This window comes from Pseudomonas fluorescens (assembly GCF_001902145.1).
Classification (GTDB): domain Bacteria; phylum Pseudomonadota; class Gammaproteobacteria; order Pseudomonadales; family Pseudomonadaceae; genus Aquipseudomonas; species Aquipseudomonas fluorescens_BV.
In genome coordinates, this window is sequence record NZ_MRST01000025.1 from 1 (window position 1) to 230,686 (window position 230,686).

The following is a 230,686-nucleotide window of genomic DNA, read 5'->3' on the forward strand; positions in this document are numbered from 1 at the left end:
AGTCGATGCACCTGAACTTCGGTATCGACGTGATCAACCAGATCAAAATCGAAAACCCGCACTTGTGGGATGCCGAGATGAAAGAAGAAGCGACCCAGATGATTCTGCAGGGTACGCAGCTGGAGATCGAATACGCTCGTGACACGATGCCGCGCGGTGTTCTCGGTATGAATGCGGCGATGATGGAGGATTACCTCAAGTTCATCGCTAACCGTCGCCTGTCGCAGATTGGCTTGAAGGAAGAGTACCCAGGCACGACCAACCCGTTCCCGTGGATGAGCGAGATCATGGACTTGAAGAAAGAGAAAAACTTCTTCGAGACCCGTGTGATCGAGTATCAGACCGGCGGCGCGCTGAGCTGGGACTGACCTAACTCTGTAGGAGCGAGCTTGCTCGCGAAGACCTTCAACGATAACGCGTGCATCCTGAATGAACGCGGTGCCCTTGGGGTCTTCGCGAGCAAGCTCGCTCCTACATTGGGGCCGCGGTGTTCTTCAATCTTTTGCAAATTGCCTTTATGCCCAATCAAACCATCAAGACCCCTTGCGTCGGCCTGTGCTCCACCGTCTACGGTGACCTGGTCTGTCGGGGCTGTAAGCGTTATCACCATGAAGTGATCCAGTGGAATGGCTATAACGCCGAGGAAAAACAGGCGGTGTGGCTGCGCCTGGAGCAGTTGCTGGTACAGGTAATGGCCAGCAAGCTGGAAGTCTTCGATCCGCAGCGCCTGCGTCAGCAACTGGAAGCGCGCAAGATTCGCTTTGTGCCGCACCAGTCGCCGTATTGCTGGGCATACCAACTGATTGCCCGTGGCGCACGGGTGATCTCCAAGCTCGATGCCTACGGCTTGACGTTGTTGCCCGAGTTTCGCGAGCGCCACCTGGCGGACCTGCGCGATGCGATAGACCGGGAGTTCTTTCTGTTGTCCGAGGCGCATTACGAGCGCTATATCGCCCCGGTTTTCTTGAAAGACTCATTCGGACCGGCGCTGATTGCAGGTAGATAGGCGTCGACTGTCAGGCCGCCATCACAGGCAAGCCAGTTCCTACCCAATTGTGTTTAAAATGCCGCCCGCCCGATGACTGACGCTTAACGATGAACCCAGACGCACTCACTACCCTGCACGCCCACTTGCTCACTGCCCTGGCTGACGCGCCTGCGGAAACCCGGCGCCTGTTCCATGGCCGTGGCCGTTGCTGGCCAGGCCTGGAGCAACTCACCGTGGACTGGCTGCAAGGAGTCGTGCTGGTCGCCTCGTTCAAAGAAACCGAGCACCTGGAAGCCCTGAAGCACACACTGTTGCAGATCGAGTGGAGCCGTTTCGGCGTGCACACCGTGGCCCTGCAACACCGCTACCTGCCGCAAAGCACCACCGAATGGCTGGTGGGCGACGCCATCGACGAGCTGACCATCACAGAGGGCGGCCTGCGCTACCTGATCGACCTGGGTAAAAAACAGAACATCGGGCTGTTCCTCGACATGCGTTACGGTCGCAACTGGGTGCGCGAACAGGCCCAAGGCCAGCGCGTGCTGAATTTGTTTGCCTATACCTGCGGTTTTTCCGTGGCCGCCATCGAAGGCGGCGCCGAGCATGTAGTGAACCTGGACATGGCCCGTGGTGCCCTCAGCCGTGGCCGCGACAACCATCGCCTGAATGGGCACGACCTGAGCCGGGTGAGTTTCCTGGGCCACGACCTGTTCAAGTCCTGGGCCAAGGTGACGAACAACGGCCCTTACGATCTGGTGATCATCGACCCGCCGTCCTTCCAGAAAGGCAGTTTCCTGCTGACCAAGGATTACCAGCGCGTGCTGCGCCGCCTGCCGGACTTGCTCAGTGCCCACGGCACCGTGCTGGCATGCATGAACGATCCGGCCTTCGGCGAAGACTTCCTGATCGACGGCGTGACCCGCGAGGCGCCGGGACTGCGGTTTGTGCAGCGGCTGGAAAACCCACCGGAATTTCCTGATATTGACCCACAGAGTGGGCTGAAAGCCCTGGTGTTCCGTCAGGGTTGATGCCGAAACGTCCTACGCTTGCTACGCTAACGAAGACACCGGGCGGTGAACCTTATCCTCCCCTTCCCGGTCGATACCTGCATTCCCCGGCCAGACTCGACGACGTTGCGTCGTCGGCTGCCCTGTTTGACCTTTTGGAGAACCGCCCGTGATATCGACCCTGCATGTAGCCAGACTCAAAGCCTGGGGCGCCCACGGCTTTACCGCCACCGGTGTAGTGCTGGCCTTCTTGGCCACCCTGGCGCTGCTGGAAAACTCTCCCAAGGCGTGTCTGCTGTGGCTGGGCCTGGCGCTGGTGGTGGATGGCGTCGACGGCTCGCTGGCGCGACGGGTGAATGTCAGTACGGTACTGCCCAGCTTTGACGGCTCGGTGCTGGACCTGGTGATCGACTACCTCACCTACGTGTTCATTCCCGCACTGTTTATCTACCGCTACATCGACCTGCCCGACTTCACCCACCTGTTTGCGGTGTCGGTGATCCTGGTGTCGTCGCTGTTCTGCTTTTGCAACGTGAACATGAAGAGCAAGGACAACTACTTCGTCGGCTTCCCTGCCGCCTGGAACGTCGTTGCCCTGTGCGTCTATATCATCCAGCCGGATGCCTGGGTCACGTTGCTGACCGTGATCGGCCTGGCGCTGCTGACCGTCACGCCAATGAAGTTCCTGCACCCGTTCCGGGTCAAGCGCTTTATGCCGATCAACATCGCGGTGACCACCATCTGGTTGCTGTGCAGCTTCCTGATGGTGGTGGACTACCCGAACACCAACCCTTGGACATTTGGCTTGTGGTCGCTGATGTCGGCGTACTTCCTGGGTATCTGCATCTGGCGCACGGCCTTGGAATGGCTGGGCGCGCACAAATAACAAGCGGGCTCGGTAAAAAATGTGGGAGGGGGCTTGCCCCCGATGGCGGTGGGTCAGTCAGCTTATTGGTCACTGAAACACTGCTATCGGGGGCAAGCCCCCTCCCACATTTGAGTCACAACGCAGTAAGATGCAGGCCTTCTGCGCACCTCCAACAATAAGCCCTGCCCATGCCCTTCGAACTCAGCGTTGACCTCACCACCCTGGCCATCCTGGCCGTTGTCGCTTTTATCGCCGGTTTTATCGACGCAATCGCCGGCGGTGGCGGTTTGTTGACCACGCCCGCCCTGCTCACCGCCGGTATGCCCCCGCACCTGGTGCTGGGCACCAACAAGCTCAGCTCCACCTTCGGCTCGGCCACCGCCAGCTTTACCTTCTACCGCCGCAAGCTGTTCCACCCACGCCAATGGGTGCACGCCATCGTCGGTACCTTGATCGGTGCACTGACCGGCGCGGTCGTCGCCCATTACTTGCCTGCCGAAACCCTGAACAAGATGCTCCCGGTGATCGTCTTCGCCTGCGGTGTGTACCTGCTGTTCGGTGGCACGCCCAAGGCGCCACTGGACGCCGAGGCCCCGATCAAAAAGAAATGGCAAGCCACCCAGGGCTTTGGCCTGGGTTTCTACGACGGCGTGGCCGGGCCCGGCACGGGGGCGTTCTGGACGGTCAGCACGATGCTGCTGCACCCCATCGACCTGGTGAAGGCCAGCGGCGTGGCGCGCAGCATGAACTTCGTCAGCAACGCAGCGGCCTTGACGGTGTTTATCATCAATGGTTCGGTGGACTGGATTGTCGGCCTGGCGATGGGTGTGTCTGTGATGGGTGGCGCGTTCTTTGGCGCACGCAGTGCGATCAGCGGCGGCGCCAAATTCATTCGTCCGGTGTTTATCACCGTGGTCCTGGGACTGACCGTGCGCCTAGCCTGGCAACACTGGTTCAGCGTGGCCTAAACGGCGGGCCACGTAGAGGTCGATGAGGTAACGCGCAATCGAGCGTGACGCCGGCAACGGCGGCAGCTCGTGGATATTGAACCACTGCGCGTCCTCGATCTCGTCGGCCTGGGGCACGATATCGCCACCGGCGTATTCGGCGTGAAAGCCCAGCATCATCGAGTGAGGGAACGGCCAGCATTGGCTGCCCATGTACTGGATGTTCTTGACCTCCAACTGCACCTCTTCGCGCACCTCACGGATCAGGCAGTCTTCGGCGGACTCACCCGGCTCGGCAAAACCGGCCAGGGTGCTGTAGACCCCGGTGACGAAACGTGGCGAACGCGCTAGCAGAATGTCATCGCCACGGGTTACCAGCACGATCATGCTTGGCGAGATGCGTGGGTAGCTGCGCAGGTCGCAGGCCTGGCAATACATCGCCCGCTCCCTCGGCACCTGCTCCATCGCCTGGCCGCAACTGCCACAAAAACGATGCTCCCGCGCCCAGGTACCGATCTGCGCGGCGTAGCCCAGCACCTTGTACAGGGTGTGATCACCTTGCAGCATAAAGCCGCGCAAGCCCTGCCAACTGCACCCTGGCACATCAGCCGGCGAGTCAAGTTCCAACAGATACACCGGCTCGCCATCGAGATGGCCGATGCCGTGTTCGGCAAACACCGACAGGTCCTGGCGCTTGAGCCATTCGCGCGGGAACAGCGGGCCGTTGGTGTCGTGTAAAAAACCTTCGCGGCTGCGGGCGACGGCCCAGCCGCCGGGGGCGTCGTTGTCCAGCAGTGTTGTGGTAATCCAGCCTGGGGTCATGTCAGTCAATCCACGAATTCGGGTTTCTGCTTACTCATATGGGCCGCGATGGCCACGCGCAGGTCGTTGGATTGCAACATAGCCGAGTTCCAGGTGGCAACGTATTCCAGGCCGTCATTGACTGTGTGGTCACGCATGTAGCTGATCATGGCCTTGGTGCCAGTCACGGCAATCGGCGACTTGGCGGCGATTTGATGGGCCAGGTCCATGACACCCGCCAGCAGGCTTTCATGATCGGCAAACACGCGATTGACCAGGCCGATGCTGCGGGCTTCCTCGGCGCCGAACTGACGACCGGTGTAGGCCAGCTCACGCAGCATGCCGTCGCCGATAATGCGCGGCAGGCGTTGCAAGGTGCCGACGTCGGCGGCCATGCCGATGTCGATTTCCTTGATCGAGAATTGCGCGTCCTCGGCCGCATAGCGCATGTCGCAGGCGCTGATCAGGTCGATGGCACCGCCGATGCAGTAGCCCTGGATCGCCGCCAGCACGGGCTTGCGGCAAGTGTCCACGGCATTGAACGACGCTTGCAGTTCGAGAATCTTGCGGCGCAGCAGGCGCGCATTGCGACCCACGTCCTTGCCAAAATCATTGGCGATCGAGGCCAGCATCATCAGGTCGATGCCCGAGGAAAAATGCTTGCCCGCGCCGCTGAGCACCACGGCACGCACGGCGTCGGTCTCGTCGACCCATTGGAAGATGTCGATGATTTCGGTCCAGAACGCCGCGTTCATGGCGTTGATCTTTTCCGGGCGATTGATCTGCACATGGGCAACGTTGCCGCTGAGTTCGACAACGAAGGCTTGGTATTCGGACATGGCAGTGATCCCTGACTGGCGATTGAGAAAGGCCAGACTATATCAAGGGTGCGCCACGGCGCATCGGCCAAAAACGGGACTGGTCACGGTGGGGGAAAAGACGCTGGATAAAACCCGATGTACAGGCCATCCTTTGCGCTTTAAGCCGCGCTGTCAGCGGCGCTCGACGTTTTAAGGATATGCCATGCACGCCCAACCCCTCGCTCCCGACGATTTCGAATTCATTGACGCCACCTTACTCAAATACGGCGAAGACCACTCGGTGCTGAACATGGCCGAACTCGACGGTTATTTCACCGCCCTGGTTTCCAGCCCGGCCAAGGTGGATGTGGCCGAGTGGTTCCCGGCGATCTGGGGTGGGCAAAACCCTGAATGGGACAACATGGACGAGGCCCAGGCTTTTCTCGAACTGTGTGTACGCCATATGAATACCCTGGCCGCACAATTGGCCACTGATGCCCAGGCATTCAAAGCCCGTTTCGATGAAACCGAACATCAAGACCAGGCGGTGACCCTTGCCGAGGAATGGTGCTTTGGTTATGTGCGCGGCGTGACGATCGCCAACTGGCCGCCATTGCCCGCTGTACAAGCCGGGCAACTGGAGCGGATTTCCTGGTGCGCCGAGCAGGACAATTTCGAATTGCCGGCGGATCTGGATGTAAACGCCCATCAACTGCAGGTCAGCGAAATCGAACCGGCTGCGCGGGCGCTGCATGACTACTGGCTGAGCCAGCGTTAAGGCAGTAGGAGCGAGCTTGCTCGCGAAAAACTTCCAGGCGCCGCGTTCATTCAGGGAGCACGCTTTATCGTTGACGTTTTTCGCGAGCAAGCTCGCTCCTACATTAGGGACGCAGCGCATGCCAATAAATCACGCAGATCACCCGCTCACTCGACAAGCATGGCGTGTTTGCCTGATGATTCGGGTCCGCACGTCGGCCACTCCACGCCACCTCGCCTTGACCAGGAGCCTTGTACCTTGAGTTCGCAGAAAACCGTGACCGTTACACCGCCCAACTTCCCCCTCACTGGCAAGGTCGCGCCCCCCGGCTCCAAATCCATTACCAACCGTGCGCTGTTGCTGGCGGCACTGGCCAAGGGCACCAGCCGTTTGAGCGGTGCGCTCAAAAGCGATGACACAGGCCATATGTCGGTAGCCCTGCGGCAGATGGGCGTCACCATCGACGAGCCGGACGACACCACCTTTGTCGTCACCAGCCAAGGCTCGCTGCAATTGCCGGCCCAGCCGTTGTTCCTCGGCAACGCCGGCACCGCCATGCGCTTTCTCACGGCTGCCGTCGCCACTGTGCAAGGCACAGTGGTGCTGGACGGCGACGCGTACATGCAAAAACGCCCGATCGGCCCGCTGCTGGCCACCCTTGGCCAGAACGGCATCCAGGTCGACAGCCCTACCGGTTGCCCACCGGTGACCGTGCACGGCGTGGGCAAGGTCCAGGCCAAACGTTTTGAGATTGATGGTGGCTTGTCCAGCCAATACGTGTCAGCCCTGCTGATGCTCGCGGCGTGCGGCGAAGCACCGATTGAAGTGGCGCTGACCGGCAAGGACATCGGCGCCCGTGGCTATGTGGACCTGACCCTCGATTGCATGCGTGCGTTCGGTGCCCAGGTCGACGCCGTGGACGACACCACCTGGCGCGTCGCTCCCACTGGTTACACCGCACATGATTACCTGATCGAACCCGACGCTTCCGCCGCCACTTACCTGTGGGCCGCAGAGGTGCTGACCGGTGGCCGTATCGACCTCGGTGTAGCCCCACAAGACTTCACCCAGCCCGACGCCAAGGCCCAGGCTGTGATCGCGCAGTTCCCGAACATGCAGGCCACGGTGGTAGGGTCGCAAATGCAGGATGCGATCCCGACCCTGGCGGTGCTCGCCGCATTCAACAATACCCCGGTGCGTTTTACTGAACTGGCGAACCTGCGCGTCAAGGAATGTGACCGCGTGCAGGCGCTGCACGATGGCCTCAACGAAATTCGCCCGGGCCTGGCGACCATCGAGGGCGATGCCCTGCTGGTAGCCAGCGACCCCGCCTTGGCTGGCACCGCCTGCACCGCACTGATCGACACCCACGCCGACCATCGCATCGCCATGTGTTTTGCCCTGGCGGGGCTGAAAGTCTCGGGCATTCGCATTCAAGACCCGGACTGCGTGGCCAAGACCTACCCTGACTACTGGAAAGCCCTGGCCAGCCTGGGCGTTCACTTGAACGACTGACCCACCTGAAAACTGTAGGAGCGAGCTTGCTCGCGAAAAACGTTAACGAAAACGCGTGTTTGCTGAATGAATGCGGCGCCTGTGAGTTTTTCGCGAGCAAGCTCGCTCCTACAGGGAGCGTCAATGACCCTTCGCCAACCCTGCCCACCCGGCGCCTGTGTCTGCAACCGTGATCAACTGCTGGAAGCTCCCGGCGCGGATCTGCGCATCCTGCAACTGACGCGACAGCAGGAAAAAATCCTGCTGGAGCGCCTGGAAAACCTCAAGAGCCTGCAAGACCTCGAACATCTGCAACAGCGGATGTACGACCAACTGGGCATCCGCGTACACATCGCGCCCGGGCATACCGAGGTCAAGAGCATGCGCGGGATCCAGATCGTCATCGACGAACTGCCTGGCATGTGCCGCAAGACCCGCCAGTCGATCCCTGCGTCCATTCGCCGTGGCCTGGAGAAGAACCCAGAAATTGCCTACCGCTTGCTGGACGCCCACGACCTGTTTCGCGACGTTTGAACTATCCCGCTACCGCCTCACGCTCGAACAACCCCTGCCCCACGGCCCTGGCTTTTTGCAAATGCACCTGGGCCGCGCCACTTTCCGAGTCCAGCAACAATTCGGAGGTGAGTACCTGCGCCCCGCAATAATCAAAGATGCCGTAGTCGATCTGGGTGTTCATGGCCTTGGCATAACCGTGTCGATCGAAGGCGCTTTCGTCAGCCGCCCCCAGGGCCAGCAGATGCACCTGCAAATGCCTGAGTTTCTTCTGCACCGGTGTATCGGGGCCGTAATCAATCGCCCAGCCATTGACGAATACGCGGTCGACCCAACCCTTGAGCAACGCCGGCATTGACCACCAGTAGATGGGGAACGCCAGCACCAACGCGTCGGCGCGATCTATGCGGGCCTGTTCGGCCACCACGTCGGCTGGCGGCGTCGCCCGAGTACGGTGCACCCGATGGTCGGCGGCGCTGTAGCGTGGGTCGAACCCTTCAGCGGCAAGGTCGGCTATTTCAAAGGTGTGGCCAGAGGCGGCCAGGCCCGCGCCCACCTCGGCAGCCACGCTGTGGGTGAGCGATTGCGGGTCGTGATGAGCAACAACGATCAGTGCGTGCATGACTTTGACTCCGTTTAGGCTTAATCTACTTTTAGTAAGTTACGTCGAATAAGTTACTTTTGGTATATAAGCATGTCAAGCAGTGAATCCCCTGCCCCCCGTCGTCGCTTGTCCCGTGAAGATCGCCTGCGCCAGTTACTCGACGTCGCCTGGCAATTGGTGCGTGACGAAGGCACCGACGCCCTGACCCTGGGCCGCCTGGCCGAGCTGGCGGGCGTGACCAAACCAGTGGTGTACGACCACTTCGCTACACGCGCGGGTTTGCTGTCCGCGCTATATGCAGACTTCGACGAGCGCCAGGACCAGGTGTTTACCGAGGCCATCGCCACCAGCAACGCGACACTCGAGGACCGCGCGCGGGTTATCGCGTCGTCGTATGTCGATTGTGTGTTGTTGCAAGGTCGGGAAATCCCCGGCGTGATTGCCGCTTTGAGCGGTTCGCCGGAGTTGGAAGCGTCCAAGCGCGAATACGAGGCGATCTTCCTCGATAAGTGCCGAGACGCGCTGTCGCCCTTCACCCACGGCGGCAGTATTTCCCAGGCCGGGTTGCGCGCCATGCTCGGCGCGGCGGAAGCCCTTTCTCATGCGGCGGCCAATGGCGAGATCAGCCGCGAGGAAGCTCAGCAGGAGCTGCTGGAGACTATCCTCGGGATGGTCAGGCGCGTCAGGCCGTAGGCAGACGGCCCTGGACGAACAGTTGCGCCTTGCGCGTCAACTGGTCCAGGTGCCGATCACGCTGTTTCTCTGCGTCGACCATGGCGCGCTTGCCGTGTTTTTGCAGCAGGTAGGTGTGGATCTGCCGCACTTCCAGCGAGCTGTAGATTGAAGCCACATCCAACACGCCCATCAGCCCATCGGTGCCGTAGTTGCGGGTGTTCATCACGACCTGGGTGCCACGCACACCGCGTACCTGGAAACCCATGGCTTCGAACACCGCAACCTTCTCTACCGCACAGGCCAGTTCGGCGTGGGGATAACGCGCCATCACCTCGTCCATCATGCTGCGTGCCACACCCTGGCGACGAAAGCCGGCCTGCACCGCCATAAACGCGATGCCACACGCGTGCGGATCATTCTTCACCGGCAGATACAGGCAAAAACCCACCACCGTCTCGTCTTCCATCGCCACGACCAACTCCACCGCAACGCCCTTTTCGCCATTCAACGCCTCAAGGTACAGGTGCACCTCAAACCCGATGGCGTACTGGTAGATGTTGTAGAGCAGGTTGCTCGGTGCCAGCGCCACGCTGCTGATGTCGGTGAGGTTGTCCACCACCATCTGCAGGATCTGACTGTTGACCGATTCGGGGCACGGCGTGGTGTAGCGGGTAAGGCTGAACATGCAAATTCCTGGGGTTTCGCGTCAAGGCAGCGGCGATTGTACCTGTTGCGCGCCGCTCATGGCCCGCACACCTCGCGCAAACATGCGCGCAGCCAACGATGGGCCAGGTCGGCGTCCTGTCGCGGGTGCCACAGCATCGCCACGGTGAACGGCGGCAACGTCACAGGCAGCTCGAAGCAGTGCAAGCCTCGAGGCGGCACTGTGATATAGCGCTCAGGCACGCTGGCGATCAGGTCGGTATCACGCGCCAGGGCGATGGCCGTGTTGAAACCGGCGACCACTATGCTGACCTGCCGAACCAGACCTTGCGCCTCAAGGGCCTCGTCGATCTGGCCACGGTCCTGCCCGCGCCGCGACACATAGACGTGTTGTCCCTGGGCAAAACGCGCTGCGCCAAGGGGGCCGCGGCTCAGAGGATGGCCCTCGCGCACCACGCCCACCAGGCGGTCACGGAACAGCGCCTGGGTCAGCACCTCCGGGCTGGCGCCCACATCGACCACACCGGTTTCCAGGTCGACGCCACCGTCGCGCAGCAACGTACTGTGCTTGTCGCTCTTGTGCACGAAACGCAAACGCACCCCTGGGGCGTCATGGGCGATACGCGCGAGCAATGCAGGGCCGAAGCGTTCGACGAACTCCTCACTGGTGCGCAGGGTGAAGGTGCGCACCAGCTCACCCAAGTCCAGGGTGTGCGTCGGGCGCAATACGGCGTTGGCGTCTTGCACCAGTTGGCTGACCTGATCACGCAATTGCAACGCCCGGGGCGTCGGCACCAGGCCGCGCCCGGCACGTACCAGCAGCGGATCGCCAGTGGCTGCACGCAAACGCGCCAGGGCCCGGCTCATGGCCGAAGGGCTCAGGCGCAGGCGCTGGGCGGCGCGAGCGACGCTGCCTTCGGCAAGCAACACGTCCAGGGTGATGAGTAAATTGAGGTCGGGCATGGGGGCTCCTTATCAGGCGCTGGGTGCAGCTATAACCTGCGACCCATGCGCCTTCCGCCATCTTAGGCGACGCCGTAGATTTGCGACAGGTGCATTCACTCAAGGAAACGCGCATGCAAACCTCCACACGCGGCGGCCTGGTCGCCTTGTCGCTGTCCATGTTGCTGGCCGCCCTGGGCACCAGCATCGCCAATGTCGGCCTGCCCAGCCTGGCGCACGCCTTCGGGGCATCGTTTCATGCCGTGCAGTGGGTGGTGCTCGCCTACCTGCTGGCCATCACCGCCGTGATTGTCAGCGCCGGGCGCCTGGGCGACCGTCTGGGGCGCCGGCGCTTGCTGCTGGCCGGGTTGCTGGTGTTTGCCCTGGCCTGCGCCGGGTGTGCCGCCGCGCCAACCCTGTCCTGGCTGATCGGCGCACGGGCATTCCAGGGCCTGGGCGCGGCGATCATGATGGCGATGACCCTGGGCATGGTCGGTGACACCGTCACGAAAGAGAATACCGGCCGAGTCATGGGCCTGCTCGGCACTATGTCGGCACTCGGCACGGCCATGGGGCCGAGTGTCGGCGGGGTATTGCTCAGCCTGTGGAGCTGGCGCGCGCTGTTTTTGATCAGCCTTCCCTTGGCGGGTGTGGCTGCCGCCCTCGCCTACCGTTATTTGCCGGTGGATGCTTACCGCCGTGAAGCTTCGCCAGGCGATACATTCTGGGCGCCCCTGCGCGATGCGCCGTTGCGCGCCGGCTTGGCCATGAGTGCCCTGGTGTCAGCGGTGATCATGGCAACGTTTGTGGTGGGTCCGTTCTACTTGTCGCGTGGCCTGGGCCTTGATCCCGCCTGGATGGGCTTGGCCATGGCCGTCGGGCCAACGGTCGCGGCGGTTACCGGTGTACCGGCGGGTTACCTGACCGATCGCCTCGGCAGCCAACGCCTGACCCTCATTGGATTGGGCGTGATGCTGTGCGGGGCCCTGTTGCTGTCGCAGGTCTCCGGGCTTGGCGTCTATCTCGCGGCGCTGATCGTGTTGACGGCCGGCTACAGCCTGTTCCAGGCGGCCAACAACACGGCGGTAATGAGCGATATACAGGCGACACGCCGAGGCACGGTGTCCGGCCTGCTGAATCTGTCGCGTAACCTGGGCCTTGTTTTCGGCGCATCGGCCCTCGGCGCGGTGTTCGCCCGCGCCACCCCGGATGTCAGCCTCGCCGCACCCCAGGCGGTGGCTGACGGCCTGCACGCCACCTTCGCCATGGCTGTAGGTTTGCTGTTACTGGCTGTGCTGATCGCCTGGAGACGTGCGCATTCCCTGGCCAGCGCGAAGCAGACAAACATTGACAAGCTAAAATCGTAACGACTATTGTCTGACAACCTGATTACCAAGGTTTTCCCATGCTTGAGCTCCAGCGCCCCGATTCGCTTGTCGTACGGGTTGTCAGCGCCATTCGCGCAGAAATCGAATCCGGCCAACTGGCCCCGGAGTCGCGCCTGCCGACCGAACAGCAACTGGCCGAACAACTCAACGTCAGCCGCTCCGTGGTGCGTGAAGCCATTGCCCAACTCAAGGCCGACGGTGTGCTCACGGCCCGCCGTGGCCTGGGCTCGTTTATTTCGCAGACCCCTGCGGGCACGGTGTTTCGGTTTCCGCAGCCCAACGGGCGACGACCTGACCTGGCGCAGATGTTCGAAGTGCGCCTGTGGATCGAAACCCAGGCCGCTTCGATTGCTGCCCAGCGCCGCGACAGCGCCGACCTGCAGCGCATGAAAAGCGCGTTGCAGGCCATGCAGGACAACCGCGACGACTTTGAAGCCGCAGCCCTGGCCGATGTGGAATTCCACCGCGCCATTGCCGACGCCAGCAAGAATGACTACTTCGTGGCCTTCCATGACTTCCTCAGAAGCCAGTTGGCCAGTGCGCGTAAAACCGCGTGGGAGAACTCGGCCTCGCGCTTTGCCACCGGTTCGGCCGACGCGACCCAGGAACATCAACAGCTCTACCAGGCCATCGCCGACGGCGACGCCCAGCGCGCTGCTGCCAGTGCCGAGGCGCACCTGCGTGCAGCGGCGCGACGCCTGCAACTGGAATTACCGACCACGAATTGATCCACCTTGTTTGCAGCGTGTCCCCGGACACGCCATTTTTTTAACAAAAACATTAGTCTGACAACCTGATAATCAGACTGAAATGTACAGCCTAGGTATCCCTGCAATGATTCATGACTTTTGCATTATCGGCGGCGGCATCGTCGGCCTGGCCACCGCCATGGAGCTGCTCAAGCGCCAACCCGGCGCGTCGCTGGTGATCCTGGAAAAAGAGTCGGTGCTGGCCAGGCACCAGACCGGCCACAACAGCGGCGTGATCCATGCCGGCATCTACTACGCACCCGGTAGCCTCAAGGCTGATTTGTGCAAGCGCGGCGCCGAAGCCACCAAGCAGTTCTGCCGCGAACACGGGATCAAATTCGAGGTGTGCGGCAAGCTGCTGGTGGCCTCAAGCCCGCTGGAAATACAACGCATGGAAGCGCTGTACGCCCGTGCCCAGCTCAATGGCATGCAGGTCGAGCGCTTGAATGCCGAGCAACTGCGCCAGCGTGAACCGAACATCGTCGGCCTTGGCGGCTTGTTTCTCGATGCCACCGGGATTGTCGATTACCGCCAGGTGTGCGAGACCATGGCCCAGGTGATCCGTCGCAACGGTGGGCAGATCTGCCTGGAACACACCGTGACCGCTATCCACGAAAACACCGACACCGTCACCGTCAACACCGAGGGCGAGACCTGGCAGGCCCGCCACCTGGTGGTGTGTGCCGGCTTGCAGTCGGACCGCCTGGCGCGCCTGGCCGGGGTGAGCATCGACCATCAGATCATCCCGTTTCGTGGCGAATACTTCCGCCTGCCCGCCGCCAAGAACAACATCGTCAACCACCTGATCTACCCGATCCCCGACCCGCAGCTGCCCTTCCTCGGCGTGCACCTGACCCGCATGATCGACGGCAGCGTCACCGTCGGCCCGAATGCCGTGCTGGGACTGGGCCGCGAGAACTACCGCAAGTTCTCGGTGAACTGGCGCGACGTAGCGCAATACGCCAGTTTCCCCGGTTTCTGGAAAACCCTCTGGCAGAACCTCGGCTCCGGCACCACCGAGATGAAGAACTCGTTGTTCAAGTCCGGCTACCTGGAGCAGTGCCGCAAGTACTGCCCGTCCCTGACCCTCGATGACCTGCTGCCCTACGAGGCCGGTATCCGTGCCCAGGCGGTGATGCGCGACGGCAGCCTGGTGCACGATTTCCTGTTCGCCCAAACCTCACGAATGCTGCATGTGTGCAACGCGCCCTCACCGGCCGCCACCTCAGCCATGCCCATCGGCGCGATGATCGCCGACCGCCTGTTCCACCCCCAGTAAGACCGCACCGCCCGCCACCCAACAATAACTACAAAGACCCAGAAGGAAGTCCAGCATGTCGGCATCCGCCTCCATTCCCGGTACCGAAACGCCCGAACAAACCCGCAAGCGCCTGCGCAAAGTAGCCGCCGCCACCATCTTCGGCTCGATGCTGGAGTGGTACGACTTTTACCTGTACGCCACCATGGCGGCGATTGTATTTTCGAAGATCTTCTTCGATAACAGCGACCCGAAGACTGCCACGCTGATGGCCTTTTCTACCTTTGCCATCGGCTTTATCGCCCGCCCCTTCGGCGGCATCCTGTTTGGCTACCTGGGCGACAAGTTCGGGCGCAAGCAAGTGCTGGTGCTGACCTTCTGCCTGATGGGCGTGTGCACCACCTTGATCGGCTTGATCCCCAGCTACGCCTCCATCGGCATCTGGGCCCCGATCCTGCTGGTGTTTATCCGCATCATCCAGGGCTTGGGCGCCGGTGCCGAGCTGTCGGGCGCGGCGGTCACTTCCTACGAACATGCCTCCCAAAGCAAGCGTGGCAGCCAGGGCGCCTGGCCGGCATTGGGGCTGAACCTGGGCCTGTTGCTGTCCTCGCTGACTATTTACTTGCTGACCATCAACGGCAACGAGTTCCTGCTGGCCGGCGGCTGGCGCATTCCGTTTATCTGCAGCATCGTGCTGGTAGGCGTCGGCCTGTGGGTGCGCAACAGCATTCCGGAGACCCCACAGTTCGAAGCGCTGGGCAAGGAAGAAGCCAAAGCCAAGCCATCGCCCCTCAAAGCCTTGTTCAAGAACGACCTCAAGGGCCTCGCCGTGGTGTTTTTTGTCGCGATTGGCTACAACGCCCTGAGCTACATTTTCAAGACCTTCTCCCTGGCGTACCTGACCCAATTCAAAGGCGTGGACGTGCATGTCACCTCGCTGTCGGTGACCATCGCCAGCCTGGTAGCCATCGTCGCCGTGCCCTGCTTCGGCTGGCTGTGTGACAAGTGGAGCAGCAAGACTGTGCTGATGCTCGGCGGGCTGTGCTCGCTGCTGTTCGCCTACCCGTTCCTGGCGCTGCTCAACAGTGGTGAAAGCCTGATGATCTACCTCGCCATCGGGGTGGGCACCGGTATCCTCGCGCCGATGATGTTTGCGCCCCAGGGCTCGTTCCTGAGCCGGCAGTTCCCGACGCAAACGCGCTCTTCGGGCTTTGGCACCGGACGGGAAATCGGTACCGCCATTGCTGGTGGCCTGGCACCGCTGGGTGCGCTGTCGATGGTGGCGGCCTCAGCCACCCACTCCACCGATGGGGTGGTGGTGATCCTTGCGATTTCTGCCTTGTTGGTGGTGGTGTTTGCCCTTTGCGATCAGGGCGCGAAACACTCGGCATTCAAGAACTGAGCAAAAAAGTTCGGACCAACGGGTGCATGGATGCACCTGGATCGCGCATCATGGGCACTTTCAAGCTCAAGGGTAACGTCCATGCGCGTTCTGTCATTGATGATGGGTCTTACGACGCTGGCCGCCACTACGGTGTTCTGCGCCAGCGCGATGGCGAATGAAGAAAGTCAGTTAGTCCAACAGATCAACCAATACCGCAGCCAGGTGCAACGCTGCGGTGACCAGGGTTCCCAGGAACTTCCGCCGCTGACCAGCGACACACGGCTGGTGTTGCCGGCCTCCAATGTCGGCGATTTGCAGCAGTCGCTGGCGCGCGCTGCCTACCCCATGGTGAATGTGCAGGCCATCAGCCTGTCCGGGCCCAAGGATGCCCAGGCCGCGATGAAAGCGGTACGCGAGAGCTTCTGCCGCGTAGTGCTCGATCCGCAATTTGTCGATATCGGCGTCAGTAACAGCGGCCAGGACTGGCGCATCGTGCTGGCTCGCCCGTTGGTGACCAGCGGCCTGGGCGATTGGCAGACCGAAGGCAGAAAACTGCTCGACCTGATCAACACCGCGCGTGCCGAGTCGCGTCAGTGTGGCACCCAGGCCTTCGCTGCGACGGCGCCCTTGTCGTGGAACGACACGCTGGCCAACGCGGCCAACAGCCACACCCGCAACATGGCCAACGGCAATTTCTTCGACCACCTGGACCCCGACGGCCGCACGCCCGGTGACCGCGCCGAGTTGGCGGGGTATATCGCGAAGAATATCGGCGAAAACATCGCCGCCGGCCTCGACACGCCGCGCAAGGTCGTCGACGGTTGGCTCGCCAGCCCCGGCCACTGCGCCAACCTGATGAACCCGCAATTTCGCGAATTGGGTGCCGCCTACGCCATGGACCCCAAAAGTGACGCGGGCATCTACTGGACGGGCTTATTCGGCACGCAATAAAGGTCGGGCGCCGGCCCAACCCGGGCAACAATGACGGCGTGCAAATAGACAATGAAATCAAAGTGCTATCAGGGAGAAAATCGCGCTGAACTGAATGCGGTCATTCCGGTCTGTTGCTAGTCGGTGTGACTCTTCGAAGCTAAACAATGCGTGGCAAGCAAGGTGTGAACCCAATGATGAATTGGCTGCAAGGCAGCAGCGAAATGGCAGAGCGGGTTCGTCAGCACGATTGGGCCAATACGCCCCTGGGGCCACTTGAACACTGGCCCGATGTGTTGAAGACAACCGTTGCGCTGTGCTTCGCGTCCAGTTTCCCCCAGGCCATCGTCTGGGGGCCTCAGTTGATTACCCTCTACAACGACGCGTTCACGCCGATCCTGGGCAGCAAACCCGACGCCTTGGGCCGCCCGTTCAACGAGATCTGGCACGAGGTATGGGACGATATCAGCCCTATCGCCGACGCCGCGTTCGACGGGCACGCCACCTATATCGAAAACTTCCCGCTGTTGATCCAGCGCAACGAAGCGCCGGAACAAGCCTATTTCACCTTTTGCTACAGCCCGATTCGCAATGCCCAAGGCGTGGTGGTCGGCTTGCTCGACACGGTGACCGAAACCACTGCCACGGTGTTCCTCGCCCGTCGTCTTGAAGTGCTGGACGCCATTAGCAACAGCGTGACCAACGCTACCGACGCCGAAACCATCCTGACGTCGACCACCCGCTTGTTGGCCCAGCATCTGCAAGTGTCCATCTGCGCCTACGCCGACATGGACGAGGATGAAGATGGCTTTACCATTCGCGGCGACTGGTCGGCGCATGGCTCGCCGAGCATCATCGGGCATTACAGTCTGGCGGCGTTCGGGGAATGCGCGGTCAACTGCCTGCGTGCCGGCGAGCCACTGGTGATACGCAATAATCTGATCGAGCTGCCGCCCCATGACGCCGCGAGCTTCCAGGCACTGGGGGTGGCAGCCACTATTTGCATGCCGTTGATCAAAGACGGGCGGCTCACCGCGCTGATGGCCGTGCACGACAAACTGCCGCGCTTTTGGTCTTCCTATGACATGGCGCTGGTGGGCGAAGTCACCGAGCGTTCCTGGGCGCATATCGAACGCGTACGCGCCGATGCCGCCGTGCGCGAGGGCCTGGCCGCCTATACAGAACTCAATGCCAGCCTGGAACAACGTGTAAATGAGCGTACCCATGCGCTGGCCGAGGCCGAAGCCGCACTGCGCCAGTCACAGAAGCTGGAGGCCATCGGCCAACTGACCGGCGGCGTCGCCCATGACTTCAACAACCTGCTGACCATTATTCGCTCATCGGTGGACTTCCTGCGCCAGCCGGGCCTGTCCGAGGAGCGTCGGCAACGCTATATGTGGGCGGTGTCCGACACCGTGGAGCGAGCCAGCAAACTCACCAGCCAACTGCTCGCCTTTGCCCGTCGCCAACCGTTGAACCCGCAGGTGTTCGATGTCGGCCAGCGCGTGCAGAATATCGGCGAGATGCTCGAGAGCGTTACCGGTGCACGCATTCATGTGCAGGTTAAATTGCCCGATCAGCCCTGCTACGCGCGCATCGACCCCAGCCAGTTCGAAACCGCACTGATCAACATCGCCCTCAACGCCCGCGATGCGATGGAAGGCCAGGGTACCCTGACCCTCAAGGTCGCAGGGCAGCAGGCGCTGCCACGTATTCGCGGGGATGCCGAGTCGTGTATGCCCTACATCGCCATCTCCCTGGCTGACACCGGCACCGGGATCCCCAGCGACACCTTTGAGCGCATCTTCGAACCGTTCTTCACTACCAAAGCCGTGGGCAAAGGCACCGGCCTGGGCCTGTCGCAGGTATTTGGCTTTGCCAAACAGTCAGGCGGCAATATCGATGTGGCCAGCGCCCTTGGCCAAGGCACCGTATTTACCTTGTATCTGCCGCAACTCGAAGGTGAAGCTGCGCAGCATCAAGACCCGCATGCAGACCTGCCAGCGCCGCAAGAGGCTGCTCATCAGCATGTGCTGATCGTCGAGGACAACTTAGAGGTGGGACGCTTCGCCAGCCAGATCCTCAAGGACCTGGGTTACCAGACCACCTGGGCGACCAATGCCGAACAGGCGCTGAACCTCGCCGGCCATGACGTTCAGGGGTTCGACGCGATCTTCTCCGACGTGGTGATGCCCGGCATGACCGGCGTGGCCATGGCCAGGCTGCTGCGCCAGCGCCGCCCGGACCTGCCCGTGGTACTCGTCTCTGGCTACAGTGAGGAACTGGCAGACAGCGGCTATGAAGGCTTTGAGTTCCTCGCCAAGCCCTACTCCGCCGACCAGGTTGCGCGGGTGCTGGCAAAGGCGATGTGCAAGGATCAGTCGACGACCGCTACCTGATTGCGGCCCGATGCCTTGGCCTGGTACAGGGCCTTGTCGGCGCTGTTCATCAAGCCGTTCAAGTCCAGATGCTGAGTGCAGGTCGATGCCACGCCCAGGCTTGCGCTCACCCCTTGTACCGGGTCGGCGGGCAAGTCACAAATCGTCTGGATCAACTGCTCGGCAATGCCACGCGCGGTCTCCAATGAAGTATTGGGCAGCAACACCGCAAACTCCTCGCCTCCCAAGCGACCGTAGATATCGGTCTGGCGAAAGGACGCGCTGATCACCGCGCCAATCTGGCGCAACACCTGGTCGCCGGCCTGATGGCCGTAGGTGTCATTGATAGCTTTGAAATGGTCCATGTCCATCATCAATGCACACAGAGGCTGCTGCTCGCGAAGGCACTGGGCATACAGCAATTGGGCCTGTTCGTAGAACGCCCGACGGTTCATCAGCCCGGTCAGTTCATCGGTCTGGGCGGCACGGGTGGAAATATGATGAGCGCGCTCCATTTGCCTCGTCAGGCGAAAGGCTTTTTCCAGGGCATCGGAGAGCTTGCGCGTCGCACCTACCACAAACGAAGCAAACACCAGCACCGCCAGCGCCACGCCGACCTGCATCGGCGAAGGCTGAAACAGCATCCATACCGTACAGGGAAGCAACACCAGCGCCATCGAGCCCAGCGTCATGTAGCGATAGGCCGAATAACAGGACACCGCGCTGACCGACATGCCCACGGTAAACAGCATCACCAGCACCTGGGATAAGCGGTCATCGACCGGCATCACCGCCAGCGCCCCGCCGCCCCAGATACCCGCCGACAGTATCAGCGTGACCCAGTAGCGGCGTTCCCAACGGGCGGGTGTGCGCCCCGCGTCCGGGCAGCGAAACCATTGCACGAACAGATGCAGGCGCACCAGTGACGAGCCCGCCAGCAGTACCAGCCACACCAGGATGACCTGATGATCGAATCGATCCCAGCACAGCCAGCAGAGCATGACGGCGCCCAGGTAGCTGCCGAAGATCGCCGAGAATGACTGACGAAACAGCTGGTGCAAACGATCGGTTCGCACCTGCTCTTCGATTTCGTGACCCTGATCTTGCCCAAGGCTATTCATGGGATTGGCCTGTTTGAACGGCTACGACAAAGGCGCCATTGTGGCACCTTGCCAGCAGCCCGGACAACCGCATCCGGCACGCTAGAGCGCTTATGGCTCCTGAGGTCGCAAAATCAGGACACCCAGGGGCGGCAGGTTCAACGACAGCGACACCGGTTGCCCATGGCGCGGCTCATCCTGGGTAAACACGGCTCCGCCATTCCCGTAATTGGAGCCGGCGTAGGTATCGGCATCACTGTTGATCACCTCACTCCATCGCCCGCCAAACGGCACACCGACTGCGTAGCCTTCACGGGGCACCGGGGTGAAGTTGGCAACCACCAACACGGGTTTGCCGTCCTTGCTCCAGCGCAGCCAGGCGTAGACGCTGTTGATCGCGTCATCACCGATCAGCCATTGGAAGCCCTGGGGCGCATCGTCCTGTTCGTGCAGCGCCGGCTCTTCGCGGTACAGGCGGTTCAAATCGCCTACCAGCTTCTGCACGCCACGGTGCTCGGGGTACTGCAGCAAATACCAATCCAGTTGCTGGTCGTGGTTCCACTCGCGCCATTGGCCAAATTCGCAGCCCATGAAGAGCAGCTTCTTGCCGGGGTGCATCCACATGAAACTGAGATAGGCGCGCAGGTTGGCAAATTTCTGCCAGCGGTCGCCGGGCATCTTGTCGATCAGCGAGTGCTTGCCGTGCACCACCTCATCATGGGAAATCGGCAGGATAAAGCGCTCGGACCAGGCGTACACCAGCCCGAAACTCAGCTCGTTGTGATGATGGGCGCGGTACACCGGGTCTTGCTGGATGTAATGCAGAGAGTCGTGCATCCAGCCCATGTTCCATTTGTAGTTGAACCCCAGGCCACCCTGTTGGGTAGGCTGGCTGACGCCCGGCCAGGCCGTGGATTCCTCGGCAATCACCAAGGCGCCCGGCGCTTCAAGGGCAACCACGTCGTTCAGGTGCCGCAAGAAGTCGATGGCCTCCAGGTTCTCGCGACCGCCATGGCGGTTGGGCACCCATTCACCGGCCTTGCGCGAATAATCGCGATACAGCATGGAGGCCACTGCGTCCACACGCAGGCCGTCCACGTGGAAATGCTTGAGCCAGTGCAAGGCCGACGCGAGCATGAAACCGTGGACCTCGGTGCGGCCCAGGTTGTAGATCAGCGTGTCCCAGTCCTGGTGAAAGCCTTCCAGGGGGTTGGCGTATTCGTACAGCGCGGTACCGTCAAATTGCGCCAGGCCGTGGGTATCGGTGGGGAAATGCGCTGGCACCCAATCAAGGATCACGCCGATATCGGCCTGATGGCAGGCATTGACGAACCAGGCAAAGTCTTCCGGCGAGCCAAAGCGCGCGCTGGGGGCAAACTGGGACAGCGCCTGATAGCCCCAGGAGCCACCAAAGGGATGCTCCATGATCGGCATCAGCTCGATATGGGTGAAGCCCAATTGTTGAACGTAAGGAATCAGCCGCTCAGCCAGTTCGCGCCAGCCATATTGACGGGCCACTTCTCCGGCCTCGTCCAGCTCGCACTGCCAGGACCCCACATGCAGCTCGTAGATCGACAACGGCGCGGTGGTTTTCTGCTTGTCTCCCCGCGATTGCATCCACTCATGGTCCTGCCAATCCACTTGCAAAGGTGCGGCGACCTTCGAGGCGGTGTCCGGCGGCAGTTGCGTGGCCAGCGCCACAGGGTCGGCCTTGAGCGGCAGAATGCCGTGGGCACCGAGAATTTCATACTTGTAGGCCGCGCCCGGCTGCAGGCGCGGGATGAAGATTTCCCACACGCCCGATGGATGGCGCAGGCGCATCGGGTGGCGGCGCCCGTCCCAGATATTGAAGTCGCCCACCACCGAAACCCGCCGTGCGTTCGGCGCCCAGACGGCAAAGCGCACGCCTTGCACGCCGTCGACGCTGACCACCTGAGCCCCCAGGCAGTTGCCCAGGTCACGGTGATTGCCTTCGGCAAACAGGTACAGGTCCATTTCCCCCAGCAGCAATTGGCTGAAGCTGTAGGGGTCTTCGGTGATCTGCTCACCGCCGGCCCACTGGATTTTCAGCAGGTAGGGCTGACGAGTGCGCAAGTGCCCGACAAACAGGCCCGGCACCTGGGTGGCGTCGAGGCTGCCAACCGGCTCGCCCGTGTCACGCGCCAGTACCTGCACACTCAGGGCCTCCGGCAGGAACGCGCGGATAAACTGGCCGCCCTGCTCGTCATCATGGGGCCCCAGGATCGAAAAGGGATCGAGGTGCTCGGCGCGCACCAGCGCATCGACGTCCTTGGACGCCGGCAATGCAGTCAACTTGGGCTGCAGCGGTTCTCTCTGTGTAAAACTCATGACGTCTCCCCACCGCGTACAGGTTTAGATATAGGTGTCAGCCCGCTCAGCAAGCCGTGCAGCCCTTGCAGGGGCACCGGCAGCCAAGTCGGGCGGTTTTCTGCTTCGTAGGCCACTTCGTACGCGGCCTTTTCCAGGCTGAACAGCGTCAGCGCTGCGTCTTGGCCGTTGGCATCCTGCCAGTCATGCGCCAGTGTAGACGCAGCGGCCTGGTAAGCCTGGGTAAATGCCTGACGGGCTTCATGCAGGTAGCGGTCGGTCACGCGTTTGCGCGCAGCGTTCGCTTCTGGCGTGTGATCCACCCCTTGCACATTCAGCGCCATCGCCGCGGCATAATCGAAGGAACGCAGCACACCGCTCACATCTTTATAAGGGCTGTGCTTGCCGCGCCGCTCATGCAGCGGCCGCGCCGGCTCGCCTTCGAAGTCGATCAAGTAGGCATCGCCCTTGACCACCAATACCTGGCCCAGGTGCAAATCACCGTGGACGCGGATGCGCAATCCGCCCGCCGTGGCTTTGGCCAACGCCTGGACATGGGCCGCGATGGCTTTTTTCTGCGCCAGTAATTCACTGACCAACGCCTGGTCGGCGGGGTTCAACTGGCTTTGGTGAAGCTTGAGCAACTGCAGGGCACGGTCGATCTGGGCGCCGACATCCTTGGCCCAGGCTTGGGTGTCTTTGGCTGTGGTGGGTTCGGGTTTGAAAGCCTTGTCGGCGGTTGGCACACCCAACACCAGGTGCATTTCACCCAGGCGCTGACCGAGCAAACCAGCAAAATCCGCCAGTTCGCCGAGGGCGTTGTAGTGCTGTTCCTGTTCAGAGATCGCGTCGGCCAGTTCATCGCGGATCGCCCGCTCCAGGTTGTTCTGGGTCCAGCTCCAGGCGTCGCCCTGATTGCTCAGGTAACCCTGGGCAATCATCAGCAGGTTGTCCTGCCCCTGCCCGTCGCGGCGGCTCATAAAGCCCAGCAGCGGCGAGATATTCGGGTAGCCGGCGGCGGTCAGGTAGGCACTCATTTCCAGCTCCGGGTGCACACCGGCGCTGACTTTACGAATCAGCTTGAGCACCAGGCTGTCACCGACCACCACCGAGCTGTTGGACTGCTCGGCAGACAAATAACGCACCGGCGATTCACGGGTCAGTTGCAGTGCGGCCAAGTGCTCAGTCGCCTCAAACCGCAGATCGCCGTCAGGGCTACTCAGCACGGTACCGGCCTGCATGGCCTGGATCACCTCAAGGATAAAATGCTCAAGGCTGAAGGCATCGGTCACCAAACCTACCTGGCGGGTCCGTCGCACTCGGGCCAGAGCCAATTGCTGAGGCAAGGCGCTGGTGAACTGATCTTCGCCAAGGAAGCCCAGGGGCAGTTGGTAGCGGCTGACCTGGCCAGCACTGGTCACTTGGATCTCGCTGAGCAACACCGGATGCTGCAGGTCGCCAAAACGCACGCCGTAAGCGATGTGCACCGTGTCGATTGCCGTGTCTTTGCCGGCAAACCAGCGACGCTTGGGCAGCCAGGCGGGCAGTGAAGTGTGTTCCAGGCTGGTACGGCAAGGTTCTTCCAGTAACTCTTCCATGCGCTTTTTCAGTACCAAAGTGGTGAAGTCGGGCATGCTTTGCGCTGGTTCCACATGCCAGCTGGGCATCTGGTTTTCCGCTGCCAGCACGAACCAATAGAAACCATAGGGCGCCAGGGTCAGCAGGAAATTCAGCTGGCCGATCGGCGGGAAGGCATTACCGCCGAGCATCTCCACTGGCACCATGCCGGCAAAGGCCGACAGGTCCAGCTCCGCCGCCTGGGCGCTGCGCGACACATTGGCTACGCACAGGATGATCTCGGTGTGGCCGTCTTCGCCAGTGTATTCACGGGTATAGGCCAGGATCCGGCGATTGGTCGGCGAGAGCATTTTCAAGCTGCCACGGCCAAACGCCTTGGACTGCTTGCGCACCGCGAGCATGCGCCGCGTCCAATTGAGCAATGAGTGCGGGTCCTGGGCCTGGGTCTCGACGTTGACCGACTGGTAGCCATATTGCGGGTCCATGATCGGCGGCAGCACCAGGCTGGCCGGGTCGGCACGGGAAAACCCGCCATTGCGGTCGATGGACCATTGCATGGGCGTGCGCACGCCGTCACGGTCGCCCAGGTAGATGTTGTCGCCCATGCCGATTTCATCGCCGTAGTACAAGGTCGGCGTGCCCGGCATCGACAGCAACAGGCTGTTGAGCAATTCCACCCGCCGACGATCACGCTCCACCAGCGGCGCCAGGCGTCGCCGAATGCCCAGGTTGATACGGGCGCGGCGGTCTGCGGCGTAGTAGTTCCACAGGTAGTCGCGCTCCTTGTCGGTGACCATTTCCAGCGTCAGCTCATCATGGTTGCGCAGGAAAATTGCCCACTGGCAATTGGCGGGAATCTCCGGGGTCTGGCGCAGAATGTCAGTGATGGGGAAGCGATCTTCCTGGGCCAGCGCCATGTACATGCGCGGCATCAGCGGGAAGTGGAACGCCATGTGGCATTCATCGCCGTCATCACCCTTTCTGTCACCAAAGTACAGCTGCGTATCTTCGGGCCACTGGTTGGCTTCGGCCAGCAGCATGCGGTCGGGGTAATGGGCGTCGATCTCGGCGCGGATCTGCTTGAGAACGTCGTGGGTCTCCGCCAGGTTTTCGTTGTTGGTGCCGTCCCGTTCGATCAGGTACGGAATGGCGTCCAGGCGCAGGCCGTCGATGCCCAGGTCAAGCCAATAGCGCATCACCGACAGCACCGCTTTCATGACCTGCGGGTTATCAAAGTTGAGGTCGGGTTGGTGCGAGTAAAAGCGGTGCCAGAAGTACTGGCCGGCCACCGGGTCCCAGGTCCAGTTGGACTTTTCGGTGTCGAGAAAAATAATACGCGTGCCGTCGTATTTCTGGTCATCGTCCGACCACACGTAGAAGTCCCGTGCGGCCGAGCCTGGCTTGGCCTTGCGCGCACGCTGGAACCAGGGGTGCTGGTCGGAGGTGTGGTTGATCACAAGTTCAGTGATCACGCGCAGCCCGCGTTGGTGGGCTTGGGCAATAAAGCGCTTGGCGTCGGCCATCGTCCCGTAATCGCTGTGCACGCCGCGGTATTCGGCAATGTCGTAGCCGTCATCACGCCGGGGAGACGGGTAGAACGGCAGCAGCCAGATCGTGTTCACGCCGAGGTCGGCGATGTAGTCGAGTTTGGCGATCAGCCCGGCAAAGTCACCAATGCCGTCATTGTTGGAGTCGAAATAGGATTTGACGTGAACCTGATAGATCACCGCGTCTTTGTACCAGAGCGGGTCTTTGATGAAGGTGGCTGCCTTGGGTTTCTTGGCCATTGCAAACTCCTGAAGCACTCAAAAATCTTGCGAACTGAACTCGTTGAATGTGGGAGCGGGCTTGCTCGCGAAAGCGGTGGTTCAGTGGATAGATTCATTGGCTGACACAACGCTTTCGCGAGCAAGCCCGCTCCCACAATTTCGATCCTCATCAGATTCAGGGTGTGCTGATGCGCCAGATCCCGAATGGCATCTGCGGCTCCAGCCGAGTCCATTGGGTCTTGCCGTACCAGGTCCAGCGGTGGCCGTTCATCAAGTCTTCGCCCTGGGTCTGGGCATCGTCGGGCAAGCCCATCTCCCACAGCGGCAATTCAAAGTTGGCTTCCTGGGCGTTGTGCGGGTCGAGGTTGACGGCGACCAGAATGAAATTGCTGCCGTCTTCGCTGCGCTTGCCGAAATACAGAATGTTGTCGTTCCAGGCGTTGTAGAGCTTGAGCCCCAGGTGCGTGTGCAACGCCGGGTTCTGGCGACGGATGCGGTTGAGCTGGGCGATCTCGGCGATGATGTTGCCGGGCGCGGTGAAGTCACGGGGGCGGATTTCGTACTTCTCCGAATCGAGGTATTCCTCTTTGCCCGGCACCGGCGCGGCTTCGCATAACTCGAAACCCGAATACATTCCCCACAGGCCCGAGCCCATCGTGGCCAGCGCAGCGCGGATCAGGAAGCCTGCGCGGCCGGATTCATGCAGGAACCCCGGGTTGATGTCCGGCGTATTGACGAAGAAATTCGGGCGATAGCACTCACGCCAGGGCGACTGGTTCAGTTGGGCAAGGTACTCGCTCAGCTCAGCCTTGGTGTTGCGCCACGTGAAGTAGGTATAGCTCTGGGAATAGCCCACCTTGCCCAGGCGCGCCATCATCGCCGGGGTGGTGAAAGCTTCGGCGAGGAAGATCACCTCCGGGTACTTGGCACGCACGTCGCTGATCAGCCATTGCCAGAACGGCAGCGGCTTGGTGTGCGGGTTGTCGACGCGGAAGGTCTTCACACCCTCTTCCACCCAGCCCACCACGATGTCCCGCAGCTCGGTCCACAGGCTGGGGATGGCATCGGCCGCATAGAAATCGACGTTGACGATGTCCTGGTACTTTTTCGGCGGGTTTTCTGCGTATTTGATCGTGCCGTCCGGGCGCCAGTTGAACCAACCCGGATGCTGCTTGAGCCAGGGGTGGTCCTGGGAGCACTGGATGGCGAAATCCAGGGCGATTTCCAGACCGTGGTCGGCAGCGGCCTTGACCAATCGGCGGAAATCATCGCGAGTGCCCAACTGCGGGTGAATGGCCTCGTGACCGCCCTCCTCACTGCCAATGGCGTAGGGGCTGCCTGGATCATCGGGGCCGGCGGTGAGTGAGTTGTTCTTGCCCTTGCGGTGGCTACGGCCAATGGGGTGAATCGGCGGGAAGTACAGCACGTCGAAGCCCATGTCATGGATCATCGGCAAGCGCGCGTGCACATCATTGAATGTGCCGTGGCGTGCGGGATCGTCGGTGATCGAGCGTGGAAACAACTCGTACCAACTGGCAAACTGCGCGGCTTCACGCTCTACATCAATCGGGTAGGCGGGGCTCACGCTCAAATAGGCACGATGGTCGGCCTGGGTCATCAGGTGTGCACTGTCTTCGTGCAGGAACAACGCCACCTGCTCGGTTTCCAGCAGGCTGGAAAGCTCGTGGTGCAACAACATCAAGCGGTCGCGCAGTTCGTTGTCACTGCGTTCGGCGGCCTGCAGTACCAGACTGCGGCCCTCCTGCAGCTCCAGGCTGACCGGCACGCCAGCTTCATGCTTCTTGCGCAGTTCGTAACAGAAGCTGGCAAAGGTATCGATCCAGGCTTCGATGCAGTACTCATGCCGCCCCTGGTGGGCGACGGTAAACGCGCCCTCCCAGCCATTGTTGCCAGTATCAAGCATGACCACGCTGTGCCAGCTTTCGTCTCCCAGCAGGCGCCAGCGGATCAACACCGCCAGTTGATCGTGCCCATCGGCGAACACTTTGCTGGTCACATGGACCCGCTGGCCAACCACCGCCTTGACGGCAAACTCGCCGTTGTCGATCACCGGCATGGTGCTTTCGATCGCGATCCTGGGTAACAGCAGCGCCTGCGACAACGGCAGCACGGAGTCTTCTGGAACCAGTGTTTCAGCAGTCATCGAGCATCTTCCCCTTACGCCCTGTGGACGCTCTTTGCTTGATACGAATTCAGAGACGGCGGCACTCTCCCTGAGCTGGGCCGTTTAAGGTCCGAGCCTGGGCGCTGCCCAAAAGTTCAGGTGGATATACCGCCACCGGGCGGGAATCATTTCCAGCAGGCAATGGTCCACCGATAGAGCAAAGCACAAACGAGGCCATACCCATGAGCATCCCGACACCTCCTGAACCCGAACATCCGAATATCGACACCCCACCATTGCCCCCGCCTGAACCGGAACGCGAGCCTGAACAGGAGCCGCCTGAAAACCAGCCGCCACCGGTGCAGGAACCGCCCACGACGATGCCGCCCGTTATTGCCTGATTCACAGACGCGCAAGCACTTGCCCGCGAACAAAATATCGCGGGCAAGCGCTACTGAGTTTTCCCACTTTCATCACGGACAATACCGAACTCCCCCGCTTGATGAACAAGATAGATTCAGTCTCCCGTACGCTGCCTCGCCCCCTTGCCGGCTGCAGACTATCTTGTCCGTTAAGCGAGTACCTTTTATGCGCACCTCACTACTGCCCCCGTTCTCGGCTGTTCACGGCATGCAACAACCGCCAGCCAACGATCATCAGGAAAAACTGAACGATCTGTTAAGGGCCGGCCCAAGTGCACTCATGCGCAGGAAGGAGCCTGACAGGCCCGCCCCTTCCAGGGCGCCGCAAACCTTTACCTCATCCAACCCTGCCCCGCCTGCGAACGTAGAGCCGAAGACGGCCGGTGCCGACGCCACCCAGCTTGCCGAACTTCGTGCGCTGACCAGCCAGCAGAACATTACCAAGATGCTGTGCGCGCCCAACTCACACGAGACCGCCGGGCAGGTGACCACGATCCGAAGCCTGTTGAGCACGGAAAACGTCAAATCCTTGCTGCACGGCCCGGATGCAGACGAAGCGCGTAAACTGATTACCGATGTGAAGGAGCGTTTAGGTCAATCAAGCCTGCAGATGATTCATGACCGATCCTCACATATCGAGGTCCCGGGCTTGAGCCTTGAAGAAATTCGCGAGCGTACCTCCACTCTTGATCCCGAGGCAGGTTTCAACTGCGCTATACAAATCGAGCGTGATCTACGCGTTGAGAAGCTGTCTGCCATACAGCGAATGCGGCAAAGTACGCCTCTGGCTTCAGCCCTCTTCGATATCGGCAAAGAGGCGGACCTCGGCGACCCGCCCGCTCAACCGGATAATCCACCGCCCCCGGCAGAAAGCCTCAAACACAGCAACAATGCCAGGAATGACAAGGGTCAGACCTTCACCTTCCGTAATACCCGCGAATCAAGCTTCGACGCACCTGAGCAAGTGATGGATTTTGACCACCACAGAGACAAACTCGATGTATCGGCAATCAGAAACCAACTCGGCAACACTCCATTGAAATTGGTAGGACACTTCTCGGGAGCCAGTAGCGAGGTACAGATTCACTATAGCCCGGCCAACAATACGAGCGTGGTGATGATTTCCGGCAACCCGGGAGAGCCGCCCTTTGTGGTGAAAACCTTCGGTGAGGTGAAATATGGCAACCTCATCACGTGACCCGCGTCATTCATCCTTCTCCAGCAGCTTGACGATCCGTGGCATCACACTGAATACCGCCAGGGCCAGTAGCGTACTGAGCACCGCCGTCGATTCACGCCCCATCCCTGCCGCAACCCCAATGGCGGCGGTCATCCACAACCCGGCCGCGGTGGTCAGGCCCTTTACATGCTGGCCCTCTTCGTCTTCCTTGCCCTTGAGGATGGTGCCAGCGCCGAGGAAGCCAATGCCCGCGATGACCCCTTGAACCACACGGCTCATGGCATCTGCCTGGTTGCCGGACATCTGCGGCACCAGCACGAACAGCGCGGCGCCCAGGGCCACCAGCATATGGGTGCGCACCCCGGCCGCCTTGCCCTTGTGTTCACGCTCAAACCCCAGGATGCCGCCGAGGATCGCCGCGATCAGCAGGCGCACGGTCACTTGGGTGAGTTGCCGGGCATCGCCAATGTCTGCGAATTCGGCTTGCAGGGTTTGCCATACTTGATGCCACCAGGCGTCCATGGATACGCTCCTTTTTATTATGGATAGATGAAGAATGGACAGCGCAGACCGCCAGTCAGTTGCCTGGAACCCGTGCGCATGGCGGCCGCCTAACGCTGCATAGCCCACAAAACGGAGATTGTCATGACCGTACGCATCGAAAATCATCTGTGCTACTTCACGCTCGACGACAACGGCCAGGAACAAAGCCTGCCAGCCACCCGGGTGACCATCCTTACCGATCACGATAAAGCCATGTCTTATCTGGAACTGGCAGGTTCACGCATCTACATCACCGAAGCCGAGGCGGACGCGCTGACGGTTGAAGGCGCAACCGATGGCCGTGAGCATGTAAAGGCGGACCAACCTGGTTCGGTGATTTAATTGATCTGTATCATCGGACCCGCTTAATCCCTGCACCCCTATGCCCATGGGGTGCAGCAGATTGACGCACAAGAATGCGCCAAGCCGATCTGATCCGCTTTTTATCACGCCACCTGAGTCTGTTATGCAAACAGCCTGTCGCCCATAGTTCGCCGGCCTGATGGAGGCTGATGAGCGAACGACCATGAGCGAACGAATCCCAACCGTGGAAACCTTTGAGCCCATTCACCCAAAGAAGGTGAAGGCCAAATCCAGCGACAACCTGATCCATACCCGCAGCTTTACCGGCCTGTTTCGCACCTTGCGCGTGGGCGGTGCAGGCCTGCTGTTCCTGGCTTTTTTCGGCACCGTGTGGCTGAACTGGGGTGGACGCCAAGCCGTACTGTGGGACCTGGCCGAGAGCAAGTTCCACATTTTTGGTGCGACGTTCTGGCCCCAGGACTTCATCCTGCTCTCGGCGCTGTTGATCATCTGTGCCTTCGGTCTCTTCGCGATCACGGTGTTTGCCGGCCGCGTCTGGTGCGGCTACACCTGCCCGCAAAGCTCGTTCACCTGGCTGTTCATGTGGTGCGAGAAGGTGACCGAAGGTGAGCGCAACCAGCGCATCAAACTGCAGGCCGCCCCATGGAGCCTGAACAAGCTGGCACGGCGCTCGGCCAAACACGCATTGTGGCTGGGTATCAGTGTGTTGACCGGGCTGACGTTTGTGGGCTATTTCACCCCGATCCGCCCCTTGGCCGCCGAACTGTTGACGTGGCAGATCGGCGGCGTGAGCCTGTTCTGGGTGCTGTTTTTCACGAGCGCCACCTACATCAATGCCGGTTGGCTGCGCGAAGCGGTGTGCATGCACATGTGCCCCTATGCCCGGTTCCAGAGCGTGATGTTTGATAAAGACACGCTGACTATTTCCTACGACACCGCCCGCGGCGAGCATCGTGGCCCGCGTAAACGTGACGTGCAGCCAGCCGAGGTTGGCCTTGGCGATTGCATCGATTGTCAGCTGTGCGTGCAGGTTTGCCCCACGGGCATCGACATCCGCGACGGCCTGCAAATGGAATGCATCGGCTGCGCAGCCTGCATCGACGCCTGCGACTCGATCATGGACAAAATGGGCTACGCCCGTGGCTTGGTCAGTTACACCAGTGAGCATCAATTGCAGGGCGGCAAGACTCACCTGCTCAGGCCACGCCTGATCGGCTACAGTGCCGTGCTGGTGGTGATGATCGCGGCGTTGGTGGTGGCGCTGGTTGAGCGGCCGATGGTGTCGCTGGATGTGACCAAAGACCGAGGTATGTTCCGTGAAAACAGCCAGGGCTTGATCGAAAACATCTACAGCCTCAAGGTGATCAACAAGACCCAGCAACGCCAGGACTACCGCCTGGAACTGGTGGATGCCGAGGGGTTCCAGCTGCAAGGCAAGACCCAGGTCAGCCTGGCTGCCGGGGAAATTGTCGATATACCGGTGTCGGTAGCGTTGCTGGCGGACACACCGGCCAGCAGCTCTCAAACCCTGCGCTTTAAAGTCACTGATGTGGATGAGCCTTGGATTTATACCGCTGCCGACAGTCGCTTCGTTGCGCCCTTGAATCGCTGAACAACGATAGAGATCAACTGTAGGAGCGAGCTTGCTCGCGAAAAACTCACCGTCGCCGCGTTCATTCAGGAAACACGCGTTATCGTTGACGTTTTTCGCGAGCAAGCTCGCTCCTACAGTTTGCCCTGCGTACACATTCAAAAAGCTAATTAGGTCGCCATGAAACGCTACGAAAAATTTGCCGACGACATCGCCGAACTGATCCGCTCCGGCGTCCTCGGCCCCGGCCAGCGCGTGCCATCGGTACGCTATGCCAGCCAGGCCTACGGCGTCAGCCCGTCCACCGTGTTCCAGGCCTATTACTTGCTGGAGCGTCGTGGCCTGATCAGGGCACGCCCGCGTTCTGGCTACTTCGTCAACACCCACGCGCCGAGCCCGTTTTCCGAGCCGGTGGTGAGTGAGCAGGTGCATGAGTCCACCGATGTAGGCGTCAGTGAGCTGGTGTTCTCGGTACTGGACTCCATCAAAGACCCCAACACCGTGCCCTTCGGCTCGGCCTTCCCCAGCCCCATGCTGTTCCCGCTGCCGCGCCTGGCCCGCTCCCTGGCCAGTGCCAGCCGCGACATGGACCCACGCCTGGTGGTCACCGACATGTCGCCAGGCAACCCGCAACTACGCAGGCAGATCGCCCTGCGCTATATGGTCGGCGGCCTGATGCTGCCGATGGAAGAGTTGCTGATCACCAACGGCGCCCTTGAAGCACTCAACCTGTGCCTGCAGGCCGTGACCGAACCGGGCGACCTGGTCGCCATCGAAGCGCCGGCGTTCTACGCCTGTTTGCAAGTGCTTGAACGCCTGAAGCTCAAGGCCGTGGAGATCCCGGTGCACCCACGCGACGGTATTGACCTGAACGCCCTGGCCCAAAGCCTTGAGCGCTATCCGATCAAGGCCTGCTGGACCATGACCAGCTTCCAGAACCCCATGGGCGCCACGCTGCCTGAAGAGAAAAAACAGGCGCTGGTGGAACTGTTGCGCAGCCACCAAGTGCCGCTGATCGAAGATGATGTCTACGCCGAATTGTATTACGGGCAACAAGCCCCAAAACCGGCCAAGGCCTTCGACACCGAAGGGCTGGTGATGCACTGCGGCTCCTTTGCCAAGAGCCTGGCGCCGGGTTACCGCGTGGGCTGGGTCGCCGCCGGGCGCTTCGCACAGAAGGTCGAGCGGCTGAAATTGATGACCTCATTGTGCCCGTCGATGCCGGCGCAGGCGGCGATTGCCGACTACCTGCAACATGGCGGCTATGACCGGCACCTGCGCAAACTGCGCTACGCCCTGGAAGAACAGCAAAGCGCCATGCTGGCGGCCATCGCTCGTTATTTTCCGGCGCAAACACGGGTCAGCCAGCCAGCGGGAGGCTATTTTTTGTGGTTGGAACTGCCGGAGCAGACCGACTCGCTGAAATTGTTCCAGATGGCCCTCGCCCAGGGCATCAGCATTGCACCGGGACCGATCTTTTCCGCGACCCAGCGGTTCAAAAACTGCATACGCTTGAACTATGGCAGCCCTTGGAACGAGGCCTCGGAAAAGGCCATGGAAACGCTTGGGCGGATTGTGCGGTCGTTTTAACGGCCGCCGCCCAGGTCGATAAACGTGCCGGTGGAATACGACGCCTTGTCCGACAGTAACCAGATGATCGCCTCGGCCACTTCATCCGGGCGCCCGCCACGCGCCATCGGGATACCGGACTCCAGCTTGCTGACCCGGTCCGGGTCGCCGCTCAGGGCATGGAAATCGGTAAAGATATAGCCAGGGCGCACGGCGTTGACGCGAATGCCCTCGCCCGCCACCTCCTTGGACAGTCCCAGGGTAAAGGTGTCCAGTGCGCCCTTGGAGGCGGCGTAGTCGACATACTCACCCGGCGAGCCCAGCCGCGCCGCCACCGACGATACGTTGACGATACTGCCGCCCTGCCCGCCATGCCGGGGCGACATGCGCAATACCGCGTGCTTGGCACACAGGATCGGACCCAGCACATTGGTCTTGAGGATTTTGAGGATACGAAACTCGGACATCTCATCGAGCCGCGACTTATGCCCCACGGTGCCGGCGTTATTCACCAGCGCGGTGACCCGGCCCAGCTCCGCATCAACGCGATTGAACAGGCCGATCACTTCATCCTCGCTGCTGACATCGGCCCGCACGGCAATTGCCTGGGCGCCCAGCGCGCGAACCTGATCAAGTACACGGTGAGCAGCGTCTTCGTCAGACTGGTAGTTGATGCAGATGCGATAGCCTTGGCGAGCGGCGAGCAATGCCGTCTGGGCGCCGATTCCACGACTGCCCCCCGTGATGATGACGACTTTGTCCATGGCTGCGGCCTCCCGATTCAACCGAATGTTTAGGGTTGGATCCAAGAATACCTGTCACTGACTGCTTTTGTCAGGCGCCGCCTGTTCGGCGCCCCGGATATTCGCCATGAAGCTATCGGCCGGCAGTGGGTGCCCCAACAAGTAACCTTGCAAGGAGTCACACCCCAGGCGGGTGAGGAAGTGCTGCTGCACATCGGTTTCCACCCCCTCGGCGACGATCCGCAGGCCCAGGGCCTGGCCCAGGGCCACGATGGCCGAGACGATGGCCGCGTCGTCGCTGTCGTGTTCCAGGTCCCGCACAAAACCGCGGTCGATCTTCAGCTCGTTGGCCGGCAGGCGCTTGAGGTACATCAGGCTGGAGTAACCGGTGCCAAAGTCATCGATGGACAGGTCTACCCCCATGTCCGAGAGCTGCTGCAATACCGTCATGCTTGCATCAGCATCGCTCATGGCGGTGGTCTCGGTGATTTCCAGCGTAAGGCTGTTGGCCGGTAACTGGTGCCGTTCCAGTGCAGCCGCTACGCTGCTCACCAAGCCCGCATGGCAGAACTGCAACGCTGACAGGTTGACGGCGATGCGCCAGTGCTCATAGCCCAGGGCGTACCACAGACTCATTTGGCGACAAGCTTCATCGAGTACCCATTCGCCGATGGGAATGATCAGCCCGGTTTTCTCCGCCAGTGCAATAAACGTAGCGGGCATCAGCAAGCCCTGGTGCGGATGCTCCCAGCGCAACAGCGCTTCGGCCCCCACGGCAAGACCACTGACGGCGTCGAACTTGGGTTGGTAATGCAAACGAAATTGCCCCTGCTCAAGGGCAAAGCGCAGGTCCTGTAGCAATTGCAGTTGTTTGCGCGCATTGGTGTTCATCGACACATCGAAAAAGCTGTAGCCATTCTTGCCCATGCCCTTGGCGTGATACATCGCCGCGTCGGCGTTCATCAGCAGTTCCTGGGGGTTGCTACCGTTGCCCGGGAACATGGCGATACCGATGCTGGCCGAGATCTGCAACTCATGCTCGGCCACCGTGAACGTGCGGTTGATCAAGCTGACCTGGCGTTCGGCCAGGCCCATGGCGTCATCGGGCTGGGTGAGTTGCACCAGCAACACGAACTCATCGCCGCCGATGCGGGCCAGGGTATCCTGGCTGCGCAAGTCCTCGCGCAGGCGCAAGCCGACCTCGCGCAGCAACTGGTCGCCCAGGTGATGACCAAAGGCATCGTTGACCGGTTTGAAACCATCCAGGTCGATAAACATCAAGGCAAAGCAACCGCCCCGCTCGTGCACCGCCTGGATGCCTTGTTGTATGCGATCTGCCAGCAAGGTGCGATTGGGCAGGCCTGTGAGCATGTCATGCAGGGCCAGGTGGGTGAGTTCCTGATTGGCCAGGGTCAGGGAATCGGCGAGTACGGCGGTGCGCGCTTCCAGGCGCGCATCCAGCACCGAGGTCAACAGCGCAATGACCAATACCGCCAGCGAAGTGACCAAGACCAGGTTATCCAGGCCCTTGCCGCTCAGGCCCGTCAGTGCGGCGCCGCAGAAGCTGTCATCGGCAAAGCGCGCCGCAGCCATCCCGGTGTAGTGCATCCCAACGATGGCCACGCCCATCACCAAGCCTGCGCCGCCCCGAGCCAGACGCACATAAGGTGTGTTGCGCCGCAGGTTGAAGGCGATCCACAGCGCGGCGCCGGAAGCCACCACCGCAATCACCAGCGAAGCGCCGAACAAGGCCGGGTCGTAGTCGATGCCCGGGGTCATGCGCATCGCGGCCATGCCGGTGTAATGCATGCTGGCGATACCGGCCCCCATCACCAGCGCGCCAAATGCCAGTTGCCAGGCCGGCAAGCGAGGCTGGCTGACCAGCCATAACGCGAAGCCGCTGGATAGCACGGCGATCAACAGCGAGAACAGGGTTATGCCCACGTCAAACCCGAGGGCAAACGGCAGGCGCAGGGCCAACATCCCGATAAAGTGCATGGACCAGATGCCCACGCCCATCGCCACTGCGCCGCCAGTGATCCATAGGTAAACCGCCCGCCCCTTGGCGGTCGCGATACGCCCGGCCAGGTCCAAGGCGGTGTAGGACGCCAGGATGGCAACGCACAGGGAAATCACGACAAGGGAGGTTGAATAGCTACCGATCAGCATGGGACGTCTCGCAGGCGACCGGCGCAAAAGCCCGTGCCGGGTGGCAAATCGGGCGATTGTAGCGAGTATGAATCTCGGGTAGGTGATTAATTAACCCATTGACCATTGCGCAGTTTTTGGCGTCAATCGGCTGGCTTCATCAGGGTGTTTTCCAACGACGTCACGGACATCAAAATGCGGGGCGGTCTGTAGGAGCGAGCTTGCTCGCGAAAAACTCACAGGCGCCGCGTTCATTCAGCAAGCACGCGTTATCGTTGACGTTTTTCGCGAGCAAGCTCGCTCCTACAGAAGGCGATCAGGATGCGTGTGTAGCCGGTTACTCCTTTTCAGCCAAGGATGTCTGGCCGTCCCAGCCTCCGCCCAACGCTGCGATCAACTGCACACTGGCCACCAGCCGCGACTGCAGCAAGGTCAACACGGTACGCTCGTTGCTCAGCGCCGTCGCCTGCACCGTGACCACATCCAGATAGGCAATCAACCCGGCTTTGTACTGGTTTTCGGTCAAGCGCAAGGATTCACGCGCCGATTCCAGCGCTTCATTGCTGACCACCGCCTCATCGGCGAGCACCTTGAGCTGGACCATGTAGTTTTCCACCTCACGGAAACCGTCCAGTACGGTCTGGCGGTACTTGGCCACGGTCTCGTCATAGCTGGCCACGGTGCGGTCGACTTCCGCCGAGCGCTGGCCGCCATCGAACAGGGTCATCGCCAGCTTCGGCCCTACCGACCAGAAACGGTTCGGCAGGCTGATCCAATCTTCATAGGTGCTGCTGGAGTAGCCCCCCGCCAAGCTCAAGGTCAGGTCGGGGTAATAGGCAGCCTTGGCCACGCCAATATTGGCGTTGGCGGCGATGACCGAGCGTTCGGCCGAGGCGATATCGGGGCGACGCTCCAGCAACTGGGACGGCAGGCTCACCGGTATCTGCGGCAGCGCCGGGATGTCTTTGCTCACCGCCAAGTTGAAGTTGGCCGGGGCCTCGCCGATCAACACCGCAATGGCGTTTTCCAACTGGGCACGCTGCCAGATCAGATCGATCAGGCTGGCCTGTGTGGTCTTGAGCTGGGTTTGCGCCTGGGCAATGGCGTCCTTGCCGGCCACACCGGCGCGGTATTGGTTTTCGGTCATTTTCAACGAGCGCTGATAGGTCTCCAGCGTCGCTTGCAGCAGGCGCGTCTGTTCGTCCATGACGCGCAGTTGCAGGTAGCTCTGCACCAGTTCCGATTGTTGGCTCAGGCGCATCGCGGCCAAGTCCGCGGAGCTCGCCTCGGCGCTGGCTTCGTTGGCCTCAAGGCCACGGCGCAACTTGCCCCAGATATCGGCTTCCCAACTCACGCCCAACTGGGCGTTGAGGGTGTCGCGGATACCGCTGCTGGAACTGCTGAGGCTGGCACTGCTGCTGCCGGTACCCTGGCTGGCGCGGGTCTTGCCGACGCTCAGGTCAACGCTGGGGTAAAACGCCCCGCGTGAACTGCGTACCAGGGCCTGTGCCTGGCGAAAACGCGCTTCGGCCTGGGCGACGGTCTGGTTGGACGCGTTGAGGCGCACCACCAGATCATTGAGTTGACGGTCACCGTACAGCTCCCACCAGGCGCCGCGGGCCAGGGAGTCGCTCGGGTTGGCCTGGCGCCAGCCCTGGGCCTCCTTGAACTGCACCGGCTCGATGACGTCCGGGCGTTTGTAGTCAGGGCCGATGGCGCAGGCGCTGAGCAACATGGCCAAGCCCACTGTAGGCGCGAGCTTGCTCGCGAAGGCCGTCAACGATAACGCGTTCATTCTGGTTGAGCGCGGCGTCTGGGCCTTTTTCGCGAGCAAGCTCGCTCCTACAGGGGTTGCAGGAGCGTTGGTTGAGTCGGTCATAGCGCAGTGTCCAGGGCAGCATCGGTACGCACGCCGCGCCAGGCATTGAAGCGATGACGCGCGCGGTCGAGGTAAAGGTAAACCACCGGGGTGGTGTATAGGGTCAGGATCTGGCTGAACACCAGGCCGCCAATGATGGTCAGGCCCAGCGGGTGGCGCATTTCTGCGCCGTCGCCACTGCCGAGCAACAACGGCAAGGCACCGAGGATCGCGGCCAGCGTGGTCATCAGGATCGGCCGCAGGCGCAACAGGCAGGCGCTGCGGATCGACTCCAGCGGGCTCATGCCATCGTTGCGCTCCAATTGCAGCGCCAGGTCGATCATCAGGATCGCGTTTTTCTTCACCACGCCGATCAACAGGAACAAGCCCAGCAGGGAGATCAGGCTGAACTCGCCCCCCAGCAGGTAGATCGCCAACAACGCACCGACACCGGCCGACGGCAGCGTAGACAGGATGGTCAGCGGGTGAATGTAGCTTTCATACAGAATACCCAGCACCAGGTACACCGCCACCAGCGCGCCGAGAATCATGAACGGCTGGCCTTTCTGGGTCGCGGCGAACGCGTCGGCAGTGCCGGCCATCTTGGCGATCACGTCCTCGGGGAGCCCGACCTTGGCAATTGCACGCTCGATGGCTGCCGTGCCCTGCTCCACCGTGACCCCGGGCGCCATGTCGAAGGCAATATTCTCCGAAGCAAACTGGCCTTCATGGCTGACACGGTCGTCGGCCAGGCTGTTTTCATAATGGGCAATGGTCGACAACGGCACCCGCGCGCCGTCGGCGGTGATCACCTGCATCTGGTTGAGGGTGATCGGGTCCTGGGCGTATTTGGGGTTGACCTCCATCACCACCTGGTACTGGTTGAGGCTGTCGTAAATGGTGGAAATCTGCCGCTGGCTGTAGGCGTTGTTGAGCACCGCCGTGACCATGTCCATGTCGATGCCCAGGCGCTTGGCCTGGTCGCGGTCGACAATCAACGTCACCTGGGCCGCGCCGCGGCCTTCGCGGGCGTCGATGGCGGTCAGCTCCGGCAACTCACGCATCGCCGCCACCACTTTCGGGTACCACAGGCGCAACGCGGCCAGGTCGCCGCTTTGCAGGATGTAGGAATATTGCGCGCTGGTCTGGTCGCGGCTGCCACCAAACTGCAGGTCCTGGTCGGCCATCAGGAACAAGCGCCCGCCCGGCACCAGCGGTACATCCTTGCGCAGGCGCTCGATCACCGCCTGGGCAGAGATCTTGCGTTCGCTGATCGGTTTGAGGCGCACCAGCATCACTGCGTTGTTAGTGCCTTGGTTGCCACCGATAAAACCGGCCACGCTGAGCACCGCCGGGTCCTTGAGCACCGCCTGGCGAAAGATCTCCATCTTCGGCTGCATGACGCTGAACGACAGGCCATCGTCACCGCGCACAAACCCGATCAACTGGCCGGTGTCCTGCTGGGGCATGAAGGTTTTGGGCACCACCACGTACAGCGCGATATTCACGCCCACGGTGACCAACAGGCTGAGCAAGGTCAGGCGCCGATGACGCAGCACCCAATCCAGGCTGGTGGCGTAGCCGGCGACCATGCGGTCGTTGACCTTCTGGCTCCAGCGCTGCAAACCGGTTTGCTGGTCCTTGACGTGGGGCTTGAGCCAGCGGGCACACAGCATGGGCGTCAGGGTCAGCGACACGATCAGCGAGACGATGATCGCCGCCGACAAGGTGATGGAAAATTCACGGAACAGGTTGGTAACAATGCCGCCCATGAACAGGATCGACAGGAACACAGCCACCAGCGACACGTTCATCGACAGCAAGGTAAAGCCGACTTCCTGGGCGCCCAGGTAGGCGGCTTTCATCGGTGGCACGCCCTCGTCGATGTGCCGGGAAATGTTCTCCAGCACCACGATGGCATCGTCCACCACCAGCCCGGTGGCGAGGATCAGCGCCATCAGCGAAAAGTTGTTCAGCGAAAAGCCGTACAGGTACATCACCGCGAAGGTGCCCACCAGCGACACCGGCACCGCCAGGGTCGGGATCAGCGAGGCACGGAAGTTACCCAAGAACAGGTACACCACCAGGATCACCAGCACCACGGCAATCAGCAGCGTCATCTCTGCCTCATGCAGGGTGGCGGTGATCACTGGCGAGCGGTCCATGGCCAGGCTGAGCTTGACGCTGGACGGCAACACCGCCTGCAACGCCGGCAACTGCGCCTTGATCTGCCGCACGGTTTCGATGATGTTGGCGCCGGACTGGCGGTTGATCACCAACAACACCGCCGAATCATTGTTGAAGAAGCCGCTGTTGTAGCGGTCTTCCACCCCATCGGTGATCTTCGCCACGTCTTTGAGACGCAGGGCCGCGCCATCCTGATAACGAATCAGCAGGGGCTCATAGTCCTTGGCTTTCTCCAACTGATCGTTGGCCTGGATCTGCCAGTTGCGCTCGCCGTCTTCCAGGGAGCCTTTGGGCCGGCGCTGGTTGGCATTGGCGATGGTGTTGCGCACATCGTCCAAGGCAACGCCGTACTGATCGAGGGCCTTGGGTTCCAGCTCGATGCGCACCGCCGGCAGCGAACTGCCGCCGATCTGCACTTCGCCCACACCCGGCACCTGGGACAGGCTCTGGGACAGGATGGTAGAGGCCAGGTCGTACAACTGGCCCTTCTGCAACACGTCGGAGGTCAGCGACAGCACCATGATCGGCGCCTGGGACGGGTTGATCTTCTTGTAGGTGGGCATGCTGCGCATGCCACTGGGCAGCAGGTTGCGCGACGCGTTGATGGCCGCCTGCACTTCCCGCGCCGCGCCGTTGATGTCGCGGTCGGAATCGAACGCCAGGATCACCCGGGTAGAGCCCTGGCTCGACGAACTGCTCATGGTGGTGATACCGGCAATCGCGCCGAATGAACGCTCCAACGGCGTGGCCACCGTAGACGCCATCACCTCGGGGCTGGCGCCGGGCAAGCTGGCCGAGACCACGATCACCGGGAAGTCGATCTGCGGCAATGGCGACACCGGCAACAAATTGAAGCTGACGCCACCGAGCAACATGATCGCCAGGCTCAGCAGCATGGTCGCGACCGGCCGGCGGATGAAAGGTCCGGACAGATTCATGGCTCAACCGGCTCCAGACGTTGCGGCTCTTTGCGCCAGCGCCGGCCAAGACGATCGAAGTACAGGTAAATCACCGGCGTGGTGAACAGCGTCAACACCTGGCTCAACAACAAGCCACCGACCATCACCAGGCCCAGGGGCTGGCGCAGCTCAGCACCGGACCCGCTGGCGAGCATCAACGGCACCGCACCGAACAAGGCGGCCAGGGTGGTCATCAGGATCGGCCGAAAGCGCAACAGCGCGGCCTGGTAGATCGCGGTCTGCGGGTCCAGGCCCTGGTTGCGTTCGGCATCGAGGGCGAAGTCGATCATCATGATCGCGTTCTTTTTCACGATACCGATCAGCAGGATGATGCCGATGATCGCGATCATGCCCAGGTCATTGCCACTGAGCAGCAACGCCAGCAAGGCCCCCACCGCCGCCGACGGCAAGGTCGATAGGATAGTGATCGGGTGGATGTAGCTCTCATAGAGCACACCGAGCACGATATACATGGTGACCACCGCCGCCAGGATCAACAGCAACGTGCTCGACAACGAAGCTTCGAACGCCTGGGCCGCGCCCTGGAACTGGGTTTGCACGCCCACTGGCATGCCGATGTCCTTCTGGGTCTGGTTGATCAGTTCCACGCCTTTGCCCAGCGCCACGCCAGACGCCAGGTTGAACGACATCATCACCGCCGGGAACTGGCCGATATGGGCAATTGCCAATTGCGCCTGGCGCTGTTCCACATGGGCCAGGCTCGACAGCCGTACCTGGCCACCGTCGGTGGTTTTCACATGGATCTGGTTGAGCGCGGCCGGGCCGAGGGTTTCGCCGGACTGGGCCTGCAACACTACCCGGTACTGGCTGGCCTGGGTGTAGATGGTGGAAATCTGCCGCTGGCCGAAGGCGTCATACAACGCATCGGTGATGGTCGAAACGCTGACGCCCAGACGCGAGGCCGCATCGCGGTCAATCACCAGGTACACCTGCAAGCCCTTGTCCTGCAGGTCACTGGCGACGTCGGTAAGTTCCGGCAATTGGCTGAGGGCGTGTACCAACTTGCCGCTCCATAACGCAAGCAACTCGGCGTCCGGGGAAGACATGCTGAACTGGTACTGGGTACGGCTGACGCGGTCCTCGATGGTGAGGTCCTGCACCGGCTGCATGAACAGGCGGATGCCCACCAGCTTGTCGATTTGCGGTTGCAACCGAGTGATCACTTGCGCGGCGCTCAAGTCGCGCTGGCCGTGGGCCTTGAGGTTGATCAGCAAGCGGCCGCTGTTGAGCGTGGCGTTATCGCCGTCCACACCAATGTAGGACGACAGGCTCTCCACCGCTGGGTCGGCGAGGATGATCTTCGCCAGTTCCTGCTGGCGCTGGCTCATGGCCGCAAAGGAAATCGATTGCGGCGCCTCGGAAATACCCTGGATCACGCCGGTGTCCTGCACCGGGAAAAAGCCCTTGGGCACCACCAGGTACAGCACCACCGTAAGCCCCAGGGTGGCGATCGCCACCAGCAACGTCAGCGGCTGGTGCTTGAGCACCCATTGCAGCTTGCGGCCGTAGGCTTCGATCAGCCAGTCAATCCAGGCGCCGCTGGCCTTGTAGAAGCGGCCCTGCTCTTCTTCCTTGGGTTCGCGCTTGAGCAGGCGTGCGCACATCATGGGCGTCAGGGTCAGGGACACCACCAGGGAAATCAGGATCGCCACCGCCAGGGTGATGGCGAACTCGCGGAACAGCCGCCCGACCACATCGGCCATGAACAGCAGCGGGATCAACACGGCAATCAGCGACAAAGTCAGGGATACCAGGGTGAAACCGATCTGCCTGGCGCCCTTGAGCGCGGCGGCCATCGGCGTCTCGCCTTCTTCGATATAGCGCGAGATGTTCTCCAGCATCACGATGGCGTCGTCCACCACAAACCCGGTGGCGATGGTCAGGGCCATCAGTGTCAGGTTATTGATGGAGAATCCGGCCAGGTACATCACGCCAAAGGTGCCCACCAAGGACAGCGGCACGGCGATGGACGGAATGATCGTGGCGCTGACCCGGCGCAGGAACAGGAAGGTCACCATCACTACCAGAGCAATAGCGATCAGCAATTCGTGCTGCACATCCTTCACCGAGGCGCGGATAGTCTGGGTGCGGTCGGTGAGCACCGTCACGTCCAGGCCGGCCGGCAGATTGTCGGTGATGCTCGGCAGCAGGGCCTTGATGCGGTCCACCACCTCGATCACGTTGGCGCCCGGCTGGCGCTGGATATTGAGCAGCACGGCCTGGTTCTCGTTGGCCCAGGCGGCGAGGCGCTCGTTTTCGGCACCGTCGACGATCTGCGCCACATCCTTGAGCCGCAGCGGGGCGCCATTGTTGTAGGCCAGGATCAGTTCGGCATATTGCTGGGGCGAGACCAACTGGTCGTTGGCGTCGAGCATCGACACGCGGGTGGGGCCGTCAAAGTTACCCTTGGGCTGGTTGACGTTGGAGGCGGCGATCAGGGCGCGTACGTCCGAGAGGTTCAAGCCATTGGCCGCCAGGGCCTCGGGGTTGACCTTGATGCGCACGGCCTGGCGCTGGCCACCGGCGATGCTGACCATGCCGACGCCGCTGATCTGCGCGATTTTCTGCGCCATGCGCGTGTCGACCAGATCATTGAGTTTGGGCAGCAACATGGTCTTGGAAGTGATTGCCAGGGTCAGCACCGGGGTATCCGCCGGGTTGACCTTGTTGTACACCGGCGGCGCCGGCAGATCCTTGGGCAACAGGTTGGTGGCGGCATTGATCGCGGCTTGCACCTGTTGCTCGGCGACATCCATATTGATGTCGAGGTTGAAACGCAGGGTCAGCACCGAGGCGCCGCCGGAGCTGGTGGACGCCATCTGGGTCAGCCCGGGCATCTGCCCGAACTGGCGCTCCAGCGGTGCGGTGACCGCGCTGGTCATCACATCGGGGCTGGCGCCGGGGTACAGGGTCATCACCCGGATAGTCGGGTAATCCACTTGGGGCAACGCCGACACCGGCAGCAGGCGGTACGAAATGATGCCGGCCAGGACAATGGCCAGCATGCTCAGCGTAGTGGCGACCGGGCGAAGGATGAACAGGCGCGACAGGTTCATGAGCCGACCTTTTGCGCCTTGCCGGCGTCAGCGCCGGTCTCCCCTTTTGCTGCCGGCTTGCCTTGCAGGTGCTCGGTCGGGGTGGTAGGCACCTCGCTGCTGGCGTTGACCACTTCGATCTCGCTGCCGTCCTTGAGGCGGTCGGTGCCTTCCAGCACCACGCGATCGCCGGCCACCAGGCCCTCCTTGATCACGGTATTTTCGCCATCGGTGTCACCCACCACCAGCGGCTGGACCTTGACCTTCTTGTCGCCGTCGAGCTTGTAGACAAAGGTGCCATTGTTGCCGAACTGGATCGCCGCGGATGGCGCCAGCACCACGTTCTTCAAGGTATCGGCCAGCAGGTGCACATTGACGAACTGGTTGGGGAACAGCGCCTGGTCCTTGTTATCGAAACGCGCCTTGAATTTCAGGGTGCCGGTGGTGACGTCAATCTGGTTGTCCAGGCTTTGCAGTACACCGACCGCCTGCTTTTTCACGTCGCCACGGTCCCAGGCTTCCACTGGCAACTTGTTGCCGGCGTGGTAGCGGGCCAGCACGGTTTCCAGGGTATTTTCCGGCAGGGTGAAGGCCACGCTGATTGGCTGGGTCTGGGTGATCACCGCCAGGGCGGTGGTGTCGTTGGCTGCAACCAGGTTGCCGACGTCAAGCTGGCGCAAACCGACGCGACCGCTGATGGGCGCGCGGATCCGGGTGAATTCCAGGTTGAGCTTGGCGTCGTCCACCGCGCCCTGATTGGTCTTGACCGTGCCCTGGTATTGCAAGACCAGCGCTTCGGCGGTGTCCAGGGTTTGCTTGGCGATACTGTCCTGGGCGTACAGGTCACGATAACGCTGCACATCGACCTGGGCGTTCTTCAACTGGGCCTGGTTCTGCAGCAAGGTGCCCTGGGCCTGGAGCAAGGCGTTCTGGTAACTGCGCGGGTCGATTTCTGCCAGCAGGTCACCGGCCTTGACCATTTGCCCTTCCTCGAAGGCGATCTTGACCAACTCGCCGCCCACCCGGCTGCGCACATTAATGGTGTTCAGCGCAGTGACCGTACCCAGCGCCTTGTAGTACACCGCAAACTCCCCCTGCACCGCTGGCGCCACACGCACCGGCACCGGCCCGGTGGAACCGCCGAAGCCCGGGCGCGCCATGCCGGTCTTGCCCGTATGCCCCGCCGGAGCGTCTTTATGGGCCGCGCCACCGGGCCAGAATTTCCAGCACAGGCCGGCGATAACCAGCAGCACGAGCAGGCCAAACAGCCAGCGGCGGGAGTTGCGGGAGGAGGATTGCATGGAGTGATCAACCATTGGGGGTGAGAGCTTCTTCTTCGGGAGGCTGAAAGATAAGCACTGGGGTGCGTTTAGAAAAGCACCTTTACCGGCTATTTACCTTAGGCTTACAACTTTTAACTGCTGATCTTAGTCCGTCGGCTATTTCGCTAAGCCGCTGACGCTCAAATAAAAACGGCCTGGACTAGGCCAGGCCGCAATCATGCATCATACGTGTTACTGCCAAACGACAGTCATACGCACAAACAGTTACTTCAACACAGCCAGGGCGGCGTCGTAGTTTGGCTCTTCAGCGATTTCCTTGACCAACTCGCTGTGCAACACGTTGTCGTTCTCGTCCAGTACCACCACCGCGCGTGCGGTCAGGCCTTTGAGCGGGCCGTCGGCAATGGCCACACCGTAATCAACGGCGAAATCCGAATCACGGAAGTCAGACAGGTTCTTCACGTTTTCCAGGCCTTCGGAACCGCAGAAACGCGCCTGGGCGAACGGCAGGTCAGTGGAGATGCACAGCACCACGGTGTTTGCTACATCGTTGGCCTGGGCGTTGAACTTGCGCACCGAAGTGGCACAGGTTGGGGTGTCAACGCTTGGGAAGATGTTCAGTACTTTGCGCTTACCGGCAAAGGTCGCCAGGGTGGCGTCGGACAGATCGCCGGCGGTCAGGGTGAAATCTGCGGCTTTGGCGCCGACTTTCGGCAGTTCGCCTTCAACCTGGACCGGGTTGCCTTTAAGGGTGACTTGAGCCATGAACAGAATCCTTATGCTGGGTTTGGTTAAACGAATTCGAGAGGCGGAAGTTAACCACAAAGTGCCGACGCTACCTACCGCCAGACACAAATTGTCATGTCCTGAGGTTGTGGTTTAATTGCGCGCTTTGCGCTTGCCCTTCAAGGAAACCTTTGTCGATGAATCAGCCCGCCACCAAAGTCCTGGTCATTGGTTATGTCTGGCCGGAACCGCGCTCCTCAGCCGCGGGCGGGCATATGATGCAGATCCTTGAGAGTTTTCTTACGCAAGGTTGGGACATTACCTTCAGCAGCCCGGCCACCATCGGCGAACACAAGGCCGACTTGCCGGCACTCGGGATCGCCGAACGCCCCATTGAGCTGAATAACAGCAGTTTCGACGATTTTGTCCGCGAGCTGGCCCCGGATATCGTGCTGTTCGACCGATTCATGATGGAAGAGCAATTCGGCTGGCGCGTAGAACAATGCTGCCCCGACGCCCTGCGCGTGCTGGAAACCTCCGACCTGCAAAGCCTGCGCGACGCCCGCCACCAGCGTTTCAAGGAGCAGGTGAAAGCCAACCCCGACAGCGACGACTTCAGCGCCCTGTTCGCGCCAGCGCTGGAGGACGAGTTCCAGCGGATGGCCGATACCGACCTGGCCAAACGCGAAATCGCTGCAATTTACCGCTGTGACATCAGCTTGATGATCTCCGACGTGGAAATCCGCCTGCTCACCGAACAGTTCAAGGTGCCCGCCGCCCTGCTCCACTGGTGCCCCTTGATGCTGCAACCGCCCACCGACGCATTTGCGCCCTTTGAAGACCGTGCGCATTTCCTCAGCATCGGTAACTTCCGCCACGCGCCCAATTGGGATGCGGTGCTGTGGATGAAGCACAGCCTGTGGCCACTGATCCGCCAACAACTGCCAGGCGCCCAGTTGCACATCTACGGCGCCTACACGCCGCCCAAGGCCACCGCCCTGCACAACCCAGCCCAGGGTTTTCATGTGATGAACTGGGCCGAAGACGCGCTGCAAGTCATGACGGCGGCGCGTATCTGCCTGGCACCGCTGCGCTTTGGCGCGGGCATCAAGGGCAAGTTGGTCGACGCCATGCTGTGCGGCACGCCTAATGTCACCACCCCCGTCGGCGCCGAGGCCATGGGCGATGACCAGCCCTGGCCGGGCGTGATAACAACCGACGCCCCGGCCCTGGCCGCCGCTGCCGTGGCCCTCTACCAGGACCGCGAGCGTTGGACCCGGGCCCAGGAGCACGGGCGCCAGTTGCTGGCCAGGCGCTATGACCAGACGCTGCATGGGCCAGCCCTGGTGGAGTGCCTGGAGCAATGCCGCAGCAACCTTGCCGCCCATCGCCGGGACAACTTCACCGGCAGTATGCTGCGCCATCACGCGCACAAGAGTACCCAGTACATGTCCCAGTGGATCGAGGCGAAAAACCGCAACCTGTAGACACTGCCGCTGGCGAGGTCGCGCGCGACGGGGCATTATCCTACGCAGCAACCACAATAAAGCGACGGCAGCATGACCCGAGCAACGCGCATCACCGACCCTTCCTACGAGTTGATGGACGACCACAACGGCCTGTCCATCATCTATCGCCAGCACGGCTTCCCCTGCCCGCTGGTGCGCTGGCATTTCCACAAGGAATACGAGCTGCACCTGATCGTCGCCAGCTCCGGCAAGGTGTTTATCGGTGACTACATCGGCAACTTCTACCCGGAAAGCCTGTTCCTCACCGGCCCCAACCTGCCCCACAACTGGATCAGCCAGGTGGAAGAAGACGAGGTGGTGCCCAAGCGCGACATGCTGGTGAACTTTACCGATGACCTGTTTGAGAGCGGCAGCCATATTTTTGCTGAACTCAAGAACCTCGCACCGCTGCTGGAGCGCGCGCAGTACGGCATCGAATTTCGCTGCAAAAAAACCATCACCCAGGCCATGACCTTGATGCAACACATCGAGGACACCAAGGGCACGTCGCGCCTGGGGCAGTTTTTTATCTTGCTGGACGTGTTGAGCGTGTGCGAGGACTACCAATTGCTGTCCGGCGTAACCACGCCGCAATTGGCCGACGAGCACAGCATAGACCGCACCAACCGGGCAGTGGATTACATCTTTGCACATTACGCCCGCGAGCTGCCGCTGGAAGAAGTGGCGCAATACCTGGGGATGAAGCCGACCTACTTCTCGCGGGTGTTCAAGCAGGCGACCGGTCGCACGTTTATCGAGTTCGTCAACCGGCTGCGCATCAGCAAGTCCTGCGAATTACTCGCGGACGGTGACAGGGCCGTCACGGATGTGTGCTTTGAGTCAGGCTTTAACAATATCTCCAATTTCAACCGGCGCTTTCAGCAACTCAAGGGCATGACCCCTTCTCACTATCGACGGTTGGCGATGCAGCGGTTGACGGAGCAGAACCTGATGCCGGTAGACGCCTCGCACTTCAGTTAAAAAAACCGCAAGCTGGCTATCTGGCGAACGCTCTCACGCCTGTCCCAATCACATCCCGCAATAGCTGGGGTGGAACGCCTCCATGTGTATGACCAAAAAGCTACAAGTCAGTTACTGCCAGACAACTCGACCACGCGCTTTCTTGATCGTACCCACGAGGTCCCCATGAGCATTATTGCATCGCACTCGCCCTTACCCACCCCGCCCCGAAATTTGCCTCCATCCCCCGCAACAGTGGACGCACAAACCAGCCTGACTCGGACCCCACGCAGCCCATCGGCCGGTGTAGTGACCCTGGAAGTCCGAAAAACAGCCGAGCAGTTGGTGAGTCAGGCTGAGGCTGACATGGCAGAAAAACTCGCCACCGCCTTGATGGATGAGGTCAATGTAGACGCTACCAGCCGTTACATGCCGTCTTCCTTCGGCGCAGTCCATGACATTCCAGCTCACTCAACATTCGGGCAGCTTTGGTCACAGCTGACTCACGCACTCAAAAACGAGCCGTTCGCGACGTTTGCGAAGAATAACAACATCAACATTTCAAACCTGAAACTAACACCTTCCGGATTTCTGGACGGCACCATTAACGGCAAACGCACCGTTTTTTCCAAATACGACGATGGCTTCGAGGAAGCCGCTATCAACGTCTTCGAGGCTGTTCGCAAACTTTCTACGAACAACGTCCCGATTGTGTATATCGGCGAACACACCGCCCCCACCCATGCCGTCGGCGCTTTTTACGGCATGAGGGTTCCGACGACGAAGGCCGAAGCACTGGAGCAAATCCGGGTGTTGCAGGATATCAAGACATTCCCATCGATACTTGCTCCTGAACGCAATGCTGCGCGGCCACACCGACAGGACGTTCAGCACGTCAGGCATATGCGGGATGAAGCCATACAGAACCTTGCGCTGCAGGTCATGCTTGAGCCTGGCAAGTTCCCCCAGGCACAACGCCCGGACGTCGTGCAGCCGCCGGCGCCCGGCAGCGCAGAACCGGCCACCACACCGATCCGAACCTCGAGCGCCACCACTGACCCCGTCGCAGATATTGCCCGTCGCCAGTTTGCCGGTGAGCCCAACGTTTACTCGGTGGTCGCACGAGTGCTCAGCGACAGGCTGAAGGACGCCTCTCCAGGGCTGGATTTCGACATCAACCAGATTGCCATTGAAACGCCCGATCCGGACAATCCCTCGAAACCCAAGCGCACACAATTGATGGCACTTGCCTTCGACTACCTGACTGGCGGTGACGCCCCAGACTTCCTCGATTCCGCCAGGGCGTTTGACACGCGTCCCGATCGACTGGCACGCACGGGCATCGCTGCCGACACCCCGCTAGACCTCAACTTTTCAGCTCTGAGCGGCGTCATCGGTGCGCTGCCGGACCGACTGAACCATGCCTATGAGGCAAATTTGCGTGAGTACTGGGCCAAACCTGCGTTCAATACGGGCATTGATACCGGAGCCGCTTTCAGCGACAGCCACCGGACGTTGGTCAGCCGCATTCTGAAAAGCAACCTGCAGCTGGCCGGCCTGAAACAACCCGGGCTGGATGATGAGCAGCGCAAGACCATCGACATGGTCGTGAGGCATCCCGAAGGCGCCACGCGCCCCGCCCCACTTGACCCCAACTCATCGGACGCCACCGTCTACAGCCTGGCCGACTCCACACCGAACAAGGTGGTTCATCGCTACCTGGCGCAAGCCAATCGCGACATCCTGCTGCTGGTGGAGCCCAGCGGCAAAATCACTCCGTTCAACAGTTGGGATGAGCTCGAAAGCCTGGGCGGTCCAAAGGAAGAGGTGACCGGCAACCTGTTCGATGGCCAGGCCGACGTCCTCATCAATCGGCATCTAGGCAGCAGTCTGACCTCGCCTGCCTCCCTGCGTGGCCCGGACAGTTCGGCGCAGAAGCCGCCCACACTGCCCGACTGGATGAGCAACGCAGGCGAGGCCGAGCGTTTCATCATGCATGAACTCAGCCTGGGACTGGCCAGCTTCAACCAACTGAACGAAGGCCGCAGCTACAACAGCGATATCAAGGACATCCGCACGTTCGCCCAGCAGCAATTCGACGTTTTGCCCAGAAGCAAAAAACTCACGGCGCACCCCGCGGAAAAACTGGAGGTGGTCTTCAAGGTCGCTTATGGGGCTCCGGGTACCGCCGGGGAGGTCGTGCGCCAGACCATGAGCCTGACAGACATGCTCCTCAATAACTTATCCGGGTTACCCAGTGGCCAGATTGAAGTTTTTTACAATACAGGGCTCAAGTATAAAGGCGCTGACTTCAAAGTCAGGGTGCCAGAGCTAGAGAAAGAAGGCGTACTCAAGCAATTGGTCGACGACCTTGATATCGGCAAAACCTACCCTGACTTGCTGAAGAAAAAACTGCTTGACGACCCAGCCGAAAAAACCCGGCGCCAGGTACTGTTCGTTCAGCAGGTACCGCTGGAGCTGCAGTTCAAGGCGCTGGAACTGAGCATCAAGGCAGAGTCCGGTTTCAACACCACAGGTTTTCGCTACGTCCAGGAGCTATTCAAGCCAGGCCCTGGCCCCAGGATCGTTGATGGCCAGGAAATCGTGATCCGGCCGCTGGCGTTCGATAACCGGGCCAATGGGAAAACCGATGTGGTCGAAGGCGCCTATCTGATCGAACCCAAGAACGGCACGAACGGCCCGCACATCCTGTACCGCCCCCTGATGGGCGATGCGTCGTTAATGCAGTTTCCAACCCGCCAGGCGCTGCTGGAAGCCATACAGAACAAAGGCAAGCTGCAAAACGACATCCTCGCCTGGTTGCCTGACGAACAGACCCGCAACACCTACAGCGGCAACGGTTTCAAACATCCAAACCTGGTGATATTCGGTTTAAACCTGGGTTCCGTCCCGATGAACAAAACTATTCCCTTGGCCATGGATACCAGGCTGCAACAGACACTGCAGGCGGGAACATTGATGGACCACCTGTACGAAGCCAACGCCCGCAACTTGATTACCCTGGCCGGACACCAATCGACATCCGACGCACAAAGCCGCTGGGCGAGCCTCAAGGAAGGTGGTTTCCTGTTGCTCAATTCAGTCCTGCCAGTATTGCGCGGGCCCAGTGCCATGCTCGGCTTGATGATGCAGTCCCAGGGCATAATCAATGACCTGGGCGTCCTGGTCGACGATGACGCGCAAAATAAAGAGGCGGCCCTGACAGACCTGTTGGTCAACCTGACGACGTTGCTCGTCCAGTTCAAGGAGCGCCCATTGTCGGAGCCTTCAACCGTCACCTCAAACAGGCCGGCAACCAACACCAGCGTGTTGATCGACGGCGATGCACGCCTTACCCCCCCGCCACAACGCTTTCGAATGGGAGGCCCGCTGGAAAAGATCACGCCGGTGGACGGTGAGATCCAGACCAATGTAGATACTTACAATCGTAAAGGTGAGGGAGTCAAACGCCTAAATATTGTCGGTCACGCGGCCAAGCCTGAAGGTGAGCAAGGAGCGGTGATTGTCGGGGAGAATGACAAAGTTTTTACGGCTGAAGACATCAATAATGAACTTGTCGCCCGTGGCATTGACATCAGGGACTACCCGGAAGTGCGTTTGCTGGTCTGTTACTCCGCCAAGGGCGGTGATAACTCACTGGCATCACAACTGCACGCGCTGACCGGCGTGCCGGTCAAAGGTTATGAAGGCCCGGTAGACGTGGATTACATATCTGGTACGGGCATAGACCCTGGGGATATCTACAAAACCGCCCTTGAAAAATTCAAGACAAAGTACCCGAAATTTTCTAAAGCCGACATTATGGAGTTGGCAGAGATGGAGTTAAACAAACAACTGAAAGACGCTGATGTGTTTACTCACGTGGAGAAACAGAATGGCAAAAAAGTAAGCGTTAACTGGGGTACCGTTAACGACCCCTTGTGGGAAGAGGTCGAAGTCGATTACCGGCCCAAGCGCTTCGGCCCCTCCAAAAAACAAAAGAGTACGGCCACTGCCGAAATTCAAAGCCCCTCGAAAGAACTCAACAACATGGGTGAATATAAGGCCTTCAAGGAACTATCCGAGCCTGAAAAAATTAAAAACAGTATTGCCTTCACCACCTCTGAAGACGGCCAGTATGAGTACTTCCTGGATCGATCAGCGGGCAGTAATGAAATCCGATTAAACATCATTGGACATGGCGACAAAGGTGGAGTGACCTTCAAAAGCGACTTGAAAAATGCGCAGTCTTATTCACCCGAAGCGTTCGCTAGACTGATCGCGCCCATGCTGGAAAAAACCAGCGCTACCCAAATCAGAATGATCAGTTGTAAATCCGGCAGTACAGGTTTCTCTGAAGAGTTATCCAAACGCTTGAACGTTCCTGTGAAGGCCCCCGTCGGTACTGTCACACAATTCGAAGTCATGAAGGACAGGTACTGGATTTTGGAAAAATTCCCCAACCCACGTCGACCCCATGATCATGAGTGGAAAATCTTTACTCCCCCTGCCCCCGCCAGCTCGCAAGCTTCGAGGTTATAATCCAGCGCGCAGGGCGGCGTAGTACCGACCTTTCCGATGAGTTGATGGACGACCACAACGGCCTGTCCATCATCTATCGCCAGCACGGCGTCCCCTGCCCGCTGGTGCGCTGGCACTTTCACAAGGAATACGAGCTGCACCTGATCGTCGCCAGCATTACCGGCGCCTGGCGGTGCAACGGTTGACTGAGCAGAACCTGGCGTGAGCAGGCGTCCATTCGTCTGAACTGGTAGTTCTGACAGTTACCTGCCTCACGGCGACTGTAGATTCTGGCCCTGTGGACCGTCCATTGGAGCCTTGCCATGAAAAAACCAGCCACCCCTCTTGCAATCAATGAATCCCGCCGCTTCGAAACGCCCGGAGAGACCTTCGGCTGGACCGGCGAAGGCCAGATACATATCGACAATTACGACCATCAAAATCGTTGGTTCTCGACATGGGTCAATAGAGACTGGGGCAAAGCGCTGACCGGGCTCGAAGACGTTGAAGTGAGTATCAGACTGCGCGGCGAACACGCCAATGAAACACTCATCGCCACCCATCCGGGAGGAACGGAAACGCTCGACAACCTATCAGCCGAAAAACCCAGTCTTTATCGGTTTTTCATCAGGTCCACGGTGATCGGCGAAGTGTGGGTCAGCTTCAAACTTACCTCCAACCGGAAAATGGTGATTGATACCATTAACGTGCTCGGGCCCGTTCAAGAAAAATACCCTGAAGCACCCACACGTCCCTGACGATGTGTTCACCACGGAAACATGGCGAGCAATAACTCTGCTGAAACGGCGCTGTTTCATACTCACCTCAAGGAACCTACCGAAGCCCTTTGTCACTCAGCCAAAGCGTCATCCAAGTACCTCAACCGGTGATGTTTTTGTGAAGCAGATAAAAGGGCCTCCATGATCAACGTTCATTCGTCATCCATTACCCCCCCCTCTCATTCGCTCAAACGTGACAAGTTTGCCCGTTAAGCTTGTGCACTCAATAGCACCGCACGTCATCGAGCTGTTTGAAACCCTGAACGATCGGCAAACCCGGACTTCAGACGCGCCGCGTGACACGCAACCGTTACAAACGCAGCCGCTTATCGAACAGCTGCTCAGGTTCGCAGTCACCCCGACACAGCCGAGCCTGGCCGAGCAGATCAGCCACCTGGTTGAAAACGCACCCGAACCGTTGAGCGACCCCGCCCTGCGCAACGAGGTGGAGCAACGTCTGAACCAGCCAAGCGCGCTCAACCCACAAAAAACCTACGCCCAGCTTATTCAGACCCTGCTCGACAATCCTCAGCGCGACGCATCCAATGTGAACAGGCTCGTGTCGCGTTCACGACGGGATTTGCAGAACCTTGAATCGGCCCCAACCTCACGAACCGCGGCGATCCGCTCGTTCGCCGACGCCCTGGTTGATCGGGGTGACCAGCAACTGGCTAACAATGTCGCCAACAGCCTGATACGCCAGCGCCTCAACAGCGAGCATCGGCGTTCAAACATTGATTCCGACAAGGTCGACGTGCCCGCCGATTCCACCTTCGGCCAAGCCTGGGGCGAGCTGGCTGGCGCGCTGAATGCAGAACCGTTCAAATCGTTTGCCGAAGCCCGGAAGATCGACATCTCCAAGCTGCTCATCCACCCCATTGGAACCCTGAGTGAACTGCGCAATAACCGGGCTATCAACTTCCATGCGCACAACGACGCCGACTGGGCAGCCGCTTCGGGAGCGGTACTGGCAGCCGTCAGTGCCTGTTGACTATCGGCCGGTCCGGTTCGGCCCCAAGAAAGACATCATCACGGCGTAGCCCTCCATGCCTTGGCACCGCTGTGTTATTCAGCGGTGCCAAGGTTGTTATCGACGGGTCACGCATCTTCCGGCACGAGGAAGAACCGAGTGCAAAAAAGTATCAGTCCCAGTGCTCCCAAGGATTTGTCACCGCCGCATTTGAAGGCTGTAATCACCGCACACTCTTCCTGACTCCTTGTAGGAAGACACAACAACAATAACCGTCCTTCTGCAGCCCCCTGGGCGCGGAAATGGAGTGCGCGATGAAGTTCACAGCAAAAACTCTGCTTGCCTGTTCTTGCATGACAGCATGCATGACCCTCAGCGCCGTCAGTCTTGGCGCGCAAACCCTGACCATTGCCACCGTCAACAACAGCGACATGATCCGCATGCAGAAGCTCTCGAAAACCTTCGAGGCCGAGCATCCGGAGATCAAGCTCAACTGGGTGGTGCTCGAAGAGAACGTGCTGCGCCAACGCCTGACCACCGACATCGCCACGCAGGGCGGGCAGTTCGACGTATTGACCATCGGTATGTACGAAGCCGCACTGTGGGGCGCCAAGGGTTGGCTGGAGCCAATGAAAGACCTGCCGGCTTCCTACGACCTTGATGACGTGTTCCCTTCGGTGCGTGATGGTTTGTCCGTCAAGGGCTCGTTGTACGCCCTGCCGTTTTACGCCGAAAGCTCGATCACCTATTACCGCACCGACCTGTTCAAGGACGCCGGGCTGAGCATGCCCGAGCACCCGACCTGGAGCCAGATCGGCGAATTCGCCGCCAAGCTCACCGACAAGTCCAAAGAGCAATACGGCCTGTGCCTGCGCGGCAAAGCCGGTTGGGGTGAGAACATGGCGCTGATCACCACCCTGGCCAACGGCTTCGGCGCGCGCTGGTTCGATGAGAAGTGGCAGCCAGAATTCAACGGCCCCGAATGGAAGGGCGCGCTGAACTTCTACGTCGACAACATGAAGAAATCCGGCCCGCCGGGCGCCTCCAGCAACGGCTTCAACGAAAACCTGGCGCTGTTCAACAGCGGCAAGTGCGCGATCTGGGTAGACGCCAGCGTGGCCGGCTCGTTCGTCACTGACAAGAGCCAGAGCAAGGTCGCCGAGCATGTCGGCTTCACGTTTGCGCCCCACGAAAAGACCGACAAGGGCACGTCGTGGCTGTACTCCTGGAGCCTGGCGATCCCGACCAGCTCCAAGGCCAAGGACGCTGCCAAGGTGTTCACCACCTGGGCCACCTCCAAGGAATACGGCCAGCTCGTGGCCAAGACCGATGGCATCGCCAATGTGCCGCCAGGTACGCGCCAATCAACCTACAGCGACGAGTACATGAAGGCCGCGCCGTTCGCCAAGGTGACCCTGGAATCGCTGAAAGTGGCCGACCCGACCAAGCCGACCGAGAAGCCTGTGCCGTATATCGGTATCCAGTTGGTGACCATTCCGGAATTCCAGGCGATTGGTACTCAGGTGGGCAAGTTCTTCTCGGGTGCGCTGACCGGGCAGCAGACCGTCGAGGCTGCATTGACCGCCGCGCAGAACACCACCGAGCGGGAAATGAAGCGGGCTGGTTACCCCAAGTAACCCCATAACCTGTAGGAGCGAGCTTGCTCGCGAAGGTATTCCAAGCGCATCGCTGTGTCGGATGTACCTTTTTCGCGAGCAAGCTCGCTCCTACAGGGCTTTTGCGCACCTGTCTCTATCTGGCCTTGATCACCATGAATACACCTCCAAAAAACCGCCTGGCCAACCCCGGCTGGTTTCTCGTCAGCCCCTCGGTGGCCTTGTTGCTGCTGTGGATGATCGTGCCGCTGGGCATGACCCTGTACTTTTCGCTGATCCGCTACAACCTGCTCTACCCCGGCGAAAACCAATTCGTGGGGCTGGAAAACTTCAGCTACTTCATCACCGACTCGGGGTTCCTGCCTGGCGCCACCAATACCCTGTTGCTGGTGGGCAGCGTGTTGCTGATCAGCGTGGTGTTCGGCGTGTTGATCAGCGCGCTGCTGGAGGCCAGTGAGTTCCTGGGCCGCGGCATCGTCAGGGTGATGCTGATTTCGCCGTTCTTCATCATGCCCACCGTCGGCGCGTTGATCTGGAAGAACCTTATTTTCCACCCGGTGTCGGGGATTCTCGCCGCCGTGTGGAAGTTCTTCGGCGCCGAACCGGTGGACTGGCTGGCGCACTACCCGCTGCTGTCGATCATCATCATTGTGTCGTGGCAATGGCTGCCCTTCGCGATCCTGCTGCTGATGACCGCCATGCAGTCCCTGGACCAGGAACAAAAGGAAGCCGCACGCCTGGACGGTGCCGGCGCCATTGCGATTTTCTGGCACCTGACCCTGCCCCACCTGGCCCGCCCGATTGCCGTGGTGGTGATGATCGAAACCATCTTCCTGCTCTCGGTATTCGCGGAAATCTTCACCACCACCAACGGTGGCCCGGGCTACGCCTCGACCAACCTCGCCTACCTGATCTACAACCAGGCGCTGGTGCAGTTCGATGTGGGCATGGCCTCGGCCGGCGGCTTGATTGCCGTGGTCATCGCCAATATCGCGGCGATCATCCTGGTGCGGATGATCGGCAAAAACCTGACTGACAAGCCTTGAGGGCCGCGCCATGACGCTTCAACAATCCCGCCGCCTGCAAAGCCTGTTGCTCGGCACGTTGGCCTGGGCCATCGCGATCCTGATTTTCTTCCCGATCTTCTGGATGGTGCTGACCAGCTTCAAGACTGAAATCGATGCGTTCGCCACCCCGCCGCAGTTCATCTTCACGCCGACGCTGGAGAACTACCTGCACATCAACGCGCGCAGCAACTACTTCGCCTACGCCTGGAACTCGGTGGTGATTTCGTTCAGCGCCACCGCCCTGTGCCTGCTGATTTCGGTGCCGGCCGCCTACTCCATGGCGTTCTACGAAACCCAGCGCACCAAGGGCACGCTGCTGTGGATGTTGTCGACCAAGATGCTGCCGCCGGTGGGCGTGCTGATGCCGATCTACCTGCTGGCCAAGAGCTTTGGCCTGTTGGACACGCGCATTGCGCTGATCATCATCTACACCCTGATCAACCTGCCGATTGTGGTGTGGATGGTGTACACCTACTTCAAGGACATCCCCAAGGACATCCTCGAAGCCGCCCGCCTGGACGGCGCCACCCTGTGGCAGGAAATGGTGCGTGTGCTGCTGCCCATCGCCAAGGGTGGCCTGGCTTCCACGGTGTTGCTGTCGCTGATCCTGTGCTGGAACGAGGCGTTCTGGTCGCTGAACCTGACCTCCTCCAGCGCCGCGCCGCTGACCGCATTGATCGCCTCTTACTCCAGCCCCGAAGGCTTGTTCTGGGCCAAGCTGTCCGCCGTCTCGACCCTGGCGTGCGCGCCGATCCTGATCTTTGGCTGGATCAGCCAGAAGCAACTGGTGCGTGGCCTCTCCTTCGGCGCCGTCAAATAATAATTCCCAGCGGAGGGCCCATCATGGCCAACCTGAAAATCAAGAATCTGCAAAAAGGCTTCGAAGGTTTTTCCATCATCAAGGGCATCGACCTGGAAGTGAACGACAAGGAATTCGTGGTGTTCGTCGGCCCGTCGGGCTGTGGCAAGTCCACGCTGCTGCGCCTGATCGCCGGCCTGGAAGAAGTCAGCGACGGCACCATCGAGCTCGATGGCCGCGACATCACCGAAGTGACCCCGGCCAAGCGCGACCTGGCCATGGTGTTCCAGACCTACGCGCTGTACCCGCACATGAGCGTGCGCAAAAACATGTCGTTTGCCTTGGACCTGGCGGGCGTCGACAAGAAGCTGGTAGAAAGCAAAGTCAGCGAAGCGGCGCGCATCCTGGAGCTGGGGCCTTTGCTGGAGCGCAAGCCCAAGCAACTCTCGGGCGGCCAGCGCCAGCGCGTGGCGATTGGCCGGGCGATTGTGCGCAACCCGAAGATCTTCCTGTTCGACGAACCGCTGTCCAACCTCGACGCCGCCCTGCGCGTGCAGATGCGCCTGGAGCTGGCGCGCCTGCATAAAGAACTGCAAGCGACCATGATCTACGTGACCCACGACCAGGTCGAAGCCATGACCCTGGCCGACAAGGTGGTGGTGCTCAACAGCGGACGCGTCGAACAGGTCGGCTCGCCGCTGGAGCTGTACCACCAGCCAGCCAACCTGTTCGTGGCGGGCTTTCTCGGCACGCCGAAGATGGGCTTCCTCAAAGGCAAGGTCACGCGTGTCGAAGGCCAGGGTTGTGAGGTGCAACTGGACGCCGGCACCCTGATCAGCCTGCCGTTGAGCGGCGCCACCCTGAGCGTGGGCAGCGCGGTGACCCTGGGCATTCGCCCGGAGCATCTGGAAATCGCCGCACCAGGGCAAACCAGCCTGACCGTGACCGCCGATGTTGGCGAGCGCCTGGGCAGCGACACCTTCTGCCACGTCATCACCGCCAATGGCGAGCCGCTGACCATGCGGATTCGCGGCGACATGGCCAGCCAGTACGGCGAGACGCTGCACTTGCACCTGGACCCGGCGCACTGCCATCTGTTCGACACCGATGGCGTAGCCGTGGCCCGTCCACCGCGCGCTGCCGCCTGATTCCGTGAGTAATTCCCGATGAAATTGAATAAAGCCAACCTCACCCGACTGGCGCCCGAAGTGCAGGTGCCGACCTACGCACTTGCCGATACCCGCCAGGGCATCGCGCACATTGGCGTCGGCGGTTTCCACCGTGCGCACCAGGCGTTCTACACCGATGCCCTGATGAACACCGGCGAAGACCTGGACTGGGGCATCTGCGGCGTCGGCCTGCGCAGTGAGGACCGCAAGGCCCGCGACGACCTCGCCGGCCAGGATTATTTGTTCACCCTGTATGAACTGGGCGACACCGACGACACGCAAGTGCGCGTGATCGGCTCGATCAGCGACATGCTGCTGGCCGAAGACGACGCCCAAGCGCTGATCGATAAGCTTGCCAGCCCACAGATCCGCATCGTCTCGCTGACCATCACCGAAGGCGGCTACTGCATCGACGACAGCAACGGCGAGTTCATGGCCCACCTGCCGCAGATCCAACATGACTTGGCGCACCCGAGGGCACCGAAAACCGTGTTCGGTTTTATCTGCGCCGCGCTGACCCAGCGCCGCGCCGCGGGCACCCCGGCATTCACGGTGATGTCCTGCGACAACCTGCCCCACAACGGCGCCGTCACCCGCAAAGCCTTGCTGGCCTTCGCCGCGCTGCACAACGCCGAGCTGCATGACTGGATCAAGGCCAACGTGAGCTTCCCGAACGCCATGGTCGACCGCATCACGCCAATGACCAGCACCGCCCACCGCCTGCAACTGCACGACCAGCACGGGGTCGATGATGCCTGGCCGGTGGTGTGCGAGCCGTTTGTGCAGTGGGTGCTGGAAGACAAATTCGTCAACGGTCGTCCGGCCTGGGAAAAGGTCGGTGTGCAGTTCACCGATAACGTCACGCCTTACGAAGAAATGAAGATCGGCCTGCTCAACGGCAGCCACCTGGCTCTCACGTACCTGGGGTTCCTCAAGGGCTACCGGTTCGTTCACGACACCATGAACGACCCCGTGTTCGTGGCGTACATGCGCGCCTATATGGACCTGGACGTCACGCCGAACCTGGCGCCGGTACCCGGTATCGACCTGACCGAGTACAAGCAGACCCTGGTAGACCGTTTTTCCAACCAGGCGATTGCCGACCAGTTGGAGCGCGTGTGCTCCGATGGCTCATCGAAGTTTCCCAAGTTCACCGTGCCGACCATCAACCGCCTGATTGCCGACGGCCGCGAGACGGACCGTGCCGCCCTGGTGGTGGCGGCCTGGGCGCTGTATTTGAAGGGCGTGGATGAAAATGGCGCGCGTTACAACATCCCGGACCCGCGGGCAGCGTTCTGCCAGGGCCTGGTGAGCGATGACGCGCTGATCAGCCAGCGCTTGCTGGGCGTGGAAGAGATTTTCGGCACGGCTATTCCCAAGTCGGCGGCGTTTGTGGCAGCGTTCGAGCGTTGCTATGAAAGCCTGCGCGACAAAGGCGTCACCGAAACCCTGAAGCACCTCCTGAACAAACCGGATTAAACATGTAGGAGCGGAGCTTGCCCGCGAAAATCTTTAACGATGACGCGCAATTCCAGTAAAAGCGCGGCGCCCGTGCGATTTTCGCGAGCAAGCTCGCTCCTACAGGAGCCCCTCATGACCCAGCAAAACCTCTACCTCGGCATCGACTGCGGCACCCAGGGCACCAAGGCCATCGTCCTCGATGCGTCCAGCGGCAAGGTGCTGGGCCTGGGCGCCGCGGCGCACACCTTGATCAGCGGCGCCAATGGCCGTCGTGAACAACACACCCAGGAATGGCTGGACGCCTTCACCGCCGCCACCCACCGCGCCCTGCAACAGGCCGGCGTGGATGGCCAGGACATCCTCGGCATCGGCGTATCCGGCCAGCAACATGGCCTGGTCTTGCTGGATGATCAAGGCCAGGTGCTGCGCCCGGCCAAGCTGTGGTGCGACACCGAAACCACAGCGGAGAACGACCGGCTGCTGCAACATCTGGGCGGCGAACGCGGCTCCCTGGAGCGCCTGGGCGTGGCCATCGCACCGGGTTACACGGTGTCCAAGTTGCTCTGGACCCGCGAGCAACACCCGGACGTCTTTGCGCGCATTGCCCATATCCTGCTGCCCCACGACTACCTCAACTATTGGCTCACCGGCCGCGCCTGCGCCGAGTATGGCGATGCGTCGGGTACCGGTTACTTCAACGTGCGCAGCCGCACCTGGGATGTGGCGTTGCTCCAGCACATCGACCCCAGCGGCCGCCTGCAAGCCGCTTTGCCAACACTGATCGAAGCGGACCAAGCGGTGGGCACTATCCTGCCGGCCATTGCCGAGCGGCTGGGGATCAACCCCAACGCGGTGGTGTCCAGTGGCGGCGGCGACAATATGATGGGCGCCATTGGCACCGGCAATATCGCCCCCGGCGTGATCACCATGAGCCTGGGCTCGTCGGGCACCGTGTATGCCTTTGCCGACCAGCCAAACGTCAGCCCCCAGGCCTCGGTGGCGACCTTCTGCTCCTCCAGCGGCGGTTGGCTGCCGCTGATCTGCACCATGAACCTGACCAATGCCACCGGGGTGATCCGCGAGCTGTTCGAACTGGACCTCGACGCCTTCAACACCCTGGTCGAACAGGCGCCGATCGGAGCCGATGGGGTGTGCATGCTACCGTTCCTCAACGGCGAACGTGTGCCCGCCCTGCCCCACGCCACCGGCAGCCTGCAGGGCCTGACCATGACCAACCTGACCCGCGCCAATCTGTGCCGCGCGGTGGTCGAAGGCACCACCTTCGGCCTGCGTTATGGCCTCGACCTGCTGCGCCAGACCGGCCTGCAAAGCCAGAGCATCCGCCTGATCGGCGGCGGCTCGAAAAGCCCGCTGTGGCGGCAAATGGTCGCCGATATCATGCACACCGAAGTGGTGTGTACCGAACAGAGCGAGGCTGCCGCCCTGGGCGCAGCGATCCAGGCGGCGTGGTGCCAGAGCGGCGAACCGCTGGCCAGCCTGTGCGACAAATGCGTAAGCATCGACCCGGCCAGCCGCACCTTACCCGTGGCTGCCAATGTCAGCGCCTATCAACAGGCGTATCAGCGTTATCAACAGCACGTGGCAACCCTTTAAGAGCGAGCAACTATGTATCTGGTGTGTGGTGAAGCGCTGTTCGATTTCTTCAGCGAGGAGGATGCCAGCGGGCAGGCCGCCAAGCTCAATTACAAGGCGATTGCCGGTGGCTCGCCGTTCAACGTGGCGGTGGGTTTGCGCCGCCTGGGGATCGAGTCAGGGTTCTTCGCGGGGCTGTCCACCGATTACCTCGGACGGCGCTTGCAGCAGGTATTGAAAGACGAAGGTATCAGCGAACGCTTTCTGGTTGAGTTCGACGCGCCGACCACCTTGGCGATGGTCGCCGTGGGCGCCAACGGCTCGCCGCAGTACAGCTTTCGCGGCGAAGGCTGCGCCGACCGGCAATTGCAACTGACGCACCTGCCGCCCCTGGGCGATGAGATTCGCGGGCTGCATGTGGGCTCGTTTTCGCTGGTGGTACAACCCGTTGGTGACACGCTGCTCAGCCTGGTCAAGCGCGAAAGCGGCAAGCGCCTGATCAGCCTCGACCCCAACGTGCGCCTTAACCCGCAGCCCGATATCCAGCTGTGGCGTGCGCGGGTCGCGGAGCTGGTGCAACACGCCGACCTGATCAAGGTCAGCGACGAAGACCTGCATCTGCTCTACCCCGAGCAGTCACCGGAAAGCGTGCTGCAAGGTTGGCTGCAACACCGTTGCCGGCTGGTGTTCCTCACCCGTGGGAGCGATGGCGCGTCAGTGTTCAGCCGCCAGCATGGCACCTGGTCGCAACCTGCGGTCAAGGTGGTGATGGCCGATACGGTGGGCGCTGGTGATACTTTCCAGGCGGCGCTGATTGCGTGGCTGACGGAGCAGCAGTTGGATTCGGTTGACGGGCTGCAAAAACTGAGCCGCGAGCAGATCGACGCCATGCTGGGCTTCGCGATTCGGGCTGCCGCACTGACCTGCGGCAAGACCGGCCCGGATCTGCCCTATCGTCACCAACTGGCTTGAGCTGAGCGGCCAAAAACTCAAAGTGCCATCACGCAGGCCACGTATTCTGTGGCCTGCGCGCCATGCATAAAAAATTGCGCTACTGGAAAACTGTGCTAAACCCAAAAACAGGAGCAGTTACTACAACAAAAACAGGACAGATCAATGCCAAAGACCACAGGTTTATCAACCCGTGCCGTTTTAGCTGTCGGCTTCCTTTCACTGCAGTACATGACCCCTCAGCCCGCTCACGCCGCCTGCGTTCTCACCCCGGGAACCGGGAACGATAGCTATACGTGCGAAAACGGCAGCAGCCTCAGCCTGACCGATAATTCCGGGGATAACGACCTGACGGTCTCCACAGGCGGCACCATCGATGGCAACGTTACCTTTGGTCCTGGAATGGACAGGGTGGACATCCGCGACGGCCTGATTACCGGCGTGGTGCAACAAGGCGCCGGTGTCGATGACTTCGTCATGAAGGGCGGACAGATCCAGGCCCTGTTCCAAGGCGATGGCCTCGACACCTTCAGAATGGAGAACGGCAGAATCGTCGGGGCTTTTGAGGACGGCGATGTGGCCTACCAGAGCGGTGGCACTATCGGTCGGGTCAATATGAAGCTGGATAAAAACTTCTATGAAATGACCGGGGGGACCATTGAAGGCAACCTGGTCACCGGCTTTGATGTCGACACGATCCGCATATTAAACGGCTTCATCGGTGGCAATATCAGCACCAGTGGCGGCGACGACAGCATCACCGTCGGTGGCGGCGTGATCGATGGCGAGATTCGCGCCAGCGTCGGCAACGATACGTTCGAATGGCTGGGTGGCCGGATCAACTCCTCGGTCTTGATGGGTGATGGCGACGACATCGCCCGGCTGAAAGGCTTGAGTGAAAGCCAACTGGCCCCCACGCCCTCTCTCGATGGCGGCCTGGGCAACGATCACCTGACCTTCGACAACACCACTTCCGGCACCGCCGCCCGCTATCTGGGCTGGGAAACGATCGACCTCACTAACACCTCGCGCCTGGACCTGACCGGGGATTTGTTCCTCGGTGACAGTGGCAGCAACACGGGTAAGGTCAATATCGACGGCAGCAGTACCTTGGCTGTGACCCAAGGCGGTATCCGCCCCTACACCGCCGGGCAACTGGCGACGCTCAATAACGCCGGCACTATCGACATGACCACTGACAACAGCGCGACCAGCGTGCTGACGGTGCATGGCAACTACGTGGGCAACAACGGCCAGTTGCATCTGCAAACCGTACTTGGCGACGACAACTCCGCCACCGACAAGCTGGTGGTATCCGACGGCAGCATCAGTGGCCACACGCAACTGGGCGTCAGCAACCTCGGCGGTGTCGGTGGGCTGACTCAAAATAATGGGATCGAAGTAGTTCAGGCACTCAACGGTGCCGTCAGCAGCATCGATGCGTTTGCCTTGAACGGCCAGGTCTCTGCCGGGGCCTATCAGTACATGCTGTTCAAGGGCGGCGTCACCGCGGGTACGGAAAACAACTGGTACTTGCGCTCCTCGGTGGTGGCCGTGCAACCGCCGGCCGTTCCGTCGCCGCCGCCGCCCGTTGTACCGCCGGTTGTGGTGCCGCCAATTCCAGTCACTCCACTTCCGGTAGACCCCGACGAGCCGCCGACCGAGCCGCCCACCGCACAGCCGGTGGCACCGATCGAGCCGCCCGCGCCACCGCCTAGCCAAGTCGCCGCAGTCACTTCACCGCAATCGGCGGCCAGCAACCCTGTGCTTCCGAGCGCCGTGGCAGGTGCTGCGCCTATTGCGCTGTATCGCCTGGAGGTACCGGTCTATTCAGTGGACATCCCCGCTGCGCAGGTCATGACGCTGCAAGCCCTCGGTACCTTCCATGAACGCCAGGGCGAGCAAAGCCTGCTGACCGAAACCGGTGCGGTGCCGGCAGGTTGGGCGCGCGCCTATGGCAGTGACTTCAACAAAAGTTGGTCGGGCACGGTAACGCCGAGTTTTGACGGCACGTCCAAGGGCTACCAGGTCGGGCATGACCTCTATGCCAGCGAAACCAGCGGCGGGCAGACCCAACGCTTTGGCCTGTTTATCGGCCAGAGTCGCCTGCGCGGTGACGTACAAGGGTTTGCGCTGGGGTGGCAAAACCATCGCTCCGGGCGGGTCAAACTCGACGGCGACAACTTCGGCGCCTACTGGACCCTCACCGATCCGACCGGCTGGTACGTCGACCTGGTCGCCATGGGCACTCGCCTGGACGGTGACAACAAGTCCGACCGAGGGGTGAAGATGGACATCGAGGGCCACGCTGTAGCGTTATCCGCCGAGGCTGGCTACCCGCTCAAACTGTCCGAACATTGGGTGGTGGAGCCACAGGCCCAGGTGATCGGCCAGAAAATCGACTTGGATAGCCAGCACGATGGCATCTCCAAGGTCTCTTTTGATTCCCAGGAGTATTGGACCGGCCGCCTCGGCGCACGCCTCAAGGGCCGCTATCTGGTCAGCAATATGCCAGTAGAGCCGTATCTGCGGGCCAATGTCTGGCACACTTTCGGCGGTAGCGACACGGTGACGTTCGACGAGGTGGACCGGATCAAGAGCGATCACAAGTCCTCCACGGCCGATGTCGGCGTCGGCGTCGTGGCTCAATTGTCATCCGCGTTCAGCGTTTATCTGGAGGGGAGCTACGGAAAGCAGCTCGATAGCAATAAATCTGAGGGTGGCAGCGGCACGGTCGGCATGAGGGTGAAATGGTAAACCTGCTGGCCGTCGCAGACAGCATTGGGCCTGGTCAATACCAGGCCCACAGGGTCACTCATACTCAAGCGATCAACTAGTGATAACCGCGCCCGCCTGCTCGTTGCAGCACCGGTGCGTGGTTATGCTTGAGATCTTCACGCAACTCGGTGATCAGGTTGCAAATGGCTCGACTGCTGTCGAGTGTGTCAGCGTTTATACCTTTGACTACCAAATCCACCCGGTCGCGATCGCGATCGTCGTAGACCTTGATCGTCAACGAGGCATCTTCGGCTTTGGTGCATTCGCACCGTTTAGGCAGGAAACTGCCTTCAATAATGCTGCGAAGCTCTAGTTCTGAAAGCATGGCTAACCTCTCCTTTTTTGAGACTGCCAACAGTTATATGTATCCGACAGGCACTTGCCTGCCACGTCTTGCCAACCCTGGAAGACGCTTTCAATCAATAAGCCTACTCGGCAAAAACTGCCGTGGTTGTAACCATTCCTCATAAGCAAACCGCTTGCTCATATTAAACAAAGCCAGCTTCCTGGCATCATCGTCGAACCGCAGCGATTAAACGTTTAACCCGCGGCATCGAGCCAAGCGCTTCTGTGAAAAGCTTTTTTCGGCAACATATCGCAAACAATCAACCCGTCACCGTTGAGCCGAAGGAGATTTGCGATCAATATACGAAACATATACGATTCGTATATCAAATAAACACAGTGAACCTCATGGGCATCGTCAAGATCACCGATCAGCTGCACGAACAACTACGCCTGGCCAGCGCCGCCATGGACCGTTCCATCAACGCCCAGGCCGAGTTCTGGATCAAGATCGGCCTGCTCGCCGAACTCAACCCGCACCTGCCCTACAACGAGCTGATCAACAAGCTGTTGCTGGACAAACCCGACCTGATCCGGGGGCGCAGCTGATGATCAAGACTCCCGCACAGTTGGCCGTAATGCGTGAAGCCGGGCGCCTGTTGGCGCAAGTCTTCGACATGCTCGACGGTTTCGTCGCCGCAGGCCGCTCTACCCTGGAGCTGGATAGCGCCGTCGAAGCCTTCATCCGCAATGACCTCAAGGCACGCCCTGCCAGCCTGGGGCAATACGACTACCCCTTCTGCATCAACACTTCGATCAACGAAGTGGTGTGCCACGGCATGCCCAGCGCCCAGCAAATCCTCAAGGACGGCGACATCATCAACATCGACATCACCCTGGAAAAAGGCGGCTTCATTGCCGATTCCAGCAAGATGTACGTGATCGGCAACGTGACGCCCAAGGCCAGGCGCCTGGTGGACATGACCTTCGAGGCGATGTGGGCCGGTATCCGCCAGGTCAGGCCTGGGGCGCGCCTGGGCGATATCGGCCATGCTATCCAGAGCCATGCGCAAGCCAACGGCTACAGCGTGGTGCGCGAATACTGCGGCCACGGCATCGGCCGGCAAATGCACGAAGAACCGCAAATCCTGCACTTCGGCCGGCCTGGCACAGGCCTGGAACTGCGTGAAGGCATGGTGTTTACCATCGAGCCGATGCTTAACCAGGGCAGCGCCAAAACTCGCAGCCTGAAAGACGGCTGGACGGTGGTCACCAAGGACAACAGCCTCTCGGCGCAATGGGAACATACCGTGGCGGTGACGGCGGACGGGTTTGAAGTGTTGACCTTGCAAGCCACTGCTTGAGTGGCAGCACGCTTTACCACACCTGACCCCGGCGCTTGAGCTCCAGGCGCCGCACGAACTCCTCCAGCACCAGGCCATACAGGTCGTCCTGCAAGTAGGCATCTTCGATCCCGGCATCCAGGTTGGGGTTGTCGTTGACCTCGATCACCACAACCCTGTCGCCGGACTGTTTGAGGTCCACGCCATAAAGCCCATCACCGATCAGGTTGGCGGTTTTCACCGCCAGCTCCACCACCGCCTTGGGTGCCTCATGGACTGCCAGAGTGCGGCATTCGCCATTGATAGCCTGACCGATGGCCTTGTGGTTGTAGATCTGCCAATGGCCCTTGGACATGAAGTACTGGCAGGCAAAAATCGGCTTGCGATTGAGCACGCCGATGCGCCAGTCGTAATCGGTGTAGAGGAATTCCTGGGCCAGCAACAGCACCGAGTGCTCGAACAACTCAGCCGTGGCCTTGAGCAACGCCGCCTGGCTTTCGACCTTGATCACCCCACGGGAGAAACAGCCGTCGGGGATCTTCAACACCAGCGGGAAGCCCAGGCGTTCGCCGATGCGTTCAAAGTCTTGCGGTCGTTCCTTGTAGAGAATCTCGGTGGCCGGCATGCCCAATTGGTGGCTGTTGAGCAGATCGGTGAGGTATACCTTGTTGGTACAGCGCAGGATCGATGCGGGGTCGTCCATCACCACCAATCCTTCGCTTTCGGCTTTCTTGGCAAAGCGATAGGTATGGTTGTCGAGGCTGGTGGTTTCGCGGATCAACAAGGCGTCATATTCGGCCAGACGGGCATAGTCCTTGCGTTCGATCAACTCCACATCAATGCCCAGGCCCTTGCCAACCCGCACGAAATTTTCCAGTGCGCTAGGATTGGAGGGCGGTAATTGTTCGTGAGGATCGTGCAGGATCGCCAAGTCATAACGGGCCAGACGGCGCAAGCGTGGCTGACGCCAGATCTTGCGACTGAAGTTATCGAGGGCGTGGGCGAATTGATCTTCCTGATCGTCGCGCAACTTGTGCAATACACCACACTTGACCCCGCCGATATGCCAGCCGTTATGGTGACGAAATTCAACTAACAAGATCGGACTGGGAAAGGTTTCAAACAACTGCCGAGCCAATTCCTGCAAGAGCTCTATATCCGTTCGACCGAAATAAAGTGTCAGAGTAAAGCCTTCGGTACTGCGATAGAGTTGATGGTTCAGGGCTTTTTCCAGGGTTTTATCCAAGTCATCCAGGGCCAACCCATACAGGGCTTTTTTGGTCAGCTCGCTGATGGTGCGCACCGAGGGAATCACCTTGTGCCCGCGTGCCTCGGCCAGCAAGGAGCAATAGTACCCGTGCCCCAGGTACTTGTAGCTGCGGCACAGGTTGATCACCTGGACACGTTTGCCCGTGTCGCTATCCCGCGTGTGCTCCAGGTACTCCTGGGCGGTGACGATGTGTTCACAGGGAAAGTAAGAGGCCCAATCTTCCTTGCGTTCGACAATAATGACAACGTGGCTCGAACTTTGGGCCGCAGCAGAAAAATAACCGTTGGATGTTATTGTCGCCGCAACGGTTTGCTCGGATACTTGACGCCAATGACTTTGTACCGCCGACATAATAATTGATCCGCTTTAGAGAACTCGACCTTTTCTATTAAGCACGATCATTTAGAGAAGTCCCGTTTCATTACGCAACTTTTACGGCGGTCTTATGGCTCTTTTCTTTCGCGTTGCAACCGTTGACGATATGTCCGACTTGGTGGCGTTGGAGCAGCAATGTTTCAGCAGCGATCGGCTCTCACCGCGCAGTGTGCGCTGGATGATCCGCCGGGCCAACGGCCAATTGTGGGTGGCGCAACAGCACGGCCAACTGCTTGGCTACGCGCTGGTGCTGTTTCGGCGCGGTACCCGGTTTGCGCGCTTGTATTCCCTGGCCATTGCTGAACACGCCCGTGGCATTGGCCTGGGCAACCAGTTGCTGGGGCACATCGAAACCTGCGCCCTGGAGCAAGGTTGCGCCTACCTGCGCCTGGAAGTGCGCACCGACAACCCCGGCGCCCTCGCCCTGTATGACCGCAACGGCTATCGACGCTTCGCCGTGGTCGAGGATTACTACCAAGACCACACCGCCGCCCTGCGCCTGGAAAAAACCCTGCCCCCGGTAGGAGCGAGCTTGCTCGCGAAAAATCCCCAGGCGCCGCGTTAAACCAGGCTACCCACGTCTTCGTTAACGTTTTTCGTGAGCGAACTCGCGCCTACAGCGGCCTTGACTTCAAGCTCGCGCACCAACGGCAATACACGTTTGCCGAAATACTCCACTTCTTCCTGAAAGTGCAGAAAGCCTGCAAGCACCAAGTCCACACCCACGGCCTTGAGTGCCACGATGCGCTCGGCGATCTGCTGCGGCGTGCCGATCAGGTTGGTCTTGAAGCCATCGTTGTATTGCACCAGATCCTCAAAGCTGGATTTGGCCCAGTTCCCCTCGCCCTCCGGTGACGCCTTGCCCGCTTGCCTGGCCGCGTCACCAAAGGCGTTGACCGCCTCCGGGTCGGCTTGGTCGATGATCTGCGCCAGCACCGCACGCGCCTCTTCTTCAGTGTCGCGGGCGATCACGAAGGCGTTCACGCCCACCTTCACCGAATGCTGGTTGGCAGCGGCCTTGGCGCGGATGTCGTCGACCTGGGCCTTGACGCCTTCGGGTGTGTTGCCATTGGTGAAATACCAATCCGACACCCGCGCTGCCATATCGCGAGCCGCCCGAGAACTGCCGCCCTGGAAGATCTCTGGCTGGCCCAGGGGCTTGGGCTTGAGGGTGTAATGGTTGAAGCGATAGAAGTCGCCCTTGAAGGTGAAATCGTCCTGGGTCCAGATGCCTTTGAGGGCGCGGATAAACTCTTCGGAACGCCGATAGCGCTCATCGTGCTCCAGCCAATGCTCGCCAATGGCCTGGAATTCGCCCTTGAACCAGCCACTGACGATATTCACCGCGATACGGCCATTGGTCAGTTGGTCGATGGTCGCCAATTGCTTGGCCGCCAGCGCCGGTTGCCAAGGCCCGGGCAGGATCGCCGCGATGACCTTGAGGGTGGTGGTCGCCGCCAGCAACGCATGGCTGAACGCCACAGACTCATGCTGGTTCTCGGCGCCGTAGCCTGCGGTGAAGCGAATCTGGGTCAGGCCATACTCAAAACCCGCCGCCTCCGCCAGTTGCGCCAGCTTGCGGTTGTACTCGATGCCCCAGTGGGTGCGTTGTTCAATCTTGCTCACCACCAAACCACCGCTGACGTTGGGCACCCAATAGGCAAATTTCACGGCTTGCTGACTCATCGGACGGTACCTCGCACAAGGGATGTACCAGTGCTTAGGCAGCAAGCGTGCCAGGGGCAGGCAAATGCCAAAAACCTGGGGGTTACAGGGCAAAAAGGATGATTGAAGCGTTGGTTCGCCAATGTCTGGGATCGTAGTGATTTGTGGATCTGCTGTTGCTGGAGCAACAGTGGCGACCGGCGCCGTCAAACGTATCCACGATGCGAAGCGAGTAGCTCTTGATCTGCTTTTGATCTTGATCTTAGGCGCCCCGTTAAACCACGCTGGCCGGAATTCGACAGTGATTTGGGGGGTAAACCGGCAGGGATGCCGGTTTAGCCGCCCCGCGCCATGGATGGCGCGTGGCGGCGGCCCCCCAAATCACTGGCGGATTACGGGCACACCGAGCCCAAGCGAGGTGCCGAGTGGTGGGGCAAGAGCGTTTTGCTTACTTTGCCGCTTTTGCAAAGTGAGCCGCCGTCAGGGCGGAACCCTAAGCGGCCGTTACCGCAGGAATGGATATGTACACAATCCAACTGTGTTGACTGTCAGGCCGCCTTCGCGAGCAAGCCCGCTCCCACAGTTAGATCGCAGGGCGTCAGGTAGATAGGCGTCGGCCGGCAGGCCGCCTTCGCAGGCAAGCCAGCTCCCACATTTAGACCCCGGGGTGTCAGATGGATAGCCGCTGAGTGTCAGGCCACGTGCTCAAAACGCCAACTTATAACCCACCGCCATCAACATCACCGCCAGGCACGGCCGCAGTACCCCGTCGGGAATCCTGCCAGTCATGTGGCTGCCAATGTAGATCCCCGGCAGCGACCCCATCAGCAAAAAGCCCAGCAGATGCCAGTCCATGTTCCCCATGCTGGCATGGCCCAGGCCTGCCACTAATGTCAGGGGCACTGCATGGGCGATCTCGGTGCCAACCAGGCGCCGCGTGGCCAGGAACGGGTACAGGATGAACAGCGCCACCGTGCCTAGGGCGCCAGCGCCGATAGAGGTCAGGGCTACCATGGTGCCGAGGATCGCACCCGTCGCCACGGTCAGCGCGTTGAGATTACGCGGGCGCAGATGATAGGAATCGCCAGCATGACGCTGGGCAAAGGCCAACAGGCTTTTCTTGAACAGGATCGCCAGGGCCGTCAGCAGCAATACCACGCCAAGGGCCTGCTTGATCACCGCGTTCATCGCGCTGGGGTCGGTGTGCAGGCTGGCCAGGAACCATAACGTCAGCAATACCGCCGGCACGCTACCCAGGGTGAGCCAGCCAGTGATGCTCCAGTCGATGTTCTTGTTCTTGCTGTGCACCAGCACGCCACCGGACTTGGTGATCGCGGCGTACAGCAGGTCGGTGCCCACCGCAGTGGCTGGGTTGATGCCAAACCACAGCAGGATCGGGGTCATCAGCGAACCGCCGCCCACCCCCGTCATGCCCACGATAAAACCCACGATCAGGCCGGCAACCACGAAACCAATATTACCTACATCCATTCCAGCTACCCGCGGCCTTATAAATTTCTGGCCGCAGGATAGCGATTTTTCTTATAACCACTTATACCGATGCGATCTGAGTTTATGCTTTTTTGATCACGGTAGGTTAGGCAGCCACACACGAAACCGCGCCCCGCCCAAGGGAGACGCCAAGGCCGTCAACGTGCCGCCCTGGGCCTCCAGGGCGCGCCGGCTGATCGCCAGGCCCAGGCCAAAGCCACCGGTTGCACGGTCGCGGCTACGGTCCAGGCGGTAGAACGGCTCGAAGATGCGCTCGCGCTGGTCCGCCGGTATGCCGATGCCATCGTCGTCCACCCAGATTTCACAGCCTTTGGGGCATACGCGCACGCCCACCTGGATGCGCTTGTCGCAGTAGCGCGTCGCATTGCGCAGCAGGTTCTGCAAGGCCCTGGCAGTCAGGCGCGGGTCGAGGCTGAAGCGCTCCACGGCACAATCGAGCACCACATCGATGACGATATCGGGGTTTTCCAGCTCATCGTCGACGCTGCCCAACACGCTGTCGATAAACTCGTCGAGCGCCACCTCTACCCGCTCGGGCAATTGCGCCGGGTTTTGCAGGCGGCTGTAAGACAGCAATTCCAGCACCAGCTCATCCAGCTCCCGAATATGCGCCACCAGGCTTTGCAGGCGCTCGCGGCTGGCCGGGGGCAAGTCTTCGGAGAGCGCCAGCGCCAGCCCGAAGTCCAGGCGGGTGAGCGGCGTGCGCAGTTCATGGGAGACCGCATTGAGCAAATCGCGCTGCTGGTTCAAGAGGCGCTCGATATCATCGGCCATGGTGTCGAATACCGCCGCCAGGCCGCCGATGCTGGAGCTGGGTGCGAGCCCCGTACGCGCCTCCAGATGGCCCTTGCCCAATAGCGCGGCAGTGCTCTTCAGACGCTCCAGGTCACGCCAGTGCGGACGCAGCCACACCAGCAGGCACGCAAGCAATGCAGCGCCGACCAGCACGTTCATCGACCAGTACAGCAGGTTCATGTCCAACGGGTCTGGCGGTACGGTCAGCTTGACCGCGAACTGCTGGTTGATCGGCGAACTGATTTCTTCCATCCAGCCCCACTCGCCCAGGCGGATCACTGGCTTGCCTTGCTCCAGTAACTGTTCTTCCTCAGGGGTGTAGCGGGCGTCCTGGCGCAGCAACAATTGCACTTTCAAGGGTGCAAAATCGTGGCTCAATTGGTCGGTCACCTGGGACCAGCGCTCCACCGGTGCGCGCTGGTACTGCTTGACCATGAGCTTTTGCAGGCCACGGGACTGTTCGATGTTGTAGTCCATGTAGCGGTGTTCGAACAGCTGGATCACCAGCTTGGGAATCAGGTAGATCGCCGCGCTGTAGGTGACGATGGTGATCAGGTAGAGGCGCAGCAGTACGCGAAACATGGTTCAGCATTCCCACTCGGAACGGCTGAACAGATACCCTTTGCCCCACACTGTCTTGATCTTGCGCGCCTCGCCCGCATGGTCGTCGAACTTGCGCCGCAGCTTGGAGATAGCCACGTCCACCGAACGGTCGGTGCCGTTGAACTCGATACCGCGCAGGCGTTGCAGGATCTGATCGCGGCTGAGCACTTCGCCGGCATGCCGGGCCAGCACCACCAGCAGGTTGTATTCACCGCTGGACAGCTCCACCGCCTGCTCGCGCCAGGTCACGGTGCGCTCGGACAAATCAATGCACAGGTTGCCCATGACGATCTGGTCGCTGGCCACCTGGGGTTCGGACAGGCTGCTGCGACGCAGCAGCGTGCGCACCCGGGCCAGCAATACGCGCGGCTCGCAGGGTTTGGTCACATAATCGTCGGCGCCCATCTCCAGGCCCAATACCTGGTCGTGGCTGTCATCGCGGGCGGTCAGCATCAGGATCGGCAGCCCCGCCGAATCGGCGCGCAGCAAGCGGCACACCTGCAGGCCGTCGAGGCCCGGCAGCATCAGGTCGAGGATCACCAGGTCCGGCGGGTTGAGGCGTGCGCGTTCACGGACATGGTCGCCACGGCTGAGCACGCTGACGTGGTAGCCATTGCGTTCCAGGTAGCTGGCAATCAGCTCGGAGAGTGCGGCGTCGTCTTCCACCAGGAGGATGTTGGGCATGGTGTTTCCAAATAATGCTGTTTGTTGGTGTGTTGCAGGATTGTGCAAGGATATACGCCCCCGACGCCCTGCGCGCCGTACCTTACACTTCTTCACAGACCCGCTACACAGCTTCACAGCACCACGGCGCAGGTGCCCCTAGGATGCGCCAGTCAATATTGGGATAAGAGCATGTCGAAGAATCTATTTGCGCCGTTTTGCCTGTTGGCCCTCACACTGGCGCTGAGCGCGTGTGGTCAGTCGGCAGACGAGGCGCCACAAATGCCCCTGGCCAAAGTGCGGATCGAAACCCTGCAGGCCAAGCCTCTCTCTATTACCAGCGAACTGAGCGGGCGCATCGCGGCACCGCGTATCGCCGAGGTACGCGCGCGGGTCGCCGGGGTGGTCATGCAGCGGGTGTTCAACGAAGGTCACGATGTAAAGCAAGGCGACGTGTTGTTCCGTATTGACCCGGCGCCGTTCAAGGCCGACCTGGACAGTGCCCAGGCCAACCTGAGCAAGGCCGAGGCCAATGCATTCCAAGCGCGCCTGCAAGAACAGCGCTACAGCCAACTGGTCGAAGGCAACGCCATCAGCGGCCAGGAGTACGACAACGCCCGCGCCGCCCTGCGCCAGACCAACGCCGAAGTGGCCGCCAACAAGGCCGCCGTCGAGCGTGCCAAGCTGAACCTGGGCTATGCCACCGTGACCGCACCGATTTCCGGGCGCATCGGCCGCGCGCTGGTGACCGAAGGCGCGCTGGTCGGCCAGAACGAAGCCACGCCGCTGGCGATTATCCAGCAACTGGACCCGATCCACGCCGACCTCACCCAGTCCACCCGTGAGCTGAACGACCTGCGCCGCGCCTTTCGTGCCGGCAGCCTGAAGCAGGTCGGCCAGGACCAGGCCAAGGCCACCTTGATCCAGGACGACGGCAGCCTGTACCCCTTGCCGGGTAAATTGCTCTTCTCCGAGATCAGCGTCGACCCGGGCACCGGGCAGATCATCCTGCGCAGCGAGTTCCCCAACCCGGACCTCGACCTGTTGCCCGGCAGCTTTGTGCGGGTGCGCCTGGAGCAGGCCGTGGACAAACAAGGTATCAGCGTGCCGCAACGCGCCATCACCCGTGACAGCGCCGGTATCCCGATGGTGTTGCTGCTGGATGCCGAGCAGACCGTCAGCCAGCAACCGGTGGAGTTGGGTGCGGTGATCGACAACCGCTGGATCGTCACCAGCGGCCTCAAGCCCGGCGACCGCATCATCGTCGAGGGCCTGCAACATGCGCGCCCCGGTGAAAAAGTTGAAGTGGACGACAGCCCGCTCGTAAAGGAATAACCCGTCATGCCGCAGTTCTTTATTGACCGCCCGATCTTCGCCTGGGTGGTGGCCCTGTTTATCCTGCTGGCGGGCTTCCTGGCGATCCCGCAATTGCCGGTGGCCCAGTACCCCAACGTCGCGCCACCCAAGGTGGAAATCTACGCGGTGTACCCCGGCGCCTCGGCCCAGACCCTGGATGAGAGCGTGGTCAGCCTGATCGAGCAAGAGCTCAACGGCGCCGATCACCTGCTGTATTTCGAATCCCAGAGCAGCCTGGGTTCGGCGACGATCACCGCGACCTTTCAGCCGGGCACCGACCCGGAAATGGCCCAGGTGGATGTGCAGAACCGCCTCAAGGTCGTCGAGCCGCGCCTGCCCCAGGCCGTGACTCAGCAAGGCTTGCAGGTGGAAAAAGTCTCCGCCGGCTTCCTGCTGCTGGTCACATTGACGTCCAACGACGGCAAGCTCGACGACGTGGCGCTCAGTGATTACCTGGCGCGCAACGTGATGAACGAGCTCAAGCGCCTGGACGGGGTCGGCAAGGCCCAGTTGTATGGCGCCGAACGCGCCATGCGTATCTGGATCGACCCGCAGAAGCTGATCGGTTTCAACCTCACGCCGGCCGACGTCAACGCCGCGATCAGCGCCCAGAACGCCCAGGTCTCAGCGGGCAGCATCGGTGACTTGCCGGGCACCCACACCCAGGAGATCACCGCGGCGGTGCTGGTCAAGGGGCAACTGTCCACCCCGGCCGAGTTTGCCGACATCGTGCTCAAGGCCAACCCCGACGGCTCCACCGTGCGCATCGGCGATGTGGCACGGGTGGAAGTCGGCAGCCAGGAATACCAGTTCTCCACGCGCCTGAACGGCAAGCCGTCTACCGCCGTCAGCGTGCAACTGTCGCCCGGCGCTAATGCATTGAGTACCGCAACGCTGGTGCGGGCGAAAATGGACGAGTTGTCGCGCTACTTCCCTGCCAATGTGGAATACAAGATCCCCTACGACACCTCGCCCTTCGTCAAAGTCTCGATCACCAAGGTGGTCTACACCTTGCTGGAGGCGATGGCGCTGGTGTTCGCGGTGATGTTCCTGTTCCTGCAGAACGTGCGCTACACCTTGATCCCCACGCTGGTGGTGCCAATCGCGCTGATGGGCACCTTCGCCACCATGTTGCTGCTGGGTTTCTCGATCAACGTGCTGACCATGTTCGGCATGGTGCTGGCCATCGGTATCCTGGTGGACGATGCCATCGTGGTGGTGGAAAACGTCGAGCGCATCATGGCCACCGAGGGCCTGTCGCCCAAGGAGGCGACGAAGAAAGCCATGGGCCAGATCACCGGAGCCATCATCGGTATCACCCTGGTGCTGGTGGCGGTGTTCCTGCCGATGGCCTTCATGCCGGGTTCGGTGGGCGTGATCTACCAGCAGTTCTCGCTGTCGATGGCCACCTCGATCCTGTTCTCCGCATTCCTGGCCCTGACCTTGACCCCGGCCCTGTGCGCCACCTTGCTCAAGCCGATTGCCAAGGACGAGCACCATGCCAAGGGTGGTTTCTTCGGCTGGTTCAACCAGCGCTTTGAGCAACTCACCAACCGTTACGAAGGTTGGGTGGCCTATGCCCTCAAGCGCAGCGGCCGCTACCTGCTGATCTACCTGGTATTGCTGGTGGGCATGGGCCTGTTGTTCAGCCGCCTGCCCTCCTCGTTCCTGCCGGTGGAAGACCAGGGCTACACCATCACTGATATCCAGTTGCCGCCAGGCGCCAGCAAGAACCGTACGGTGCAGGTAGCCGAGCAGATCGAGGCGCATAACGCAGGCGAACCTGGGGTGGGTGATACCACCATGATCATGGGCTTCAGCTTCTCAGGTTCCGGGCAAAACGCGGCGCTGGCGTTTACCACGCTCAAGGATTGGTCAGAGCGTGGCAGTGATGACTCCGCTTCCTCGATTGCCGATCGCGCCAACATGGCCTTCAGCGACCTCAAGGACGCGATTGCCTACGCGGTTCTGCCGCCACCGGTAGACGGCCTGGGCACGTCCAGTGGTTTCGAGTTCCGTTTGCAGGACCGTGGTGGCGTCGGCCATGCAGGATTGATGGCCGCGCGTACCGAATTGCTGGACGCTGCAGCGAAAAGCCCGATCCTGGCCAACGTGCGTGAAAGCGCCTTGGCTGAAGCACCACAAGTCCAGCTGGAAGTGGACCGCAAGCAGGCTAACGCCCTGGGTGTGTCGTTTGCCGACGTGGGCAACGTGCTGTCGTCGGCGATCGGCTCGGCGTATATCAACGACTTCCCCAACCAGGGCCGTATGCAGCGCGTGGTGGTGCAGGCCGAAGGCGACCAACGCAGCCAGGTGGCCGACCTGATGAAAATCCACGTGCGCAACAACGCCGGGAAGATGGTGCCGTTGTCAGCCTTCGTCGAAGCCAAGTGGACCCAAGGCCCGACGCAGTTGACCCGTTACAACGGTTACCCGGCCATCGCCATCAGCGGCGAAGCGGCGCCGGGGCACAGCACGGGCGAGGCCATGAACGAAATCCAGCGCCTGGTCAGCCAGCTGCCCGCCGGGCTGGGCCAGGAATGGACGGGCTTGTCGTTGCAGGAGCGCTTGTCCGGCTCCCAGGCACCGCTGCTGTTGGGCCTGTCGTTGCTGATCGTGTTCCTGTGCCTGGCCGCGCTGTATGAAAGCTGGTCGATCCCCACCTCGGTGTTGCTGGTGGTGCCGCTGGGCGTGCTCGGTGCGGTGTTGGCCGTGAGCTTGCGCGGGATGCCCAACGACGTGTTCTTCAAGGTCGGCTTGATCACCATCATTGGCCTGTCGGCGAAGAACGCGATCCTGATCATCGAGTTCGCCAAGGACCTGTATGACCAGGGCGAGGATTTGCTCGACGCCACCTTGAAAGCGGCACGGCTGCGACTGCGGCCGATCATCATGACGTCCCTGGCGTTCATTCTCGGCGTGGTGCCATTGGCGATTGCTACGGGGGCCAGTTCGGCCAGCCAGCAGGCGATTGGTACCGGTGTGATTGGCGGGATGATCACGGCGACATTGGCGGTGGTGTTTGTGCCGGTGTTCTTCGTGGTGGTGATGAAGCTGGTACGAAAGCGCCAGTAATGCCCACAGTGTAGGAGCGAGCTTGCTCGCGAAGATCGTCAACGATAACGCGGGCCGTCTGGATGCACGCGGTGTTTTGAAGTTTTTCGCGAGCAAGCTCGGTCCTACAGGGATAGGCTATGGTTTCCAGCGTTCTTTGTGAGCCACCATGCCCTTCCTCGCCCGCACCCATCCTCGCCTTTCATCCGCCGCCGTACTGGGCCTTGCGGCCGGCCTCCTGGTGCCGGCCGACACCCTTGCCAGCAAAATCCTGATCGGCTGGAACGCCGGGGTCTGGACCTACCTGATACTGATGCTCTGGTTGACCATTCGAGCCAAGGCCGAAGACGTCAAGCGCATCGCCGAAATCGAAGACGAGAACGCCGGCCTGGTGCTGTTCATGGTGTGCATCGCCGCCATCGCCAGCCTGGCCACCATCACCTTCGAACTGGTGGGCAGCAAGGACCTGGCCACCTCCGAGCGCCTGCTGCATTACGGTTTTACCGGGCTGACAGTGATCGGCTCCTGGCTGCTGATCGGGGTGATTTTCAGCGTGCACTACGCCAGGCTCTATTACACCTGGCAAGGCAAGGAGCCGGCGCTGCGCTTTGCCGAGGGCTTGCTCACCCCCAATTATTGGGACTTCCTGTATTTCTCATTCACCATCGGCGTGGCAGTGCAGACGTCGGACGTCGGTGTTGCCACCCGAAGCTTGCGTAAAGTGGTGCTGGGGCAATCGTTGATCGGGTTTCTGTTCAATACCGCGATCCTGGGGTTCTCGATCAATATTGCGGCTGGGTTGTTTGGTTAGGCTCCAGCCTGGCTAAACGTATGGGAACAGGTATAGAAAACCGACGAATGGATAGGCAAACCTGTTAGTTCTGACAGTTGTGCAGCGCATGTTTATGGCGCTGAATTGAATCGCTCACAACCAACCCATCCAAGGGCACGGGGCTGATTCATGTCAACACAACCGATGAACAGTAATCTGGTGCGCAATGGCAACTTCGCCCATCGCGAACTCTATTGGAACGCTACTGCCACCGCTCCAGGCCGAGTTGATTTTTCACGCCAGAAGTGCGTGATCACGGGGCCAGGCCGGGCGGAACAAGACATATCGGTTTCCGACACCGCCCCCTACACCTTCAGCCTGTATACGTTGATTACCTATAACGGCGCCGGCTCAGTCCGACTGATATGGCAGCCCTCAGGTACGACTGAAACCATCACGCTAACAGGGAACCATGGCTGGACCCATCATCTGAGCACTTTTAGCCCACCTGCCGACACCACCGGCCTGACGCTACAACTGATGGGTGATGCTGGCGACGTCTGGTTCGATAGCCTCCAGCTGGCGGAAGACGACGGCGTGGTCATCCCCGTCGAGTTGATCCGTAACGGTGATTTCGCCGACAACAGCGATCATTGGATAGCCAACGAGCCAGAGGGCTCCTCCTCCGTGACATTTTTCGGCAACGAGTGCCAGGCAAACCTGGGGGGGTCCATCGAACAAGAAATTGCTGTCACACCCGGCCAGACCTACGCTTTTTCCATCGATGCCAGGACGCCAACCGGAGGGCACGGTTTCGCGATATTCCATATTGCACCCGGTAACACGCCACAGATAGAACTTCGGGGGGGCGGCGACTGGGATACCTACACGTCGTCGCTGACCATCCCTGCAAGCGTGACTGAGATCACCTTGGAAGTGATAGGCACCACCTTCCTCGTGGTTGACAACCTGTCCCTGAAATTAGCCCCAGTGCCAGCGATTAATCAAAACCGCCCTCACCTCACACACATGTACCGCCCATCGCAGGAGAACCGTACCATGAGCAATGCCAATGCCCGAAAAGCTGCCCGCCAGGAATCCGCAGAACGTTTTTTTCAAGGTTCGATCGGAAGCGAGAACTTCAAGGCGGACTTTCGCAAACATGAATTGAAAAACAACTTCTGGTTCGCGGAAGGCGCCATGAAGATACCGCCCACAGAAACGTCAAGGCAGGTGGTCATCTTCAAGTACCCCGTCAACGCGGTTTCCGGTCGTTATGTGTTGGAGAAAGACCCTGACGTTCATAAGTTAGCGGTTATCCTGATGACCATTAATGAAACGCCGACCCCGGCTTATCAAGCACATCGAGGCATCGTCGAATTCTTTCATGATTCGGACGACCAGACGGTCACGGGCGCACTCGACGTTTATCTTATGGACATCAACAACCAAGAACTGCGTATGCAAATGCTGTTCAGCCTCGATAGAACCTCGCGGCGCAGCCCTACCCGTATCAATACCGTTCAACCTCGATAAAACCTATGCATGATAGTAAACGCCCCGAACTCGGGGCGTTTTTTCAAGATTGTTGAAATTCGGTAGCACTGCCTGATTACCAGCTATATCGCACGCCGAAATTTGCCCCCCATGGCTGATCCACATGCTTGCCTTGGCCGTAGTCAAAATCTGCATGCAACTGCATATTTTGGGACAGTGTCAGGGCGACACCCACTCCGACCTCGACACGCGAGCCCGACAGATTATTGTCAAATGTCTGGTTATTGACCGACACCTTATTGCTCTTGGCAAATTCGTGGGCAACGCCACCCCGCAAGTAAGGCTGGAGCATACTGCCGTCATCCAACATAAAGTCGCGGCCTACCGTCACCCCCAACTTGCCCTGCACGGAGTCAGTGTGGCTGCCCTTGGCTTTGAGACCATTATCCAGGCTATAGCTCTTGCCTTGTACTGTAACCACGGACGCTTGGGCGAAAGGCTCGACAAAGAAATCATTATCCAGCTTGATATGACGGCCCGCTTCCACGGACGCACCCAAGGCATTTGTGCTGTATTTGCCTTTGGCTTGCCTGCCGTCGCTCAAGCCGACTGTGGAGTCATTGTTCAAGCGGTTGGCCTTGATGACGCCGTCAAAATAGTAACCACTCTCTTCATCCAACCAAGTGGCATACAGACCTGCGTAATAACTCTGCACGGTACCCGAAGTACCCCGACTGAGATCCAGGTCAGACGTACTGTGACCCGCCATTACCCCCAGCAGCCATTGGCCTTCTCCCACGGGCGTATCCGCCCCCAAGGAGAACCCGCGCTGGCTTTGTTCATAGGCACCGGCATCACCGCCACTGACCTCATATTTATTGCCATAGGCACGCAACCAGCCACCGGCTGCGGCACCGTTATGCCGAATCTCTCCCATGCGGCTACGCAAAGATGTCATCTCGCCATACCACACAGTTGGTGCAGTGTTGAACAAGGCCAATACCGACCGCGTGCCTGGGCTGACAGTGCGATTATTCGGGTCAAGGAACCAATCATTGCCGTCTTGCCGCAGGCCATAGGACCAAGCCCCAACATCCACATTACCGCCTACCAGCGCAAACTGTGCATCACCACCACCGGTGTGAACGATATGCACATCACCTGGGTTTACCGCTTCTGTACCGCTGCTGGTAAGCAACAGGTCGTGATGGCCGGTTGCGTCACCGGTGATGTTCAGGAAGTCCGTCAGGCCCTGAGCGAAATCAGTGCCCATGACAAAGGTGCCTTGGCCCGACAAGCTCTTGAGGTCAAGTTGATAGAACGCATCCCCATCGCCAAACTTGACCGCGCCATCGGCAAGGCGCAAATCACCCACCTGGCTATTGCCAGTCATGACCCACATGGATTGCTCGCCAAGACTCAACGACGATACGTTTTCCAGGCGGCCGGTCAATGAGGCGCGATCAGTGAGCTGAAGATGAGCCTGGCTACCACTGCTGACGACGACATCGCCTTTGAGCTGGCTATTGGCGATATTCATATTCGCCGTCGAGCCGCCCTTGACTTCCAGCAAGTTGCCATTACCACCGGTGAGCGTCGAGCCGTTGCGTACCTCGATATTCGCCACCGCGCCCTGGCCCCGAGCACCGTCTACGAGCAACGCAGCACCTGTGGTGCCCGTGACATGAGAATGGTCCAGGACAAGGGTGTTAGGCCCGGGCGCATGCCGGTTAAACGACATTTCAATACCGTTACGTCCGCCTGAAATATTGCTCCCAAAAGCCCGTGCCGCTGAGCTCTCCAACCTCAACCCAAAGCTGTCGGCCCCCGTGCCGATTGACTGACTGCGCACCAACTCCAACGCACTGCCACCGGTAACAACTGCGCCGCCGGTTGCTCCCACCAGGACACTGCCATTGACCGTCGCGGTGGATATGTCGGTCGAGTTTGTATATTTGCTCACCAGTAAACCATGGTAATCGGCACTGGTAATAACACTGTCGTTGATCTGCGCAGTGCTGCTGAGCAGCGTTACGCCAGTTTCGTACACCCCGGAAGCCGTGACACGACTGTTGTCGACAGCCACATTGGAGCCGCTCTGAGCGACAACCGTCCCCAGGATCGTACTGTCCGCGCTGACATTCAGGTTCGAGGCATCAGCATAAATGGCCTGCGTCCAGCCCCGTATGACGTTAAGCGTGGCATTCTGCAATTCAAAGGTATCGATATAATCATCATGCCGGATGGTTTCGGTGCCATTTTCGATCAACCGAGCATGAGCATTTGGCGCCAGAAGCAACAAGGTCACCACAGATGGCACCTGCATCATTGCAACCAAGGGTTTTAATTTAAAGTACGAATTGATCTTCACAAGACACCACTCATTTAACAGGCATTCCAGAACGGAACTGTTCGGCCTATTTCCAGAGGGGTGGAGCCAGGCCATTCAAGGCCGCAAAGTTACAGATCAGGCTTACCGTAATATGTAGGATTAATCCGAACATAGAGGTAGCGATGAGGAGATTAGCTGTGTGAAAGTGCAAAGTGCGTGCAGTGCAACCGAAGGGTGCCGAAGCACCCCGCAGTCTGCAGTCTATTGCTCTACCAGGCTATCCTCTAGTCCAGTGGGCGGTTGCTGCTCGCAATAAAGCCCGTTGAGGTCGGTGAACCGTGTACGGGTCCAGGCTCTTACCGAAGGCTGCTCTCCTTCTCCCGGGATCGGCACAAAATAGTGAAAGTCCACCGAATTGCGCGCCGCCGGCCGAAGGGCCGTGTAGGGGATCTTTATGTCGAAACCGTTGGAAACCATGTCGGGCGTCAGCTGCGGCGAGCTGAGGGGCAGTGTAGTGCCCAACTGAGTGTCTCCGGTAATGTCACTGAATACGCGGAATTCACATCGAACGACCATGTACTCTCGGAAATACATTGTATTACCAGGAACCCTGACCGTCGCCTCGCGAGTCGCTCGATTGAGGTCGGTACACGCCAAAAATGCGGTCGCCTTGACAAACCTTGGCGCTTCCAATACGACTTTGTTGGCCGCCACAACCACATCCTGCGCAAGTGAGCGCTGGGTATTGTCATTAGTATCCCATCCCAGCGTATAGAACACTGGGACCGTTCTATTGCCGACTGTACGAATGATTTCCCAAGGCACAGTTCGCGTAAGAGTGTCACCCGCCTCTTCAGTCGTCAGTTCCAACTCATCAAACTGGTGGGCCAGATCCCCCCAATACCATTTGATTATCGTACCCGGCGCGGGAAGAGGGATGTCCCAAAGCACGGTCTCGATAGTCGCGTCCATATTGAAGTCAGCGTCTGTGAGCTCATTTTCCAAAGTCGGGTCGACACCATAGACCCGCACGCGCGCGAGCAAACTGTTTTCCGGATCTTCACCCGGAGCAGGGCCAGGCGCAGAAAAATCGACATCAATCGTGTGAGTAGGCGCATCGGTTGGCGTCCCATTGCGATCAACAAAATAGTTGATCTCCATGGGCATCTCGCCGGCGCCGCCACCATAATGGGCCAAAAGGACATCCCTGCCGACAGGCAGCATTAACGGAAAAGGCAGATAAAGCTTAACGTCAAAACGTACCGGAGGCTGCGTGCCAATGGTCAATTCGATCACGTCAATATCGGGTAAATTATTATCATATTCTGGGATAGCAATGTTAACCCCGTTCGGGTCATAAAGGTCTTGCAAATCAAGCAGCCCGTCACCAGGAAGAAGCGCCAAAGGCACATAGGCTTCCAGCGGATCAGGGGCGGGTGTCAGGTTCAACTCGATTCGCGCAGGCACCGAGTCTTTGCTGTCATTCCCTGCAAGGTCCAAGAAGCGGCAGAACAAGTAGTTCTGCCCGCCTTTATTACCAATAATCAGGTCCCACGGCAGTATAAAACTCAACGAATCGTCCACAGGAAAGGTGTCAACAGGCTCAGACAGTTGTGAAGAAAAATCCGGTGAAAAAAAGACTTCGATATCATCACCCGCGCGCCGAGAGGGATAGTCGGGAAATGTACATACCATCCCATCAGGGTGATCATCCACATCCTGCTCAGTAATTTCCCCTTTCGACGCCAAATAATCAGGGAACGAGGGCGCTGCGGGGTGCCTGGGGTCTTCTGGCGGGGTGAGGTCGACCTCCAGGGGAGCACCTACTAGCAATGGCGATTGATCGTTACCTTCATGAATGACATAGCCGACCTCATGTTCCCCTTCCACCAAACGGACCGCCGGAATATCACGGGTGAACACTGCATCAATAGGTTGGTGGTCAGGAGACCCTGGATTAAAGTCCACAATGTACATCGGCGCACCCCAGTTCGTTGCGCCTTTACCGCGCATATGCACTGCGAGTCTGGTGATTGTCGGTTCAAGACCATGGTCCACTGCAAACTGCACAATATCAAACGTTACAGTAAGCGGCTTTTTCGAAGCCTCCTTAGTAATCAACCCATCACTATTCAACGTATCAAACGTGGGCAGGGGCATCGCCCGCACACCCGCTCTGCGTTGGGACAGCAGTTCTTTATTGGCCTTGCGCGATGCAATGGCGGCCTTTTGTTTCTTACTCAACGTTGCCATCTGTATTCTCCTTTTGCACTGAGTAACACCAAGACAATCGAACAAACACTTTTCTTCGACACAGAACACGTTTCAAATCGAACAATCGTTGCGCCGCCACTGCCAAATGCTGCAACTTACACCGACGAACAACTACTCCAGGCACCTATAGTTCTAGTCTTCAGGACCATCACCATTCGGCCCACAATAGATATTGCCCGCTCGTTTACGATCAATTTTTGCATAGCGTAATCTTGAAGAACCTATCACTCTGTTTTTACGCCATAGTGTATAGATAACGGATACCGAACTTCCTGGGCTCTGAGGGTTTGGTGACTTGATGGGCTTGATCTTCTCAGCATAATTTTCTTGCTTGAAGGTATAACCTTTTTCCGCCTCCTCTTCGGTCAGCCGATGCGTCAGGGTATCCGCAGTTGATGTAATAGCCTGCCCCCCTCCAGCAAACTCTTCATAGCCCTGCCATTCCACGACAAGATCGTCATCTTTGCGAAAGGCCGTTTCCGGAAGAATCTGGATAGGTATGTGATCCCACATAGCCGGCTTAGCGTCACAACCTATAAACATATTGCTATTGGCACTCGGAAACTCAACACGCCTAAATACCTGCGGAGGGACAACATCGACCATGACTTCAGTAAAATAGGAAAGTTGCTCATTAACACCATTGAATGTCGAGTAGTACACCCGTAGCCTTTCATCATTGCCTGCATCAACAATCACCTGCCAAGGAATATCGCTGAACGTCACGCGTACGCCTTCAGCATCGCCGTTACGGGTATCAACAATATAACTCGCCACAGGCTTATCCATATTGGGGAAGTCCCCCCAGAACAACTCCAACACCTCACCATCACGAGGTTGGTGATAGAGCGGGACACTGGCATATACGCGTTCATCCTTATCACGTATATCGATATGGTTTTCCGTCTTCGAGCCCTCGCCAAACACAGTAACTTCTGGCAAGTCGCGGTTGAGTAACGCGGGGGCGTTGATATGGTCTTGCCCTGCAACCCTGAAGTCCCAACGGATTAACGTAGGGGGGCTGGGCAACGTGGGCGTATTGCTGCCGTACCGTGTAATGGTGTAGGTGGCCGAATCTTCTGCGAACCCCATGCCCATCGCTATCAACTTCGACCAAGGGATACCGGCGCTGAACGGCATCTCGGTAACCTCCTGCGCGTCAAGCAGGGTACTGCCCCACAGGATGGTGACAAGATCGCGAGCATTCCAGTTGTCATACTGAACGTTGGCCACCACACCAATCCGCGCATCGTGCCGATTGATCAAACCACTTGCCATGGCAGGGATGACAAGAGGTTGGAGGTCCGAGGGCGCTTCCTTTAATCGGACTTCGACGGGCGACTGGTCGGACCTGGGGCCTCGATTATCGGAACGATCTTGAAGGCGCAGGTGAACGTATTGAGTACCGTTGCGGTACAGGCGAAACAAATCCACAAGAATGGGAATAACAAGTGGGCTATTTTCGTCGGGAAACTCTACATAGCCACTCGGTGCACTATCAGGTGGAGGACTTTGGTCCGAAATATAATAATAAACCCTGTCATAAGCCCGCCGGCCGAGGTAAGCAGACAATACCAAATCGACTGTGCGATGCCGGGCCGCGTAGTCCTCATCTATCGTACCCACCGGGAAGGCAGGCGTTGGCGGCGTAACGTTATTGTTTGGCGGCGTCCGGTCAATTACCAGGGTACGGAAGTCCGAGGTTGTTGGTATACCGGTTTCGTCGGTGATCCGATAAGCCAGCCGGACGGTACCGTCATTTTCCAGATAGTCGCGCGGCACGGTAATGGAAAAAGGGAAAGGCTTGGTAATGGGGCCATCCCACCGTTCCCTGAAAGGAGGGACACCTTCACCTCCGCTGCGTGACCAGACGATTTGCACAATATTGAATTCGCCAGCCTGCGCAGCGTCGTCCCATAACTGCGGAATGACCACAACAAGGTCGGTATCAAGATATTGGTGAGGTATGTATCCCTCCAGAATCGGCGGATTAGCATTATCCAGAATGGGCACCTCAATATCGGCCAATCGGAAAATGCCGTTACGTGAAAGTCTACTTCCAGTGGTTTTTTGAGCGCTCATCAGACTCTCCCGTCAGACCGCTTGTACCTACACCCCAAAGGCGTGCCTGCGACCAATTAAACGCGCAATCTGCGGTATCGAATACTGTCAGAACTAACAGGTAGGCACTGCCATTCGTCGCTTGGTAGCCGATTCCACCCACACCGGATGCTTGACGAAACGCTTGACTTGAGGTTTCCTGAAACCGGTTTCAGCCTGGGTATTCCCGACTGAGGCCCAGAAAATTCCAATAAGAAAGGCCCGCGACCGTGACTCCTTTTTCCGCCGCCCAGCGCACCCGTGTCACCATGCTCGACGTCGCCCAACGCGCCGGCGTTTCCAAAGCCAGCGTGTCGCGCTTTATCGGCGACGACCGCGCCCTGCTCTCCGACGCCATCGCGCTGCGCATCGAGCAAGCCATCGAACAGCTTGGCTACCGCCCCAACCAGATGGCCCGTGGTTTGAAACGTGGCCGCACGCGCCTGATCGGCATGCTGGTGGCCGATATCCGCAACCCCTATTCCATCGCCGTGATGCACGGCGTCGAAACCGCCTGCCGTCAGCACGGCTACAGCCTGGTGGTGTGCAACACCGACCGCGATGACGAACAAGAGCAGCAACACCTGGCGGCGCTGCGCTCGTACAACATCGAAGGCTTGATCGTGAACACCCTCGGCCATCACCTCGACCAACTGCTGGAACTGCAGCGGGAAATGCCCCTGGTGTTGGTGGACCGCAAGGTCGAGCCCTTGCACAGTGACCTGGTGGGCCTGGATAACCCGGCGGCGGTGCGCATGGCGGTGGAACACCTGGAGCTGCAGGGTTACCGCGACGTGCTGCTCGTAAGCGAGACCACCGATGGCACCAGTTCACGTTTGGAACGCCTGGAGAGTTTCAATCACGAAATTGCCAAGCGCCCGGCGTTGACAGGCGCCGTGGTTGAACTGGATTACAACCTGGAAAAGCGTCTGCAAGCCTTTCTCGCCAAACCCGGCCCCAAGGCACTGTTTTGCGCCAACGGCGTGGCCGCACTGGCCTGCACCCGTGTGCTCAAGGCGCTGGGCTGCGACCTGTTCGGCGAGGTGGGCTTGATCGCCCTGGATGACCTGGACTGGTACCCGCTGGTGGGCAACGGCATCACCGCCCTCGCCCAACCGACGCAAGCGATTGGCGCCAGCGCCTTCGACTGTTTGCTCAAGCGCCTGCGCGGCGATACCACACCCACCCGCACCCTGGATTTTTTACCCGAGCTGATTATCCGCGGCTCTACACAATCCCCTGTGGGAGCGGGCTTGCTCGCGAACGCGATAGATCAGCCACTCTTGCGCTGACTGACACACCGCCTTCGCGAGCAAGCCCGCTCCCACATTTTGTTTTGCGTATAAAAATGAAACCGGTTTCAGAGGTAAACAACAATGCATAAATACCCCGTCTCCATCAGCCTTTCCAGCTACGGCGCCGAACTGGTTCGCCAGCAGGGCCAATTGAGTTTTGTTGCGTTGCTCAGCGCTGCCGGTGCCCAGCGCATTGAATGGCGTGAAGAGCTGCTGACCGACGAACACCCTGCCACGCTGGCCCAGGCCGCTGCCGCGCAAGGCCTGGACAGCGTGTTTTCCTCGCCCCTGGAACTCTGGGTCGCCGGCCGTGCCCAGCCCAATGCCGAGCTGGCCGCCACCCTGGACCGCGCCCAGGCCTTTGGTTCGGGCTGGCTGAAGGTCTCGCTCGGTTACTTCACCGACACCAACGACCTGGAAAGCCTGCACGCCCTGCTCAACCGCCACCCGGTCAAGCTGCTGGTAGAAAACGATCAGACCCTGCACGGCGGGCGCATTGAACCGATGCAACGGTTTTTTACCGAAGTCGAACGCCTGGGCCTGCCGGTGAAGATGACCTTCGACATCGGCAACTGGCAGTGGCAAGACCAGTCCGCGCTCACCGCTGCGCGGTTACTCGGCCGGCATGTGGATTACCTGCACTGCAAGGCCGTGGCCCGTCGCGACGACGGCAAGCTCGTCGCTTTGCCACCGGGCGCCACCGACCTGCATCTGTGGGAACAACTGATCAAACACATGACTCAAGGTATTACCCGGGCAGTGGAATTTCCGTTGCAGGGCGATGACCTGATCGAGGTCACCGCACAACAGGTCGCGACTATGGCCCGCCTCGGCCAACCCCATGTGGAGAACGCCCATGTCTGAGATCGATATCCTCTCGTTTGGCGAAACCATGGCGATGTTTGTCGCCGAACAGACCGGCGACCTGGCCCAGGTCGGGCAGTTTCACAAACGCATTGCCGGCGCCGACAGCAACGTCGCCATCGGCCTGTCGCGCCTGGGGTTCAACGTGGCCTGGCTGAGCCGGGTGGGTAACGACTCCCTCGGGCGTTTTGTGGTCGATACCCTGAGCAAAGAGGGGCTCGATTGCCGCCATGTGGCCGTCGACCCGCTGCACCCCACCGGCTTTCAACTCAAATCCCGGGAAGAGGCCGGCGCAGATCCTCAAGTTGAGTATTTTCGCAGAGGCTCGGCGGCCAGCCACTTGTCCATCGATGCCATCCACCCAGCGCTGCTGCAAGCCCGCCATCTGCACGCCACAGGCATTCCGCCAGCGCTCTCCGATGCCACTCGCGCACTGTCGTTCGAGCTGATGACCCAAATGCGCAAGGCCGGGCGCAGTGTGTCGTTCGACCCGAACCTGCGCCCGTCCCTGTGGGCCAGCCAGGCGCAGATGATCCGCGAAATCAATGCGCTGGCCGCTTTAGCGGACTGGGTCCTGCCGGGCCTGGGCGAAGGTCGCCTGCTGACCGGTTTTGACGACCCGCAAGACATCGCCGCGTTCTATCTCGACCAGGGCGCCGAAGCCGTGGCGATCAAGCTCGGCGCCGAAGGCGCCTATTACCGCACCCATATGGACCAGGGTTTTGTCGCCGCCGTACCGGTGGCCAAGGTGGTGGATACCGTCGGTGCCGGCGATGGCTTTGCCGTGGGCATGATCAGCGCCCTGCTGGAAACCGCCAGTTTCCCCGAGGCCGTACAGCGCGGCAACTGGATCGGCAGCCGCGCCGTGCAGAGCCGTGGTGATATGGAAGGTTTGCCGACCCGCGCTGAATTACCCACCCGATCCGTTGCGTGACCCATTACCTGTTGCCACAACTACAACAAGCTCAGGAGCAACCCCATGGAAACCGTGAAACTCGCCACCCGCCGTTGGTGGTACATCATGCCTATCGTGTTTATCACCTACAGCCTGGCCTACCTGGACCGCGCCAACTACGGCTTCGCCGCCGCTTCCGGCATGGCCGAAGACCTGATGATCACGCCGGGCATGTCCTCCCTGCTCGGCGCACTGTTCTTCCTTGGCTACTTTTTCTTCCAGGTGCCAGGGGCGATCTACGCGCAAAAGCGCAGCGTCAAGAAACTGATTTTCGTCAGCCTGATCCTCTGGGGCGGCTTGGCGACACTGACCGGCGTGGTGTCCAACGCCTACATGCTGATTGTCATCCGCTTCATGCTCGGGGTGGTCGAGGCCGCCGTGATGCCGGCCATGCTGGTGTACCTGTGCCACTGGTTCACCCGTGCCGAACGCTCGCGGGCCAACACTTTCCTGATCCTCGGCAACCCGGTGACCATGCTGTGGATGTCGGTGGTGTCGGGCTACCTGGTGCAGCATTTCAGCTGGCGCTGGATGTTCATCATCGAGGGCCTGCCGGCAGTGTTGTGGGCGTTTATCTGGTGGAAGCTGGCCGATGAGCGCCCCAAGGATGCCAAGTGGCTGAGCGACGCCGAAAAGCACAGCCTGGAAACCGCCCTGACCGCCGAGCAGGTGGGGATCAAGGCCGTGAAGAACTACGCCGAGGCGTTCCGTTCGCCCAAGGTGATCATTCTCGCCCTGCAGTTTTTCTGCTGGAGCATTGGCGTGTATGGCTTCGTGCTGTGGTTGCCGTCGATCCTCAAGGCCGGTTTGCAGATGGACATGGTCGAAGCCGGCTGGCTCTCGGCCCTGCCGTACCTGGCGGCGGTGATAGGTATGCTCGTGGTGTCCTGGGGTTCGGACAAGCTGCAAAAACGTAAGCGTTTTGTCTGGCCGCCGCTATTGATTGCGTCGATTGCCTTCTACGCGTCCTACGTGCTGGGCGCCGAACACTTTTGGTGGTCCTACACCCTGCTGGTGATCGCCGGGGCGTGCATGTACGCACCCTATGGTCCGTTTTTCGCCATCGTCCCGGAAATCCTTCCGGCCAACGTCGCCGGGGGCGCCATGGCGCTGATCAACAGCATGGGCGCGCTGGGCTCGTTCGGTGGCTCGTATCTGGTGGGTTACCTCAATAGCAGCACCGGCTCGCCCGGCACTTCGTACCTGCTGATGAGCGGCGCCTTACTGCTTTCCGTGGTGCTGACGATTTTCCTCAAGCCCGGCGCCAGTGACCGCGCGCCGGCGCCAACCCTGGAGTTGAAGGTAAAGACCTCATGAAAAAGTCTGTCGTGCTGTACAAAAAACTCTCCGCGCCGCTCATGGCTCGCCTGCACGAACAGGTTGAAGTCACGCTGATCGACGCACTGGATGAAACCGGCCTGGCCAAGCTGCGCGATGCGCTGCCCACCGCCCACGGCCTGCTGGGGGCAAGCCTGCGCCTGGATGCCCGGTTGCTCGACCTGGCGCCCCGGCTGGAAGCGGTGGCCAGCGTCTCGGTGGGTGTCGACAACTACGATATCGACTACCTGACCCAGCGCGGCATCCTGCTCAGCAACACCCCGGACGTGCTCACCGAAACCACTGCCGACACAGGTTTCGCGCTGATCCTGGCCACCGCCCGGCGCGTGGTCGAACTGGCCGACATGGTGCGCGCCGGCCAATGGAACAAAAACATCGGCCCTGCGCACTTTGGCAGCGATGTACATGGCAAGACCCTGGGCATCATCGGCATGGGCCGCATCGGCGAAGCCCTGGCCCAGCGCGGGCATTTTGGCTTCGGTATGCCGGTGATCTACCACAGCCATTCGCCCAAGCCGGCGGTTGAAGCGCGCTTTGGGGCGCAGTACCGCAGCTTGCAGGACTTGCTCAAAGAGGCTGATTTTGTCTGCCTGACATTGCCGTTGACCGCTGAGACCGAGAAGTTGATTGGCGCCGAGGAATTCGCGCTGATGGGGCCAGAGACGATTTTTATCAATATCTCGCGAGGCAAGGTGGTGGATGAGGCGGCTCTGGTAGAGGCGTTGCAACAACGCACGATCCGCGCGGCGGGGTTGGATGTGTTTGAAAAAGAGCCGCTTGATCACGCGTCGCCGTTGCTGCGTTTGAACAATGTGGTAGCCACGCCGCATATCGGCTCGGCCACCCATGAGACGCGGGAGGCGATGGCCAAGTGTGCGGTGGATAATCTGCTGCAGGCGTTATCCGGTGAACGGCCGCAGAACCTGGTTAACCCAGTCGCCTGGAAACACTGATTCCTGACACAACACAGAACGCATGTGGGAGCGGGCTTGCTCGCGAATACAGTGGATCAGTCAAAAAATTTATCGACTGACACTGCGCATTCGCGAGCAAGCCCGCTCCCACATTTTTTGACCTCATTTCAGGTCAGACGACGAACCTGGCCACCATCCCATTCAAATCCACCGCCAGCCTCGACAGTTCGTGGCTGGCCGCGCTGGTCTGGTTGGCGCCCGCCGCCGACTGGGTGGCCAGGTCGCGGATGTTGACCAGGTTGCGGTCCACCTCGCGGGAGACCTGAGCCTGTTCTTCCGAAGCACTGGCAATCACCAGGTTGCGTTCGTTGATCAGGCTGATGGACGCCGTGATCTGCTCCAGTGAGGCGCCGGCTGCGCGTGCCATTTCCAGGGTGGTCTGGCTGCGCTGGTTGCTCTGTTGCATGGACTGCACCGCCTCCCCGGTGCCGTTCTGGATGCCGGCGACCATTTTCTCGATTTCCTGGGTTGACTGCGCGGTGCGATGGGCCAGGGCGCGCACTTCATCGGCGACCACCGCAAAGCCACGTCCGGCCTCGCCGGCACGGGCGGCTTCAATCGCCGCGTTGAGCGCCAGCAAGTTGGTTTGCTCGGCAATCGCGCGGATCACATCCAGTACCTTGCCGATATCTCGGCCCTGAGTGGCCAGGCCCTCGATCATCGCGGAGGTGTTCTGCACGTCCTGAGTCATGGTCTGGATCGCGCCGACGGTTTCCATCACCCGATCACGGCCTTCCCGCGCCGCCTGGTTGGACTGCCCGGACGCCTCGGAGGTGGAAACCGCGTTACGCGCCACCTCCTCCACTGCCGCCGTCATCTCATTGACAGCCGTGGCGGCCTGGTCGATTTCATTGTTCTGCTGCTGCAGGCCACGGGAGGCCTCCTCGGTGACCGCGCTCAACTCTTCCGCCGCCGAAGCAAGCTGCGTGGCCGAGCCGGCGATGTGCTGGATGGTCTGGCGCAGGCTGGCTTGCATGGTCGACAGCGCACTGAGCAACCGCGCCGGTTCGTCCTTGCCATCGTCCTCGATGGTTTTGCTGAGGTTGCCGGCAGCGATGGTTTCGGCCACTTCCACGGCCTTGCGTAGCGGGGTCACAATGCTGCGGGTCAGCAACCAGGCCAGCAGCACGGTGAGCAACGCCGCCGCCACGGAGACCGCCACCACACCGGTGATCGCGCCCTCGAAGCTTTGCCCGGCATCCGCGTCGGCCTGCTTGGCGTCGGCCGCATTGATGGCGATCAGCTTGTTCAGTTGCTCGCCCATCTGGTCAGTGCCGTCCTTGATACGGCTGTTGATCAGGGCGCGCATCTCATCGACCTTGCCTTGTTTGGACAATGCCACCATCTCGGCCTGGGCTTTGAGGTAATTGTCCAGGGTGACGCCAAAGGCCTTGTACAGCGCAGCCTCCTCCGGGCCCGCAGGCAGCGTGGCGTATTTGGCCTGAGCGGTCTTGACCTTGTCCGCCAGCACGCCGATGCGCGTCTCGGCTTCCTGCAGGGCGGCAGGCTCGCGATTGACCAGCACACGAAACGACAGGATGCGCATGCGCAGCACGTTTTCGGTGATGGTGCCCAGATGCGTCATGCTGGGCAGTTGGTTGGCGCTCATGTTCTGCGAGGACTGGCGCATCTGTGTCATACGGTTGACCGCAAACACGCCCAGCAGCACCACTAGAACGGCAATGAAGGCGAAACCGATAAACGCGCGAGGGGCAATATTGAGGTGACGGAGGGACATAGGGCTGCTCTCAGAAATAGTGTTTGCGAGCGTCCCTGCCGCGAAACGATCCGTCAGCGTCAACGCGCTGCCCAGACCTTGGTCACCACTGTTGTCGTTGTAGTGTGGGCCTATCCTCGATATCGGCTGGGCGACGGCTTTAGCGCAGGGTCTTTATAAATATTTTTTTACACTTCAGGCGCCTGGCACTTTCTGGCATCCTGCGCCTCCATTTTCTGACCCGAGCCATCATTTTGTCTGACGCTCAAGCCCCCCGCCCGCGCTATAAATCCGACCTCTTGTACGGTCTCGACGACCGCCCGCACTTCACCGCCGCGATCTTTGCCGCGTTGCAGCACGTGTTGGCGAGTTTTGTCGGTATCATCACGCCCACGCTGATCGTCGGCGGCGTACTGGGGCTGGAAAGCGAAGTGCCGTACCTGGTGAGCATGGCGCTGTTTGTCTCGGGGCTTGGCACCTTTGTGCAGGCGCGCACCTTCGGGCCGGTGGGTTCGGGGCTGTTGTGCCTGCAAGGCACCAGTTTTTCCTTTATCAGCGTGATTTTGAGCGCTGGGTTCATGGTCAAGGCCCGGGGCGGCGGCACCGATGAAATCCTCTCGACAATCTTTGGCATCTGCTTTTTCGCGGCGTTTATCGAAGTGGTGCTCAGCCAGTTCATCGGCAAACTGCGCAAACTGATCACCCCGGTGGTGACCGGCACCATCATTACCTTGATGGGCTTGTCGCTGATCAAGGTGGCGGTCACCGACATGGCTGGCGGCTATGGCGCCAGCGACCTGGGCGCCGCAGGCAACATGGGCCTGGCGGCCTTGGTGCTGCTGACCATCGTGGTACTCAACCGCTTCAACAACCCGTTCCTGCGCCTGGGCTCGATCGTGATCGGCCTGACACTGGGCTTCGTAGTGGCGTGGCTGCTGGGCCGCGTCGACATGGCCGCCCTGCCCCAGGTGCCACTGGTCAGCGTGCCCGTGCCGTTCAAATACGGTTTCTCGTTCGACTGGGTGGCGTTTATCCCGGTGGCGGTGATCTTCCTGATTTCGCCCCTGGAAGCCGCCGGTGACCTGACCGCCAACTCGATGATTTCCCAGCAACCGGTCAAGGGCCCGCTGTATATCAAGCGCATCAAGTCCGGCCTGCTGGCCGACGGCCTCAACTCCGCGATGGCCGCCACCTTCAACAGCCTGCCGATGGTGACCTTTGCCCAGAACAACGGCGTGATCCAATTGACCGGCGTGGCCAGCCGCTACGTGGCGTACTTCATTGCTGGGCTGCTGGTGCTGCTGGGGCTGTTTCCGATGATCGGCGCGGTGTTGCAACTGATGCCCAAACCCGTACTCGGCGGTGCGACCCTGATCATGTTCGGCACCGTGGCCGTGGCCGGCATCAAGATCCTCGCCGAAGCGGGCCTGCATCGGCGCAATGTGCTGATCGTGGCGATTTCCCTAGGCATGGGCCTGGGCGTCGCCGCGGTGCCGCAAGTGCTGCGCGAGCTGCCCAAGGCGCTGCACAACATCTTCGAATCGCCGATCACCGTGGGCGCATTCTGTGCAATCCTGCTGAACATTTTCCTGCCCGAAGAGTTCATAGAGCTGGAAGAAGATGAATTCGAGCCGGAGTCCTCTACCCTCAAGGTCATGCAGGACCCGGACGTCACCCCAAAGTAGGAGCATTTTTCTATGCGCAAGCTCATGGCTCTATCGCTGTTGCTGCTGGCCTTGAGCGCCTGCGCACTGTTCCCCAACCGCGACCCGGTGAACATCAATGTGGTGGGCATCGAGCCGCTGCAAAGCCAGGACCTGGAAGTGCGCTTTGCCGTGAAGTTGCGGGTGCAAAACCCCAATGAAGCGGCAATCGACTACAACGGCGTGGCCCTGGACCTGGAGGTCAATGGCCGGCCACTCGCCGCAGGCGTCAGCGATCAGGCTGGCAGCATCCCACGCTTTTCCGAGACCGTGCTGATGGTGCCGGTCAGCGTTTCGGCGTTTTCGGTGTTGCGCCAGACCCTGGGCCTGAGCCAGACCCAAAGCCTGAACAACCTGCCCTACGTGCTTCGCGGCAAACTGGCGGGTGGCCTGTTTGGCACGATGCGCTTTGTAGAGCGTGGCACCCTTGACCTGCCGAACACCGCCACCTGGTAAGTGACTGAAAACCAAATCCCCCGAACACTGAAGATCAAATGTGGGAGCTGGCTTGCCTGCGATGGCCATAGGTATCTACATAACTCTGTAAGCTCAACGGTAACCACGATGCGAAGCGAGTCGCTCTTGCTCTTGCTCTGCTTTTGATCTTGATCTCAGGCGCCCCGTTAAACCACGCTGGCCGGAATTCGACAGTGATTTTGGGGGTAAACCGGCAGGGATGCCGGTTTAGCCGCCCCGCGCCATGGATGGCGCGTGGCGGCGGCCCCCTAAATCACTGGCGGATTACGGGCACACCGAGCCTAAGCGAGGTGCCGAGTGGTGGGGCAAGAGCGTTTTGCTTACTTTTGCGCTTTCAAAAGTGAGCCGCCGTCAGGGCGGAACCCTAAGTGGCCGTTACCTAAATAACGGATATGTACTCGGTCAGCCCCAACATCCTGGTCGGCTGTCAGGCCGCCTTCGCGAGCAAGCCCGCTCCCACAGTTTGATCGTGGTGTGTCAGGTAGATAGGCGTCGGCTGTCTAATCGTCACGGGAGCAAGCTCCCTCGCCACAGATTTAGCGTCGTGCCGAAGTTGTGTAGATACCTATGCTGCGATGGCGGCACGTCAGTAACAGATGAATTGAATGACACGCCGCTATCGCAGGCAAGCCAGCTCCCACAGGTTGATTGCGTTTAGTCAGTGATATAGCGAACGCCTGGCTTGGCGCGTTCGTCCACCACCAGTTCAAAAATATCGGGCCGGGCGTAATGCCCCACTACGTCGTAGTCGTAGCGTGCCCGCACCAGATCATCGGTATTGATCTGCGCCGTCAACAAACCCGCCTCGCCCACCAACGGCCCCGACAAAATGTCGCCCATGGGCCCGATGATCACGCTGCCACCGGCAATCAACGGACGGTCCACCGGCCAGTTGGCAACCTCCACACCCAAGGCCTGAGGTGATGCCTGCACCTGGCAAGCGCTGACCACAAAGCAACGCCCTTCATGGGCGATATGGCGCATGCTCACCTGCCACATCTCGCGCTCGTCCACCGTGGGCGCACACCACACCTGCACGCCCTTGGCGTACATCGCAGTGCGCAGCAACGGCATCATGTTTTCCCAGCACACCGCGCCGCCGATACGCCCCACCGCAGTGTCGATCACCGGCAGGGTCGAGCCGTCGCCCTTGCCCCAGATCAGCCGTTCGGTGCCGGTCGGCATCAGTTTGCGGTGCTTGGCCACCAGGCCGTCCGAGGGTTCGAAATACAGCACAGTGCAATACAGCGTGCTGCCGCTGCGTTCGATCACGCCCAGCACCAGGCTGGCACCGGTACGCGCCGACAATCCGGCCAGCGCCTCGGTCTCGGCACCCGGTACGTCGATGGCATTGGCAAAATAGCGCGCAAAGGCTTCACGGCCCTCGGGCAGGCGATACCCCAATTGCGTGCCAAAGCTTTCACCTTTGGGATAGCCGCCCAGCAGCGCCTCGGGCATGACCACCAAGTGCGCACCACTGCGCTGGATTTGTTCCTCATAGGCCAGGATCTGCGCCAGGGTGTCAGCCTTGCCCCCAGGCAAGGCGCCGATTTGCAGGGCTGCGACAGTCGATACAGGCATCAGGCTCACTCCAATAGATAGGGGTTGCCCATTCTCCGGCCAGACTCGATCATGAATAAAGCCCACCTCAGTGCTAAATGATATGAGCCAAATGAATATCGCCCAGGTTGACCTGAACCTCCTCAAAACCTTCGAGGCCCTGCACGACGAATCCAGCGCCAGCCGTGCGGCGCTGCGCCTGGGCGTCACGCAGTCGGCGATCAGCGCGGGCTTGCGGCGCTTGCGCGAGCTGTACGGCGACCCTTTGTTCGTGCGCACCGGCCGCGGCCTGGCGCCCACATTGCGGGCCAATCAGTTGAAACCGGTGATCAGTGAGGCATTGGATCGCTGCCGCCAGAGCCTGGCGATGATCAGCCCGCATAACCTGCACTACGAAGGGCGCTCGGTGGTGCTGGGGCTGTCGGATGACTTCGAGATTGCCTATGGCCGGAGCCTGATGGATACCATCGCACAACGCCTGCCCAAACTTCGGGTGATCTTTCGCCAGACGTACAGCCAGATCGTGGCCGCCGCCCTGCTCGATCGCACGCTGGACCTGGCCATCACCGCCGGCGGTTTTACCGAGCGCAGGCTGAGTCGACTAGTGCTGGGGGAAGGTGACTATCGCTGCCTGGTCGACCCGCATAGCCTGGCACCGGGCCAGGAGACTATCGACCTGCAAGGGTTTGTCACACGGGAACATGTATTGGTGTCGTCAGGCGGGTTTATCGGCATTACCGATGAAGGCTTGGCGGCGCACGGGCTGCGCCGCCACGTGTGCGCGTCCACCAGCCACTTTGCCGCGCTGCCGTATCTGCTCAAAGGCAGCACAGCAGTAGCAACCATTCCCGGGCATGCCGCCCACGCCATTGCGCAAATGACCGGCCTGCACGTGCTGCCCTGCCCGCTGGCACTGCCGCACTACCCGGTGGAGTTGGGCTGGCGCACCCAGGCTCAGTTGGACCCGCTGTTGCTCAAGGTGCGCGAAGCGATTGTGGCGTGCTTTACTTCGCCGCCGCCATCAGCTTGTTGACTTCGCTGCGCACCATGTTGGAGAACTCTGGCGGCGACATGCCGTCGAGTTCGGCACGCACCCATTCAGCCCATTTGCCCTTGCGTTTGGCGCGCTCACCGAACAAGCGCGCGGCTTCGCCCTTGGCCTTGCCCAGATTGGTTTGCCACAGGTCGTAGAGGCGCGACTTTTCATCTTCCAGCTCGGCGCGTTCGGCGAGGGTCTTGTTGGCGAGATTGAAGCTCATGTTGAATTACCTGCTGCACAAATAGGTGACATCTTACACTGTAGGTCGAACGTTCCCGATCCGGATTTTGCCTCAGATGAGCACGCGGGAAAAAAACTGCAACTTTTGCCGCTGCCCGATACTCCATTGTTCACTGCCACATCCACCTGCAAGGAGTCACTCAATGGCCCGCAAAACCGCCGCCCAAGCTGCCGAAGAACAAATCAAGGACCAAGCGTTCAGCGAACTGAGCGCGTTGATCGAAGAGTCGGACAAACTGCTCAAAAGCAGCGCATCCCTGGTGGGCGAGGAAGGTGAAACCCTGCGCGAGCAGGTTGCCATCAAACTCAAGCAAGCCTTGGAATCGGTGTCCAGCGTGCGTGAACGCAGCAAGCCGGTCGTGGATGCCACCGAGACTTACATCGGTGGTCACCCATGGCAGACCGTGGCCATTTCCGCGGGCTTTGGCCTGGTGGTCGGCCTGTTGCTGGGTCGCCGTAACTGATCCATTCAGGCTGCGCACCCGCGCAGCCTGTTTCACCCCGCCGCCAACGACCTCAACTCGCGCAAATCCTGCGCATCCAGTTCGATCCCGGTTTCCTGCGACTTGGCCCGCGTACGATGGCGTCGGTCCCCCGGCAATCGACGCAGCCCCGCCGCATGCATCTGCCGCACCAACTCCTGACTGCGCTGGGCGAAGCTTTGCCCTGCGGTTTTACTCGGGTCGATCACGATCAGAAGCTGGCCTGTCCACGGCGTGCGCGCTCCCGGGTGGTCCGTCCAATCGAATTCGAACGAGAAGTTGCCGCCGGTCAGTGCTGCCGCCAGCAACTCGACCATCATCGACAGTGCCGAGCCCTTGTGCCCGCCAAACGGCAACAACGCGCCGCCTTCCAGAATGGCTTTAGGGTCCTGGGTCGGCTGGCCGAGGCTATCGACGCCCATGCCCACCGGCAGGCGCTCGCCTTTGCGCGCGGCGATCTGCACGTCGCCATGGGCGATGGCGCTGGTGGCCAGGTCAAACACAATCGGCGCACCGTCGGCCCGTGGCGCCGCAAACGCGATGGGGTTGGTGCCGAACAACGGGCGATCAGCGCCGTGGGGCACCACACAGGTCATGCTGTTGACCACGCTGAGTGCCACCAGCCCCTCCTCGGCAAACGGCTCGACGTCCGGCCATAGGGCAGCGAAGTGATGGGAGTTATGAATCGCCAGCAAGGCGATGCCGGCGCTGCGTGCCTTCTCCACCAGCAACGGGCGCGCCGCTGCCAGGGCCGGCTGGGCAAAACCATTGCCCGCGTCGACGCGCACAACCCCTGAGGCCACATCGGTCACGCTGGGGACGGAGGTGCCGTTGACCCACCCACTGGCCAGCGTCGAAAGGTAACCGGGGATACGAAAAATACCGTGACTGTGGGCACCGTCACGCTCGGCACTGGCGCAGTTGTGCGCAAGAATCGCAGCAACCTGCGGCGATGTGCCGTGCCTGACGAAGATCTGTTGAAGCAACTCCACCAACTCAGCGAAGCGAATCGAGGCGCGAGCGGTGGCAACTGTCGGGGACTGCGCAGACATTTGAAGCTCCGTTTTTATAATTGGAAGGGGCAACGAATGGGACATCCAGACCCTCGATTAAACACCACCCACTCTCTGCGTTGTCAACGTGCGCAGCGCTGAATATTTACCGCCTTGTGCCACAGGCGCCTGCCTGCAAGGCTGACTGCGTGACGTACCTGGCCGCCCATCTTGGCCGCCACGTGGAGCCGGAGGCCTGAACGGCCCCCGGCGAGTGCATCAGTCTTTCTGGTCACGCAGCACGTTGCCGGAGGCGCCATCGATGCGCGCCTCATACACGATGCCATCGGATTTGCGGCCTTTGACTTCCCAATAGCCATTGTCATCCGCTTCAGCGGCGTAGACCTCAATGTAGCCAGCCTTGGTTTTCGCCACCTCGATGGCTTTCTCAATGGTGATCCAGCCTGCACCCGGCTTGTCGGCCATGGCAGCGCCAGCGCTCAACAGTGCGGAAGTAGCACACAGGGCGATCAAGGTTTTCTTCAACATTTTCGTACTCCTTAAGTGGACGACAGGTTAATTCCTGATTTTTTAGGCGCACGCAAACAAGAATAAGTTCCAATTGATGTGCAATCGCCATGATGCGGTTCTCGCCGTCCGCCTTGGGAGGTTAGAATGCGGGAAATCAGGATGAGTTAATGAGCGAAAAGCCCCTTTCAGAAAGCGAATATGACGCCATCACCGACGCCGCAGCGCATTGGTGCATGCGCCTGCACGCTGCCGATTGCACGGCGGACGAACGTCAGGCGTTCACTCGGTGGCACGATGCTCACCCGCTGCATGCCTTCGAATATGCAGCCATGCTCGAGATCTGGGACGTGGCCGACCATCTGCCCCGCGACAAGCCTGAGGCGGTGGTGGTCCCAATCAAGAAGCCGCCCCGCCGCTTGCGCACCTACGCGGTGGCCGCAGCGGTGTGCCTGGCGGCATTGCCGCTTGCCGCCTTCACCGGCTGGGAAGCAGGCTGGTTGCCCAGCTCATATGAACGGTTCGAAGCCGCCAATGGCTTGAAAAAATTCACCCTGGGCGATGGCAGCCAAGTGGAGTTGAACCTGGGCACCGAGTTGGTCTACAGCCATTACAAGGACCAGCGCCGTGTCACCCTGAAAAAGGGCGAAGCGTTCTTCAACGTCACGCACGACAGCAACCACCCGTTTATCGTGCGGGCCGGCGAAGGCCAGGTGCGAGTGACCGGCACGCAGTTCAATGTCTGGGAATATGAAGATCAGGTGCGGGTGATGTTACTGGAGGGCTCGGTGCAGATCTCCAGCGACGGCGAGCATGCCAGTGTGCCGCTTAGCCCGGGCATGCAAGCCAGTTTCCGCCAGGGTGACGCCACCCCGCAGATCGCCGCTATTAACCCCGCTGACACCGCGCTGGCATGGCGCCAGGGCAAGCTGGTGCTCGACAACCTGACCCTCACGGATGCCTTGCCCCTTATCAACCGCTACCTGAAAAAGCCGGTGATGCTCGCAGACGCCAGTACCGGCGCGATTCGCGTCGGCGGTATCTACAACATCAACGAGGTCAACAACCTCGTGCCCTCCCTGCCCAAAGTATTGCCGGTCTACCTGACCCAAAACCAGGACGGCAACCCCGTGCTCAATTCCATTCCACGTAAAACGCCCAAGGGCTGAGTCCTCTTGCACAAACGGGAAGCCTTGGGCCGCGGGTGTCCGATTTTGAAACACCTCCCTCGCCTGCATCGCCCATCTTGTGCGGATTCATGGTTTTGTCACAGGCGGTGTTACATCCCTGAGACAGCGTGAGGTGAGCACAGGCCTATCTCAAGCGTTGAGGACTGTTTCAAACCTGAAACAGGGGTGCTATCAATTTGCCTCGACTTAAGCCCAACCCCTTGAATATCAACATCTAATAAAAAGCGGCACGCCTTCTGCTCTTTCCCTGACAACGCTGTTTAGGGTCAGCGTGAAGAAAAGGACTGCCGCCGTGAACACACTCACACACGCCACGATAAACGTACTGCTGATCAGTTGCGTGCTCAGTGCAGGTGTCAGCCTGACGAGCCAGGCGGGTGACGGCGTGATCGTGACCGGGCGTACGGTGCAGGGCCACATGTACGGGCGAACCTCCCTGCCCGACCCCTATCCCAATACCGCCAACGCCAACCCCAGCAAAGAGATCAACAGCGCCCTGACCGGCGAACTCAGTGACAGGGACATCGGCGGCATCAGCAGTGGTTCCAGCCTCGCCCGCTCCCTGCAGCCCAACGGCAGTCTGTCGGGCCTGGGCGCCACCCAAAACAGCATGTCGACACTTGGCGCTGGCGCAGCGGCCGGCCATGGTGCGGGCAGCGGTGGCAGCATGGGCGGGCAGATCAGCGACTCGATCCAACGAGGCATGACGCCGCTCAACAACCTCGGCAGCATGATGGGGGGCAAGTGATGAAGCGCGCCCTGTTGATATTCGCCTTGCTGGGCAGCGCCTCGGCAATGGCCGACAACAGCGCCGTGATCAACCACAGCGGCCAGCAGTACGACGGTGTGCTGTCGATCAACCAGGCCGCCGGCACCGGGCAACAAATGTCCAACAGCCGCGCCATCGCGCTCGGTGGCCAGGCCACCAACCTCGACATCCAGCGCGTCGACGGCAAGGTCGACCCGTCCCTGAACGCCAAGGCCGCGATCCAGGGCAACTCATTCAGCAGTGGCAACGGTGTGCTGGGCATCAACCAGTCTGCCGGGGCCAATAACCAATCCATCAACGCTGTGCGGATCAGCCTCAACCCAGGCCCGCAGAGCATCGATGACAGCGTCCTGTTGCAACAGAACACGACGACGCTGGCAACCGACTCAGGCCTCACCCCCACCACTGGCAGCCGCCAGGTCGTGACCAGCGACCAGGCCTTCACCGGCAGCCGAGGAGTGATTCAGGTGAACCAGAGTGCCGGGGTGGGGAACCGAGTGGCTAACACCCTGGGCATCACTATCAAGTAACCGCTTGGTAGACGTTCGTTAGACCGTACCAACACTTAACCAACTAATTAGAAGCAAGGAGAAACACCATGAAACCTCAAATGGCTCTGAAACCAATGGTTTTCGCTCTCGCCGCACTCATGGCTGCTGCTGCTCAAGCGGGTGGCTGGCATCCAACCCCACAACCCACCGGTACCGTGGCCGCTGTCGTCACTGACGTACAGAAAAGCTCACACAACAAATTCGACGACACCAACACCGAGAACAACGCATCAGCCGACAACTCGGTAAATAGCAACAGCGGTAATGTCGGGGTCAACGCACAATCGGGTTCCGGCAACCAGGCTGACAACGCCGGCGCCATCTCCAGTGCCAAAGGCGACTTCGCCACCGTGTTTGCCGTGATCGATGTCGACCAAGGCAGCTCGCATAACAACTTCGTCAACAAAGGCACGCAAAACAACGCCTCCCTGGACGGCTCCATCACCGGCAACTCCGGCAACGTGGGTTACAACGGCCAGGCCGGCCAGGGCAACCAGGGTAAAAACAACCTGGCCATCACCACCGCTGACGGCAAGAACATCGCAGCGGCCTCCAACACCGAGCAGAACTCTCTCAACAACAGCTACCTGAACACGGCCGCCAGCAGCCATGGTTATGGCAAGCCTCAGTACGTGTCCAACAACGCAAGCCTCGACAACTCGGTTAACCGCAACTCCGGCAACGTAGGTGTGAACCTGCAATCCGGCTCGGGCAACCAAGGCAGCAACAGCCTGTCGATCGGCCAAGGTTGCAGCGTCTGCGCCAGCGGCGTGCGCTTCTGATCCTACGGGGCCTTGGCGACAAGGCCCTTTTTTATTCCAGCGTCCAACAGGTCATTCGATCATGCGTATCGCGACCCTCACCCTCCTGATGTTACTCACCGGCACGACCTGGGCAGGCACCATGGCGATTTCGGCCATGCCCGGCGGTGCGGTGATTTTCAAGAAGGTGGAGAGCATTCGCGAGCGCCGGTTCGCCAACCTGGTGGAACAGAAAACCGATTTCAGCTGCGGTGCCGCGGCACTCGCCACCATCCTGCGCCAGGCCTATTGGCTGGACGTCGACGAAGCACACATCATCAAAGGCATGCTGGTCACTGCCGACCAGGACCTGGTACGAACCCAGGGCTTTTCCATGCTGGATATGAAGCGCTACCTCGAAAGCATCGGCATGCGTGCCCGGGGCTACAAGATCGCGCCCGAGACCCTGCTGACCGTGAAAATCCCCGTGGTGGTGCTGCTGGAAATCCGCGGCTACAAGCACTTCGTGGTGTTGCAACGGGCCGACAAGGACTGGGTGTACATCGGTGACCCCGTATTGGGCCACAAGCGCTATTCCCATGACGATTTCGTCAAAGGCTGGAATGGCATTGTCTTCGCCGTACTGGGTGAGGGTTACGACAAGGCCAACGTCTTGCTCGACCCGCCCCTGCCACTGACCGCCAAGAGCCAGATGAATGAGTTCCGGCCTGTGGGCGATGCCGAGCTGATGGATTTCGGTTTTATCCAGAGCGACTTCTTCTAGAAGCGCAATAAGGGGCAGGACGCCCCAGGAGCAGCAGATGAACACTTCCCGTTGGCTGACGGTCTTGTGTCTGGCCGCCTCAATGCCTGCTTATGCGTCCTCGGGGTTCAAGCCCATCGAACTCAAGGACGCCGAAATGGCCGAGCTGCGTGGCCGTTACGTGATGCCGGGGCGCATCATCAGCTTTGGCATTGTCATGAGCAGCACCTGGACCAATGCCGTCGGTGACAACATCACCGGCACGGCCAACATGCACATCGACAAGACCACCATTACTCCACAGTTCTACGTGCAAACCACCGGCTCGACCGGTACCGGCACGCGCCCCAACACGGGCACCGGAAATGTGGTCGGTGGTGCCGGCCTCGGCAGCGGCCAGGGCGTGACCCAAAGTGTACGCGCCGCCGGCGATGGCAACGCCGCCTACAACAATGTGGGCATCAACGTCGAAAATGGGGTTACCCCCGCCAATAACCTGCAGTCCGGCCAGGTGCTGGTGGCGGGCGGCACAGTGACCGGGGACAGCGCCGCGGGCCGTGTCAGCGTATCGGCCAACAATGGCGGCGTGCAGATGGCCATCCAGGCCAATCACAACCAGGGCAACAGCCTGCAACAGATCGGCGCGGGGAATGTGCTGCAGGGCACGGTATTGACCGGCGATAGCAACCTTGTCAGAAACATCACCCAGATCAACGTCGTGATGAACAGTAACGGCCTGAACAACGGCGCGTTGAACTGCAACCTGGATCAACTCAAGGGCCTACGCACGCTGGGTTATTGAACTACGCTGACCCTCGACACTTACGTATTAGAAAAGGACGGCTTATTTCATGCATCGATCGTTATCGCTACGTGCGGTGGTTTGTTTGAGTACGCTCTTGCCCGCATCCGTGCTGTATGCCGCGCCAGACGCTGACATCGAAACCCTGAAGAAAGAACTCCTAGAACTCAAGCAACGCTACGACGTGCAGCAAAAAGCCTTGGCCGTGCTGGAACAACGTGTGCGCCAGGTCGAGGATCAGCCGGCAACGCCCGCCCCCAGGCGCCTGGCCAAATCACCGGCCGACTTCAAGAACGGCGCTAACACTGTCGCGGCTAGCGGTACGGGCGCAGCCGCGGCATCCGGTGGCGCTGGCGGGGGTGGCAGCTCCTACGGCCAGGCCCTCAAGGACGACTCGGCCCCTGCGCAAAGTGTGAGCAACCTGTACAACGAGGCCAGCGGCTTTTTCGGCAATGGCAAGTTCAGCGTGGAAACCGGCATCACCTATGCCCGTTATGACGCGCGCCAGTTGACGCTCAATGGTTTCCTGGCGCTGGACTCGATTTTCCTGGGCAACATCAACCTGGACCGGATCAAGTCCGACAGCTGGACCCTGGACCTCACCGGGCGCTACAACGTTGACAACCGCTGGCAGTTCGACCTGAACGTGCCGGTGGTGTACCGCGAGTCCACCTACCAATCGGGCGGCGCCGGCAACGACGCCACTGCCACCTCCGAAGGTTCCGTGACTCGTGACCCGACCATCGGCGATGTCAACTTTGGCGTGGCCTACAAGTTCCTCGACGAAACCTCGACCTTGCCGGATGCGGTGGTATCCGTGCGCGTCAAGGCACCGACGGGCAAGGAGCCTTTTGGCATCAAACTGGTCCAGCAACCGAACAACGACAACCTCTACGTGCCCGAAAGCCTGCCTACGGGCAACGGGGTCTGGTCGGTCACACCGGGCATCTCCCTGGTCAAGACCTTCGATCCGGCCGTGCTGTTCGGTTCGTTGTCGTACACCCATAACTTTGAAGACTCTTTCGATGACATCAGCAGTCAAGTCAATCAAAAGGTGGGAGGCAAGGTACGCCTGGGCGACAGCTTCCAGTTCGGGGTCGGCGTCGCCTTTGCCCTGAACGAGAAGATGAGCATGTCGTTCTCGGTTTCCGACCTGGTGCAGCGCAAGAGCAAACTCAAGCCGGATGGCGGCGACTGGCAATCGGTGGTGTCCAGCGATGCCAACGCCGGCTATTTCAACGTGGGCATGACGATTGCCGCCTCGGATAACCTGACCATCGTGCCGAACCTGGCGATTGGCATGACCGATGATGCGCCGGACTTTACGTTCAGCCTGAAATTCCCGTATTACTTCTGAGTGTGTGGGAGGGGGCTTGCCCTAATGCCTGTAGGAGCGAGCTTGTTCGCGAAAAACCCATAAACGCCGCAGTTTATTCAGGAAACGCGCGTTATCGTTGACGTTTTTCGCGAGCAAGCTCGCTCCTACAGAGGGCCTTGGTGCACTATCCGCCCTAGCGGATCTGGTGTTTGTGCAGCAACCGGTAGAACGTTGGCCGGGAAATCCCTAACACGCGGGCGGCAACACTGAGGTTGTCGCTGTGCCGGTTGAGCACATCGCACAGCGCCTGGCGTTCGGCACGGTGCTTGTAGTCCTCCAATGTCGCCATCGGCGCCGAAATAACTTGCTGCCCTTGCAGCCCCAGGTCGACCGCTTCGATCTGCCGCCCTTCGGCCAGCACCAGGCCGCGCCGCACGCGGTTGGCCAGTTCACGTACATTGCCCGGCCACGGGTGTTGCCCCATCGCCACCAAGGCCTCTTCGCTGAAACTGCGCGGGCGCCGTCCGGTTTCCTGGCTGTAGAAACGTGAAAAGTGGTTGGCCAGCATCGCCACGTCGCCATGGCGTTCGCGCAACGGCGCGGTGACCACTTGCAGCACATTCAGGCGGTAATACAGGTCTTCGCGAAAAGCGCCCTTCTCCACCGCAGCCTCGAGGTTGACGTGGGTGGCAGCCAACACGCGTACATCCACCGGGATCGGCTGGCTGCCGCCAACGCGTTCGATGTGTTTTTCCTGAAGAAAGCGCAACAAGTTGGCTTGCAGCTCCATCGGCAGATCGCCAATTTCATCGAGGAACAGGGTGCCGCCGTTGGCCGCTTCAATACGCCCGATCTTGCGCTGGTGGGCGCCGGTGAATGCGCCTTTTTCGTGGCCGAACAGCTCGGACTGGATCAGGTGTTCAGGGATGGCGCCACAATTGATCGCGACAAACGGCTTGGCGTGCCGCTGGGATTGGCGGTGCAAAGTCTTGGCCACTAACTCTTTGCCCGTACCGCTGTCACCGCGGATCAACACCGGGGACTCAGTAGGCGCCAACTTGGACAACAATTTGCGCAACTCACGAATGGGACGGCTCTCGCCCAGCAATTCATGGGGCTCATCCACCGGCGCGTAGCCCTTGCCACGCAGGCGCGCCATGCCGAACGCACGGCCCAGGGTCACCTGCACCCGGGACACATCGAAGGGCAAGGTATGAAAGTCAAAAAACCATTCGCAGACAAAATCGCCGACGTTCTGCAAACGCAGTACATCCTGGCTGAGCACGGCGATCCACTCGGTGCCGCTGCGACCAATCAACTCCTTGACCGCTTCGGGACGTTCCAGGTGGTCACGTTGCAAACGCAGCAGGCCCACATCACAGGAACGCTCACCCACCGCCTCCAAGGCACAGCTGTCCACTTCCCAGCCGGCAGTGCGTAAACCAGGTAGTAGCCCGTGACAGTCGTCACAGGGGTCGACCACCAGTAAGCGGCGTTGGGCGGGTGTCACAATCATGACTGTTCCTTGGCGCCAAAATTGTTAAAGTTATTTAGAAACAACAGTTTGTGGCAACTGCTGGTAACCCTAGCAAGATCTTGACGCTTACCTTGTACTGTTTCGCTATAAGTGCGGGCAAAAAGCCATGTGTATTTAGTAGCGCGCCAGAAGTTGCCCGTCGGTGAAACGCTTATTGCGCTTTCAAAACAGCCGCTTACATGACGTCAATCAGGGAAAGTTAAAATTTCTTGCCCTAGCATGTGACCCGCACCCCACCATCGTGCATCAGTACAAGTAACCCACCGCACGGTCAGCCCAACCGCCGGTACTCACTTGAATGGGCATACAGAGAGAAGACCCAAATGAACGCTCCGCTGCGCATCAACGAAGCTCTTTTGATTGCAGACCGTGCTTTCCAGCCCTTTCAGTGCGTGGCCTGGCACGATGGCAATGGCGCCCTCAGCCTGAGCGTCATCGACCGTACCAACACCCGTATCGGCAGCAAACAGTTGTCCTCTACTGCCTATACCGACCCGGCTCAACTTGAAAACCTGTTGTTGCAGGCCCGCGCCGAGCTCGATAAAGATGGCCACCAGTTGCAACACTGGGCGATGCCAAAGTAATGCAATGCAGCAACTTCCAGCCCAAGTAAAACTTGAGCTGGAAGTTGTACAGTCATACTTGCACGCTTAACGTGCGGCGAGAATAAAGCGTTCGAACGCCTCGGCGGCGCCGTCCTCGACATTGCTGCCGGTGACCACATTGGCCTGGCGCTTGACGGTTTCTTCGGCCTGGCCCATAGCAATCGACAGTCCCGCCACATGAAACATCGCCGGGTCATTGCCACCGTCGCCAATCGCAGCCGTTTGCGCAAGCGGTACGCCCAAGTGTTCAGCCAGTGTTTTCAAGGCTTCGCCTTTATTGGCCAGCATCGCGGTCACGTCCAGATACACCGGCTGCGAACGCGAGACCTGGGCCAACCCCTGCACCTTCGGCTGCAATTGCGCTTCCAGCTCCACCAACAACTGGGTGTTGTTGCTGGCGGCGACGATCTTGTCGACCCTGTCCAGGTAAGGCTCGAAACTCTCCACCACTACCGGCCCATAGCCCAAGCCATCGGCTTCGCGCTGCACCATGGGCCCGGGCGGATCACGGCGCAGCCAGTCGCCATCGGCAAACACCCAGACTTCCACGTCCGGCTCGGTGGAAAACAGCGCCAGGGTGATCAGCGCCGCTTCCGCCGGCAGATGATGAGCAACCAGGATGCTGCCATCCGGGTTGACCAACGTACCGCCATTAAAGCCAGCCACCGGCACATCGATGCCAAAGGTCTCGATCAAATGCCGCATGGCCTTGGGCGGACGCCCGCTGGCCAGGCTGAAAATCACCCCGGCCTCGCGCATAGCGCAAATGGCATCGGCGGTGCGTTGGCTGAGGCTGTGGTCGGGATGCAATAGCGTCCCGTCCACATCACTGAGGACAAACCGGATGGGATGAATCGTCGCGTCACTCATCCGAGGCTGTGCCAGGCGCGGCCATCGCGGGCCAGCAAGGCATCGGCCGCCGCTGGGCCATCTTCACCGGCCTTGTAGGCCTGGATACCATCATCTTGCTTCCACGCATCCAGGAACGGCTGCACCGCACGCCAACCGTTCTCGATGTTGTCGGCGCGCTGAAACAGGGTCTGATCGCCAGTCATGCAGTCGTAGATCAGGGTTTCGTAACCCGTCGACGGCTGCATCTCGAAGAAGTCCTTGTAGTCAAAGCCCAATTCGATATTGGCCATCTCCAGGGTCGGCCCAGGCTGCTTGGCCAACAGGTCGAACCACATGCCTTCGTTCGGCTGGATCTGGATTTTCAGGTAAGTGGGCTTGAGTTCATCGACTTCGGTATCGCGAAATTGCGCATAAGGCGCCTGCTTGAAGCAGATCACGATCTCGGTGTCGCGGATGCTCATGCGCTTGCCGGTACGCAGATAAAACGGCACACCGACCCAACGCCAGTTATCAATCATCACTTTTAGCGCGACGAACGTCTCGGTGCTGCTGTCCGGCGCGACGTTGGCTTCTTCGCGATAGCCGGGCAATGGCTTGCCGGCGATTTCGCCAGCGGTGTATTGGCCGCGCACCGAGTTGGCCCGCGCATCTTCCAGCGACCAAGGGCGGATCGCACCGACCACTTTGGCCTTCTCACCCCGCACCGCATCGGCACCAAAGGCTGCCGGCGGCTCCATGGCGACCATTGCCAGCAACTGGAACAGATGGTTGGGCACCATGTCGCGCAAGGTGCCGGTTTTTTCGAAAAAATTACCCCGGGTTTCAACGCCGACGGTTTCAGCGGCAGTAATTTGCACGTGATCGATGTAGTGGTTGTTCCAGAACGCTTCGAACAGCACGTTGGAGAAACGGCTGACCAGGATGTTCTGTACCGTCTCCTTGCCCAGGTAGTGGTCGATGCGGTAGATCTGCTTCTCGCTCATCACCTTGAGCAGGCAGGCGTTGAGCGCCTCGGCGGTGGCCAGGTCGGAGCCGAACGGCTTCTCGATAACCACGCGCCGAAAGCCATCATCGGTTTCATTCAACAAGCCGGCACTGCCCAGGCGCTGCACCACTTCACTGAAAAAGCGCGGAGCGGTGGCCAGGTAGAACACCGCGTTGGCGGTGCCGCTGTCAGCGATCTTGCTGGCGATATCGGCATAGGTGCTGTCGTCGAGGAAATCACCCTCGACGTAGCTGATGCCCTTGGCCAATTGCGCCCACAACGCGGGGTCGAGGGCGTTCTCGGCATTGCCCCTGACTTTGCTGGAGGCTTCGGTACGAATGAAGTCCTCGAGTTTCTTGGCAAAGTCCGCATCGCTGATGGCGTTGTGATCAACGCCGACGATACGCAGGCCATCGCCCAGCAACCCGTCGCGGCTCAGGTTGTACAGCGCCGGCATAAGCAGGCGCTTGACCAGGTCGCCATGGGCACCAAACAGAAACAACGTGGTGGGTGGAGCGGGTTCGGCCGTGGGTTTCTTGCCGTTGGCGGTCATTTTTTGGAAGTCTCCACATGGCCGCCAAAGCCGAAGCGCATGGCAGACAGCATTTTGTCACCGTAGGTGCTCTGCTGGCGGGAACGGAAACGCGCAAACAGCGATGTGGACAACACCGGAACCGGCACCGCCTGCTCCATGGCCGCTTCGATGGTCCAACGGCCTTCACCGCTGTCGGCCACGGAGCCCGAGTAGCCGTCGAGCTTCGGGTCGGTGGCCAGGGCGTCGGCGGTCAGGTCCAGCAGCCAGGACGACACCACGCTGCCACGACGCCAGACTTCGGCGATGTCGCCAACGTTGAGGTCAAAGCGTTGGTCTTGCGGCAGGTTTTCCGAGTTCTTGGTCTTGAGGATGTCAAAACCTTCGGCAAACGCCTGCATCATCCCGTACTCGATGCCGTTGTGGATCATCTTGACGAAGTGCCCCGAACCCGCTGGGCCGGCATGAATGTAGCCCTGCTCGGCACGTGGGTCGGCAGAGGCCGAACGGTCCTTGGTGCGCGGGATGTTACCCAGGCCCGGCGCCAGGCTTTTGAAGATCGGGTCGAGGCGATTCACGGTCTCGGTGTCGCCACCGATCATCATGCAATAGCCACGCTCCAAGCCCCAGACGCCGCCCGAGGTACCCACGTCCACATAGTGCAGGCCCTTTTCAGCCAGGGCCTTGCCGCGACGCACGTCGTCCTTGTAGTTGGTGTTGCCGCCGTCGATGATCACATCGCCGTCTTCCAGCAATTCGCTCAGTGCGTTGATGGTGTCTTCGGTGGGCGCGCCCGCCGGCAACATTACCCAGACAGCACGGGGTTTTTGCAAGCCGGCCACCAGCGCTTTCAAGCCGGCGACGCCGGTGGCGCCCTCCTCGCTCAAGGCTTTGACGAAGGCTTCGTTACGGTCGTATACAACGGTGGTATGCCCATTGAGCATCAGGCGCCGCGCAATGTTACCGCCCATGCGGCCTAGTCCGATAATCCCCAGTTGCATGTGCTGATGCTCCTAACTTCTAAAAAATGTGTGACATAGTTTATAGCGCAATGAGGCTAATGAGGGTTAGTCCAGAGCGGATCCGTGTAGTTTCATGACAAAAAAGTTGCCATCGTTTCACCATCATCCCGGTAAAAGTCACACGACCATAAAAAATAAAAAAGTTCCCTTGCCGCGAAAAAGAATTCAAACTTGCTTCCGACTGTTGCCAAAAACCTGTTTTGGCACCGCGATCTACCGGCTATTTGCGAGGTAAGCAATGAGCACAGCACAGATGACCCGTCCGCCACAGACCCTCTACGTCACTATCCGTCGCGATGAATTGCGCCAGTTGAAAGACGAGCGCGATCAGTTGCAACAGGAAGTCCTGCGCCTGCGTTTACACCTTCAAGCCCATCTCGATCAGCCCTCGGATGCCAAGCCAGCCCTGTGCTGATGCCCGCGCCGAACGCGTTGTAAGGCAATACCTACAGAAAACTCACAAAGTTTTCACATTCCCCTCTTGATACTCCCGTTCCGCGATGCCGCTCACTTCCTGGGCGGCCCGATGTTGCGCGCCTGTGCGCGACAATCTTTTTCTGATGGGGCGCTGGATGGCGATGTTCAAACGCAGCACGACGACTGCGAAAGGCTTTGATTGGGCCGGCCTTGGCTGGTTATTCCTGTTTTTCTGGTATTTCTCGGGTATTACCCAACTTCTTATCCAACTGACCGGCACCTCCGGCTTCAGTGGCTTCCGCCAGGCCTTCTTCATGAGTGCGCTGTGGCTGGCGCCGATGTTGCTGTTCCCGCGTCGTACGCGCCTGCTCGCCGCCTTGATCGGCGTGGTGCTGTGGGCTTGCTCCATGGCGAGCCTGGGTTATTTCTTCATTTACCAGCAGGAATTCTCCCAGAGCGTCATCTTCATCATGTTCGAGTCGAACATCTCTGAAGCCGGCGAATATGCCACCCAATACTTTGCCTGGTGGATCGTGCTGGCGTTCATTGCCCACACCGCCTTCGCCATCTTCCTGTGGACGCGCTTGCGCCCGGTGTACCTGCCTCGCGGCCAGTCGATCGTGGCAGCCATTGCCATCGTCCTGGCGGTGGTGGGCTACCCACTGGTCAAGCAGATCGCCACCAGCGAAACCATGGAATTGGCCATCGACCGTTTCGAAACCCGCATCGAGCCTGCCGTGCCTTGGCAGATGATCGTCGCCTACCGTCGCTACACCGAGCAGCTGGACAATATGCAAGGCATGCTCACCAGTGCGAGCAAGATCCCGCCCTTGAACAACCTCAAGGACAGCATGGCCGGCCAGCCGTCCACACTTGTCTTGGTCATCGGCGAGTCGACCAACCGCCAGCGCATGAGCCTCTACGGCTACCCGCGCAACACCACGCCGGAACTGGACAAGCTGCGCGACCAACTGGCCGTGTTCGATAACGTCATCACCCCGCGCCCCTACACCATTGAAGCGCTGCAACAGGTGCTGACCTTCGCTGACGAAGAAAACCCGGACCTGTACCTCAAGACACCCTCGATTGTCAGCGTGATGAAACAGGCCGGCTACAAGACCTTCTGGATCACCAACCAGCAGACCATGACCAAGCGCAACACCATGCTCACGACCTTTTCCGAACAGGCCGACGAGCAGGTGTACCTGAACAACAACCGCAACCAGAACGCCCGTCAGTACGACGGCGACGTACTGGCGCCGTTTTCCAAGGCCCTGGCCGATACCGCCGAACGCAAGTTCATCGTGGTGCACCTGCTGGGCACTCACATGAGCTACCAGTACCGCTACCCGCCGACCTTCGACAAGTTCACCGACCGCCAGGGCGTGCCGGCGGGTGTCAGCGATGCGCAGTTGCCGACCTACAACAGCTATGACAACGCGGTGCTGTACAACGACTTCGTGGTCTCCAGCCTGATCAAAGACTACGCCAAGACCGACCCCAACGGCTTTTTGCTGTACCTCTCGGACCACGGCGAAGACGTGTTCGACTCCGCCGGCCACGACACCTTGGGCCGTAACGAAGGCAAGCCGACCGCGCCGATGTACACCATCCCGTTCATGGCCTACGCCTCGCCCAAATGGCGCGAAAGTCACGACTGGAGCTTCGCCGGCGACTTGCAACGGCCTTATAGCAGTTCGCAGTTGATCCACACCTGGGCCGACATGGCAGGCTTGAATTTCGATGAGCTGGACCACAGCAAGAGCCTGGTGAGCGACAGCTTCAAGCCACGCCCCCTGTTGATCGGCAACCCTTACGAGACCAAGCAGAAGGCGCTGATCGACTTCAGCCTGATCAAGCCCAAGAAGGCCGACAGCGCCGAAGTGGTGGCCAAGTAAGCCAGGGTCTTGTAACAGAAAGATAACAATCATTATCGTTTGAGCCTAAAGTTCCGCAGCTCCTTTCGTCTTTGAACCAAGCCCTCCCTGCCTGGGGAGGTATCAAAGACGACAAGGAGTCTGCAGCGATGTTCGCCCCCTTCACCCGTTCCATGACCTTTACCCTCGGCCTGTTCAGCCTGGCGCTGAGCCCGGATTCGCTGGCCGACACCGCCTCCGATACAGCCCCCGCCAAAGCCCTGGAACTGGGCGCGACCACCATCAGCGCCGACGGCCTGGGCGCTACCACCGAGCACACCGGCGCCTACACCACCGGTTCGATGAGCACCGCCACGCGGCTGAATCTCTCCGTCAAGGAAACCCCGCAATCGATCTCGGTGGTCACACGCCAGCAGATGGACGACTTCAATCTCAATACCCTGACGGATGTGTTGCGCCAGACCACGGGCGTCAACGTTCAGCATTACGACTCCGATCGTGTCTACTACTCCGCCCGAGGCTATGGCATCAGCAACTTCCAGGTTGACGGGATGCTCAACACTTTCGGCTACATGAAGACCGACGCCGACACCATCATCTACGACCGCATCGAAGTGGTGCGCGGCGCGACGGGCCTGACCACGGGCGCAGGCGACCCATCGGCCACCGTCAACATGGTGCGCAAACGCCCTACCGCCCAGTGGCAGGCCAAGACCGGCATCAGTGGCGCCAGCCATGACAACTACTACAGCTACATTGACGTGGGCGGCCCGCTGGCATTCGACGGCAAGCTGCGCGGGCGCAGCGTGCTGGCCTACCGCGACAGTCAGTCTTTTCGTGACAACTACGGGCTGCAGCGGGCAGTGGGCTACGGCATTCTTGAAGGCGATCTTTCCGACGATACCGTGCTGGCCGTCGGCTTTGATTACCAGAATAAACAGGTGCAAGGCACCTCTTGGGGCACCGTGCCCTACTGGAACAGCCAGGGCGGCAAGGCCAGGCTGCCGCGCTCCACCAACATGGCGGCGCACTGGAGCTCCTGGCCGCTGACCGACAAGACCACCTTCGCCACACTCGACCATCGGCTCGGCGGCGACTGGCACCTGAAGGCCGCCTATACCCATCGCCAGAGCGACACCGATGGCAAGGTGTATTACGGCGGCGCCGGCTTCCCCAACCCCGACCGCAGCGGTATGACGGCCTGGGCCAGCCATATGCGCGGTACTTCGCGCATGGAGGCCATCGACTTCAACCTGGCCGGCAGCTACACGCTGCTGGGCCGCGAACACGCGCTGATGATGGGGTATGGCGAAGCCGCCCAACGGGATGTCTCGCCCTTCATGCGCAGCGACCTGCCAGCCAGCTATTACCCCATTCAGGACTGGAAGCACATGGGCGGCATCGGCAAGTTCACCGACCAAGTGACCGACCTGAAGGGTGAGCACAGCAAGAAGCAACAGAAAGCCGGCTACCTGGCCACAAGGCTGAGCCTCACGGACCGCTTGCACGCCGTACTGGGCAGCCGTTACGGCAGTTGGGAGCTGGAAAGCGCAGAGCCCAAATACGATGCCAACGACCAACTGACCGCTTCGGGCAAAACCAGCCAGACCCACAATGATATGTGGACGCCCTACGCCGGCCTGCTCTACGACATAACGCCGCAGTACACCGTCTACGCCAGCTATACCGACATTTTCAAACCTCAAGACAACCGTGATGCCAACAAGAAGTACCTGGAGCCGGTGGTTGGCAGCAACTACGAAGTGGGCCTCAAGGGCAGCGTGCTGGACGAGCGCTTGAACCTGGCGGCCGCGTACTTCTGGAGCACCCAGGACAACGTCGCCGAGCGGGATGACTCAGTCCCGCCGAACCCGGTCACGGGCGAGGAGTACTACAAATCCGGTGGCAAAGGTAACAAGGTCAACGGCTTCGAGCTGGAGGCCGCCGGGGAAATCACGCCGGACTGGAACCTGACCGCCGGCTACACCTACACCCATTCGGTCAATGGCTCGGACAAACGCAATAACACCAGCCAACCCTTGAACCTGGTGAAGATCTCCAGCGCCTATCGCCTGCCGGGCGCCTGGCGCAACCTGACAGTCGGCGGCGCCGTGAACTGGCAGAGCGAAACCTACGACTTCAGCAACCGACCGACCGGGCAGCGCAACAGCGAAGGCCGGCCAATAACCACCCGGGCGAAAATCACGCAACAGGGCTACACCGTGGTCAACCTGATGTCGCGCTACCAGTTCGACGAACAGGTTTCGGCGTCAATCAACGTGAATAATCTCTTTGATAAGAAATATTACGAGCGCGTTGGTTTTTATAACGGGGTGTATTGGGGCGAGCCGCGTTCCGTCACGCTGGCATTGGATTGGAAGTTATAGCCTCGCACGTTGAAGTTAACAAAACTGTTAATTTCAACGGCATCTCCCGTTAATTCCCACTTAATAAGATAACGCCATAGTCGCGCCATGATCTGATCACGGAGCGACCGGACACCTATCACTTTTAATGGGAATACCACTATGAAACTCTCGACCTTGATGCTTGCCAGCCTGATGACCCTGACCTCCGCCGCCGCCTTTGCAGAGGGCGGTGCAGAGCGTTCCAAGGAGTTCTACAACAACTTCAGCTTCATTCAGGAAAAAACCCACGGCAAGGCTGAGCAGCAAGTTGCCAGTGCCGATGGTAAATCGGTCAAGTCTGAGACTGTTGATCCGGCGCAACCGAACAGCTGAGTTAATGCTTACTTAATCCGTAGCACCCTGCGCCATTCCGCTCCGTTGGCAAAGGTTTATTGGGCGCCCTTTAACGGCGCCCTTTTTTTGCCGACTAATTATTACAACGGTTTACTCCAGAACAGCATCCGCCCATGGGCGGGATCAAACACGGAGTCGTCGAACCCGAACTTGCGATAGGCCGATTGCGCCAGTGCATTGCCTTCCAGCACTTCGAGGGTGATCTTGCAGCAACCGCGCTGCCGGGCAATTTCCTCGACCTTCTGCAGCATCTTCTGACTCAACCCAAAACCCCGAAATTGCGCCTTCACTATCACGTCGTGGACGTTGACCAAGGGCCGGCAGGCGAAAGTCGAGAAGCCTTCGAAGCAGTTGACCAACCCCGCTGGCTCACCCCCGACAAATGCCAGCACACTGAACGCGTGTGGGCGCTTGGCCAGTTCGGCTGGCAGTTGCTGCAAGAGATCGGCTGGCAGGCTGTGGCCGCCGCCCATAGGGTCTTCAGCGTATTGGTTGAGCAGCAGGCCAATGGCATCGGCATGCACGGCGTTGGTATAGCTGGCTTGCAGCACCAGGATGTCTGGGGTGTCCATTTCCTTCCTCGATAGCGACAACCAGGGAATCGTTTCCCTTTGAGAGGTGCGATTGTAAGCGTGGAGTCGTCAGTAGATGAAGGAGATAAGCGACAAATAACTGACAGAAAGTGCGAAGGTTGCGCGCATCAAAGCGTGCAATAGGCTCTGGAGCGGCGATTTTTCCTAAGTGGCGAAGCGTTGCAGCTGCATCTCTTGCAGGCGGCTCAGGGTGCGGCGAAAAGGAAACTCCAGGTAGCCTTCGGTGTACAGGCTGTGCAACGGCACCTCGGCGTCAATAAAGAGTGGCACCTTGCGGTCGTAGCATTCGTCCACTAACGCGATAAAACGTCGCACGCTGTCATCGTGCACCGACAACGGCGGCAACTCTCGATCCCCGGCCACCACGCGCTCAGCGCCGTCTTCGGTGCCACGGGCAATTCGGCCGGGGCGTATTTGTGCACTGAGGTTGGGGACGTCTCCCAGCAGGATGGCGTGGAAGCGATCACACAACAGCATGAAATCCATCGCGGCCAGGGGTTGCTCGCACAAGTCGGCATAACGACACCAAAGCACGGTGTCACTGGCCTGCACCGTCATGATGGAGCGGTGCCCTACGCTTACCGCCCCGCTGGTCATAGTCTGGCCTTGGCTCAATTGTCGGAATACCGCCGCCAATGCATCGGGTTGATTCACCCAATAGCGCTGCATGCCCACGCCGGGATGCAAGCGATGATCCTCGCCACCGTCCACGGCCACCACCTGCATATGCTGCTTGAGCGCGTCGATACCCGGCAGGAAACGCTCACGGTTGAAGCCACCGGCATACAGCTGGTCGGGCGGCTGGTTGGACGTGCACACCATCACCACGCCTTCCTCGAACATCACCTGGAACAGGCGGCCGAGAATGATCGCGTCCCCGATATCATTCACAAACAGCTCATCGAAGCACAGCACTCGCACCGCCTGGCTCAACTCCCGGGCCAACGCCTGCAAGGGGTCCTGGGTGCCTGTGAGCTGGAATAAGCGCTGGTGAACCCAGGCCATGAAGTGGTGAAAATGCTGGCGCCGTGCGGGCACCCGCAGGCTTTGATAAAACTGGTCCATCAGCCAGGTCTTGCCACGCCCCACCGGCCCCCACAGGTAAACGCCGGCAATCGGCGAACGCCCTTGGTGCAAGGCCTCGTGACAGGCTTGCAGGGTTTGTACCGCCCGGCGCTGGGCGTCGTCGTCGACGAAACCTGGCTGGGCGATGGCATGTTGGTAAGCGGCGAGAGGCGAGTCGAAAGTCATGCTTGCCAGTATGACTGACACCGCACTGTCCAGGCGCGCAATCTTGGCCTGTTTGCCTGAGGCGAGGACGGGTATTTGCACAACGCTGTAGCGTTGTCGAAGGTACATAACCAATGTGGGTAGGGACGCCCGCTCCCACAGGGGATTTGTGCCAGGCGTTGATTCTGTGGCAATACATGGCCAATGTGGGAGCTGGCTTGCCTCAATACCAGTCAGTTAAGTGGTCATCGCCTACTGTAGGAGCGAGCTTGCTCGCGAAAAACGTCAACGATAACGCGTGCTTGCTGAATGAACACGGCGCCTGTGATTTTTTCGCGAGCAAGCTCGCTCCTACAAAAAGCCCTTAACTGACTGGCATTGTGGCTTGCCTGCGAAAGCGGTGGTTCAGTTAGAGATTCAGTGACTGACACTCCGCCTTCGCGAGCAAGCCCGCTCCCACAGTTGGATCGCGGCGTATCAGTTACATATGGGCCGGCGGGTGAACCGTCATCGCAGGCCAGCCAGCTCCCGCAGGTCCCGCGTCGTATCATCAGCGTTAGCGCAACACCGTGGCCCCCTTGCACGCCTGCCCTGCCCGCTCACAGATCTCCCATCCACCACCCAGTGCCTTATAGATCCCCACCACCGCCAAGCGTTGTTCCGTGCGCGCCGCCGTCAACGCTCGGCGGCTGGTGAAGTCCGCGCGTTCGGCCTCAAGCACGTCCAGGTACACGCCTTCGCCTTGCGCAAACCGCTCGCGCGCAAAGCTGGCCGCCTCACGATTGGCCGCCGCTTCCAGCAGCCGCAAGCTCAGGGCGTTGCCCGCGGTACGGTTGGCCTGGAACGCATCATCGGTTTCCTGCAAGGCCCGCAACACGGTCTGGTCATAGGCGATCAAGGCGGCTTGGGTGCGCGCTTCGCTGGCAGCAATCCGCGCACGTACGCGCCCGGTGTCCAGCAACGACCAGCGAATCACCGGGGCGATAAAGTTCGACTGCATGCCCGCATCGCCCAGGGCGCTGAGACTTCCGGCCAGTAAACCGATGGAACCCTGCACCTGGATGTCCGGATACAAGCCAGCGGTTTCCACGCCAATCTGCGCGGTCGCAGCCGCCAGCGTGCGCTCGGCTGCGGCAATATCGGCGCGGCGCGCCAGCAAGCCGGCCGGGTCTCCCACCTGCAACGTGCGCAGGTTCAAGGTTTCACGCCCAGGCCGGGCCAGCGGTGGCTTGAACCCCTGGGGCGCTTGCCCCAGCAGCACCGCCAGCGCGTTGGTTGACTTGGCGCGACGTCGCTCCAGGTCAGGCGCTACCGCCTCGACATTGCGCAACAAGGCCTCGGCACGCAGCCGGTCGAATTCGGTGGCGGCGCCGACGCTGACCATCTGCCCCACCAGGTCCAGGCTGTCGCGCTGGCTCTGGCTGATGTCCGCGACCACCGCCTGTTCGGCCTCGACCCCTTGCAGGTCAAACCAGGTAGCCGCAACCGTCGCCGCGACGCTCGCTTGCACGCTGCGCAACAACGCCTGACGCGACCCCGCCTGGGCCTGGGCCGCCTCCACCGAGCGACGCACGCGGCCAAACAAGTCGATTTCCCAGGCCGCATCCATCGCCGCACGGGTGGTTTCAATGGAGCGCTGCTCACCGAACGGGGTCTCTACCTCGCTGCGCTGGCGGTGCTCGTAGCCCAGGGCAGCGCCGCCGCTGGGCAGGAAGCCTTGGCGGCTTTCGCGCAACAGCGCCTTGGCTTCGTCCAGGCGTGCGGCGGCGATGCCGATGTCGTGGTTGGCCGCCAGTGCCTGTTGGATCAATTGGCTCAATGCCGGCTCGTCGAACACTTGCCACCACTGCACTTCGACCTCGCCCGGACCAACCCCGGCGATGGGCGCGCCAAAGCTCGTCGCCCGCTGCGCAGCGGGCAGCACTGGCGCGGAATAGTCCGGCCCCACCGAGCCGCAACCGGCCAGCAGGGTCAACGACAACAGAATAGCTGGATACGCCTGTTTCATGATGCGCTCTCCTTTAGCTGCACCTTCGGACTCGCCCCCTGGCGCTGAAAGCGCAGCGCCAGGCTGCGCATCACCACATAGAACACGGGCGTCAGGAACAGGCCGAACAGCGTCACGCCCAACATCCCGGCAAACACCGCAACCCCCATGGCATGGCGCATCTCGGCCCCGGCGCCACTGGCAAACACCAACGGGACTACGCCTGCAATAAACGCCAGGGACGTCATCAAAATAGGCCGCAGGCGCAATTGACAGGCGTGGATCACCGCTTCCAATGGGCTGGCGCCTTCGGCTTCGAGGCTGCGGGCAAACTCGACGATCAGGATGGCGTTCTTCGCCGCCAAGCCCACCAGCACCACCAACCCGATCTGCACGAACACGTTGTTGTCGCCCTCCACCAGCCACACGCCGATGATTGCGCTGAGCAGGCACATGGGCACGATCAGCAACACCGCCAACGGCAGCAGCCAGCTGTTGTACTGCGCGGCGAGGATCAGATAAGCCAGCAACACACACAGCGGGAAAATAAACAGGGCCGATGACCCGGCGAGCTTTTGCTGGTAGGTCAGGTCTGTCCATTCATAGGTCACGCCCTCGGGCAGTACCTCCTGGGCCAGGCGCTCCATGAGCGCAACCGCCTGCCCGGAGCTGACCCCTGGCATCGCGCCGCCAGAGATATCCGCCGAGGGATAGCCGTTGTAGTGAATCACCCGGTCAGGCCCGGAGCCCGGCGTGACCGTGACAAACGCCGACAACGGCAGCATGTCGCCGGCGGCATTGCGCACCTGCAGGCGGCCAATGGCTTCGGCTTGCATGCGGTGGTCCGCATCGGCCTGGGCCGTGACTTTGTAGGTGCGGCCAAACCGGTTGAAGTCGTTGACATACAGCGACCCCAGATAGACCTGCAGCGACTCGAACACATCCGCCAGGCGCACGCCCTGGCTCTTGACCTGGGTGCGGTCGATATCGACATTCAGTTGCGGCGCGTTGACGTCCAGGCTGGTCATCAGCCCGGCCACTTGGCCTGACTCAGTGGCTTTGGTCATCAATACCTGGGTCTGCTGCACCAACGCCTCAAGCCCGACGCCGCCACGGTCTTCGACCTGCAGCTTGAAGCCTCCGGTCACGCCGAGCCCCGGTACCGGTGGCGGCGGGAACACACCAAGGAAGCCGTCGGGGATGCTCGCGAATTTGGCTTGCAGGCGCCCGGCGATGGCGACCGCTGCCATATCCGGCGAGGTGCGTTCTTTGAACGGATCAAGCATGACGAACATCACCGCCGCATTCGGGACGTTGACGAAACCGTTGACCGACAGCCCTGGGAACGCCACGACACTCTCGACCCCCGGCTCATCCAGGGCGATTTTCGACATTTGCCGCACCACCGCATCGGTACGCTCCAACGAAGCCGCGTTTGGCAGTTGGGCGATGCCGACCAGGTAGTACTTGTCCTGCATCGGCACGAAGCCGGCCGGTACCGCGTTGAAGCCCAACCAGGTCAATGCGAGCAAGCCGCCGTAAGCCAACAGCGCTACGCCGCGACGGCCGACGACCTTGCGCACGGTGTTGCCATAGGCTTGCGGCGCACGCTGGAACGGCCGACCCAGTACCTCCAACAGCCGTGCGGCGCGACCACGCAGGCTGCGCGGGTCATGCACCACAGCGGCATGCCGTGGCCGCAGCAACAGGCCGGCCAGCGCCGGGCTGAGGGTCAAGGAGTTGACCGCAGAGAGGATGGTGGAAATCGCGATGGTCAGCGCAAATTGCCGATAGAACTCGCCTTGCAGGCCACTGAGAAACGCGGTGGGAATGAACACGGCCGCCAGCACCGAGGTGATCGCAATGATGGGGCCGGTGACCTCGCCCATCGCCCGTCGCGCAGCCTGCGTCGGCTCCTCGCCGTTCTCGATGTGCCGCTCGACGTTCTCGACCACCACGATTGCATCGTCGACCACGATGCCGATCGACAGCACCAGGCCGAACAGCGACAAGGTATTGAGGGAGAAGCCCATCAGGTGCATGACCGCAAAGGTGCCGATGATCGACACCGGCACGGCCATCAAGGGGATCAGCGACGCGCGCCAGTTGCGCAGGAACACCACCACCACGATCACCACCAGCAGGATCGCTTCCATCAGCGTGATGGCTACCGACTCCAGGGAAGCGCGCACAAACACGGTGGGGTCATAGGCAATCCGCGACACCAGCCCTTCGGGGAAATTGGTTTGCAGGCGCTGCATGGTATCGCGCACCGACTGCGCCACATCCAGCGCGTTCGCCCCTGGGCTCTGGATGATTTGCAAGGCCACTGCAGGCTCGCCGTCCAACAGGCTGCGCAGCGCGTAGGCATCGGCACCCATCTCGATACGTGCCACATCGCGCAAACGCGTGACCTGGCCGTTATCGCCGGTGCGGATAATGATATCGCCGAACTGCTCTTCGTCCGTCAGGCGCCCGAGGGTATTGACCGTGACCTGGAACGCCGCAGTGGAGTCCGGCGCCTGGCCGACCGAGCCGGCGGCCACTTGCACGTTCTGCTCGCGCACGGCGGCAATCACATCGCCGGCAGTCAAGCCACGGGCGGCGATCAGGTCCGGATCGAGCCACAGGCGCATGCTGTATTCACCCGCGCCCCACACCAGCACATCGTTGATCCCCGGCAGGCGCGACAACTCATCGCGCACCTGCAGGTAGGCATAGTTGGAGATGTAGAGCGGGTCGTAACGTTGGTCGGGGGACAGCAGGTGGACCACCATGAGGATGTCCGGCGAGGTTTTCTGCGTGACCACGCCCAGGCGCTGCACCTCTTCGGGCAAGCGCGGCAGAGCCCGCGAAACACGGTTCTGCACCTGGATCTGCGCCATGTCCGCATTGGTGCCCTGGGCGAAGGTCGCGGTCAGGATCATGCGGCCATCGGTCGCCGATTGCGAGGTCATGTAGAGCATGCCCTCGACCCCGGTGATCACCTGTTCCAGCGGCGCCGCCACCGTCTCGGCAATCACCTGCGGGTTGGCCCCCGGATACGACGCGGTCACTTGCACCGTAGGCGGCGTGACGGCGGGATATTCGCTCAACGGTAGATGGAAGAAGGCCACGATGCCGCCGATCATCATCAACACCGAGAGGACAATGGCGAAGATCGGTCGGTCGATGAAGAAGCGTGGGAAGCTCATTGCACGCCCCCCACCGCCAACGGTGCCTCAAGCGGCTTGCCGTCAATACTGGCAGCCAGCGGTGTCACCTGCATGCCGGGGCGCACCAGCCCTTTGACGACAATGCGCTCGCCCGGTTGCAGGCCCTGTTCGATGACCCGCAGGCCGTCGACCACCGGGCCCAGTTCGACCGGGCGGTATTCGGTCTTGTCGCCCTCACCGACAACCAGCACATAACGGCGGCCCTGGTCGGTGCCGATGGAATGGTCGGCAATCAACACCCGGGGTTGCGCCGCGCCGGTATCCAGCTTGACCTTGGCGAATAGCCCCGGCGTCAAGCGCCCATCCGGGTTCTCCACCACTGCACGTACGCGCACCGTGCCGGTCTTGCGGTCGGCCGAGTTGGCCAGAAAGTCCACGCGACCGGCCCGCGCATAGGTCGTATCGTTGAGCATCGCCACCATGACCTTGGCGGCTTGTTCGCCCTTGGACCCGGCGTGTTGCCGCGTCGCTGCCAACGAATGCAGGTAGGTGCGTTCATCCACATCGAAATACACATGCAAGGGATCGATGGAGACAATCGTGGTCAGGGGTGTTTCCCCGCGGGTGACATAGTTGCCTTCCGTCACCAGGGCGCGGTCGATGCGCCCGCTGATAGGCGCGGTGACGCGGGTGTAACTCAGGTCCAGTTGGGCCGTATCCAGCGCAGCCTTGGCGGCCTCCACCTGCGCTCTGCCGGCGTTCAACGAAGCAACGGCGGTGTCGAGACGATCACGTGCCACCACCTTCTTGGCATACAACTGTTCGGCGCGGCCATGCTCGGCCTGGGCCAACAACGCATTGGCCTGCGCCTCGCGCAGACGTGCCTTGGCTGCGTTCACTGCCGCCTGGAACATACGCGGATCGATCACAAACAATGGGCTGCCCTTGGCCACGAACTGGCCTTCGGGCACGCTGACACTTTGCAGATAGCCACTGACTCGCGGGCGCAATTGAACCTGGTCGATGGCGGTCAACGAACCGGTGTACTCCACAAACGGCGTCACCGCACGCGCCACCACCTGGGCTACCGGCACGCCGGGTGGCTTGGCGACTGCGGCTGGCGGCGCATTGTCCGAGCATCCGCCCAGCACCAACGCTACGGCTAACGCCCCGGTGATCAGGCTTACTGGTTTGGTGTACATCGTCACCCTCCTTGGAATTTTCAAGACAAACCGACACTTGGGTTTTTATCCGGCTTGCCATACTGGGAAGGTCAAGCGCTATAAAACCGGGGGGTGTGTTTTGTCTGAGAAATATCTGGAGGGTGACTGAGCGGGAGATCGGGCAGGGTTAAACAGGTAGGAGCGAGCTTGCTCGCGAAAAACTCACGAGCGCCGCGCTTATTCAGGAAGAACGCGTCATCGTTGACGTTTTTCGCGAGCGCGCTCGCTCCTACAGAGGACTTCCATCAGGTCCAGGCGACTACCAACAAGCCGGCGCCCAACAGCAGGCACAACGGCGAATAGAAATAGGTGTCCAGGCGAGCAAACCTCGACCCGCCGACCTTCTTGAAAAACCCCACCAGCTCCGAATCCCCGATGGCCCGGGCAAACATCAGCACGGCAATCACGCTGATGCCCCACTGCAACGCCCCGTGGGACACCGGTGAGAAATACAACCCGGCGCGCAGACACACGAGCAAGGCAATCGCCACCAGCCCCATCGCGACCAGAAAAGTGCCCAGCGCCGACGGTTTGAACGCCGGTCGCGGCCCGCTGGCAAACTCTCCGGGCAGTTGCGGGATAGCCGCCAGGCTGCCGAGCTTGCCACCCGCAGCCCAATACAGATGCACCATGCTGATAAAGGTAAATACCCCGACGATCCATCGCGCAATGACAAAGCTCATGGTCGGCGCTCCACAAAAATGTGCGAATGAGGATAGCCGCCCTGAGTTTTTTTGCAGGCATTTCGTCGGTCGCTGATGATAAAGTGCCGCCCCATGAAACTTGCCCGTGCCGACCGCTCGCTCATTGCCTGGATGCTCTACTGCTGCGTCCTGTTCAATGTGTTCGCCTGCAGCATTGGTCATGGGCAGATGGTGGGGATGCAGCTCAACGGCATCAGTGGCCAATTCTGTACGGTGGACCCAAGTACCCAGGCGCCGCTGCCCAGCAATTCTACGGATGAGAGCCTGCCAACGCTGTCGAAGGCGTTTGGTTGCCCGCTGTGTTCTACCGGCGGCATGGGCCCGGCGCTCAACTCCCACCTGAATGTGGCAGTCCTGCCACAACCCCATGCGCCGCCCGCAGCGGTGGTGCTCGCCGCTGACATTCCTGCCCGCTTCACCTGGCCTGCGGCTAACCCGCGCGCGCCACCTGCCCTCGCCTGATCCCTGCGCTTTCTGATCTGCACCGCTTCGTTTCCGTAAGGAGTACGGAGAGCAGTGCGTTGTTTTCGAGCCAAGTTTTCAGGATTCAACCATGAAACATTTACCCCTGTTGGCGGGCCTGTTCGGCTGCCTGCCTGTTTGCGTTTCGGCCCTTGAGTTGGCGCCGACCACCATTGACGGCGAGCAAAGTGCCGAGCCTGGGCTGACCCTGGACCAATCCAGCGGCATGGCCTCGCGCTTGGGCCTGAGCGTGCGGGAAACCCCGGCGTCGGTGGCCATCGCCAACCGCAACGATATCGAGCGCCACGGCGCCAAGACCTTCCGCGATGCGGCCAATACCCTGCCCGGTGTCAACGCCAGCGCGCCGCCTGGGTTTGGCGGGTTTGTCTCGTACCGAGGGTTTACCAGCAGCCAGATCACCCAGATGTTCAACGGCATCAATGTCGCCACGGGCCTGGCGCGGCCGGTGGATGCGTGGATCTATGACCGCGTGGAACTGGTAGGCGGCCCCTCCTCCTTGATCAACGGCGCAGGCTCCGTAGGTGGCTCGCTGAACTACGTGACCAAGCTGGCAAGCCGCGAGGAACAGGCCGTCGAAGGCCAACTGAGCTATGGCAGCTACGACACCGCCGGTATGGCGTTCGGCCTCAACCATGCGCTGACCGAACCCGGCGCCGAGGTGCAGCACTACGCCCGCCTGGATGTGAGCCGCAACACCAATCACAGCTACATCGACCGCAACCAGCGCGATGCCTGGAGCGTAGCGTTTTCCCTGCTCAGCGACCTCACCCCGAATCTGTCCCACACCCTGGCGCTGGAGTATCAGGACGAGCATGAAGACAGCCCGTATTGGGGCACGCCGGTACTCAACCCCAAGGCCGGTGAGCTGAAGATCGACAAGCACAACCGCTTCAATAACTACAACGTTGCCGACGGCCGTTATGAGCAACGCACGGTCTGGGCACGTTCGATCATCGACTACCGGATCAACGACAGCACCACACTGAAAAATACCCTCTACCACCTCGACAGCCAGCGCGACTACCGCAACCTGGAGACCTATCAATACAACGCCAACAACAGCGCGGTGAACCGCTCGACGGCCTATCAGGTGCGGCATCAGGGCGAGCAGAACGGCAACCAATTCGAACTGCGCCATGACACCAGCGTGTTCGGCCTTGCCACCACCTGGTCCGGGGGGTTTGAGTACAAGGTCAACAGCACTACTAACAGTCCGTTGAACGTGCCGGGTAAAAGTACCGTAGACCCGAACCACTACGACCCAGGGCACTTCTATGATATTCCCGGTACTCAGCCGGGTTTCGTCCAGGACAAGACCAACCAGGTGACTACCAAGGCACTGTTCGTGGAAAACCGTCTGGGACTGACGGACAAGCTCTCGCTGCTGACCGGCCTGCGCTATGACGCCATCGATCTGGACGTGACCAACCACCGCACCATCACCGCCACCAACCCGCGGCACTTCAAGCGCAGTTGGGATCCGGTAACGGGCCGGGTGGGCCTGACCTATCAGTTCATCCCCTCCGCCAACGTCTATGTGCAATACAGCACCGCCGTCGAACAGCCCAATACCACCACCCAGGTGTTCGACGTGTCCACCGGCAAGCAATGGGAAATCGGCAGCAAGTTTGATTACCTGGAAGGTCGCGGCTCCGCCACGGTCGCCGCGTACAAGATCGAACGCAAGGACTTCGCCGTCACCGACCCGCTGAACCCGACCAGCAGCATCCCGGTGGGCGCGCAGTCGTCCAAGGGCATCGAACTGGCCACCTCGTTGCGCATCACGCCGAGGCTATTGGCCGAAGGCAACTTCGCCTGGGTGGACGCGCAGTACGATGAGTTCAACGAGAAAATCGCCAGCGGCGCCGTGGTGTCGCGCAAGGGCAACACGCCAACCAACGTGCCCAAGCGCGTGGGCAACCTATGGCTGACCTACGATTTTGCCGAGGATTGGCAAGGTGGGGTGGATGCGCGCTATGTCGCCCAGGTGTATGCCGATAATGCCAACACCCAGACCGTGCCGGCCTATACGCTGTTCGGCACGTTCCTGCGCTATAAGCTCGACGCGAACACCTCGGTAACCGGGCGCGTGCGCAACCTGACCAATGAGGTGTATGCCGAGTTTGCCCACGTGTCGCCGGCGTATTATCTGGGGTCACCGAGGACCTTTGAGCTAGCCGTACAAACCAAGTTTTAAAGCTGAAATACAATCAAGTGTGGGAGCTGGCTTGCCTGCGATAGCGGTGGGGCAGCAGCAAAAGGTGGTGTCTGACACTCAGTCATCGCAGGCAAGCCAGCTCCCACATTTTGATCTTCACTCGATACAAAGACTGGCGCTTACTTGAGGCTCGCCTCGACCTTCTGCGCCACATCTTCCGTCAACCAGGCCTTCCACACTTGCGGATGTTCCTTGAGGAACGCCTGGGCCACCTCCCGAGGCGGCGTGTGGTGCTCGCTCATCGTCGCCAAGGCTTTGTTAAGCGGCTCGATGGGAAACTCGACCTTCTCGAAGAACTGGGCAATCTGTGGATGTTCCTGCTGGAAAGGTGTCGACACGCCAATGCTCAGCTTGGAAGCCAATGAGCGTGTCGGCTTCGGGTTCGGGTTGTCTGCGTCAGTCAGGGTCTTCCACGCATCTGCATCAAATGGCGGTTCGTCCAGCTGGATCAATTTATAGCGTCCCATCAACGGGGTTGGCGACCAGTAATAGAACAGCACGGGCTTGCCTCGGCGAATCGACGAGGCAATCTCCGCATCCAGCGCCGCCCCCGAACCGCTGCGGAAGTTCACGTAGCTGTCGTCCAGGCCGTAAGCCTTGAGCTTCTGTTTGTTGACCACTTCGGAGGTCCAGCCGATGGGGCTGTTGAGAAAGCGCCCCTTGCCTGGAGATTCAGGGTCTTTGAACACGTCCTTGTAGCGTGCCAGGTCCTGTACGCCTTTCAGGTCTGGAGCCAGGGGTTTGAGACCTTTAGAGGGGTCACCCTTGACCACGTATTCCGGCACCCACCAACCTTCGGTCGCGCCTTTGACGATATCGCCCAGGCCCGCCACCTTGCCTTCGGCTTCGGCCTTGACCCATACCGGGCTGCGACCGGCCCATTCCTCGCCGATCACCTGGATGTCATTCTTGGCCAGGGCGGTTTCCAGGGTAATGGTGGTGCCAGGCAAGGTGTCGGTGGGCAGGTCATACCCCTTCTCGACGATAAAACGCAGTACTTCAGTGATCAGGCTGCCGCTTTCCCAGTTCAGGTCGGCAAAATGCACCGGTGCCTGGGCAGCCGATACCGGCAGTGACAAACTCAGGGTCGTCAGGCCCGCCGCCAGCAGTGACTTCAATCCTTTCATGCCTGTGCACCTCGCGTTCTCGCAGTCATGGCGAACGGCTTTGCTGCGAATGCGCGAAGCCCCTGAATAGTTAAGTCAACTCAACTGTAGTAGAGGTTCCAAAAGACAAAGATGCACAGCGTATTTATCGCCTACTCGCTGGCCTTGAAGGTCACCAGTTCACCCTTGCGCCATTTGGCGGCTTTGCCGGTCACGGCCTTCAGGGTCTTGGTCAACCCTTCCTGCAATTGCTCATGGGCGGCGAATACCAGCATCACGCTGTGGCCTTCCTTGAACACAATACCCTGGCCTTCGTTCGACGACACAAAGGCATAGTCGCCGAGGCCGTACACGGTCAACTTGATATCGCGAAACCTCAATTCGAACTTGCCACCTTCGCGGCTGGGCAATACCGCTGCGCGAAAATGGTCACCTACTTTGAGTTCCAGACGTGGCTTGTCATCCACGACCAGCGCCGTTTCGGTATCGATTTCGGCGATATAGATACCTTCCGGCGTCTGTTCAGTGACGTAGACAAACCGAGATTGAAACTGCTTGACCAACTTTGCGCGCAAATCACCCAGCACGAATAACGCGTGCATATCCAGATTACTGACTGCCAAGGAAACGCCCCCACATCAAAAAAGCACTGGCCGCCAAAGCGAGCAGCACAAAAAATGGCCGTTACGACACGATACAGAGTCATTAAAAAACTGAAGATAGCTCGTAAGGCTAGTACAAACCTCTACGGCGGACCTCATGCGAAGTCATCCGTGATACAGCAAATCACAGGTTCAACGACCCGAGAATACGGGTCTGCCGACTTCAGAGAATAACCCAATAAAAAATGCAGTTTTCCGACACGCCAACACAAAAAAACATCTGGGCATGGAACCGGTCACGAACTACCGACGACAATACTAGAGCAGCAACCAGGGTGAAAACCACCCGAAACACCGCAGACAAGCTAACAGGATCGATCGACAGGAGCTGAGCATGCAACGACGTCAACACGACGCTACGTCTTTCCACACTCGTTCACCATGTCCCGACGAACAACAATACTACTGCTTGCTGAGCCTGAATGGGTACTCCAATTCGGTGCTTTACCAAGTTGTACCCGCAGGGAAGAACTTTTTTCATATTCTTGAAGTGCCCAGCGGCAAGATCAAGGGGTTTCGCAGCGATCACATCAAAGCCTGTGAACTGGCCAAGTCCCTGGAAGCCAAGCTATACGCCTTATGCGGTGGAATCGTTTCGTCACCTGGATGACTTTACTGCGCCACAGTCCCTCAACAACTGCCATACTGGCCTGTCCATGGAAGTTTGCCCCCCGCGGGTCAGGTTTCATCAACGCAGTTACCTTGAAGGGAAAGCCATACGTGACAGAATTTGATATTGGCGAATTTATTATCCACGGTGATGCGAGGGAAGTAGACGGCGAGTTTCAAGCGGTCATCATCATGCGAGCCAAACCGCCGCTGAACAAGGTCACAGCACACCAGGTGGAAAAAGACCGCTGGTTCAAAACCGCCGACGCGGCAGCCGTCGCGGGCAAAGAGGCGGCCAAGGCGCTGAAAACCGCCGTGGATTGCGGCGCGCTCAATACCTGACAATCCGATAGAACTCTGGCGTGCCCTGCCCCTCACATGCATGACGATAAGCCCGCATGGAGAACGCTATGGACACCACCCCCCCTACCCTTGAAACCTTGTTCGAACAACTTGGGCTGGATTCCAGCCAGGAAGCCATCGAACGTTTCACCGCAGAACATCGCCTGCCCGATGACGTAAAACTCATCGACGCGCCATTCTGGAGCGAACAGCAGGCGAACTTCCTCAGGGAACAATTGCAGGTCGACGCAGAATGGGCCCCCGCAGTGGATGACCTCAACGCGCTGCTGCATGAGCCTCCTCGCGTTTGATCAATGCAGGCTGTCTGACGCTTCGCTGCGCAACAGCGCTTGCCAGGCAGCCTGGCACTCCTGCGCCTCGTCCCGGCTGGCGAATGCTGTGCCGCGCTGCTCACCGTTGAGCAACACCACCCAGCAAGCTCGCTGGCCCAGGGCACGCAGGGTTTCGGGTACGCCACTGCCGATCATTACGGCCACATCGACTTTGTTTTGCATGGAGCTTCTCCGCAGCATTAGTTAGCTGGCTAACAATGTTGGCCATGCTACGGCTTTATTCCAGTTGGAAAAAGCTATCCACGGAATAGCTTCATTGCATAAACAGCAACAATGCCGATCCAGGGCGGCCAGCTCGAGAGCCGCCCCCTTCACCGCATCAGGCTTGACGCTGGTGCTTGTCGATCTGCTCGTGGCGCTCTTGCGCTTCGATGCAGTACTTGGTGGTAGGGCTGATCAGCAGGCGCTTGAGGCCGATAGGTTCGCCGCTGTCGTCACACCAGCCAAAGGAATCTTCCTTGATGCGTTCCAGAGCACGCTCAAGTTGCGGCAGCATGCGCTGGTCGCGGTCAATTGCATTCACCAGCCAGGTGCGTTCTTCTTCGACGGAAGCCGCGTCAGCCGGGTCGGCCGGGGTATCCAGGCTTTCGATAGCGATACGGTTCTGCTCAATGCGCTCGTGGTGCTCCACCTTCATGTCTTGCAGCAACTTCTCGAAAAAAGCGTGCTGTTCGGCATTCATGTAGTCATCCGCCGGCATGGCCAGCAACTTTTCCTTTGTCATTGATTTCTCTATAAAAAAATACGTGCATTAAGGCGAATTAGGGAGCGTTCCGGCCGACCTCTGCAGGTCTCGGAAGGGCGCCATCCATTCCAAGCGCCACCCGGCACTCAATTTACGAGGGGCGGCAGTCTAAGGCCGACTTGAGGGCGCAGCAACTGAAAAGACAGGCATTTTTTCCCGATCAACCCCCAAAGGCACCAGGACGGGCTTGGCGAATGGTCATCGGAGTGCGTTTATAGCAAGAAATTCAGTGTTGTGGAGCTATATAGAAGACAAACGGTTGAAAGTGCCCCATCCCCCCTGTAGGAGCGAGCTTGCTCGCGAAGAACTCAAGGACACCGCGTTCAGTCAGAAAGCCCGCGTTATCTTTGCAGCTTTCGCGAGCAAGCTCGCTCCTACAGGGCAGAGCTCAGCGCTTGAGCTTGCGCTTGTTGCGATATTGGTCGATCACCACCGCCACCACGATGATCAGGCCCTTGATGATGTCCTGGATATACGCATCCACCCCGACAAAGGTAAACCCGCTGGCCATCACCCCGAGGATCAGCGCGCCGATCACCGTGCCGGTGATGCGCCCTACTCCACCGGCCAGGCTGGTACCGCCGATCACTGCGGCGGCAATCGCGTCCAGCTCGTAGGACATGCCCATGCCGGCCTGCCCCGTCGCTGCACGTGCCGAGGCCACCACGCCGGCCAGGCCCGCCAGGAGACCGGCGATGCTATAGACAATGATCAAGTGACGCTTGACGTTGATCCCAGAGGTACGCGCCGCCTGCATATTGCCGCCGATGGCATAGGTGTACTTGCCATACTTGGTGTAACGCAGGGCAATGTGGAAGATCACCGCCACCACCAGGAAGATAATCACCGGCATCGCGCCATGGCCGATCGCTGTGTAGGAGTCCGAGAGCATGCTCACCGGCTGGCCTTCGGTGTAATAGCGCGCCAGGCCACGGGCCGAGACCATCATGCCCAGGGTCGCGATAAACGGCGGGATGCCGGTGACCGCGATGATGCTGCCGTTGATCGCCCCCGCCAGCAGCCCCACACCCAAGCCCATCGCCACCGGGATCCACACCGGCAAGTCGGTGAGGGACGGAAACACCGCCCGGGAAAAGTCGGAGGTCTGCGCCAGGCTGGCGGCGATCATCGCTGACAAGGCCAGCACCGAGCCGGACGACAAGTCGATGCCCGTGGTGATGATCACCTGGGTCACACCGATGGCCAGCAGGCCGATGATCGACACCTGCAGGATCATCAGCACCAGGCGCTGGGAGTTCATCAGAAAGCTCTGGTCGCGCACGATCCAGCCGAACACTTCAAACACCAGGCCGATACCGATCAGCACCAGGAAGATACTCAGCTCGGTGGGCATGCGTCGACGGTTCTTGACCGGTGCGGTTGCCGGCTTGTTGTCTGTTATTGCGTTCATAACCCATCACCTTCTTATTCTGTAGATCAGTGGACTGCGGTCATCCCGGAAGCCAACTGCATGACTTTTTCCTGGGTCGCCTCGGCGCGATCCAGGGTGCCCATCAGTTCACCTTCGTGCATCACCATCACCCGGTCGCTCATGCCGAGCACTTCGGGCAGTTCGGAGGAAATCATGATCACCGCCATGCCTTCGCTGGCGAGGAAGGCGATCAAGCGATAGATCTCAGCCTTGGCGCCCACATCGATACCACGCGTCGGTTCATCCAGGATCAGCAAGCGTGGGTTGGTCATCAGCCAGCGCGCCAGCAAGGCCTTTTGCTGGTTACCGCCGGACAAGGTGTCGATGCATTGCTCCAGTGACGGGGTTTTCACCCGCAGTTTCTTGCACATGTCCTCACACAGGGCACGCAAGGCTTTCTGCTGGATAAAACCGTTGCCCGAATAGTGCGGCAACACCGCCATCTCCATGTTCTCCAGCACCGACAGGCACGGGAACAGGCCGCTGAGCTTGCGATCCTCGGTCAACAGCGCAAAGCCTTTCTCAATGGCCATATGCGGGTCGGTAATGCGCACCGCCTTGCCGTCCAGGGTGATTTGCCCGCTGGAGCTTGGGGTGATACCAAAAATGGTTTCCGCCACGTTAGTGCGCCCGGAGCCCATCAGCCCGGCGATACCGAGGATCTCCCCGGCGTGCAGGTCGAACGATACGTCCTTGAACACGCCGTCCAGGCTCAGGTCGCGCACCGACAACAACAGCTCGCCAATAGGCGTTTCGCGCACCGGGAACAGTTGGCTCAATTCGCGCCCGACCATCATCGAGATGAGGCTGTCGCTGTTCATGCTGTCGGCCCGTTGCAAGCCGATGTATTGGCCGTCGCGGAACACCGCCACTTCATCGGCGATGGCGAACACCTCGTTCATCTTGTGGGTGATATAGACGATACCTTTGCCCTGGGACTTGAGGTCGGCAATGATCGAAAACAGGTGGGCCACTTCCTTGTCGGTAATAGCCGAGGTGGGTTCATCCATGATCAGGATGTCGGAGTCGTAGGACACGGCCTTGGCAATCTCGACCATCTGCCGTTCGGCAATGCTCAGGTTGCCGACCTGTTCTTCCGGGTCGAGGTTGATGCGCAGGCGCGCCAGCAACTCGGCGGTGCAGCGATGCATTTCGCGGTGGTTGACCATGTGCAGGCTGTTGAGCTGTTCGCGGCCGATCCAGATGTTCTCGGCGATGCTCATATGGGGCATCAGGTTGAGTTCCTGGTGGATCATCGCAATCCCGGCCTTCTGCGCGGCCAGCGGCGTTTCAAAGGTGATCGGCTTGCCACGCAGGCGAATTTCGCCGGCGTCAGGCTGGTAGATGCCGGCGATGATCTTCATCAGCGTCGACTTGCCCGCACCGTTCTCGCCCATCAACGCCAGCACCGTGCCGGGACGCACCCGCAGTTGCACATCGTCCAGGGCCACGACACCGGGAAAGCCTTTGCTGATGTTGAGGATTTCCAGCAGGTAGGGTTCGTCCAGCGCCAGCGCCGGATGGGCGGCGGGCTGAGACGTGGCGGCTTGAGCAAGCATAGGGAGGTACTCCATCTGCAGGGCGGCCGTGACCGCCCTGCCAGCTTTTGTTGTTATGTTGGGGCTACTTGAAGTCTTTGACGTTGTCCGGGGTGATCAACTGGAACGGGATCACCACGTTCTGCTCGACCGGCTCCTTCTTGGCCATCTTGCGCGCTGCCTCCACCGAACCTACCGCCTGGCCCTTGGCGTCCTGGAAGGCCGATACGGTCATGTCGCCCTTGGTGATCGCGTTCAAGCCATCGGGCGTGCCGTCGACACCGGCAATCAACACGCTGCCTTTTTCCTTGCCGGCCGATCTCAGGGCCATGGACGCACCGATTGCCATCTCATCGTTGTTGGCCAGCACCGCATTGAACTCCCGGCCCTGGGTCAGCCAGTCGTTGACCAGGGTCATGCCCCTGTCACGCAACCAGATTCCGGTTTGTTCCTGCTCGATCTTGATGTCCGGGTACTTGGCCAGCACTTCCTTCACGCCCTTGGTGCGGTTGGTGGTGGAGTTGTTCGCCAGGTCACCCAGCAGGATGACGACCTTGCCCTTGCCGCCGAGTTTTTCGGCGATGTATTGCATTTGCAGGCGGCCGGCCTCGACATCATCGGAGGTCACGGCCACCACGTCCTTGGGCAAGTCTTTCTGGTCGGGGCGGCGATTGACGAACACCAGCGGAATGCCCGCCTTGGTGGCGGCACTGATGATGTTCTTGGTCGACGCAGTATCGACCGGGTTGACGATAATCGCGTCGACCTTCTGGCTGATGAAGTTCTCGACCTGGCTCAACTGCTTGACCACATCAGCGCGGGCATCTTCGAACTGCAGTTGCACGCCATCACCTTTTGGATAGGACTTGGCTTGCTTGTCCATGTCCTCGCGCAGGTAGGTGAGGAAGGTGTCATCGAACGCGGACATCGTCACGCCCACCTTGAGATCGGCGGCAGCCGCAACGCCACTGGCCAGCAGCATGGACAAGGCCAGGGCGGTAAAACGGATCGGGGTCTTCATGAACGGTCTGTCTCCACTTTCTTGTTGGTTTTTTTTGACGTTGCGTTGATCAGGACTCGGTTGTCAGTCGCACCACCGGCGCGCCTGGAATGCAGCAGACCAGCGCGCCCTGGTTTTCGACGCACAGCACATTCAGGAAGGAGAAGTAGAACGGCCGGGCGCGGGGCAGTCCGCGTGGCGCTTGGAGGGGGCGTAAAACTCGCAGTACAGCGTTGAAGATTTTCATCTGACGGTACCTGGTTGTTTTTGATCTTGTTTTTGTTGAGTCGCCCGTAGGGTCCGGGACGTACTTTATGCAACCTGGAAAAGACTGTATTAGAAAATAATTTCCATATCAACCTGTTTTAGAATTTTATTCTATTTTTGTCGAAACCACCTGCTGGCGCTCAGCGCTCAGGCGTGCAGCGTCCAATATACGGGTGGTTTCCAGGGCGTCATAGGCGCTGACCGGCAGCGGCCCCTGCCCCACCACGGCGGCGTGCAACTCGCGATAGAACTGGGTCCAGCAGCCCTTCTCCGACGGCACCCGCTCACGCTCCGGCCCTTGTTCAAACCAGCCCCAGCGTCGATGCTCCTCAGCGCCCCAGTGTTCACCTTCGGTTTTCGGTGACTTGCCGGCCAGCAGCGCTTCTTCCTGGCCGTCCAGGCCGTCGACGGTGTAGCAACCCAGGCTGCCACTGACGCGAAATCGCGGTGCCTGGCTGTTCTGCAACGCGTTGCCCCACAGGTGCGAAATCACGCCGTTGGCATGGGTGAGGGAGACAAAGAAGCCGTGGTCCACGGTGGGATGTTCAGGGGTGTAGTGCAATTGGGCGAATACCCGCTCCACCGGGCCGAACAGTTGCAACGCCTGGTCCACCAGATGGCTGCCCAGGTCGCGCAGCCACCCGCCGCCGCTGGCATTGCCCACGGCCTGCGGGCTGTAGCGCTCCACGCGGGACTCAAAGCGGGTGATGGTGCCCAGGGCGCCGGCGTCGATCAGTTTGCGCAAGGTCAGGTAATCCGAGTCCCAGCGCCGATTCTGGTAGACGCTGAGCAGCGAGCCCTGGCGCTCGGCAGCGGTAATCAGGGCCTGGGCTTGTTCGGCGTTGGCGGCAAAGGGTTTGTCGCTGACCACCGCCACCCCATGCTCGATGGCTTCCAGCACCAGGGCCGGGCGACCTTTGAGGGTGGTGGAAATCACCAGGGCATCGACGCCGGCTTCGACGATCTGGCCGATGGAGTCGAAGGCTTTGACACCGGGAAGATCAGTACTCAATTGCTGGCGACGTTCGGGTGAACGCGTCACCACGCCGACAAAGGTGGCGCCAGGCAGGGTGGCTATCAGCGGGGCATGAAAAAAACGCCCGCCGTGGCCGTAGCCCACTAGTCCGATTCGCATGCTCAACTCCTTATATGAAGTGCAAATTCATTCCAAATGTGGGAGCGGGCTTGCTCGCGAATGCGGTGTATCAGCTAAGGCATTTGTATCTGATACACCGCATTCGCGAGCAAGCCCGCTCCCACACAGATTGCATTTCAATGTTGGATAGTGGTTAGCCGTAGAAGCGCGGGCGATCCGGCAAGCTCACCTGCACAATCTGCCCGCTGCCCTGGGCTTCAATACATGCATCCGCCGCCACCGCCGCCGCAAACCCATCCCAGGCCGACGGCCCGCCGACCTGCCCGGCCAGCACGCTGTCGATAAACGCCTGCAACTCCACGTCATAGGCATCGATAAACCGATCCTTCCAATCCATCAGGATCGCGTTGGACAGCTTCGCGTCGCTGCGCAGTTGCACCTGGGACGGCTCCGGCAACCTGGCGATACCGCTCTCCCCCACCACTTCGCACTGGATGTCGTAGCCGTATTGGCAGTTCACAAACACTTCCACGTCGATACGCGTGCCTTTGGCGGTCTCCAGCAGCACGATCTGCGGGTCGCGCAGGTGCGCCAGCGCCTTGCTGGTCTTGCGCGGGAAAACCACCTGCACGGACACGTAGTCGTCATCGAGCAGCCAACGCAGCACGTCCAGCTCATGGATCAGGGTGTCGGTGATCGCCATGCCGGTGTTGTAGTTCTCGCCCACCGTGGGGTTTCGGTGCGCGCAGTGCAGCATTAACGGCTCGCCGATCTGGCCGCTGTCGATCACCGCCTTGAGGGCACGATAGCCTTGGTCGTACGGGCGCATGAAACCCACTTGGACCAGGCGCTTACCGTGGGCTACCTCGGCCTCGACAATGTTGCGGCAGCCCTCGGCCGTCACCGCCAGGGGTTTCTCACAAAACACCGGTTTGCCGGCGGCAATCGCGGCCAGCACAAACTCTTCGTGGCTCGGCCCCCAGGACGTCACCAGTACCGCTTCGACCTCTGGCGCGTTGATCAACGCATGGCCGTCCGGGTACACCTCGGCGTCGAGCTTCAAGTCCGCCACCACCTGGGCCGCCTGCTCAAGGTTGATGTCGGTGACGGCCACTACCTGGCTGTTGAGCAAGGCCTGGCTGCAACGACGAATATGGTCCCGGCCAATGGCGCCCGTACCAATCACTCCAAGCTTCAAAGACATGCAAACACTCCTCTTGTTGTTAGTACTGCCGGGCCTTCGCCAGGTGTTCATTGAGTTTTTTTGCCGCTGCATTCGTGCGTTCACTGGTGGACACCTGCGCCACCCCCACCCGCCACCACGACAGGTAGCCGTGGATCATGGTCTTGGGCAGAACCTTGATATCGATCAGCGTGGAGACGGTTTGCGTACGTGCATCGGCCAACGCCGCTTCCAGCTGTTCCAGCGTGCTGACCTTGTAGGTCTTGCAGCCATAGGCCGCCGCACTCATGGCGAAATCCACCGGCACCAGGCCGCCGTCGAGCTTGCCGCTCTCGGGGTTGCGGTAGCGAAACTCGGTGCCGAAGCTGTCCATGCCGTTGCCGATCTGCAGGTTGTTGATGCAACCGAACGCCATGTTGTCCAACAGCACCACGTTGATCTTGCGGCGCTCCTGGATCGAGGTGGCCAGCTCCGAGTGCAGCATCATGTAGGAGCCATCGCCGACCAGGGCGTACACCTCCTTGCTCGGCTCGGCCAGCTTCACGCCCAGGGCGGCGTTGATCTCGTAGCCCATGCATGAATAGCCATACTCGACGTGGTAGGTGTTGACGCCTTTGCTGCGCCAGGCGCGCTGCAAATCGCCAGGCAGGCTGCCGGCGGCGGCGACGATGATTGCGTCATCGGCCAGGCGGGCATTGAGCACGCCGAGCACCGCGCTTTGGGTCAGGCACGAACCGGTCAACTCGATAAATTCGCGCAGGACTGCACGGTCCAGGTGGTCGTCGACTTCGGGGACAAACTCATCGCCCTGGTATTGAACCTGGTGCACGCGATCGACTTCGGCGTCGAGTTGCGCCTTGGCGTCGGCGATCTGCTCGCCCCAGCCCGAACGGTAATCGCCCAGGGCATCGGCCAGCGCTTGCAGCGCAACTTTGGCATCTGCCAGCACTTGCACGCCGTCCAGTTTCAAGGCATCGCAGGGGCTGATATTGAGGTTGAGAAACTTCACCTCGGGGTGCTTGAACAGCGATTTTGACGAGGTGGTGAAGTCGGTATAACGGGTGCCGATACCGATGATCAAATCGGCCTCGGGCGCCAGCAGGTTGGCCGCCAGGCAGCCGGTTTCGCCGATGCCGCCGACGTTCAGCGGATGGCTGGACACCACGGCGCTCTTGCCCGCCTGGGTTTCCGCGAAAGGAATATCGAAACGCTCGGCAAAGGCTTGCAGTGCCTGGTTGGCGCCGGAGTATTTGACCCCGCCGCCGCAAATGATCAGCGGCTTGCGCTTGCCGCGAAACGCAGCCAGAGCGTCTTCGAGCATGGCGCGGGTGGCCGGGCGTCGGTCGATGCGGTGCACGCGCTTTTGCAGGAAGTAATCGGGGTAGTCCCAGGCTTCGGCTTGTACATCCTGAGGCAAGGCCAGGGTCACCGCCCCGGTTTCGGCCGGGTCGGTCAGCACGCGCATGGCATGGATCGCCGCGGTCATCAGTTGCTCGGGGCGGTTGATGCGGTCCCAGTATTTGCTCACGGAGCGGAAGGCGTCGTTGGTGCTGATGCTCAGGTCGTGGAACTGCTCGATCTGCTGCAATACCGGGTCGGGCTGACGGCTGGCATAGACATCGCCGGGCAACAACAGCAGCGGGATGCGGTTGGCGGTGGCGGTGGCTGCGGCGGTGAGCATATTGGCCGCGCCCGGCCCGACCGAGGCCGTGCATGCGTAGATCTTGCGGCGCAGGTGCTGCTTGGCAAACCCGATGGCGGCGTGGGCCATGCCTTGCTCATTGCGGCCCTGATGCACCACCAGGTCGCCGCTGTCCTGCTCCAGGGCCTGGCCGAGGCCCAACACATTGCCATGCCCGAAAATAGTGAAGACCCCGGCGACAAACTTGCTCTGTACGCCGTCGACTTCGATGTATTGGTTGTCCAGGAACTTCACCAGGGCCTGGGCCATGGTCAATCTTGTTGTGGTCATGTTCGCACCTTGTATGAATGCAAATCTGTCGATCAGCGGCTATCCAATGTGGGAGCGGGCTTGCTCGCGAATGCGGTGTGCCAGTCACCTGATTCATTTACTGGCCCGCCGCATTCGCGAGCAAGCCCGCTCCCACAGGTTGGCCGGTGTCAGGTTCGGGGCTTTTGCAGATACGCCATGCTGCTGCCCAACGCCTGCCGGATATCCACCAACCCGTGCACGCTTTCGGCAAACGGTTCGAACGACAGATAGCCGCTGTAGCCGGTGCTCAGCAAGGTGTCGATCTGCGCCGCATTACCGAGGATATCGTCCTCGCCCACCAGCACGCGGTGGCCGTCGCGGATCGAGTCCAGCGGCGCATCGCGGTCTTCCACCCCGGAGATGTGCACCAGCCCGGTCAGTTCCGGGAAGAACTCATGCTCGCCAGCCAGGTGATGGTGAAAGGTGTCGTGCACCACACGAAACACATCCAGGCCACCGATGGCCTTGATTGCATCCACTGCCACGCGCTTGCGGCGCAGGGCGGATACGGTGAAGCCCAAGGGTTCGATGAAACCGAGAATCCCGTACTCGCGCAGGATCAAAGCCAGCTCGCTCAACGCCGTGCGCAAACCGGCGGCGCGCTGCGCGTCGTTGCGCGTATCGCCAGGCTGATTGAACGGGCACATCACCAGCCCCTGGGCCCCGCACTCACGGGCGTAGGTGGCCAGTTCGATTGCCTGGGCACGGCGTTCGTCGTTCCATACATCAAAGGGGTACAGCGCGTTGATCGACAGCACCTTGATGCCCTGCGCTGCGCACAACTCACGCACGCGGCTGGCGGGTGTGCCGTATTCGATTTCACGGTTCTTGAGGTCGTTGCGGATCTCAATGGCCTCGCAGTTGAGAGCCGCCGCCAACTGGATGAAATCCGGCAAGGACAGGTTGGGGGCGACCATGCGGTTAAGGGCAAAACGTAGCGGCGACTTCATTATTCTTGTTCTCCGTCCAACACCGTTTACAGGTCCAGCAGCCAGCTGTGCTGCGGGTCGTTATGGAAATGCCAGGCACGCTTGGGGCCGGCCATCACGTTCAGGTAATAAGACTCGTAGCCGTACGGTACGCTGACCGGGTGATAGCCCTTGGGCACCACCACCAGGTCACTGTTTTCCACGGCCATCGCCTGGTCGATACTGCGGTCGTCGGTGTACACGCGCTGGAACACGAAGCCCTGGGGCGGGTTGATCTGGTGGTAGTAGGTCTCTTCCAGGAAGCTCTGGTGCGGCAGGTCGTCGGTGTCGTGCTTGTGCGGCGGATAGCTGGAGGAATGCCCCGACGGCGTGCGCACTTCCACCACCAGCAGCGAATGAGCCGGCTCGCTGTCGGGCAGGATGTCGCACACGTAGCGGGTATTGGCGCCTTTGCCGCGCACACTGCGCTTGCACTGTTCCGGACGGATCAGGCGCGGGGCGAACCCCTCGGCGCCCGGGGCGGCGCAGACAGCGATCTGCACATCGCTCAAGGCGCTGACCTGCGCATCGGTACCGGGCGGAAGGTAGGCGGCGAACGGCGATTTGTCTTCGAACACCGACTGGCGATTACCGAGGTTCTGCCAACTGAAGCCCTGGCCTTCGATCGTCACCCGACCGCTGAGCAACACCAGGCACAGCTCCTGATCACCGGCGCTGACCGGCAGGGTTTCGCCCAGGCTCAGGCGGTAGGCGGCAAAACCCACGTATTCCAGGCGCCCGGCTTCCAACGCCACCATGGTTTGCCCGCGTTTGCTGCTTTTGACCAACAAGCTCATCACTCAAGTCCTCTGGTTGAGAAGCGCACGCAGGGTGTCGTAACCCTTCTTCGCGTAGATATAGCTGGGCGCCACGGCCGGGTCCTGCTCGGCTTCTACCACCAGCCAGCCCTTGTAGTTCGCCGCGATCAACACATCCAGCAACGGTGCGAAGTCGATATCACCATCGCCGGGCACGGTAAAGGTGCCGTTGACGATGCAGTCCGGGAAGCTCCACATCTGGTTGCGCGCCAGTTGCACCACGGGTTTGCGTACGTCCTTGAAATGCACATGGCAGACGCGGTCGATATGCTTGCGCAGCACCTCGATAGGTTCGCCGCCGCCCATGTAGCAGTGGCCCGAATCGAACAGCAAGCCGACTTCCGGGCCCGTGCGTTTCATCAACTGGTCGATGTCTTCGGGGGATTCGACGTACGCGCCCATATGGTGGTGATAGGCCAGGCGCACGCCCCGGGACAAGGTGAAGCGCGCCAGTTCGGTGAGCTTGTCGGCGTAATCCTGCCAGGCCTGTTCACTGTGAAAACGCGGGCGCTCGATCAGGCGGATGCGCGACCCCTGGATCGAGTCGGCCACTTCGCCGTATACCAGCACCGAGGCGCCGTTGTATTTGAGCAGTTCGACATGGGCGGCAATCGCCTCGATTTCTTCTTCCACCGAACGGCGGGCCAGACGGCTGGAGTACCAACCGGACACCAGCGCCAGGTCATAGGGACGCAGCACGTCAGCGACGCCCTTGGCATCCTTGGGGAATTTGCCGTTGAGTTCAAAACCTTCGTAGCCGATGTCCTTGCCTTCGCTCAGGGCCGTGCTCAGCGGGGTCTCACCGCCGAGGGCCGGGAGATCGTCGTTGCTCCAGGAGATCGGGTTGATGCCAATTCGGATTGCGGGCATGGCTGCACCTTTTATTATTCAAGTCGCTTTTCAACTGTAGGAGCGAGCTTGCTCGCGAAAAACTCCCAGGCACCGCGTTTATTCAGGAAGCACGCGTTATCGTTGACGTTTTTCGCGAGCAAGCTCGCTCCTACAGGTATCGGTCATGCATCAGGTTCGGGCGTTGAGCCAGGCATTGATGAGTTGTTCGAACGTCGCCTGTACCTGCTGGATCAGCGTTTGATCGTCAATTTCCCCTGCCATCCATGCCCGGCTCGGCTCGTGGAAGATCGTGCGGCCCACGGCAAACCCACGGCAGGTGCTGCTCTGGCTGGCTTGCTTGAAGCCATCGGCGAGAAACTCGGGGGAAGCATTCAGGCCCAGCAACACCACGCCACGGCAGTAGGGGTCGCGTTCCTGAATCAGTTCGTCGAGCTTTTTCCAGTCTTCGGCCGACTGGGTTTCGATCTTCCACCAGGCCGGGTAAATGCCCAGGTTGTACAGGCGCTTGAGGCTGCGGTAGAGCACATCCGGGTAAGTGGACGGGTGATCCTTGGGTGGGATGACTTCCAGCAGTAGTTCGTGGCCACTGACCAGCGACGCCTCGTACACCGCCTTGAGTTGCGCTTCCTGTTCCAGGCGCAGCATCGGCTCGTCATCGGGGTGAAACTGCACCAGGCACTTGATGATGTGTTCCTGGGGCCAGGCAATCAGGTTGCTGCCGATCGAACGCCCGTGCTCGAACGCCAGGGGCCGCGAGTTCTGCACTTCCACCGGGCGGGCGATCCACCAGCCGCGACCGCTGGCGGCGTTGAGCGCATCCTGGCCAAAGCGTTGGTCGGCGAGCAGGCCCACATCCGCCTCGACGCCCTGCTCGCTGAGTTTGCGCTCCACGCGTTCGATGGCCTGGATAAACAACTGCTTGATGTCGCTGATACGCTCAGGGGCCTGGCCGCCTTTTTGCGCCAGTTCCACCAATTGCCAGCGGTGGTCGAAGGCAAACACGAACAGTTGCTTCCAGGCCTTGCGCGGCACCGTGACACGGTGCAGGCGTTGCAGGGTCACGTCCTGGTCGGGACGGGTGATGGGCACGGGGCTGTTGAACAGGTAATCGAGTTCGGCGGGTGTCGGCATCGCTGGCGCACAGGCGTGGCGCGATACCACCAGGCCGCCACAGGCATTGGCCAACTGGCTGCAACGCTCATCGCTGGCGTCATTGATCCAGCCGCTGAGAAAGCCCGACATAAAGGCATCACCGGCGCCCAGCACGTTGAGCACTTCAACCCGCACGCCAGGATAGATCGCCCCGTCTTCCAGGCGCGCTGGAATCGCGCCGTGGATCACCGTGCAGCCCTGGGGGCCGAGCTTGACCACCAAGGTTGCCGGGGTGAGTTCACGCACGGTGCGCAGGGCCGTGAGCAGGTCTTCACTGCCGCCGGCAATCAGGAATTCCTCTTCGGTGCCGACGATCAGGTCGAAATGCGGCAGGATCTTCTGCACATGCTGGCTGACATTCTGGTCGGCGACGAAACGGGTTTCACCATCGGCCTTGCCTGCCAGGCCCCACAACACGGGGCGATAATCGATGTCCAGCACGCGCTTGACGTTGTGCTTGGCCGCGTAATCCAGGGCCTGGAGGCTGGCTTTGTACACGCCGTCGGTGGAGAAATGCGTACCGGTGATCAACAGCGCTTTGCTGGAGGCAATGAAGGTTTCGCTGATGTCTTCGGCGCGCAGGGCCATGTCGGCGCAGTTCTCGCGGTAGAACACCAGGGGGAAGGTTTCGCGGTCCTTGAGGCCCAGCAGCACCAGGGCGGTGAGGCGCTCCGGGTCGACCTTGATGCCGCTGACATCACAGCCTTCGCGGGCCAGGGATTCCACTAGGAAACGGCCCATGTGGTCATCGCCGACCCGGCTCAGCATCGCCGACTTGAGCCCAAGCCTGGCCGTGCCGAAAGCGATATTGGCGGAAGAACCGCCCAGATACTTGGCGAAGCTGGACACATCCTCAAGCCGCGCACCGACTTGCTGCGCATAAAGATCGACGCCCAGGCGCCCGAGGCAAATCAGATCCAATTGACGCCCACTGGCAAAACGAGTCTGGCCCATGCTGGCTCCTGTTATTTTTATCAGCCTGCGTTGTGCCGCCGTGGCGACGGCAAACGCTCTTGGTGGGAGCAGACTAGAACGTCCAGCGGCAGCAATCAATATTTATTCCATAATTATTTTTAGTGGAATATTTTTTCCAATACCTCAGGATAGTGGCACGCCAGCGCCCATGCATCGTTTCAGCAGGCCACGCGGGCCGTGATGCCGGGGTATTTTTTTGCGCCTACCCTGTAGACTTGCGCCACCTATCAGCGCATCAGACGAACACGCCAGAAGGATTGCCCATGTCCCGCACCGATCCCGAGACCACCCTGGAAGAAACTATCGCCAGCCCTCCGATCAATGCCGAACGCCTGTTGCAGCTGATCACCGACGAATACGAGAGCCTGCCGCGCCAGCTCAAGCGCATCGCCAGCTACATGAGCCAGCAGAGCGACCGGATCATGGTCGACCGCATCAGCGACATTGCCCGCGAATGCGAAGTGCACCCCTCGGCCATCGTGCGGTTTTCCCAGCGCTTTGGCTTCAGTGGGTTCAGTGAGATGCAGGCGCTGTTTCGCGAGGCGTATACCCACAAGACCACGCCGGTGCAGAACTACCAACAGCGCATCCGCAGCATGATCGCCAACAAGTCCCAGAAGGCCAGCGGCGGCGACCTGGCGCGCGAGTGCGTCAACGCCACCCTGTCGGGCATCGAACGCCTGGGGCTGGAGCTGGACGATGCGGCTTTCGAGAAAGCCGTGGACCTGGTGGTCAATGCCGACAACATCTACGTGGTCGGTGTGCGCCGCTCCTTTGCGGTGGCCGACTACCTGGTCTACAACCTGCAGCACACCAACAAGCGCATCCACCTGATCTCGGGGCTAGGCGGCAGTTACCGCGAACAGATGCGCAGCGTACGCGCCAACGACCTGGTGATTGCCATCAGCTTTACGCCCTACGGCAAAGAGACCCAGCACTGCCTGCGCATCGCGCAGCATCACCAGGCCAAGACGCTGATCATCACCGACAGCAACCTGTCGCCCCTGGCCAAGCGGGCGAATGCGGTGCTGTTGGTCAATGAAGGGTCCTCGTTTGCCTTCCGCTCGTTGAGCGCCACCCTGTGCCTGTGCCAGGCGTTGTTCATTGCGGTGGCGTACCGGTTGGAATTGAAGGTCGATGAGATTCATGAGCAGGTGGGGTTTGACGACTGACAACGCGTGCCCTCCCCCTGCCCCCTGTAGGAGCGAGCTTGCTCGCGAAAAACGCGAGAACGCCGCGGCCATTCTGAATGAACGCGGCGCCCAGACGCTTTTCGCGAGCAAACTCGCTCCTACAGTTAGTGCATGAAAATCGCTATCAGGATGATCACCGGAATCGGCACGCCAGGAAGATGAAGTTTTATTTAGGAAACATTCAGCAACTTCTTGGCAAAATGTCGCCACTTCTAGTGTGAACGCTCACCAGGTAATCCTATGACCCGCATTTTGACCATCGAGGATGACGCCGTAACGGCCCGCGAGATTGTCGCCGAGCTGAGTAGCCATGGACTGGACGTAGATTGGGTGGACAACGGCCGCGAGGGCCTGGTCCGGGCCGTGAGTGGCGATTACGACCTGATCACCCTCGACCGCATGCTGCCCGAACTGGATGGCCTGGCCATCGTCACCACGTTGCGCACCATTGGGGTGTCTACGCCGATCCTGATGATCAGCGCCCTCTCCGATGTCGACGAGCGCGTACGCGGCCTGCGTGCTGGCGGGGATGACTACCTGACCAAGCCGTTCGCCTCGGATGAAATGGCCGCCCGGGTCGAGGTGCTGCTGCGGCGTAAAAGCACGGTCCAGGAATTCGAAACCGCCCTGCGCGTGGCCGACCTGGAACTGAACCTGATCAGCCGCGAAGCCAGCCGCGCCGATCAGCCGCTGACCCTGCTGCCCACTGAATACAAACTGCTTGAATTCCTGATGCGCAACACCGGGCAGATCCTGTCGCGGATGATGATTTTCGAGGAAGTCTGGGGCTATCACTTCGACCCCGGCACCAACCTGATCGACGTGCACATTGGGCGTCTGCGCAAGAAAATCGACCCACCGGGCCTCACGCCGCTGATCCGCACGGTACGAGGCTCGGGCTATGTCATTGCTGAACCCCTCTAAAGGCTGGCGCTCTTCCAGCAGCCGGTTGCTGGCGCTGTACAGTTCGTTGTTCGTGGCGTGGAGTTGCATCCTCATGGGGGTGCTGTACTACGAGGTCTCAGGCTACCTCAGCGACTTGTCGCGCCATTCCCTGCTGCAGCGCCAGCATCTTTTCCAGCGTTTCGACGGCGAAGAGCTGGTGGAAGCGCTTACCACCAGCATGACCTTCGACATGAAGGGCGTGGACGCCTATGGCCTGTTCGATGAGCAATTTCGCCCCTTGAGCGGGCCGATCCGTGCCGTACCACCCGACCTGCCGCTGGATGGCAAGATCCACGCCCTGACCAATTGCGTGCAATCCGATGACCCCAAATTGCCCAAGGACAGCTGCGACGCCGTGGCCACCCACACCGAAGACGGTCGCTGGCTGGTATTGGTACGCGCCAACGGCTCGTTGTTCGGGGTAACGCGGATCATCTGGCACGCCCTGCTGTGGGCGCTGTCCTTGACCATCATTCCTGGCGCTGCCGGCTGGCACCTGCTGCGCCGTCGCCCGTTGCGGCGCATTCGCGGGATCCAGGCCAGCGCCGAGGCCATCGTCGCCGGCGACCTCACGCACCGGTTGCCGCTGTCCAACCGGCGCGACGAGCTGGACATGCTCGCCGCCATCGTCAATGCCATGCTCGACCGCATCGAAAAACTGATGAACGAGGTCAAGGGCGTATGCGACAACATCGCCCACGACCTGCGCACCCCGCTCACCCGCTTGCGCGCCCAGCTTTACCGCATCAAGCAACAAGCCGAGGAAGACTCGGCCCACGCGGTAAAGCTCGATGACGCCATCGCCGAAACCGACACGCTGATGGCGCGTTTTCGCGGGCTGCTGCGCATCTCGGAGCTGGAAGACCACCAGCGCCGTTCTGGCTTCCTGGTGATGGACCCGCTGCCGTTGCTGCGCGAGCTGCATGATTTTTATCTGCCCCTGGCCGAAGAAGGCGAACTGGAGCTGGTGTTACAGGCGCCTGATTCACTGCCGTGGATTACCGGTGACCGTGCGCTGTTATTCGAGGCCCTGGCCAACCTGCTGAGTAATTCGATCAAGTTCACCCCACCCGAGGGCAAGGTGATCCTGCGGGCAGTCAACGACCTGGGCAGTACGCGCATCGAAGTGCTCGACTCCGGGCCGGGCATTCCGGCTGCCGAGCGCGCGTCGGTGTTCCAGCGTTTCTATCGGGTCGATGAGAGTGATCAGCAAGGCGGCTTTGGGCTGGGCCTGTCGATTGTGGCGGCGATCATCAATTTGCATGGCTTCAAGCTGGAGGTCGGCACCAGTGAGTTGGGCGGCGCCCGCCTGGTGCTGGAATGCCGCCAGCAACTGATGCCGGAATAGAACGCAGGAGCGAGCTTGCTCGCGAAAAACTCACGGGCACCGCGTTTATTCAGGAAGCACGCGTTATCGTTGACGTTTTCGCGAGCAAGCTCGCTCCTACATTCGTATCAAGCCATCTGGCTCTATAACACGCTGCCCATGGCCTTGATCAACACCGGGTCACGCGCATAAATATCCGGCGCGTATACCAGCTCGCCCTGGCGATCCACCTCTACCGTCCAATACCCCAACAGCACCGGTACCGGCGTGGCGAGCCTGAATTCATGGGTTTCGCCGGTCGCCAGCAGCTCGTCGGTGCGGGTGCGTTCGGCGGGCGTTACCAGCAGGTCGCGTAATAACAACGGTTGTTCGACCCGTACGCACCCCGAGCTGAACGCTCTCGGGCCCTTGGTGAACAACGGCTGGCTGGGGGTGTCGTGCAGGTACACCGAATACGGGTTGGGGAAACGCATCACGATCTTGCCCAGCGGGTTACGCGGACCGGCCTGTTGACGCAGCAGGATATTGCCGGGGCGTGCCCAGTCGACTTGGTCGGGAGTCAACGGGTGACCTTCGGCGTCGAGCACTTGCAGGTTTTGCTGGCGCAGGTAGTCAGGGTTGAGGCGGATGGCGGGCAGCTTGTCCTCGCGCATGATGGTCGGCGGGATGGTCCAGGTGGGGTTGAGGGTCAGCCGGGTGATGCGCGACTTGAGCAACGGTGTCTGGCGTTCGGCACGGCCCACTTGCAGGCGGGTTTGCCACACCGGGATACCGCTCTGGTACACGCTCAGTTGCGCGGCGGCCACATTGACCACGACGCCTTCAGGCTCCAGGTCCTGGGCCAGCCAGCGGAAGCGCTCCAGGTTGATGCGCAGTTGCTCACGACGCATCGCCGGGCTGATATTCAGTTCGGCCACGGTGCCGGCGCCGATCACGCCGTCAGCTTGCAACGAGTGGCTGAGCTGGAAGGCTTTCACCGCCTTGACCAGTTCGCCCTGGTATTGCTTGCCATTGCCGCTGGGCAACTGGGCCAGGTAGCCGCCGCTGTGCAGGCGCCGCGCCAGTTCCGGCACGCGAGGGTCGTTCATCCCCGGGCGCAACAAGGGGCCACCGGCGACCGGGTCCCAATGGGGCAGCGGTTGCTGGCGCACGCCGGCATAGGCATTGCGCAGGCTGCGGTACAAATCGGCACTGGGGCGGGCCTGATCGAACGCTTGAGCCATGTCTTGCAGGCCGGTGGCGGCGAACGCCAGTACCTCGGCGTTAGGATCGCCACTGGGCGGCTGTGAATGCCATAGAGGCTCAAAACGCGATTGCTGCAGGCGCCCGTAATGCAAATCCTGCAGGGCTTGCAGGTACTGCTGGCTGTTGGCGATATCGCTGCACAGCACGTTGGCCGTGGCATCCGCCGTGGGCAAGCTATAGTGGGTGGGGTCCAGGCCATCGTCGGCAAGCATCAGCAACTGGCTGTGCAAGGCTTGCCGGCGTTCGTCAGCCGACCATAGCGGGGCATCGCCCTGCTGCTGGTAAAAGGCTTGCAGGCGCACCAACGCGGCGGCATCGATACGCGGCGCAAGGTGCGGGCAGACACTGGTCAACTGCGCCAATGCCTGTTGCAGTGGCGCCAGCGCGACCGGTGCAGGGGTGGTGACTGGCAATGGCTCCACCGGCAGCGTTTCGGCTGTAGCGACCAATGGTGCAACGAGCAGGCAAATGCTCAAGTAACATGCGTGTTTTTTGAACAATTGACTTAGCTCCACTCCACAGCGGGGACTCGACTGTAGATGCTGACTTTTATACGCCTGCTCAGGCTAACCAGCCTGGGCTTGATCACTGGGTGCCTGGCTTTATTGAGCAATGTTGCGCTCGCCGCCAATGGCACCTCTCCTTCCCTGTATAGCAGCCTGGCGCGCTCGGCTCCAGAACTCAATCCCACCGTGCTCAAAAGCGCCCTGAGCGCCGTGCAGTGCGCGGTCAATAACGGCGAGGAACGTTCCGATCGCCTAGCGGTTATTGACTACTCCCAGCCCTCGACCGCCCGTCGCCTGTGGATCTTCGACCTGCGTAAACAGACCCTGGTATTGCGCGACCTGGTGGCCCACGGTGCCAAGTCCGGGGAAAACTTCGCCACTCAGTTCTCCAACCTTGAAGGCAGCCACCAGTCGAGCCTGGGGTTGTTCCGCACCCAGGAAAGCTACCTGGGCGCCCATGGCTACTCGCTGCGCATGGACGGCCTGGAGCCTGGCTTCAATGACCTGGCCCGCGACCGCGCCATCGTGATTCATGCTGCCGACTACGTCAGCCCCTTGTGGAGCAAGCGCGAAGGCCGCATCGGCCGCAGCCAGGGTTGCCCGGCCGTGCGCCCGCAAGTTGCCCGTCAAGTGGTGGACAAGCTCAAGGACGGGCAGTTCATGTTTTCGTGGTACCCCGACCAGCGCTGGCTGAAGTCATCGACCTACCTCAATTGCAAACCCCAACAGGTGGCGAGTAGTCGTACAATCCGTGGCGGATAGCCTGTCCCCATAGATAAAAGAGAGCGTCGCATGCTTCTACACACCTCCACCTGGATCGAAATCGGGCAGTTCCTGGAACGCAGCCGCACGGTGGTGATTCCCATCGGTTCCAACGAGCAACATGGCCCCACCGGCCTGTTGGGCACTGACTGGATGTGCCCGGAGATCATCGCCCACCACGCCCAGAAGCACGCCGATATCCTGGTCGGCCCGACCTTCAATATCGGCATGGCCCAACACCACCTGGGCTTTCCCGGCACCATCTCCCTGCGCCCTTCCACCTTTATCGCCGCGATTGGCGACTGGGTGCGCTCGTTGGCCGGGCATGGTTTCGAAAAGATCCTGTTCCTGAACGGCCACGGCGGCAACATCGCCACGATTGAAGCGGCGTTCTCCGAGCTGTACGCCGAAGCCAGCTTCGCCCGCCGCCCGGCCGGGTTCGCGCTGAAGCTGGTGAACTGGTGGGACCTGGAAGGCGTCACTGACCTGGCCCAGCGTCAATTCCCGGTCGGGCATGGCAGCCACGCCACGCCGTCGGAAATTGCCGTGACGCAGTGGGCGTATCCGGACTCGATCAAGTCTGCCGAGTACTCACCGCAAATCGCCAACACCGGGCCAATCCGCGAAGCGCTGGACTTCCGCGCGCGCTTCCCTGATGGCCGCATGGGCTCAGACCCGGCGTTGGCCACGGTGGAGAAAGGCGGTGAGTTGGTGGCGTTGGCGGCGCAGGGATTGGTCAAGACCGTCGACAGCTTCAGCAACGAAGCCAAGCCCTGATCCAAATGGGGCCAATACCCTGTAGGAGCGAGCTTGCTCGCGAAAGACGTCAACGATAACGCGCGCTCCCCGAATAAACGCGGCGCCTATGAGTTTTTCGCGAGCAAGCTCGCTCCTACAGGGTGTCAGAGGTTGCCCCCGCCCACATTTGGGTTTGCGTTGTGCCTGGGTTTATTTGCAATCCTGCGCGGCCTGCTCCAGTCGCGATGGCTTGATCGCCGAAGCCAACGGCTTGCGCTCATACAGGAACACCTTGGTGCCGTCCTGGGACTTGTAGGCCTCCAGCACATCATCGGCGGCAATCTTGCTGGTCAACAGCACCTTGGCATGGCGCGAGTTCTGGGTGACGGTCGAGGTAATGCCGTGCTTTTCCAGCGTGGGCAATACGCATTGCACATAGCCGTCGGGGGTCTTGTTGGTTTGCAGGGTCAGTGATGGGGCATTGGGCGCCGTGATACAGCCGGTCAGCAATAACGAAGCACAAGCCAGGGCCGGGGCGAAGAAAGAGCGCATAAACATTCCTGAAAATAACCAATAGGGTTCACAACCATTCGCGGGTCAACCTGCGCGAACCAGGGCCTTGAGCGACGCATCGAACTGCTTCAGGGCATCTTGCTGTACATCGCGTTGTTGCTCGATCAGTGCAGCAATCTCCGGCGCCGCCTTGTCATGCACCCACACTGACGGCACGTGCTTGCCCACCGAGCCTTCGGCCTTGGCGATAAATTGCAGGTTCGCGTCGTAGAAGCGTGCGACAAAGCGTGCTTCGACCCGGTCATTACGCTGGGTCAGCAATTGGTTATGGGCATCGAGCACCACCACCACATCCGGGTGCGCCTGCACCAGGGCATCCAGGCTGCTATAGACCGTCACCGAGAGAAAAGCGCCCTGCAACGAGTGCATCAACCAGTCGATCGCCAGTTCCGGGTCGGAGCTGTTGACGAACGCCTCGCGAATCCGCCCATCCAGGGCGTCCTTGGCGCCGTTCAGCGCCATGGCGTGGTAGCGTTCAAGGTAGCTGAGGTTGTCGCGGGTGTTTTCACTGAACAACACCCCCACCGACTGGGCACGCTGCAGGGAGTCTACGCTACCCACCAGTGGCAGCAAATGGCCTGTACGCACTTCATCGGCCATCGCCGGGGTGGTCATGACCGCGGTGCCCAGCATCAGGGCCATCAAAGCCAACTGGATAATCGTCCTCATCGCGCATTTTCCTTGGGCTGCGTCTCGATGTGCAGATTCTGCGCGTCTGGCGAAAAAACAGAACTTGTGATCCTTGATGGTGACTATCATTTGAACCGATAGTGTCAGGCCGCCCATAAAATCTATAAGGACCCCGCCATGAAGCCCTACCAGAAAATCTTCGATCGTATCCGCGAGGCAGTACTGCCAGAGTTTCGCGAGCGAGTCGCCGACTACCTGGTCGAGTACGAAACCGTGCTGCTGGACTCACACGCCGACGCCGCAAAAGGCAGCGCCAGCGCCGAGCAACTGCGCGGCTACTTGCGCGGCTTGAACACCATGCGCGTGCTGGGCATGGCCGATTGGGAAGACCTCGACCGGCGTGTTGCCCAGCAGGCAGAGCAGCTAGAGCGCGGGCCGTCGCAGCTCGACCCACTCGCGCACTGACGGCCGCTGCCATTGGCGTTGCGCGTAGGCCACCAGTTGCGCTGGCACGGCGTCACCGTTGAGGATCAGGCGATTGAGCATCACCGCCAGGTCCACATCGGCAATCGACCACTGGCCGCACAGGTACTCGCGGTTATCCGCCAGCAAGGCTTGCGCCGCGCTGATCAACTTGGTCGCGGCGGCTTGAGCCTCTGCTGACAACGGCGGCCTCTTCTGCCCGCAGAACACCACCAGCGTCGAGCGCTCCTGGCGAATCGGCAGCAGGTCGCTGCGCAGCCACGCCTGGACCTGTCGCGCCCTCGCCCGCTGCTGCACATCCGCCGGGTAAACGCTGGTCTCGGGGTAGGCCTGGTCCAGGTACTCCGTGATGGCCGAAGACTCCGACAGCGCAAAATCACCGTCCAGCAGGGTCGGCACTCGCTGGGTCAGGGAGCGTCGGGCGAAATCTGCCGCCTGGTTTTGCCCGGCATCGAGGTCCAGGGCGAGGGTCTCGAACGCCAGGCCTTTTTCGCGCAAGGCGACAAACACCGACATGGCATAGGGGCTGGTGAACAGCGAATCAACGTAGAGGTGCAGCGGGCCTTGGCTCATGGGCAATCTCCTGGGGTGAGGCATCACGCTACGAGATCCGGGCCGATAAAGACAATGCAGGGTTTTTATGGGGGCATTCCTGGCAGGAATAGCGCGGCTAGTGGCAATATTATGGCTCCCGCTGATTTTCAAGGAAGGAACAGCACATGAGACAAGCAGTTGTGGTTATCCACGGCATCGGCGAGCAGCGCCCAATGGACACCTTGCGCGGCTTTGTCGAAGCGATGATCCCCACGGACACCCCCGATGGCACACCTCTGTACTGGAGCAAGCCGGATCGGCTGTCGCGCAACTTCGACCTGCGCGTACTGAAGGCCTCGGGCCGTACCTCGACGGATTTCTATGAGTACTACTGGGCCCACAAGATGCAGGGCACCAAGTTCGGCCATCTGCTGGGCTGGCTGTGGGACATCTTCAAGCGCCCGCGTCGCGACATTCCCGAGGCCATCGTGCCGATCTGGCGCAGCACGCGCTGGACGGTGCTGGTGTTATTGCTGCTGGTTGCCAGCGGTACATTGGCCACGGCCTGGGGCCAATTGCCCCCCAACGACAACCCCTTCGCGCTGATACCCCTGCTGCTCGCGGCCATGGGACTGGGGCTGCGCTATTCGGCGCTGGCCTACCTGGGAGACGCCGCACGCTACCTCAGCCCCAACCCGCAGAACGTGATGGTGCGCGAGCAGATCCGTGCTGACGGTGTCGACCTGCTGCGTGCCCTGCATAACAAGGGCGACTACGAGCGCATCATCGTCGTGGGTCACAGCCTGGGCAGTGTGATTGCCTATGACATCGTCGGCTACCTCTGGCATGAATACCACGACCAACTGACCCAACTGACCCCCAGCAACCGTGAGCTGGCGGCCCGTTATGCCAACCGCGAACCGCTGCAACCGGTGGTCAAGGATGCCCTGCCCGCTGCCGGCGCCTTGCTGGACGGCAGCCTAAGCAGCCTGTTGAATTTTCGTCAGCAACAGACCGAAGCTTTTGCCGAACAGCGCGGCCTGGGCAACCTGTGGCGCATCACCGACCTGGTCACGGTCGGCAGCCCGATGGCCCACGCCAGCCTGTTGCTGGGCCGCAGCGTCAGTGACTTCAAGCAGCGCATGGAACGCCGCGAAGCCCCGGCCTGCCCGCCCACCGAAGATACCCAAGGCTATGGCTACAACGCCCGCCAGCCGCTGATGCTCGGCCAAAAGCCCTTCACCCCGCACTACCTGCACCATGCTGCGGCCTTCGCCGTTACGCGCTGGACCAACCTGTACTTCCCTGCCGCCTTCGGGTTGTTCGGCGACATCGTCGGCGGCCCGGTCAAGCCGGTGATGGGCTGTGGCGTGCTGGACTTGCCGGTGACCGTGGGCAACGGCAAAGGCTGGCTGGCCAAATCCTGGTTTAGCCACACGCACTATTGGAGCGAACGCGGCGGTGCCCAGGGTTACCTCGACGCATTGGGCAAGGATGAACAGGCGATCACCCAGGGCCCGCGCCCCTCAGCCACTGAAGCGTTGCGTTGGGCAATAGACCTCAAGGGGGTGCGGCGGTTTCGCCGTGTCGGCACCCAGCAGAGCCTGGCGCCAGAGCACGCCTAACCAGCGAAGCCACCGGCCTTGAGGAAGGCGAGTTCTTCATCGGTGCTCGTCCTGCCCAACACCCCATTACGATGGGGAAACCGCCCGAACCGCTCAATGATATCGGCATGCTCCTTGGCCCAGTGGTAGGTGCTGGCATCCAACTGCTGGTTCAGGGCCAGGGAGCGTTGCTGGTCCTGCGGGTCTTCCGAATGTTCAAAAGGCAAATAGCAGAACGCACGCAACTGAGGTTCAACCTGTTGATCCAATCCCGCGTCCACCATCTTTCGCGCATACAACCGCGCCAGCGGGTCGGTGGCGAACATATGCGCCGTGCCGCGAAAGGCGTTGCGCGGGTACTGGTCCAGCAAAATCAATAACGCCAGCGCGCCATCCGCGGTGGTCATCCAATCTTCGAGTTCACGCCGTGCCGCTTGCATATGGGTGGCGTGGAAGCTGTCACGAAAGGCCGCATCGAACGCCTCGTCCTTGGCGAACCAACGCTTGGACCCCGCCTGTTTCCAGAACGCGATTACGGCTTCGGCCGGTTGTGGGGTCATGCTTATCATCAGCGCCTCGCTTAATGTTATAGAATAACGTCAATATTTTGCCTGCGTGTGATCCCTGACTTATGACTGACGCTATGACTTTACGCAAACGCCAGCTGTCCATCGACGCCCTGCGCGGCCTGGTGATCCTGTTCATGTTGCTGGACCACGTGCGTGAAACCTTCTTGTTGCACCGCCAGGTCAGCGACCCCATGAGCATAGACAGCACCGAGCCCGCGTTGTTTTTCAGCCGCACCCTGGCTCACTTGTGTGCGCCGGTGTTTGTGCTGCTCACCGGATTGTCGGCTTGGCTGTACGGCCAGAAATATCAGGGCCGTCGCGATGTATCGGCATTTTTGTTCAAGCGCGGGCTGTTCCTGGTGGTGCTGGAATTCACCTTGGTCAACTTCGCGTGGACCTTCCAACTGCCGCCCAGCGTGATCTATATGCAAGTGATCTGGGCCATCGGCATCAGCATGATCGCGCTTGCCGCTTTGGTTTGGCTACCGCGTGCCTGGCTGATCGGCTTGGCGCTGGTGATTATCGCCGGGCACAACCTGCTCGATGGGCTGCACTTCGCAGCGGGTTCGATGTTGCATGTTCCGTGGACGATCCTGCATGAACGCAACTGGATTGAAGTCTCTGAAAACCTGCGTCTGCGCACCACCTACCCGGTGCTGCCGTGGATCGGTGTGATTGCTTTGGGTTACGGCCTCGGGCCATGGTTTGCCCATGCCACGCTGCCGGCTGTGCGTCAGCGTTATTTGCTGGTCGCGGGGGTGGGCGCGTTGGTGGGCTTTGGGTTGCTGCGAGCGCTCAACGGCTATGGCGAGCAGCCTTGGCAGGTGTATGACAGCAGCGTGCTGACGCTGATGAGCTTTTTCAACATCACCAAATACCCGCCTTCGCTGTTGTTCCTGGCGTTGACCCTGGGGATTGGCTTGCTGTTGCTGCTGGCGTTTGAACGCGCCGGGCATAAGCGCTGGATCGGCGTGCTGGCAGTGTTCGGCGCGGCGCCGATGTTCTTTTATCTGTTGCACCTCTATGTATTGAAAATCCTCTATGTGGCCTGCGTTGCGCTGTTTGGTCTCAACCATGGCAATTACTTTGGCTTCGACGGTATCGGTGCGGTGTGGTTGGCAGCGCTGCTGTTGCCGATTGCCCTGTACTTGCCGGTACGTTGGTTCGCCGGCCTGAAAGCACGGCGGCGGGACCTGGCGTGGCTCAAATACCTCTGACCTGATGCAGGCAAATTGTGCGGGACGGTGTGTCAGCCACTGAATATTCAACTGAACCACCGCTTTCGCAGGCAAGCCAGCTCCCACACTGGTTACGCATCGCCCACACAATCAGCACCTGCCACAGATCCCCTGTGGGAGCGGGCTTGCTCGCGAAGGCGGTGTGTCGGCCACTACTGCTGTGACTGAAAGACCGCATTCGCGAGCAAGCCCGCTCCCACAGTTTTAACCGCGCCAGGCTCAGGAATCAGGCCAGTTCAGCACGCAGTTGGCGAGCGGCGGTGACCATATGAATGAGCGCCGCCTCGGTCTCCGGCCAGCCCCGCGTCTTCAAGCCGCAATCGGGGTTCACCCATAAGCGCTCTGCCGGAATCCGCTTGGCGGCCTTGCGCAGCAAGTTGGCCATTTCCGAGGCATCCGGCACCCGTGGCGAGTGGATGTCATAGACCCCCGGGCCGATCTCATTCGGGTAGGCGAAGGCTTCGAACGCGTCGAGCAGCTCCATGTCCGAGCGTGAGGTTTCGATGGTGATCACGTCGGCATCCATGGCGGCGATAGACTCGATCACATCGTTGAACTCGCTGTAGCACATGTGGGTGTGGATCTGGGTTTCATCGCCCACGCCACTCGCGCACAAACGAAACACTTCAGTCGCCCAGTCGAGGTAGGGTTGCCACTGCGCCTGGCGCAACGGCAAGCCCTCACGAAAAGCCGCTTCGTCGATCTGCACGATCTTGATGCCGGCCGCTTCCAGGTCCACCACTTCGTCACGAATCGCCAGGGCCAGTTGCCGGGCCTGCACTTCGCGGCTCAGGTCTTCTCGTGGGAACGACCACATCAACATGGTCACCGGGCCTGTGAGCATGCCCTTCATCACCTTGTCGGTGAGGCCTTGGGCATAGCGAATCCACTCCACGGTCATGGCGTTCGGGCGGCTCAGGTCACCGACAATCACTGCGGGTTTCACACAGCGCGAACCATAGCTCTGCACCCAGCCGAACCGAGTGAACGCGTAGCCATCCAGTTGTTCGGCAAAGTACTCGACCATGTCGTTACGCTCGGCTTCGCCATGCACCAACACGTCCAGGCCGAGGTTTTCCTGCACCTCGACGGCGTGCTTGATCTCACTGTGCATGGCTTCGATATATTCGGCTTCGCTCAACTTGCCGGCCTTGTACGACTGACGCGCCAGGCGGATCGAAGCGGTCTGTGGAAACGAGCCGATGGTGGTGGTCGGGAACAATGGCAGATCAAGCCCGGCCCGTTGTTTTTCGATGCGCTGGGCAAACGGCGACTGACGCTGGCTGTCCCGTGCAGTGATGGCCGCGACACGCGCTTGAACAGCAGGCTTGTGAATGCGTGGCGATGCAGCGCGAGCTGCCTGCACCGCGCGGCTCTCAGCCAGGGCGGTGAGTACGCCAGGGGCTTGGGGCTGGTCAACCGCCTTGGCCAGTAGCGCCACTTCCGCGCACTTCTGCACGGCAAAGGCCAGCCAGCTTTTCAGCTCAGAATCCAACTGGTCTTCCCGCGCCAGGTCCACCGGGCTGTGCAGCAGCGAGCAGGACGGCGCGACCCACAGGCGATCGCCCAACTTCTCATGGGCATGCTGCAAGGTGGCCAGGGCTTTTTCCAGGTCGCAACGCCACACGTTTCGGCCGTTGACCACGCCCAGGGACAGCACCTTGTACGCTGGCAGGCGGTCGAGGATGGTCGGGTACTGGTCCGGCGCACGTACCAGGTCGATATGCAGGCCATCCACCGGCAGGTTGGCGGCCAGGCCGAGATTTTCTTCCAGGCCGCCGAAGTAAGTGGCCACCAATTTTTTCAGCGGGTCGCGCTGGATCAGGTTATAGGCGCGCTCAAAAGCGTTCTTCCAGTCCTGGGGCAGATCGAGCGCCAGGATCGGCTCGTCGATCTGCACCCACTCCACGCCCAATTCGGCCAGGCGCTGGAAGATCTGGCCATACAGCGGCAGCAGGCGCTCGAGCAGGTCGAGCTTGTCGAAGTCAGCGCCCTTGGCCTTGCCCAGCCACAAATAGGTCAGCGGGCCGATCACCACGGGCTTGACGCTGTGCCCCAGATCGAGGGCTTCCTGGACCTCTTCGAAGAGCTGGTCCCACGCCAGGTGGAATTGCTGATCGACACTGAACTCCGGCACCAGGTAGTGATAGTTGGTATCGAACCACTTGGTCATCTCCTGGGCATGGGCCCCGCCGCAGCAACTGTCACTGACACCACGGGCCATGGCGAACAAGGTATGCAACGTGGCCTGGCCATCGGCCGGGCGGAACCGTTCAGGGACCACGCCGAACATCAACGAGTGGGTCAGCACCTGGTCGTACCAGGCGAAATCACCGACCGGCAACAGTTCGATGCCGGCTTGCTGTTGCAGGGCCCAGTGGGTGCTGCGCAAATCACGGCCAACGGCGCGCAGGCCGGCTTCGTCGAGCTCACCCTTCCAGAACGCTTCCTGCGCTTTTTTCAATTCACGATCGCGTCCAATGCGTGGGAACCCGAGGGAATGAGCGACTGCCATGACTTACAACTCCGATGGTGTGATTGATGGCGGTCATTGTCGGCAGAGGGGTGTCTTGAGACAAACTCATTTTGTTCTAGATCATCACAAGATTTACTCATGTTCAAACGAGCATGATATTAGCGGCGCTACTGTGGGTGTTTGTGGTGGCAGGGTCGGCGTCATCGCGCCCTCGCTGAGGCTCGAGCGCTCCCACAGTGGGACGGGGCGATTCTTATGAACGGTCATACTCAAGCCCTATGCTTAACGTGGCGCGCAAATTCCGCCGGCTAACCTTTCGATCTGTTCCAAGTGCGGGCACAATGCGTGTCCTTTTTTGGCAGGCACCGCCGCAGGCTCTCAAAAATGATCAAAACGCCGTACTACCTCATCGATAAACAGAAGCTTCTGGTCAACATGCAGAAGATTGCCTACGTGCGCGAACAGTCCGGCGCCAAGGCTCTGCTGGCGCTCAAGTGCTTTGCCACCTGGTCGGTATTCGACTTGATGCAGCAATACATGGACGGCACCACCTCGTCGTCGCTGTATGAACTCAAGCTCGGTCGCCAGAAGTTCGAAGGTGAAGCGCACGCCTACAGCGTGGCCTGGGCCGACGATGAAATCGAAGAAATGCTGGAGAACTGCGACAAGATCATCTTCAACTCCATCAGCCAACTGCAGCGTTTTGCCGAACGTAGCGAAGGCAAGACCCGCGGCCTGCGTGTGAACCCGCAGGTGAGCAGCTCCGACTACCTGCTGGCCGACCCGGCGCGCCCGTTCAGCCGCCTGGGCGAGTGGGACCCGGTGAAGATCGATGGCGTGATCGATCAGATCTCCGGCTTCATGTTCCACAACAACTGCGAGAACGGCGACTTCAGCCTGTTCGACAAGATGCTCGGCACCATCGAGGAACGCTTCGGTGCGCTGCTACACAAGGTCAAGTGGGTCAGCCTCGGCGGCGGCATCCATTTCACCGGTGAAGGCTATGCACTGGACGCGTTCTGCGCGCGGCTCAAAGCCTTCTCCGAAAAGTACGGCGTGCAGGTCTACCTGGAACCCGGCGAAGCGGCGATCACCAACAGCGCCTCCCTGGAAGTCACCGTGCTCGACACCCTCTACAACGGCAAGCACCTGGCCGTGGTGGACAGCTCCATCGAAGCCCACCTGCTGGACCTGCTGATCTACCGCCTCAACGCCAAGCTGGCGCCGAGCGAGGGTGAACACACCTACATGGTGTGCGGCAAATCCTGCCTGGCCGGGGACATCTTCGGCGAGTATCAATTCGATCGTCCGCTGGCCATCGGCGATCGGCTGTCGTTCATCGACACCGCGGGCTACACCATGGTCAAGAAAAACTGGTTCAACGGCCTGAAAATGCCGTCCATCGTAGTGAAACAACTCGACGGTACAGTCGAGGTGGTTCGTGAATTTGGTTACGACGACTACCTGTCCAGCCTTTCGTAAGCTGGCGGATATAGGAGAAATAAAGCAATTGAAAAAGAACGTTCTTATCATTGGTGCAGGAGGTGTCGCCAAGGTGGTGGCCCACAAGTGCGCGCAGCACAACGACGAACTCGGTCGTATTGCTATCGCGTCGCGCAACATCTCCAAATGCCAGGCCATCATCGACAGCGTCAAGGCCAAGGGTAGCCTCAAGGTACCCGCCGATATCCAGGCCTTTGCGCTGAACGCCCTGGACGTGGAAGCGACCAAGGCCCTGATCCGCGAGACCGATTCACAGATCGTCATCAACGTCGGCTCCGCCTTCCTCAACATGTCGGTACTGCGTGCCTGCATCGACACGGGCGTGGCTTACCTCGACACCGCCATCCACGAAGAGCCGGGCAAGGTCTGCGAGACCCCGCCGTGGTACGGCAACTACGAGTGGAACCACCTGGAAGAATGCAAACAGAAGAACATCACCGCCATCCTTGGCGTGGGCTTCGACCCAGGTGTCGTCAACGCATACGCTGCGCTGGCGCAACAACAGCATTTCGACCGCATTGATTCAATCGATATTCTCGACGTCAATGCCGGCTCCCATGGCAAATACTTCGCCACCAATTTCGATCCGGAAATCAACTTCCGCGAATTCACCGGGCAGGTGTGGAGCTGGCAGAACAGCCAGTGGACCAGCAACACCATGTTCGAAGTCAAACGCACCGATGACCTGCCGGTAGTCGGTTCGCAGAACCTCTACCTCACCGGCCACGATGAAGTGCACTCGCTGTCGAAAAACCTCGACGTGCCCAACGTGCGTTTCTGGATGAGCTTCGGCGAACACTACATCAACGTGTTCACCGTGCTGAAAAACCTCGGCCTGCTCTCCGAAAAACCGGTCAAGACCGCCGAAGGCCTGGAAGTGGTGCCGTTGAAAGTGGTCAAGGCCGTGCTGCCCGACCCGTCTTCGCTCGCCCCGGGCTACACCGGCAAGACCTGCATCGGTGACCTGGTCAAAGGCACCAAGGATGGCCAACCGCGTGAGATGTTCATCTACAACGTGGCTGATCACGAAGAGGCCTATGCCGAGACTGACAGCCAGGGCATCTCCTACACCGCAGGCGTACCACCGGTAGCCGCTGCGCTGCTGGTGGCCCGTGGCGAGTGGGATGTGAAGCACATGGCCAACGTCGAGGAACTACCGGCTGAGCCGTTCCTCAAAGCGCTGGATGTGATGGGTTTGCCGACTCGGATCAAAGACGAGAACGGTGATCGGGCCTGGGATGCGACGGCCTGATAGGCCATAGCTGACCGAGCAAAAGAATGCGCCCCAAGGGGCGCATTTTTTGTTTGGGCTCACCTACAGTTCAAAGAACAATACAGATCAAAATGTGGGAGCTGGCTTGCCTGCGATGGCGCTGTGTCAGCCAGCACACAACCTTGGTGCGACGCTGGATCTGTGGCGAGGGAGCTTGCTCCCGTGACGGCCTGACAACCGATGCTTATCTACCTGACACCCCACGATCCAACGGTGTGCGGGCTTGTTCGCGAAGGCGGTGTGTCAGTCAATGACGCCTCAACTGAACCACCGCTTTCGCAGGCAAGCCAGCTCCCACAATGAGTTCGCCGGTGTATCTGGGGCTTCGGTTCACTCCAGATTCCGCGCCGAATTATTCAGCGCCCTTGAGCACTGCAACAGTGCCGGTGCCAATTGCCGTTATGCACCTGCAGCGCTCTCTGGCGCTGCTGTTTCGGCAACTCGGGCCGTTGGAATTTGACTACCGCTGGGCGCAGGCGTGGCCTGGTATAACTTGTTGGATCGGTTGAATGTCGGTTAAATCGCCAATCGCTCTTGCAACTGTCAATTCCAACAGGTTACCGCCTACTTGAATGCCGTTAGTCTGAGCAAGCCAGTCCTCGATTGGCTCACCCATTCACCATGTGCGAAAGGAATCGTCCATGAAACGGCAGACCTCTTCAAACACCCTCACGGCACGCTTGGCTGGCCTGGTCTATAGCACCTGCTGCTACCTGGTTTTCTTATTCACCTTGCTTTACATGATGGGCTTCGTGGGGGCTGTGGTCGTACCCAAACACATCGACTCCGGCGCGCGTATCGACTGGGCGCTGGCAATCATGATCAATGCGTCACTGATCATTGTGTTTGGCGTCCAGCACACCGCCATGGCGCGTAAACGTTTCAAGCAATGGCTGGCAGTCTTCGCCCTGGCAGCGGTAGAGCGCTCCACCTATGTGCTGCTCTCCAGCCTGATGCTCGCGCTGCTGTTCTGGCAGTGGCGGCCCATTACGCACACCGTTTGGGAGGTTGACGCCGCCTGGGCCAAGGCACTGCTGACCGGCCTGTTCTGGCTGGGCTGGGGCATCGTGGTGCTGGCAACCTGCTTGATCAGTCACTTCGAGTTGTTCGGGCTGAAACAGGCCATTGATCGCTGGCGCAACGCCCCACAATCGGGCCTGACATTCAGGACGCCGCTGCTCTACAAAATCGTGCGTCATCCGCTGTACCTGGGCTTCCTCATCGCCTTTTGGGCAACGCCGCATATGACCGTGGGGCATCTGGTGTTTGCGCTGGGGATGTCGGTGTATCTGTTCATTGGCGCTCGTTTCGAAGAGCGGGATCTGGTGGCGCTGTTTGGTGAGCGGTATCGGCGCTATCAGAATGAGGTGGGCATGATCGTGCCGCGCCTCAACAGGCCCCGCCGCTAACCCACTGCCGCCAACCCACTGTAGGAGCGAGCTTGCTCGCGAAAATCGTCAACGATAACGCGGGCAACCTGGATGACCGCAGGGCCTGGGCGTTTTTCGCGAGCAAGCTCGCTCCTACAGTGATCGTTGACGCTGTGTCAGCCAGTACATCCGGCACTGAAAAATCGCTATCGCAGGCAAGCCAGCTCCCACAAGAACAATCTCAAAACACCGACCACCCAATCCGCTCACTCAACAATTCCAACGCCTTCATCCCCGCCAGGGAATTGCCCGCTGCGTTCAACTCCGGCGACCACACGCACACCGTAAACTGCCCCGGCACCACCGCGACAATCCCACCGCCTACCCCGCTCTTGCCCGGCAGGCCCACGCGGTAGGCAAAGTTGCCCGCCTCGTCGTACAGGCCGCTGGTGGCCATGATCGAGTTCACTTGTTTGGTCTGGCGCGCCGTCAGCACCTGCTCGCCACTGTGGGCACTCACGCCTTCGTTGGCCAGAAAGCTGAACGCTCGAGCCAAGTCCAGGCAGCTCATCTGCAACGCGCAATAGTTGAAGTAGCTGTGCAGCACCGCGTCCACATCGTTATGAAAGTTGCCGAACGACTTCATCAGGTAGGCCATGGCCGCATTGCGCGCACCATGCTGGGCTTCCGATTCGGCCACGACGCTGTTGACCAGGATCTGCGGGTTGCCCGACAGGCGCCGTACAAAGTCGCGCATCGACAGAATCGGCACGGCGAAGCGTGACTGGTTGATGTCGCAGATCACCAGCGCGCCAGCGTTGATAAAGGGGTTGCGCGGGCGGCCGCGTTCGAATTCCAGCTGTACCATGGAGTTGAACGGCTGCCCCGAGGGCTCGTGACCCAGGCGTTCCCAGATGGTTTCGCCGCCATGGTCGATGGCCTGCACCAGGCTGAAGACCTTGGAAATGCTCTGCACCGAGAACAGCTTGTCGGCATCACCGGCGCAGTAGGCCGCGCCATCGTTGCCGTATACCGCGATGCCGAGTTGGTTGGCGGGCACGTCGGCCAGCGCGGGAATGTAATCGGCGACTTTGCCGAGGCCGATCAAGGGGCGCACTTCGTCGAGGATCGACTCCAGCAGCGCCTGCATAGCTTGTCCTGTCATCTTTGTTTGAATCAGTGATAAACGAGGCGCGGAGGATACTTCAGTGGGCGCGCAACACCCACACAATCTCTACCACCCGCTCGGCAATCACAACGTAGATCAGGATCAACAACAGTTGCAACGCCAAGTGATAACGCAACTTGGCCAGCCGGCGGATGCCGTCGCTGACGTTCAACAACATCAGCAGCGTCGACAACACAATCAAGCCCCAACCCGCGACGCTGGAGGCGAACATACCGATCAACAACTCGTGCGGCCCCACCAGCGCATTGGTCCCCGCCGCAAACAACAGCGCGCAGACCAACAGGTTTTTAACATTGTCGAAAATCTGCGTGCTCAGGTCGTTTTCCAGCAACGCCAGGTACCGCGTCCATAAAGTGCGCATGCTTGAGTACCGAGTGGGAAGGCTCGTCAATCAAGGTAGTTCAATTGTGGACGCTGTCTAGCTTTGGCCAGGCTCAGAAATGCGCCACATCCGACACTTCTGCATCCAGCACATCCTGGGCCAACGCCCAGGCGCGGTCCTTGGACTCCACCACCAGCAGCGGGTAACCCCAGGCCTTGCCGAACGTCACGGCAAAGGGCTTGAGGGCCAGGCGCTTGGCAGCGCTGGGCTCCACTTGGATCATGCCTTTGACGTAGGCGCGCAAGGCAGCCTTGTTTTTCTTCATCCAGATAGAGGCGCGCTTGCGCTCTTCGTGGGCGTGTTCGTGATTGTTTTCATCCACGGCTTTTTCGTGCAGCAGCAAGAAGGGCTGCTCACGGGCCAGCAGGCGTTCGAAGGTCAGGAAGGCATCTTCCGGCCGGCCGTCGTCAGGCGCGTCGAAAAAGATTTTCACCACGGGGAAGGTTGAACTGTCGAGTCGCATGGCAAAGCTCCTTTGATGAGATTTGTTCTCATCATAGAGTGCGTGACGCTGGACAGCATTGCACAGAATAGCCAGAATATTTCGCAATCCAGCCAAGGCAGCTATCACCATGGTTCATCACCGCCTCGACCAGTACGACCCCTGTCGGGTCCGCGACGCCGTCGCAATCCCTCGTGCGATTGTTGCAGTGGGCGCCTCGAGCACGTCCGAACGCTGGGAACATACCCCTCACCACCATCAGCACGGGCAACTGATCTACACCTTGCGCGGCGTGGTGCATTGTGTGATCGAGGCGGGTATCTGGATCGTGCGCCGCAATGCGCGTTGTGGATTCCCGGCGGAGTGACCCACGCGGCACGCGGCGCTGGCGAAGCGGACGTGTATTGCCTGTTGATCAACCCGGACGCCGCCAGCGCCCTGCCCCGGCAATGTTGCACGCTGTCCGTGTCGCCATTGCTGCATGAGTTGATTGGCAAGGCGGTGGGTTTCCCGCAACTCTACGGCGAAGACGGCGCCCAGGGCCGCCTGGTGGCGACGTTACTCGACGAGTTGGCCCAGGCCCCCATCGAAGCCCTGCATTTGCCGATGCCCCAAGACCCCCGCTTGCATCGGCTGGCCAACAACTTATTGGCCAACCCCGCCGACAAATCCACACTGGGCGAATGGGCCGTGCGCATCGGCATGAGCGAACGCAGCATGACCCGCCTGCTGCTGGAAGAGATCGGCCTGAGTTTCGGCCGCTGGCGCCGCCAGCTGCATGTGATCCTTTCGCTGCAACGCCTGGCCAACGGCGAGAGTGTGCAGAGCGTGGCGCTGGACCTGGGTTATGAAAATGCCAGCGGGTTTATCACCATGTTCCGCAAGGCCATGGGCCAACCGCCGGCGCGTTACCTGGCAGACCGAGCCAGTACCGTCGGGTCGCACAGCAACGCGTCAACTATCGCTTTGACGTGAGGTTTTGATCATTCCCACGCTCTGCGCAGCGTAGGAACCATCCACCCGACTCAGTTCTTGTAGTCGGTATCGGTACGCTCAAGCTGGCGCACCAGCGCATTCCAATGCCGCGCCACGCCCGGGCCTTCGCCACTGCTGAACACCTTGGCCTGCTGCTCGACCTTGGCCACCACCTCTGCGGGTGGGAAGATCAACTCGGCATTCCCCGCTGCCTGTGCCGCAATCTGGATGTTGCAGGCCCGCTCCAGGCTTTGTAGTTGCTGGAAGGCATGCTCGACGCTGACGCCGCCCGTCAACAAGCCGTGGTTACGCAGGATCATCACGCTCTTGTCGCCCAGATCCGCGACCAGCCGTTCACGCTCGTCCAGGTCCAGCGCCACGCCTTCGTAACCGTGGTAGGCCACGCGCCCCGAGAATGCGATAGCGTGCTGGGAGATCGGCAACAACCCCTGCTTCTGCGCCGACACCGCAATACCGTCGCGGGTGTGGGTGTGCAGCACCGCTTGCAAATCATGGCGTGCGCCGTGGATGGCGCTGTGGATCACATAGCCGGCGTAGTTGATCCCCAGGCCCGTAGGGTCATCGACAAGGGTACCGTCCAGATCGACCTTGACCAGGTTGGAGGCGCTGATTTCGTCGAACAACAGCCCGAAAGCATTGATCAGGAAATGCTCATCGGGCCCTGGCACCCGCGCCGAGAAATGCGTGTAGATATGATCGGTCCATTTGTACAAGGCCGCCAGCCGGTAGGCTGCGGCCAGCTTGACCCGCACCTCCCACTCTTGCGGTGTGACCCGCTGGCGCACATTGCTCAAGACATTGGAAATCGGCGTGACGCTGCTCATGGCAAATCTTCCTGGATGGCCTAAGGGGCTTGCAGGCAAGACTAGGGGATGGTCAAAAATAATAAAAAGCACATTTTAATCTAAGCTAATTATTATATTTATTTATAAAGCAGCCGTGGCGGCGTTCAGACCGCCACAGGTCAACTCAGTCGGTTCAACGCCCGTTGTCGAGCTTCTCGTTGATTGCATCCGTTTGCCGTTCAATGTCCTTGATCGAAGTCGGCGTCACGACTTTGTCGACGGTTTCGGTCTTGGGATTCGCAGGCTCAAGCGTCTGCCCTTTGGTTTGGGCATCACCTTTTTGCACGTCTTCAGAGCTGACGGGGTCGGGGGTTTTATCGGCGGTCTGATGATCGGTCACAGTGCAATCCTCCTGGCAGTGGCAGCCCCCTGAGATGGCGGCTCTATGCAGCAGAGCTTTGCGAACCCGGATTGGTTCAAGTCAATTATCCCGCCTCACCACTGGGCAAATAAGCGCAAAAAAAATTTAAACCTTTTACACCCCTCTCGATTCAACAGTCAGGTAACGGCATCCCGCCATTTCCAAGGAGAGACACCATGACTACTCGACTGATGAAACCAATGGGCCTTACCTTCATGCTGATCGCGGGCTCAATGTCCACCGCGATGGCAGCGACCTCCAACGACTTTGTCGACAACGCCGCCCAGGGCGGTATCACCGAAGTGGAGGCTGGCAAGCTGGCCCTGGAAAAAAGCAGCTCGGCGGATGTGAAGGCCTTCGCCCAGCATATGGTCACGGACCACACCAAAGCCAATCAGGAACTGATGGCCCTGGCGAAAAAACTCGATATCGAGGTCCCGGATGACGCCGCGCTCACCGACCAGGCGAAGAAAGCCATCCTGGAGATGCGCGATGAATCGTTCGACAGGGCCTACGCCAACAACCAGGTGGCGGCCCATGAAAAAACCGTCGAACTGTTCAAGAAAGAAGCGGCCTCCTCGGACAACCCCGAGCTGAAAGCCTTCGCCACCAAGACCCTGCCGACCCTGGAAACCCACCTGGAAATGGCCAAGGAGCTACAAACCAAATACGCCCGTAACCCATCCATGCCCCAAGGAGACACTCGACCATGAGCTCGCAACTCAACGGCAAGCACATCCTCGTCATCACCTCCAACACCGGTATCGAGCGCGACGAATTGCTCAAGCCTCTGGAAGCGCTACGCGGCTACGGCGCGACCGTGACGCATGCTTCCAGCAAAGGCGGCATCACCCAGACATTTGTCGGCGATACGGAAAAAGACCAGGCCGTGGAATCCGACGTGCAACTGTCGGATGTCGTCGGCGCCAACTTCGATGCGCTGGTCATCCCGGGCGGCACGGTCAATGCCGATACGCTACGCCAGGATACCGCCGCGCTGCGCTTGATCAATGAGTTCGTGCAGGCCGGCAAGACTATCGCAGCGATCTGCCACGGGCCCTGGACCCTGATCGACGCTGGCGTGGTCAAGGGCAAAACCCTGACCGCCTATAAAAGCGTGCGCATCGACCTTGAAAACGCCGGCGCTGCCAGCGTGGTGGATGCCGAGGTCAAGGAGTGCCAGGCCAATGGCTGGACCTTGATCACCTCGCGCACGCCGGACGACCTACCGGCGTTCAATGAGGCGATTGCCAAGGCTGTCGGAGGCTGATCGGTTTGCCGCAATGAAAAACAGGCGCCCCAAGGGCGCCTGCTTTTTATCACTCACCGCTTCAGCTTTTACGCTGCTGCGCCATTTCACGCTTGGGCCCGAACATCGCCCAGGCGATCAACCCCAGCAGCGGCACGAAGATCAACACCACCACCCACAACCCTTTGGTTTCCCACCCGCCCGTGCTGCGCAATACGATATTGATCGCCCACAGTTCCAAAAGCAGCAGAATCACCGCCAATACGATCCAGATATATTCAATTTGCATGATTCACCTCCTGAAGTCTAAGCGTTAGGTCCAGCCGATACCCCAAGGGTTCCATTAGAATTTTCAGGGCGGGCGTTGTGCAATCTCAACCCGGCCCGACCATGCAAGCTGCACGACAGCCAAACGCTTAGATAAACTCAACTTGCTGATTTTAAAGATATTTTTATAATTCTAAAAGTTGGTACGCCCGATGCAACCTCCTTCACCACGAGGCGTGCACTTCGACACGCCCGCCCCCCCGTGAGGTTACCTATGAATGCCATCGACCTTCTCAAAGCCGACCACGAACGCGTCAAGACCCTGCTGACCCAGTTGAGCGAATCCACTGAACGCGGGGTAAAAAAACGTACCGAGTTGTTGGCCAAACTCGAAATGGAGATCACCCTGCATACCCAACTCGAAGAAGAGATCCTCTACCCCGCGTTCAGAAAAGCCGGGGGCAAGGAGCAGGAGATCATGTACCACGAAGCCAAGGAAGAGCACCGTACGGTCGACTCGCTGGTACTGCCCGACTTGAAGAAAACCGACCCATCGTCCACCGAGTTTTCCGGTCGCGTCAAAGTGGTCAAGGAGCTGCTTGAGCACCATATCGAAGAGGAAGAAACCGAGATGTTCCCCCAGGCTAAAAAGCTGCTGGGTAAAGCGCTTCTCGAAGAGCTGGGGGCAGAGATGGAGGCGATGAAGGTCACGCATAAAAAGACCATGGCGAGAAAACCTCTGGCGGCTTAACAGCCGCCTCCTCGCAACAAGGTTTGCGCGACAGTGCCCCACAGGGCCTGTCGCGCGCACGGAGCTTCATGGCACCTGCTGCCAGCCGCTGAAGGCGCCTTGCGCACTCAACGGGCACCAGGCGAAATCCCAGGCGGGAGGCGGCAATGCCAGTTGCTGCGCGGCTATCGAAGCGCTGCCCTTCCAATCGAACAATGTTCCCTCGCGCCAGCTCAGGACGATGCCCGCCGCCTGGCTCTGGTCGGTAAGCACCCAGCGCGCAGCAGCGGCGGCCATGAAGGCCTCGATCGGTTCCTCATCAATCTGTGTGCGGTACGCCGAACTCAGCAACCAGCGGCATACGTTCAGATGGTAAGTCCAGTCCAACGGCGGCTGGGTGCGATAGGCCCAGGTCATGAAGGCGCGAAACAGATTCAGGCCTTCCGGTGGGTCAAGCTTGAGCAACGCCGGGCAGATGTCGAACAAGGTATGCCAGTGAGGCAGCAGGCGTGCATCCAGGTGCACGAAGCAGCGCGAATTACTCGGATAATCAGGCAGCGCCGGTTGCGCACGCAGGCGCCGCGACGCCTTGCTGACCAGGCGGCTGGCGCCGGCAGGCAATTGAGGGTTCATAGAACGTTCTCACAATCGTGACGAGAGAATGCCTCCTGGTTACAGGAAGCCCAAGGCACACGTCAGAATGCGGGAGAAGCGCGGGGGTTGGCCGAGGGCCAGGAATAGCGCGGAGGCGCCTTGTTGCGCCGCTCATGGGCGACACGCGGGGCTTGGGTGAGGCCGAGCAGCCAGGCCAGGCCGATCAGAAACACCAGGGCAACGGTAACCGCGTTGCACACCGGGCAGGCAAAGTAGTTCGAGATGTTGCTGGAAGACGGGTTCGCCAACCCTTTGTCGGAAATTGGCGACTGCCCGCCGTCCACCGAACAGAACAGCCCGCCGATGCCGTTGAGCTGCTGCCCCATCATCTGGCCATGCCCCAAACCGCAGGCGAACAGGTTCATCAGCACGCAGAAGTACAGGGCCCAGGCGATCAGTGAGCGGTCAGAGTGGCGCAATTTCATGGCGGCGACTCTACCACCGAAGCCATAAAAGGACGAAATGCGACGCGCCCCCTGTGGCAGAACGTCGCAGATTACGCGCACGGGCCAGGGTTGCTAGACTCTGCACCCTTCTCGTTACTCCTTTTCAAAGCCTGGCGGAGCAGCTCCACGGCCCTGCAGGCGTTTCACAGGATGCACAGTTGATGAGTACGTTATTCACCCGCCGCAAAGTGCTGACCGGCATGGGCCTGTTGGGCCTGGGCAGCCTGCTGGGCGGCTGTGACTACAGCCCCAGGCTGAACTTCAAGTACGGCAAGGACCTCAGTGACAAGATCATGGGCCGCACCTTCAAGCTCAAGAACACCGACGGCGAAACCGTCACCCTGAGCTCGTACCGCGGCCTGATGCCGGTGGTGTTCTTCGGCTTCACCCAGTGCCCGGCCGTCTGCCCGACAGCCCTGGCACGCGCCGCCCAGGCCAAGAAGCTGATGGGCCGCGATGGCAAGATCATGCAGGTGGTGTTCATCACCCTGGACCCCGAGCGCGACACCCCCGAGATTCTCGACAACTACGTCAAGGCCTTCGACCCAAGCTTCGAAGCGCTTTACGGTACCCCGGAAGAAATCGCCGTGGCCGCCAAGGAGTTCGGGATCTTTTATGAAAAGATCCCCGCCGGCGACACCTATACCCTCTCTCACACCGCCACCAGTTTCGTGTTCGACACCCGTGGCAACCTGCGCCTTGGCTTGCAGGCATCCCTTACCGCTCAAGAGTGCGCAGAAGACCTGCTCACCGTCATGGAGGTCTGCTAATGACTGCCGTTCAACACCTCAAGCGTCTCACCCTCGGCCTAACCCTGCTGGGCCTCGCCGCCCACGCCAGCGCCCAGGTACAAGTCACTGACGCCTGGGTACGCGCCTCCGTAGTGGGCCAACCGTCCAGCGGTGCCTTCATGACCCTCACCGCCGACAGCGACAGCAAACTGTTGAGCGTGGCATCGCCAGTGGCCAAGGACGTGCAGATTCATGAGATGAGCATGAAGGACGATGTCATGCGCATGGGCCCGGTGGATTCGGTGGTCCTGCCTGCCGGCAAAGCCGTCAAGCTCGACCCCAACGGCTACCACGTCATGCTGATGGGCCTGACCGGCCAGATCAAGGAAGGCGACCAGGTACCACTGACCCTTACGGTAGAAGATGCCAAGGGTGAAAAGCAGGCCGTCGAAGTGAAGGCAACGGCGCGTGGGCTGGATGGCATGGACCATAGCAAGATGGACCATAGCAAGATGCATTGATTGCGCAAACAAGCCTGCAGCTCTTGCTCTGCTCCCCAGTACGTTGGCTGAGGGTTGCCCCTCAACCATAAAATCTCCCACAGCTTGATTGCCGGGAGTGATCAGATAGGCTGTCAGGCCGCCCTCCCCAGGAATCATCGGTAATGCTGTTTGTCGTCATGCTCGGGGGCAAGCACCCGCGGGCCAGGATCGAAGTACACGATGTGGTGTTCGCCGTGGCGGACACCCTGCAAGGCACCTACCCGCAATTACGCGACGCCTGGTTCGGCAGCCCCAAAGGCGTGCATATCGATTCATGGATGGCCGTCGATGGCGTCGACGGCTGGAAGGTTGAACTGAGCCACCTGGCGCCCCACGGCGATGCACACCGTCTGTACTTCATCAACCTGGGCGGTTACGAAGCCAATAGCTTTGGCGAGGCCCATCACTACCTGCTGGTGGTCGCCCGTAACAAACAGGAGGCCATGGGCAAAGGCAAGCAGCAGATGCTCAGCCACTGGTCCCAGGCCCACACCGACGCAGTGCTGGATATCGACGACTGCCTGCCCATCGACCTGGTGGACGGCCGCTATATCCATCTGGTGCAAGCGGCGCACCGACCGATCGTACAGCGCAACGACTACCTTGTGCTGCCTTGAATCCTAACGGCCAAAACAGTGCCGACTGAAACCCCAGTGGAACTTTGCCGAGAAATAACCGCCTGAATCCGGTACGCTCACCGTTTTTTACTCTAGGAGTTACTCACCATGGCCAAAGCCACCGCCCGTCACATCCTCGTTGCCACTGAAGACAAGTGCAACGAACTCAAGGCCCAAATCGAAGGCGGCGCTGATTTCGCAGAAATCGCTAAAGCCAACTCCACCTGCCCATCCAGCCGCCAGGGCGGCGACCTCGGTTCGTTCGGCCCAGGCCAGATGGTCAAGGAATTCGACACCGTGGTCTTCAGTGCCCCGGTCAACACCGTGCAAGGCCCGGTGAAGACTCAGTTCGGCTACCACCTGCTGGAAGTCACCAGCCGCCAGGATTGATTCAATCCGCGCTGATGTTATAAACAACGGCCCGCCCTTTGGTGGGCCGTTGTGCATCTGATGACTGGCGATGCCCAGGCCGTTAGCGTACAAATCCTTATGACTCTTACCCGGCGCTCAAGGCTGATAATGCGATTGGCTTTTTCATCTCTGCTCTGTTCCACCCTGGCCTTGCTAATGGCCAGCACTGCGGTGATCGCAGCCCCGCAAACCTACCTGACGGTGTACGGCGAGCCCGCCAAGTACGCCGAAGGTTTCAGCCATTTCGACTATGCCAACCCCAACGCCCCCAAGGGCGGCAGCCTGCGGCGTTCCGCGCTGGAGGTGGGGCGGTTTGACCATGTGCTGCCGTATATCGACAAGGGCATCGGCGTATCCCAGGTCGACGGCTGGGTGTATGCGCCCTTGGCGTTGCGCTCGCTGGATGAGCCTTACACCGTCTATGGCCTGGTGGCGCAAAAGATGGAGCGCGCCGACGATGGCCTGTCACTGCGCTTCTACCTGAACCCCAAGGCGCGCTTTGCCGATGGCACACCCATTACCGCGCAAGACGTGCGCTACAGCTTTGACGTGCTGATGACCCAAGGCAGCCTGCGCTTTCGCACACTATTTGCCGACGTCAAGCACGTCGAAGTCGAAGGCGAGCGCCAGGTGCGCTTTGACTTCTCCAGCAACGAGAACCGCACCCTGCCCCTGGATATCGCCACCTTGCCGGTGTTCCCCGAGCACTGGTGGAAGACCCGCGACTTTGCCAACGGCGGCGGCTACGAAGCGCCACTGGGCAGCGGCCCCTACAAGGTCAGCAAGATCGACTCCGGCAGCACCATCACCTTCACCCGTGACCCCGACTGGTGGGGCAAGGACTTGCCGGTCAGCCGCGGCCTGTACAACTTCGATCACCTGAGCCTGGAGTACTTCGGCGACACCGAAGTAGCGCGCCAAGTGCTACGCGGCGGCGCCTATGATTTCAACCGTGAATTCTCCGCCACCGGTTACTCCATCGGCTACAACGGCCCGGCCCTGGACGATGGCCGCCTGCAGCGCGCGCACCTGGCCAAGGAGATGCCGCAGCCGGCCCAGGGCTATGTGTTCAACGTGCAAAAACCGATATTCAAGGATCGCCGCGTGCGCCAGGCCCTGGCGATGCTGTGGGACTTTGAATGGGCCAACCGGCAGATGATGCGCAACCTGTACATTCGCCAGCAGAGCTATTTTTCCAATAGCCCGCTGGCCGCCAGCCAGTTGCCCACCCCGGAAGAACTGGCGATCCTCGAACCCCTGCGCGGGCAGATTCCCGACGAGGTGTTTACCCAGGTGTTCAAGGCCCCGGTCACCGATGGCAGTGGCATGATCCGCGACAAACAGCTGCAAGCCTTGGCCCTGCTGGAAGACGCCGGCTGGAAACCTGTGGGCGACAAACTCGTCAATGCCCAGGGCGAGCCACTGGAATTCACCTTCCTCAACGTCCAGAACGGCCTCGAACGGCTGTTGCTGCCCTACAAACGCAACCTGGCACAGATCGGCATCACCCTGAATATCCGCCGCATCGACTCCTCGCAGTACGTCAACCGGCTGATGGCCCGCGACTACGACATGATCGTCACGGGCTTCCCGGTCACCACCTCGCCCGGCATGGAGCTGTACAACTATTTCGGCTCTGCCGCCGCGTTCGATTCGGGCGCCAACAACTACATCGTGCTCAAGGACCCGGCCGTCGATACGCTCATCCATGGCCTGGTCAAGGCTGACACCCAGGCGAAGATGCTCACCTATGCCCACGCCCTGGACCGCGTACTGCAATGGAATTACCTGTGGATCCCCAACTATTACCCACCGGGCACCTCCGCCGCATGGTGGAACCGTTTCGGGCGTCCGGCCATCGAGGCGAAGAACGACGAAGCCCTGGAAACCTGGTGGGAAGTCAGCCCCACCGCGCTGACGAACGAACAAATGCAGGCTGAGTTGAAAAAACGCGGAGAGGCCCACTGATGTTTGCCTATATCGTACGGCGCCTGCTGCTGATCATCCCGACGCTGGTGATCATTCTGCTGGTGAACTTCGTGATCGTGCAGGCCGCGCCCGGCGGGCCGGTGGAGCAAGCCATCGCTCACCTGCAAGGCATTGGCGGCGGTGGTGTAGCCGGCGCATCCGGCGAAGGCATCAGCGGCTCGCGAGCCAGCCGCGGCCTGGACCCGAAGCTGATCAAGGACATCGAGAAACAATACGGCTTCGACAAATCCGCGCCGGAACGCCTGTGGCTGATGCTCAAGAACTATGCCCAGTTGGACTTCGGCAACAGTTTCTTTAGAGGCGCAACGGTAACTGACCTGATCCTGGAAAAGATGCCCGTCACGATTTCCCTTGGCCTGTGGGCCACGTTGATCACCTACCTGGTGTCGATCCCGCTGGGCATACGCAAGGCCGTGCGCCATGGCAGCAGCTTTGATATGTGGAGCAGCACGGCCATCGTCATCGGTTACGCGATGCCGGCGTTCCTGTTCGCGATGTTCCTGATCGTGGTGTTCGCTGGCGGTACCTCGCTGAACTGGTTCCCGGTGCGTGGGCTGGTCTCGGAAAACTTTGCCGAACTGAGCACCGTGGGCAAGGTGGCCGACTATTTCTGGCACCTGGTACTGCCGGTAACGGCGCTGGTGATCGGCGGCTTCGCCACCTTGACCATCCTCACCAAGAATTCGTTCCTCAATGAAATTACTCGCCAGTACGTGGTCACCGCCCGCGCCAAGGGTTTGAGCGAACGCCGGGTGCTGTACGGTCACGTGTTCCGCAATGCCATGCTGCTGGTGATCTCGGGGATTCCCCAGGCGTTTATCAGTGTGTTCTTTGCCGGCTCGCTGCTGATCGAGGTGATCTTCTCCCTCGATGGCCTGGGCCGCATGAGCTACGAGGCGGCCGTGTCCCGCGACTACCCGGTGGTGTTCGGCTCGCTGTTTATTTTCACTCTGTTCGGCCTGTTGATAAAACTCATCGGTGATCTCTGCTACACCCTGGTGGATCCGCGTATCGACTTCGCCGCGAGGAACGCCTGATGCTCAACCTGTCCCCCGTGGCCCGTCGGCGTTTTGAGCGTTTCAAGAAAAACCGCCGTGGCTGGTGGTCGCTGTGGCTGTTTATCGGCCTGTTCATCCTGACCCTGGGCGGCGAGTTGATCGCCAATGACAAGCCCCTGGTGCTCAGTTTCAAGAACGAGCTGTATTTTCCGGTGTTCAAGCGCTACACCGAGCAGCAGTTCGGTGGGCAGTTGCCGTTCCAGGCGGACTACCGCAGTGACTACGTGCAAAAGCTGATCAAGCAGGATGGCGGCTGGATGCTGTTCCCGCCGATTCCGTTCAGCGATGACACGCCCAACTACGAACTCACCCGCCCTGCCCCGAGCCCGCCGTCGGCGGTGAACTGGCTGGGCACCGATGACCAGTCCCGCGATGTGTTGGCGCGGGTGATCTTCGGTGCACGGGTGTCGATCCTGTTTGCCCTGGCCCTGACCGCTATCAGCGCGGTCATTGGCATTGCCGCCGGGGCGTTGCAGGGGTACTACGGCGGCTGGGTGGATTTGCTCGGGCAACGCATCCTCGAGGTGTGGTCTGGCCTGCCGGTGCTGTACCTGCTGATTATCCTGTCGGGGTTTGTGGAGCCGAATTTCTGGTGGTTGCTGGGGATCATGGCGCTGTTTTCCTGGCTGGCCCTGGTGGACGTGGTGCGCGCCGAGTTCCTGCGCGGGCGCAACCTGGAATACGTCAAGGCCGCACGCGCCCTGGGCCTGGGCGACGGCAAGATCATTCGTCGGCACATCCTGCCCAACGCCATGACCGCGACCCTCAGCTATTTGCCGTTTATCTTGACCGGGGCGATATCCACCTTGAGCGCCCTGGATTTCCTTGGCTTCGGCATGCCCGCCGGCAGCGCCTCCCTGGGCGAACTGATCGGCCAGGGCAAGCAGAACCTGCAAGCGCCGTGGCTGGGCCTGACGGCGTTTTTCACCCTGGCGCTGATTCTGTCGTTGCTGGTGTTTATCGGCGAGGCACTGCGTGATGCCTTCGACCCCCGCTCATGAGTGACTGCGTATGAACCTGATCGAAATCCGCGACCTGTGCGTCGCCTTCAACGGCCAGACCGTCGTGCGCAACCTGAGCCTGGACGTGCGCCCCGGCGAATGCCTGGCGCTGGTAGGTGAGTCGGGCTCGGGCAAGTCGGTGACGGCCCATTCGATCCTGCAACTGCTGCCGCAAGCCGGCACCGAAACCCTGGGGTCGATCAAGTATCGCGGCCAGGAACTGATCGGCGCCTCACCGAGCACCCTGCAAAAATTGCGCGGCAACCGCATTGCGATGATCTTCCAGGAGCCGATGACCTCCCTGAACCCGCTGCACAGCATCGAAAAGCAGATCGGCGAAACCCTGCTGCTGCACAAGGGCCTGGGCGGCAAGGCGGCGCAGGCGCGCATCCTCGAACTGCTGGAACTGGTGGGCATCCAGAAACCCCAGGAACGGCTCAAGGCCTACCCCCATCAATTGTCCGGCGGCCAGCGCCAACGGGTGATGATCGCCATGGCCCTGGCCTGCGAGCCCGAACTGCTGATTGCCGACGAACCCACCACGGCGCTGGACGTGACGGTGCAGCGCAAGATCCTGCTGCTGCTCAAGTCCTTGCAACAACGCCTGGGCATGTCGCTGCTGCTGATCAGCCATGACCTCAACCTGGTGCGCAGTATCGCCCAGCGGGTCTGCGTGATGCGTGCCGGGGAAATCGTCGAGCAGGCTGACTGCCAGGCCTTGTTCACCGCACCGCAGCATCCCTACAGCCGCCTGCTGCTGGACGCCGAGCCCTCGGGCGATGTGCTGTGCAGCGAGCCGCGTGAGACGGTACTGGAAGTGGATGACCTGAGCGTGCAATTCCCCCTCGGTGGCGGGCTGTTCCGGGCCAAGACCTACCTGCGCGCGGTGGACGGCATCAGCCTCAGCGTGCAGCGCGGCAAAACCCTGGGGATTGTCGGCGAGTCCGGTTCCGGCAAATCCACCCTGGGCCAGGCTATCCTGCGCTTGCTCGACTCCAGCGGCAGCATTCGCTTCCAGGGCGAGGCTCTGGACCCGCTCAACCACCAACAGATGCGCCCATGGCGCAAGCAGATGCAGGTGGTGTTCCAAGATCCCTATGGCAGCCTCAGCCCGCGCATGTCGGTGCAGCAGATCATCAGCGAGGGCCTGGAAGTGCACGCGCCGTGCAGCCTGGCCGAGCGTGACGCGCAAGTCATCCAGGTACTCAAGGACGTGGGCCTCGACCCTGCCAGCCGGCATCGCTACCCCCATGAATTTTCCGGTGGCCAGCGCCAACGCATCGCCATCGCCCGCGCCCTGGTACTCAAGCCAGCGCTGATGCTGCTCGACGAACCCACCTCGGCCCTGGACCGCACAGTGCAGAAACAAGTGGTGGCGCTGCTGCGCGAACTGCAGGACAAATACGGCCTGACCTACCTGTTTATCAGCCACGACCTGGCGGTGGTGCGGGCCATGGCCCATGACATGATCGTGGTCAAGGACGGCAAGGTGGTGGAGCGTGGTGCGAGCCATGATGTGTTCGAATCGCCCCAACACCCCTACACCAAAGAACTGCTGGCAGCAGCGCACATCCCTTTGTAGGAGCGAGCTCGCTCGCGAAAAACTTAAATACCCCCCGTTGTTCCAGATGCACCGCATTATCGTTGACGACCTTCGCGAGCAAGCTCGCTCCTACAGGATTTTGTTTCCATGAGTACCAGCCTCAAGGACTACCAACAGGTTCGCGGCCTGGCCATCCAGTCGCTGTTCGAGATCATCGAGCAGTCCAGTGAGGGGACGGTTATCGTCGACCGCGATGCGAATATCGTGTGGATGAACGAGCGTTACGCCAAGCGTTTTGGCCTCAAGAGCGCCGACCAAGCCATCGGCCAGCCTTGCGAACAGGTGATTTCCAACAGCCTGCTGCGCCAGGTGGTGCGCAATGATCGGCCGATCCTGCTGGACATCCAGGACACTCCCAAGGGCCCGCTGGTGGTGATGCGCCTGCCGATCCACGACGAGGCCGGGGCGGTGATCGGCGCGATTGGGTTTGCGCTGTTCGATGAACTGCGCAACCTGTCGCCGTTGATCGAGCGCTACCTGAGCATGCAGCAGGAGCTGGCCTCCACGCGCTCGCTGTTGCGTTCGCGGCAAAGCAAATACAACTTCGCGCACTTTATCGGCACCAGCGCCGCGAGCCTTGAGGTCAAGCGCCGGGCGCGGCGCAGTGCGAGTGCCGATTCGCCGGTATTGCTGCTTGGCGAAACCGGCACCGGCAAGGAGTTGCTCGCCCAGGCCATCCACGGCGCATCGCCCCGGGCGCACAAAGCCTTTGTGAGCATCAACAGCGCAGCGATTCCCCATGACCTGCTCGAAGCCGAGTTCTTCGGCACCGCACCCGGCGCCTTTACCGGTGCCGACCGCAAGGGCCGCCCCGGCAAGTTCCAGATCGCCCAGGGCGGCACGTTGTTCCTCGACGAAATCGGCGACATGCCGCTGCCCCTGCAAAGCAAATTGCTGCGGGTGTTGCAGGAAAAGGAATTCGAACCGGTGGGTTCCAACGAGATGCTGCACAGCGATGTGCGGGTGATTGCCGCCACATCCATGGATCTGGAGGCGGCGATCAAGCGTGGCGAGTTTCGCGCCGACCTGTATTACCGCCTCAATGTGCTGCCGATCCAGGTGCCGCCCTTGCGTGAACGGCTGGAGGATATTCCGGCGTTGAGCGAGGCGATCCTTGAGGAGTTGCGCAGCCAGCACGAACTGGACCGCGATGCCCAGGCGTTGTTGGCCCAGCATGCGTGGCCGGGGAACATCCGTGAACTGCGTAATGTATTGGAGCGTGCAGCGTTGTTGAGTGACGACTTGGTATTGAACGCCAGTGAGATTCGCGCAGCGATTGGCACGTTCAGCCCGGTGGCCCGTGGCGCGGTGGCGGCGGTCGAGGGTGAAACCTTTGCGGCGGCGCGGGAGCGGTTTGATCGGCAGGTGATTGCGGGGGCGCTCAAGACCTGTGACGGCAATGTGGTGGAGGCAGCCAAGCGGTTGGGGCTTGGGCGGTCGACGTTGTATAAAAAAATGCTGGCGCTTGGACTAACCTAGTCTCAAAAAAGAGACGCCATTCCCAATATCAAGACATTCTTATGTGGGAGCTGGCTTGCCTGCGATAGCGGTCTAGCAGTGCCCTACAAGCCAGCTGAACCACCGCTATCGCAGGCAAGCCAGCTCCCACAAGGATATCCACTCGTCTCCAGATTGAGACTGCCGCCTCGAAAATCACTCTAAATCCACAATAAGTCCATACATATCAAGAAGTTATAAATCTGGCACACATCTCGCTATAGCTCCCTCCCACAGCCTCACCCCCACAACAATAACAATCCGATGGAGACACACCATGAGTGTGATCATTGCCCTGGCCGCGCTCGCGCTGCTGATGCTGGCCGCCTACCGTGGCTATAGCGTTATTCTGTTCGCCCCCATCGCCGCCCTGGGCGCGGTGCTGCTCACCGACCCCTCCGCCGTCGCCCCCGCCTTTACCGGGGTGTTCATGGAAAAGATGGTCGGTTTTATCAAACTGTATTTCCCGGTATTCCTGCTCGGTGCGGTGTTCGGCAAGCTCATTGAGCTGTCGGGGTTTTCGCGCTCGATCGTGGCGGCTGCGATCCGCTTGCTTGGCACGCGCCAGGCGATGCTGGTGATCGTGCTGGTCTGCGCCCTGCTCACCTACGGTGGCGTGTCGCTGTTCGTGGTGGTGTTTGCGGTGTACCCGTTCGCGGCGGAGATGTTCCGCCAGAGCAATATCCCCAAGCGTCTGATCCCGGCGACCATCGCCCTCGGTGCGTTCTCGTTCACCATGGACGCCTTGCCCGGCACGCCGCAGATCCAGAACATCATCCCCAGCACCTTCTTCAACACCACCGCCTGGGCGGCGCCGTGGCTGGGGCTGATCGGCACGATCTTCGTGTTTTGCGCCGGCATGCTCTACCTGGCACGCCAGCGCAACAAGGCCCAGCGTACCGGTGAAGGCTATGGCACCGAGTTGCGCAATGAGCCGGAAACCGCCGATAACCTTACCTTGCCCAACCCGTGGCTCGCGTTGTCGCCGCTGATCCTGGTGGGGGTGATGAACCTGTTGTTCACTCACTGGATCCCGCAGTGGTACGGCAAGACCCACAGCCTCAGCCTGCCGGGCATGAGCGCGCCGGTGACCACCGAAATCGCCAAGCTCACCGCGATCTGGGCGGTGCAGGCGGCGTTGCTGGTGGGGATTATCGTGGTGCTGGTGTTCGGCTTCTCGGCAATCAAGAGCAAGCTGGCCGAAGGCAGTAAAAGCGCGGTAAGCGGTGCATTGCTTGCGGCGATGAACACCGCGTCGGAATATGGGTTTGGCGCCGTGATCGCCTCGCTGCCAGGCTTTCTGGTACTGGCGGACTGGCTCAAGGGCATCCCCAACCCGCTGGTCAACGAAGCGATCACCGTGACCTTGCTGGCCGGTATCACCGGCTCCGCTTCCGGCGGCATGAGCATCGCCCTGGCGGCGATGTCCGAGAGCTTCATTGCAGCCGCCCACGCGGCCAATATCCCCCTTGAGGTGCTGCACCGGGTCGCAGCCATGGCCAGCGGCGGCATGGACACCCTGCCCCACAACGGCGCGGTGATCACCCTGCTGGCGGTCACCGGGTTGACCCACCGCGAAGCCTACAAGGACATTTTTGGCATCACGATCATCAAGACCCTTGCGGTGTTCGTGGTGATCGGCACTTTCTACGCCACCGGCATTGTGTGAGGTTTTCATGACAACTTTGAATGGCAAGACCGCCCTGGTCACCGGCTCCACCAGCGGCATCGGCCTGGGGATTGCCCTGAGCCTGGCCAAGGCCGGCGCCAACCTGATTCTCAACGGCTTTGGCGACGCCAGCGCGGTGATCGCCCAGGTGCAGGCGTTTGGCGGCAAGGTCGGGCATCACCCGGCAGACGTCAGCGACCCCGCGCAGATCGCCGACATGTTCACCTACGCCGAGCGCGAGTTCGGTGGCGTAGACATCCTGGTCAACAATGCCGGCATCCAGCACGTGGCAGCGGTAGAAGACTTCCCTGTGGAGCGCTGGGATTCGATCATCGCCATCAACCTGTCCTCGGTGTTCCACAGCACACGCCTGAGCTTGCCGGGCATGAAGACCAAGGGCTGGGGGCGCATCGTCAATATCGCCTCGGTGCATGGGCAAGTCGGCTCAGTGGGCAAGGCGGCGTATGTGGCGGCCAAGCATGGGGTGATCGGCCTTACCAAGGTGGTGGGCCTGGAAACCGCCACCAGCAATGTCACCTGCAACGCCATCTGCCCGGGCTGGGTGCTGACGCCGCTGGTGCAGAAGCAGATTGATGATCGCGTGGCCACTGGGGTAGACCCACAGCAGGCGCAGCAGGATCTGCTGGCGGAGAAACAGCCGTCGCTGGAGTTTGTGACGCCGTCGCAGCTAGGGGAACTGGTGTTGTTCTTGTGCAGTGAGGCCGGCGCCCAGGTGCGCGGCGCGGCATGGAATATCGATGGCGGCTGGCTGGCTCAATAAACCCAAATATCACCGGCAAAGGTGATCTATAGGTGGGAGCGGGCTTGCTCGCGAAGGCGGTGGGTCAATGAGCCTATTCGGTACTGGCATACCGCATTCGCGAGCAAGCCCGCTCCCACATTGAACCTGTTTTGTCTGACAAACCTCATACAAGAACTAGAGATCTCGCGATGTCCGACATCCTCTGGCAACCCTCCCCGGAACGCATCGCCAACACGCGCATGGATCAGTTCCGCCGTTTCATCAACCAACGGCACGGCGTGCAGCTCCACGACTACCCCGCCCTGCACCAATGGAGCATCGACCAGCGCCCGGACTTCTGGCAGGCGATTGTCGCGTTCTTCGACGTGCAGTTTCGCAGCCCGCCCAGCGTCACGCTGATCGAAGACATCGAGATGCCCAGCGCCCAATGGTTTCCCGGCGCCACCCTGAACTTCGCCGAACACCTGTTGCGCCGCCGTGACGATCATCCTGCGGTGGTGGCTGTCAGCGAAGATGGCCAACGTGAACAATTGAGCTATGCGCAACTGGCGGAACACGTTGCCGGCCTGCAAAAAAGCCTGCGGGCGGCTGGCGTCGGCATGGGTGACCGGGTGGCCGCCTGCATGCCCAACACCTGGCAAACCCTGGTCGGCATGCTCGCCACTACCAGCCTCGGTGCGATCTGGTCGTGCTCCTCACCAGATTTCGGCACCCAGGGCGTCATCGACCGCTTCGGCCAGATCGAGCCCAAGGTGTTGATCACATGCGCGGGCTACCACTACGCGGGCAAGCGCATCGACCAGAGCACCAAGCTCAATGAAATTCTTGAACGCCTGCCCTCCCTGCAACAGCTGATCATCGTGCCTTACGCCAAGCCCGAGGCGCAGGCTGGGGACTACACCACCCACGCCCACGTCGCGCTGTGGGACGACTTCTACAAAGCCTGCGGCGAACCCGAATTTGTCGCGGTGCCGTTCGATCACCCGCTGTATATCCTCTACTCCAGCGGCACCACCGGCATCCCCAAGTGCATCATCCACGGCACTGGCGGCGTATTGCTGACGCACCTCAAGGAACACGGCCTGCATGCCGATCTGAACCGCGAGGACTGCCTGTTCTACTACACCACCTGCGGCTGGATGATGTGGAACTGGCTGGTGTCGGTGCTGGCGATCGGCGCCACCGCGGTGCTGTACGACGGCTCGCCGTTCCACCCCGGCCCCGAACGCTTGATCGACCTGATCGATGCGGAAAAAATCAGCGTGTTCGGCACCAGCCCCAAATTCCTCGCCACCCTGGAAAAGTCCGGGTTGCAGCCGCGCCTGAGCCACGATCTGGGCAGCCTCAAGTGCCTGATTTCGACCGGCTCGCCGCTGTCGCCCCAGAGTTACGACTACGTGTACCGCGAGATCAAGGCTGAGCTGTGCCTGTCGTCGATGTCGGGTGGCACCGACATTGTCTCCTGCTTTGTGATCGGCAACCCGGTGCTGCCGGTGCGGCGCGGTGAGATGCAGTGCAAGAGCCTGGCCATGGCCATCGAGGTGTGGGACGACCAGGGCCGGCCCCTGATCGGGGAGAAAGGCGAACTGGTGTGCACCCGGCATTTCCCAGCCATGCCCATCGGGCTGTGGAACGACCCGCAGCAGCAGAAACTGCGCGCCTCGTATTTCAGCCAGTTCCCCGGCGTATGGGCCCAGGGCGACTATGCCGAGCAACGCGCCAACGGCAGCCTGTTGATTCACGGGCGTTCCGACGCGGTGCTCAACCCCGGCGGCGTGCGCATTGGCACCGCCGAGATTTATCGCCAGGTGGAAAAAATCCCGCAGGTGCTGGAAAGCCTCGCCATCGGTCAACGCTGGCAGGACGATGTGCGCGTGGTGCTGTTTGTGCGCCTGGAGGACGGAATCGAACTGGACGAGGCACTGCAACAGCAGATCCGCCAGGTGATTCGTGCCAACACCACGCCGCGCCACGTGCCGGCGAAGATCCTCGCTGTCACGGATATCCCCCGCACCATCAGCGGCAAAATCGTCGAATTGGCGGTGCGCAATGTGGTGCATGGCGACCCGGTGAAAAATACCGATGCCCTGGCCAACCCCCAGGCACTGGAGCAATTTCGCGACAGAGCTGAGCTGGCTTATTAGATGAAAGGTTTCAGCGCTGACGCAGCGTTTTGAAGAAAAACCCTCAAGGCATGCTATTTTTCCGGGGTAGCCACCCGTTGCCGTTCCTTGGGACAATGGGTGTTGTCATTTTTCAAAGCGTCATGCTCAGGGCTTTTTATGAATGGAACACCCACCGGTAGCGAAGCCGCTGCGTTGATCAAGCGGCTGGACTGGGCGCAAAGCCCGCTCGGTGAGGCCGATGAGTGGCCGCAAAGCCTGCGCACTGCCGTCGATATCGTCGTGCATTCACCCATGCCGATGGTACTGCTGTGGGGCCCGCACCTCACGCAACTCTATAACGATGGCTTTGCCCAACTGATAGGCAGCAAGCACCCCGGCGCCCTGGGCCAGCCGGTGCACCACACCTGGCCGGAGCTGGAAAGCTTCGCCGCGCCGGTCTACGACGCCGTGCTCAGCGGCCAGGTGCGCACCTTCAGCGAGCAACGCTTTGTACTACAACGCCAGGGCCGCGATACCGAAATCTGGCTCGACCTGACCTACAGCCCGGTGCGCGATGAAAGCTGCCGGGTGGCCGGCATCCTGGTCACCGCGATTGAAACCAATGAACGGCGCAGCAAAACCCTTGAACTGCAATTGCGTTCCGAAGCAAGCCTCAAGGCCCAGCACAACACCGAGCAGCGCCTGCAACTTGCGCTGGCGGCCACCGACGCGGTGGGTACCTGGGATTGGGATATCGGTGAAGACCGTTTTATTGCCGACGCCCATTTCGCCTGCCTGCATGGCGTCGACCCCAACGATTCAAGCCTGCTGCCTATCAGCGCCTACCTGCACGGCGTGCACCCCGAAGACCGGGGCACAGTGACGCGCAGCATCAAGCATTGCATCACCCATGGCACCGAATACGCCGAGGAATACCGCCTGCAGCAAGCCGATGGCCAAGTGCGCTGGGTATTCGCCCGTGGCCGCTGCTACAAGGACCAACACGGCCGGCCGGCGCGCTTCCTGGGCGCCGCACTGGACCTCACCGAGCGCAAAAACACCGAGCAGGCCTTGCGCCAGAGCCAGACCGAGCTGCAACTGATCATCAACGCCATGCCGGTGTTGATCGGCTACGTTGACCACGAACAGCGCTTTCGCCTCAACAACAGCGCCTACCTCGACTGGTACGGCAAGACGCCCCAGGAGCTGTACGGCAAGACCATCCGTGAAATCCTCGGCGACGAGGTGTATGCCGGGCGCGCAGACAAGATCGCCGCTGCGCTCAAGGGCAAGGCGTGCAGCTTCATGACGGTGACGCCTCATCGCGATGGTCGACCGCGCCATGCGCTGATGAAGTACTTGCCACGCTTTAGCAGTGATGGCTCGGTGAATGGTTTCTACATCTTTGTGATCGATGAGACCGAACGCAAGCTCACCGAAGAAGCCCTGCGCCACCTCAACGAAAACCTTGAAGAACGCGTGGCCCAGCGCACCCAAGCACTGGCCGAGGCCAACCAGCGCCTGCAAAACGAGATGTTCGAGCGCGAACGTGCCGAAGATGCCCTGCGCCATGCGCAGAAGATGGAAGCGGTCGGCCAGCTCACCGGCGGTATCGCCCATGACTTCAACAATATGCTCACCGGCATCATCGGCAGCCTGGACCTGATGCAGCGTTACATTGCCGCCGGGCGCAGCGACGATATCGGCCGTTTTGCCGATGCCGCCGTGTCCTCCGCCCACCGTGCCGCCGCCCTTACCCACCGGCTGCTGGCGTTTTCGCGGCGCCAGTCGCTGGACCGTCGCCCCACCGACCCCAACCAACTGGTGGCGTCCCTGGAAGACCTGTTCCGGCGCACCAAGGGCGCCCATATCGCGCTCAAGGTACAGCTGGGCAAGGACATCTGGCCGGTGAACACCGACGCCAGCCAACTGGAAAACGCCCTGCTCAACCTGGTGATCAACGCCCGCGACGCCATGCCCGACGGCGGTGAGCTGCTGATCGAAACCGCCAACAGTTACCTGGACGGCACCGACATCACTACCCTGGAACCGGTCAAAGCCGGCGACTATGTGATGCTCGGCGTGAGCGACAACGGCAGCGGCATGGCGCCCAAAATCCTCGCCAAGGCGTTCGACCCGTTCTTCACCACCAAGCCCATCGGCCAAGGCACAGGCCTTGGATTGTCGATGATCTACGGCTTTGCCCAGCAGTCCGGCGGCCACGTGACCATCCAGAGCGAGCCGGGCCAGGGCACCTGCGTGCGCCTGTACCTGCCGCGCTTGTATGGCACGGCGCTGGAAAGCAGCCTGCCCACCAGCCTGACCGAAGCGCCCGTGGCCCTGGCCGGTGAAGCGGTGGTGGTGGTCGAGGACGACCCGGCGGTGCGCATGCTGGTGGTCAGCTTACTCGATGAACTGGGTTACACCGCGCACCAGGCGGCGGATGCGCGTGCGGCGCTGCCGTTGCTGGAGTCGGATTTGCGTGTGGACTTGCTGGTGACCGACGTTGGCCTGCCCGGCATGAACGGCCGGCAACTGGCAGAGATTGCCCGCCAGCATCGCCCCGGCCTGCGCGTGTTGTTCATGACCGGTTATGCCGAGAAAGCCGCCGAGCGCCAGGGGTTCCTGGAGGACGGTATGGACATGGTCGCCAAGCCTTTTTCCATTGACCTGTTGGCCAACAAAATCCGTAGCATGATCGGCGTCGAGGCCGGAGTTCAGGCATAATCGCGCGCCGTCGCACAGCTGGTAGAGCCCCATGAAAGCCCAAGCCCGTCATATCCTGGTGAAAACCAGCGAAGAAGCCGAACAACTCAAGCAACGCATTGCCAAGGGCGAAGCCTTTGATGTGCTGGCCAAGAAGTACTCCACCTGCCCGTCGGGCAAACGCGGCGGTGACCTGGGTGAAGTGCGGCCCGGGCAGATGGTAGGAGCGATTGATGCGGTGATCTTCAAGAAGCCGGTGAAGGTGGTGCATGGGCCGATCAAGAGCAAGTTTGGCTATCACCTGGTGCAGGTGTTTTACCGGGACTGAGTGGATGGCTTCAGTCCGCTATCGCAGGCAAGCCAGCTCCCACATTTAGCGGTGTACACCCACTCAAATGTGGGAGCCGGGCTTGCCCGCGAACCGCCGCAGGCGGCCATTCACCTCGGTATCAGAGCCCCGGGCAGCTGAATCACCCGGCTCGCCAACCGATGCCCCGCCAACGCAGCCTCTTGCGGCGATCCACCTTTGAGCCGCCCGGCCAAATACGCCGCACTGAACGAATCCCCCGCCGCCGTGGTGTCCACGACCTTTTTCACCTTCAACGCCGGCACCGCAAAGCGCTCGCCCGCGCAACGAATCAGGCATGCATCCGCTCCCCGCTTGAGCACCACTTCTGCAATCGACGGATACGCCGCAAACACCTGCTCGCTATCCTCATAGCCAAACAACGCGCGTTCGTCATCCTCGGTGAGCAAGGCAATGTCCACCTCGGCCAGCACCCTGCGATACGCCTCACGAGCCGTTTGCACATCGGCCCACAACCGGGGCCGGTAGTTGTTATCGAACACCACCTTGGCGCCGCGCTGGCGGGCTTCGATCAGAGCCTGCAGTAAGCGCTCACGCCCGATGTCCCCCAGCACCGCCAGGGTAATGCCACTGAAATACACCACGTCATAGCCCGGCAAGGCCGCCAGGACCGGCTCGGCGGCAGGCGTGGTGAAGCAGTCGCGCACGGCCGCTTCGTTGCGCCAGTAGAGGAATTTACGTTCGCCCTGGGCGTCAGTCTGGATGCAATACAAGCCCGGCAAGCGCCCAGGCAAACGCTGGACCCTGTCCAGGCCAAGGCCTTCGGCGCGCCAATGCTCACACATGGCATCGCTGAAGCTGTCATCGCCCAGGGCGGTGACGTAGTCAACGCTGCCGGCATCGCCGAGTTCACGACGCAGGTACACCGCGGTGTTCAGGGTGTCGCCGCCGAAGCTCTGGTGCAGGCTGCCGTCGGCGCGGTGTTGCAGTTCGATCATGCATTCGCCGATGAGGGCGATGCGGGGGTGGGTGTTCATGCCTTTGCTCTCTGGTGTGGCTGATGGCCCCTTCGCGAGCAAGCCCGCTCCCACAGTGAACCCTATTTCAACTGAAAAAATGCAGTCGAATGTGGGAGCGGGCTTGCTCGCGAAGGACGCGACGCGGTCTAGAAGCAGGTACGCAGAGACTCAACCACCTGCAACTGCTCATCCACCAGGCACCCCACCTGCCATTTATCAAAGGTCAGGCAAGGATGGGACGTACCAAAGGAAATGATGTCGCCAATACGCAATTCAACCCCCGGCGCCACGGTCATGAACGCATGCTGGTCCATCACCGCCGTGACCTTGCACCCGCTCACATCATCACCTTGCGCCGGCACGATCCCGGCCCTGTAGCGCTTGAGCGGCACCGGCAAACCGGCGTCGTAGGCCACATCGCGCTTGCCCAGGGCAACCACCGCAAAACCAGGCTCCGGCAGCGACTGCACATGCGCCCAGACTTCCATTGCCGGGCGCAGGCCCTCGTCGAGGTCGCTGCGGCGTTCGAGTACACAGCACTGCGCCTCTTTATAGATGCCATGGTCGTGGGCTACGTAACTGCCAGGGCGCAACACGCTGAGGAAACGGCCGGCGGCGTTCTGCGCTTCGAACGACTCGGCGATCAGGTCGTACCAGGCCGACCCCGATGCGGTGATGATCGGCTTGGGCAGGTCGAACAGGTCGCTGTCTTGCAGCTCCACCGCCAGGCTCACCAGGCTGGCGGCGAATGCGCGGATACCGCTGATGGCGTGCTCGCCGTGGATCACGCCTTCGTAACCCTCGATACCGGTGAGGGCCAATGCCGGCTGGGCCTGGATCGCCTTGGCCAGGTCGCGCACTTGCTGCTCGCTGCGACAGCCACACCGGCCACCGACCACGCCGTACTCGATCATCACGTTGAGGCGCTGGCCACGGGCGGCGAAGAACAGGCCCAGGTCGGCGACGTTGTCCGGGTGATCGACCATGCAATGGAAGTCAAAATCCTTATCGGCCAGCAGGTCCGCGATCAAGGCCATGTTCGCCGCGCCCACCAGTTGGTTGGCCATCAGCACGCGACGCACGCCGCTGGCGTAGGCGGCGCGAGTCTGCACGGCGGTCGCCAGGGTGATGCCCCAGGCACCGGCGGCGATCTGGCGCTGGAACAGCGCGGGCATCATGCTGGTCTTGCCGTGGGGCGCCAGCTCGGCACCGCTGTTGCGGACAAAGTCCTGCATCCAGCGGATGTTATGTTCCAGGGCATCACGGTGCAGCACCAGGGCCGGCAGGCTGACATCGCGAACCAAATGGGCACCGACGGCGGCGGCACCTTTTTCAACGGCGTTGAGGGCAGACATGGAAAACTCCTATTCGTTGATGCGCCGGGCCAGGCTGTTGGCACTGTCGATCAGTACCCGGCGATAGTCGTGGTAGTTTTTGCTCGCATCAGCCCGGGGGGCGACGATGCACAGGGTCGCGATGCTGATGCCCTGAGCATCGCGCACCGGGGCGGCAAAGCAGTGGGTGAAGGTGTCGGCCACACTGTCGAAGGAGAAGAACCCATCCAGGCTGGCCTGGCGGATCTGCGCCAGGAAGGTGTCCAGCGGCAGGCGCAGGCCGTCCGGCAAGATGAAATCGTCGGGATCGATCAGGTCGACAATCTGCTGATCGCTCAAATGCCCCAGCAACAAGCGCCCCGAGGCGGTCCACGGAATGGGCGCGTTTTCACCGATATCCGAAGATATACGGAAATGCCGCTGGCCCTCGCGCATCAGCGCCACCGTGTATTTGCGCCCGTTGAGCAGGCACATCTGCGCGGTTTCATGGGTCTGGCTGACGATCTCCTGCAAGGCGTGGTCGGCTTCGCGGGTCAGGTCGAAGTGGCGCAAGTGTGCCTGCCCGAGGAAATACAACTGGCGCCCCAGGTACACGTGGCCGTCCTTGCCCACGGTCTCCAGGATGCGCCGCTCCAGCAACGACGCCACCAGTTCGTAGACCGTGGATTTGGGGCTGCCAATGCCGCTGGCAATATCATTCGGGCGCAGGGGCTGGCCAATTTCCTTGAGAAAATCGAGGATATCGAACGCACGGTCCAGGCCTTTGGCGCGGCGCTTGATGGTGTCTTCGGTCATGGTGGACTCGGTCCCGAGTGGTATGAATTCTTCTGTAGGAGCGAGCTTGCTCGCGAAAAACTCCAGGGCAACGCGTTCATAAACAATATCCGCGTTATCGTTGACGATCTTCGCGAGCAAGCTCGCTCCTACAGGGTTTAAATATTCAGCCCTTTTTCTTGTAGGCCACGCAATCGATCTCGACCTTGCAATCGACCATCATATTGGCCTGAACACAGGCGCGCGCCGGGGCGTGTTCGGGGGTGAAGTACTCGCCGAACACCTTGTTGAAACTCCAGAAGTCCCGTGGGTCTTCCAACCATACGCCCACCCGCACCACATCCTTGAGTTCGTAGCCGGCTTCTTCGAGGATCGCCACCACGTTGCGCATCGTCTGGCGGGTTTGCTCGATGATGCCGCCACTGATGATTTCACCATCCACCGCAGGCACCTGGCCCGACACATAAAGCCAGCCATCGGCTTCCACGGCGCGGGCGAACGGGCGTGGCTGGCCGCCACCTGCGGTGCTGCCGGTGCCGTAACGAGTAATGCTCATAAAGTTGCTCCTTGTTAAAAACGAATGTTCTTGAGAAATTCCGCCAGGCGCGGCGACTGCGGCCGTTCGAAGATATCCTTCGCGCTGCCCTGCTCTTCAATGCGGCCCTGGTTCATGAAGACGATCTGGTCCGAGACCTCATAGGCGAAGCGCATCTCGTGGGTGACCAACAACATGGTCATGCCCTCCTCCGCCAACCCCTTGATCACGCTGAGCACTTCGCCCACCAACTCCGGGTCGAGGGCCGAGGTGACTTCGTCGAACAGCATCAGGCTGGGGTTCATGGCAATGGCCCGGGCAATGGCCACGCGCTGTTGCTGGCCGCCGGACAATTGACCGGGAAAGTGGTTGCGGCGCTCCAGCAGGCCGACGCGGTCCAACCATTTTTCGGCCAGCGCTACCGCTTCATCCTTGCCCATTTTCTTGACCTTGAGCAAGCCGAGGGTGACGTTCTGCAGCGCGGTCAGGTGCGGGAACAGGTTGAATTGCTGGAACGCCATGCCGGTCATTGCGCGGTGCTGGGCGATCACCCGCTCCGGGTGGCGTACACGCTTGCCGCCGACATCGCTGTAGCCGATGGACTCGCCATCCAAGGTGATCTGCCCGCCCTGGAACTCCTCCAGCAGGTTCACGCAGCGCAGCAAGGTGGTCTTGCCCGAGCCGCTGGAGCCGATCAACGTCACCACATTGCCGCGCTGCATGGACAGATCGACGCCCTTGAGCACTTCCACCTGGCCGTATTGTTTACGCAGGCCACGGATGTCCAGCAGCGCTGGGTTGGTTTGAGCTTGGTTCATGGCAAGGCCACCCGCTTTTCAATGTAGCGCCCGAATAATTCGATGGCGTAGTTGATGACAAAAAACAGAAACCCGGCGAACAGGTAGAACTCCAGGGTCATGAAGGTGCGCGCGATCACCTGCTGCGTGCTGAGCAGCAATTCGGCCACGCCGATCACCGACAGCAAGGTGGAGGCCTTGACGATTTCCGTAGAGGAGTTCACCCAGGTCGGCAAGATCTGCCGCAGCGCCTGGGGCAACAGCACGTAGCCCAGGGACTGATAAAACGTCAGGCCAATGGCCTTGCCCGCTTCCAATTGCCCACGGGGAATGGCCTGCAGCGCGCCGCGCACGATTTCCGACACGTGGGAGCCGCAGAACAAGGTGAGCCCGACGGCCCCAGCCTGGAATGCGGTGATGTTCCAGCCAAGGGCCGGCAGCATGTAGAAACACGCCAACACCAGCACAAACACTGGTGTGCCACGGATCAAATCCACATACAGGCGGAACGGCGCACGCATCCAGAATTTGCCGTAGGTCAGGATCAACCCGGCGACGATGCCGATCAGGGTGCCAAAGATAATCGCCAGCGCCGAGACCGCCACGCTGGCCTGGAAGCCGGCCCAGAGGGTCTCGCGGGCGATCCACAATTCATGCAGCCAACTGGGGGATTCGTACATGGAAACCCTTCCTTAACGACGGATAGCCAAACGCTGTTCCAGGTAACGGAGCAGCATGGCAATCAGGTAACAGGCAGCCACGTAGAGCGCGGTCGTGACCAGCCAGGTTTCAATCACCCGGTAGCTTTCGACGTTGATCTTGCGGGCGTAATAGGTCAGCTCCGGCACCGCGATCGCGGCGGCCAGGGAGGTGTCCTTGAACAGCGAGATGAAGTTGTTCGAAAGTGCCGGCAACACGTTGCGCAGCATCACCGGCACGGTGATGTAAGCGCGGATCCGCCACTCGCCCAAGCCGATGGCCAGGCCGGCTTCCCGCAAGCCCTTGGGAATATTCATCAGGCCTGCGCGGAATACCTCGGTGAGATAGGCGCCGGCATACAGCGACAGGGTGATGATGAACGAGGGGATCTTATCCAGCCGAATGCCCAGGGAGGGCAAGGCGAAGTAGATCAACAGGATCAGCACCAGGATCGGGGTGTTGCGCACCACGGTGACGTAAACCGAGGCAATGATACGCAACGCGCGGTGCCTGGAGAGCATGGCAAACGCCATCAACAGGCCGATCACGCAGCCGATGGCGATCGACAGCAACGCCAACTGCAAACCCAGGCCGAGCCCCGCCAGCAAGGTGTCGAAATCACGCCAGACGGCGGCAAAGTTCAACTGATAGTTCATGGTCAGCAGCACCTGAAGGGGGCGTGTTCAGGCACGCCCCTGTTGTTGCGGGTCACTTGAATTCCACGGGAAAACCAATCGCCGGTTCTGGCAGGTCCACGCCGAACCACTGTTTGAACGAGGCTTTGTAGGTGGGGAATTCCACACCGGTCATGGCTTCGTGCAGCGCGGTGTTGACGAAGTTCAGCCAGTCCTGGTCGCCCCGCTTGACCGCACAGGCGTAGGTTTGCGGGCTCCAGGCGTAGGTGGGGCTGCGGTAGCGGCCAGGGTTCTGCACCATCAGGTATTTGACCGAGGACTGGTCGGTGGCAGCAGCATCGGCGCGGCCTGAGTTCACGGCCTGGTACATCAGGTCAACGCTGTCGTACTGATCGACCTTGGCCTTGGGCAGCGCCTGGTGCACCAACTCTTCGGCATACACGTTCTGCAGCACGGCCACGGTGACGTCATCGCCCCCCGCTTGCAGGTCTTCGATTTCCTTGTACTTGCTGTTGTTGGGCAACAGCAGGCCGACGCCTTCACGGTAGTACGGCAGGGTAAAGGCCACCTGCTGCGCACGGCTGGCGGTAACAGTGATGAACTGGCAACTCATGTCGACCTTGTCGGTGAGCAGGTTGGGAATGCGTGCGTCGGACGACTGCACCACAAACTCCACCTTGCTCGGGTCATTGAACAAACCTTTAGCCACGATGCGGCCGATGTCGATATCAAACCCCTGCAACTTGCCGTCCGCTCCCTGGAAGTGCCACGGCGCATTGGTACTGCCTGTACCTACGATCAAATGCCCACGCTTGAGCACATCATCGAGCTTGCTGTCCGCCGCCTGCACAACGCTGGCGAGGGAAGCCGATGCAGCGACGAGAAAAACACACGCTTTGAATACGGAAGGTCGGTGATGCATGACAAGCACTCCAGGGATTGTGTATTCCGCTATACCGGAACTTGGTATGTAACAACGGAATAGACAGCAGAAAGTGTGCCATAGGCGCTGGAGGAAAAATATGCAGGAGCGAAATTCGTTTTGGATCAACGAGATAAGTACTGAAGAGGTAAACGGCATTGCGCCGTTAGCGTGCGGCTTTGCTACGCAACGCCCCACAACGGTGTTACTGCGCACTTAAACAGATCGCCAAAACGTGACGGGCACCTGTGAAGGTTGACAGTAGACGGTGGCGCCCCACCGGCTTAGCGTTGGCAAGAACCAACACGGCCGGGGGAGATCGACATGGGAGTCGCCACACGCAGAATTTCCAGCGCCAGCGAGTTTGGATGGGTACTGAACACGCCACGCCCAGTGTTTATTCTGTTTTTTTCAGAGCACTGCCCCGCTTGCGCGCAGGCATGCCACTTATTCGAACAGAGCGCGTGGAAGCATCCCTGGATCGTCAGCCTGTTACTCGACTGCGCCCATACGCCGAGGCACCCTGACGTAACAGGCACCCCGACGCTGCTGATCTACCTGAAGGGAGCCGTTGTAGAACAACACAAAGGCTTTGGCCCCCTGGAGGAACAAGAGCAGTACGTAAAAGACATCTTCAGCCGTTATGACCTGAGCAAGGGCGCAAGTGCACTTGTGTCACCCGACGCTCCTCCACTTCAGCGACCGTTAAACGCCAGCCTTCGTGCTCCAGGCTATCGCCCACCACCGGCAGGCGGTCGAGCAGGCTCATCACCAAACCCGCCAAGGTTTGATAATCCTCAGTCGCTACAGCCTTGAAGCCCGTGCGCTGACGCACCAGGTTGAGGTTCAAGGCACCATTGGCACGAAAACCATCGCCGTCCTCGACAATGTCCGGCCCTTCGATTTCGCTGGCATCGGGCAATTCACCGGCGATGGATTCCAGAATGTCCGTCATGCTCAACACCCCCATGAAGTCGCCGAATTCGTTGATCACGAAGGCGATATGGGTAGACTCCTGGCGCATCTGTTCCAAGGCGTTGAGGATCGAAAAACTCTCCAGCAGGTTGATTGCCCGACGCGCCAGGTGTTCCAGGTTCGGCTCGTTGCCGCCCAGGTATTCCTTGAGCAACTCCTTCTTGTGCACAAAGCCCAGGGGCTCATCCACCGCACCGTTACGGATCAACGGCAGACGCGAGTAGGACGAGTGCATCAGTTTCAGACGGATCGTCTCGGGGTCGTCCGCCAGGTCGATGCAATCAACCTTGGCCCTTGGCGTCATCAGGGTGCGAATCGGCCGCTCGGCCAGTTGCAGCACACCGCTGATCATCACCCGTTCGCGCCGGTCAAACAGCGGACCCTGCGCAGCATCCGGCTCGCCCAGCAGGTCAGCCACGTCTTCACCCACCTCTTCCACCGCCAGGCTGCGGCCGCCCAACAAGCGCATCACCGCATGGGCGGTACGCTCACGCACCGGTAACACACCCTGTGCCGATTTCTTGCGACGGGCTCGGGCGATCTGGTTGAACACCTCGATCAGAATCGAGAAACCAATGGCCGCATACAGGTAGCCCTTGGGAATATGGAAACCCAGGCCTTCGGCGGTCAGGGCAAAACCGATCATCATCAAAAAGCCCAGGCACAGCATGATCACGGTCGGGTGCGCATTGACGAAACGGGTCAGCGGCTTGCTCGCCACGATCATCAGGCCGATGGACACGATCACGGCGATCATCATCACCGCCAGTTCGTCGACCATGCCCACGGCGGTAATTACCGCGTCGAGGGAGAACACCGCATCCAGCACCACGATCTGCGCGACGATCGGCCAGAACATCGCGTAAGCCACACTGCCCTTGTGTTGCGCCACATGGCCTTCAAGGCGTTCATGCAATTCCATGGTGGCCTTGAACAACAGGAATACACCACCAAACAGCATGATCAGGTCACGGCCGGAGAAGCTCTTGTCGAACACCTCGAACAGCGGCTGGGTCAGGGTCACCAACCAGGAAATACTCGCCAACAGGCCCAGGCGCATCAGCAGCGCCAGGGATAAACCGATCAAGCGTGCACGGTCACGCTGCTCCGGCGGCAACTTGTCCGCCAGGATCGCGATAAACACCAGGTTGTCGATACCCAGCACCAGTTCCAGCACAATCAAGGTCGCAAGGCCGAGCCAGGCCGTTGGATCCGCTAACCATTCCATTTATAAAGTCTCTGTAGTCGGGGGTTCAGAATGCCGGGCACGGCAAAGCGCGGTCAGTAGGCCGGGACAAGGTTAGCAGTCGGAATACGGGGTGCTTCAGGGGGAACAGCGACAGCGGTTGTCTTGGGGAAAGACGACTGGGAGGCTCCGAGAGGGTGTTCATGCAAGTCCTGAAATGCCAAAAGGACTTGAATCCTACATTCGAAATATAAACTTCTCACAACGCAAAACTATTACAAAACCTGTAGATCCCTATCAGAAGCACAGCAACTCTTGTGGGAGCTGGCTTGCCTGCGATGGCGGCCTGACAGCCGACACTGTTATACCGAGTACATATCCATTCCTGCGGTAACGGCCACTTAGGGTTCCGCTTTTACAGCGGCTCACTTTTGAACAGCGCAAAAGTAAGCAAAACGCTCTTGCCCCACCACTCGGCACCTCGCTTAGGCTCGGTGTGGTTTAACGGGGCGCCTGAGATCAAAAGCAGATCAAAAGCGGCTCGCTTCGCATCGTGGTTACCGTCGATCACTTCACAGTTGTGTAGATACCTATGCTGCGATGCAGGCACCTCGGTGCATCAGGTAGACCGGGTCGATGCAATCGCAGGCAAGCCAGCTCCCACAGAAAGCCTGCCCGCCTGCCAGATAGAAGACTCATCAGGTTTTACGAGTGGCATCGTCCAGCGCCAGGATGGTGTGGGCATTGGTGACGGTGGTCGCCAGCGTATTGATCACCCCCGAGCGCAACGCCCCCAAGGTCGCCGCCGCCTTGGTGTTCTCACTGGCAATCGCCACCACATCCGGGATGCGAAACAGCTCCTGCACCGTCAACCCGATCACGCGCCCCTGAATGGCGTTGACCGCCGGCTGGCCGTGAATGTCGATAAAGTCATAGCCCATCATGTCGCCCACGGTGCCAGACAACCGCGCCTGGGCGATTTCCTGGGGCGAGAACCAGCCCATACGCACCATGTTGCTGTTCTCGCTCATGTCGCCGATGCCGATCAGGGCAATATCGGCACGGCGGGCACGGTCAAGGGTCGAACGCACCGTGTCGTTGTTGATCAGCACCCCGCGCAGTTCCGGGTTGGCCACCAGCGCCGGAGCATACAGACTTTCACTCTCGCCCCCAAAGCGCAGGGCCAGGCGCCGGCAGATGTGGTCAGGGTTCATGTATTCACCAGCCTTGAGCGAGCCGCCGATGGCACACACGAAAGTGCAGTTGCGGGTTACCGGCAGAAACACGTTATCGGCCACCGCGCCGACGTTACGCCCCATGCCCACGGCAACGATCATGCCGTCGCCCAGGGTCTTGTTGAGGTAGTTGGCCACCAGGCTGGCGACTGCCGAGCGCTGGGTGTCGGGGTCGCTGTGGTCGACCGCGATCAAGGCGCGGTCGAGCTTGAAGCGTTCCACCAGCGCACGCTCCAGCTCGTTGTTCATCGCCGGGTGCTGCAACACGCGCACCTCGACGATCCCTTCATCCCGAGCACGCTTGAGCAGGCGGCTGACTTTTGCCCGCGACAGGTCAAAGCGCTTGGCAATGGCCTCCTGAGTGACGTTCTCAAGGTAATAGAGCATCGCCACTTCGGTCATCTGATCGATATCACTGGCCATGCGCTGGGTACTGTCACTCATGGGGACGGGCTTCCGTTTCGGCGTCAAAGGCGCATTCTCCCGACTCTTGCCCCGCGCCGTCCACTACTGATGCCCATCGCGCTCGATCGCATTGATGCGCTCGACCTTGGCCCCGGACCGCTCCGCTTCGAACTCCGAGCTCAAAAACGCACTGACGATGCTTTTGGCCAACTCCGCACCGATGACCCGCGCTCCAATGGAGAGGATTTGCGCATCGTTGCTCTTGCGCGCCCGCTCCGCCGAATAGGTGTCATGGGCCTGGGCCGCACGGATGCCCAGCACCTTGTTGGCCGAGATGGCCATGCCTATTCCGGTGCCGCATACCAGTACGCCGAGGCGCTGTTGCCCGGCATTGATGGCGGTGGCCACGGCCAGGGCGATGTCCGGATACAGCACCGGCGCCGTTGAATGCGTACCGAAGTCGGTCACCGGGTACCCCAACGCCTCGATATGGCGCTTCAACAGCTCTTTAAGCTCAAAACCTGCTTCATCACATCCGATAGCCACCGGGAAAGGTGTGTTCATGGTGCCAAACTCCACTGATCAAATGATCACTTAGTGAAATATCTATCACTCATTTCTCAAGCATTCACCCCGTCCTGTCAAGCAAGATTTAGCTGACCCGCCAGTCAAAGCCTTATATAAAGGCAGTCGCCCGCTTTCAGATGAGAATCACACCTTTTAAGTGAAAGAGATTGACTGATCAGAATTTCATTTGATACACATATGATCACAGCGAAACATGACTGTGCGACCTAATAAGAATTCACAGCACGAGGACACGCCGATGGCCACGCCATTACTGCTCCAGGCTGAACACGTCGCCAAGGCTTACGCCGGGGTGCCAGCCCTGCGTGACGGGCGCCTTTCTCTGCGCGCCGGCAGCGTCCACGCCCTGTGCGGCGGCAACGGTGCCGGCAAGTCGACCTTCCTGAGCATCCTGATGGGCATCACCCAGCGTGACGCCGGCAGCATTCTGCTCAACGGCGCACCGGTGCAGTTCAATCGCCCGAGTGAAGCCTTGGCCTCGGGGATCGCGATGATCACCCAGGAGCTCGAACCCATCCCCTACATGACCGTCGCCGAAAACATCTGGTTGGGCCGCGAACCGCGCCGCGCCGGCTGCATCGTCGACAGCAAGGCCCTCAACCGCCGCACCCGCGAACTGCTCGAAAACCTAGAGTTCGATGTCGACGCCACCAGCCCCATGCACCGCCTGAGCGTGGCGCAGATGCAATTGGTGGAAATCGCCAAGGCGTTCAGCCATGACTGCCAGGTGATGATCATGGACGAGCCCACCTCGGCCATCGGCGAGCGCGAGGCCGAAACCCTGTTCAAGGCCATTCGCCGCCTTACCGCACGCGGTGCCGGTATCGTGTACGTGTCCCATCGACTGAGCGAACTGGCGCAGATCGCCGATGACTACAGCATCTTCCGTGATGGCGCCTTTGTCGAAAGCGGGCGCATGGCCGATATCGACCGCGACCACCTGGTGCGCGGCATTGTCGGCCAGGAACTGACGCGCATCGACCACAAGGTGGGCCGCGAATGCGCGGCCAGCACCTGCCTGCAGGTCGACAACCTGAGCCGCAACGGCGAGTTCCACGACATCAGCCTGCAACTGCGCCGTGGCGAGATCCTCGGCATTTATGGGCTGATGGGCTCCGGGCGCAGTGAATTCCTCAATTGCATCTACGGCCTGACCGTAGCGGATTCCGGCAGGGTTACCTTGCAAGGCAAGCCCATGCCCATCGGGCAGCCCAAGGCGACCATCGACGCCGGCATGTCGCTGGTTACCGAAGACCGCAAGGACAGCGGCCTGGTGTTGACCGGCAGCATCCTGTCGAACATTGCACTGTCGGCCTATAAGCGCTTGTCGAGTTGGTCGCTGATCAACGCACGTAAAGAAGCGCAACTGGCCGAGGAGATGGTCAAGCGCCTGCAGATCAAGACCAGTTCCCTGGAGCTGCCGGTGGCATCAATGAGCGGCGGTAACCAGCAAAAGGTGGTGCTCGCCAAATGCCTGTCCACCGAGCCGGTATGCCTGCTCTGCGATGAACCCACCCGCGGCATCGACGAAGGCGCCAAACAGGAGATCTACCACCTGCTCGACCAGTTTGTGCGCGCCGGCGGCGCAGCCATTGTGGTGTCGTCGGAAGCACCGGAACTGCTGCACTTGAGCGACCGCATCGCCGTCTTCAAAGGCGGCCGGCTGGTCACTATCAGCACCGACACCGCCCTTTCCCAGGAAGCCTTGTTGAGTCTTGCCTCATGAATGCCAAAACCATCGTTGCTCCCGTTACCGCCGCGCCGCGCAACCGCCTGCGCCTGTCCCTCGACCGCTTCGGCCTGCCGCTGGTGTTTATCCTGCTGTGCGTGGTGATGGCGTTTTCCAGCGAATACTTCATGACCTGGCGCAACTGGATGGACATCCTGCGCCAAACCTCCATCAACGGCATTCTCGCCGTGGGCATGACCTACGTGATCCTGACCAAGGGCATCGACCTGTCGGTGGGGTCGATCCTGGCGTTCGCCGGCTTGTGCAGCGCCATGGTCGCCACCCAGGGTTACGGCCTGTTGGCGGCGGTCAGCGCGGGGATGTTTGCCGGCGCGATGCTCGGGGTGGTCAATGGTTTCATGATTGCCAACCTATCGATCCCGCCGTTCGTGGCCACCCTTGGCATGCTCAGCATCGCCCGGGGCATGACCTTTATCCTCAACGACGGCAGCCCGATCACCGACTTGCCCGACGCCTACCTGGCCTTGGGCATCGGCAAGGTCGGCCCGGTGGGCGTGCCGATCATCATCTTCGCCGTGGTCGCGCTTATTTTCTGGATGGTGCTGCGCTACACCACCTACGGCCGCTATGTGTACGCGGTGGGCGGCAACGAAAAAAGCGCGCGCACCTCCGGTATTGGCGTGCGCAAGGTGATGTTCTCGGTGTACGTGGTCTCGGGCCTGCTCGCCGGGTTGGCCGGCGTGGTGCTGTCGGCACGCACCACCTCTGCCCTGCCCCAGGCCGGGGTTTCCTATGAGCTGGACGCGATTGCCGCAGTGGTGATCGGTGGCACCAGTTTGTCCGGCGGTACCGGCAGCATTGTCGGCACCTTGTTCGGGGCACTGTTGATCGGCGTGATCAACAACGGCCTGAACCTGCTCGGCGTGTCCTCCTATTACCAGCAGGTCGCCAAGGGCCTGATCATCGTGTTTGCAGTACTGATCGACGTGTGGCGCAAGAAGAAACGCTGAAGAACGACCCATAACAATAACTGGAGTTCTACTTATGAAACTGGGTACCACCCTGGCCGCCGCGGCGGCCCTCTCCCTGCTCGCCAGCAGTATCGCCCTGGCCGCCGACGGCAAGACCTACAAGATCGGCGCGGCCGTCTATGGCCTCAAGGGCCAGTTCATGCAGAACTGGGTCCGCGAGCTCAAGGAACACCCGGCCGTCAAGGACGGCACCGTGCAGTTGACCGTGTTCGACGGCAACTACGACGCCCTGACCCAGAACAACCAGATCGAAAACATGGTGACCCAACGCTACGACGCGATTCTGTTCGTGCCGATTGATACCAAGGCCGGCGTCGGTACCGTCAAGGCCGCCATGAGCAACGACGTGGTGGTCATCGCCTCCAATACGAAAGTAGCCGATGCCAGCGTGCCGTATGTGGGTAACGACGACGTGGAAGGCGGCCGCCTGCAGGCCCAGGCCATGGTCGACAAGCTCAATGGCAAGGGCAACGTGGTGATCATCCAGGGCCCGATTGGCCAGTCGGCCCAGATCGACCGGGAAAAAGGCGAGCTGGAAGTGCTGGGCAAACACCCGGACATCAAGATCATCGAAAAGAAAACCGCCAACTGGGACCGCGCCCAGGCCATGACGCTCACCGAAGATTGGCTCAACGCCCACCCCAAGGGCATCAATGGCGTGATCGCCCAGAACGACGACATGGCCCTGGGCGCCGTGCAGGCGCTGAAGTCCCATGGTCTCACCGCCAAGGATGTGCCCGTTACCTCTATCGACGGCATGCCGGATGCGATCCAGGCGGCAAAAAAGGACGAAGTCACCACTTTCCTCCAGGATGCCCAGGCCCAGTCCCAAGGCGCGCTGGACGTAGCGTTGCGTGCCCTGGCCGGCAAGGACTACAAGCCACAATCGGTGATTTGGGAGCGCTATGCCAAGGACGTGAAATGGGATGACGGCACGGCCAAGAACTACATCCTTCCTTGGGTGCCGGTGACCAATGCCAATGCGGATGCGCTGTACAAGCAAGTCAGCGGCGGTAAGTAAATCCACCTCACCTGTAGGAGCGAGCTTGCTCGCGAAAAACTCAAGGACGTCGCGCGCAGTCAGGCTACCCGCGTCATCGTTGACGCTCTTCGCGAGCAAGCTCGCTCCTACATTAATCAATGGAGTTATTCATGTCTGGTTTCTGGAACCAAGCCTTCGACCTCAGCGGCCGTTGCGCGGTGATCACCGGTGGCGCCGCCGGTATCGGCCTGGCCTGCGCCACCTTGCTGGCGGAGCGCGGTGCCCGCGTGGCGCTGCTGGACCGCGACCAGGCCGTGGTCGACGTGGCGGCCGGCCTGGGTGCCGAGCACCTGGGCATTGCCGTCGACCTCGGGAGGATCGACCAGATACAACCGACCGTCGACAACGTATTCGCGCACTTCCAACGCCTGGATTACCTGATCAACAGCGCAGGCGTGGTGCTGCTGGACAAAGCCATCGCGGTCAGCGAAAGCGCCTGGGACACCACCCTGGACATCAACCTCAAGGCCAGCTTTTTCATGGCCCAGGCCTGTGCCAGACATATGCTTGCCCAAGGCAGCGGGCGCATCGTCAACCTGGCGTCCCAGGCCGCCGTGATTGGCCTGGACCGTCACGTCGCCTACTGCGCCAGCAAGGCGGCGATTGTAGGGATGACCAAGGTATTGGCCATGGAGTGGGCGCCGCAGATCAACGTCAATGCCATCTCCCCCACCATCGTCGAAACCGCCCTGGGCAAAAAAGCCTGGGCCGGCGAGGTGGGTGAGCGAGCCAAATTGCAGATCCCGGCGGGGCGCTTTGCCCAGCCGGAAGAAATCGCCGGGCTGGCGCTGTACCTGCTCAGTGATGCCGCACAGATGATCACCGGTGCCAACATGGTGATCGACGGCGGCTACAGCATTCAGTAATTCATCGTTATGTCGTGAGGTTTTGTCATGTCCACCGTCACCGAACGCACACCTGAACAACTCGCCCCGAGCATCCCGAAAACCATGCAGGCCGTGGTCTGCCACGGCCCGGAAGACTACCGCCTGGAAACCGTCGACGTGCCCACGCCCGGCCCCGACGAGATCCTCACCAAGGTCGAGCTGTGCGGCATTTGCATGGGCGATATCAAGACCTATCGCGGCGCGCCGTCGTTCTGGGGCGATGCCGAGCAACCGCGCTACGTGAAGCCGCCGATGATCCCCGGGCATGAGTTCGTGTGCCGCGTGGTCGCCCTTGGCCCTGGCGCCGAGAAGCGCGGCGTGGCCGTGGGTGACCGGGTGATCTCCGAGCAGATCGTGCCATGCTGGGGGTGCCGCTTCTGTAACCACGGCCAATACTGGATGTGCCAGAAGCACGACCTGTATGGCTTCCAGAACAACGTGCAGGGCGCCATGGCGCAATACATGATCTTCACCAAGGAAGGCATCATCCACAAAGTGCCGGAATCCATCGCCCCCGATGAAGCAATCCTGATCGAGCCGCTGGCCTGCTCGCTGCACGCGGCGGAACGTGCCAACGTCGACCATGACGACATTGTGGTGGTCGCCGGTGCCGGCACCCTGGGCCTGGGCATCATCGGCGCGGTGCGGTTGCGCAACCCGAAAAAGCTCATCGTGCTGGACATGAAACCCGAACGCGCCGCCCTTGCCCTGCGCATGGGCGCCGACGAAGTGTGGAACCCGGCCGAAGTCGATGTGCTGGCGAAAATTCGCGAGATTACCGATGGCTATGGCTGCGACATTTATATCGAAGCCACCGGGCACCACAAGGCGGTGAACCAGGGCCTGGCGATGCTGCGCAAGCTGGGACGCTTTGTCGAATTCAGTGTATTCAATGACGAGGCCACGGTGGATTGGTCGATCATCGGCGACCGCAAGGAGCTGGATATCCTCGGCTCGCACCTGGGCCCGTATATGTACCCAAGGGCCATCGACTTTATCGGCAACCGCAAGATCGACATGCGCGACGTGGTGACCCACAAGTTTGCGCTGGCGGATTTCAAGGAAGCGTTTGCAGTGATGGAACGCGGCGATAAATCGCTCAAAGTTGTGCTCGAACCCTGAACGTTTACCCAACCGCTTTTACTGTAGGAGCGAGCTTGCTCGCGAAGAACTCAAGGCCGCCACGTTGAATCAGACAGCCCGCGTCATCGTTGACGTTTTTCGCGAGCAAGCTCGCTCCTACAGTTAATAAAAACAACAGGAACCCGCGTTATGAATCGAGTCATCAACGATCCCGACCAAGTGGTCGAAGACATGCTGCGCGGCATCCTGGTCGCGCACCCCGAACTGCGCCAGTACGAAAGCAACCCACGGGTCATCGTCAAGGCCAGGCCGTCCGCCAAGGGCCGCGTCGGCATTGTCACCGGCGGCGGCTCCGGGCACGAGCCGGCGTTCCTCGGCTATGTTGGCCCAGGCCTGGTGGATGCGGTGGCCGTCGGCGAGATTTTTTCCTCGCCCACCGCCAAGAGCTTTTTCGATGCCTTCCGCGCCGCCGACCACGGTGCAGGTGTTGCGTGCCTGTATGGCAACTACGCGGGCGACAACATGAACGTGAAGCTGGCGATGAAAATGGCCGCCAGCAAAGACATGCGCATCCGCACCGTAGTCGCCAACGACGACGTGGCCTCCGCACCCAAGGCCGATATTGCCAAGCGTCGCGGCGTGGCCGGGGAGATCTTCATGTGGAAGATCGGCGGTGCCGCCGCTGCCCAGCATTACGACCTGGACGGCGTGATTCGGGTGGCGCAGAAAACCGTCGACCACTGCCGCTCGATTGGTATCGGCCTTACGCCCTGCACGATCGCCGCGGTGGGCAAGCCGAACTTCCAGATTCCCGACGGCCAGATGGAGCTGGGTATCGGCCATCATGGCGAACCGGGCATCGAAGTCATCCCGATTGAACCGGCCGCCGCCATGGCCGAGCGCATGCTGGCGCCGATCCTCGCCGACCGCGATTTCAGCCAGGACGACAGCGTGGTGGTGCTGGTCTCAGGCCTGGGCGCCACCCCGGTGATGGAGTTGTATATTTTCTACGCCGAGGTTGAAAAACAGCTCAAGGCCAAAGGTTTGAAGATTCACCGTTGCTACGTGGGCAACTACTTCACGTCCCTGGAGATGATGGGCGTGACCTTGACCCTGCTTGGCCTCGACGCTGAGCTGAAAACCTTGATCGACCAACCCTGCCGCTCCATCGGCATGACCCAGGCGGAGTGAATCATGAGCCAGCATTTTTCTACCCATGACGGTAGCGCCATTGTCGCCGACCTGGTCAGCGTCATCGTGGCCAACCGGGAGTACCTCAGCGAAGTCGACGGCGCCATCGGCGATGGCGACCATGGCATCAACATGGCCAAGGGCTTTGCCCATTGCGGCCGCACGATCGAAGGTCGCCAACTGACCCTGGCCGAAGCCCTGGACGAGCTGACCCTGAGCCTGATGGAAGGCATCGGCGGCTCCATGGGCCCGTTGTATGGCAGCCTGTTTATCGGCATGGCCGACGAAGTGCGCGGCAGTGAAGACATCGACGCCGCCACCTTCGCCCACCTGCTGCGCGGCGGCTTGACCTCATTGCAGGACATCACCGAAGCGGGGGTGGGCGACAAGTGCTTGATGGATACATTGATTCCGGCGGTGGAAGCCTTTGAACGGGCGCATGCAGCGGCGCGTTCTTTCAGCGATGCACTCGATGCGATGAAAACCGCCGCCTCTCAAGGGCGAGATTCGACCAAGGACCTGGTGGCCAAGATTGGCCGGGCCAGCCGCCTGGGAGAGCGTTCGCTTGGGGTGTTGGATGCGGGGGCGGTGTCGTGCTGCCTGATCCTCACGCAGTTGGCGGACTCCATTGAGCCCCGTCTAACCTGACCATCAAATAAGCCACTCAAGACGACAACATTTTGTGAGGCCGAAGAAAACTGACCATTCGCGCCGACAGCATGGCCAGTCGGGCGAGGTCACGTTTATGCAGATAGCGGGTAGGAAAGGCATTGTGCTTGAACTGAGTCAACTTCATGAAGTCGTGGTTGATTCGCAAAAAGTCATCGCTAATGGCTTTCCCTGTCCGGATGGTTTGTACCAGCCCATGCCCGTTCCAACCGTATGCGGTATACACCGGCACGGGTGCTGTGGACTTACGGAATATCGGCAAACCTGAACGGGTAATGTCAAATTCTTCGGCCCAAAAGAACTCAGGCCGTAGATCATCACGATGAGGGAATACTTCGCACATCCTCTGTTGCAGGCGCTTGATAATCATCTCGTTAGTCAATCGATGGCTGGTACCCAGTGCGCCAAACAGCAAGCGATCGTGCTCATAGGGGCGAAAATAATCGATCTGCAGCCGCGTGTCATAGACGGGCATGCCCGTCGGCAGTAATGAGCGAATACCGCCTTCGATCGGCGGTGTTGCCGCTAGATAGGAGTGCAATGAGAGGGTCATTGCATCTTCCTGCGACTGAAGCAAACTGGTATCCGCATGCACGGCTAACACGACAGCCTTGCGTGCCACGATGCTGGCGTCGACACCCATTACCTCTGTTCCATTCGATACCGCGCGCAAAGACAACACCGGACTGTTTTCATAAGCCTTGCCTCCCCCTTGCAGAAAAGCGCGCAGGAGACCACGTATCAGTTTCTGCGGGTGGATTTGCCCGCCGAGATTATCCAGCAGTGCTCCGTGATAAATCGGCGAATGAAGATGGGATTGCAACTCGTGGGGGTCCAGAATATGGGCGCCGTGCTCACCCAACAGGTGACGGGCAGCCAACTCGTCCGTCAGTACGCGGACATGGGCTGGATGCATCGCTGCCGTCAGGTGTCCATGCTGGCGATCAGCAAGAATTCGATGGGTATCAAGCAAGTTATCCAACAGCTCAATTGCCTCCTGTGAGGAAAACCGCCATAGCCAGCGGGCGTCCTCCCGAGGCAGGGCACAGAGCATTTTCTGAGCCTTCCAACGGGCCATGCCTGGCGTCACCTGGCCACCATTACGCCCGGAAGCACGCCCTCCGATCTGGGCTTTTTCCAGCAATACGGTTTCGACGCCAAAAGAGGACAAATGTAACGCTGTAGACAAGCCCAGCAACCCTCCTCCGACTACAACGACATCTGCGCTAACCGGATCGTGCAGCTTTGGCATTTCGTGCAAGTCAGATAATCCAAGAGGGTAGATACAAGCATCAACCTGGCCTGGCAATGGAAGATCCATCAAGTTGCCCTACTTTTTCCTTACAAAGCAAAAGCATGCGGCAAGACAACTACTTTGGTTTTGCCATACGTAGTGCTTGGTCAAGGGTTGACGAGGCAGTGTTGGCATCGCCGGAACAGGGCATGCTTTTCACCAGTTCGATCCACTCGAAACCAAAAGGAAGGGGTACCGATGCTGCTCGTATGCTCGCTGTCCAGCTGCGATGCATTTGAGTAATAACGCGTTGATACTGACATTCAATGCCAGTGATCAAAAGGGACACCTTCCTTGGCCTGAGTCCGATCCGCTAGTGATAGAACATAGCCTAGATTGCAAGCGATACAAGGATGGGGCATGGACATTCTAGAAAAGACTTGGAATTGCGAAAGTACTTGGCCGGGCAGACACCAGCGGGCTTGCTCGCGCCCACTGGATAATGGCCTACATACTGGGTTACCAGAACCGTTGCTGGGTCAAGCGGCTCCACCAGGTCAACAGCACCCGGTCCACCGAACCGCTGGCCGCCAGGCCCACGCGCTCTTGCAGGCTCTTACGCTCGGCATAGTGCAGGTGGAACACTTCGGCGGTCTTGGCCTTGGTGGCCAGGTATTCATCGCTGGTTTGCAACTCATCGACCAGTTGTTTGTCGAGAGCGGCAACCCCCAACCACACTTCGCCAGTGGCCACCTCGTCAATCGCCAACTGCGGGCGGTAACGCGAGACGAAGTTCTTGAACAACTGATGGGTGATGTCCAGGTCTTCCTGGAACTTCTCCCGGCCTTTCTCGGTGTTTTCGCCAAACACAGTGAGCGTGCGCTTGTATTCACCGGCGGTCAGCACTTCAAAGTCGATGTCGTGTTTTTTCAGCAGGCGATTGACGTTGGGCAACTGCGCCACCACGCCAATGGAACCGAGAATCGCAAAAGGGGCGCTGATGATCTTCTCGCCGATGCACGCCATCATGTAGCCGCCGCTGGCCGCGACTTTGTCGATGCACACGGTCAACGGCACGCCGGCCTGGCGGATACGCGCCAGTTGCGAGGAGGCCAGGCCATAGCTGTGCACCATGCCGCCGCCGCTTTCCAGGCGCAGCACCACCTCATCCTTGGGCGTGGCCAGGCTCAGCAGTGCGGTGATTTCATGGCGCAGGCTTTCGGTGGCCGAAGCCTTGATGTCACCGTCGAAATCCAGCACGAATACCCGTGGCTTGGGCTCGGGTTTCTTCTTCTCTTTCTTCTTTTCAGCTTTGCTTTCGGACTTGCGCAGGGCCTTGAGCTGGTCCTTGTCGAGCAGGCTGGACTCCAGGCGCTCACGCAAGCCCTTGTAAAAATCATTCAGCTTGCTGACCTGCAATTGGCCGGCGGATTTACGACGACCTTTGTTGCGCAGTGCTGCAAAGCTGATCAGTACCACCAGAATAGCGACCACCAGGGTGACGGTCTTCGCCAGAAAGCTCGCGTATTCGGCCAGAAAATCCATATGTCTCCTTAAAAAATGCACTGCGCCAGGCGCGGATGGCCCCAGCATACCGACGCCACTGCGAAGGAGCCAGTGATCAAACCGCCAGCAGGCGGGCTCCAACGCGCTTTTAAAACAAGCGTATGTTTTTTCATTGACAGCTCGCAGGCATCCTCATAACCTCGCCAGACTTTCAACGTACCGGGAAAACGGACGTGGGCAGCATTTATCTGATTCGACATGGCCAGGCTTCCTTCGGTGCAGACGACTATGACGTCCTCTCGCCCGTTGGCGTGGAACAAGCGCAAGTGCTCGGTCGCCACCTGGCAGACCTGGGCATTGCGTTTGACCGCTGCATCGCCGGTGATCTGCGTCGCCAGCAGCACACCGCCAGCGCCACGTTCGACCAGTACAGCGCCCTGGGCTTGCCGGTTCCGGTGCTGGAAACAGACAGCGCGTTCAACGAGTTCGACGGCGAGGCGATCATTCGCGGCCTGTTACCCGACCTGCTCAGCAGTGAACCGGATGCCGTGCACATCCTGCGCAATGGCCCGCAGAACCGCCGCGAGTTCCAGCGCATTTTCGCCCTGATCATCGAACGCTGGCTGGCCGGCACCTATGATCCGCCCGGGCTGGAAAGCTGGCTGGGGTTTGTCGAGCGGGTCCAGGGTGGCTTGCAGCGCATCCTGGAAGCCGCGAACCACACCGACAAAATCGCCGTATTCACCTCCGGCGGCACCATCACCGCCCTGCTCCACCTGATTACCCGAATGCCTGCCGCCCAGGCCTTCGAAATGAACTGGCAAATTGTTAACACCTCGCTCAACCAACTCAAGTTCCGTGGTCGCGAGGTGGCACTGGCTTCCTTCAACAGTCACGCCCACTTGCAACTGTTGAAGGCGCCGCAGCTCATCACTTTCCGATGAACTGCGGCCAACCGTGACCCCAAGGTCACTGGACTCTACCCTTAAGGATCGAAACCATGACTGACGTAGCTAAAGCAGTAGAAGCAATGAAAGCCAAATTCAACCCAAGCGCTGCCGAAGGCTTGGACCTGGTGTTCGGTTTCCGTATCGACGACAGCAAGAATTTCTCGCTGGTGGTCAAGGACAAGACCTGCGAACTCAAAGAAGGCGAAAACCCTGACGCGCAGGTCACCCTGGTGATGGACAGCGAGACCCTGGAAGGCATCGTCGACGGCTCCACCGACGGCATGCAAGCGTTCATGGGCGGCAAGCTGCGCACCGAAGGCGACATGATGCTGGCGATGAAGCTGAGCGAGCTGTTCCCTTCCTGATTCACGGGTAACCCTGAATCCCTGTGGGAGCGGGCTTGCTCGCGAATGCGCAGTGTCAGCTAATGCATCAGGCACTGAACCACCGCATTCGCGAGCAAGCCCGCTCCCACATTTGGTGTGCTGATTGCTTAAGGTTTTGGTTGCAACAGTAACGCCACCAACGCGCTCCACCCGGTCTGGTGTGAAGCCCCCAACCCTCGCCCTGTCTCACCATGAAAATACTCATGGAACAACACCAGCTCACGACTGGCCGGGTCCTCCTGCAACTGCGCATACCCCGCCATCGACGGCCGCACACCGTTTTCATCTTTTAGAAACAACCGCGTCAGCCGCTCGCTGAGGCTGTCAGCCACTTCCTCGAGTGACGCCAGATACCCACTGCCCGTTGGATACTCCACGGAAAAATGCTCCGCGTAATAGCGATGAAATTCGCGCAACGATTCAATCAGCATGTAATTGACCGGCATCCACAGCGGCCCGCGCCAATTGGAGTTGCCGCCGTACAAGCGTGAGTCGGACTCACCGGGCTGGTAACTGGCGCACAAGGTGTCGCCATTCATCTTCAACGCCAGGGGCTGCTCGGCGAAGGCCTTGGACAGGGCGCGCACACCGAAGGCCGACAAGAACTCCTGCTCATCCAGCATGCGTCGCAGCAAATCCTTGGTGCGCTCACCGCGCAGCAGCGCCAGCAACAGGCGGTTGCCCTGCCCCGGTTCGGTCCAGCGCGAAACCAGCCTGGCCAGGTCCGGCCGATGATGCATAAAGCCCAGCAGGCGCTCGCGCAAGCCTTCCAGGCCCTCGTGTTCGCGCTGTTCCAGCACCAGCACCGCGAACAGCGGCATTAACCCGACGATGGAACGCAGGCGCACCGGTTCGCTCTGGCCATCAGGACGGTGCAGCACGTCATAGAAAAACTGGTCCTGCTCATCCCACAAACCTTCGGCGCTGTCATCGACGCGGTTGATAGCGCCGGCGATGTAGAGGAAATGCTCGAAAAACTTCACGGCAATGTCCACATACACCGCATTGCGCTTGGCCAACTCCAGGCCGATGCGCATCAGGTCCAGGGCATAGGCCGCCACCCAGGCGGTGCCGTCGGCCTGGTCCAACTGGTAGCCCGGCGGCAACGTGGCCGAGCGATCGAACAAGGCGATATTGTCCAGGCCCAGAAAACCGCCCTGGAACAGGTTGCGGCCCTCGGCGTCCTTGCGGTTGACCCACCAGGAGAAATTCAGCAGCAGCTTGTGAAAGATCCGCTCCAGGAAATCCATGTCGCCCACGCCGGTCAACGCCTTGTCCTGCTGATATACCCGCCAACTGGCCCAGGCATGCACGGGCGGGTTGGCGTCGTCAAAGCGCCATTCGTAGGCCGGCAATTGGCCGTTGGGGTGCATGAAGCGGTCCTTTACCAGCAACAACAGCTGTTGCTTGGCGTAACCAGGGTCGATCAGCGCGATGGCCACCGCCTGGAAGCCTTGATCCCAGGAGGCATACCAAGGGTATTCCCAGGTGTCGGGCATGGACAGGATGTCGAAGTTGGACAGGTGCCGCCAATGGGTATTGCGGATATGCAGACGCTCGGGCGGCGGCGCGGGCTGGGCCGGGTCGCCGTCAAGCCACTGGTTCACGTCGAAATAGTACAGCTGCTTGGACCATAGCAGGCCGGCCAGGGCCTGGCGTTGCACAGTGCGCGCATCGTCATCGGCAAGGCCCTGCTGCAAGACCGCGTAGAAGTCATCGGCCTCCTGGCGCCGCTGTTCCAATAGCTTGCGTGCATTGACGTCAGGCGCGTCCACAGGCGCAAAACGCAGGTAAAGGATTTTGCTTTCCTGGCCCGCCAGTTCAAGGGTGAACTGCGCGGCCACCTTGGTGCCCGCGTCCCGGCGAATGGCCGACTCGACCCCGCCCACCACGTAATCGTTAATGCCATCCTTGAATGGCCCCGGCGCCGGTTGCCCGTCCAGTCTGGGCCGATTGGTTTCGTTTTCGCAGAAGAGCCATTGCACCCCGTCCTGGCCCCAGGCACTGAGGTGGCGATCATCGAGCTCATGATGACGCGCCAGCACTCGCTCGCCGTCCAGCCTCAAACCGGGCTTGGGTGCATCGAAGGTCCAGCTCCAGTCATTGCGTGCCCAGAGCTGGGGCAGCACCTGCAGGCGTGTGGGTTGGTCAGAACGGTTATGCACGGTGACGCGCATGAAAATATCGTCGGGCTGATGCTTGGCGTATTCGACACTGACGTCGCAGTAGTGGTTGTCTGCAAACACACCGGTATCAAGGATTTCATACTCGGCATCCGCCAGCCCACGACGGGCGTTTTCGGCGATCAGTTCAGCGTAGGGAAAGGCCGCATGGGGATATTTGTAGAGCATGCGCATGTAGGCATGGCTCGGTACGCCATCGACGAAAAAGTACAGTTCCTTGACGTCTTCACCGTGGTTGCCTTCGGCGTTGTCGAGGCCGAACAGACGTTCCTTGAGGATTGCGTCACGCTCGTTCCACAGCGCCAGGCCCAGGCACCAGCGTTGAGCCTTGTCACTGAAACCGGCCAATCCGTCCTCGCCCCATCGATAGGCGCGGCTGCGGGCGTGCTCATGGGGGAAGTAGGCCCAGGCGTCACCGTCGGCACTGTAGTCTTCGCGCACCGTGCCCCATTGGCGCTCACTCAAATACGGGCCCCACTCGCGCCACTGCTCGGCGCCTGGCGTTGCCAGGCGCTGGCCTTCGAGGGTGTGCAGCAGGTTGGTTGCGGGTTTGGCCGTCATTGGGTCCTCCTTCACCTACACAGTGGCGCGCAGTGTAGAGCCCAATGACGCCCGCTTGCACATGAAGACGTGGACGCAGGGTCAATTCATTCATTTGCAGAATGAAGTCCAGAGGAATCTTCGTTTGCAAGCCGGCAGGCCGCTCAACAAAATCAGGCAAAGGCCACTTTCATCGCTCCAGTCATCAGGAATTTTTCTATGCACGCCATTGCACATGTCAGCCCTGACGAGATCCGCAAGGGCTTTTCCAAGGCCATGTCCGACATGTATCGAGAGGAAGTTCCGTTATATGGCGCGCTGCTGGAGTTGGTGGCCGAGACCAATGCACGTGTGCTCGACAGCGAACCGGGCTTGGCGCACCAGCTCAAACGTACCGGCGAAATCCAGCGCCTGGGCATGGAACGCCACGGCGCCATCCGCCTGGGCACCGCTGCGGAACTGGCAACTATCAGCCGTTTGTTCGCGGTGATGGGCATGCAACCGGTGGGCTACTACGACCTCACCCCCGCTGGCGTGCCTGTTCACTCCACCGCCTTTCGCGCCGTGCATGAATACGCGCTGCAAATCAGCCCGTTTCGCGTGTTCACCTCATTGCTGCGCCTGGAACTGATCGAAAACCCCGACCTGCGCGCCTTCGCCGAAAGCGCCCTGGCCAAGCGCTCGATCTTTACCGCCGAGGCCTTGGCATTGATCGACCAGGCAGAAACCCAAGGAGGCTTGAATGCCAGCGATGCCGAGGCCTTTATCCGCCAGGCCCTGGAGACGTTCCGCTGGCACCACACTGCCACAGTCACCGGCGCCCAATATCAGCAACTGAGCGACCAGCACCGCCTGATCGCCGACGTCGTCGCGTTCAAAGGCCCGCACATCAACCACCTGACGCCACGCACCCTGGACATCGACCAGGTGCAGGCGGCGATGCCCGGCAAAGGCATCACTCCCAAAGCCGTGATCGAAGGCCCACCCCGGCGCCAGTGCCCGATCCTGCTGCGCCAGACCAGCTTCAAGGCCCTGGACGAACCCATCGCCTTCACCGATGCCCACGGCAGCCACAGCGCGCGCTTCGGCGAAATCGAACAACGCGGCGTCGCGCTTACGCCTAAAGGCCGTGCCCTGTACGACCAACTGCTGAACGCCGCCCGCGACGAACTCGGCACATTCCCCAATGAAGCCAACGCCGAGCGCTATGTGCAATTGATGGAACAGCACTTCCACGCCTTCCCCGATAACTACCCACAAATGCGCGAGCAGGGCTTGGCGTATTTTCGCTACTTCGTCACCGACAAGGGCTTGGCTGCACGCGGCCAGGTCGACCAGCCACGCACATTGGAGGCGCTGGTCAGTGCCGATCATGTGGCGGTGGAGCCGCTGGTGTATGAGGACTTTTTGCCGGTCAGTGCGGCGGGGATCTTCCAGTCAAACCTGGGGGATGGGGCGCAGAGTCACTACGCGGGCAACTCCAACCGGGCAGCCTTCGAGCGGGCGCTGGGGCGCAGGACGATTGATGAGTTGCAGTTGTATGAGCAGACGCAGCAGCGCTCTATGGATATATGCGTTGAAACGCTGTTGAAATGACTGGATGCAAGACCGAACGCCAAGCGTCACGGCGTTGATGGTAACCACGATGCGAAGCGAGCCGCTCTTGATCTTGATCTGCTTTTGATCTTAAGCGCCCCGTTAAACCACGCTGGCCGGAATTCGACAGGGATTTGGGGGGTAAACCGGCAGGGATGCCGGTTTAGCCGCCCCGCGCCATGGATGGCGCGTGGCGGCGGCCCCCCAAATCACTGGCGGATTACGGGCACACCGAGCCTAAGCGAGGTGCCGAGTGGTGGGGCAAGAGCGCTTTGCTTACTTTCGCGCTTTTCGAAAGTGAGCCGCCGTCAGGGCGGAACCCTAAGTGGCCGTTACCGCAGGAATGGATATGTACTCGGTATAACTGTGTCAGCTGTAAGGCCGTCATCGCAGGCAAGCCAGCTCCCACGGGCAGCATTTGCAGCCGACCGATTCGGCCCGGTGTTGCATGAATTCTGAGGATGCCCACCCGGCTCAAACAACGCAATCCTTGCGCCGCAACAAGCCCCAGAGCCGAGTGGACGGGGCGCATCATAAGGAGTGAAACGGCGCTTGTCTTCCAGACAATTCTGAATAAATGTGCATATTTCGTATGTGCGGCGGGTTTGCTTAAGCCAGCCGCCCCGCGATCTTGTCCTTGATCGACAAGCGCTTTTTCTTCAACACCTCCACCTCCATGTCGTCGGCTTTGCGCGACTCGGCCTCCAGCACCTCCCCATCAGCAGCATCATATTGGGTAAGCAGCGAATCCAGCCGTTTGTCCTTCGCCCTGCGTTCGTGAACAGCTTCCTTGCTCAATCCCAAGTCCTGATACAGGTCGTGTTTCACTGGCATGGCGTACCTCCACAGATTGATCGATGGTCTACGCCCTTGAAGCTAGCCCATTCCAACAGGTCTTGTCATGTTTGAGGTCAATCGCGTCCCGTTCGTCGCGGCGCACGCGATGGGATCAAACCTTTGCCCCGCCTTGCCCTCCACTGTAGATCGCCACCCCAGGGAGAACGGTTATATGAATTACGTTGCCACTGCTGCCGACACCCAATGCATCAACACCCTACGCACCCTGGCCATGGATGCCGTGCAGAAGGCCAATTCGGGTCACCCTGGCACGCCCATGGGCCTGGCGCCCGTGGGGTACACGCTGTGGAGTCGCTTCCTGCGTTATCACCCCGAACATCCCGATTGGCCCAACCGTGACCGTTTTGTGTTGTCGGTGGGGCATGCCTCGATGTTGCTGTATTCGCTGTTGCACCTGGCCGGCGTGGTAGAGATCGACGCCCACGGCAAGCGTTCCGGCCAACCGGCCGTCAGCCTCGAGGATATCAAGCAGTTCCGGCAGATGGGCTCCAAGACCCCTGGCCACCCCGAGTACCGCATGACCACAGGCGTAGAAACCACCACCGGCCCGTTGGGCCAGGGCTGCGCCAACAGCGTGGGCATGGCCATGGCCGAGCGTTGGCTGGCTCAGCGCTTCAACCGCGACGGCCAGGTGCTGTTTGACTACGACGTCTACACCCTCTGCGGTGACGGCGACATGATGGAAGGCATCAGCAGCGAAGCCGCGTCCCTGGCCGGGCACTTGAAGCTCGATAATCTGTGCTGGATCTATGACAACAACACCATCAGCATCGAGGGCCACACTGAGCTGGCGTTCAGTGAAGACGTGATCCAACGCTTCCAGGCTTATGGCTGGCACACCGTGCATGTCACCGACGCCAATGACTTGCAGGCCTTGAGCGTGGCGTTGGAAACCTTCAAGGCCAACACCGGCGCGCCCACCTTGATCGTGGTGGACAGCGTGATCGGCTATGGCTCGCCGCACAAACACAACACCGCTGCCGCCCATGGGGAGCCGTTGGGGGACGATGAAATTCGCCTGACCAAGGCCGCCTATGGCTGGCCGCAGGATTCCAGTTTCCTGGTACCGCAAGAGGCTCGCACAGTGTTGCGCGATGCCCTTTACGAACGTGCCGAACCGTTGTACGCCGAATGGAACCAGACCCTGGCCTCCCTCGACCCGCAACGGGCCGATGAACTGCAACGCATGCGTGCCGGCGAAATGCCCGAGCAGTGGCAGGCGCACCTGCCAGACTTTGCCGCAGATGCCAAAGGCGTCGCCAGCCGCGCCTCGGGCGGCGAGGTGTTGAATGCCTTCGCCCAACAGATCCCCTGGCTGCTGGGCGGCTCGGCGGATTTGTCGCCCTCGACCAAGACCAACCTCACCTTCGACGGTGCCGGGCGCTTCAGCGCGGATGATTACAGCGGGCGCAACCTGCACTTCGGTATCCGCGAACACGCCATGGGCGCAATTGCCAACGGCATGGCGCTGTCCTACTTGCGTCCGTACACCTCGACCTTCCTGGTCTTCAGTGATTACATGAAACCGCCGATCCGCCTGGCGGCGATCATGGAATTACCCGTGATCTTCGTGTTTACCCATGATTCCATCGGCGTCGGCGAGGATGGACCGACACATCAGCCGATCGAACACCTCACCCAACTGCGGGCCACGCCTGGGCTGTTGACCTTGCGCCCGGGCGATGCCAATGAAACCCTGGAATTGTGGAAAGTCGCCCTGGCGCAGACTCATCGGCCGAGCTGTCTCGTGCTGTCACGCCAGCCGCTGCCCACCCTGGATCGCACCCAGTACGCGGCGGCCTGCGGTGCGGCCAAAGGTGCCTACGTGCTGGCCAGTGCGGTAAAACCTGAGGTCATCCTGATAGGAACAGGCAGCGAAGTCAGCCTGGCGGTGGCCGCGTATGAGCAGCTCAAAGGTGAAGGCATTGCCGCCAGCGTGGTATCGATGCCCAGTTGGGAGCTGTTTGAAGACCAGGATCAAGCCTACCGCGACAGTGTGCTGCCGCCCGCGGTGAAAGCCCGCGTAGTGGTGGAACAGGCAGGTCCCTTGGGCTGGGACCGCTATGTCGGGCAGACCGGCGCCAAGGTGGTGATGAACAGCTTTGGCGCCTCGGCACCGCTGGCGAAGTTGCAGGAGAAGTTTGGGTTTACCCTGGACAATGTGGTGAAGCTGGCCAAGCAACAGCTCCAGTTGGCTGAGCACTGACCCGCATAAGCGCGCGGGGTTGGATCGCAGTCACGCCAGTAACCGCGCAAGTTCTTCACGGCAATAGTCGACAAACAACTGCACCGGCTTGGTCAGCGGTGCACGGCGCAACCACACCGCCGACAACCCGGACCCCGTGACCGTTTCCACCAAGGGAATGCACACCACCTTCTGCCCATCATAGGTGTACTCGCTGAAGGGTTTGGTCACCAGGATCGAGAACCCGAACCCGCGCCCCACCATGCCCCGCACCATTTCGATGGAGGGCGAGCTGAACACGATATTCGGGGTCAGCCCGCGCTCTTCGAAAATGCTCACGAAGTAGGTACGGCTGGGCAACACGTCCAGCAAAATCATCGGCTCCAGCACCAGGTCGGTCAGGGACACCTTGGCCTGTTGGGCAAAGCGGTGATCGGCCGGCAGCAACGCATAGGGCTGTTGGGGCGGCATCAGCGGCGTGGTCTCGATGGTGCCGCCCAGGTCGTGCTCAAACAACATCGCCACGTCGATACTGCCTGCGGTCAGCGCCTGCACCAATTCCTGCTGCTCGCCATCGCGGATGCGGATCTCCACCCCTGGCCAGCGTGCCTTGAAGCCGGCGATCAAGCGTGGCAGGTACAACGGCGCCACGGTTTCAAAGCAGCCGATGTCGATCTGCCCGGCCACCACATCATTATCCGCCAGGGCGTTCTGCTCGAACTCATGGGCCACCCGCAACAGCTCCAACGCCTTGCGATAAAAGCGCGCGCCACTGGGCGTAAGGGAAACGCCCTGGGCGTGGTGGCGGATAAACAACTGCACGCCAAAGCTGTCCTCCAGTTGTTTGATCGCCGTGGACACCGACGGCTGGGCGATATACAGCTTGCGCGACGCCTCGGCGACGCTGCCGCATTCGGCCGTGGTCACAAAATATCTGAGCTGGCGCAGGTTGTAGGCAGCCATCGGCACCTCCATAAACGTGGGTTTTCGCCCCAGACAGGTGCGCAGATACACCGGTTTTTCAAGCCATTGAAGCCCATGCAACATACCGGAGCATAAAACCACGTGAGATATTTTTTTTAAGGTCTATAGCAACAAACTTACTAATTTACCTGCCTGCGCCCATTACAGATGATCACTCCAACAACAAAGCGCCGCCCGTGCAGCGCATAGCGAAGTACGTCCACGTACTCACCTTGCCTTGGAGCTCGTCATGGTTACCACTGCAACATCCTCCGCCCCGCTCATCGAAAAACACACGATTGGATACGTGCCCCCGGAAGATCGCCATGGAAAGGTAAGAGACCTGTTCACCCTGTGGTTCGGCGGCAACATCGCGCCGTTGCCGATCGTCACTGGCGCACTGGGTGTGCAACTGTTCCACCTCAACCTGGTGTGGGGCATTGTCGCCATCCTTGTCGGCCATTTGGTCGGCGGTGTGTTGATGGCATTGCACTCGGCCCAGGGCCCGCAGATGGGCATCCCGCAGATGATCCAGAGCCGTGCGCAGTTCGGCTCCCTCGGCGCGTTGCTGGTGGTAGTGATTGCCGGGGTGATGTACATCGGCTTCTTCGCCTCCAACATCGTGCTGGCCGGTAAATCCCTGCATGGCGTGGTGGACGCCGTGCCTGTGCCGGTGGGCATCGTTATCGGCGCCATTGGTTCCGGGATCATCGGCATCATCGGCTATCGCTTCATCCACGTACTCAATCGCATCGGCACCTGGGTGCTGGGCGCGGGCATCGTGCTGGGCTTTGGCTACATCTTCACCCATGTGCAGACCACGGATTTCCTCACCCGTGGCAGCTTCAACATTTCCGGCTGGCTGGCCACCGTTTCCCTGGCCGCGCTGTGGCAGATTGCCTTTGCGCCCTACGTGTCGGACTACTCCCGCTACCTGCCAGCCGACGTGCCGGTAGCCGCCACCTTCTGGACCACCTACCTGGGCTCGGCGCTGGGGTCGAGCCTGGCCTTCATCTTCGGCGCCGTGGCAGTGCTCGCCACGCCGGTAGGCATGGACACCATGGACGCCGTCAAACTTGCCACCGGCGCCATCGGCCCGTTGATGCTGGTGCTGTTCCTGCTCAGCGTGATCAGCCACAACGCCCTCAACCTGTACGGCGCGGTGCTGTCGATCATCACCCTGGTACAGACCTTCGCCTACCGCTGGATCCCCACCGCGAAAAGCCGTGCGGTGATCTCCATCATCGTGCTGGCCGCCTGTTCGATTGCGGCGGTGTTTGCCTCCCAAGACTTCATCGGCCACTTCGTCGACATGGTGCTGGTGCTGCTGGTGGTGCTTGTGCCCTGGACGGCGATCAACCTGATCGACTTCTACGCCATTCACAAAGGCCAATACGACATCGCCTCGATCTTCCGTGTGGATGGCGGCATCTACGGCAAGTACAACCCGCAGGCGCTGCTGGCCTATGCGGTGGGGATCGCGGTGCAGATTCCGTTCATGAACACGCCGCTGTACGTCGGGCCGATTTCGCAGCACATCAACGGCGCGGACTTGTCGTGGGTGGTGGGGCTGGCGGTGACGTCACCGTTGTACTTCTGGCTGGCGAGTCGGGACAGTGCGTATAAGCGCCGGATGGACGGGGGCAAGTTGGTGGGTGGGGTTTGATACATCCTGTCGGTTGCGACTGATTGAAAAACGCGACTTTGATTCACCTGCTGTGGCTTGATGTGCTGTGAATAGTGAGAAAACCCGCCTCGGCGGGTTTTCTGGTTTTTGGGAAGCTCAAACCTACCCCAATGCCAACCAGTCAAGCGTCATCGCTTTGTGTAGGAGCGAGCTTGCTCGCGAAAAACGTCAACGATAACGCGTGCTTCCTGAATAAACGCGGCGTCTGTGAGCTTTTCGCGAGCAAGCTCGCTCCTACAGTTGAATCGCGAGGTGTCAGGTAGATATGCGCGGGCTTTGGGACCGTCACGGGAGCAAGCTCTCTCGCCACAGGTCCAGCGTCGCATCAAAATTGAGTCTCAGCCTGCAGGGCCAATGGCTTTGCGGTGCCAAAGGTGTAAATGTTTCTTTATGATGTGGCCTTTCACTGAACATCGGAATGCCCATGCCCACCTTGCGCAACGCCCTGCCCACCGACGCCGCACGCTGCTTTGAAATCGAAACCAGCGCCTACGAAGGCGACGAAGCCGCAACGTTTGAAAAGATCGCCACGCGTATCGCGCAGTATCCCGAGGGCTTTTTGATTTTGGAGGAAGATGGCGCAGTGGTGGGTTTCATCAACTCTGGCTGCGCCCATGAGGTGGTGATGTCGGATGAGGCGTTCAAGGAGTTGGTGGGCCATGTGGCCGAAGCGCCGAATGTGGTGATCATGTCGGTGGTGGTCGACCCGGCCCATCAGGGCAAGGGTTATGCGAAAAGGCTGATGACTGAGTTCGTACAGCGCATGCAAGCAAGGGGCAAGCGCACGATCCACCTGATGTGCAAGGAGCAGCATGTACCGTTGTACGACCGCATGGGTTATACCTACGTGCGGCCTTCGCCTTCGGATCACGGCGGTATGGCGTGGCATGAGATGGTGAGGACGCTTTAATACAAGCCATTGCACTTATGCGCTGCGTGCAGCCAGCGTCAACCAATGCCCAGCCGGTGAGTGACTTCTACTTCACCGCGCGCCGACATTACCTTATCTGCACGCAAACGCGTGACCCAGGGCCTGCGGCTATCTAAACTGCCCGCTAAGCTGCATAGCAATTAGCCATCCTACGAGAACCCCATGGACCTACGTCACCGCAACAATGTACATGTGATGGGCAACGGTCCCTCGACACTGGTGTTTTCCCACGGCTTTGGTTGCAACCAGGCCATGTGGAATGCCTTGGCACCGCACTTTCTCGACCGCTTTCGCGTGGTGCTGTATGACCTGGTCGGCGCCGGCCTGTCGGACTTGAGTGCGTTCGACAAAGCCAAATACAGCCGCCTGGATGGCTATGCCCACGACCTGAACGAGATTATCGACGCCTACGCCCAAGGCCCGGTGATTCTGGTGGGCCACTCGGTGAGCGCGATGATCGGCACCCTCGCCGACCGTTTCCTCCCGGGCCACATTGCCGCACACGTGATGATTGGCCCATCGCCGCGCTATATCGACACCGATGAGTATGTCGGCGGTTTCCAGCACAGCGACATCGACGACCTGCTCGACACCCTCGACAGCAACTACCTCGGCTGGTCCAGTGCCATGGCCCCGGTGATCATGGGCGCGCCGACGCAGCCGCACCTGAGCGAGGCGCTCACCGACAGCTTCTGTCGCACCGAGCCGGACATCGCCAAGCAGTTCGCCCGCGTGACCTTCCTGTCGGATAACCGCCAGGATGTGTTCGGCCTGACCACCCCAGTGCTGATCCTGCAATCGACCGACGACCTGATCGCCCCCGTGGCCGTGGGTGAATACCTGCACACCGTATTACCTAACAGCACTTATTGCCTGGTCGAGAATGTCGGCCATTGCCCGCATATGAGCGCCCCCCAGGCGTGTGCAGCGGCGATGGACCGGTTCCTGGTCCCTTGGGCGGCTGCCGATGCCCATTGACCCGCTGTTTGACAGCGCGGCCTGTGCCCTGGCGGTGACCCAGGAAGATGGCACGATCCTGCACGTCAACCCGCGCTTGTGCGATTGGCTGGGCTTCACTGCGGCCCAACTGCTGGGCCGGCGTTTCCAGGACCTGCTGGCCATGGGCGGGCGGATTTTCTACCAGACGCACCTGGCGCCAATGCTGCGCATGCACGGCAGCGTTACCGAGGTGAAACTCGACATCCGCCATTGCAACGGGCACAAAGTCACAGTCTTGCTCAATGCCAACCAGCGCCAGCAGCCGGACGGCGTGGTGTACGACCTGGCACTGTTCGGTACCACTGACCGTGACAAGTACGAGCGCGAACTGCTCAATGCCCGCAAGCAGGCCGAAGCCCTGCTGCAGGAAAAAACCGCCACGGAGCTGGCCCTGCAACAGGCCCAGGCCGAGCTGAGCGAGGCCTACGCCATTGCCCAGCGCCGGGCGTTGTTTGCCGAACAGATGGTGGCGATTGTCAGCCACGACCTGAGAAACCCTCTGACTGCGATCCGCATGGCCGCCGACTTTCTCCAGCGCGGCGAGCGCACGGCCAAGGAGCGCCAGCTACTGGGGCATATCGGCCAGTCATCCGAACGCGCCCATCGGATGATCGCCGACCTGCTGGACTTCACCCAGGCCCGGGTCGGCCAGGGCATCACCATCAAGCCTCAACCGCTGGACCTGCACAGCGTTATTCATCGCAGCGTCGACGAACTGCGGGTGGCCTTCCCCACGGCCACGCTGGTGCATTACGCCGAGGGCCAGGGTGACGCCTGCCTGGACGCCGACCGCGTGCAACAAATGATCGGTAACCTGGTGGCCAACAGCGTGGCCTATGGCGACTTGCTGCAGCCGATCACCATCACCTCACGCCTGGGCGACAACACCTGCGCGGTCGCGGTACACAACCACGGCCCGGCGATTCCCCAAACCCTGCTGGCCGGGTTGTTCGAACCCATGACCCGCGGCACCGACAAAGGCAGCGACGTGCGTAGCGTAGGCCTGGGTCTGTATATCGTGCGCGAACTGGCCAAAGTACATGGCGGCGACGTGGTGGTGAGTTCCTGTGCGAGCGCAGGCACCACGTTTACCGTGAAGTTCTAGTCCAGGTACGCGGTGCCCTGCATGATCGGCTCGACACAGCCGGTCAATATCACGCCGCCCTGCCCGTCCCATTGCACCGTGACCGCGCCACCGTCGCACTGGACTTCCACACGCTCATCGAGCAGCCCTCGCCGGATGCCATTGACGACCGCCCCGCAACAGCATGAACCGGACCCCAGCGGCACACCGCCGCCACGCTCCCAGATACGCAGGCGGATATGGCCGCGGTCCAGCACTTGCACGAAATGCACATTGGTCCTGGCCGGAAACAGCGGGTGAACTTCCAGGGCCGAGCCCATGGCCTCAATATCGAGCGCAGTCACGTCCTCTACAAAAAACGTGCAATGCGGGTTGCCCATGCTGCACGCTGCCGGCTGGCCGTCGATAGGCAACACGCAGGTGTCCATCGCCTTGGCCAAGGGTACCGACGCCCAGCCCAGCGAGGGTGCGCCCATGTCCACCGACACCCGCTGCCCATCAGCACGTGTGCATGTCAGCAAGCCACGGTCGCTGCGCAGCAGGATGGTTTGGGTGCCTGCCTCATGCATCAGGCGATCGGCCACCCCACGAGTCGCGCTGCCGCAGGTTTGCAGGCGTGTTCCGTCCGGGTTCCAGAACTGAATGCGCGCGGCAGCCTCCTCACAGTCGAGCACCACCGCCAGTTGATTGAAACCGATGCCGGTACGGCGGTTACCCAGGTGACGGGCAATCTGCGCAGTAATGGGGTTATCCTCGCCACGGCGGTCGATGATGATGAAGTCGTCGCCGTGGGCATGCATCTTCACGAACGGCAAGGTCATGGGCGCTCCAGTTAGTGAAATGAGTCAAGCGGTTCTAATACCACTGTAGGAGCGAGCTTGCTCGCGAAAACCCCACAGGCGCCGCGTTTATTCAGGAAGCACGCATTATCGTTGACGTATTTCGCGAGCAAGCTCGCTCCTACAGGGATTGATGGGTCATGCTTATTGTATTCAGCGGCTTGCCTGGCAGTGGCAAGACCACGATTGCCAGGGAGCTGGCGCGACAGTTGGGCGCGGTTTACCTGCGTATTGATGTGATTGAGCAGGCGCTGCGGGAGGCTGCAGTGTTGGCGGGCGATGTGGGGGCCAGTGGCTACGGTGTGGCGAATGCGCTGGCGCTGAGTAATCTGCGCCTGGGACAGCGGGTGATCGCCGATTGTGTGAACCCGGTGAAGGAAAGCCGCGATGCCTGGCAAGCGGTGGCGACAGCGGCCGGCGTGGCGCTGCTCAATATCGAGGTGGTGTGTTCCGACCAGCAGGCGCATCGGCGTCGAGTCGAAGGGCGTGTGGGCGATATTCCGGGGCTGGTACCACCCACCTGGGAATCGGTGCAGGTGCATGAGTATGAACGCTGGGAAACGCCGCCGTTCAGGCTGGATACGGCGCAGATGACGCCGGCAGAGGCTGTCGCGGCAGCCTTGCTCCATATAGGCTAAAACCCACCTGTGGCGAGGGAGCTTACTCCCTCGCCACAATCTTCAGAAGTTACCGCGCAGCGCCTCAAGCCCGCCTTCGTAAATACCGGCAAACAATTCCTCGACTTGCGCATCGGTGGTACCCGCTGCCGGCGTGAACACGCCGGACCAGGTCACTTTCGCCGAGGTTTCCGTCAGCGCTTCAACTTGCAAGGTCGCCAGGTAAGCACTCACCGGAAATGGCGACGTTTCAATGGTGTAGCTGTAGGTGCGCGCCACGTTGTCGAAAGTTTGCAAACGCTCGACAATCGCGCCGCCGTCAGCGGTGGTCAGGTGACGCACACGGCCACCCTCGCTCGGCTCGCTCTTGGCAATCAAAGGCAGCCAGTCGGGCAGGCTGTTGAAGCCGCCAATCAGTTGCCAGACCTGGTCGGCCGACACCGCAATTTCAATCACAGAAGAAGCTGTTGCCACGATCAATACTCCAGTCAGGAAAAAATCAGATTGCCATGCTGTCGACCACGCCACCGTCGACCCGCAGCGCGGCACCGGTCGTCGCCGAAGACAGCGGTGAAGCAATGTACGCCACCAGGTTCGCCACTTCATCCACATTGGCCGCACGCTGGATGATCGAGGTGGGCCGCGCATGGCGCACAAACACATCTGCTTCGTCTCGGGCACTGCGCCCGGATTCGGCCGTGGCGTCCTTGAGCATGTGTTCCAGGCCATCGGTAAAGGTCGGCCCCGGCAAGATAGCATTCACCGTCACCCCAGTACCCGCCAGGCGCTTGGCCAGACCATGGGACACCGCCAGGTTGGCGCTTTTGGTCACTCCGTAGTTGATCATGTCCGCCGGCGTCGCCACGCCGGACTCCGACGACACGAAGATCACCCGGCCCCAGCCCTGCTCGACCATACCCGGCACATAATGCCGCGCCAGGCGCACGCCGCAGATCACATTGACCTCATAGAAGCGCGCCCACTCACTGTCCGGTGCGTCGAAGAAATCCACCGCGTCGAAGATGCCCAGGTTGTTGACCAGAATGTCGGCGCGGGGTTCGGCGGCGAAGAGTTTCTGTGCGCCTTCAACGGTCCCGAGGTCGGCCACTAAACCACGCAGTTGAGCAGCGGGAACCGCCTGGCGAATGCTCGCCAAGGCGTCGTCCACCTTGCCTGCGTCACGCCCGATCACCACCACCGTGGCACCGGATTGCGCCAGGGCCTGGCTGATGCCCAGGCCGATACCGGCGGTGCTGCCGCTGACAATAGCCACTTTGCCGCTTACATCAATCTTCATACTCAAGCTCCTTAACGTGAGAGAGGCAAAGGCGCACGGAGGCCAGCGAGCTGCCGTGGCTGGCCTACAGCCTACACCACACCGCTGTGGGCGGCCTGGCACCGCGTTAACTTGCGGCCGTTGGTGGAGACGTTTCGCAAGGTGCTGACTGAACACCACGCCTGAGGATCTAACTAAGTATTCCTTCAAGCGTGGCAGAGTTTTCGCTCAACAATTGAATAACCGGCCTACAGACATATTTTTTTCAACCAGTAACGCTCAGAGCCTTCTATCACTAGCAGCACCCCTATCTAACCCCTGAAGGGGTGCTTGGGTCGGTGGCAAAATGGATA

The 230,686-nt window shown here is 60.5% G+C and carries 198 protein-coding genes and 4 pseudogenes (1 of these 202 cut by a window edge); 113 read left to right on the forward strand and 89 right to left on the reverse strand.

The features are described from left to right. The 5 genes from BUE92_RS16610 to BUE92_RS16630 form a co-directional block, all read left to right on the forward strand. A partial coding sequence (locus BUE92_RS16610; RefSeq protein WP_073525043.1) for a ribonucleotide-diphosphate reductase subunit beta occupies positions 1-368 on the forward strand: 368 nt, incomplete at its 5' end. 149 nt (positions 369-517) lie between these two features. Further along, complete coding sequence (locus BUE92_RS16615) at positions 518-1,006, forward strand: DUF1289 domain-containing protein (RefSeq protein ID WP_073525777.1); 489 nt, start codon at positions 518-520, stop codon at positions 1,004-1,006. 89 nt (positions 1,007-1,095) lie between these two features. Further along, entirely contained in the window at positions 1,096-2,016 is a 921-nt protein-coding gene (locus BUE92_RS16620) for a class I SAM-dependent methyltransferase (protein ID WP_073525044.1), read from the forward strand. 148 nt (positions 2,017-2,164) lie between these two features. Next, complete coding sequence (gene pcsA, locus BUE92_RS16625; protein ID WP_073525045.1) at positions 2,165-2,881, forward strand: phosphatidylcholine synthase; 717 nt, start codon at positions 2,165-2,167, stop codon at positions 2,879-2,881. Between the two features lie 170 nt (positions 2,882-3,051). Beyond that, complete coding sequence (locus tag BUE92_RS16630; RefSeq protein WP_073525046.1) at positions 3,052-3,831, forward strand: TSUP family transporter; 780 nt, start codon at positions 3,052-3,054, stop codon at positions 3,829-3,831. On the opposite strand, the gene nudC is transcribed toward BUE92_RS16630, so the two are convergent. Both nudC and BUE92_RS16640 read right to left on the reverse strand, forming a co-directional pair. Then, positions 3,799-4,632: an NAD(+) diphosphatase gene (nudC, locus tag BUE92_RS16635; protein ID WP_073525047.1), complete on the reverse strand. Its 834-nt coding sequence runs from the start codon at positions 4,630-4,632 to the stop codon at positions 3,799-3,801. The genes BUE92_RS16630 and nudC overlap by 33 nt on opposite strands. A 5-nt stretch (positions 4,633-4,637) precedes the next feature. Next, a complete protein-coding gene (locus BUE92_RS16640; protein WP_034127622.1) occupies positions 4,638-5,450 on the reverse strand; it encodes a crotonase/enoyl-CoA hydratase family protein in 813 nt (270 codons plus the stop codon). Between the two features lie 184 nt (positions 5,451-5,634). On the opposite strand from BUE92_RS16640, the gene BUE92_RS16645 reads away from it, so the two are divergent. From BUE92_RS16645 to BUE92_RS16655, 3 genes are all read left to right on the forward strand, one after another. Then, a complete protein-coding gene (locus BUE92_RS16645; protein ID WP_073525049.1) occupies positions 5,635-6,189 on the forward strand; it encodes a UPF0149 family protein in 555 nt (184 codons plus the stop codon). A 237-nt stretch (positions 6,190-6,426) separates the two neighbouring features. Continuing rightward, positions 6,427-7,683: a 3-phosphoshikimate 1-carboxyvinyltransferase gene (gene aroA, locus BUE92_RS16650; RefSeq protein WP_073525050.1), complete on the forward strand. Its 1,257-nt coding sequence runs from the start codon at positions 6,427-6,429 to the stop codon at positions 7,681-7,683. Positions 7,684-7,806: 123 nt separating this feature from the next. After that, positions 7,807-8,196, forward strand: coding sequence for a hypothetical protein (locus tag BUE92_RS16655; protein WP_073525051.1), 390 nt, complete (start codon positions 7,807-7,809; stop codon positions 8,194-8,196). Position 8,197: 1 nt separating this feature from the next. Here BUE92_RS16655 and BUE92_RS16660 read toward each other — a convergent pair whose 3' ends face one another. Next, positions 8,198-8,797, reverse strand: a complete 600-nt coding sequence (locus tag BUE92_RS16660; protein WP_073525052.1) for an NAD(P)H-dependent oxidoreductase — start codon at positions 8,795-8,797, stop codon at positions 8,198-8,200. A gap of 72 nt (positions 8,798-8,869) precedes the next feature. On the opposite strand from BUE92_RS16660, the gene BUE92_RS16665 reads away from it, so the two are divergent. Beyond that, positions 8,870-9,472, forward strand: coding sequence for a TetR/AcrR family transcriptional regulator (locus BUE92_RS16665; protein ID WP_073525053.1), 603 nt, complete (start codon positions 8,870-8,872; stop codon positions 9,470-9,472). On the opposite strand, the gene BUE92_RS16670 is transcribed toward BUE92_RS16665, so the two are convergent. After that, complete coding sequence (locus BUE92_RS16670) at positions 9,462-10,139, reverse strand: GNAT family N-acetyltransferase (protein WP_073525054.1); 678 nt, start codon at positions 10,137-10,139, stop codon at positions 9,462-9,464. The two genes, BUE92_RS16665 and BUE92_RS16670, sit on opposite strands and share 11 nt — an antisense overlap. A gap of 56 nt (positions 10,140-10,195) precedes the next feature. Further along, positions 10,196-11,080, reverse strand: coding sequence for a LysR family transcriptional regulator (locus BUE92_RS16675; RefSeq protein ID WP_073525055.1), 885 nt, complete (start codon positions 11,078-11,080; stop codon positions 10,196-10,198). A 113-nt stretch (positions 11,081-11,193) separates the two neighbouring features. Here BUE92_RS16675 and BUE92_RS16680 point away from each other — a divergent pair, with 113 nt between their 5' ends. From BUE92_RS16680 to BUE92_RS16705, 6 genes are all read left to right on the forward strand, one after another. Further along, a complete protein-coding gene (locus tag BUE92_RS16680; protein WP_073525057.1) occupies positions 11,194-12,426 on the forward strand; it encodes an MFS transporter in 1,233 nt (410 codons plus the stop codon). 38 nt (positions 12,427-12,464) lie between these two features. Beyond that, the gene (locus BUE92_RS16685) at positions 12,465-13,175 is read left to right on the forward strand and encodes a FadR/GntR family transcriptional regulator (protein ID WP_019816878.1); all 711 of its coding nucleotides are present in this window, start codon (positions 12,465-12,467) and stop codon (positions 13,173-13,175) included. Between the two features lie 106 nt (positions 13,176-13,281). Further along, positions 13,282-14,475: an L-2-hydroxyglutarate oxidase gene (lhgO, locus tag BUE92_RS16690; RefSeq protein ID WP_073525058.1), complete on the forward strand. Its 1,194-nt coding sequence runs from the start codon at positions 13,282-13,284 to the stop codon at positions 14,473-14,475. Between the two features lie 55 nt (positions 14,476-14,530). Further along, positions 14,531-15,856: an MFS transporter gene (locus BUE92_RS16695; protein ID WP_073525059.1), complete on the forward strand. Its 1,326-nt coding sequence runs from the start codon at positions 14,531-14,533 to the stop codon at positions 15,854-15,856. 81 nt (positions 15,857-15,937) lie between these two features. After that, positions 15,938-16,789, forward strand: a complete 852-nt coding sequence (locus BUE92_RS16700; protein WP_073525060.1) for a CAP domain-containing protein — start codon at positions 15,938-15,940, stop codon at positions 16,787-16,789. 173 nt (positions 16,790-16,962) lie between these two features. Then, positions 16,963-19,167 (forward strand): GAF domain-containing protein, encoded by a 2,205-nt coding sequence (locus BUE92_RS16705; RefSeq protein ID WP_073525061.1) that lies wholly within the window; start codon positions 16,963-16,965, stop codon positions 19,165-19,167. Here the strand turns inward: BUE92_RS16705 and BUE92_RS16710 are convergent. The 4 genes from BUE92_RS16710 to BUE92_RS16725 all read right to left on the reverse strand — a co-directional run bounded on the left by BUE92_RS16710 (position 19,146) and on the right by BUE92_RS16725 (position 28,085). Further along, on the reverse strand, positions 19,146-20,267 hold the full coding sequence (locus BUE92_RS16710; protein ID WP_073525062.1) for a GGDEF domain-containing protein: 1,122 nt from the start codon (positions 20,265-20,267) through the stop codon (positions 19,146-19,148). The genes BUE92_RS16705 and BUE92_RS16710 overlap by 22 nt on opposite strands. A gap of 90 nt (positions 20,268-20,357) precedes the next feature. Next, positions 20,358-22,595, reverse strand: coding sequence for a 1,4-alpha-glucan branching protein GlgB (gene glgB / locus BUE92_RS16715; protein WP_073525064.1), 2,238 nt, complete (start codon positions 22,593-22,595; stop codon positions 20,358-20,360). Further along, positions 22,592-25,939 carry a maltose alpha-D-glucosyltransferase gene (treS, locus tag BUE92_RS16720; protein ID WP_073525067.1) on the reverse strand — a complete coding sequence of 1,116 codons (3,348 nt, stop codon included), beginning with the start codon at positions 25,937-25,939 and terminating at the stop codon, positions 22,592-22,594. Before treS ends, glgB begins: the two co-directional genes overlap by 4 nt. A gap of 157 nt (positions 25,940-26,096) precedes the next feature. After that, positions 26,097-28,085 carry an alpha-1,4-glucan--maltose-1-phosphate maltosyltransferase gene (locus BUE92_RS16725; RefSeq protein WP_073525068.1) on the reverse strand — a complete coding sequence of 663 codons (1,989 nt, stop codon included), beginning with the start codon at positions 28,083-28,085 and terminating at the stop codon, positions 26,097-26,099. 549 nt (positions 28,086-28,634) lie between these two features. On the opposite strand from BUE92_RS16725, the gene BUE92_RS16730 reads away from it, so the two are divergent. Then, a complete protein-coding gene (locus BUE92_RS16730; RefSeq protein WP_073525069.1) occupies positions 28,635-29,666 on the forward strand; it encodes a M10 family metallopeptidase C-terminal domain-containing protein in 1,032 nt (343 codons plus the stop codon). A gap of 6 nt (positions 29,667-29,672) precedes the next feature. Here BUE92_RS16730 and BUE92_RS16735 read toward each other — a convergent pair whose 3' ends face one another. Continuing rightward, positions 29,673-30,170 carry an MgtC/SapB family protein gene (locus BUE92_RS16735; protein ID WP_073525070.1) on the reverse strand — a complete coding sequence of 166 codons (498 nt, stop codon included), beginning with the start codon at positions 30,168-30,170 and terminating at the stop codon, positions 29,673-29,675. A gap of 123 nt (positions 30,171-30,293) precedes the next feature. Here BUE92_RS16735 and BUE92_RS16740 point away from each other — a divergent pair, with 123 nt between their 5' ends. The 3 genes from BUE92_RS16740 to mapR all read left to right on the forward strand — a co-directional run bounded on the left by BUE92_RS16740 (position 30,294) and on the right by mapR (position 33,696). After that, positions 30,294-30,533: a DUF3203 family protein gene (locus BUE92_RS16740; RefSeq protein WP_034127638.1), complete on the forward strand. Its 240-nt coding sequence runs from the start codon at positions 30,294-30,296 to the stop codon at positions 30,531-30,533. A gap of 184 nt (positions 30,534-30,717) precedes the next feature. Beyond that, positions 30,718-32,127, forward strand: coding sequence for a cytochrome c oxidase accessory protein CcoG (ccoG, locus tag BUE92_RS16745; RefSeq protein WP_073525071.1), 1,410 nt, complete (start codon positions 30,718-30,720; stop codon positions 32,125-32,127). A gap of 159 nt (positions 32,128-32,286) precedes the next feature. Beyond that, positions 32,287-33,696 (forward strand): GntR family transcriptional regulator MpaR, encoded by a 1,410-nt coding sequence (gene mapR / locus BUE92_RS16750; RefSeq protein WP_073525072.1) that lies wholly within the window; start codon positions 32,287-32,289, stop codon positions 33,694-33,696. On the opposite strand, the gene BUE92_RS16755 is transcribed toward mapR, so the two are convergent. From BUE92_RS16755 to tpx, 7 genes are all read right to left on the reverse strand, one after another. Next, the gene (locus BUE92_RS16755; RefSeq protein ID WP_073525073.1) at positions 33,693-34,439 is read right to left on the reverse strand and encodes an SDR family oxidoreductase; all 747 of its coding nucleotides are present in this window, start codon (positions 34,437-34,439) and stop codon (positions 33,693-33,695) included. The two genes, mapR and BUE92_RS16755, sit on opposite strands and share 4 nt — an antisense overlap. A gap of 54 nt (positions 34,440-34,493) precedes the next feature. Further along, the gene (locus BUE92_RS16760) at positions 34,494-36,587 is read right to left on the reverse strand and encodes a putative bifunctional diguanylate cyclase/phosphodiesterase (protein ID WP_073525074.1); all 2,094 of its coding nucleotides are present in this window, start codon (positions 36,585-36,587) and stop codon (positions 34,494-34,496) included. 316 nt (positions 36,588-36,903) lie between these two features. Further along, positions 36,904-38,445 (reverse strand): efflux transporter outer membrane subunit, encoded by a 1,542-nt coding sequence (locus BUE92_RS16765; RefSeq protein WP_081372192.1) that lies wholly within the window; start codon positions 38,443-38,445, stop codon positions 36,904-36,906. After that, complete coding sequence (locus BUE92_RS16770) at positions 38,442-41,549, reverse strand: efflux RND transporter permease subunit (RefSeq protein ID WP_073525075.1); 3,108 nt, start codon at positions 41,547-41,549, stop codon at positions 38,442-38,444. Before BUE92_RS16770 ends, BUE92_RS16765 begins: the two co-directional genes overlap by 4 nt. Next, positions 41,546-44,647 carry an MdtB/MuxB family multidrug efflux RND transporter permease subunit gene (locus tag BUE92_RS16775; protein WP_073525076.1) on the reverse strand — a complete coding sequence of 1,034 codons (3,102 nt, stop codon included), beginning with the start codon at positions 44,645-44,647 and terminating at the stop codon, positions 41,546-41,548. Before BUE92_RS16775 ends, BUE92_RS16770 begins: the two co-directional genes overlap by 4 nt. Then, positions 44,644-45,942, reverse strand: a complete 1,299-nt coding sequence (locus tag BUE92_RS16780; protein WP_073525077.1) for an MdtA/MuxA family multidrug efflux RND transporter periplasmic adaptor subunit — start codon at positions 45,940-45,942, stop codon at positions 44,644-44,646. The genes BUE92_RS16775 and BUE92_RS16780 overlap by 4 nt, the downstream gene beginning before the upstream one ends. Before the next feature lie 231 nt (positions 45,943-46,173). Next, positions 46,174-46,674, reverse strand: a complete 501-nt coding sequence (tpx, locus tag BUE92_RS16785; RefSeq protein ID WP_073525078.1) for a thiol peroxidase — start codon at positions 46,672-46,674, stop codon at positions 46,174-46,176. A 158-nt stretch (positions 46,675-46,832) separates the two neighbouring features. Here tpx and BUE92_RS16790 point away from each other — a divergent pair, with 158 nt between their 5' ends. The 14 genes and pseudogenes from BUE92_RS16790 to BUE92_RS16850 all read left to right on the forward strand — a co-directional run bounded on the left by BUE92_RS16790 (position 46,833) and on the right by BUE92_RS16850 (position 66,786). After that, the gene (locus tag BUE92_RS16790; protein WP_073525079.1) at positions 46,833-48,122 is read left to right on the forward strand and encodes a glycosyltransferase; all 1,290 of its coding nucleotides are present in this window, start codon (positions 46,833-46,835) and stop codon (positions 48,120-48,122) included. Positions 48,123-48,194: 72 nt separating this feature from the next. Next, entirely contained in the window at positions 48,195-49,124 is a 930-nt protein-coding gene (locus BUE92_RS16795) for an AraC family transcriptional regulator (RefSeq protein ID WP_073525080.1), read from the forward strand. 288 nt (positions 49,125-49,412) lie between these two features. Then, positions 49,413-53,645 carry a dermonecrotic toxin domain-containing protein gene (locus BUE92_RS16800; protein WP_143169996.1) on the forward strand — a complete coding sequence of 1,411 codons (4,233 nt, stop codon included), beginning with the start codon at positions 49,413-49,415 and terminating at the stop codon, positions 53,643-53,645. Between the two features lie 44 nt (positions 53,646-53,689). Further along, positions 53,690-53,800, forward strand: a pseudogene (locus BUE92_RS28075) (AraC family transcriptional regulator); the annotation flags it as partial. Positions 53,801-53,947: 147 nt separating this feature from the next. Continuing rightward, complete coding sequence (locus tag BUE92_RS16805) at positions 53,948-54,382, forward strand: hypothetical protein (RefSeq protein ID WP_073525082.1); 435 nt, start codon at positions 53,948-53,950, stop codon at positions 54,380-54,382. 214 nt (positions 54,383-54,596) lie between these two features. Beyond that, positions 54,597-55,394 carry a hypothetical protein gene (locus BUE92_RS16810; RefSeq protein ID WP_143169997.1) on the forward strand — a complete coding sequence of 266 codons (798 nt, stop codon included), beginning with the start codon at positions 54,597-54,599 and terminating at the stop codon, positions 55,392-55,394. Between the two features lie 293 nt (positions 55,395-55,687). Next, positions 55,688-57,010: an ABC transporter substrate-binding protein gene (locus BUE92_RS16815; protein WP_073525084.1), complete on the forward strand. Its 1,323-nt coding sequence runs from the start codon at positions 55,688-55,690 to the stop codon at positions 57,008-57,010. Between the two features lie 134 nt (positions 57,011-57,144). Next, complete coding sequence (locus BUE92_RS16820) at positions 57,145-58,035, forward strand: carbohydrate ABC transporter permease (RefSeq protein WP_034127650.1); 891 nt, start codon at positions 57,145-57,147, stop codon at positions 58,033-58,035. 10 nt (positions 58,036-58,045) lie between these two features. Continuing rightward, on the forward strand, positions 58,046-58,876 hold the full coding sequence (locus BUE92_RS16825; protein ID WP_073525086.1) for a carbohydrate ABC transporter permease: 831 nt from the start codon (positions 58,046-58,048) through the stop codon (positions 58,874-58,876). Between the two features lie 23 nt (positions 58,877-58,899). Further along, complete coding sequence (locus tag BUE92_RS16830) at positions 58,900-60,003, forward strand: ABC transporter ATP-binding protein (RefSeq protein WP_073525088.1); 1,104 nt, start codon at positions 58,900-58,902, stop codon at positions 60,001-60,003. Positions 60,004-60,021: 18 nt separating this feature from the next. Further along, positions 60,022-61,503: a mannitol dehydrogenase family protein gene (locus tag BUE92_RS16835; protein WP_073525090.1), complete on the forward strand. Its 1,482-nt coding sequence runs from the start codon at positions 60,022-60,024 to the stop codon at positions 61,501-61,503. Positions 61,504-61,617: 114 nt separating this feature from the next. Further along, complete coding sequence (gene xylB, locus BUE92_RS16840) at positions 61,618-63,099, forward strand: xylulokinase (protein ID WP_073525093.1); 1,482 nt, start codon at positions 61,618-61,620, stop codon at positions 63,097-63,099. A 12-nt stretch (positions 63,100-63,111) separates the two neighbouring features. After that, on the forward strand, positions 63,112-64,050 hold the full coding sequence (locus BUE92_RS16845) for a carbohydrate kinase family protein (protein ID WP_073525095.1): 939 nt from the start codon (positions 63,112-63,114) through the stop codon (positions 64,048-64,050). 144 nt (positions 64,051-64,194) lie between these two features. Continuing rightward, the gene (locus BUE92_RS16850) at positions 64,195-66,786 is read left to right on the forward strand and encodes an autotransporter family protein (RefSeq protein WP_073525097.1); all 2,592 of its coding nucleotides are present in this window, start codon (positions 64,195-64,197) and stop codon (positions 66,784-66,786) included. A gap of 76 nt (positions 66,787-66,862) precedes the next feature. Here the strand turns inward: BUE92_RS16850 and BUE92_RS16855 are convergent, their stop codons facing one another. Further along, positions 66,863-67,132 (reverse strand): DUF1652 domain-containing protein, encoded by a 270-nt coding sequence (locus tag BUE92_RS16855; protein WP_073525098.1) that lies wholly within the window; start codon positions 67,130-67,132, stop codon positions 66,863-66,865. A 368-nt stretch (positions 67,133-67,500) separates the two neighbouring features. Between BUE92_RS16855 and BUE92_RS16860 the strand changes: the two genes are divergently transcribed. Then, positions 67,501-67,701, forward strand: coding sequence for a ParD-like family protein (locus BUE92_RS16860; RefSeq protein WP_003190946.1), 201 nt, complete (start codon positions 67,501-67,503; stop codon positions 67,699-67,701). Beyond that, entirely contained in the window at positions 67,701-68,456 is a 756-nt protein-coding gene (map, locus tag BUE92_RS16865; RefSeq protein WP_073525105.1) for a type I methionyl aminopeptidase, read from the forward strand. Before BUE92_RS16860 ends, map begins: the two co-directional genes overlap by 1 nt. Before the next feature lie 13 nt (positions 68,457-68,469). On the opposite strand, the gene BUE92_RS16870 is transcribed toward map, so the two are convergent. Beyond that, positions 68,470-70,056: a RimK family protein gene (locus BUE92_RS16870; protein ID WP_073525107.1), complete on the reverse strand. Its 1,587-nt coding sequence runs from the start codon at positions 70,054-70,056 to the stop codon at positions 68,470-68,472. Between the two features lie 94 nt (positions 70,057-70,150). Here BUE92_RS16870 and BUE92_RS16875 point away from each other — a divergent pair. After that, positions 70,151-70,594: pseudogene (locus tag BUE92_RS16875) on the forward strand (GNAT family N-acetyltransferase); the annotation flags it as partial. Positions 70,595-70,641: 47 nt separating this feature from the next. Here BUE92_RS16875 and sfnG read toward each other — a convergent pair. The 4 genes from sfnG to BUE92_RS16900 form a co-directional block, all read right to left on the reverse strand. Further along, positions 70,642-71,766 (reverse strand): dimethylsulfone monooxygenase SfnG, encoded by a 1,125-nt coding sequence (sfnG, locus tag BUE92_RS16880; RefSeq protein WP_073525110.1) that lies wholly within the window; start codon positions 71,764-71,766, stop codon positions 70,642-70,644. A 684-nt stretch (positions 71,767-72,450) separates the two neighbouring features. Further along, complete coding sequence (locus BUE92_RS16890; protein ID WP_073525112.1) at positions 72,451-73,236, reverse strand: sulfite exporter TauE/SafE family protein; 786 nt, start codon at positions 73,234-73,236, stop codon at positions 72,451-72,453. A 96-nt stretch (positions 73,237-73,332) separates the two neighbouring features. Then, positions 73,333-74,634 (reverse strand): ATP-binding protein, encoded by a 1,302-nt coding sequence (locus BUE92_RS16895; protein ID WP_073525114.1) that lies wholly within the window; start codon positions 74,632-74,634, stop codon positions 73,333-73,335. 3 nt (positions 74,635-74,637) lie between these two features. Next, on the reverse strand, positions 74,638-75,339 hold the full coding sequence (locus BUE92_RS16900; protein WP_003190934.1) for a response regulator transcription factor: 702 nt from the start codon (positions 75,337-75,339) through the stop codon (positions 74,638-74,640). 171 nt (positions 75,340-75,510) lie between these two features. On the opposite strand from BUE92_RS16900, the gene BUE92_RS16905 reads away from it, so the two are divergent. From BUE92_RS16905 to BUE92_RS16920, 4 genes are all read left to right on the forward strand, one after another. Continuing rightward, positions 75,511-76,653, forward strand: coding sequence for an efflux RND transporter periplasmic adaptor subunit (locus tag BUE92_RS16905; RefSeq protein WP_073525117.1), 1,143 nt, complete (start codon positions 75,511-75,513; stop codon positions 76,651-76,653). Positions 76,654-76,659: 6 nt separating this feature from the next. Next, positions 76,660-79,749, forward strand: coding sequence for an efflux RND transporter permease subunit (locus tag BUE92_RS16910; RefSeq protein WP_073525118.1), 3,090 nt, complete (start codon positions 76,660-76,662; stop codon positions 79,747-79,749). A 148-nt stretch (positions 79,750-79,897) separates the two neighbouring features. Continuing rightward, positions 79,898-80,539 (forward strand): DUF1345 domain-containing protein, encoded by a 642-nt coding sequence (locus tag BUE92_RS16915; protein WP_073525119.1) that lies wholly within the window; start codon positions 79,898-79,900, stop codon positions 80,537-80,539. Between the two features lie 150 nt (positions 80,540-80,689). After that, positions 80,690-82,036: a hypothetical protein gene (locus BUE92_RS16920; protein WP_073525120.1), complete on the forward strand. Its 1,347-nt coding sequence runs from the start codon at positions 80,690-80,692 to the stop codon at positions 82,034-82,036. A gap of 76 nt (positions 82,037-82,112) precedes the next feature. Here the strand turns inward: BUE92_RS16920 and BUE92_RS16925 are convergent, their stop codons facing one another. From BUE92_RS16925 to BUE92_RS16935, 3 genes are all read right to left on the reverse strand, one after another. After that, positions 82,113-84,368, reverse strand: a complete 2,256-nt coding sequence (locus tag BUE92_RS16925) for an autotransporter outer membrane beta-barrel domain-containing protein (RefSeq protein ID WP_305955569.1) — start codon at positions 84,366-84,368, stop codon at positions 82,113-82,115. A gap of 222 nt (positions 84,369-84,590) precedes the next feature. Next, positions 84,591-86,582, reverse strand: coding sequence for a hypothetical protein (locus tag BUE92_RS16930; protein WP_073525121.1), 1,992 nt, complete (start codon positions 86,580-86,582; stop codon positions 84,591-84,593). A 153-nt stretch (positions 86,583-86,735) separates the two neighbouring features. Then, positions 86,736-88,685 (reverse strand): hypothetical protein, encoded by a 1,950-nt coding sequence (locus tag BUE92_RS16935; RefSeq protein WP_073525123.1) that lies wholly within the window; start codon positions 88,683-88,685, stop codon positions 86,736-86,738. 248 nt (positions 88,686-88,933) lie between these two features. Here BUE92_RS16935 and BUE92_RS16940 point away from each other — a divergent pair, with 248 nt between their 5' ends. The 5 genes from BUE92_RS16940 to BUE92_RS16960 all read left to right on the forward strand — a co-directional run bounded on the left by BUE92_RS16940 (position 88,934) and on the right by BUE92_RS16960 (position 94,108). Further along, complete coding sequence (locus tag BUE92_RS16940) at positions 88,934-89,995, forward strand: LacI family DNA-binding transcriptional regulator (RefSeq protein ID WP_073525125.1); 1,062 nt, start codon at positions 88,934-88,936, stop codon at positions 89,993-89,995. Between the two features lie 84 nt (positions 89,996-90,079). Next, complete coding sequence (locus BUE92_RS16945; protein WP_073525126.1) at positions 90,080-90,862, forward strand: sugar phosphate isomerase/epimerase family protein; 783 nt, start codon at positions 90,080-90,082, stop codon at positions 90,860-90,862. Further along, positions 90,855-91,796 (forward strand): sugar kinase, encoded by a 942-nt coding sequence (locus tag BUE92_RS16950; RefSeq protein WP_073525127.1) that lies wholly within the window; start codon positions 90,855-90,857, stop codon positions 91,794-91,796. Before BUE92_RS16945 ends, BUE92_RS16950 begins: the two co-directional genes overlap by 8 nt. A 45-nt stretch (positions 91,797-91,841) precedes the next feature. Continuing rightward, entirely contained in the window at positions 91,842-93,134 is a 1,293-nt protein-coding gene (locus BUE92_RS16955; RefSeq protein ID WP_073525128.1) for an MFS transporter, read from the forward strand. Next, positions 93,131-94,108 carry an NAD(P)-dependent oxidoreductase gene (locus BUE92_RS16960; RefSeq protein ID WP_073525129.1) on the forward strand — a complete coding sequence of 326 codons (978 nt, stop codon included), beginning with the start codon at positions 93,131-93,133 and terminating at the stop codon, positions 94,106-94,108. The genes BUE92_RS16955 and BUE92_RS16960 overlap by 4 nt, the downstream gene beginning before the upstream one ends. Positions 94,109-94,241: 133 nt before the next feature. On the opposite strand, the gene BUE92_RS16965 is transcribed toward BUE92_RS16960, so the two are convergent. Then, positions 94,242-95,867 carry a methyl-accepting chemotaxis protein gene (locus tag BUE92_RS16965; RefSeq protein WP_073525131.1) on the reverse strand — a complete coding sequence of 542 codons (1,626 nt, stop codon included), beginning with the start codon at positions 95,865-95,867 and terminating at the stop codon, positions 94,242-94,244. Positions 95,868-96,100: 233 nt separating this feature from the next. Between BUE92_RS16965 and BUE92_RS16970 the strand changes: the two genes are divergently transcribed. Continuing rightward, a complete protein-coding gene (locus tag BUE92_RS16970) occupies positions 96,101-97,531 on the forward strand; it encodes a nucleobase:cation symporter-2 family protein (protein ID WP_073525134.1) in 1,431 nt (476 codons plus the stop codon). A gap of 12 nt (positions 97,532-97,543) precedes the next feature. Continuing rightward, positions 97,544-98,005, forward strand: coding sequence for an LEA type 2 family protein (locus BUE92_RS16975; RefSeq protein ID WP_073525136.1), 462 nt, complete (start codon positions 97,544-97,546; stop codon positions 98,003-98,005). Between the two features lie 675 nt (positions 98,006-98,680). Here the strand turns inward: BUE92_RS16975 and BUE92_RS16980 are convergent. Further along, positions 98,681-99,607, reverse strand: a complete 927-nt coding sequence (locus BUE92_RS16980; protein WP_073525138.1) for a carbon-nitrogen hydrolase family protein — start codon at positions 99,605-99,607, stop codon at positions 98,681-98,683. Positions 99,608-99,698: 91 nt separating this feature from the next. On the opposite strand from BUE92_RS16980, the gene BUE92_RS16985 reads away from it, so the two are divergent. After that, a complete protein-coding gene (locus BUE92_RS16985; protein WP_073525139.1) occupies positions 99,699-100,619 on the forward strand; it encodes a LysR family transcriptional regulator in 921 nt (306 codons plus the stop codon). Here BUE92_RS16985 and BUE92_RS16990 read toward each other — a convergent pair. After that, a complete protein-coding gene (locus BUE92_RS16990; protein WP_003190904.1) occupies positions 100,591-100,845 on the reverse strand; it encodes a hypothetical protein in 255 nt (84 codons plus the stop codon). The two genes, BUE92_RS16985 and BUE92_RS16990, sit on opposite strands and share 29 nt — an antisense overlap. Positions 100,846-101,008: 163 nt before the next feature. On the opposite strand from BUE92_RS16990, the gene BUE92_RS16995 reads away from it, so the two are divergent. Next, positions 101,009-101,329: a DUF883 family protein gene (locus BUE92_RS16995; RefSeq protein WP_073525140.1), complete on the forward strand. Its 321-nt coding sequence runs from the start codon at positions 101,009-101,011 to the stop codon at positions 101,327-101,329. A gap of 32 nt (positions 101,330-101,361) precedes the next feature. Here BUE92_RS16995 and BUE92_RS17000 read toward each other — a convergent pair whose 3' ends face one another. Then, the gene (locus tag BUE92_RS17000; protein WP_073525141.1) at positions 101,362-102,399 is read right to left on the reverse strand and encodes an Ldh family oxidoreductase; all 1,038 of its coding nucleotides are present in this window, start codon (positions 102,397-102,399) and stop codon (positions 101,362-101,364) included. A 219-nt stretch (positions 102,400-102,618) separates the two neighbouring features. Further along, on the reverse strand, positions 102,619-102,888 hold the full coding sequence (locus tag BUE92_RS17005; protein ID WP_014718736.1) for a PepSY domain-containing protein: 270 nt from the start codon (positions 102,886-102,888) through the stop codon (positions 102,619-102,621). 149 nt (positions 102,889-103,037) lie between these two features. On the opposite strand from BUE92_RS17005, the gene BUE92_RS17010 reads away from it, so the two are divergent. The 7 genes from BUE92_RS17010 to BUE92_RS17040 all read left to right on the forward strand — a co-directional run bounded on the left by BUE92_RS17010 (position 103,038) and on the right by BUE92_RS17040 (position 109,039). Then, positions 103,038-104,036: a FecR family protein gene (locus tag BUE92_RS17010; protein WP_073525142.1), complete on the forward strand. Its 999-nt coding sequence runs from the start codon at positions 103,038-103,040 to the stop codon at positions 104,034-104,036. Between the two features lie 313 nt (positions 104,037-104,349). Then, the gene (locus BUE92_RS17015) at positions 104,350-104,805 is read left to right on the forward strand and encodes a hypothetical protein (RefSeq protein ID WP_073525143.1); all 456 of its coding nucleotides are present in this window, start codon (positions 104,350-104,352) and stop codon (positions 104,803-104,805) included. Next, on the forward strand, positions 104,805-105,356 hold the full coding sequence (locus BUE92_RS17020) for an adhesin (RefSeq protein WP_073525146.1): 552 nt from the start codon (positions 104,805-104,807) through the stop codon (positions 105,354-105,356). The genes BUE92_RS17015 and BUE92_RS17020 overlap by 1 nt, the downstream gene beginning before the upstream one ends. Positions 105,357-105,424: 68 nt before the next feature. After that, complete coding sequence (locus BUE92_RS17025; protein ID WP_073525148.1) at positions 105,425-106,159, forward strand: hypothetical protein; 735 nt, start codon at positions 105,425-105,427, stop codon at positions 106,157-106,159. Between the two features lie 61 nt (positions 106,160-106,220). Then, entirely contained in the window at positions 106,221-106,901 is a 681-nt protein-coding gene (locus BUE92_RS17030) for a C39 family peptidase (protein ID WP_019817800.1), read from the forward strand. A 37-nt stretch (positions 106,902-106,938) separates the two neighbouring features. Continuing rightward, positions 106,939-107,682: a hypothetical protein gene (locus BUE92_RS17035; protein WP_073525149.1), complete on the forward strand. Its 744-nt coding sequence runs from the start codon at positions 106,939-106,941 to the stop codon at positions 107,680-107,682. 49 nt (positions 107,683-107,731) lie between these two features. Further along, positions 107,732-109,039, forward strand: a complete 1,308-nt coding sequence (locus tag BUE92_RS17040; protein ID WP_032892089.1) for a hypothetical protein — start codon at positions 107,732-107,734, stop codon at positions 109,037-109,039. A gap of 154 nt (positions 109,040-109,193) precedes the next feature. Here the strand turns inward: BUE92_RS17040 and BUE92_RS17045 are convergent, their stop codons facing one another. Beyond that, complete coding sequence (locus BUE92_RS17045) at positions 109,194-110,516, reverse strand: sigma-54 dependent transcriptional regulator (protein WP_073525150.1); 1,323 nt, start codon at positions 110,514-110,516, stop codon at positions 109,194-109,196. Between the two features lie 344 nt (positions 110,517-110,860). Between BUE92_RS17045 and BUE92_RS17050 the strand changes: the two genes are divergently transcribed. Beyond that, the gene (locus tag BUE92_RS17050) at positions 110,861-111,121 is read left to right on the forward strand and encodes a hypothetical protein (RefSeq protein ID WP_073525151.1); all 261 of its coding nucleotides are present in this window, start codon (positions 110,861-110,863) and stop codon (positions 111,119-111,121) included. A 66-nt stretch (positions 111,122-111,187) separates the two neighbouring features. Here the strand turns inward: BUE92_RS17050 and BUE92_RS17055 are convergent, their stop codons facing one another. Genes BUE92_RS17055 through gnd form a run of 3 tightly spaced genes read right to left on the reverse strand, consistent with a single transcriptional unit; the run spans position 111,188 to position 114,512 of the window. After that, a complete protein-coding gene (locus BUE92_RS17055) occupies positions 111,188-112,012 on the reverse strand; it encodes a Cof-type HAD-IIB family hydrolase (protein ID WP_073525152.1) in 825 nt (274 codons plus the stop codon). Next, entirely contained in the window at positions 112,009-113,532 is a 1,524-nt protein-coding gene (gene zwf / locus BUE92_RS17060; RefSeq protein ID WP_073525153.1) for a glucose-6-phosphate dehydrogenase, read from the reverse strand. The genes BUE92_RS17055 and zwf overlap by 4 nt, the downstream gene beginning before the upstream one ends. Further along, complete coding sequence (gene gnd / locus BUE92_RS17065) at positions 113,529-114,512, reverse strand: phosphogluconate dehydrogenase (NAD(+)-dependent, decarboxylating) (protein WP_073525156.1); 984 nt, start codon at positions 114,510-114,512, stop codon at positions 113,529-113,531. Before gnd ends, zwf begins: the two co-directional genes overlap by 4 nt. Positions 114,513-114,771: 259 nt before the next feature. Between gnd and BUE92_RS28510 the strand changes: the two genes are divergently transcribed. The 4 genes from BUE92_RS28510 (at position 114,772) to BUE92_RS17080 (ending at position 119,568) form a co-directional block, all read left to right on the forward strand. Further along, positions 114,772-114,948: a DUF6026 family protein gene (locus BUE92_RS28510; protein WP_256673978.1), complete on the forward strand. Its 177-nt coding sequence runs from the start codon at positions 114,772-114,774 to the stop codon at positions 114,946-114,948. 157 nt (positions 114,949-115,105) lie between these two features. Continuing rightward, positions 115,106-116,848: a phosphoethanolamine transferase CptA gene (locus BUE92_RS17070; protein WP_073525159.1), complete on the forward strand. Its 1,743-nt coding sequence runs from the start codon at positions 115,106-115,108 to the stop codon at positions 116,846-116,848. A gap of 128 nt (positions 116,849-116,976) precedes the next feature. Beyond that, on the forward strand, positions 116,977-119,214 hold the full coding sequence (locus BUE92_RS17075; protein ID WP_073525160.1) for a TonB-dependent siderophore receptor: 2,238 nt from the start codon (positions 116,977-116,979) through the stop codon (positions 119,212-119,214). 141 nt (positions 119,215-119,355) lie between these two features. Further along, on the forward strand, positions 119,356-119,568 hold the full coding sequence (locus BUE92_RS17080) for a hypothetical protein (protein ID WP_073525161.1): 213 nt from the start codon (positions 119,356-119,358) through the stop codon (positions 119,566-119,568). Between the two features lie 101 nt (positions 119,569-119,669). On the opposite strand, the gene BUE92_RS17085 is transcribed toward BUE92_RS17080, so the two are convergent. The 6 genes from BUE92_RS17085 to BUE92_RS17115 all read right to left on the reverse strand — a co-directional run bounded on the left by BUE92_RS17085 (position 119,670) and on the right by BUE92_RS17115 (position 128,460). Continuing rightward, positions 119,670-120,161, reverse strand: coding sequence for a GNAT family N-acetyltransferase (locus BUE92_RS17085; protein ID WP_073525162.1), 492 nt, complete (start codon positions 120,159-120,161; stop codon positions 119,670-119,672). Positions 120,162-120,326: 165 nt separating this feature from the next. Continuing rightward, on the reverse strand, positions 120,327-121,433 hold the full coding sequence (gene zapE / locus BUE92_RS17090) for a cell division protein ZapE (protein WP_073525780.1): 1,107 nt from the start codon (positions 121,431-121,433) through the stop codon (positions 120,327-120,329). Positions 121,434-121,968: 535 nt separating this feature from the next. Then, entirely contained in the window at positions 121,969-123,420 is a 1,452-nt protein-coding gene (locus BUE92_RS17100) for an efflux transporter outer membrane subunit (protein ID WP_073525164.1), read from the reverse strand. Further along, a complete protein-coding gene (locus BUE92_RS17105) occupies positions 123,417-126,593 on the reverse strand; it encodes an efflux RND transporter permease subunit (protein ID WP_073525165.1) in 3,177 nt (1,058 codons plus the stop codon). Before BUE92_RS17105 ends, BUE92_RS17100 begins: the two co-directional genes overlap by 4 nt. Then, entirely contained in the window at positions 126,590-127,756 is a 1,167-nt protein-coding gene (locus BUE92_RS17110) for an efflux RND transporter periplasmic adaptor subunit (protein WP_073525167.1), read from the reverse strand. The genes BUE92_RS17105 and BUE92_RS17110 overlap by 4 nt, the downstream gene beginning before the upstream one ends. Before the next feature lie 266 nt (positions 127,757-128,022). Continuing rightward, positions 128,023-128,460: a DUF3995 domain-containing protein gene (locus BUE92_RS17115; protein WP_073525169.1), complete on the reverse strand. Its 438-nt coding sequence runs from the start codon at positions 128,458-128,460 to the stop codon at positions 128,023-128,025. A 93-nt stretch (positions 128,461-128,553) separates the two neighbouring features. On the opposite strand from BUE92_RS17115, the gene BUE92_RS17120 reads away from it, so the two are divergent. Both BUE92_RS17120 and BUE92_RS17125 read left to right on the forward strand, forming a co-directional pair. Continuing rightward, complete coding sequence (locus BUE92_RS17120) at positions 128,554-128,943, forward strand: DUF2946 domain-containing protein (protein ID WP_073525170.1); 390 nt, start codon at positions 128,554-128,556, stop codon at positions 128,941-128,943. A 91-nt stretch (positions 128,944-129,034) separates the two neighbouring features. Beyond that, the gene (locus tag BUE92_RS17125) at positions 129,035-131,161 is read left to right on the forward strand and encodes a TonB-dependent receptor (protein WP_073525171.1); all 2,127 of its coding nucleotides are present in this window, start codon (positions 129,035-129,037) and stop codon (positions 131,159-131,161) included. 140 nt (positions 131,162-131,301) lie between these two features. Here the strand turns inward: BUE92_RS17125 and BUE92_RS17130 are convergent, their stop codons facing one another. Both BUE92_RS17130 and BUE92_RS17135 read right to left on the reverse strand, forming a co-directional pair. Then, positions 131,302-132,309 carry an ABC transporter substrate-binding protein gene (locus BUE92_RS17130; protein WP_073525172.1) on the reverse strand — a complete coding sequence of 336 codons (1,008 nt, stop codon included), beginning with the start codon at positions 132,307-132,309 and terminating at the stop codon, positions 131,302-131,304. Positions 132,310-132,440: 131 nt separating this feature from the next. Then, a complete protein-coding gene (locus tag BUE92_RS17135; protein ID WP_052199932.1) occupies positions 132,441-132,890 on the reverse strand; it encodes a hypothetical protein in 450 nt (149 codons plus the stop codon). Between the two features lie 394 nt (positions 132,891-133,284). Between BUE92_RS17135 and BUE92_RS17140 the strand changes: the two genes are divergently transcribed. From BUE92_RS17140 to BUE92_RS17150, 3 genes are all read left to right on the forward strand, one after another. After that, complete coding sequence (locus BUE92_RS17140) at positions 133,285-133,560, forward strand: hypothetical protein (RefSeq protein ID WP_073525173.1); 276 nt, start codon at positions 133,285-133,287, stop codon at positions 133,558-133,560. A gap of 110 nt (positions 133,561-133,670) precedes the next feature. After that, entirely contained in the window at positions 133,671-133,901 is a 231-nt protein-coding gene (locus tag BUE92_RS17145) for a hypothetical protein (protein WP_034125688.1), read from the forward strand. Between the two features lie 68 nt (positions 133,902-133,969). Beyond that, complete coding sequence (locus tag BUE92_RS17150) at positions 133,970-134,212, forward strand: DUF2789 domain-containing protein (RefSeq protein WP_073525174.1); 243 nt, start codon at positions 133,970-133,972, stop codon at positions 134,210-134,212. Here BUE92_RS17150 and BUE92_RS17155 read toward each other — a convergent pair whose 3' ends face one another. From BUE92_RS17155 to BUE92_RS17210, 13 genes are all read right to left on the reverse strand, one after another. Further along, positions 134,213-134,416, reverse strand: a complete 204-nt coding sequence (locus BUE92_RS17155; RefSeq protein ID WP_003191664.1) for a hypothetical protein — start codon at positions 134,414-134,416, stop codon at positions 134,213-134,215. Positions 134,417-134,573: 157 nt separating this feature from the next. Then, positions 134,574-134,978 (reverse strand): TraR/DksA family transcriptional regulator, encoded by a 405-nt coding sequence (locus BUE92_RS17160; RefSeq protein WP_003191666.1) that lies wholly within the window; start codon positions 134,976-134,978, stop codon positions 134,574-134,576. A gap of 409 nt (positions 134,979-135,387) precedes the next feature. Continuing rightward, positions 135,388-136,410 (reverse strand): ABC transporter permease, encoded by a 1,023-nt coding sequence (locus BUE92_RS17165; RefSeq protein WP_073525176.1) that lies wholly within the window; start codon positions 136,408-136,410, stop codon positions 135,388-135,390. A 26-nt stretch (positions 136,411-136,436) separates the two neighbouring features. Then, positions 136,437-137,990: a sugar ABC transporter ATP-binding protein gene (locus BUE92_RS17170; protein ID WP_034125691.1), complete on the reverse strand. Its 1,554-nt coding sequence runs from the start codon at positions 137,988-137,990 to the stop codon at positions 136,437-136,439. Positions 137,991-138,054: 64 nt separating this feature from the next. Continuing rightward, a complete protein-coding gene (locus BUE92_RS17175; RefSeq protein ID WP_073525178.1) occupies positions 138,055-138,990 on the reverse strand; it encodes a sugar ABC transporter substrate-binding protein in 936 nt (311 codons plus the stop codon). 49 nt (positions 138,991-139,039) lie between these two features. Next, positions 139,040-139,216 carry a hypothetical protein gene (locus BUE92_RS28515; protein ID WP_178380720.1) on the reverse strand — a complete coding sequence of 59 codons (177 nt, stop codon included), beginning with the start codon at positions 139,214-139,216 and terminating at the stop codon, positions 139,040-139,042. A 126-nt stretch (positions 139,217-139,342) separates the two neighbouring features. Further along, complete coding sequence (locus BUE92_RS17180) at positions 139,343-140,371, reverse strand: Gfo/Idh/MocA family protein (RefSeq protein WP_073525180.1); 1,029 nt, start codon at positions 140,369-140,371, stop codon at positions 139,343-139,345. A gap of 154 nt (positions 140,372-140,525) precedes the next feature. Then, positions 140,526-141,536 (reverse strand): Gfo/Idh/MocA family protein, encoded by a 1,011-nt coding sequence (locus BUE92_RS17185; protein WP_073525181.1) that lies wholly within the window; start codon positions 141,534-141,536, stop codon positions 140,526-140,528. A 19-nt stretch (positions 141,537-141,555) separates the two neighbouring features. Continuing rightward, positions 141,556-143,487 carry a 3D-(3,5/4)-trihydroxycyclohexane-1,2-dione acylhydrolase (decyclizing) gene (gene iolD / locus BUE92_RS17190; protein ID WP_073525182.1) on the reverse strand — a complete coding sequence of 644 codons (1,932 nt, stop codon included), beginning with the start codon at positions 143,485-143,487 and terminating at the stop codon, positions 141,556-141,558. A 149-nt stretch (positions 143,488-143,636) separates the two neighbouring features. Continuing rightward, positions 143,637-144,458, reverse strand: a complete 822-nt coding sequence (locus BUE92_RS17195) for a TIM barrel protein (protein ID WP_073525183.1) — start codon at positions 144,456-144,458, stop codon at positions 143,637-143,639. A 26-nt stretch (positions 144,459-144,484) separates the two neighbouring features. Then, positions 144,485-145,273, reverse strand: a complete 789-nt coding sequence (gene iolB / locus BUE92_RS17200) for a 5-deoxy-glucuronate isomerase (RefSeq protein WP_073525184.1) — start codon at positions 145,271-145,273, stop codon at positions 144,485-144,487. A 3-nt stretch (positions 145,274-145,276) separates the two neighbouring features. Beyond that, entirely contained in the window at positions 145,277-146,164 is an 888-nt protein-coding gene (gene iolE, locus BUE92_RS17205) for a myo-inosose-2 dehydratase (RefSeq protein ID WP_073525185.1), read from the reverse strand. A gap of 150 nt (positions 146,165-146,314) precedes the next feature. Next, positions 146,315-148,252, reverse strand: coding sequence for a bifunctional 5-dehydro-2-deoxygluconokinase/5-dehydro-2-deoxyphosphogluconate aldolase (locus BUE92_RS17210; RefSeq protein ID WP_073525187.1), 1,938 nt, complete (start codon positions 148,250-148,252; stop codon positions 146,315-146,317). Positions 148,253-148,536: 284 nt separating this feature from the next. On the opposite strand from BUE92_RS17210, the gene BUE92_RS17215 reads away from it, so the two are divergent. The 3 genes from BUE92_RS17215 (at position 148,537) to BUE92_RS17225 (ending at position 151,759) form a co-directional block, all read left to right on the forward strand. Beyond that, the gene (locus BUE92_RS17215; protein WP_034125700.1) at positions 148,537-149,445 is read left to right on the forward strand and encodes a MurR/RpiR family transcriptional regulator; all 909 of its coding nucleotides are present in this window, start codon (positions 148,537-148,539) and stop codon (positions 149,443-149,445) included. A 261-nt stretch (positions 149,446-149,706) separates the two neighbouring features. Beyond that, positions 149,707-150,390: a response regulator transcription factor gene (locus tag BUE92_RS17220; protein ID WP_003191687.1), complete on the forward strand. Its 684-nt coding sequence runs from the start codon at positions 149,707-149,709 to the stop codon at positions 150,388-150,390. Further along, positions 150,368-151,759 (forward strand): sensor histidine kinase, encoded by a 1,392-nt coding sequence (locus BUE92_RS17225; protein WP_073525190.1) that lies wholly within the window; start codon positions 150,368-150,370, stop codon positions 151,757-151,759. Before BUE92_RS17220 ends, BUE92_RS17225 begins: the two co-directional genes overlap by 23 nt. A gap of 122 nt (positions 151,760-151,881) precedes the next feature. Here BUE92_RS17225 and BUE92_RS17230 read toward each other — a convergent pair whose 3' ends face one another. After that, on the reverse strand, positions 151,882-153,483 hold the full coding sequence (locus BUE92_RS17230; protein ID WP_073525191.1) for a L,D-transpeptidase family protein: 1,602 nt from the start codon (positions 153,481-153,483) through the stop codon (positions 151,882-151,884). A 39-nt stretch (positions 153,484-153,522) separates the two neighbouring features. On the opposite strand from BUE92_RS17230, the gene BUE92_RS17235 reads away from it, so the two are divergent. Both BUE92_RS17235 and BUE92_RS17240 read left to right on the forward strand, forming a co-directional pair. Next, a complete protein-coding gene (locus tag BUE92_RS17235) occupies positions 153,523-154,251 on the forward strand; it encodes a murein L,D-transpeptidase catalytic domain family protein (RefSeq protein WP_073525192.1) in 729 nt (242 codons plus the stop codon). A gap of 30 nt (positions 154,252-154,281) precedes the next feature. After that, positions 154,282-155,028 (forward strand): creatininase family protein, encoded by a 747-nt coding sequence (locus BUE92_RS17240; RefSeq protein ID WP_044274105.1) that lies wholly within the window; start codon positions 154,282-154,284, stop codon positions 155,026-155,028. Positions 155,029-155,199: 171 nt separating this feature from the next. On the opposite strand, the gene BUE92_RS17245 is transcribed toward BUE92_RS17240, so the two are convergent. Next, complete coding sequence (locus BUE92_RS17245) at positions 155,200-155,541, reverse strand: hypothetical protein (protein WP_073525193.1); 342 nt, start codon at positions 155,539-155,541, stop codon at positions 155,200-155,202. Between the two features lie 45 nt (positions 155,542-155,586). Then, complete coding sequence (locus BUE92_RS17250) at positions 155,587-156,231, reverse strand: ATPase (RefSeq protein WP_073525194.1); 645 nt, start codon at positions 156,229-156,231, stop codon at positions 155,587-155,589. Positions 156,232-156,369: 138 nt separating this feature from the next. Here BUE92_RS17250 and BUE92_RS17255 point away from each other — a divergent pair, with 138 nt between their 5' ends. Next, positions 156,370-156,657 carry a hypothetical protein gene (locus BUE92_RS17255; protein WP_073525195.1) on the forward strand — a complete coding sequence of 96 codons (288 nt, stop codon included), beginning with the start codon at positions 156,370-156,372 and terminating at the stop codon, positions 156,655-156,657. On the opposite strand, the gene yfcF is transcribed toward BUE92_RS17255, so the two are convergent. Beyond that, a complete protein-coding gene (gene yfcF / locus BUE92_RS17260; RefSeq protein ID WP_073525196.1) occupies positions 156,616-157,248 on the reverse strand; it encodes a glutathione transferase in 633 nt (210 codons plus the stop codon). The genes BUE92_RS17255 and yfcF overlap by 42 nt on opposite strands. A 146-nt stretch (positions 157,249-157,394) precedes the next feature. On the opposite strand from yfcF, the gene BUE92_RS17265 reads away from it, so the two are divergent. Then, positions 157,395-158,834 carry a hypothetical protein gene (locus tag BUE92_RS17265; protein ID WP_073525198.1) on the forward strand — a complete coding sequence of 480 codons (1,440 nt, stop codon included), beginning with the start codon at positions 157,395-157,397 and terminating at the stop codon, positions 158,832-158,834. Here BUE92_RS17265 and BUE92_RS17270 read toward each other — a convergent pair. Further along, positions 158,831-159,373 (reverse strand): DUF924 family protein, encoded by a 543-nt coding sequence (locus BUE92_RS17270; protein WP_073525199.1) that lies wholly within the window; start codon positions 159,371-159,373, stop codon positions 158,831-158,833. The genes BUE92_RS17265 and BUE92_RS17270 overlap by 4 nt on opposite strands. 71 nt (positions 159,374-159,444) lie before the next feature. Between BUE92_RS17270 and BUE92_RS17275 the strand changes: the two genes are divergently transcribed. Further along, a complete protein-coding gene (locus tag BUE92_RS17275) occupies positions 159,445-160,599 on the forward strand; it encodes a DUF1624 domain-containing protein (protein WP_073525201.1) in 1,155 nt (384 codons plus the stop codon). A 247-nt stretch (positions 160,600-160,846) separates the two neighbouring features. Here BUE92_RS17275 and metE read toward each other — a convergent pair whose 3' ends face one another. Then, positions 160,847-163,135: a 5-methyltetrahydropteroyltriglutamate--homocysteine S-methyltransferase gene (gene metE, locus BUE92_RS17280; protein WP_073525203.1), complete on the reverse strand. Its 2,289-nt coding sequence runs from the start codon at positions 163,133-163,135 to the stop codon at positions 160,847-160,849. A gap of 345 nt (positions 163,136-163,480) precedes the next feature. Here metE and BUE92_RS17285 point away from each other — a divergent pair, with 345 nt between their 5' ends. The 3 genes from BUE92_RS17285 (at position 163,481) to mddA (ending at position 167,281) form a co-directional block, all read left to right on the forward strand. Next, positions 163,481-164,578 (forward strand): carboxynorspermidine decarboxylase, encoded by a 1,098-nt coding sequence (locus tag BUE92_RS17285; RefSeq protein ID WP_073525205.1) that lies wholly within the window; start codon positions 163,481-163,483, stop codon positions 164,576-164,578. A 28-nt stretch (positions 164,579-164,606) separates the two neighbouring features. Beyond that, the gene (locus BUE92_RS17290) at positions 164,607-165,851 is read left to right on the forward strand and encodes a saccharopine dehydrogenase family protein (RefSeq protein WP_073525207.1); all 1,245 of its coding nucleotides are present in this window, start codon (positions 164,607-164,609) and stop codon (positions 165,849-165,851) included. Positions 165,852-166,513: 662 nt separating this feature from the next. Further along, a complete protein-coding gene (mddA, locus tag BUE92_RS17295; protein ID WP_073525209.1) occupies positions 166,514-167,281 on the forward strand; it encodes a methanethiol S-methyltransferase in 768 nt (255 codons plus the stop codon). Positions 167,282-167,483: 202 nt separating this feature from the next. Here mddA and glsB read toward each other — a convergent pair whose 3' ends face one another. The 3 genes from glsB to BUE92_RS17310 all read right to left on the reverse strand — a co-directional run bounded on the left by glsB (position 167,484) and on the right by BUE92_RS17310 (position 169,276). Beyond that, on the reverse strand, positions 167,484-168,392 hold the full coding sequence (gene glsB, locus BUE92_RS17300; protein ID WP_073525210.1) for a glutaminase B: 909 nt from the start codon (positions 168,390-168,392) through the stop codon (positions 167,484-167,486). A 55-nt stretch (positions 168,393-168,447) separates the two neighbouring features. Next, positions 168,448-168,792: a hypothetical protein gene (locus BUE92_RS17305; RefSeq protein WP_073525211.1), complete on the reverse strand. Its 345-nt coding sequence runs from the start codon at positions 168,790-168,792 to the stop codon at positions 168,448-168,450. 73 nt (positions 168,793-168,865) lie between these two features. Then, positions 168,866-169,276 (reverse strand): hypothetical protein, encoded by a 411-nt coding sequence (locus tag BUE92_RS17310; protein WP_073525212.1) that lies wholly within the window; start codon positions 169,274-169,276, stop codon positions 168,866-168,868. 109 nt (positions 169,277-169,385) lie between these two features. Between BUE92_RS17310 and BUE92_RS17315 the strand changes: the two are divergent. Further along, positions 169,386-170,230: pseudogene (locus BUE92_RS17315) on the forward strand (AraC family transcriptional regulator). Positions 170,231-170,280: 50 nt separating this feature from the next. Here the strand turns inward: BUE92_RS17315 and BUE92_RS17320 are convergent. Next, positions 170,281-171,075: a class II aldolase/adducin family protein gene (locus BUE92_RS17320; RefSeq protein ID WP_073525213.1), complete on the reverse strand. Its 795-nt coding sequence runs from the start codon at positions 171,073-171,075 to the stop codon at positions 170,281-170,283. Between the two features lie 154 nt (positions 171,076-171,229). After that, a complete protein-coding gene (locus BUE92_RS17325; protein ID WP_073525216.1) occupies positions 171,230-171,436 on the reverse strand; it encodes a hypothetical protein in 207 nt (68 codons plus the stop codon). A 197-nt stretch (positions 171,437-171,633) separates the two neighbouring features. Here BUE92_RS17325 and BUE92_RS17330 point away from each other — a divergent pair, with 197 nt between their 5' ends. Both BUE92_RS17330 and BUE92_RS17335 read left to right on the forward strand, forming a co-directional pair. Continuing rightward, complete coding sequence (locus BUE92_RS17330) at positions 171,634-172,170, forward strand: DUF4142 domain-containing protein (protein ID WP_073525219.1); 537 nt, start codon at positions 171,634-171,636, stop codon at positions 172,168-172,170. Next, the gene (locus tag BUE92_RS17335) at positions 172,167-172,727 is read left to right on the forward strand and encodes a type 1 glutamine amidotransferase domain-containing protein (RefSeq protein WP_073525221.1); all 561 of its coding nucleotides are present in this window, start codon (positions 172,167-172,169) and stop codon (positions 172,725-172,727) included. Before BUE92_RS17330 ends, BUE92_RS17335 begins: the two co-directional genes overlap by 4 nt. A gap of 61 nt (positions 172,728-172,788) precedes the next feature. Here the strand turns inward: BUE92_RS17335 and BUE92_RS17340 are convergent, their stop codons facing one another. After that, the gene (locus BUE92_RS17340; RefSeq protein WP_073525224.1) at positions 172,789-172,995 is read right to left on the reverse strand and encodes a PLD nuclease N-terminal domain-containing protein; all 207 of its coding nucleotides are present in this window, start codon (positions 172,993-172,995) and stop codon (positions 172,789-172,791) included. Positions 172,996-173,247: 252 nt separating this feature from the next. Here BUE92_RS17340 and BUE92_RS17345 point away from each other — a divergent pair, with 252 nt between their 5' ends. Beyond that, positions 173,248-173,724 carry a hemerythrin domain-containing protein gene (locus BUE92_RS17345; protein WP_073525225.1) on the forward strand — a complete coding sequence of 159 codons (477 nt, stop codon included), beginning with the start codon at positions 173,248-173,250 and terminating at the stop codon, positions 173,722-173,724. A 66-nt stretch (positions 173,725-173,790) separates the two neighbouring features. On the opposite strand, the gene BUE92_RS17350 is transcribed toward BUE92_RS17345, so the two are convergent. Continuing rightward, positions 173,791-174,336, reverse strand: a complete 546-nt coding sequence (locus tag BUE92_RS17350) for a putative natural product biosynthesis protein (RefSeq protein WP_073525227.1) — start codon at positions 174,334-174,336, stop codon at positions 173,791-173,793. Between the two features lie 62 nt (positions 174,337-174,398). Then, a complete protein-coding gene (locus BUE92_RS17355; RefSeq protein WP_073525230.1) occupies positions 174,399-174,782 on the reverse strand; it encodes a DUF2946 domain-containing protein in 384 nt (127 codons plus the stop codon). Positions 174,783-174,964: 182 nt separating this feature from the next. Between BUE92_RS17355 and BUE92_RS17360 the strand changes: the two genes are divergently transcribed. The 14 genes from BUE92_RS17360 to BUE92_RS17425 all read left to right on the forward strand — a co-directional run bounded on the left by BUE92_RS17360 (position 174,965) and on the right by BUE92_RS17425 (position 191,823). Next, positions 174,965-175,573 carry an SCO family protein gene (locus tag BUE92_RS17360; protein WP_073525232.1) on the forward strand — a complete coding sequence of 203 codons (609 nt, stop codon included), beginning with the start codon at positions 174,965-174,967 and terminating at the stop codon, positions 175,571-175,573. Continuing rightward, the gene (locus tag BUE92_RS17365) at positions 175,573-176,055 is read left to right on the forward strand and encodes a copper chaperone PCu(A)C (RefSeq protein ID WP_073525234.1); all 483 of its coding nucleotides are present in this window, start codon (positions 175,573-175,575) and stop codon (positions 176,053-176,055) included. The genes BUE92_RS17360 and BUE92_RS17365 overlap by 1 nt, the downstream gene beginning before the upstream one ends. Before the next feature lie 143 nt (positions 176,056-176,198). Then, positions 176,199-176,693, forward strand: a complete 495-nt coding sequence (locus tag BUE92_RS17370) for a DUF1543 domain-containing protein (protein WP_073525235.1) — start codon at positions 176,199-176,201, stop codon at positions 176,691-176,693. A gap of 108 nt (positions 176,694-176,801) precedes the next feature. Next, positions 176,802-177,083, forward strand: coding sequence for a peptidylprolyl isomerase (locus BUE92_RS17375; RefSeq protein WP_069075821.1), 282 nt, complete (start codon positions 176,802-176,804; stop codon positions 177,081-177,083). 129 nt (positions 177,084-177,212) lie between these two features. Then, positions 177,213-179,072 (forward strand): extracellular solute-binding protein, encoded by a 1,860-nt coding sequence (locus tag BUE92_RS17380; RefSeq protein WP_073525236.1) that lies wholly within the window; start codon positions 177,213-177,215, stop codon positions 179,070-179,072. Beyond that, positions 179,072-180,130, forward strand: a complete 1,059-nt coding sequence (locus BUE92_RS17385) for a microcin C ABC transporter permease YejB (RefSeq protein ID WP_032876053.1) — start codon at positions 179,072-179,074, stop codon at positions 180,128-180,130. The genes BUE92_RS17380 and BUE92_RS17385 overlap by 1 nt, the downstream gene beginning before the upstream one ends. Then, on the forward strand, positions 180,130-181,152 hold the full coding sequence (locus tag BUE92_RS17390; protein WP_032896898.1) for an ABC transporter permease: 1,023 nt from the start codon (positions 180,130-180,132) through the stop codon (positions 181,150-181,152). The genes BUE92_RS17385 and BUE92_RS17390 overlap by 1 nt, the downstream gene beginning before the upstream one ends. Before the next feature lie 10 nt (positions 181,153-181,162). Further along, the gene (locus tag BUE92_RS17395; protein ID WP_073525237.1) at positions 181,163-182,734 is read left to right on the forward strand and encodes an ABC transporter ATP-binding protein; all 1,572 of its coding nucleotides are present in this window, start codon (positions 181,163-181,165) and stop codon (positions 182,732-182,734) included. A 108-nt stretch (positions 182,735-182,842) separates the two neighbouring features. Further along, positions 182,843-184,234 carry a sigma-54 interaction domain-containing protein gene (locus BUE92_RS17400; protein WP_073525238.1) on the forward strand — a complete coding sequence of 464 codons (1,392 nt, stop codon included), beginning with the start codon at positions 182,843-182,845 and terminating at the stop codon, positions 184,232-184,234. A 295-nt stretch (positions 184,235-184,529) separates the two neighbouring features. Next, on the forward strand, positions 184,530-185,921 hold the full coding sequence (locus tag BUE92_RS17405) for a GntP family permease (RefSeq protein WP_073525239.1): 1,392 nt from the start codon (positions 184,530-184,532) through the stop codon (positions 185,919-185,921). 7 nt (positions 185,922-185,928) lie between these two features. Beyond that, a complete protein-coding gene (locus tag BUE92_RS17410) occupies positions 185,929-186,702 on the forward strand; it encodes a 3-hydroxybutyrate dehydrogenase (protein ID WP_073525241.1) in 774 nt (257 codons plus the stop codon). 170 nt (positions 186,703-186,872) lie between these two features. Continuing rightward, a complete protein-coding gene (locus BUE92_RS17415) occupies positions 186,873-188,828 on the forward strand; it encodes an acetoacetate--CoA ligase (RefSeq protein WP_073525243.1) in 1,956 nt (651 codons plus the stop codon). A gap of 138 nt (positions 188,829-188,966) precedes the next feature. Continuing rightward, positions 188,967-191,516 (forward strand): PAS domain-containing hybrid sensor histidine kinase/response regulator, encoded by a 2,550-nt coding sequence (locus BUE92_RS17420; RefSeq protein WP_073525244.1) that lies wholly within the window; start codon positions 188,967-188,969, stop codon positions 191,514-191,516. 31 nt (positions 191,517-191,547) lie between these two features. Continuing rightward, complete coding sequence (locus tag BUE92_RS17425) at positions 191,548-191,823, forward strand: peptidylprolyl isomerase (RefSeq protein WP_003174397.1); 276 nt, start codon at positions 191,548-191,550, stop codon at positions 191,821-191,823. A 110-nt stretch (positions 191,824-191,933) separates the two neighbouring features. On the opposite strand, the gene BUE92_RS17430 is transcribed toward BUE92_RS17425, so the two are convergent. From BUE92_RS17430 to rpiB, 11 genes are all read right to left on the reverse strand, one after another. Beyond that, a complete protein-coding gene (locus BUE92_RS17430; RefSeq protein WP_073525245.1) occupies positions 191,934-192,839 on the reverse strand; it encodes a sugar kinase in 906 nt (301 codons plus the stop codon). A 128-nt stretch (positions 192,840-192,967) separates the two neighbouring features. Further along, the gene (locus BUE92_RS17435; protein WP_073525246.1) at positions 192,968-194,176 is read right to left on the reverse strand and encodes an amino acid deaminase; all 1,209 of its coding nucleotides are present in this window, start codon (positions 194,174-194,176) and stop codon (positions 192,968-192,970) included. 9 nt (positions 194,177-194,185) lie between these two features. Beyond that, a complete protein-coding gene (locus tag BUE92_RS17440; protein ID WP_003191821.1) occupies positions 194,186-194,950 on the reverse strand; it encodes an IclR family transcriptional regulator in 765 nt (254 codons plus the stop codon). Between the two features lie 145 nt (positions 194,951-195,095). Beyond that, the gene (locus BUE92_RS17445; protein ID WP_034119946.1) at positions 195,096-195,485 is read right to left on the reverse strand and encodes a RidA family protein; all 390 of its coding nucleotides are present in this window, start codon (positions 195,483-195,485) and stop codon (positions 195,096-195,098) included. 14 nt (positions 195,486-195,499) lie between these two features. Continuing rightward, positions 195,500-196,282 carry an amino acid ABC transporter ATP-binding protein gene (locus tag BUE92_RS17450; protein WP_020301585.1) on the reverse strand — a complete coding sequence of 261 codons (783 nt, stop codon included), beginning with the start codon at positions 196,280-196,282 and terminating at the stop codon, positions 195,500-195,502. Beyond that, a complete protein-coding gene (locus BUE92_RS17455) occupies positions 196,279-196,941 on the reverse strand; it encodes an amino acid ABC transporter permease (protein WP_073525247.1) in 663 nt (220 codons plus the stop codon). Before BUE92_RS17455 ends, BUE92_RS17450 begins: the two co-directional genes overlap by 4 nt. A 12-nt stretch (positions 196,942-196,953) precedes the next feature. Further along, entirely contained in the window at positions 196,954-197,616 is a 663-nt protein-coding gene (locus BUE92_RS17460; protein WP_073525248.1) for an amino acid ABC transporter permease, read from the reverse strand. 52 nt (positions 197,617-197,668) lie between these two features. Next, entirely contained in the window at positions 197,669-198,517 is an 849-nt protein-coding gene (locus tag BUE92_RS17465; protein ID WP_073525252.1) for a transporter substrate-binding domain-containing protein, read from the reverse strand. Positions 198,518-199,151: 634 nt separating this feature from the next. After that, positions 199,152-200,720, reverse strand: coding sequence for a TerC family protein (locus BUE92_RS17470; RefSeq protein WP_073525254.1), 1,569 nt, complete (start codon positions 200,718-200,720; stop codon positions 199,152-199,154). Positions 200,721-201,376: 656 nt separating this feature from the next. Next, a complete protein-coding gene (locus tag BUE92_RS17480; protein WP_003191835.1) occupies positions 201,377-202,357 on the reverse strand; it encodes a sugar-binding transcriptional regulator in 981 nt (326 codons plus the stop codon). A gap of 63 nt (positions 202,358-202,420) precedes the next feature. Continuing rightward, the gene (rpiB, locus tag BUE92_RS17485) at positions 202,421-202,882 is read right to left on the reverse strand and encodes a ribose 5-phosphate isomerase B (RefSeq protein ID WP_073525256.1); all 462 of its coding nucleotides are present in this window, start codon (positions 202,880-202,882) and stop codon (positions 202,421-202,423) included. 262 nt (positions 202,883-203,144) lie between these two features. Here rpiB and BUE92_RS17490 point away from each other — a divergent pair, with 262 nt between their 5' ends. The 7 genes from BUE92_RS17490 to dhaL all read left to right on the forward strand — a co-directional run bounded on the left by BUE92_RS17490 (position 203,145) and on the right by dhaL (position 210,478). Further along, positions 203,145-204,632 carry a sugar ABC transporter ATP-binding protein gene (locus tag BUE92_RS17490; protein ID WP_073525257.1) on the forward strand — a complete coding sequence of 496 codons (1,488 nt, stop codon included), beginning with the start codon at positions 203,145-203,147 and terminating at the stop codon, positions 204,630-204,632. Further along, on the forward strand, positions 204,629-205,606 hold the full coding sequence (locus BUE92_RS17495) for an ABC transporter permease (protein ID WP_014718193.1): 978 nt from the start codon (positions 204,629-204,631) through the stop codon (positions 205,604-205,606). The genes BUE92_RS17490 and BUE92_RS17495 overlap by 4 nt, the downstream gene beginning before the upstream one ends. A gap of 34 nt (positions 205,607-205,640) precedes the next feature. After that, a complete protein-coding gene (locus tag BUE92_RS17500; RefSeq protein ID WP_073525258.1) occupies positions 205,641-206,648 on the forward strand; it encodes a substrate-binding domain-containing protein in 1,008 nt (335 codons plus the stop codon). A 131-nt stretch (positions 206,649-206,779) separates the two neighbouring features. After that, positions 206,780-207,535 carry an SDR family oxidoreductase gene (locus tag BUE92_RS17505; protein WP_073525261.1) on the forward strand — a complete coding sequence of 252 codons (756 nt, stop codon included), beginning with the start codon at positions 206,780-206,782 and terminating at the stop codon, positions 207,533-207,535. A gap of 27 nt (positions 207,536-207,562) precedes the next feature. After that, on the forward strand, positions 207,563-208,678 hold the full coding sequence (locus BUE92_RS17510) for an MDR/zinc-dependent alcohol dehydrogenase-like family protein (RefSeq protein WP_032876099.1): 1,116 nt from the start codon (positions 207,563-207,565) through the stop codon (positions 208,676-208,678). Positions 208,679-208,828: 150 nt separating this feature from the next. After that, entirely contained in the window at positions 208,829-209,830 is a 1,002-nt protein-coding gene (locus BUE92_RS17515) for a dihydroxyacetone kinase subunit DhaK (RefSeq protein WP_073525264.1), read from the forward strand. Between the two features lie 3 nt (positions 209,831-209,833). Continuing rightward, a complete protein-coding gene (gene dhaL, locus BUE92_RS17520; protein WP_073525267.1) occupies positions 209,834-210,478 on the forward strand; it encodes a dihydroxyacetone kinase subunit DhaL in 645 nt (214 codons plus the stop codon). A 16-nt stretch (positions 210,479-210,494) separates the two neighbouring features. Here the strand turns inward: dhaL and BUE92_RS17525 are convergent, their stop codons facing one another. Together BUE92_RS17525 and sohB are read right to left on the reverse strand one after the other, a co-directional pair. Beyond that, positions 210,495-211,820: an NAD(P)/FAD-dependent oxidoreductase gene (locus tag BUE92_RS17525; protein ID WP_073525268.1), complete on the reverse strand. Its 1,326-nt coding sequence runs from the start codon at positions 211,818-211,820 to the stop codon at positions 210,495-210,497. A gap of 432 nt (positions 211,821-212,252) precedes the next feature. Further along, entirely contained in the window at positions 212,253-213,278 is a 1,026-nt protein-coding gene (gene sohB, locus BUE92_RS17530; RefSeq protein ID WP_073525269.1) for a protease SohB, read from the reverse strand. A gap of 194 nt (positions 213,279-213,472) precedes the next feature. Here sohB and BUE92_RS17535 point away from each other — a divergent pair, with 194 nt between their 5' ends. Next, the gene (locus BUE92_RS17535; RefSeq protein ID WP_073525270.1) at positions 213,473-214,183 is read left to right on the forward strand and encodes a histidine phosphatase family protein; all 711 of its coding nucleotides are present in this window, start codon (positions 213,473-213,475) and stop codon (positions 214,181-214,183) included. A gap of 56 nt (positions 214,184-214,239) precedes the next feature. After that, positions 214,240-214,554: an SCP2 sterol-binding domain-containing protein gene (locus BUE92_RS17540; RefSeq protein WP_034125754.1), complete on the forward strand. Its 315-nt coding sequence runs from the start codon at positions 214,240-214,242 to the stop codon at positions 214,552-214,554. A gap of 128 nt (positions 214,555-214,682) precedes the next feature. Here BUE92_RS17540 and BUE92_RS17545 read toward each other — a convergent pair whose 3' ends face one another. Then, entirely contained in the window at positions 214,683-217,319 is a 2,637-nt protein-coding gene (locus BUE92_RS17545) for an MGH1-like glycoside hydrolase domain-containing protein (RefSeq protein WP_073525271.1), read from the reverse strand. 198 nt (positions 217,320-217,517) lie between these two features. On the opposite strand from BUE92_RS17545, the gene hglS reads away from it, so the two are divergent. Continuing rightward, entirely contained in the window at positions 217,518-218,894 is a 1,377-nt protein-coding gene (hglS, locus tag BUE92_RS17550; RefSeq protein ID WP_073525272.1) for a 2-oxoadipate dioxygenase/decarboxylase HglS, read from the forward strand. A 609-nt stretch (positions 218,895-219,503) separates the two neighbouring features. Here hglS and BUE92_RS17560 read toward each other — a convergent pair. After that, on the reverse strand, positions 219,504-219,728 hold the full coding sequence (locus BUE92_RS17560; protein WP_073525275.1) for a DUF465 domain-containing protein: 225 nt from the start codon (positions 219,726-219,728) through the stop codon (positions 219,504-219,506). Positions 219,729-219,903: 175 nt separating this feature from the next. Here BUE92_RS17560 and tkt point away from each other — a divergent pair, with 175 nt between their 5' ends. Continuing rightward, positions 219,904-221,958 (forward strand): transketolase, encoded by a 2,055-nt coding sequence (gene tkt / locus BUE92_RS17565; RefSeq protein WP_073525277.1) that lies wholly within the window; start codon positions 219,904-219,906, stop codon positions 221,956-221,958. Between the two features lie 30 nt (positions 221,959-221,988). Here the strand turns inward: tkt and BUE92_RS17570 are convergent, their stop codons facing one another. After that, positions 221,989-222,900: a LysR substrate-binding domain-containing protein gene (locus BUE92_RS17570; protein ID WP_073525280.1), complete on the reverse strand. Its 912-nt coding sequence runs from the start codon at positions 222,898-222,900 to the stop codon at positions 221,989-221,991. Between the two features lie 250 nt (positions 222,901-223,150). Between BUE92_RS17570 and BUE92_RS17575 the strand changes: the two genes are divergently transcribed. The 4 genes from BUE92_RS17575 (at position 223,151) to BUE92_RS17590 (ending at position 227,622) form a co-directional block, all read left to right on the forward strand. Then, positions 223,151-224,566 carry a purine-cytosine permease family protein gene (locus BUE92_RS17575; protein WP_073525282.1) on the forward strand — a complete coding sequence of 472 codons (1,416 nt, stop codon included), beginning with the start codon at positions 223,151-223,153 and terminating at the stop codon, positions 224,564-224,566. 439 nt (positions 224,567-225,005) lie between these two features. Then, a complete protein-coding gene (locus BUE92_RS17580) occupies positions 225,006-225,497 on the forward strand; it encodes a GNAT family N-acetyltransferase (RefSeq protein WP_073525284.1) in 492 nt (163 codons plus the stop codon). A 183-nt stretch (positions 225,498-225,680) separates the two neighbouring features. Then, entirely contained in the window at positions 225,681-226,496 is an 816-nt protein-coding gene (locus tag BUE92_RS17585; RefSeq protein ID WP_073525286.1) for an alpha/beta fold hydrolase, read from the forward strand. Further along, positions 226,486-227,622, forward strand: a complete 1,137-nt coding sequence (locus BUE92_RS17590; RefSeq protein ID WP_073525289.1) for a PAS domain-containing sensor histidine kinase — start codon at positions 226,486-226,488, stop codon at positions 227,620-227,622. The genes BUE92_RS17585 and BUE92_RS17590 overlap by 11 nt, the downstream gene beginning before the upstream one ends. Here the strand turns inward: BUE92_RS17590 and dapF are convergent. After that, the gene (gene dapF / locus BUE92_RS17595) at positions 227,619-228,422 is read right to left on the reverse strand and encodes a diaminopimelate epimerase (protein WP_073525291.1); all 804 of its coding nucleotides are present in this window, start codon (positions 228,420-228,422) and stop codon (positions 227,619-227,621) included. The genes BUE92_RS17590 and dapF overlap by 4 nt on opposite strands. Before the next feature lie 158 nt (positions 228,423-228,580). Between dapF and BUE92_RS17600 the strand changes: the two genes are divergently transcribed. Then, positions 228,581-229,078, forward strand: coding sequence for an AAA family ATPase (locus BUE92_RS17600; RefSeq protein WP_073525294.1), 498 nt, complete (start codon positions 228,581-228,583; stop codon positions 229,076-229,078). Between the two features lie 42 nt (positions 229,079-229,120). Here the strand turns inward: BUE92_RS17600 and BUE92_RS17605 are convergent, their stop codons facing one another. Beyond that, positions 229,121-229,531 carry an SRPBCC family protein gene (locus BUE92_RS17605; RefSeq protein WP_073525296.1) on the reverse strand — a complete coding sequence of 137 codons (411 nt, stop codon included), beginning with the start codon at positions 229,529-229,531 and terminating at the stop codon, positions 229,121-229,123. 25 nt (positions 229,532-229,556) lie between these two features. After that, on the reverse strand, positions 229,557-230,354 hold the full coding sequence (locus BUE92_RS17610) for an SDR family NAD(P)-dependent oxidoreductase (RefSeq protein ID WP_073525298.1): 798 nt from the start codon (positions 230,352-230,354) through the stop codon (positions 229,557-229,559). Between the two features lie 60 nt (positions 230,355-230,414). Between BUE92_RS17610 and BUE92_RS28970 the strand changes: the two are divergent. Together BUE92_RS28970 and BUE92_RS17615 are read left to right on the forward strand one after the other, a co-directional pair. After that, positions 230,415-230,519 (forward strand): annotated as a pseudogene (locus BUE92_RS28970) (LysR family transcriptional regulator); the annotation flags it as partial. Between the two features lie 160 nt (positions 230,520-230,679). Then, a protein-coding gene (locus BUE92_RS17615) for a LysR family transcriptional regulator (protein ID WP_073525300.1) crosses the window boundary here: on the forward strand, positions 230,680-230,686 show its 5' portion. It continues 482 nt past the right edge of the window; only the first 7 of its 489 coding nucleotides appear in the window; the start codon lies at positions 230,680-230,682; its stop codon lies beyond the right edge, outside the window.

Excerpts from the sequence above, each read along its gene's own strand:
- BUE92_RS16615 (WP_073525777.1), top strand. The coding sequence starts at position 518 with ATGCCCAATCAAACCATCAAGACCCCTTGCGTCGGCCTGTGCTCCACC.
- BUE92_RS16620 (WP_073525044.1), top strand. The coding sequence starts at position 1,096 with ATGAACCCAGACGCACTCACTACCCTGCACGCCCACTTGCTCACTGCC.
- BUE92_RS16630 (WP_073525046.1), top strand. The coding sequence starts at position 3,052 with ATGCCCTTCGAACTCAGCGTTGACCTCACCACCCTGGCCATCCTGGCC.
- nudC (WP_073525047.1), bottom strand. The coding sequence starts at position 4,632 with ATGACCCCAGGCTGGATTACCACAACACTGCTGGACAACGACGCCCCC.
- BUE92_RS16640 (WP_034127622.1), bottom strand. The coding sequence starts at position 5,450 with ATGTCCGAATACCAAGCCTTCGTTGTCGAACTCAGCGGCAACGTTGCC.
- BUE92_RS16645 (WP_073525049.1), top strand. The coding sequence starts at position 5,635 with ATGCACGCCCAACCCCTCGCTCCCGACGATTTCGAATTCATTGACGCC.
- BUE92_RS16655 (WP_073525051.1), top strand. The coding sequence starts at position 7,807 with ATGACCCTTCGCCAACCCTGCCCACCCGGCGCCTGTGTCTGCAACCGT.
- BUE92_RS16660 (WP_073525052.1), bottom strand. The coding sequence starts at position 8,797 with ATGCACGCACTGATCGTTGTTGCTCATCACGACCCGCAATCGCTCACC.
- BUE92_RS16665 (WP_073525053.1), top strand. The coding sequence starts at position 8,870 with ATGTCAAGCAGTGAATCCCCTGCCCCCCGTCGTCGCTTGTCCCGTGAA.
- BUE92_RS16670 (WP_073525054.1), bottom strand. The coding sequence starts at position 10,139 with ATGTTCAGCCTTACCCGCTACACCACGCCGTGCCCCGAATCGGTCAAC.
- BUE92_RS16675 (WP_073525055.1), bottom strand. The coding sequence starts at position 11,080 with ATGCCCGACCTCAATTTACTCATCACCCTGGACGTGTTGCTTGCCGAA.
- BUE92_RS16680 (WP_073525057.1), top strand. The coding sequence starts at position 11,194 with ATGCAAACCTCCACACGCGGCGGCCTGGTCGCCTTGTCGCTGTCCATG.
- BUE92_RS16685 (WP_019816878.1), top strand. The coding sequence starts at position 12,465 with ATGCTTGAGCTCCAGCGCCCCGATTCGCTTGTCGTACGGGTTGTCAGC.
- lhgO (WP_073525058.1), top strand. The coding sequence starts at position 13,282 with ATGATTCATGACTTTTGCATTATCGGCGGCGGCATCGTCGGCCTGGCC.
- BUE92_RS16695 (WP_073525059.1), top strand. The coding sequence starts at position 14,531 with ATGTCGGCATCCGCCTCCATTCCCGGTACCGAAACGCCCGAACAAACC.
- BUE92_RS16700 (WP_073525060.1), top strand. The coding sequence starts at position 15,938 with ATGCGCGTTCTGTCATTGATGATGGGTCTTACGACGCTGGCCGCCACT.
- BUE92_RS16705 (WP_073525061.1), top strand. The coding sequence starts at position 16,963 with ATGATGAATTGGCTGCAAGGCAGCAGCGAAATGGCAGAGCGGGTTCGT.
- BUE92_RS16710 (WP_073525062.1), bottom strand. The coding sequence starts at position 20,267 with ATGAATAGCCTTGGGCAAGATCAGGGTCACGAAATCGAAGAGCAGGTG.
- glgB (WP_073525064.1), bottom strand. The coding sequence starts at position 22,595 with ATGAGTTTTACACAGAGAGAACCGCTGCAGCCCAAGTTGACTGCATTG.
- treS (WP_073525067.1), bottom strand. The coding sequence starts at position 25,939 with ATGGCCAAGAAACCCAAGGCAGCCACCTTCATCAAAGACCCGCTCTGG.
- BUE92_RS16725 (WP_073525068.1), bottom strand. The coding sequence starts at position 28,085 with ATGACTGCTGAAACACTGGTTCCAGAAGACTCCGTGCTGCCGTTGTCG.
- BUE92_RS16730 (WP_073525069.1), top strand. The coding sequence starts at position 28,635 with ATGCGCACCTCACTACTGCCCCCGTTCTCGGCTGTTCACGGCATGCAA.
- BUE92_RS16735 (WP_073525070.1), bottom strand. The coding sequence starts at position 30,170 with ATGGACGCCTGGTGGCATCAAGTATGGCAAACCCTGCAAGCCGAATTC.
- BUE92_RS16740 (WP_034127638.1), top strand. The coding sequence starts at position 30,294 with ATGACCGTACGCATCGAAAATCATCTGTGCTACTTCACGCTCGACGAC.
- ccoG (WP_073525071.1), top strand. The coding sequence starts at position 30,718 with ATGAGCGAACGAATCCCAACCGTGGAAACCTTTGAGCCCATTCACCCA.
- mapR (WP_073525072.1), top strand. The coding sequence starts at position 32,287 with ATGAAACGCTACGAAAAATTTGCCGACGACATCGCCGAACTGATCCGC.
- BUE92_RS16755 (WP_073525073.1), bottom strand. The coding sequence starts at position 34,439 with ATGGACAAAGTCGTCATCATCACGGGGGGCAGTCGTGGAATCGGCGCC.
- BUE92_RS16760 (WP_073525074.1), bottom strand. The coding sequence starts at position 36,587 with ATGCTGATCGGTAGCTATTCAACCTCCCTTGTCGTGATTTCCCTGTGC.
- BUE92_RS16765 (WP_081372192.1), bottom strand. The coding sequence starts at position 38,445 with ATGACCGACTCAACCAACGCTCCTGCAACCCCTGTAGGAGCGAGCTTG.
- BUE92_RS16770 (WP_073525075.1), bottom strand. The coding sequence starts at position 41,549 with ATGAATCTGTCCGGACCTTTCATCCGCCGGCCGGTCGCGACCATGCTG.
- BUE92_RS16775 (WP_073525076.1), bottom strand. The coding sequence starts at position 44,647 with ATGAACCTGTCGCGCCTGTTCATCCTTCGCCCGGTCGCCACTACGCTG.
- BUE92_RS16780 (WP_073525077.1), bottom strand. The coding sequence starts at position 45,942 with ATGGTTGATCACTCCATGCAATCCTCCTCCCGCAACTCCCGCCGCTGG.
- tpx (WP_073525078.1), bottom strand. The coding sequence starts at position 46,674 with ATGGCTCAAGTCACCCTTAAAGGCAACCCGGTCCAGGTTGAAGGCGAA.
- BUE92_RS16790 (WP_073525079.1), top strand. The coding sequence starts at position 46,833 with ATGAATCAGCCCGCCACCAAAGTCCTGGTCATTGGTTATGTCTGGCCG.
- BUE92_RS16795 (WP_073525080.1), top strand. The coding sequence starts at position 48,195 with ATGACCCGAGCAACGCGCATCACCGACCCTTCCTACGAGTTGATGGAC.
- BUE92_RS16805 (WP_073525082.1), top strand. The coding sequence starts at position 53,948 with ATGAAAAAACCAGCCACCCCTCTTGCAATCAATGAATCCCGCCGCTTC.
- BUE92_RS16815 (WP_073525084.1), top strand. The coding sequence starts at position 55,688 with ATGAAGTTCACAGCAAAAACTCTGCTTGCCTGTTCTTGCATGACAGCA.
- BUE92_RS16820 (WP_034127650.1), top strand. The coding sequence starts at position 57,145 with ATGAATACACCTCCAAAAAACCGCCTGGCCAACCCCGGCTGGTTTCTC.
- BUE92_RS16825 (WP_073525086.1), top strand. The coding sequence starts at position 58,046 with ATGACGCTTCAACAATCCCGCCGCCTGCAAAGCCTGTTGCTCGGCACG.
- BUE92_RS16830 (WP_073525088.1), top strand. The coding sequence starts at position 58,900 with ATGGCCAACCTGAAAATCAAGAATCTGCAAAAAGGCTTCGAAGGTTTT.
- BUE92_RS16835 (WP_073525090.1), top strand. The coding sequence starts at position 60,022 with ATGAAATTGAATAAAGCCAACCTCACCCGACTGGCGCCCGAAGTGCAG.
- xylB (WP_073525093.1), top strand. The coding sequence starts at position 61,618 with ATGACCCAGCAAAACCTCTACCTCGGCATCGACTGCGGCACCCAGGGC.
- BUE92_RS16845 (WP_073525095.1), top strand. The coding sequence starts at position 63,112 with ATGTATCTGGTGTGTGGTGAAGCGCTGTTCGATTTCTTCAGCGAGGAG.
- BUE92_RS16850 (WP_073525097.1), top strand. The coding sequence starts at position 64,195 with ATGCCAAAGACCACAGGTTTATCAACCCGTGCCGTTTTAGCTGTCGGC.
- BUE92_RS16855 (WP_073525098.1), bottom strand. The coding sequence starts at position 67,132 with ATGCTTTCAGAACTAGAGCTTCGCAGCATTATTGAAGGCAGTTTCCTG.
- BUE92_RS16860 (WP_003190946.1), top strand. The coding sequence starts at position 67,501 with ATGGGCATCGTCAAGATCACCGATCAGCTGCACGAACAACTACGCCTG.
- map (WP_073525105.1), top strand. The coding sequence starts at position 67,701 with ATGATCAAGACTCCCGCACAGTTGGCCGTAATGCGTGAAGCCGGGCGC.
- BUE92_RS16870 (WP_073525107.1), bottom strand. The coding sequence starts at position 70,056 with ATGTCGGCGGTACAAAGTCATTGGCGTCAAGTATCCGAGCAAACCGTT.
- sfnG (WP_073525110.1), bottom strand. The coding sequence starts at position 71,766 with ATGAGTCAGCAAGCCGTGAAATTTGCCTATTGGGTGCCCAACGTCAGC.
- BUE92_RS16890 (WP_073525112.1), bottom strand. The coding sequence starts at position 73,236 with ATGGATGTAGGTAATATTGGTTTCGTGGTTGCCGGCCTGATCGTGGGT.
- BUE92_RS16895 (WP_073525114.1), bottom strand. The coding sequence starts at position 74,634 with ATGTTTCGCGTACTGCTGCGCCTCTACCTGATCACCATCGTCACCTAC.
- BUE92_RS16900 (WP_003190934.1), bottom strand. The coding sequence starts at position 75,339 with ATGCCCAACATCCTCCTGGTGGAAGACGACGCCGCACTCTCCGAGCTG.
- BUE92_RS16905 (WP_073525117.1), top strand. The coding sequence starts at position 75,511 with ATGTCGAAGAATCTATTTGCGCCGTTTTGCCTGTTGGCCCTCACACTG.
- BUE92_RS16910 (WP_073525118.1), top strand. The coding sequence starts at position 76,660 with ATGCCGCAGTTCTTTATTGACCGCCCGATCTTCGCCTGGGTGGTGGCC.
- BUE92_RS16915 (WP_073525119.1), top strand. The coding sequence starts at position 79,898 with ATGCCCTTCCTCGCCCGCACCCATCCTCGCCTTTCATCCGCCGCCGTA.
- BUE92_RS16920 (WP_073525120.1), top strand. The coding sequence starts at position 80,690 with ATGTCAACACAACCGATGAACAGTAATCTGGTGCGCAATGGCAACTTC.
- BUE92_RS16930 (WP_073525121.1), bottom strand. The coding sequence starts at position 86,582 with ATGGCAACGTTGAGTAAGAAACAAAAGGCCGCCATTGCATCGCGCAAG.
- BUE92_RS16935 (WP_073525123.1), bottom strand. The coding sequence starts at position 88,685 with ATGAGCGCTCAAAAAACCACTGGAAGTAGACTTTCACGTAACGGCATT.
- BUE92_RS16945 (WP_073525126.1), top strand. The coding sequence starts at position 90,080 with ATGCATAAATACCCCGTCTCCATCAGCCTTTCCAGCTACGGCGCCGAA.
- BUE92_RS16950 (WP_073525127.1), top strand. The coding sequence starts at position 90,855 with ATGTCTGAGATCGATATCCTCTCGTTTGGCGAAACCATGGCGATGTTT.
- BUE92_RS16955 (WP_073525128.1), top strand. The coding sequence starts at position 91,842 with ATGGAAACCGTGAAACTCGCCACCCGCCGTTGGTGGTACATCATGCCT.
- BUE92_RS16960 (WP_073525129.1), top strand. The coding sequence starts at position 93,131 with ATGAAAAAGTCTGTCGTGCTGTACAAAAAACTCTCCGCGCCGCTCATG.
- BUE92_RS16965 (WP_073525131.1), bottom strand. The coding sequence starts at position 95,867 with ATGTCCCTCCGTCACCTCAATATTGCCCCTCGCGCGTTTATCGGTTTC.
- BUE92_RS16975 (WP_073525136.1), top strand. The coding sequence starts at position 97,544 with ATGCGCAAGCTCATGGCTCTATCGCTGTTGCTGCTGGCCTTGAGCGCC.
- BUE92_RS16980 (WP_073525138.1), bottom strand. The coding sequence starts at position 99,607 with ATGCCTGTATCGACTGTCGCAGCCCTGCAAATCGGCGCCTTGCCTGGG.
- BUE92_RS16985 (WP_073525139.1), top strand. The coding sequence starts at position 99,699 with ATGAATATCGCCCAGGTTGACCTGAACCTCCTCAAAACCTTCGAGGCC.
- BUE92_RS16990 (WP_003190904.1), bottom strand. The coding sequence starts at position 100,845 with ATGAGCTTCAATCTCGCCAACAAGACCCTCGCCGAACGCGCCGAGCTG.
- BUE92_RS16995 (WP_073525140.1), top strand. The coding sequence starts at position 101,009 with ATGGCCCGCAAAACCGCCGCCCAAGCTGCCGAAGAACAAATCAAGGAC.
- BUE92_RS17000 (WP_073525141.1), bottom strand. The coding sequence starts at position 102,399 with ATGTCTGCGCAGTCCCCGACAGTTGCCACCGCTCGCGCCTCGATTCGC.
- BUE92_RS17005 (WP_014718736.1), bottom strand. The coding sequence starts at position 102,888 with ATGTTGAAGAAAACCTTGATCGCCCTGTGTGCTACTTCCGCACTGTTG.
- BUE92_RS17010 (WP_073525142.1), top strand. The coding sequence starts at position 103,038 with ATGAGCGAAAAGCCCCTTTCAGAAAGCGAATATGACGCCATCACCGAC.
- BUE92_RS17020 (WP_073525146.1), top strand. The coding sequence starts at position 104,805 with ATGAAGCGCGCCCTGTTGATATTCGCCTTGCTGGGCAGCGCCTCGGCA.
- BUE92_RS17025 (WP_073525148.1), top strand. The coding sequence starts at position 105,425 with ATGAAACCTCAAATGGCTCTGAAACCAATGGTTTTCGCTCTCGCCGCA.
- BUE92_RS17030 (WP_019817800.1), top strand. The coding sequence starts at position 106,221 with ATGCGTATCGCGACCCTCACCCTCCTGATGTTACTCACCGGCACGACC.
- BUE92_RS17035 (WP_073525149.1), top strand. The coding sequence starts at position 106,939 with ATGAACACTTCCCGTTGGCTGACGGTCTTGTGTCTGGCCGCCTCAATG.
- BUE92_RS17040 (WP_032892089.1), top strand. The coding sequence starts at position 107,732 with ATGCATCGATCGTTATCGCTACGTGCGGTGGTTTGTTTGAGTACGCTC.
- BUE92_RS17045 (WP_073525150.1), bottom strand. The coding sequence starts at position 110,516 with ATGATTGTGACACCCGCCCAACGCCGCTTACTGGTGGTCGACCCCTGT.
- BUE92_RS17050 (WP_073525151.1), top strand. The coding sequence starts at position 110,861 with ATGAACGCTCCGCTGCGCATCAACGAAGCTCTTTTGATTGCAGACCGT.
- BUE92_RS17055 (WP_073525152.1), bottom strand. The coding sequence starts at position 112,012 with ATGAGTGACGCGACGATTCATCCCATCCGGTTTGTCCTCAGTGATGTG.
- zwf (WP_073525153.1), bottom strand. The coding sequence starts at position 113,532 with ATGACCGCCAACGGCAAGAAACCCACGGCCGAACCCGCTCCACCCACC.
- gnd (WP_073525156.1), bottom strand. The coding sequence starts at position 114,512 with ATGCAACTGGGGATTATCGGACTAGGCCGCATGGGCGGTAACATTGCG.
- BUE92_RS28510 (WP_256673978.1), top strand. The coding sequence starts at position 114,772 with ATGAGCACAGCACAGATGACCCGTCCGCCACAGACCCTCTACGTCACT.
- BUE92_RS17070 (WP_073525159.1), top strand. The coding sequence starts at position 115,106 with ATGGCGATGTTCAAACGCAGCACGACGACTGCGAAAGGCTTTGATTGG.
- BUE92_RS17075 (WP_073525160.1), top strand. The coding sequence starts at position 116,977 with ATGTTCGCCCCCTTCACCCGTTCCATGACCTTTACCCTCGGCCTGTTC.
- BUE92_RS17080 (WP_073525161.1), top strand. The coding sequence starts at position 119,356 with ATGAAACTCTCGACCTTGATGCTTGCCAGCCTGATGACCCTGACCTCC.
- BUE92_RS17085 (WP_073525162.1), bottom strand. The coding sequence starts at position 120,161 with ATGGACACCCCAGACATCCTGGTGCTGCAAGCCAGCTATACCAACGCC.
- zapE (WP_073525780.1), bottom strand. The coding sequence starts at position 121,433 with ATGACTTTCGACTCGCCTCTCGCCGCTTACCAACATGCCATCGCCCAG.
- BUE92_RS17100 (WP_073525164.1), bottom strand. The coding sequence starts at position 123,420 with ATGAAACAGGCGTATCCAGCTATTCTGTTGTCGTTGACCCTGCTGGCC.
- BUE92_RS17105 (WP_073525165.1), bottom strand. The coding sequence starts at position 126,593 with ATGAGCTTCCCACGCTTCTTCATCGACCGACCGATCTTCGCCATTGTC.
- BUE92_RS17110 (WP_073525167.1), bottom strand. The coding sequence starts at position 127,756 with ATGTACACCAAACCAGTAAGCCTGATCACCGGGGCGTTAGCCGTAGCG.
- BUE92_RS17115 (WP_073525169.1), bottom strand. The coding sequence starts at position 128,460 with ATGAGCTTTGTCATTGCGCGATGGATCGTCGGGGTATTTACCTTTATC.
- BUE92_RS17120 (WP_073525170.1), top strand. The coding sequence starts at position 128,554 with ATGAAACTTGCCCGTGCCGACCGCTCGCTCATTGCCTGGATGCTCTAC.
- BUE92_RS17125 (WP_073525171.1), top strand. The coding sequence starts at position 129,035 with ATGAAACATTTACCCCTGTTGGCGGGCCTGTTCGGCTGCCTGCCTGTT.
- BUE92_RS17130 (WP_073525172.1), bottom strand. The coding sequence starts at position 132,309 with ATGAAAGGATTGAAGTCACTGCTGGCGGCGGGCCTGACGACCCTGAGT.
- BUE92_RS17135 (WP_052199932.1), bottom strand. The coding sequence starts at position 132,890 with ATGCACGCGTTATTCGTGCTGGGTGATTTGCGCGCAAAGTTGGTCAAG.
- BUE92_RS17140 (WP_073525173.1), top strand. The coding sequence starts at position 133,285 with ATGCAACGACGTCAACACGACGCTACGTCTTTCCACACTCGTTCACCA.
- BUE92_RS17150 (WP_073525174.1), top strand. The coding sequence starts at position 133,970 with ATGGACACCACCCCCCCTACCCTTGAAACCTTGTTCGAACAACTTGGG.
- BUE92_RS17155 (WP_003191664.1), bottom strand. The coding sequence starts at position 134,416 with ATGCAAAACAAAGTCGATGTGGCCGTAATGATCGGCAGTGGCGTACCC.
- BUE92_RS17160 (WP_003191666.1), bottom strand. The coding sequence starts at position 134,978 with ATGACAAAGGAAAAGTTGCTGGCCATGCCGGCGGATGACTACATGAAT.
- BUE92_RS17165 (WP_073525176.1), bottom strand. The coding sequence starts at position 136,410 with ATGAACGCAATAACAGACAACAAGCCGGCAACCGCACCGGTCAAGAAC.
- BUE92_RS17170 (WP_034125691.1), bottom strand. The coding sequence starts at position 137,990 with ATGCTTGCTCAAGCCGCCACGTCTCAGCCCGCCGCCCATCCGGCGCTG.
- BUE92_RS17175 (WP_073525178.1), bottom strand. The coding sequence starts at position 138,990 with ATGAAGACCCCGATCCGTTTTACCGCCCTGGCCTTGTCCATGCTGCTG.
- BUE92_RS28515 (WP_178380720.1), bottom strand. The coding sequence starts at position 139,216 with ATGAAAATCTTCAACGCTGTACTGCGAGTTTTACGCCCCCTCCAAGCG.
- BUE92_RS17180 (WP_073525180.1), bottom strand. The coding sequence starts at position 140,371 with ATGCGAATCGGACTAGTGGGCTACGGCCACGGCGGGCGTTTTTTTCAT.
- BUE92_RS17185 (WP_073525181.1), bottom strand. The coding sequence starts at position 141,536 with ATGTCTTTGAAGCTTGGAGTGATTGGTACGGGCGCCATTGGCCGGGAC.
- iolD (WP_073525182.1), bottom strand. The coding sequence starts at position 143,487 with ATGACCACAACAAGATTGACCATGGCCCAGGCCCTGGTGAAGTTCCTG.
- BUE92_RS17195 (WP_073525183.1), bottom strand. The coding sequence starts at position 144,458 with ATGAAGTCGCCGCTACGTTTTGCCCTTAACCGCATGGTCGCCCCCAAC.
- iolB (WP_073525184.1), bottom strand. The coding sequence starts at position 145,273 with ATGAGCTTGTTGGTCAAAAGCAGCAAACGCGGGCAAACCATGGTGGCG.
- iolE (WP_073525185.1), bottom strand. The coding sequence starts at position 146,164 with ATGCCCGCAATCCGAATTGGCATCAACCCGATCTCCTGGAGCAACGAC.
- BUE92_RS17210 (WP_073525187.1), bottom strand. The coding sequence starts at position 148,252 with ATGGGCCAGACTCGTTTTGCCAGTGGGCGTCAATTGGATCTGATTTGC.
- BUE92_RS17215 (WP_034125700.1), top strand. The coding sequence starts at position 148,537 with ATGTCCCGCACCGATCCCGAGACCACCCTGGAAGAAACTATCGCCAGC.
- BUE92_RS17220 (WP_003191687.1), top strand. The coding sequence starts at position 149,707 with ATGACCCGCATTTTGACCATCGAGGATGACGCCGTAACGGCCCGCGAG.
- BUE92_RS17225 (WP_073525190.1), top strand. The coding sequence starts at position 150,368 with ATGTCATTGCTGAACCCCTCTAAAGGCTGGCGCTCTTCCAGCAGCCGG.
- BUE92_RS17235 (WP_073525192.1), top strand. The coding sequence starts at position 153,523 with ATGCTGACTTTTATACGCCTGCTCAGGCTAACCAGCCTGGGCTTGATC.
- BUE92_RS17240 (WP_044274105.1), top strand. The coding sequence starts at position 154,282 with ATGCTTCTACACACCTCCACCTGGATCGAAATCGGGCAGTTCCTGGAA.
- BUE92_RS17245 (WP_073525193.1), bottom strand. The coding sequence starts at position 155,541 with ATGCGCTCTTTCTTCGCCCCGGCCCTGGCTTGTGCTTCGTTATTGCTG.
- BUE92_RS17250 (WP_073525194.1), bottom strand. The coding sequence starts at position 156,231 with ATGAGGACGATTATCCAGTTGGCTTTGATGGCCCTGATGCTGGGCACC.
- BUE92_RS17255 (WP_073525195.1), top strand. The coding sequence starts at position 156,370 with ATGAAGCCCTACCAGAAAATCTTCGATCGTATCCGCGAGGCAGTACTG.
- yfcF (WP_073525196.1), bottom strand. The coding sequence starts at position 157,248 with ATGAGCCAAGGCCCGCTGCACCTCTACGTTGATTCGCTGTTCACCAGC.
- BUE92_RS17265 (WP_073525198.1), top strand. The coding sequence starts at position 157,395 with ATGAGACAAGCAGTTGTGGTTATCCACGGCATCGGCGAGCAGCGCCCA.
- BUE92_RS17270 (WP_073525199.1), bottom strand. The coding sequence starts at position 159,373 with ATGACCCCACAACCGGCCGAAGCCGTAATCGCGTTCTGGAAACAGGCG.
- BUE92_RS17275 (WP_073525201.1), top strand. The coding sequence starts at position 159,445 with ATGACTGACGCTATGACTTTACGCAAACGCCAGCTGTCCATCGACGCC.
- metE (WP_073525203.1), bottom strand. The coding sequence starts at position 163,135 with ATGGCAGTCGCTCATTCCCTCGGGTTCCCACGCATTGGACGCGATCGT.
- BUE92_RS17285 (WP_073525205.1), top strand. The coding sequence starts at position 163,481 with ATGATCAAAACGCCGTACTACCTCATCGATAAACAGAAGCTTCTGGTC.
- mddA (WP_073525209.1), top strand. The coding sequence starts at position 166,514 with ATGAAACGGCAGACCTCTTCAAACACCCTCACGGCACGCTTGGCTGGC.
- glsB (WP_073525210.1), bottom strand. The coding sequence starts at position 168,392 with ATGCAGGCGCTGCTGGAGTCGATCCTCGACGAAGTGCGCCCCTTGATC.
- BUE92_RS17305 (WP_073525211.1), bottom strand. The coding sequence starts at position 168,792 with ATGCGCACTTTATGGACGCGGTACCTGGCGTTGCTGGAAAACGACCTG.
- BUE92_RS17310 (WP_073525212.1), bottom strand. The coding sequence starts at position 169,276 with ATGCGACTCGACAGTTCAACCTTCCCCGTGGTGAAAATCTTTTTCGAC.
- BUE92_RS17320 (WP_073525213.1), bottom strand. The coding sequence starts at position 171,075 with ATGAGCAGCGTCACGCCGATTTCCAATGTCTTGAGCAATGTGCGCCAG.
- BUE92_RS17330 (WP_073525219.1), top strand. The coding sequence starts at position 171,634 with ATGACTACTCGACTGATGAAACCAATGGGCCTTACCTTCATGCTGATC.
- BUE92_RS17335 (WP_073525221.1), top strand. The coding sequence starts at position 172,167 with ATGAGCTCGCAACTCAACGGCAAGCACATCCTCGTCATCACCTCCAAC.
- BUE92_RS17340 (WP_073525224.1), bottom strand. The coding sequence starts at position 172,995 with ATGCAAATTGAATATATCTGGATCGTATTGGCGGTGATTCTGCTGCTT.
- BUE92_RS17345 (WP_073525225.1), top strand. The coding sequence starts at position 173,248 with ATGAATGCCATCGACCTTCTCAAAGCCGACCACGAACGCGTCAAGACC.
- BUE92_RS17350 (WP_073525227.1), bottom strand. The coding sequence starts at position 174,336 with ATGAACCCTCAATTGCCTGCCGGCGCCAGCCGCCTGGTCAGCAAGGCG.
- BUE92_RS17355 (WP_073525230.1), bottom strand. The coding sequence starts at position 174,782 with ATGAAATTGCGCCACTCTGACCGCTCACTGATCGCCTGGGCCCTGTAC.
- BUE92_RS17360 (WP_073525232.1), top strand. The coding sequence starts at position 174,965 with ATGAGTACGTTATTCACCCGCCGCAAAGTGCTGACCGGCATGGGCCTG.
- BUE92_RS17365 (WP_073525234.1), top strand. The coding sequence starts at position 175,573 with ATGACTGCCGTTCAACACCTCAAGCGTCTCACCCTCGGCCTAACCCTG.
- BUE92_RS17370 (WP_073525235.1), top strand. The coding sequence starts at position 176,199 with ATGCTGTTTGTCGTCATGCTCGGGGGCAAGCACCCGCGGGCCAGGATC.
- BUE92_RS17375 (WP_069075821.1), top strand. The coding sequence starts at position 176,802 with ATGGCCAAAGCCACCGCCCGTCACATCCTCGTTGCCACTGAAGACAAG.
- BUE92_RS17380 (WP_073525236.1), top strand. The coding sequence starts at position 177,213 with ATGCGATTGGCTTTTTCATCTCTGCTCTGTTCCACCCTGGCCTTGCTA.
- BUE92_RS17385 (WP_032876053.1), top strand. The coding sequence starts at position 179,072 with ATGTTTGCCTATATCGTACGGCGCCTGCTGCTGATCATCCCGACGCTG.
- BUE92_RS17390 (WP_032896898.1), top strand. The coding sequence starts at position 180,130 with ATGCTCAACCTGTCCCCCGTGGCCCGTCGGCGTTTTGAGCGTTTCAAG.
- BUE92_RS17395 (WP_073525237.1), top strand. The coding sequence starts at position 181,163 with ATGAACCTGATCGAAATCCGCGACCTGTGCGTCGCCTTCAACGGCCAG.
- BUE92_RS17400 (WP_073525238.1), top strand. The coding sequence starts at position 182,843 with ATGAGTACCAGCCTCAAGGACTACCAACAGGTTCGCGGCCTGGCCATC.
- BUE92_RS17405 (WP_073525239.1), top strand. The coding sequence starts at position 184,530 with ATGAGTGTGATCATTGCCCTGGCCGCGCTCGCGCTGCTGATGCTGGCC.
- BUE92_RS17410 (WP_073525241.1), top strand. The coding sequence starts at position 185,929 with ATGACAACTTTGAATGGCAAGACCGCCCTGGTCACCGGCTCCACCAGC.
- BUE92_RS17415 (WP_073525243.1), top strand. The coding sequence starts at position 186,873 with ATGTCCGACATCCTCTGGCAACCCTCCCCGGAACGCATCGCCAACACG.
- BUE92_RS17420 (WP_073525244.1), top strand. The coding sequence starts at position 188,967 with ATGAATGGAACACCCACCGGTAGCGAAGCCGCTGCGTTGATCAAGCGG.
- BUE92_RS17425 (WP_003174397.1), top strand. The coding sequence starts at position 191,548 with ATGAAAGCCCAAGCCCGTCATATCCTGGTGAAAACCAGCGAAGAAGCC.
- BUE92_RS17430 (WP_073525245.1), bottom strand. The coding sequence starts at position 192,839 with ATGAACACCCACCCCCGCATCGCCCTCATCGGCGAATGCATGATCGAA.
- BUE92_RS17435 (WP_073525246.1), bottom strand. The coding sequence starts at position 194,176 with ATGTCTGCCCTCAACGCCGTTGAAAAAGGTGCCGCCGCCGTCGGTGCC.
- BUE92_RS17440 (WP_003191821.1), bottom strand. The coding sequence starts at position 194,950 with ATGACCGAAGACACCATCAAGCGCCGCGCCAAAGGCCTGGACCGTGCG.
- BUE92_RS17445 (WP_034119946.1), bottom strand. The coding sequence starts at position 195,485 with ATGAGCATTACTCGTTACGGCACCGGCAGCACCGCAGGTGGCGGCCAG.
- BUE92_RS17450 (WP_020301585.1), bottom strand. The coding sequence starts at position 196,282 with ATGAACCAAGCTCAAACCAACCCAGCGCTGCTGGACATCCGTGGCCTG.
- BUE92_RS17455 (WP_073525247.1), bottom strand. The coding sequence starts at position 196,941 with ATGTACGAATCCCCCAGTTGGCTGCATGAATTGTGGATCGCCCGCGAG.
- BUE92_RS17460 (WP_073525248.1), bottom strand. The coding sequence starts at position 197,616 with ATGAACTATCAGTTGAACTTTGCCGCCGTCTGGCGTGATTTCGACACC.
- BUE92_RS17465 (WP_073525252.1), bottom strand. The coding sequence starts at position 198,517 with ATGCATCACCGACCTTCCGTATTCAAAGCGTGTGTTTTTCTCGTCGCT.
- BUE92_RS17470 (WP_073525254.1), bottom strand. The coding sequence starts at position 200,720 with ATGGAATGGTTAGCGGATCCAACGGCCTGGCTCGGCCTTGCGACCTTG.
- BUE92_RS17480 (WP_003191835.1), bottom strand. The coding sequence starts at position 202,357 with ATGAGTGACAGTACCCAGCGCATGGCCAGTGATATCGATCAGATGACC.
- rpiB (WP_073525256.1), bottom strand. The coding sequence starts at position 202,882 with ATGAACACACCTTTCCCGGTGGCTATCGGATGTGATGAAGCAGGTTTT.
- BUE92_RS17490 (WP_073525257.1), top strand. The coding sequence starts at position 203,145 with ATGGCCACGCCATTACTGCTCCAGGCTGAACACGTCGCCAAGGCTTAC.
- BUE92_RS17495 (WP_014718193.1), top strand. The coding sequence starts at position 204,629 with ATGAATGCCAAAACCATCGTTGCTCCCGTTACCGCCGCGCCGCGCAAC.
- BUE92_RS17500 (WP_073525258.1), top strand. The coding sequence starts at position 205,641 with ATGAAACTGGGTACCACCCTGGCCGCCGCGGCGGCCCTCTCCCTGCTC.
- BUE92_RS17505 (WP_073525261.1), top strand. The coding sequence starts at position 206,780 with ATGTCTGGTTTCTGGAACCAAGCCTTCGACCTCAGCGGCCGTTGCGCG.
- BUE92_RS17510 (WP_032876099.1), top strand. The coding sequence starts at position 207,563 with ATGTCCACCGTCACCGAACGCACACCTGAACAACTCGCCCCGAGCATC.
- BUE92_RS17515 (WP_073525264.1), top strand. The coding sequence starts at position 208,829 with ATGAATCGAGTCATCAACGATCCCGACCAAGTGGTCGAAGACATGCTG.
- dhaL (WP_073525267.1), top strand. The coding sequence starts at position 209,834 with ATGAGCCAGCATTTTTCTACCCATGACGGTAGCGCCATTGTCGCCGAC.
- BUE92_RS17525 (WP_073525268.1), bottom strand. The coding sequence starts at position 211,820 with ATGGATCTTCCATTGCCAGGCCAGGTTGATGCTTGTATCTACCCTCTT.
- sohB (WP_073525269.1), bottom strand. The coding sequence starts at position 213,278 with ATGGATTTTCTGGCCGAATACGCGAGCTTTCTGGCGAAGACCGTCACC.
- BUE92_RS17540 (WP_034125754.1), top strand. The coding sequence starts at position 214,240 with ATGACTGACGTAGCTAAAGCAGTAGAAGCAATGAAAGCCAAATTCAAC.
- BUE92_RS17545 (WP_073525271.1), bottom strand. The coding sequence starts at position 217,319 with ATGACGGCCAAACCCGCAACCAACCTGCTGCACACCCTCGAAGGCCAG.
- hglS (WP_073525272.1), top strand. The coding sequence starts at position 217,518 with ATGCACGCCATTGCACATGTCAGCCCTGACGAGATCCGCAAGGGCTTT.
- BUE92_RS17560 (WP_073525275.1), bottom strand. The coding sequence starts at position 219,728 with ATGCCAGTGAAACACGACCTGTATCAGGACTTGGGATTGAGCAAGGAA.
- tkt (WP_073525277.1), top strand. The coding sequence starts at position 219,904 with ATGAATTACGTTGCCACTGCTGCCGACACCCAATGCATCAACACCCTA.
- BUE92_RS17570 (WP_073525280.1), bottom strand. The coding sequence starts at position 222,900 with ATGGCTGCCTACAACCTGCGCCAGCTCAGATATTTTGTGACCACGGCC.
- BUE92_RS17575 (WP_073525282.1), top strand. The coding sequence starts at position 223,151 with ATGGTTACCACTGCAACATCCTCCGCCCCGCTCATCGAAAAACACACG.
- BUE92_RS17580 (WP_073525284.1), top strand. The coding sequence starts at position 225,006 with ATGCCCATGCCCACCTTGCGCAACGCCCTGCCCACCGACGCCGCACGC.
- BUE92_RS17585 (WP_073525286.1), top strand. The coding sequence starts at position 225,681 with ATGGACCTACGTCACCGCAACAATGTACATGTGATGGGCAACGGTCCC.
- BUE92_RS17590 (WP_073525289.1), top strand. The coding sequence starts at position 226,486 with ATGCCCATTGACCCGCTGTTTGACAGCGCGGCCTGTGCCCTGGCGGTG.
- dapF (WP_073525291.1), bottom strand. The coding sequence starts at position 228,422 with ATGACCTTGCCGTTCGTGAAGATGCATGCCCACGGCGACGACTTCATC.
- BUE92_RS17600 (WP_073525294.1), top strand. The coding sequence starts at position 228,581 with ATGCTTATTGTATTCAGCGGCTTGCCTGGCAGTGGCAAGACCACGATT.
- BUE92_RS17610 (WP_073525298.1), bottom strand. The coding sequence starts at position 230,354 with ATGAAGATTGATGTAAGCGGCAAAGTGGCTATTGTCAGCGGCAGCACC.